This is a genomic window from Nonomuraea wenchangensis, from assembly GCF_900111685.1.
GTDB classification, from domain to species: domain Bacteria; phylum Actinomycetota; class Actinomycetes; order Streptosporangiales; family Streptosporangiaceae; genus Nonomuraea; species Nonomuraea wenchangensis.
Genome location: NZ_FOHX01000002.1, coordinates 645,091 through 870,551, shown reverse-complemented (window position 1 = coordinate 870,551; position 225,461 = coordinate 645,091). Strand labels below are relative to the sequence as shown.

Sequence of the window (225,461 nt, the reverse complement as noted above, 5' to 3'; positions counted from 1 at the left end):
ACCCGCAACGCCAGCAGCAGACGGGCCACTACGAGCAGGGCGGCCCCTACGCCGAGACCGGCCACTACGAGCAGTACAAGACCGGCGCCCACCTGCCGGCGCAGGAGCAGACCACGGTCGCCGAGCGGCGCGGCGGACGACGGGCCGCCAAGGCGCCACGCAGGGGCGGGCTGGTCGCGGCCATCGCCGCCGTGGTGGTGCTCGGCGCGGGCGCGACGGCGGTCGCGCTCACCGGCATGACCACCGACCCGCCGCAGGTCACGCCCAGCGCCGACCACATGGACGGCGCCGAGTCGCCCACGCCGACGGTGACCAAGCCGCGCAAGACGAAGACCGCCCCGCCCAGCCCCAGGCCGGTCACCACCCGGCCGCAGGTGGTGGAGACCTCGGAGGAGCCCACCCCGACGCCCACGCCGACCCCGACGCCCACTCCGACCCCCTCGAAGACCCCCACCAGCACGCCGTCGTCCACGGCGAAGAAGGCGGAGGTGCCCGAGCTCGTCGGCATGCGTTACCAGGACGCGCAGGAGGCGGTCTCGGCGGCCGGGTTCGACGCGTACGTCACCAACAACACGGTCACCACGGACGGTCTGCGCTGCGGCAAGATCTCCGTTCAGTCGCCGAAGGGCGGGACGATGCTCGAAGTGGGCAAGGTGGTCAAGATGGTCGTCATCGACGGCGGCTGCACGTCGCCGAGCCCGACGGCCACCCCGACCACCTCTTAGTGGCGCTCAGACCCCCGTGGTGTTGCGGGGGTAGGCGATCTGCGGGTCGGTGGCGATGTTCACCATGTAGGGGATGCCGGAGTCGAACGCCCTGCGCAGCGCCGGGCCGATCTCCGACGGGTCGGTGACCAGCTCGCCGCCCCCGCCGAGCGCGGTGACCACCTGGTCGTAGCGGCAGTGGGGCTGCAGCTCGGCGGCCACGTCGTAGCCGTACAGCAGCTGCATGGGGTGCTTCTCCAGGCCCCAGATGCCGTTGTTGCCGCAGATCATGACGACCGGGAGGCGGTGGCGGACGAGCGTGTCGACGTCCATCAGCGAGAAGCCGGCCGCGCCGTCGCCGAGCAGCAGCACCACCTGCGAGGACGGGCGGGCCAGGCGGGCCGCGATGGAGTAGCCGAGGCCGGTGCCGAGGCAGCCGTACGGGCCCGGGTCGAGCCAGTTGCCGGGGCGGCGCGGCTCGACGTACTTGCCGGCGTAGGAGACGAAGTCGCCGCCGTCGCCGATGACCACGGCGTCGTCGTCCAGGACCCGGTTGAGCTCGCCGTAGATGCGCATGGGGTGGATCGGGTCGGCGTCGGCGGCCAGCAGCTCGGCGTCGCCCGCGATGGCCGCCGCGGCCGCCTCGGAGAGCTTGGAGACCCAGGAGGCGTACTTCTCCGGCTTGACCCCGGCGTCGCCGCAGGCCGCGCCGAGGCCCCAGAACACCACCGACAGGTCGCCCGCGGCCGAGGCGGCCGGCTGCATGTGCGTGGCGAGCTGTGACGGCGCGTCGGCGATGTGCACGACCCTGGCCAGCGGGGCGCCGTCCTTGCCGCCGAACCAGCCGTAGCCGAGCCGGAAGTCGAGCGGCGTGCCGATCACGACCACCAGGTCGGCCTGGGCGAAGGCGAGCCCGCGGGCGCGCGTGACGAGCAGCTCGTGGCCCGCGGGCAGGATGCCGCGGCCCTGGCCGTTGGGGATGACCGGCAGCCGCCAGGTCTCGGCGAAGTCGCGGGCGGCCTCCTCGGCACGGTCCATCCACACGTCGGAGCCGTAGACCAGCACCGGGCGCTCGGCCTCGGCCAGCAGCCGGGCGATGGCGGTCAGGTCGTCGGGGTTCGGCTCCAGCGGCGACGGCGTCTGAGTCTCGACGGCGTGCGGCTGCGAGGGGGCGAACAGGTGGTCCATGTAGAAGTCGAGGAAGACCGGGCCGCGGTGCGGCGCGACCGCCGTGCGGAAGGCCATCTCGACGTCCTGGCCGACCGAGTCGGCCCCGCTCGCGGTGAACGACAGCTTCGTGATCGGATCGAGCAGCGGCGGGTGGTCCATCTCCTGCAGCGCGCCGCTGCCCCAGCGGGACTGGGGCGCCCGGCCGCCGAGCACGACCACCGGCGAGCCGTTGAAGTGCGCGGTGGCGACCCCGCTGACGCCGTTGGTGATGCCGGGACCGGCGGTCAGCACGGCGAGGCCCGGCTTCCTCGTCAGCCGGGCGGTCGCCTCGGCGGCGAACACGGCGCTCTGCTCGTGGCGTACGTCGAGGATGCGCATGCCCTCGTGCACCGCGCCGTCGTAGAGCGGGAAGACGTGCCCTCCCGACAGGGTGAACATGGTCTCGGCCCCATAGGCCCTGGACACGGCGACGGCCACGTCACCGGCATGCTTCGCAGACTCCATGCCGGGAACTTACCAACGAGTCACAGTCGTAAACAGACCTTCACCGGCAGCACACCGACACCGAGCCCGCGAGGGTCCTGGCCTCGATCTTCCGTTGCGAGGCCGCGTCCCTTTCGATGTCGAGCGTGACGTTCGTGCCGACGGTCGTCACGGCGTACGGCGCCGGCGGCACGACGACGGAGACGTCGCCTCTGGTGCGCACCACGGCCCGCACCGACGTCGGCCGGCCGGTGAACGCCACCCGCACCTCGCCCGCGCCCGTCTCCAGGTCGGCCGACTCGCCGCCCAGCCGGCCGGCGTCGATGTCGCCGCTGCCGGTCCGCGCCCACACCGGCCCGGCGGCCTCTTCGAGCCGTACGGCGCCCGAGACCGAGGTCAGCCGCAGGCTGCCGAACAGGTTGTGCACGGCGAGATCCCCGGTGGTCGTCCCGGCCACGACGTCGGTCTCCGGCGGCACGAAGACCGTGTAGTCCGCCTGGCAGCGCGAGCCGTCCGGCTGGCCGGAGCCGGGGCAGTCGGTGTCCAGCCGCAGCGTGGCGGTGGCGGGGTCCCAGCTCTCCGCCACCTTCGGCTGTTCCCTGGACCAGCTCAGCGACCGGCTGATCAGCAGCTCGCCTGCCCGGCCGGGCATGACGAACAGGTTGATCGGCGTGGCCGTCGCCTTGATCTCCACCGTGCCGCCGTCGAACGGGATCGAGCGCAGGTCGGTGACGACCGGCTCGCGGGCGCGGGCGAAGGTGGTCCAGAGCGCCGCCGTGGACCAGAAGAGCGCGATCACGGTCGCCATCGCGCCGGCGGTCAGCCAGAGTGCTCTCACGGCGAGCTCCTGATCTTCAAGAACTGGAGCACGGCCAGCACCCGCCGGTGGTCGCCCTCGGCGGGGGACAGGTCGAGCTTGGTGAAGATGTTGCCGATGTGCTTGCCGACCGCGCCCTCGCTGAGCACCAGCGCCTGGCCGATGCCGGCGTTCGAGCGGCCCTCGGCCATGAGCTGGAGCACCTCGTGCTCGCGGGGCGTCAGACGTTCCAGCGGGTGGCTGTCGCCGCGCACGATGAGCTGCGCGACCACCTCGGGGTCGAGCGCGGTGCCGCCGGAGGCCACGCGGCGCAGCGCGTCGATGAACTCGGTCACGTCCGCCACCCGGTCCTTCAGCAGGTAGCCGACGCCGCCGGTCGCGGCCGAGGCGAGGAGCTGGGCGGCGTAGCGCTCCTCGACGTACTGGGAGAGCACCAGGACCGGCAGCCCCGGTTGCTGGCGGCGCAGCACCAGCGCGGCGCGCAGGCCCTCGTCGGTGTGCGTGGGCGGCATCCGCACGTCGGTGATCACCAGGTCGGGACGGTGCTCCTCGGCCGCCCGCAGCAGCCCCTCGGCCTCGTCCACGGCCGCCACGACCGTCATGCCGGCGGCGTCGAGCAGCCGGATCAGCCCTTCGCGCAGCAGTACGGAGTCCTCGGCCAGCACTACGCGCACGGCAGGTCCACCTCGATCGTGGTCGGGCCGCCGAGCGGGCTGGACAGCCGGAGCGCGCCGTCCACGGCGCCGACGCGCTGGGCCAGGCCGCGCAGGCCGGTGCCGCCGTCCATGCGGGCGCCGCCGCAGCCGTCGTCGTGGACGAGCACGTGCAGGCGGTCGTGCTCGCGCCGCACGCTCACCTCGGCCCTCGTGGCCGCGGCGTGCTTGGCGATGTTGGTGAGTGCTTCGGACACGATGAAGAAGGCCACCGCCTCGATGGTCGGGGTGACGCGCCGCTCGATGTCGACGCGGAGCTTGACGGGGAAGGGGGCGCGGGCGGCGACGCCGGACAGCGCCGCGTCCAGCCCCTGGTCGTTGAGCACGGCGGGGTGCAGGCCGCGGACGAAGTCCCGCAGCTCCTTCAGCGCCTGCTTGGCCTCCTCGTGGGCCTGCTCGATGGCCTCACGGGCCGGATCGGGCAGGTCGGTGAGGGTGGCGCGGGCCAGGCCCAGGTTCATGGCCAGCGACACCAGGCGCTGCTGGGCGCCGTCGTGCAGGTCCCGCTCGATCCTGCGGCGCTCGGCGTCGGCGGCGTCGATCACGCCGGCCCGGCTCTCGGTCAGCGTCTCGATCCGCTGCCCGAGCTCGGAACGGCTCGGGCCGAGCAGCGTACGGGCCACGAACAGGTCCAGCGCCGCCATCCCGCGCGCCAGCACCGGCGCGAGCAGCAGCAGCGCGAGCCCGATCGCCATGAAGACCGCCACCACCCGCCCGTCGCGCAGGTCGAACTCGAACCGCAGCGGCGGACGCTCGATCTTGTCCGGCAGGAACGCCAGCAGCCCCACCACGGCCCCGCCCCAGGCGAGCGCCACGAGGACCGCGGCGGCCAGCCCCACGACCGGCGACAGCAGGTGGTAGCCGATCTGCCGCCACGTGGCCGCGCTGCGCAGGTTGCTCGGCGTGTGCACGGGCGGGATGCGCGCCCCGAGGAACGCCTCGAACCGGGAGCGCTGCAGCCGCGTGAACAGCGGCAGGCCGCCCCGCAGCACGGGCGGCACGGCGATCGCGACGAGCGTCGAGCCGGCCAGCATCACGGCGACCGGCAGGCCGATCATCACGTGCGCCGTGTCCAGCCAGGCACGCGCCGACCACGGGCGGGGGACCTTCATGGTCTCAACGGTATTGACCGGGAGGGAGGACGCGAAATGGGCTTGGTGTGCCGTTCGGCGGTGGGGCTAGCCCCACCCTCCGATGAGCTGACGGAACGCCGACGGGTCGAACGCGCCGCCCAGCGTGGGGCCGAGACCCCGGCGGGCCACGTCCGCGAATGCCGCCCCGTCCAGGGCGCCCACGCCGTCCGGGAGCGCGCCGGCCAGGGGCCGCGCCGCCAGCATCTCCAGGTCCGCCGCCGTGCTGCGCTCGACCGGGCCGGGCTCCGCCGGCCAGCGGCCGATGACCAGCCCGGCGAGGTCGAGCCCCCGGTTGGCCAGCGCCTCCAGGGTCAGCGCGGCGTGGTTGACCGCACCGCGCCCGGCGCCGGACACGACGAGCACCTGCGCGCTCAGCAGCCGGGCGAGGTCGGCGAGCGTGGCGCCGTCCTCGTCGTAGCGTTCCAGCAGGCCGCCGGCGCCCTCCACGAGCACCAGCCGGTTGCTCTCGGCCAGCTCGCGCACCAGCAGCGCCACCGCCGGCATGGACACCGGCGGCAGGCCCGCCGCCCGCGCCGCCGCGGCCGGGGAGAGCGGCTCGGCGAACCGGCCGAGCTCGAACGTCGTCGTCACCCCCGACAGCCGCATCACCGTGTCGAGGTCGCCGGGCGCGCCGGCGGCCAGCCCGGTCTCGGCGGGCTTCACCACGGCCACTCCCGCGCCCCGCGCCCGCGCGAGCGCGGCCACGGCGGCCGTCACGACGGTCTTGCCCACCGCCTCGGCGGTCCCTGTGACGATCAGAACGCTCACCCGGCCAGCCTAGACGCGACCGGCACCCGACCCGGCCCCATGGACGCGCGCCACGCGGCGGCGTCAGGGGCGGCGTCAGGGGCGGCGCAGCCGGGTGACGAACTTGTAGCGGTCGCCCCGGTAGAGCGACTGGGCCCACTCGACCGGGTGGCCGTCGGCGTCGAAGGCGTGCCGGGTGAGCAGGAGCATCGGCAGGCCGACGTCCACGCCGAGCGCCTTGGCGTCGTACGGGGTGGCGAGCACGGTCTCGATGATCTCCTCGGCGTCCGTCAGGCGCACGTTGTAGGCGTTGTGGAGGGTCTCGTACAGCGAGGAGTGGACCTCCAGCTCGCGCCGCAGCCGGGGGAAGCGGCGGGCGGACAGGTGGGTGGTGTCGATGGAGACCGGCTCGCCGTTGGCCAGGCGCAGGCGGTGGATGCGCAGCACCCGGCCGCCCGGGTTGATGGCCAGACGGCGGGCGAGGGCCTCGTCGGCGGTGATGTAGCCCATCTCCAGGATCTTGGTGTCGGGCTCCAGCCCGGCGGTGCGCAGGTCGCCGATGTACGAGGTGAGCTGCAGCACCTGCGCCACCTTCGGCTGCGCCACGAACGTGCCCTTGCCCTGGATGCGCAGCAGCCGCCCTTCGACCACCAGCTCGGTCAGCGCCTGCCGGACGGTGGTTCGGGAGGTCTCGAAGCGCACGGCGAGGGTGCGCTCGGGTGGCAGCGCGGTGCCCGGCGGCAGACTCTTGGTCAGCTCCAGCAGGGCGCGTTTCACGTCGTAGTACTTCGGAACGCGGGGGCTATCGTCTGTCACGCGCTCACCTTCACTTCTGCCACGGCGGTGAGGCGTGTTTGATCACCGCGAGATCATCGGAACCCACATTGGCCAAGGAGGTCAACCGCGGGCGGCGGCGGCCGGTCGGCACCGAGCGCGTACGGTGCCGGGCACGCGCGAATCCGGGCTGCTCAGGCTGATGGTGAAGGATATCCACAGCAGCGACGCTCATCGCAACCGAGGCGGCGACCGGGGCCGCCGCGCGGGCGCCTGCGGCACGTCCCACCCCCGTCTGACCTGTTGGGCGGCGCTGTGGCGGGCTCGTGACGACCACCTCCGGCCCGTCCGGCGGGGCTCCGCCGGGGGATATGGGCGACTTGGCTAATGTGACCCTTCTCACAATATGAGATTGCCCAAAGGAATACGGCGAATGAACGGCGGTGCTCGCTCCACATGCCCCCGAATCCCCGCACTCGGGACGGCCGCCGGTTTGGTCGTGGCGGGGGAAAGCACGCATGATGCACTCGTGCCGACTCTCAGCGACCTCGTCGCCCGCCATACCGCTCTTGACGAGGCGGATCTCGACTGGCTGCACTCGCTGGTCTCCGACTGGCAGCTGCTCGCCGACCTGTCCTTCGCCGACCTCGTCCTGTGGGCGCCGCTGGCGGGGGAGAGCGGCTGGATCGCGATCGCCCAGATGCGCCCGACGACCGGCCCCACCGTCTACCACGACGACATCGTCGGCAGCGTGGCGGCCAAGGGCGAGCGGCACCTCATCGACACCGCGTGGAACGAGCGCCGCATCTGCCGCGAGGGTGACCCCGACTGGTCCACGGGCGTGCCGGTCAGGGAGGAGACGATCCCGGTCAGGCGCGCGGTCGAGGGTGGCGAGGGCCGCTTCCTGGCCGTCATCCAGCGCTCCACCAACCTGTCGTCGGCCCGTACGCCCTCGCGGCTGGAGCTGACCTACCTGCAGAGCGCCTCCGACCTGGCGCAGATGGTGGCCGAGGGGCGCTTCCCGTTCTCGGGGGAGGAGCCGATCCTGGTCCGTTCGCCGCGGGTCGGCGACGGCCTGCTCCGCCTCGACCGGGCGGGGCGCGTCACCTATGCCTCCCCGAACGCCCTGTCCGCCTACCGACGGCTCGGCCTGCACGCCGACCTGGTCGGCTCGGAGCTGGGCCCGGTCACCGCGACGCTGTGCTACTCCGACGAGCCGATCAACGAAGACCTCATGATCGTGGCGAGCGGCCGGGCGGCCAAGGAGACCGAGGTCGAGTCCGGCGGCACGACGGTGCAGCTCAGGGCGATCCCGCTGATCGTGGGGGGCGGCCGGATCGGCGCGCTCGTGCTCATCAGGGACGTCACCGAGCTGCGGCGGCGCGAGCGCGAGCTGATGACCAAGGACGCCACGATCCGCGAGATCCATCACCGGGTGAAGAACAACCTGCAGACGGTGGCGGCGCTGCTCCGGCTCCAGGCCCGCCGCCTGCAGGTGCCCGAGGGCCGCGAGGCGCTGGAGGAGGCCGTGCGCCGGGTCGGGTCCATCGCGATCGTGCACGAGACGTTGTCGCACGCGCCCGAGGAGTTCGTCGACTTCGACGAGATCGCCGACCGCGTCATCGCGATGGCCGGCGAGGTCTCGGCGGCCGAGGCGGCGGTGACGCCGCGCAGGGTGGGGGCGTTCGGGGTGCTGCCGTCCCTCATCGCCACTCCGCTGGCCATGGCGCTGACCGAGCTGCTGCAGAACGCGTTGCAACATGGACGCCCCAGGCGGCTGGAGGTGGTGGTGGAGCCGGCGCTCGACCGGCTCAACGTCACCGTGTGGGACGACGGGCAGGGGTTGCCCGAAGGCTTCGACCTCGACAGCAGCACCAGTCTGGGGCTGCAGATCGTCCGTACGCTGGTTGAGGGGGAGCTGTCGGGAAAGTTGTCCGTACAGCCGCGCCCCGCGGGCGGCACCGAGGTCGTGCTCTCGATCCCGCGTCCCGCGTCCGGTTGAGGTCGCTGGCGAAGGTTGGGGTCAGGCGGTCGCGCGGGCGCGGGCACGGGCGGCACGGCGCTTGACGGCGCGGCGCTCGTCCTCGCTGAGGCCGCCCCACACGCCGGCGTCCTGGCCGGACTCGATGGCCCACTTCAGGCAGGCGTCGACGGCCGGGCAGGAACGGCAGACCTGCTTGGCCTCCTCGATCTGCATGAGGGCGGGGCCGGTGTTGCCGATCGGGAAGAACAGCTCGGGGTCCACGTCACGGCAGGCAGCTCGGTGGCGCCAGTCCATGCGTCCACTCCTTAGTAGATGAAGCCTTTGGTCGGCTCCGTGCGGCTACTACTTTGTGAAGAGTTTCACTAACTCCAGCGAACGAGGCCCCGGATCCTGTCGAGGACCGGGGTCGTCCGCTGACGGTCGGAGGGCCTAGGGGTTGTTAAAGGTCCTACGTTCCGATGTCAGTCTGAGCCTGTCAGCCACGCAGAGTGCACGCAAGAGGGTTTGCGCGAAGTTTTGGCCGTTATGGATGTCGGATGCGTCACACAATGACCGAATGTAACCAACTAGACCAACACTTGTAATGCGTTGGGGGTAGATCGGAAGGTCACTGACTCGCGTTCGCCCAGGTAGTCCCCGTCCAGCTGAAAGGCCACGGGACGGCGGGCGGTGAGCGTGAACTCGGCCTCGTCGTGGAGCTGGACGAGGTGCTTCCCTGACGGAAGGGTGTCACTCTCGGTGAGCATGTGCTGGATCAGCGGCGTGAGCGAGACCAGGCCCATCCGGCGCAGCCCGAGCAGGTCGAGGCCGGTCTCGAAGCTCGCCCACGGGGTGGGGCGGACGGGCCTCGTGCCGACGTACGTCCACGGCGAGGTGTTGGAGATGATCGCCATGAAGACGCCCTCGGCCGCTGGGATGCCGGGACCGGTCACCGTCATCGCGGCATGCCGCTTGTCCGTGGCCAGATAGTGCCGTAGAGCGGTGTTGACATACCGGGCGGGGGTAGCCTTCCTGCCGGTGCCTCTCAGGCCCTCCACGGCCCGTACGACCTCGGCGTCATAGCCCATCCCCGCACAGAACGTGAAATAGCGGCTCTGGCCCTCCCAAAGGGCCTGGCCCAGGCCCACGGTCCGCCGGCGGCCCTCGCGCAGCGCCTCCAGCACCGCGCCGGTGGCCTCGACCGGGTCGTTGGGCAGGCCGAGGGCGCGGGCGAAGACGTTGGCGCTGCCGCCGGGGATGACGACGAGCGCCGGGCGGCGGGTGCTGGGGTCGTCCGGCACGTCAGTGGACGCCGGCGGCACGTCACCGTTCACCGGATTGAGCAGGCCGTTGACGGTCTCGTTGATGGTGCCGTCGCCGCCGAGCACGGCCACCATGTCGTAGCCCTTGTCGCGCGCGGTCGCCGCCAGGCCGGCGGCGTGCCCGCGGTAGCGGGTCTCCTCGACGGCGAGCTCCACGGCCGCGCCGAGCGCGCGGATGAGGACGTCCCTCGTGCGGGCGTTCGTGGTCGTGGCCTTGGGGTTCACCAGCAGCATCGCGCGCATGCCGCCAGCGTAGCCGCTGATCGGGGACCCGCTTCAGTGACCTCGGCGAGGTAGGGTACGGGACGTGAACCGTCGTCCGCTCACCCTCGTGATCGCCGCCGTCGTCGTCAGCCTCGAAGGGCTGCTCGCGCTCGGCCTGGGCGTCTTCGTCGCCGTCGAGACCGTGGTCGGCAGGCCCGGCAGCCTGACGAGCGCGATCGCCGAGGCGGCGTTCGGGGTGCTGATCGGCGCCGGGCTGCTCTGGGTGGCCTGGGGCGGGCTGTTCAGGATGGAGCGGTGGGGCCGCGCGCCCGGCGTGGTGGCCCAGATCTTCCTGCTGCCGGTGATCTACACGCTCTTCCAGTCGGACCTGCCGCAGCTCGGCGTCCCGCTGCTGGTGGCCGTGCTGGCGGGGCTGGTCGCGTTGCTGGCGCCCCCCACCACGCACGCGCTCTACGGCGACGAGCAGCACGCGGCCTAGCTGCCCGGCCGTCCTGTCGACGCTCCCGAGCAGCCCTGACCCGTCAGTCCTCGGCTGTCAGGCCCTCGCGCAGCTGGGCGAGGGTGCGGGCGAGCAGGCGGGAGACGTGCATCTGTGAGATGCCGAGCTCGGTGGCGATCTGCGACTGCGTCATGTTGCCGAAGAACCTCAGCAGCAGGATGCGTTTCTCGCGCGGCGGCAGCCGCTCCAGCAGCGGCTTGAGCGACTCGCGGTATTCGACGCCTTCCAGCGACTCGTCCACGATGCCGAGCGAGTCGGACACCGCGGGGGCGTCGTCGTCGCCGGAGTCCGGCGCGTCGAGGGACACCGTCGAGTAGGCGTTGGCCGACTCCAGGCCCTCCAGCACCTCCTCCTCGGTCATCTTGAGGTAGGCGGCCAGCTCGGCGACCGTCGGGGCGCGGCCCTCGCGCTGCGACAGGTCGCTTATGGCCTTGGTCAGCGAGAGCTTCAGCTCCTGCAGGCGGCGCGGCACGCGGACCGCCCAGCCCTTGTCGCGGAAGTGCCGCTTGATCTCGCCGACGATGGTGGGCGTGGCGTAAGTGGAGAACTCCACGCCGCGGTTGAGGTCGAAACGGTCGATGGACTTGATCAGACCGATGGTGGCGACCTGGGTCAGGTCGTCCAGCCACTCGCCCCTGTTGCGGAAGCGGCGAGCCAGGTATTCGACCAGGGGAAGGTGGAGCTCGACCAGCTCGTCCCTGATGCGCTGACGGCGCGGCTCCTCGGGGCCCAGCTCGGCCAGCTCGGCGAAGAGCTGGCGGGCGCGCACCCTGTCGGGCACGGCGTGTTCGCTGGTGGCCATGGCTCCAGTCCTTTCCGTCACGCCGGCCCCGCCGTGCTCTGAGCCGCCCCTCGGCGCTTACGGAGGACGATGGCCATGCGGTCGGCGCTGTCGGTCACCGCGTCGACGTCGTCGGCCAGCGCGGTGAGCACCATCCAGGCGAAGTCGTCACGCTTGGGCGCGGAACTCCCGACCGTCGCCACCTCGACCCTGACCTGCATCTCCTGCCCGGTCAGCTCGAACTCGGCGGTGAGGTCGGTGCCGGGCACCGCCTCGTTGAGCAGCATGGCGCACGCCTCGTCGACCGCGATCCGCAGGTCCTCGATCTCGTCCAGCGTGAAGTCCAGCCGCGCCGCCAGCCCAGCGGTGGCTGTGCGCAGCACGGACAGGTAGGCGCTCGCGGCGGGGAGCCGGATGCTCACCACGTCGCGGATGCCGGCCACGCCCTGCGCGCGCGTCTCGGTTTCCTCGGTCACGTTCCTCCTCGCATATCCGACGCCAACTGCAACTTACCGCTCCGGAGAGGTGCTTGGACGAATCAGACTCGCCATCTACGGAAAAGGCTCTGCGCGGTCGTGAACCGCGCAGAGCCTTTGTGCCGTTTTAGGCCGCCTTGGTCTCCCAGAAGATCTTGGAGATCTCGTCGATCTTGCCCAGCAGCTCGTCCGCCTTGGCGGCGTCGACCGTGCCCTTGGCGCCCGCGGCTCCAGCGAGCTTCGTGGCGTCCCAGAAGAGCTGGTGGAGCTGAGGGTACTGCTCAAGGTGCGGCGGCTTGAAGTAGTCGGTCCAGAGCACCCAGAGGTGGTGCTTGACCAGCTCAGCGCGCTCCTCCTTGATGTGCAGCGCGCGGCCGCGGAACACCGGGTCCTCGTTGGCCGCGTACTTCTCCATGATTGCCTTGACCGACTCGGCCTCGATGCGGGCCTGGGCGGGGTCGTAGACCCCGCAGGGCAGGTCGCAGTGCGCGGAGGCGACGTGCTTGGGTCGTAGCAGTCGTGCGAGCATCGGAAAGTCCTTCCTGGATGCTGAATCAGCTTGGTCCACAACCGACCTTACTCGGGTCCGGAAGGCGGCGGAGTGGGGGGTAGAGCCCATGAGAGTGCGTGTCGAGGGCGATTCCATGCGGCCCGGCCTGGTTCCCGGCGACTGGCTCCTCGTGCGCAGGAACGCCCCCGTGCGCCCCGGCGACGTCGTCGTCGCCCGGCTGCCCGGCGATCCCGAACGGCTCATCGTGAAACGGGCGCAGTGGCACGGAGCGGACGGATGGTGGCTGGAGAGCGACAACCAGCGGGCGAGCGGGCGGCGCGACAGCTGGGACTTCGGGCCGGTCCACGACATCGTGGGGCGCGTCGTGCTGCGGTACTGGCCGCTGGTCCGCCGGCGGCGGTGACCGCGGCTCAGGACGACCGCTCGGGCGGCTCAGGACGGCCTAGGAGCTCCGGCGCCCGGCTCAGGACGGCTCAGGGCGGCTCAGGGCGTCTCCTGGCGGCGGCGGGCGCGGTAGGCGGCCACGTTGGCGCGGCTGGCGCAGCGGGCCGAGCAGTAGCGGCGGGAGCGGTTGGACGAGGTGTCGAGGAAGGCCCGGCCGCAGCGCGGCTCACGGCAGCGGCCCAGCCGGTCCGCGCCCAGCTCCGCGACGACCGCGGCGAGGCCCATCACCGCGGTGGCCGCCGGGTCCTCGGCCAGGTGCAGGTGCCAGGGCCCGCCGTCGTGGGCCGAGAGCTGGGGTCGTACGGGATAGCGCACGAGCAGGGCGTTGAGCCGTTCGGCCACGGCCCGCTCGTCGCCGGCCACGTCGAAGACCTCGGCCAGCTCCTGGCGCAGCCGGATCAGCTCGGGCGGCGGCACGAGATCGTTGACGAGCCGGACCGCCCACGAGGCGTAAGAGGTCAGGTCCATGCCGGAGTATTACACACCCCGGTGGGGGCTCCGGCGCGCGCCGGAGCCCCCACCGGGATCAGCCCTCGGGGTGCAGCACGCGCCGCAGGAACGCCTTCGTCCGCTCCTGGGATGGATCGCCGATCACCTGGGACGCCGGGCCGTCCTCGACGACCACGCCGCCGTCCATGAACACCACCCGGTCGGCCACCTCGCGGGCGAAGCCCATCTCGTGGGTGACCACGAGCATGGTCATGCCCTCCTCCGCCAGCTTGCGCATGACGGCGAGCACGTCGCCGACCAGCTCGGGGTCGAGCGCCGAGGTGGGCTCGTCGAAGAGCATGAGGTCGGGGTTCATGGCGAGGGCGCGGGCGATCGCGACGCGCTGCTGCTGCCCGCCCGACAACTGCCCGGGAAGGGTGTCGCACTTGTCGCCGACGCCCACCTTCTCCAGGTTCTCCCTGGCGATGGCCTCGGCCTCGCTCCTGCCCCGCTTCAGCACCCGCCGCTGGGCGATCATGACGTTCTGCAGCGCGGTCATGTGCGGGAACAGGTTGAACTGCTGGAAGACCATGCCGATGCGGCGGCGTACCGCGTCGAGGTCCACGTCGGGGTCGGTGACCTCGACGCCCTCCACGAAGACCTTGCCCTTGGTGGGCGTCTCCAGCAGGTTCACGCAGCGCAGCAGCGTGGACTTGCCCGACCCCGACGGGCCGATGACGCACACCACCTGGCCGGGCTCGACGGTCAGGTCGATGCCCTGGAGCACCTGGTTGTCGCCGAAGGACTTGTGGAGGTCCGCGATCTCGATGGCGTGCGTCATGGCTTCCTCCCCTTGCGCCCCTCCAGCCGGGAGGCGAGGTATCCCAGCGGGATGGTGACGATCAGGTACGTCACGCCCGCCACCATGATCGGGGTGGCGTTGGCGTACTGGGAGGCCAGGTCGTTGCCGAACTTGGCCAGCTCGACGTACTCGCCGGACACGCCCAGGAACAGCACCAGGGAGGAGTCCTTGAGCAGCGCCACGAACTGGTTGGTGGTGGGCGGGATGACCATCCTGATGGCCTGCGGGATGATCACCGTGACCTGGGCGCGGGTGGCGGACATGCCGAGCGACCTGGCCGCCTCCGTCTGCCCCTTGGGCACGGCCTGCAGGCCCGCGCGGAAGACCTCGGCCTGGTAGGCGGCGCCCACCAGGCCGAGGCCCAGGATGCCCTGCCCGTACGTGCCGAAGGGCACCTGGAAGCCCGGCAGCGCCAGCGGCAGGAAGGTGATCATCAGGAAGATCAGCAGCGCGGGCAGGCCGCGGAAGATCTCGATGTAGACGACCGCGATCCATCGGTACGGCCGCACCTGCGACAGCCGCATGAGTGCCAGCAGCAGCCCGAGCACGAACGCGAAGACGAACCCGCCGACCGCGTAGATGATCGTGTTCCGCAACGCGATCGTGAACAGCTCGGGCAGCGCGTGCTCGGCCACGTCGACCTTGGCGAAGTTCTGTGCCAGGCTGCCCCAGTCGGCGTACAGGACGATGGCGACCAGCGCGACGACCAGCAGGGCGTACTGGACGGCGCGGCTGATCTGCTGCTTCTTCCGCGGGCTGAGCCTGGCGCGGGCAGGCTCAGCCGTCTTGGGCAGGTCGGTCATGGATCAGCCCAGCTCGCCGGGCTTCTTGCCGAACCACTTCATGTAGATCTTCTCGTAGGTGCCGTCCTGCTTGGCCTTGGCCAGCTCCTCGTTGATGGTCTTGACGAGGGTCGGGTCGGCGTCCTTCTTCATGCCGATGCCGTACTGCTCGCCGGTGTCGAGGCTGGCGATCAGCTCGAACTTCTCGGCGACCTCCGGCTTCTTCAGCCAGGTGAGCACGACCGGCAGGTCCTGGATGATGACGTCGGCCTGGCCGGCCTGGAGCGCCAGCAGTTCCTTGGGCGAGTCGGCGTACTCGGTGGGGTTGAAGCCCTGCTTCTTGGCGTAGTCGAGGCCGGTGGTGCTGGCCTGGGCGCCGAGCTTGAGTCCCTTCGCCTTGACGTCCTCCAGGGACTTCGCGCCCGTGCCCTTCTTGGCCAGCAGGGCCTGCGTGGCGTCGAAGTACGGGTCGGAGAAGGTGATGTTCTGGGCCCGCTCGGGGGTGATGGTCATGCCCGCGGCGGCGACGTCGCACTTGCCGGCGGCCATGGCGGCGCCACTCTTGATCACCGCGAAGTCGATGTCCACGATGTTCTGGGTGACGCCGAGCTTCTTGGCGGCGAGGTCCACGATGTCGACGTCGAAGCCGACGACGTTGCCGCTCCCGTCCTTGAACTGGAACGGCTCGTAGGGGACGTTGGTGCAGACCGTGAGCTTGCCGGGCTGCACCAGCTTCACAGCGGCGGCGCCCGAGCCGGCGCTGGCGCTGGTGTCGGCGCCGCCCGAACCGGAGTCGCTGCCGCAGGCGGACAGGGCGAGAGCGGCGGTCACGGCGAGCGCGCCGGCGGCGTAGCCACGGCGGCCCTTGGGGCTGAGGGCCATGTACGGCCTCCTAGGAAGTGAAAAGCCACAGAACTTGCGTTTTGTGCAGTTTAGATGCGATTTTGTGCCGTTCCGTCATCGGCGGTTTAACGATGCGTCAACAGAACGGCCTCGAACCGTCCATCCGGTCGCCCTACTGTGCCCCACCGGGGACGCTGACTCGGAACACCGTCTCACGATGTGGCACTATGGGACGACGGGTGACCCCCGAACCCCCATCACGAGATGACGCCGAGGGGCCCTGGCAGCTACAAGAAGCCAACCCGCTCGCGATCATCCTCCGAAGTTCGTTCCGCTTCCGATGACTCCAGGGGTCGCTGTGGCTGTCACGCCCGCTTCTGCGCCAGGTTCCTCGTCCGTCGAGAATCTCGATCTCGATCCCGCCTTCGCGCTGCACCGCGGGGGCAAGATCGAGATCCGCTCCACCATTCCCGTCCGCGACGCCGACGACCTGTCGCTCGCCTACACGCCCGGCGTCGCCCGGGTCTGCACCGCCATCGCCGAGACGCCCGCGCTCGTCCACGACTACACCTGGGCCTCCAGGGTCGTCGCCGTGGTCTCCGACGGCACCGCCGTGCTCGGACTCGGGGACATCGGCCCGGCCGCCGCCATGCCCGTCATGGAGGGCAAGGCGCTGCTGTTCAAGGAGTTCGGCGGCGTCGACGCCGTGCCCATCTGCCTCGACTGCACCGAAGTCGACGCGCTCGTCGAGACCGTGGCGCGGCTCGCGCCGTCGTTCGGCGGCATCAACCTCGAGGACATCAGCGCGCCGCGCTGCTTCGAGGTCGAGGCCCGCCTGCGCGACCTGCTCGACATCCCCGTCTTCCACGACGACCAGCACGGCACCGCCATCGTGGTGCTCGCCGCGCTCCAGAACGCCGCCAGACTGACCGGCCGGACGCTCGGCGACCTGCGGGCCGTCGTCGCGGGCGCGGGCGCCTCCGGCGTCGCGGTGACCCGCATCCTGCTGGAGGCCGGCATCGGCGACATCGCGGTCTCCGACTCCAAGGGCCTGATCTACCAGGGCAGGGAGGGGCTCAACCCGGTCAAGGAGGCGCTCGCCCGCGACACCAACAGGTCCGGGCTCACCGGCTCCACGGAGGAGGCCCTGGCCGGCGCCGACGTGTTCGTCGGACTGTCCGGCTCGACGGTGAGCGAGCAGGCCGTCGCCTCCATGGCGGACGGCTCGATCGTCTTCGCCCTGTCCAACCCCACCCCCGAGGTCCACCCCGAGGTCGCCGCCCGGCACGCCGCGGTCGTCGCCACCGGCCGCTCGGACTTCCCCAACCAGATCAACAACGTGCTGGCCTTCCCCGGCGTGTTCCGTGGCGCGCTCGACGTGCGGGCCTCCACGATCACCGAGAACATGAAGGTGGCCGCGGCCGACGCGCTCGCCGCCGTCGTGGGCGACGACCTCTCCGCGACGTACGTCATCCCGAGCCCCTTCGACGAGCGTGTCGCGCCCGCCGTCACCGCCGCGGTGGCCGCCCAGGCCCGCGCCGACGGGGTCGCCCGTCTCTGATCGGCTCGTCTCTGATCGGCTCGTTCCGGCGAGCTTTCGGCGGACTTCCGGCGGGCGGGGCTCTTGCGGGCCCCGCCCGCCGCCGCGTGCTGCCGGTGGCGGGCGGGCTGCAGGAAGCTGCTGCGGGAAGTTGTTGCAGAGAATTGGGCCAACCTTTGAGAACGGCCCTCATCCTTTACCCAAGGTGCTATAACTGTAGCTCTCTGTAATGACCGTGAGCGCCGACTCCTGTGCAGAGGAGAGCGATGGAACGCGAGCCGAACCGACTGCTGCAGCAGCTCATCGCAGAGGCGGGTTTCTCCCACAAGGGACTCGCCAGGCGTCTCAACGACCTGGGTGCCGCCCGCGGCACTCCGGGCCTGAAGTACGACCATAGTTCGGTGCTGCGCTGGATCGGTGGCCAGCGACCGAGGGACCCGGTCCCCGGACTGCTCACGGAGATCTTCGCGATGCGCCTGGGCAGGCCGGTCACCACGGAAGACCTGGGCATGCCCGCCGTCATCACGCCCCTCGATCTCGGACAGGAGTTCACGCACACCTGGCAGGAGGGGGTCGCGACTGTGACCGCGCTGTGGCGGGCCGACGTGGAGAGACGGCGGTTCCTGATCGACTCGACCTTCGCCATCGGAGCAGGCTCCGTCGGAGCCGTCCGCTGGCTGACGTCCCCACCCGAGGGACGCCCGAGCAGCGGCGGGGCGCGGCGCGTGGGCCGCGCCGACATCGCCGCCATCCACGAGGTGACCCGGTCCTTCGGGGAGCTCGACAACCGTTTCGGCAGCGGCAGGGTCCGCTCGTCCGTCATCAAATATCTCGACACGGCCGTCTCGCCGCTGCTCAAGGACGGCTCCTACGGCGACGCCACCGGCCGGCAACTCGCGGCGGCCGCCGCCGAGCTGACCCGGCTGGCCGGCTGGATGGCCTACGACATGGAGCAGCACGGTCTCGCGCAGCGCTACCTCATCCAGGCGCTCCGCCTGGCCAGGGGCGCCGGCGACCAGACGCTCGGCGGCGAGATCCTGGCCGGCATGGCCCACCAGGCCATCTACATGGGCCAGCCGGACCACGCGCTCGATCTCGCGCGGGCGGCCCAGCTCGCGGCCCGCGGCGCGGGCGTCGGCACCCTGCTGGCCTCCGCGCACGTCCTGGAGGCGCACGCGCACGCGGTGCGGGGCGACTCCCGCTCCTGCGGCGCCTCGCTCAACCAGGCCGAGCACTCCTTCGAGGTCCGCAAGCCCGCCGACGAGCCCTCGTGGCTCGGCTACTTCGACGAGGCTTATCTGTCCGCCAAGTTCGCCCACTGCTTCCGCGACCTCGGCGACGGCTACCGGACCGTGCAGCACGCGCGGCGCTCGCTCGACATGGACTCCCGCTTCGTACGGGGGCGCATGTTCAACCTCTCCCTGCTGTCGGCGGGGCTGCTGCAGTGCGGGGAGCTGGAGCAGTCCTGCGTGGTCGCCTCCAGGGCCCTGTCGCTGGCGGGCGAGCTCCAGTCCGCCCGGTCCCGGTCCTACGCCGCGGATCTGCGGCGGCGGCTGGAGCCTTACAAGCATGAGGGGGCTGTGGCGGAGCTGCACGAGGCCACCCGGCAGCTCGCCGCGGTGGTCTGACATGCAGACGGCCCGGAGCGTCCACGCAGGACGCTCCGGGCCGCGCTTGCCGGGTTACTGCAACAGCTCGCCCTTCGGGCTCACGATGGCCTTCGTCTCGGCCAGGCTCGCCTGGTTGTAGACGTCGGCGACCTCGCCGTCGAAGTACGGAGAGCTGATGAAGTCGATCCGGTTGTTGCCGTCCTGGTCGGCGAACGTGCTCGTCACGCCGTTGACGTAACCGGTGCGCTTGTTGTTGTTGTACTTGATCAGCCAGGGGCCGCCGTCGGCGCCCGGCGTCATCGAGCACTTGAGCGCCTGGTGCGTCTCCACCTTGAAGGTGTTGATCTGGTACATCTTCGTGGCGGTCTTGCCCATGCAGTACTTCGGCGTCAGGCCGGTGTAGGGCTTGTCGCCGTCGGGGTGCGGGGCGCTCGGGTAGCCGAAGGCGATGACGCTCTGGTTCATGGGCTGGTTCCAGGCGAAGCCCTGGCCGCCGACGACGTCACCGAGCCGGCCGAGGTCCTTGGCCACGCCGATGAAGTAGTGGCCCTCGAAGTACTTGCGGGACGTGCCGGGCTTGACCCACTTCTGCGTGTAGTAGTGGGTGATGGCGTAGTTGCCGGCCTTGTCGGCGCCGGTGCCCTTCTCGCCGAGGCCCTTGTAGTCGTCCCACTGCTTCTTCGTCACCTGCTCGACGACCGGCTCGCCGAACTTGAAGCCTTGGCCCTTGCCGACCTTGGCGGCGACGTACTTCTCCTTGGTGGTCTCGACCTTCTCCAGGACCGCGTCCGGATGGTCGGGGCCGACCAGGTCGCTGTCCTTGTCCTCACCCTCGGACCAGCACTCGCCGAGGTTGAGCTGGCACTTGAGGAACTCCTCCTTGGAGATCTCACGCGGCTTGATCCACTTGTCGCCGAGCCACGCCTTGTACTCGCTGAGCGGGACCTCCTTCTCGGCGCCGAGCGCGACGCCGTTGTGGACGGCCACGAAGGCGTAGTCGCCGTCGTAGTCGTCGTAGGTGTCGAGGTCATAGGCGGTGAAGGCGTAGGCGCCGACGTAGATGCCCCAGGGGGCCTTGCCCTGGTAGTAGCCGGGGATGAAGACCCACTTGCGGAAGACGTCCTTGCCGCGCTCGTAGACGCAGTGGCCGGCGGTGACGACCAGGTTGCGGTGGCGCGACTGGATGGAGGTGGCCGAACACCAGCGGTACTTGCCGGAGCGGTCGATGAAGAAGACCTTGCCGATGGTCTTCGGCAGGTTGACGTTCTTCACCTTGGTGGCGGTGGCGACGGAGCCGGTGGGGGCGGTCAGGCCGGGCTTGCCGTCGTCAGGGGTCTTGCTCTGCGCGCCCACGAGCTTGGGCACGTTCTTGAAGTCCCAGTAGTACTGGGTGGCCTTGCGCAGGGCGGCGCCGTTGGCGTCGAGCCAGAAGTTCGCGCTGCTGTAGGCGTCAGCGGGCTTCGGCGCGAGCGGGTCGGTGGCCCAGTGCGGCTCGGCACTGGCGGGAAAGGCGAAGGTGGCGGCGGTCAGGCCGGCGGCGGCGAGGGGGATGAGCAGGCGCTTCAACGGGAGGCTCCACAGCGGTTGTCAAGAAACAGCGTAAAGACCCTATCGATCATCGTTCGGTCTGGTAAGGGTCCTTCTCGGATTTGTCTCCAGATAGGCCGAAGGGCCCGGCGAAAGCCGAGCCCTTCGGGTAAAACAGGCGGTCTGAGGTTTGGACCCCCAGCTCCAGAGGATGTCCTGAATTAGGACATCTTGCCGGACCACAGAGCGGCAGCAGCCTTGTAGACCGACGCGGTCTCGCCGTCGAAGTACGACGAGAAGATCGTGTCGTAACGGTTGTTGCCGTCCACGTCGCCGAACACCGCGGTGGTGACACCGTTGACGTAGCCGAGACGCTTGGCGTTGCTGTACTTGAGCAGCCACGGCGAGCCGTTGTAGCCGGGGGTGACGGCGCACTTCAGGGACACGAGCTCCTCGGCCTTGATGGCCGCGACCACGGTCCGCTTGGTGCTGGTCTTGCCGTAGCACCACTTCGGCGTGACACCCGTGTAGGGCTTGTTGCCGTCGGGGTGCTCGCCACCCGGGTACCCGAAGGTACGAACGTACTTGCCGGTCGGCTGGTTCCAGGCGAAGCCCTGGCCACCGACGTTGTCGCCCAGACGACCCGCGTCCTTGACGAAGTTCTGGATCAGGTAGAACTCGGTCTTGAAGAACTTGGTGTCGGTCCCGGGCACGCTCCAGGACTGGATGAAGTAGTGGGTGATGGTGTAGTTGCCGAACCTGTCGGCCTTCTCACTCTTCTCACCCGGGCCCTTGTAGCGGGCCCACTCGTGCGCGGACACCTGCTCGACGACGGGCTCGCCGAACTTGAAGCCCTCGCCCTTGCCGATGCCGCCGCGGATCCACTTGTCCTTGGTGGTCTCGACCTTCTCGACCACGGCGCCGGGGTAGTCCGGGCCAACCTTCTTGCCGTGCTTGCCGCGCTCGACCCAGTAGGAGTCAGTCGAGGTGGGGTCGAGCTTCCCCTTCAGGAACTCGTCCTTGGAGATCTCGACGTCCTTGTACTCCTTGAGGCCCTCGGCGGCGTCGTACTCCGCCTTGGTGACCTTCTTCGCGTCGCCGCCGCCCAGCGTGATGCCGTTGTAGACGGTGACGAAGGCGTAGTCCTTGTCGTAGTCCTCGTACGTGGCGAAGTCGTAGTGGGTGAAGGCCTGCTTACCCACGTAGATGCCCCACGGAGCCTTGCCCTGGTAGTAACCCGGGACGAAGACCCACTTGTCGAGGACGTGCCCGTTCGCACCGGTCTGGTACACGCAGTGACCAGCGGTGGCGACCAGGTTGTGGTAGGTCGACTGGATCGAGGTGGCGGAGCACCAGTACAGCTTGCCGTCACGGCCCTCGAAGAACACCTTGCCGATGGTCTTCGGCAGGTTCACGTTCTGGACCTTGACGGCGGCCTTCTTCTCCTCGCCAATCGGGGCGGTGGAGCCCGGCTTGGTGTCCGGGGTGTAGCCGCCCTTCTGGACGAGCTTGTTGACTTCCTTGTAGTCGTAGCGGTACACGGACGCGGCCCGGAGGGCGGCGCCGTTCGCCTTGAACCAGAAGTCAACGGTCTCGGCGACCTTGTTGTTCGGGGTCAGCGGCGCGTCGTCGACGACACCCGAGGCGGAAGCCGTGCCGGCCAGACCAGCAGCCAGCAGACCGGTGGCCAGGATGGCGCCACCGGCGGGGAGGAGGATGCGCTTCAAGGTAACTCCTTGCGCTGTCGTGGAACGCCTCTTGCGTCCCATGCGTCAGTAAAGGGATAGCCAGGAACATACAGTGTTGATCTTGAGCTCGGGTAGTCGCTTTGGAAGGAAAAGAGGCGACAAGTCGGGCGTAATCGTTCTGTGATGTTTAGACGGCTCGTGCGCAGGAGTTGAGGGAAGCGGCCCTTGCGGTCATTTGCCCTGATCAACATAAGTAAGGTGTGAGGGCGATCCGCGGGGCGCCGGCGCGCTCGCGGTTTCCGCTCCGCGAAGAGTGTGACGCAGATCACACCGCTCTGATGGCACCGTCTGGGCCCGGCGTGCGTCCAAAGCCCTTCACATTCGGGCCGAAACGCAGAAAGGGCCCGGCTGGCGGCCGGGCCCTTTGCTACGAACGGTTCACGACCGGTCGCGGTGTGTCACTTAGACGATCTTGCCGGACCAGTTGGAGGACGCGGCCTTGTAGACCGTGTTGGTCTCGCCGTCGAAGTACGGCGACGAGATGTAGTCCACGCGGCCGTTGCCGTCCTGGTCGTTGAAGGTGCTGGTGACACCGTTGACGTAGCCGAGACGCTTGGCGTTGCTGTACTTGTACAGCCACGGACCACCGTCGGCGCCCTCGGTCATGGCGCACTTGAGCGCCACGTGCTCCTCGATCTTCTTGGCGGCGGAACCGACCAGCTTCTTGGTGGTCTTGCCGTAGCACCACTTCGGCGTGACGCCGGTGTAGTTCTTGTTGCCGTCAGGGTGAGGAGCGGCCGGGTAGCCGAACACGCGGACGTACTTGCCCGTCGGCTGGTTCCAGGCGAAGCCCTGGCCGCCGACGTTGTCGCCGAGGCGACCGGCGTCCTTGGCGAAGCCCTCGATGATGAAGAACTCGGTCTTGTAGAACTTGGTGTCCGAGCCCGGGAGGACCCACGACTGCACGTAGTAGTGCGTGATCGTGTAGTTGCCGCGGTTGTCCGACTTCTTCTCGCCGAGGCCCTTGTACTTGTCGTAGTCGGCCTTGGAGACCTGCTCGGTGATGGGCTCACCGAACTTGAAGCCCTCGCCCTTGCCGATCCGGGCGTCGCGGTACTTCTCCTTGCTGGTCTCGACCTTCTCCACGACGGCGCCGGGGTACTCGGGGCCGACCTTCTTGGCCCTCTCGCCACGCTTGACCCAGTACGAGTCGGTGGAGGTGGGGTCGAGCTTCGCCTTGCGGAACTCGTCCCGGCTGATCTCGACGTCCTTCGCGTCCTTGATGCCGGTGTGGGCATCGAACGCGGCCTTGGTGACCTTCTTCGCGGTCCCGCCGCCGAGGGAGACACCGTTGTAGACGGTGACGAACGCGTAGTCGCGGTCGAAGTCCTCGTAGACGTCGAAGTCGTAGTGGGTGTAGGCGGTCTTGCCCACGTAGATGCCCCAGGGGGCCTTGCCCTGGTAGTAGCCCGGCACGAAGACCCACTTGTTCATGACATCGCTGTTGGTGCCGGTGTCATAGACGCAGTGGCCGGCCGTCGCGACCAGGTTGCGGTACTTGGACTGGAGGGAAGTGGCGGAGCACCACTTCTTCTCGCCCTTGCCGTTGACGAAGAAGACCTTGCCGATGGTCTTCGGCAGGTTCACGTTCTGAACCTTGGCCGCGGTCTTCTTCTCCTCGCCGATCGGAGCGGTCGAGCCCGGCTTGGTGTCCGCGCTGTAGCCGCCCTTGGTCTGGAGCTTGGCCACGTCGGACTTGTCCCAGACGTTCGACTCCTTGGCGGCCTTGAGGGCAGCACCGTTGTTCTCCGCCCAGAACTCGGCGATCGCCTTGGCGTTGGCCGCCGTGGTCGCCATGTTGTCCTTGGCGACGTCGGAGTTCGCCTGAGCCGTGCCGGCCAGGCCGGCGGCCAGAAGGCCGGTAGCCAGGATGGCGCCACCGGCGGGGATGAGGATGCGCTTCAAGGGAACTGCTCCTTGGTCTGTCGTGGGTCGCAACACGCGGCCCATGCGTCAGTAAAGGGATTGCAAGGAACATAGCGTGGTGATCTCCGCAGGTGAAACCCGGTCTGGACGAATCGGTAGGCGCTGTTACCTCCGTTACCTCGTCGTTATCTGTCAGAGGCCGTCCCGTGTTCACGCTGTTTGTGCAGGGTAAATGCGGTTTGCGGCTTGCGGGAGGAAAGTTCCGTTAGTGATCGACTCGGCCGAGCATGTGACATAGATCACAGGAACCAGAATCGGGTGTGTTCCGTCTAATTCCGGCTGATCTTCACAGGAGATCTTCAGGAAGCGGTCCGGAACTCACAGAAAACGGCACGAGGGCCCCCGCCGTGAGGCGGAGGCCCTCGCAGAAGATGGGTCTGTCAGGCGATCTTCGCGGGCGTGCTCTGCGCCGCCGCGCGCTGGTAGACCACGCCCGCGACCGTGTCGAAGTAGGGCGAGGAGACCGCGTCGTAGCGCTTGTCGCCGTCGCGGTCCCAGGTCAGGCTGTTGATGCCGGTCAGGCTGCCGATCTTGCGGCCCTTGTCGAAGTCGATCACCCAGGGGCCGCCGCTGGTGCCCGCGCTGAAGTCGCACGCCTGGAGCTGCACGCCCTTCTGCAGGTCCAGCGGCGGGGCGGCGTTCCAGATCGTCCGGCCCTCGCGGCACATCCGCAGCGTCTTGCCGTCGTACGGGCGGCTGCCGTCGGGCTGCGCCCCGGCCGGATAACCGAAGGCCGCGACCGTGTAGGTGCCCGGCTTCCTGTTGAGCTCCAGGCCGAGGCCGCCCACGTTGTCCTGGAGCCGGCCGACGTCCTGCATGGTGTACTGGCCGTTCTTGTTCACCCAGGCGAAGCCGCGGTGGACGGTGACGAAGGCGTAGTCGTAGTCGTAGTCGCCCCGGCCGATCCAGTCCTCGTGCAGGCTGATGGACGAGGCCACGTAGATGCCCATCGGCTGCTCGCCGCCGGGGCCCGGGTTGGGGACGAAGATCCAGTAGTCGGCGGCCTTGGCCTGCCGCGGATCGTAGGCGCAGTGCCCGGCGGTGGCGACCACGCTGCGGTTCCTGGCCGTGACCGCGCTGGCCGAGCACCAGTACTCCTTGTCGCCGAAGCGGAAGAAGACCTTGCCCATCGTGCTGCCGACCTGGGCGCCCTTGCGTGGCAGCGCGGGCGCGGCGAGGCGGCCGGCGCTGGACTTGCCGGTGCTCCCGGTGCTCGCCCTGGTGGTGGTGGCGGTGCGGGCGGCCGGGCCTGCGGCGGCGGCAGCGGACGTGGACTTCGGTGCGGCGGCGGCGCCCGGCGTGGCGGGGCTGTAGCTGTCGGTGTGCTTGAACTTCTCGGGCTTCCAGTAGTCGGCGACCCGCTTGACGTCCGCGGCGGTCTTGGCGAGGGCGATGTTCTGCACCTTGCCGGCGGCGCTGGTGGTGTCCGCGGCGGCGATCCCCGTGTGGGCAGGCAGCATCAGCAGCGCGCCGCTCAGCGCGGCGGCCAGCAGCTGCCGGGCCCGGGAGATCATGAAAAAGCCTTTCTTGGGGTCGTAAGGGGCGATTTTTCCAGATGAGCGGAGGGTATTGCAGCCCGGATAGGGATTCGTTACCTGATCCAGGTTCCAACGTGAACTATAAGGACGCCGTCAGCCCGCCACTTCGATACGTCGGAACGATCAAAAGACTTTCGACGTTCCAGCAGGTCAGAGCCATGATCGCGAAGAGGGGACGCGGCTCGGAACGCGCCGGCATTTCGCCGTGATCAGGTGGCGTGAGTCACGTCGAATGAGATCGAGGAGGCCCCGGATCCCGCAGGAGCCGGAGCCTCTGAGCCGCGTGTCGGTCACGGTATGTCGCCGGTCCAGCGGTTCGCCGCGGCCTTGTAGATCTTGTACGTCTCACCGTTGAAGTACGGCGACGAGAGGTGGTCGTAACGGCCGTCGCCGTCGGTGTCCCACGCCACGCTGCCCACGCCGACCAGATAGCCGGTGCGCGAGGCGCTCTTGTAGCCGGATAGGAAGGGCCCGCCGCCGGCGCCGGCTCCGGCGGTGAAGGCGCACGGGAGGCCGACGTGCTCCTGCGCGTTGTACTTCCTGGCCTCCGGCATCGGCCGGAGCTTTCCTGAGCAGCGCTTCATGGTGCGGCCGCCCGCCGGGTAGCCGAAGGAGGACACGCTCAGCTTGGTGCTCCGGTTCCAGGTGAAGCCCTGGCCGCCGACGTTGTCACCAAGGCGGCCGGCGTTCCTGAGCTGCCCTTGCCAGGACCTGCCGGCCTTCGTCCAGGAGACCTTGATGCCGTTGTGGACGTTGACGAACGCGTAGTCGTAGTCGTAGTCCTCGTTCACCGCGAAGTCGGCGTGCGTGTTGAAGGTCTTGGCGGCGTAGATGCCGTAGGGGGCCTTGCCGTCCTCGTACGAGGGGATGAACACCCAGTTGTCGTGGAAGGCGTTGCGCCTGGTGTCGTACACGCAGTGGGCGGAGGTCGCGACGAGGTCGCGGTGCTCGCTCCGCACCGAGGTGGCCGAGCAGGAGCGCCAGTTGCGTGGGTCGCGCGGGTCGGTACGCGGCAGCGTGAAGAGCACCAGCCCGACCGTCCTGGGCGCGTTGACGGGTTTGCTCTGTTTCGCGCCGCCGGTGGCCAGCCTGACGCGGTCCGGCGTCCAGAACAGGATCGCCTGTTCGGCGGGGGTGGTGGCGTTCCTGGCGACGACGTCCGAGGGGGCCGTGGCGCCGGCCGCGCCGCTGATGCTGCCCGCGGTCAGCCCGACGGCTGTCAGGGTGGTCGTGAGGCGTCTTGCTCGGGACTTCATGGAGCTCCTTCTCCGGGGGCCAGGAAAACGCTGGAAACGGTATTGAACGGCCTCAGCGGTCGCGAGTAATCGACGGAAAGAAGCATGACGCGGTTGTCGAGATAGCGAGATCGCATGTATGACGAAAAAGCATCTCCGCAGGTCAGAGCCGGTCCTTAAGGGACTCTGGTAATGGTGTCAACCGCATTGACAAAAGTCGCCACTTACCAACCGAATTTTGTTCTGGTTGGATGAGGGCATGGACTCGCGCACCCCCTGTCTCATCGGCATCGCGCAACGCACCGTGCGCGAGCAGCCCGGCCCCGAACCGCTCGACCTCTGGGAGGAGGTCGCGCGCGCCGCGGCCGACGACGCCCGGCTGCCGGTCGAGCGGCTGGAGTCGATCCAGATCGTCCACACCGACTCCTGGCAGTACGACTCGCCCGTCGGGCGGCTCGCCGAACGGCTGGGGGCGGCGCCGCGGCACCGGGCGTACTCGAAGGTCAGCGGCACGGCGCCGCAGACGCTGATCGGCGCGGCGGCGGCCGGGATCGCGGCGGGGGAGTTCACCTGCGCGCTCGTGACCGGGGCCGAGGCGCTGGCCACGCGGCGGGCCTACCGGCGGGCGGGCGAGCGCACGCCGTGGAGCCATCCGGCCGACCCCAAGCCCCCGTACGGCTGGGAGCGGCCCCCGAGCCAGGCCGAGCTGGCGCACGGACTGGTGCTGCCGGTGCACACCTACCCGATCATGGAGACGGCCCGGCGGGCGGCGCTCGGGATCTCCGTCGAGGAGGAGATGCGCGAGCGCGGGCGGCTGCTGGCGCCGATGACCGAGGTGGCCGCCGCCAACCCGTACGCCTGGCGGCGCACCCCTCGCGGCCCCGGCGAGCTGGTGACCGGCAGCCGTTTCGTCGGCTGGCCGTACACCAGGGACACCGTGGCCGTGCTGGAGGTGGACCAGGCCGCGGCCGTCGTGCTCGCCGGCAGCGCGCTGGCCGACCGGCTGGGCGTGCCCCGGGACCGGCGGGTCTACCTGCGCGGATGGGCCTACGGCGAGGACACCTGGGAGGTGGCGGCCCGGCCCGCGCTCGGCGCCTCGGAGGCGATCCCGCACGTGGCCGCCGCCGCCTTCGCGCGGGCCGGGCTCGGCCTCACCGACATGGACGCGCTCGACGTCTACAGCTGCTTCGCCATCGCGCTGCGGCAGGCGTGCGACGCGATCGGGCTCGACCCGTACGACCGGCGCGGCCTGACGGTCACCGGCGGGCTGCCGTACGCGGGCGGCCCGGCCAGCGACTACGTCCTCCACTCGACCGCGACCATGGCCGGGCTGCTGCGCGCCCAGGCGGGGCACGGGCTGGTGACCGGGGTGGGGATGCACCTGACCAAGCACACGTACGCGGTGTGGTCCAGCGAGCCCGGCGGCCGGCTGGGCGGCGCCGCGCCGGTGTTCACGGCCACGGGCGTGCCCGTCGTGGACGTCCACGAGGGCGCTGCGACGGTCGCCGGCTACACCGTCGCGCACGGCAGGGACGGCGCGGCCGAACGCGGCATCCTCGTGGTGGACCTGCCGGGCGGCGGGCGGGCGCACGCCGTGGTGGAGGAGCCGGCGCTGCTGGCGGAGGCCGAGTCGCGGGAGCTGGTGGGGCAGCGGGTCCGGCTCGTCTCGCCGGACGGCAAGGTCAACGTCGCCTCCTGGTGACCGGTTGTGAATTCGTGACCTGTCCGCCCGATGTGAGGGCTTGCGCCGTCGGCGGCCGCTCCTTTGAACTGGGAACGAGGGCGCAAGCCGCACTACTCCACGAGGAACGCCGGTGACTGACCGGTTGGACGTCATCGAAGCGGGCCAGAGCGGGCGCCGCCGCAGGATCGGCCTGGCGGTGCTGCTCGTGGCCGTGCTGGTGCCGGTGATCGGCCTGATCGTGAGCCGGCGGCCGCCGCCCGCCGCGCCGCCGCCCGCCCCCGAGCCGATCAGGTCGCTGACCAGGATCGACAGCCCGCCCAACATGCTGCGGGTCACGCCGGTGACGAAGGGCGGCGAGGCGGTCGTCGACGTGGTGTTCCCCGACGGGCGGCGGGCGAGCGTGCGCTATCCCGCCGCGCTGGACCTGGCCGGGATGGGGGTGCGGCCGTTCCAGGGGATGTGGATCGACGGGATCTACCGGCAGGTGACGGCGCCGTACAACGGGGAGATCGAGATCACCCAAGGCGGCGAGCCCATCCGCGAGTACGCCCCCAACGTCACCCTGTGGCCCCAGCAGGCGGGCAGCGGCGGGCGGGGCCAGGTGCTGCTGTTCGCCTTCGGCAAGTGGCGTCTCGCCCTGTACGACATGGGGGACGGCCTGACGTTCGAGCAGCGGCTCGCCGTGGCCCGGCGGCTGCGTGGCGAGGAGACCGAGGACGGCTACCTGGTGCTGTCGGGCGGCGGCCCGGTGCGGCTGGCCGAGCCGGGCGAGAAGGCCCGGGGCGAGCCCGTCGGGCCGCAGCTCTGGTTCGGCGGCGGCGGGCGGGCGATGGTCGCGCTCGTGCCGACGCCCCACTGCGGGAAGAAGGACCCGGTGCCGTTCGTGATCAGCGGGCGCGGCCGGCCCGCGCGCGCGGTGTGCCGCGGCGGCGTGCAGATCGCGGTGACCGGCCCGGACGACTACCGTGAGCAGGCGTTGCGCGGGATCAGGGTGACCTTCAAGGACTAGCGGCGGCCGGTTCTGTAGGGTGCGGCCATGTTCGCCGTTACCGCCACACAGACCGATCCCGACAACCCGCTCGCCGGCCTGACGCTGGGGGAGCACCCTGAGCCGAAGACGCCGGACGGCTGGACGACCGTCTCGGTACGCGCGGCCGCGCTCAACCACCACGACCTCTGGACGCTCAAGGGCGTCGGCATCCGCCAGGACCGGCTGCCGATCGTGCTCGGCTGCGACGCCTCCGGCGTGGACGAGGACGGCAACGAGGTCATCGTGCACGCCGTGATCGGCTCCGGCGCGGACGAGACGCTGGACCCGCGGCGCTCGCTGCTGTCGGAGGTGCACGACGGCACGTTCGCCGAGCGGGTGGCCGTGCCGCGCCGCAACCTGGTGCCCAAGCCGGCCGCGCTCAGCTTCGAGGAGGCCGCGTGCCTGCCGACGGCCTGGCTGACCGCCTACCGCATGCTGTTCGACAAGGCCGGGCTGCAGCCGGGCTCGACGGTCCTGGTGCAGGGCGCGGGCGGCGGCGTGGCCACCGCGCTGATCGCGCTCGGCCGGGCGGGCGGCTTCCGGGTCTGGGCGACCAGCCGTTCGGCGGACAAACGTGAGCGGGCCCTGCGGCTGGGCGCCGACCAGGTCTTCGAGAGCGGCGCGCGGCTGCCCGAGCGGGTCGACGCGGTCATGGAGACGGTCGGCCAGGCCACCTGGGACCATTCGCTCAAGTCGCTCAAGCCGGGCGGGCGCATCGTGGTCAGCGGCGCCACCAGCGGGGCAGTGCCGCCGGCCGACCTCAACCGGGTGTTCTTCCTGCAGCTCTCGGTGGTCGGCTCGACGATGGGGACGCGCGAGCAGCTTCAGCGGCTGGCGGTGTTCCTGGAGCAGACGGGTGTGCGGCCGGAGATCGACCGGACGTTGCCGCTGGCCGAGGCGCGTGACGGCTTCGCCGCCATGGCGGAGGGGGAGCTGTTCGGGAAGATCGTCTTCACCGTCTGATAAGTAACGGGTTACTTTTGCGGCGTCCGGTGATACCAAGGAAGGAGAGTTGTATCACCGGGAGGCCCGATCATGGACGTGGAGCCCTTCGGCCCGGGTTCGATGCACTGGGACACCGCGGGTGAATACCGCAACCTGCTGGTGGCCGGCAGCGCCCTGGTCCTGCAGACCATGCATCCGGCGGTGGGGGCGGCGGTCGCCGAGCACTCCACGTACAAGTCGGATCCGTGGGGGCGGCTCAACCGTACGCTGACGTCCGTACAGACCTGGGTGTACGGCGGAGAGGACGGCCCCGCCGAAGGGCGGCGGCTCAGGGAGATCCACCGCACGATCAGCGGCGTGGACGAGCGCGGCCGGCCCTACCACGCGCTGAACGCCGAGGCGTGGGCGTGGGTGCACCTGACGCTGTTCGAGCGGTTCGTCGCGCTCAACCGCCACTTCGGCACCCCGCTCACCGGTGCGGAGCAGCGCCGGCTCTACGCCGAGTCGCGGCAGCTCGGCCACATCCTGCGGGTGCCGGAGCGGGAGCTGCCGGCGGACCTGGAGGACTACTGGCGCTACTTCGACCGCATGGTGGCCGAGCGGCTGGAGCCGCATCCGACCGCGCTGGACGTGCTGTCGGCCATGCGGGGCGCGCCCGCGCCTCCGGGGCTGCCCGCCCCGCTGCGACGGCTGTGGACGCCGGTGGGAGCGGGCGCGGGCGAGTTCAGCCACTTCGTCACGGTCGGCACCCTGCCGCCCGCCGTGCGGGACAAGCTCGGCCTGCGCTGGACGGTCCGGGACGAGCGGCGGCTGCGGCGGGTCGGGCAGGCGGTCGCGGCGCTGACGCCGCGGTTGCCGGAACGGCTCAGGTACATGCCGATCGCCTACCGCGCCCGCAGGGCCGCCGCCCGCGCCGCCGCCGCATAACAGAGCCTGGCGTCCTCAGCGTCCTCAGCGTCCTCGGCGTCCTCAGCGTTCTCAGCGTTCGAGGATGTCGCGGATCCGGCGGGAGGCGTCGTCCAGCGCCGTCCGCAGGTCGTGCAGCTTCTCACCGGTCAGCCGGGCGTCGGACGCCTCCCTGCGCGCCTGCGCCACGAAGTCGGCCAGCAGCTCGCCCAGCTCCGCGTCGAGATCGGCGCGGGACGGCGGCGCGCCGCCCAGCGTGGACCAGATCTCGGTCCACATCCGGCGCCATTCCTTGGTCAGCCGCTCGCTCTCGCCCTGCCACTGGTGGGCGTGCTCCTGCCACTGCCGCAACTGCTCATCCCGCAGCCGCTGGAACTCCTCCTTCTGCCGCCGGCCGAAGCCGACCGGGTCCTCGCGGCCGCTGGTGCGCACGTCCTTGGCCATCCGGGTCAGCTCGTCGCGCAGGGACTTGACCGTCTCGCGTACGTCCTCCTTGACCTCGCGGGCGATGTCGCGCACGGAGGCGGAGATCTCCTCCTCCAGGTCGTCGAGCTCGTCGAGGCGGGCGTTGAGCTCCTCGCGGCCCTTGTCGGTGATGGAGAAGACCTTCTTGCCGTCGGCCACCTCGTGGGTGACCAGGCCCTCCTCCTCCAGCCGGGCCAGACGGGGGTAGATCGTGCCGGGGGAGGGCGAGTAGACGCCGAGGAAGCGGTCCTGGAGCAGCCGGATCACCTCGTAGCCGTGGCGCGGGCTCTCCTCCAGCAGCTTGAGCAGGTACAGCCGGAGCCGGCCGTGACCGAAGACAGGGCTCATTCCTTCTCCCCCTTGAGCAGTGCGACCTCGCCGGAGACCGTGGTCACCGTCACCGAGGCCATGCCGCCGCCGAGCCGCCCGGACACGGTCTTCATGCCGGGGCCGCTCGAGTCGGACAGTTCGTCGAACGTGCTGACCAGCCGCCCGGAGGTGGAGCGGATGGTGACGTCCGCGTCCACGTTGTCCGGCAGCCTGACCAGGATGTCACCGGAGACGCTGGTGAACGTCACATGTCCGGTGGGTCGCAGCGCCAGGTCGGCGGTGACGCGGCCGGAGACGGTGTTGGCCCTCAGCCGGCGCGGCGTGCCGTCGGCCACCGTCAGGTCGCCGGAGACGCTGTTGAACGACAGATCGCCCTCCATCGCCCGGCTCTCGACCGGCCCGGAGACGGTGTTGGCGTTGACCTCGCCGCTCACCCCGTCGAGCACGATCTCCGCCGACACGCCTTTGACGCGCGTGGACCGCTCGAAGCCGGCCACGACGGCGGGCGCCGACACGACGCCCGCGCTCACCCGGCACGACTTCGGGACGGCGATGGACAGCACGGTCCTGCGCCGGTCGGGGCGCAGCCAGCCGAGCAGGCCGTCCCAGGTGAGGTCCTTGTAGGCGACGGTGAGCGAGCGCGTGTCCTCGTCGTAGGTCACGATGAGCGGCGAGACCGAGTCGATCTCGGCCACCTCCAGCGTCGGTGGGCCCTCGCTGGCGAGCACCGCCAGCCGGCCCGCGACGATGCGCACGTCGAGCGATTCCACGGCGCCGAAGGTCAGCTGCTCCGGCGATTCGACGGTCCACTGCTGCATGCTTCCGCCCTTCTGGCAACACCTCGTATGTGAACACGATATGTCGCGTTCGGCGGAAACTCAAGATGTATCGCGTTTTCCGGTGTTATTCGTCGTCCTCGTCGTCCAGCCGGGCCAGCCACGTGGCCAGCCGCTCCACCGGGGTCTCGAACTCGGGGTTGAGGTCCACGAACTCGCGCAGCCGCTCACCCAGCCACAGCAGGCTGACCTCCTCCTCGCCCCGGCGCTCGACCAGCTCCTCGATCCCCCGGTCGGTGAAGTACATCGCTCTCCATCCCGTCATCCCTACGCTCACTGCGTCTCGCCCGAACTCTAGCCCCTGGCCAGCACGGATCCGGAAACGGCGGATGCCGGTGGCCCAGAAGGACCACCGGCATCCGACGAACGACCCCGATCAGGCGAAGACCTGGCGCAGGATCTCCTCCAGCTCCGTGTCGTGCGCGTTGTGCGAGCCCGAGGCCGGCGAGCTGTTGGGCGTGCGGGAGACCCGACGCACCGGCCGGCCGCCCAACGCCTGCGGGTCCTCGGCCAGCTTGAGCGTCAGGTAGGGCCACGGACCCATGTTGACCGGCTCGTCCTGCGCCCAGACCAGCTCGACCTGGCTGCCGTAGCGGCCCAGCTCGGCCGCCAGCTCCTCACCCGGGAACGGGTAGAGGCGCTCCAGCCGGACCAGCGCCACGTCGTCGCGGCCCAGCTTGCCGCGCTCGGCCAGCAGCTCGTAGTAGAGCTTGCCGGAGCACATCACCACGCGGGTGACCTTCGACGGGTCCACCCCCGTGTCGCTGAGCACCGGCTGGAAGGTGCCCGAGGTGAAGTCGGACGCCTTCGACGTGGCCGCCTTGTGGCGCAGCAGCCACTTCGGCGTGAAGACCACCAGCGGCTTGTGCCGCTGCGACTCCACCTGCCAGCGCAGCAGGTGGAAGTAGTTGGCCGGGGTGGTGGGCTGCGCGACGGTCATGTTGTCCAGCGCGCAGACCTGCAGGAACCGCTCGATGCGGGCCGAGGAGTGGTCGGGGCCCTGGCCCTCGTAGCCGTGCGGCAGCAGCAGCGTGACCGAGGACTTCTGGCCCCACTTCTGCTCACCGGACGAGATGAACTCGTCGATGATCGTCTGGGCGCCGTTGACGAAGTCGCCGAACTGCGCCTCCCAGCACACCAGGGCGTCGGGGCGTACGACGCTGTAGCCGTACTCGAAGCCGAGCGCCGCGAACTCGCTGAGCAGCGAGTCGTAGACGTAGAACTTCGTGGTGCCCTCGTTGAAGCTCTTGAGCGGCGTGTGGTCGGCGCCGGTCATGCGGTCGACCAGCACCGCGTGCCGCTGCGTGAACGTGCCGCGCCGGGAGTCCTGGCCGACCAGGCGGACCGGGTGGCCGTCGAGCAGCAGCGAGCCGAAGGCCAGCGTCTCGCCCATCGCCCAGTCGATCGCGTCCTGCTCGACCATCTGACCGCGGCGCTGCAGCACCGGCGCCAGGCGCGGGTGCGGCGTGAAACCGTCGGGCAGGTTGAGCTGGGTGTCGACGATGCGCTTGAGCGTCTCGTGGGTGATCGCCGTCGGCGTGTCGTCGTGCGACCACTTGACGACCTCGGTCGGCGGCACCCGCATCGCGGCCGCCTCCTGCGGCTTCTTCGCCGCCTCGCGGACCTCGGTGAACGCCTGCTCCAGCTTGGCCTGGTAGTCGCGCAGCGCCGACTCGGCCTCTTCGACCGTTATGTCGCCGCGGCCGATCAGGGCCTCGGTGTAGAGCTTGCGGGTCGAGCGCTTGGCGTCGATGAGGTCGTACATCAGCGGCTGGGTGAACGCCGGGTTGTCGCCCTCGTTGTGACCGCGGCGGCGGTAGCAGATGAGGTCGATGACGACGTCCTTGCGGAACGCCCGCCGGTATTCGTAGGCGAGCTGTCCGACGCGGACCACGGCCTCGGGGTCGTCGCCGTTGACGTGGAAGATCGGCGCCTGGATCATCCGCGCCACGTCGGTCGCGTAGACCGACGAGCGGGACGAGGCCGGCGAGGTCGTGAAGCCGACCTGGTTGTTGACCACCACGTGCACGGTGCCGCCGGTGCGGTAGCCGCGCAGCTGCGACAGGTTGAGCGTCTCGGCCACGACGCCCTGGCCGGCGAAGGCCGCGTCGCCGTGGACGAGCACGGGCAGGACGGTGAAGCCCTCCTCGCCGCGCTCGATGAGGTCCTGCTTGGCGCGTACGACGCCCTCCAGGACCGGGTTGACGGCCTCCAGGTGGGAGGGGTTGGCCACCACGGACGCCGTGATGGTCCTGCCGCTCGGCGCGGTGAACGTGCCGGTGGCGCCCAGGTGGTACTTGACGTCGCCCGACCCGTGCGCGGTGCGCGGGTCGATGTTGCCCTCGAACTCGCCGAAGATCTGCGCGTAGGACTTGCCCACGATGTTGGCCAGCACGTTGAGCCGGCCGCGGTGGGCCATGCCGATGACGACCTCGTCGAGGTCCTCGTCGGCGGCGTCGCTGATCACCGAGTCGAGCAGCGGGATCAGGGACTCGCCGCCCTCCAGCGAGAAACGCTTCTGGCCGACGAACTTCGTCTGCAGGAACGTCTCGAACGCCTCGGCGGTGTTGAGCCGCGACAGGATGTTGAGCTGCTCGTCGCGCTCCGGCGACTTGTGCGGCTTCTCCACCCGCGCCTGGATCCAGGCCCGCTCCTCGGGGTTCTGGATGTGCATGTACTCGATGCCGACCGTGCGGCAGTAGGAGTCGCGCAGCACGCCGAGGATGTCGCGCAGCTTCATCAGCGGCTTGCCGCCGAAGCCGCCGGTGGCGAACTCCCGCTCCAGGTCCCACAGCGTCAGGCCGTGCGACTGGATGTCGAGGTCGGGGTGCTTGCGCTGTTTGTACTCGAGCGGATCGGTCTCGGCCATGAGGTGGCCGCGCACGCGGTAGGCGTGGATCAGCTCTATCACCCTGGCGGACTTGGCCACGTCGTCGTCGTGGGTGGCCGAGATGTCCTGGACCCAGCGCACCGGCTCGTACGGGATGCGCAGCGCCTCGAAGATCTCGTCGTAGAAGCCGTCCTCGCCGAGCAGCAGCCGGTGGATCTGGCGCAGGAAGTCGCCCGACTGGGCGCCCTGGATGATCCGGTGGTCGTAGGTGCTGGTCAGCGTCATGACCTTGGAGACGGCCAGGCGCGACAGGGTCTCGGGGGAGGCGCCCTGGTATTCGGCCGGGTATTCCATCGCGCCGACGCCGATGATGGTGCCCTGGCCGGGCATCAGGCGCGGGACGGAGTGGACCGTGCCGATCGTGCCGGGGTTGGTCAGCGAGATCGTGGTGCCGGCGAAGTCGTCGACGCCGAGCTTGCCGCCGCGCGCCTTGCGCACGACGTCCTCGTAGGCCATCCAGAACTGCCGGAAGTCCATCTCCTCCGCGCCCTTGATGGAGGGCACGAGGAGCTGGCGATCGCCGTTGCTCTTCTGGACGTCGATCGCCAGGCCGAAGCCGACGTGCTCCGGCTTGACCAGCGTCGGCTTGCCGTCGACCTCCGCGTAGGAGTAGTTCATCTCCGGCATGGCCCGCAGCGCCTTGACGATCGCGAAACCGATCAGGTGCGTGAAGGAGACCTTTCCGCCGCGGCCCCGCTTGAGGTGATTGTTGATCACGATGCGGTTGTCGATGAGCAGCTTCGCCGGGATGGCGCGCACGCTGGTCGCCGTCGGGACCGACAGTGACAGGTCCATGTTGGCCGCGGTGCGAGCCGCGGCGCCGCGCAGCCTGACCTCCTCGGCGTCCTTGGGCACCGGGGTGGCCGGCTGCTTCGGCTTCTCGGGCGCGGCGGGAGCCTTTGCCGCGGCCGGAGCCGTCACCGTCGTTTTTGCGGGTGCGGGGGCGGGCGCGGTCGTAGTGCCGTTCGCCGCCTCCCTGACCGGGGTTCGGCCCGGCCCGTAATCAGGGTTGTAGTCAGCGAAGAAGTTCCACCAGGCCTTGTCTACCGACTCGGGGTCCTGGAGGTACTTCTGGTACAGCTCGTCGACAAGCCACTCGTTCTGACCGAAGCTTGCCAGCGGGTTTGTCCGCGACGACTCAGACGACACGGCGGAAATCGCCCTCTTCCGCAGATCGGCGTTGATGTTAGAGAACCTGTCCAAGGCTACTCGCCCGGACTGGCAGTACGTGCCGAAGAGCGCGTGCCGCCTCGAACGATCCTCTCAGGACCGTGCAAAGAGGTCACGCCCCCCCTTGCCAATCCGGGTGGCGCTGGGGATTGTTACTGTTTGATATCAACACCGGGGCGGCAGGTTTAGTTCCGCGAGGACAACAGTCTGGTGGCGATCCGGACACCCGGCGACAGCTCCGCCAGCAGATCGGCCAGCTCCTCGCCGGCCTCCTTCAGCTCCTCCAGAGTCATCGGCTCCAGCCGCTCCAGCAGGAAGATGGCGTTGACCGTCTCCTCGGTGAGCCGGGTGCGGACCCCCTGGCGCCAGTTCCATCTGCGGCAGGTGACGCCGAGGTCGTCGCGCCAGATCACCTCGCCGGGCTCCGGCGTGCCGAGCGCCTCCTCCGAAGGCTCGTCGCCGGCCGCGCGCAGCAGTCGCGCCGGGCCGGAGTAGCGGTCGAGGTCCTCGCCGCCGATCGGCAGCGCGTGCTTGACGCTGATCGTGTTGTAGGCGTCGACCGCCTGGTTGATCTCCGGCAGCGGCATGCGCCGGGTGAGCGCGTCGACCGAGGGCCGGGTGCGCTGCGGCTTGGCGCCGAACGCGCGGTAGGCGTCCTTCCAGGCGTCGATCTTCGCGGGCTGCGCCTCCGCCTCGGCCGCCGCCGCCAGCCAGGCGCGGGAGCGGTCGTCCGTGGGGCCGTTGGTCAGCCCGTGCGCGGTCATGACCAGCACGGCGAAGTCGGGACGGAGTTCGTGGACGGCGTCGTCCACCCAGATGTCGTCGAGCACGTGCCCAAGTTTACGAGGGCGGCAATCTGCAAAATTCACTTTGCAAAATTGTCTTTGCGGTCTACCGTGGTCGGTATGGAGGAGCAGTACAGGATCAGTGACCCGCGGGTGCTCAAGGCCGTCGCCCACCCGCTGCGCGTGCGCCTGCTCGGCCTGCTGCGCAGCGACGGCCCGGCCACCGCCAGCGAGCTGGCCCGCAAGGTGGGCGAGAGCTCCGGCTCGACCAGCTACCACCTGCGCGAGCTGTTCAAGTTCGGCTTCGTCGAGGAGGACGACGAGCGGCGCGACGGCCGCGAGCGGCGCTGGCGCTCCCGTCACGTCTACACCTCGTGGGACGCCGCCGAGATGAGCGCCACGCCCGAGGGCCGCGAGGCGGTCCGGATCATGCATGCGCGCCAGGCCGAGATGGTCGGCCGGATGCTGGGGGAGTTCGACCTCGCGGACTGGCCGCGGGAATGGGTGGACGTCGCCGGCATGAGCGACCACATCCTCACGCTGCCCCCCGCCGCGCTCCGGGAGTTCGCCGACCGCGCCGAGGCGCTGGTGCGCGAGCTCGCCGACCGCCACGCCGGCGACCCCGACGCCAGGCAGGTGCAGGTCTGGTACGGCGCCGTCCCCCGCTCTCCCGGACAGGAGGCATCATGACCGCCCGCTCGGCCTTACGCCGTTACCTGCTCGTCTGCTTCCTGACCTGGCTGCCGCTCGGCCTGATGATGTCCTCGCAGGTCCTGCTCATGACCGAGCGAGGGCTCGGGCTGCCCGAGATCGGCCTGGCGGTGACCGTGTTCTCCGTCGTCACCGTGAGCCTGGAGCTGCCCACCGGAGGGCTGGCCGACGTCGTCGGGCGGCGCGGGGTGCTGGCCGCCTCGGCCGCGTTCCTCACGGCGGGCCTCGCGCTGATGAGCGTGGCCACGACGTTGTGGGCGTTCCTGGTCGTCAGCGTGCTTAAGGGCGTGGCGCGGGCGCTGTCCAGCGGCCCGGCCACCTCCTGGTACGTCGACACCCTGCACCGCGTCGAGGGCCGCGACGCCGACCTCAAGCCGGGCCTGGCCAGGGGCGGCGCCATGGAGTCCGCGGCCCTGTGCGTCGGCGTGCTGGCCGGCGGCGTCCTGCCGACCGTGGTGCCGCCGGGGCTGATGTTCCCGCTGGCGGCGCCGAGCCTGGTCGCCGCGGTGGCCGCGGCGCTGCTGCTGGCCGTGGTCCTCGTGGCGCTGCCCGAGCCGCCCCGCGAGCGGACCTCGCCGGTCAGCGTGCTGCGCGGGGTGCCCGCCACGATCGCCGGCGGGCTGCGGATGGCGGCCCGGGGCGCGCTGCTGCGCCGGCTCATGCTGGCCGCGGTGTGCTCCGGCGTCATGCTGACCGCCATCGAGCTGCTGACGCCCGGCCGGCTGGCCGAGCTGGCCGGCTCGGCGGAGGAGGGGAGCTTCGCCTACGCCGTCGTCGCCGCGCTCGGCTTCGCGGGCAGCGCGGCGGGCAGCGCGCTCGCGCCCCGCGCGGCCCGCATGGCGGGGAGCTCGGCCAGGGGCGCGATCGTGGGCGCGGTGGTGTGCGGGCTCTCGGTCGCCACCCTGGCCGCCACGTCGGACCTCGGCGGGACCGCCGGCCTGGTGAGCGCCGCGGTGGCGTACGTGGTGCTGTTCGCCGGGCTCGCGGTGACCTCCGTGCTGTCGCTGGAGCTGACGCACAACGCGGTCACCGCGGCCGAGCGCACCACCCTGACCTCGATCTCCTCGCTGTCCCTGCAGTCCGGCGGGGTCGCGGCCAACCTCACGCTCGGCGCGCTGGCCGCCCAGGCGGGCCTCGCCGCCGCCTGGACCGTGGCCGCCGCGATCACCCTGGTCTCGGCGCTGCTGTTCGTACGGCTGCCGGTGCTCACACGCTCCAGTCCAGCTCCGGCCCCACAGGTACGATCCGGCTCGGATTGATCCCGGTCTGCGTCATGAAGTAGTGGCGCTTGATGTGGTCGAAGTCCGTGGTCTCGCCGAAGGCCGGGATGGCGTGCAGGCGGCGGGCGTAGGCCCACAGCGCCGGATAGTCGGTCAGCCGCCGCACCATGCACTTGAAGTGCGGGTAGTAGACGGTGTCGAACCTGGCGAGCGTGGTGTAGAGACGTACGTCGCTGTCGGTGAGCGTGTCGAAGAGGTAGGCGGACTCGGCCAGGCGCACCTCCAGGTGGTCGAGGGTGGTGAACACCCGCGCCACGGCCTCCTCGTACGCCTGCTGGTCCCGGGCGAAGCCCGCCTCGTAGACCGCGTTGTTGAGCCCGTGGTAGAGGCGGTCGTTCATGATCTCGATGTCGGGGCGCAGGCGCTCGGGATAGAGGTCGGGCGAGGTGCCCCACGACATCTCCAGGTCGAGCGTGATCTGGGGAAAGTCGTTGGTGACCAGGCGCTTCTCGTGGGTGTCCCAGATGCACGGGACGGTGTAGCGGCCGGTGTAGCCGGGGTCGGTGGCGTGGTAGAGCTCCGACAGGTATTCGGGGTCCCCGCCGGGGATCCGCCAGCCCTTCTCGTCCCTGATCGGATCGACGATCGTGACGTCCAGCAGGTCCTCCAGGCCAAGCAGCCGCCTGACGATCAGCACCCGGTGCGCCCACGGGCAGGCGTAGGAGGCGTAGAGGCGGTAGCGGCCCGGCTCCGGCGGGCCGAGGCGGTCGGTGAAGCGGTTGGGCTGCCGGACGAAGCGGCCATCGCCCGAGATCTCGCGGCTCGGCTTCATGGTCCCAGTAGAACATGATTCGGATCCAGAACCTCGTTCGGGCAGAATCCAGTCCATGACGAAATTCGTGGTGACCCCTGCCAGCCGGGCGCAGCGGGAGGCGTGGACGGGCGGGGCGATCCCCGACGTGGAGCGGGTGCGGCCGGGGCTGTGGTCCATCCCCGTGCCGATCCCCGTCAATCCCTTGCGGTACGTGCTCGTCTACGCCCTGGAGCTGCCGGACGGCGTCGCGATCGTGGACGCCGGCTGGGACACCGACGAGGCGTACGAGGCGCTGTGCTCCGGCCTGCGCGTGGCCGGATACGCGATCACCGACGTCAAGGGCGTGCTCGTCACCCACATCCACCCCGACCACTACGGCCTGGCCGGCCGGGTCCGCGAGGCGTCCGGGGCGTGGATCGCCCTGCACCCCGCCGACGCCGGCCTGCTGCGCGAACGCTACGACGACGAGGCGATCGACGGCCTCGTACGCCGTGAGCGGGCGCTGCTGGAACGCTGCGGCGTGCCCGCGGCGACGCTGGACGAGCTGGCCGGCGCGTCGATGATGATCCGCCACATGGTCTCCATGGCCCGCCCCGACCGGCTCGTCGAGGACGGCGACGACCTGGGCCTGCCCGGCTGGGACCTGCGCGCCATCTGGACGCCCGGCCACTCGCCGGGCCATCTGTGCTTCGTCTCGCCGGAGCGGCGGGTGCTGTTCTCCGGCGACCACGTGCTGGCGAAGATCACCCCCATGGTGGCCGTGCATCCGCAGTCGCCGCCCAACCCGCTCGCCGACTACCTCGACTCCCTGGCCGCCGTGGGCGGGCTGGAGGTGGACGAGGTGCTGCCCGCCCACGAGTACCGCTTCCTGGAGCTGGGAGCGCGGGTGGACAGCGTGCTCGCCCACCACGAGGAGCGGCTGGCCGAGATCGAGCGGGTGGTCGCCGGGCACGACGGCGTCACCTGCTGGGACACCGCGACGCGGCTCACCTGGTCGCGGCCCTGGGAGTCGATCCCGCCGTTCATGCGGCGCTCGGCCAACAACGAGACGCTGGCGCACCTGGTGTGGCTGGAGGCCAAGGGACGGGTACGGCGCGCGCCGGGAGAGCCCGACCTCTGGCATCCGCAGTGACCGGTGGCGGCGGGCTCCTGGCGGGTTATGGTACTCGTACTAGAACGTTGTTCTCCTGCCATGGAGGTTCCATGCTTCGGTTCGATGACAGGGTCGCGATCGTCACAGGGGCCGGGCACGGCCTCGGCAGGTCGCACGCGCTCCTGCTGGCCGAGCGGGGCGCCAAGGTCGTCGTCAACGACCTCGGGGGCGCGCTCGACGGCACGGGGGCCTCCGCGGGTCCCGCCGCGGAGGTGGCCGAGCTCATCAACAAGAACGGCGGCCAGGCCATCGCCAACGCCGGCAACATCGCCACCCCCGAGGGTGCGCGGGCCGTCGTGGACGCGGCTGTGGACGCGTTCGGCAAGGTCGACATCGTCATCAACAACGCGGGCATCCTGCGGGACAAGTCGTTCGGCAAGATGACGGTCGAGGAGTTCGACGCGGTCCTGGCCGTGCACGTGCGCGGCTCGTTCCTGGTCAGCCTCGCCGCCTACCCGATCATGAAGGCCGCCGGCTACGGCCGCGTGGTCAACACCTCCAGCCCCGCCGGCCTGTTCGGCAACTTCGGCCAGGCCAACTACTCCACGGCCAAGATGGGCCTGGTCGGGCTCACCAAGACGCTCGGCATCGAGGGCGCGCGCAGCGGCATCAGGGCCAACGCCATCGCCCCGGTCGCCTGGACCCGGATGACCGAGTCGCTGCTGCCGGCCGAGTTCGAGGCCAAGTTCACGCCGGAGCGGGTGAGCGCGCTGGTCGCGTATCTGGTGCACGACTCCTGCGAGGTCAGCGGCGAGGTGTTCACGGTCGGCGCGGGGCGGGTGGCGCGGGTGTTCGTGGCCGAGGGGCCGGGCTGGAAGACCGACGACATCTCGCCGGAGGCGATCGCGGACAACTGGGAGTCGATCATGGCTGAGCAGCCGTACGTGCTGTCGGCCGGCGACTCGATGAAGGCGATGCTCTAGGCGTACGCGCTTCCAGGAAAGCCGGTCCCCACGCGGGGACCGGCTTTCTGCATGTACGGCAACAACGACCACTTTGTTCGGTCATCGACGGAAGTCAGCCTAGTTCGGTCGATATGCCCTCTTGATTTGCCACATGCCTGACCTTATTGTCGGCGGCATGACCCCCCAGCCGGGCTCCGCCGGCGACGTGCTGACGCTCATCAGCGCCGGCTCGGCGACGACCCGTTCCGACCTCGCGAGGCTCACCGGCCTCGCCCGGTCCACGATCTCCCAGCGTGTGGACGCGCTCATCGAGCGCGGCCTGGTCGAGGAGAGCGAGAGCGGCGAGTCCACGGGTGGTCGGCCGCCGCGTCAGCTCCGCCTGCACGCCGAGGACCACGCTTTCGCCGGCGTCGACCTCGGGGCCACGCACTGCCGGGTCGCGCTCATGGACATCTCCGGGCAGGTGCTCGCCGAGTGCGAGGACCCGCTGCTCATCGGCGAAGGCCCGGAGAACGTGCTCGCCCACGTCGATCAGCGGCTCGACCGGCTGCTCGGCGAGGCGGGCCGGACCCGGCCCATGCTCCGCGCGATCGGCATCGGCGTGCCGGGGCCGGTCGAGTTCGCCACCGGGCGGCCGAACAACCCGCCGATCATGCCGGGCTGGAACGACTACCCCGTCCCCGAATACTTCGGCGGCGTCAGCGTCCTCGTCGACAACGACGTCAACGTGATGGCGCTCGGCGAGCACCGCCACTCCTTCCCGGAGACCAGGCACCTGCTGTTCGTCAAGGTCGGCACCGGCATCGGCTGCGGCATCGTGGCCGACGGCAAGCTGCACCGCGGCGCCCAGGGCTCGGCCGGCGACATCGGCCACATCCGGGTGAGCGGCCACGAGGACGCCGGTTGCCGCTGCGGCAACAGCGCCTGCCTGGAGGCCGTGGCCGGCGGCGCCGCCATCGCCCGCAAACTCGCCGAGCTGGGCCTGCCGGCCGAGAGCGGCGCCGACGTGGTGGCGCTCGTCCAGGCCGGCGACACGCAGGCGCTGCGCCTGGTCAGGGAGGCCGGCCGGCACATCGGCGAGGTCCTGGCCGGTCTGGTCAACTTCTTCAACCCCGAGGTCATCGTCATCGGCGGTGCGCTGTCGCGGGTGCACGAACATCTGCTGGCCGGCATCAGGGAGACGGTCTACCGCCGCTCGCTGCCGCTCGCCACGCACCACCTGTCCATCACGCCGAGCCGCACCGGGATCGACGCGGCCGCTCTCGGGGCGGGCCTGCTCGCCATCGAGCACTACCTCTCACCCGAGAACATCAACCGCATCGTCAGCGCCTGACCACCGGGCCGACAGACAAGGACCCCCCCGATGCTGGTGATCAAGGGCATCGTCAAACAGTTTCCGGGCGTACGCGCGCTGGACGGCGTCGATCTCGACGTACGGGCCGGCGAGGTGCACTGCCTGCTCGGCCAGAACGGGGCGGGGAAGTCCACCCTGATCAAGGTCCTGGCCGGCGCGCACCAGCCGGACGAGGGCACCATCGTCTTCAACGGCGAGCAGGTGCGCCCCGCCAGCCCCATCGACGCCATCAGGCTCGGCATCGCCACCATCTACCAGGAGCTCGACCTGGTCGACGGGCTCAGCGTGGCCGAGAACATCTTCCTCGGCCACGAGCCCGCCAAGCTCGGCTTCGTCAACCGCGCGGCGGCCGGCAAGGCGGCCCGCGAGGTGCTCGAACGCCTCGGCCACGGCGAGATCCGGCCGTCCGCCGAGGTGGGCCGGCTGTCCCCGGCGGCCAAGCAGGTCGTGTCGATGGCGCGGGCGCTCTCCCACGACGCCCGGCTCATCATCATGGACGAGCCGTCGGCCGCCCTCGCCCACGACGAGGTCGCCAACCTCTTCAGGATCATCCGCGAGCTGACCGCCCAGGGCGTCGCCGTCGTCTACATCTCCCACCGCCTGGAGGAGATCCGCGAGATCGGCGACCGGGTGACGGTGCTGAAGGACGGCCGTACGGTCGCCGTCGGCCTGGCCGCCCGCGACACGCCCACCACGCAGATCGTCTCCCTCATGACCGGCCGCAACGTCGAGTACGTCTTCCCGCCGCGCGGCGGGCGCACGTTCGGCGAGGAGGTGCTGCGGGTGGAGAACCTGACCGCGCCGGGCGTCTTCTCCGACGTGTCGTTCTCGGTACGGGCGGGGGAGATCGTGGGGCTGGCCGGGCTCGTCGGCTCGGGCCGCTCGGAGATCCTGGAGGCCGTCTACGGAGCCCGCTCCGCCACCGGTCGCGTGCTGCTCGACGGGCGGCCGGCGGGGCGCGGCGTGGTCGGCGCCGTACGGCGCGGCATGGGGCTCGCCCCCGAGGAGCGCAAGGCCCAGGCCCTGCTCCTCGACCAGAGCGTCACCGCCAACATCACGCTCGGCAGCCTGCCTGGCTTCGCCAGGTTCGGCTGGCTCGACCGCAAGAGGGAACGGGCCGAGGCCAAGCGCCTGTCCGAGATGCTGGACATCCGGCCACCCGACCCCGAACGCCCGATCCGCACCCTGTCGGGCGGCAACCAGCAGAAGGCCGTGCTGGCCCGCTGGCTGCTCGGCGGGCGCAAGCTCCTGCTGCTCGACGAGCCCACCCGCGGCGTGGACGTGGGCGCGCGGGCCGAGCTCTACGCCGTCATCCACGACCTGGCCGAACGCGGCATCGGCGTGCTCCTGGTCTCCAGCGAGGTGCCCGAGGTGCTGGGCCTGGCCGACCGGGTGCTGGTGCTGCGCGAGGGGTCGGTCATCCACGAGGGCGACGCCGCGGAGCTCGACGAGCACCGCGTACTGGACATGATCATGAATGGGAGGGCGGCCTGATGAGCGAGCCCACGACGGACCGCCGCGCGGCGGGGGTGGCGGCGCTCGCGCCCGCACGCCGCCTGGGCGAGATGCGCCACCTCGGACTGCTGGTGGCGCTGGCGATCCTGGTGGTGATCGGCCTGGTGACCCGGCCGGAGAACTTCGCCACCGCGTCCAACCTGGTCAGCATCCTGTCGCTGGCCGCCACGATCGGCGTCATCACGGTCGGCGCGACGTTCGTCATCATCGGCGGCGGCATCGACCTGTCGGTGGGCGCGGTCATGGCGCTGGCCTCGGTCTGGGCGACGACGCTGGCCACGCAGGCGTACGGGCCATGGGTCATGGCCATCTGCGCGATCCTCGTCGGCACCGGGGCCGGGCTGGTCAGCGGATGGCTGATCGCCTACGGGCGGCTGGTGCCGTTCATCGCCACGCTGGCCATGCTCGTGGCCGCGCGCGGCCTGGCCCAGCGCATGTCGGACCGCAGGACGCAGCTCGTCCAGCCCGAGAACGCCGCCCTCGTCGACCTGTCGACCACGCGGGTGCTCGGCGTCCCGCTGCTGGTCTACATCTTCGCCCTGGTCGTGGCGCTCGGATGGGTGGTGCTCAACCGCACCACGTTCGGGCGGCGGACGTACGCGGTGGGCGGCAACCCCGAGGCGGCCCGCCTGGCCGGCATCGACGTGCGCCGGCACACCATGCTGCTCTACGCTCTGTCCGGGCTGTGCTGCGGCATCGCCGCCATCCTCATCATGGCCAGGACCACCACAGGCTCGTCCACGCACGGCGATCTGTACGAGCTGGACGCCATCGCCGCCGTGATCATCGGCGGCACGCTGCTCACCGGGGGCCGGGGGACGATCATCGGCTCGATCCTGGGCCTGCTGATCTTCACCCTCATCACCAACCTGTTCATCCTCAACGGCCTCGACACCAGCGACCAGCTGATCGCGAAGGGCCTGATCATCGTCGTCGCCGTCCTTCTCCAGCGGCGGAACCTGAAGGAGAGATCCACATGAGTGAGAACGTCGCGCGCAGGGGATTCCTCGTCGGCGGGCTCGGCGGAGCCGCACTGCTCGCCGCCGGCTGCACCAGCAACGAGCCCGCAGCGGCGCCCAGCAGCGCCGCGGCGGCCCCCGCCCCCGCCGCGAGCGGCAACGACCAGCCCGGCACCAAGGTCACCATCGGCTTCTCGGCGCCGGCGGCGGACCACGGCTGGATCGCCGCGATCGCCAAGAACGCCGAGGCCACCGCCAAGCAGTACAGCGACGTCGACTTCAAGCCGGTCGAGCCGACCAACGACATCAACCAGCAGATCTCCGCGGTCGAGTCGCTGATCGCGCAGAAGGTGAACGCGCTGGTCATCCTGCCCAACGACGGCCAGCAGCTCAACCAGGTCGCCCTGCAGGCGACCGAGGCCGGCATCCCGGTGATCAACCTGGACCGCGTCTTCCCCGACAAGCTGGCCTACCGTACGTGGATCGGCGGCGACAACTACGGCATGGGCGTGGCGGCCGGCCACTTCATCGGCAAGCAGCTCAAGGACAAGGGCGTGTCGAACCCGGTGATCGTCGAGATCCAGGGCATCGCCACGCTGCCGCTCACCCAGGACCGCAGCAAGGGCTTCGCCGACGCGCTGAAGACCTACGGGTTCAGCGTGACGGCGAAGCAGGACGCCAAGTTCACGGTGGAGACCGGCAACCAGGTGGCGACGTCGCTGCTGCAGGCGCACAAGAAGATCGACGCCATGTGGAACCACGACGACGACCAGGGCGTGGGCGTGCTCGCCGCGATCAAGGAGGCGGGCCGCGACGAGTTCATCATGGTCGGCGGCGCCGGCTCGCTGAACGCGATGAAGGAGATCCAGTCGGGCACCTCGGTGCTCAAGGCGACCGTCACCTACAGCCCGACCATGGCCTCCTCGGCGATCAGGCTGGCCCGCTTGGTCGCGCAGGGGAAGGGGATGAGTGATCTCGTGGAGAACTCGGTTCCGCAGTCCATCACGCTCGCTTCCGAGACCATCACCAAGGACAACGTCGACAAATACCTGGAACTCGGCTTCGAATCCTGATCGGGGGTTGCATGTCAGACAAGACCACCATCGGCGTGGGCATGATCGGGTACGCGTTCATGGGCCGCGTCCACTCCCAGGCCTGGCGGAGCGTGGGGGCCTTCTTCGACCTGCCGCTGACGCCGCGCATGGCGGCGATCTGCGGCCGGTCGAAGGAGCGCACCGAGGCGGCCGCCGCGCAGCTCGGCTGGGCGGCCGCCGAGACCGACTGGCGCGCGCTGATCGAGCGGGACGACGTGCAGATCGTCGACATCTGCACGCCGGGTGACTCGCACGCCGAGATCGCCGTGGCCGCGCTCGCCGCCGGCAAGCACGTGCTCTGCGAGAAGCCGCTGGCCAACACCGTCGCCGAGGCGGAGGCGATGGTGCGGGCCGCCGCCGCCGCGCCGTCCTCGGTCAAGAGCATGGTGGCCTTCAACTACCGGCGGGTTCCCGCGCTCGCGCTGGCCCGCCGGTACGTCGAGGAGGGCCGGCTCGGCGAGATCCGGCACGTACGCGCCCAATACCTCCAGGACTGGATCGTCGATCCCGAGTTCCCGCTGGTGTGGCGGCTGCAGAAGGACAAGGCGGGCGCGGGCGCGCTCGGCGACATCGGCTCGCACATCGTGGACGCCGCCGAGTACGTCACCGGCCAGCAGGTCGTCGGCGTCTCGGGACTGACCGAGACCTTCGTCAAGCAACGGCCGCTGGCGGGCGAGTCGGCGGGGCTCGGCGCGTCGCGGGCCGAGTCGACCGGCGAGGTCACGGTCGACGACGCCGCGCTGTTCATCGGCCGGATGTCGGGCGGGGCGCTCGCCTCGTTCGAGGCCACCAGGTTCGCCACCGGGCGCAAGAACGCCATGCGCATCGAGATCAACGGCAGCCTCGGCAGCCTCGCCTTCGACTTCGAGTCGATGAACGAGCTGTGGGTCTCCGAGGGCGGCAGCGGGTTCCAGCGCATCCTGGTCACCGAGCCCGACCACCCGTACGCCGGCGCCTGGTGGCCGCCCGGCCACGGCCTCGGCTACGAGCACACCTTCACCCACGAGATCAAGGACTTCCTGGAGGCCGTCGCCACCGGCGCCGACCCGTCGCCCTCCTTCGCCGACGGGCTGCGGGTGCAGCGGGTGCTGGAGGCGGTCGAGCGCAGCGCGGCCGACGGCGGCCGTTACACGAACGTGGAGGATTGACGATGACCCGACCAGTCACGCTGTTCACCGGGCAGTGGGCGGACCTGCCGTTCGAGGAGGTGTGCCGGCTCGCGGCCGAGTGGGGCTACGACGGGCTGGAGATCGCCTGCTCGGGCGACCACTTCGAGGTGGACAAGGCGATCGCCGACCCGTCGTACGTCGAGCAGAAGCGCGCCCAGCTCGACAAGCACGGCCTGAAGGTGTGGACGATCTCCAACCACCTGGTGGGCCAGGCCGTCTGCGACAACCCGATCGACGAGCGGCACAAGGGCATCCTGCCGGCCCGCATCTGGGGCGAGGGCGACCCCGAGTCGGTGCGCCAGGCGGCGGCCGAGGAGATGAAGGACACGGCGCGGGCCGCCGCGCTGCTCGGCGTGGACACGGTGGTGGGTTTCACCGGCTCGTCCATCTGGCACACGGTCGCGATGTTCCCGCCGGTGCCGGCCTCGGTGATCGACGCCGGCTACCAGGACTTCGCCGACCGCTGGAACCCCATCCTCGACGTCTTCGACGAGGTCGGGGTGCGCTTCGCCCACGAGGTGCACCCGAGCGAGATCGCCTACGACTACTACACGACGGTGCGGGCGCTGGAGGCGGTCGGCAACCGGCCGGCGTTCGGGCTCAACTGGGACCCGTCGCACATGGTGTGGCAGGACATCGACCCGGTGAACTTCATCCTCGACTTCAAGGACCGCATCTACCACGTCGACTGCAAGGACACCCGGATGCGCGTCGGCGACGGTCGTCGCGGCCGGCTGTCGTCGCACCTGGCCTGGGCCGACATGCGGCGCGGCTGGGACTTCGTCTCGACCGGGCGCGGTGACGTGCCCTGGGAGGACTGTTTCCGGGCGCTCAACGCGATCGGCTACGACGGGCCGATCTCCGTCGAGTGGGAGGACGCCGGCATGGACCGGCTGGACGGTGCGCGGGAGGCGGTGGGCTACATCCGTACGCTCAACTCGATCACGCCGCCGGCCACCGCCTTCGACGCGGCCTTCTCGACCGATTGACGCGTTCGGTCCCGCCGGCGCGCTCCGGCGGGACCGTACGTCGGTCCGTCAGTCGACCAGGACGATCTGGCGCAGCACCTCGCCGCCGCGCAGCGCCGCGACGGCGTCGTTGAGGTCGGTGAGCCGGATCCTGGCGCTGATCATCGAGTCGAGGTCCAGCTTGCCGGCCTGGTAGAGCTTGGCGAAGTACGGGAAGTCGTGCCGCACGTCGGACTCGCCGTACAGGCTGGAGTGCAGGTGCTTGCCCTCGAAGAGCAGGCTGAAGGCCGAGACCGACCACATGTCGTCCATCGCGCCCGCGCCGACCACGATGACGTCGCCGCCGCGCCGGGTGATCTGCCAGGCGGTCTGTACGGTGGCGGCCTTGCCGACGACCTCGAAGCCGTAGTCGAAGCCGACGCCGCCGGTCAGCTCGTTGATCGCGTCGGGCACCTGGTCGGGCGTCACGGCGTGGGTGGCGCCGACCTTCTTGGCCAGCTCGTGCTTGGACGCCAGCGGGTCCACGGCGAGGATCGTCCTGGCCCCGGAGACGCGGGCGCCCTGGATGACCGACAGGCCGACGCCGCCGCAGCCGATCACCGCGACGGTGGAGCCGGGGCGCACCTTGGCGGTGTTGATCGCGGCGCCCACGCCGGTCGTGATGCCGCAGCCGATGAGGGCCGCCGCCTCCCACGACACCTCCGGGTCGATCTTGATGGCGCCCTGCCAGGGCACGATGATCTCCTCGGCCCAGGTGCCGCAGCCCGCCATCCCGAACGCCGTCGTGTCGCCGCCCAGCCGGAACCGGCCGTTGCTGAACGACTCGATCATGAACTTGGTGCACAGGTAGGGCTGGCCGCCCAGGCACAGGTCGCAGGCGTGGCAGGCGGGCGACCAGTTGATGACGACGTGGTCGCCGGGCTGGAGGTTGTCGACGTGCTCGCCCACTTCGACCACCTCGCCCGCCCCCTCGTGGCCGGGGATGAGCGGCACGGGCTGCGGCAGCACCCCGGACATGGCGGACAGGTCCGAATGGCAGACGCCGGTGGCCTTGATCCGCACGCGCACGTCCGACGGGCCCATGGGCGCCAGCGTCACGTCGTCGCGGATCTCCAGCTTGTCGTTGCCTACGGCGGTCAGGATTGCGGCACGCATGGGGCGTTCCTCCTCGGCGGTGGACCTATTCCTCGATGGAGAGGGCGGCTTTGGGGCAGGAGCGGACCGCGTGGCGGACGCGGTCGTGCAGCTCGGGGGGTGGCTCGGGAATCAGGATGTGGAGCTGGTCGTCGTCGTCGACGTCGAAGACCTCCGGCGCGAGACCCATGCACACGGCGTTGGCCTCGCAGACCAGCTCGTCCACCTTCACCTTCATGAAAGCCTCCTGTGGTCCCATGAGACCACCTTGGTGCGTTCGACGACGTACGCGATCCGCTTGCGGCCGGTCTGCTCGACGTACGGGCGCAGCAGCTCGTCGGCGACCCCGGGGGTCATGCGGCGGGCGACGAGCATGCCGATGTCCATGATGCGGTCGGGGTCGTCGATCCGCTCGGCCTTGCCGTACAGCAGGACGCCGCGGAGCTCGGCGTAGTCGTCGCCGGCCTCGATGAGACAGCTCACGCGGGGGTCGCGGGCCAGGTTGCGGGCCTTCTGGGCCTTGCCGTAGGTCCAGAAGGCGATGCGGCCGTCGTCGAGGCCGTAGAACATGGTCACCAGGTGGGGCGTGCCGTCGGGGTTGATCGTCGCGAGCTGCAGCTTGCGCGAGCCCTCCAGGAGGGCGGCCACTTCCTCGTCCGACATCGCGATGCGAGCGCGCTGATTCACGTGGCCAGTAGAACAGGTTCCAGAAGTGGGCTGCAAGAGGCTCCTGGAATGTTGTTCGGTTCGGCTAGGGTGGCCTTCCATGTCGATGCCGCCTGAGCTGCTCCACGCAGCCAAGCACGCCAAGGGGTTCATGCCGCTCGCCGAAGGGCTGGCCCTGTACGAAGCGGCCCGTCAGTACGCCGCGCTCGGCCCGATCTGCGAGATCGGCACCTACTGCGGCAAGTCCGCCGTCTACCTCGGCGCCGCCGCCCGCGAGAGCGGCTCCGTCGTCGTCACGGTCGACCACCACCGAGGCTCGGAGGAGATCCAGCCCGGCTGGGCCCACCACGACCCCACCCTCGTGGACCCGCGCTTCGGCAAGATGGACTCCCTGCCGACCTTCCGCGCCACGATCGCCGCCGCCGGCCTGGAGGAGGAGGTGATCGCGGTCGTCGGCCGCTCCGAGCGCGTGGCCGCCCTGTGGAACACCCCGCTCGGCATGCTGTTCATCGACGGCGGCCACTCCGAGGAGCCGGTCACCCGCGACTACGAGGGCTGGGCGCCGCACGTCCTGCCGGGCGGGGCGCTGGTCTTCCACGACATCTATCCCGACCCTGCCGACGGTGGTCAGGCGCCCTACCGGGTCTACCTACGGGCGCTGGAGTCCGGAGCGTTCCGGGAGGTGTCCGTGGAGGGCTCGCTGCGCGTGCTGGAGCGCGTCGGGCCCGGCATCTGACCTCACCGCACGGCGCGGGCCCGTCCGGGTCCGCTCAGGCGCTCTGGCGGCGCCGGGTGCGGGTCCACGAGTGGCGGATCCGCGCCTGCCAGCCGCGGAAGTCGTCGTGGGTGCGGGCCTCGTGGCCGAGCTCGATGAGCGCCTGGTCGGTCCAGGACGCCGCCTCCTCGGCGTCGGCGCCCGCGAGGACGGCCGCCGCCTGCCCCGTGTGGTCGGGCAGCGTGCCCGAGCACAGCCGGGCGGCCACCGCGAGGGCGCACCCCTGTGCCAGATGGGCGCGGAAGCCGTCGGCCGAGGCGTGCTCGGCCAGCCAGCGCAGCTCCTCGGGCTCGGCCCCGCCCGTGTACGCCGCCGCGAACCCCGCCCCGCTCCACAGGTCCGCCCGCCGTACGGCGGGGAAGCCCGCGATCCTGGCCGCCACGTCGTCGGGCGCGGCACAGTCGTGGTACCACAGCAGCCGCCCCAGCCCCTGGTCGAAGGCCGCGCAGTGGGCCCGGGTCAGCAGGTCGGGCATGACCCGCTCGCCCACCAGCCGGTCGGTCCTGGCGAGGGAGCGCTGGAAGCCGAAGCCGTCCACCGCCAGCCAGCGCAGCAGCGGATGGGCCTGGCGCGCGCCGCGTACCGGCCGCAGCCGCAGCAGCGCGTAGCCGCGCCCGGCCCCCAGGTAGGCGGCGTGGCGGTGGTGCCGGGCGGGGCCGGCGAGCAGCTCATGAAGGCGCCGGCCCCGGGAGAGCGTGAGCAGGTCGAGTACGGTGCAGGCGGCAGCCGCCCCCTCGTAGCCGAAGGGCCGCCGGTCCGCGGGAACCTCCTCGACCTTCTCCACTTCTTTCGACATCACCGCATTGAAGCCGAAAATGTATGACTTCTCGGCTTCCGAGAAGACCGTCCGAGCCGGTCCGGGTCTAAGCCGGAATCTCCGCCGGCTCAGATCGGACTCCAGTGGATCCTTGGTCAGGAACCTCCGCAGTCTCTTCGCCGGCGTCAGTGTCGGCTCGATCCCGGCCTGGTCCAAGAACGAAGTTGTGCCCGTGTCGCCCACGCTTCCCCCGAAGACGCCTCGTACGGCCACTCACGAAGCTAGTAACCCCAATGCGGCCCTCACCGGCGGCGCACCGGGCGTCCGGGGCAAAGAAGCGGCAAAAGCGCTTGCCTAGGGGGTCTCCCGCTCGGCCGCCTGCGGGGGCACGCGGATGCCGGCCGCGCAGCCGCACACGTCGGGATCGAACGTCGCCGTACGCTCCACGTCGCGGAACAGCCCGGAGCCGGGGGAGAGCTCCATGAGCGCGTCGGCCGCGAGGACCACCGCCGCCGCCGTGTAACCGGAGCGCTCGTGCGGGAAGTGCTTGCGGTTCACGAACTGCCAGCCCGTCCAGTACGAGCCGTCCTCGTGCCGCAGGTGCTGCATGTCGGAGAAGAGCCGCGCGGCCCGCTCGCGGTCACCGAGCGCGTCCAGCGCCAGCACCAGCTCGCACGTCTCGGCCCCGGTCACCCACGGCTGGTCGGAGACGCACCGGATGCCGAGCCCCGGCACCACGAACGTCGCCCACTCCCGCTCCAGCAGCTCGAACGCCTCCTGCCCGCGCACCGCGCCGCCCAGCACCGGGTAGTACCAGTCCATCGAGAACCGGCTCTTGTCGGCGAACGCCTCGGGATGCGCGCCCAGCACGTGCGCCAGCCGGTCGGCGGCCAGCTCCCAGTGCGGTTGCGGATCGCCCAGGAGGTCGCCGAGCAGCACCCCGCAGCGCAGCCCCTGGTGGATGGAGGAGCAGCCGGTGAGCAGCGCGTACGACGAGGGCCTGCCCCGCGCGTCACGCTCCCAGACGATCTCGCCGCGCTCGGTCTGCAGCCCCGCCACGTAGTCGAGCGCGGCCTTGACCATGGGCCAGGACTCCTCGGTGAAGGCGCGGTCGCCCGTGACGAGGTGGTGGTGCCAGACGCCGGCCGCGACGTAGGCGGCGTGGTTGGTCTCGCCGCCCAGCTCCACGCCGGCGCCGTCCATCATCTTCATCGGCCAGGAGCCGTCGGCGCGCTGGTGGCGGGCCAGGTAGGCGTAGCCGCGGCGTACCGGCTCGGCGAGGCCCGCGACCGTCATCGCCATCAGGCACTCGACGTGGTTCCAGGCGTCCACGTGCCCCTCGGGCCACGGGACGCCGCCGTCCTCCTGCTGCAGCGCGGCGATGCTCTCGGCCGTCCGCACGACCTCCGCTCGGGAGATCATGGCTTCTTTACGTAGAGGACCACGCTCTTGCCGATGATCGGGTTGAGCACGGCCTCGGCGATCTGGGTGACGGCAGGGCGCTTCATGATGTCCCAGACCAGCAGCTCGTGGTACGCCTTCGCGAGCGGGTGGTCGTCGTTGTCGACGCCGACCGCGCACTTGATCCACCAGTAGGGGGAGTGCAGCCCGTGCGCGTGGTGGTGCGGGCCGATCTCGAAGCCGGTGGACTTGAGCTTGGCCGACAGCTCGGCGAGCGTGTAGATGCGTACGTGGCCGCCCGGCGCCGTGTGGTATGCCTCGTCCAGCGCCCAGCAGATGCGCTCGGGCAGGAAGCTCGGCACGGTGATCGCGGCGGTGCCGCCCGGCCTGAGCACGCGGAAGATCTCGGCCATGGCCGCCATGTCGTCGGGGATGTGCTCCAGCACCTCGGCCGCGATGACCCGGTCGAAGCTGCCGTCCTCGAACGGCATGTCCAGCGCCGTGCCCTGGACGGTACGGCCGCTCGCGTCCGGCGGCACCTCGCCCGCCTTGTCCATCGCCGCGAACATGTTCGCCACGTTGTCCAGCTCCGCCTGGTCCATGTCGAAGGCGATCACGTCCGCCCCGCGACGTAGCACCTCGAAGGCGTGCCGGCCGCCGCCGCAGCCCAGGTCGAGCACGCGCACGCCGGGGCCGACGGGCAGCCGGGCGAAGTCCACGGTCAGCACTGGTGGTCTCTCCTCGCGATCAGTGTCGGGGGTGGGGGTCAGGGGCGGTGTGCGGCGATGGCCTCGTGGTACGCCTCGACCGTGCGCTTGGCCACGACGTGCCAGGTGTAGCGCTCCATGACGCGGTCGTAGCCCGCCCTGCCCACGCGCTCGCGCTCCTCGGGGGAGTCGTGCAGGCGGCGCAGCGCGGCGGCCAGCTCCTCGGGGTCGCCGGGCGGCACCTGTACGGCCGCGTCGCCGACGACCTCGGGCAGCGCCCCGGTGCGGCTGGCGATCAGCGGCGTGCCGCAGGCCATGTGCTCGACGGCGGGCAGCGAGAAGCCCTCGTACAGCGACGGCACGACCGAGATCTCCGAGGTGGCGATCAGCTCGCCCAGCTCGTCGTCGGAGATGCCGTGCACGAAGCGGACCCGCTCCTGCAGCGACAGCTCCTGGACGAGCTGCTCGGTGGGGCCGCCGGGCGTGGGCTTGCTGACCACGGTGAGGTTGACGTCGCGCTCGGTGGAGAGCTTGGCGACCGCCCGCAGCAGTGTGGCCACGCCCTTCATGGGGGAGTCGGCGCTCGCCACGGCCACGATCGAGCCCTTGCGCTTCGGCTTGTCCGGGCGCGGGTGGAAGTAGCGGGTGTCCACGCCGAGCGGGATCAGCCGCAGGTTGGCCTGGGGGACGTTGAAGTCGCGGTGGATGTCGGCGAGCGAGGACTCACTGACGGTCAGGATCGGGCTGAGGCGGGGCGCGACGCGCGACTGCATCTTCACGAAGCCGTACCAGCGGCGCATCGTGAGCTTCTTCACACCCTGGGCGGCCTCCAGCTCGATGCGGCGGTCCACGCTGATGGGGTGGTGGATGGTGCCGACCACCGGGAAGAGCTTCTGGATGCCGAGCAGGCCGTAGCCGAGGGTCTGGTTGTCCTGGACCACGTCGAAGTCGCCGACCCGCTTCTTCAGCTCGCGCAGGGCGCGCAGCGTGAACGTCAGCGGCTCGGGGAACCCGGCGGTCCACATCGTGCCGACTTCCAGCAGGTCGATCCAGTCGCGGTACTCGTGCAGCTTGGGGGTGCGGAACGGGTCCTCGTCGCGGTAGAGGTCGAGGCTGGGCACCTCGCGCAGGATGACGCCCTCGTCCAGCTCGGGGTAGGGCGGGCCGGAGAACACCTCGACGTGGTGTCCGAGCGCGACCAGCTCGCGGCTCAGGTGGCGGAGGTAGACACCCTGACCTCCACAGGTGGGCTTGCTGCGGTAGGACAGCAGCGCGATCCGCAGCGTTCGCTCCCGCACGGACACCCCTTTCTCCGCCGGTAGGCGCCTGAGATCATTGAATGTGACCTTAGCCCGAGAAGGCTACCATTCGGTAGGTCACCGAGAATTGCTCACATTCGTCCCCGCAGGCCGTGCGACATGCGACGTTGCGGTAACCGAACGTGGTTCTGTGGAACAGGTTCTAGGTCGGGCTGCTGCTCTTTCCCGGTGCATAGCTGTACATTCCGTCCCAGTGGGATTGCGTGACGCGAAGTTGGAGGACCCTTGGCCAGGCGCGCTCTGATCACCGGCATCACCGGCCAGGACGGTTCCTATCTGGCGGAGCACCTGCTGGAGCAGGGGTACGAGGTCTGGGGCCTCGCCCGCGGGCAGGCCAACCCGCGCGTCTCCCGCGTGCGCAGACTGCTGTCGGACGTCCAGGTCGTCCGCGGCGACCTCCTCGACCAGGGATCGCTCATCTCCGCCGTCGAGCGGGTCCAGCCCGACGAGGTCTACAACCTGGGGGCCATCTCGTTCGTGCCGATGTCCTGGGAGCAGGCCGAGCTCACGGCCGAGGTCACCGGGATGGGCGTGCTGCGCGTGCTGGAGGCGATCCGGGTGTGCTCGGGCGTCTCGCGCGGCGGCGGCTCGGCGGGCTCCGGGCAGATCCGCTTCTACCAGGCGTCGTCCTCCGAGATGTTCGGCCAGGTCAGCGAGACCCCGCAGAACGAGCGCACCTCCTTCCACCCGCGGTCGCCGTACGGCGTGGCCAAGGCGTACGGGCACTTCCTCACGCAGAACTACCGCGAGTCGTACGGCATGTTCGCCGTCTCCGGCATCCTGTTCAACCACGAGTCGCCGCGGCGCGGTGCCGAGTTCGTCACCAGGAAGGTCTCGCTCGGCGTGGCCAGGATCAAGCTCGGGCTCGCCTCCGAGCTGCGGCTCGGCAACCTGGAGGCCAGGCGCGACTGGGGGTACGCCGGCGACTACGTCAGGGCCATGCACCTCATGCTGCAGGCCGACAGACCCGAGGACTACGTCATCGGCACCGGGCGGATGAAGTCGGTGCGCGAGCTGGCCGAGGCCGCCTTCACCGCCGCCGGGCTCGACTGGGAGCGGTACGTCGTCACCGACCAGACGCTGCACCGGCCGGCCGAGGTGGACCTGCTGTGCGCCGACCCGAAGAAGGCGCGCAACCAGCTCGGCTGGGAGCCGACGGTGTCGTTCGACGAGCTGGTGGCCATGATGGTCGAGGCCGACATGAAGCTGCTCACCGACGGCGGCGACCCCGACCAGGAAGGCTCCTGGCCCTAGGAGCATGCGGCCTCCCGGTAGGCGCCGGGGGTGAGCCCGAAACAGCGGACGAACCAGCGGGTCAGGTGGCTCTGGTCGGCGAAGCCCGTGGCCGCCGCCGCCTCGCCGATGGGGACGCCGTCCGCGATCAGAGTGCGGGCGCGGCGCAGCCGGAGCAGGCGCTGGTAGTCGCTGGGCGGCAGGCCGTAGCGCGCCACGAAGGCCCGGTACACCGCGAACCTGCTGCCGCCCGTCGCCCGCGCCAGCTCCTCGGCGGTCGGGTCGTCGAGCAGGTGGTCCTCCAGGAACCGGCGCGCCCGCGCCGCGGTTGCCGCTGACGTCCCGCGGGCCATCGGCGGGTCCGGCGGTGCCTGTGTCGCCGCCGCCCTGACCAGGTGGGCGACCGTGCCGGCGAGCAGTTCGTCCCTGCGCAGAGCCGTCGCGGCCGGGTCCAGGAGCGCCCGGTGGAAGGCGCGTAGCGCGCCCGCCGCCGCCGCGTCCGCCACCAGCGGGGCGGCGAACAGGGGGAGCGGCGACCGGCTGCCCGTCGCGTCCGCCAGCGCCTCCGTCACCAGTTCAGGCCCGATGTGCACGATCCGGTAGGTGAAGCCGAGCGCGTCGGCGGCGTGGCCGTCGTGCGGGTCGTCCGGGTTGAACGCCATCACCATGCCGGCCGCGCTCGTGTGCGCCGCCCCGCGGCAGGTGAACGCCTGGGCACCGGTCTCCGTCACGCCGAAGGAGTAGGTGTCGTGGCTGTGGCGGTGGTAGACGTGCCGTTCGAAGTGGGCGTGCATGGCCTCCAGCGGCCGTCGCCCGGCCCGCCAGTACCGCGCCCAGTCCCCTCCCACGCCTCCCATTCTTCCTCGCGCCCCCCATTGACAAAGAGCATTTTTACGTAAAGGATGTTTTTTGCGATGAGAGACATCCTGTACCTGGAAGCCATCGAGCAGGCCGAGGCGCTGCTCAAGCCGCAACGCGTCGAGGTGCTGCGGCAACTCGCCGAGCCTCGCACCTGCTCGGAGGTCGCCGCAGTCCTGGGCCAGACGCCGCAGCGCGTCTACTACCACGTGAAACGCCTCGTCGAGGCGGGCCTCGTGGACCAGGTCGCCGAGCGCAAGGTCCGGGGGATCTCCGAGGGGATCTACCAGGCCGGCGCGCGGTCGTACTGGCTGTCGCCACGTCTGGTCGGCCGCATCGGCGGCCTGCGCCGGGCCAGCGACGAGCTCAGCCTCGGCTACCTCCTGGATCTCATGGAGGAGGTGCAGGAGGACATCGCGGCGCTCGACCGCACCGCGCCCGAGCTGCCCTCCGTCGGCCTGTCCGGCGAGATCCACCTACGGACCGAGCAGCGCCAGCAGTTCCTCACCGAGCTGCAGACGATGCTCCAGGACCTGTTCACCCGCTACGGCGGCGCCGAGGGCGACGCCTTCAAACTCGCCGTGGCCTGCTACCCGAAGACCGACGACCGTCGAGGAGACGCTGACGATGACCGACGAACCGCAGACGCCTGAGCCCGCCGCCCCCATGATGCTGCGCGCCCGCGTCCCGGCCCCGATCGCGCGGGTCCGCGAGGCGCTGACCGACCCCGCCGAGCTGCGCGTCTGGCTGGCCGAGCAGGCCGAGGTGGACCTGCCCGCCGGACGCTACGCCTTCTGGGGTCCCAGCACCCCCGAGGGCGACGCGCCGCACCAGCGTTTACTGCACGCCGACGACCGTACCGTGCGCTTCGCGTGGGTCCTCGACGGTGAGGAGACCACCACCGAGTTCGCGCTTGAGCCCGACGGCCCGGTCGCCACGTTCCTCACGGTGTCCCAGAGCCACTTCGACTTCCAGGACGTCATCACGGGCAAGAGCATCCGGGGCGTGCTGCAGACGTACTGGTGCCTGGCCATCGCCAACCTGGCCGAGCACCTGGAGGGGCGCGAGCTGACGCCGCGGGTCGACTTCACCTCGTCCGAGCTGCGCGCCGAGACCGTCGTGGACGCCCCGGCGGCGGACGTGTTCGCCTCGCTGATCGACAGCGACGCCGTGACGAAGTGGTTCGGGTACCCGATCGAGATCGAGCCGTACGTGGGCGGGCGCTTCGCCATGGGCGGCCTGGACAACGACCCGAGCCCGGCCAAGGTGCTGGAGCTGGTGCCCGGGCGCACGTTCTCGCTCGACTGGGGCGACGGCGGCGTCGGGACGTGGGAGCTGGAGGGCAGCGGCGGGCGTACGCGGCTGACGCTGATGCAGAGCGGCTTCGACGCCGAGCGGCCGCCGTACGCGGCGTGGGGCGGCATCGTGGCGGGGCTGGCGGAGCTGCGCCGCTACCACGAGGTGCCGGACTGGCGTCCGATCCTGGAGTCGGCGTAGGGGCTCGGGCGCACGAGCGTACAAGACGGGTGGCCCGTGGACGGGGATGCTCATGGGCCATGCGTTTCGATACGAAGATCGCCATCGTGGTACGCGACGACCTGGCCGTCTGGCAGCGCCTCAACGTGACCGCCTTCCTCGCGAGCGCGGTGGCGGGCGGGGTGCCGGAGACCATGGGGGAGCCGTACGGGGACGGGTCGGGCGTCGCGTACCTGCCGATGTTCCGCCAGCCGGTGCTCGTGTACGAGGGCGGGCCGGCGCAACTGCGCGGGATTCGTGAGAAGGCGATCGGGCGGGGGATGGACGTGGCCGTCTACATCGAGGAGATGTTCAAGACGGGCCACGACGCGGACAACCGGGCGACGGTGCGGGCCGTGGCGAGCGACGAGTTGCTGCTGGTCGGCCTGGCCGTCCACGGCCCCCGCAACGCTCTCGACAAAACCCTGAAGGGCCTCACCCTGCACCCCTGACCCCGCCGGTTATCCCCAGAACCCCGCTCGGCCGCCCGCCCGCAAGCCGCCATCACCATCCTGACCACATGACCCACCCCCACGAGGCCCCACCCAGACCCGCCGAAGACCCGCTGATCGACCGGACCCGCCAAATCACCCGATCCATCCCACAAGCCACCGCCTGCCGCCGAACCGCCGCCCACATCTGGGACCTCGACGTCCTCCCCTCCCACACCGGCGACGACTGGCCAGTCGAATTGATCGCCCCCGGCCACCTCACCATCCCCGGCTGCGTGACCTACCTGGCGCCGCTGCCCGAAGCCGACATCACCACGCACAAGGGCGTCCGCCTCACCACCATGGAACGTACGGCCCTCGACTGCGCCCGCTACCTCCCCCGCATGGAGGCGGTGGCGATCCTCGACCGGTTCGCCCGCAAGGGGCTCGACCTGGAGGCGCTGTGGCACCGCCCGCTCAACTCCTGGCAGTTGCGCGACACCCTCAGCCTCGCCGACCGGGGAGCCGCCTCCCCTCGGGAGAGCTGGCTCCGCGTGATCCTCATCGAGGGCGGCCTCCCCAGGCCCTCCACCCAGATCAGAGTCGACCTGGGCGACGACCACCACGCCTACCTCGACCTGGGCTGGGAGGCGTACAAGGTCGCCGTCGAGTACGACGGCCAGGAACACCACACCTCACCCGCCGACCGCCAACGCGACACCGATCGCCGCGAGGAGCTCCGCCGGCGCGGCTGGCGCGTGATCGCCGTACGCCGTGACGTCATCCCCGGCCAGATCGCCGACCTCCTCCACCACGTCGCGAACGCCCTGATCGAACGCGGCTGGCGCCCCGGCCCGGAGACCACGACCCGCATCCTCCGCAACATCCGCGCCGCCCGCCGCCGCCCCCACTACCGCACCTCCCGGGGAGGCAGCCGCCGCCGCCCTGACCCCGACAACGACTGGACATCCTGGTAACGACAGGGACGGGGAACGCGAGTCCGCAACGGGCCCATGTACGTATGGACCCACACACCTTCTGTAGAGATCAAGGACATGCGGGAGGGCCTACCCCGGAAGGCAGGCCCTCTCGTGACCGCTCAAAAGTCGAATTCGCCCCTGGACATGCCGTCCTTGAAAGCGGCCCACTCCGACGCAGTGAAGACCAGGGCAGGCCCGCTGCGATCCTTGCTGTCCCTCACGGCCACGCGCCCGCCATCGAGAGGGGCGACCTCTACACAGTCTCCACCGGTTCCGCCGCTGGCCGTGGCTTTGCGCCAAGCAGCAGAAGCGAGCTCTTCTTCAGGCGTCATACTCCATCACTCTCCGGATGATCTTCTCGGTCTCGTAGGTGGGTTGCGCCAGGCCAGACAGAAACTCCCACCGCTCAGACAGCTTTTGGACCATGCCCACGTCGTGGGTGACCTCTCCGCTCTCGGCGCTCTCAAGGAAAGCCGCGTGGGTGTCGCCGTCCTGTGCGATCACGAACGGTGCGATCAAACCCGCCGTCGCTCCTGATGACAGAGGGATGATCCGCACCGTAACCCATGGCCGGGTCATCATGTCCACCAGATAGGTGAGCTGCGCCCTCATCACCCCGCGACCGCCGATCTGCCGGATCAAGACGCTCTCGTCCAGGATGAAGGAAACCCCGGGAGGATTTTGTCGGTCGAGAATCGCCTGACGTTGGAGTCGCGCCTTGACGGCCTTCTCCACCTCGCCCGGCATAGCGCCCGGCTCTCCTTGGAAGATTGCTCGAGCGTAGTCGGCGGTTTGGAGGAGACCCGGGATGAGCGCCAGTTGATAGGCGCGAATGACCTTGGCCGTCTGCTCGATGGCCGGCCACTTGCGGAACCACTTGGGGCTGACGTTCCTGATGATCGGGAGTAGCTCAAGCAGCTCCCCGTTGAGGCCGTACACCCTTTCCAACTGACGGGTGAAGGGCTCTGTAGGTACTCGTGTGCCTCGCTCCACGGCCCCTACCAGGCTCTCGCTGGCGGGAAGTAATGGCGCGAGACTCGCGTGAGTATGCCCCCTTGCGGTCCGATACTTAAGCATTCGTGCCCGATATTCCGTCAAAGCTGCTTTGGCGGTGTCATTCCCTTCTCCCGCCATATCACACCCTTTCGTCGGGCCCGACATTCCTACGTACGAGGTAACCACATGTTGTGGAACTTTTGGAGGGGAATTACGAACGACATCGCGTGTGACCAGGGCCATTCTTGAGACGTGTGACCGCACAAGCACCACCGAAGATGTACGTTTCGAGGTGACCCAAATGCAAGCGTCTCTATCGGACCCCTCATGCGCAGGCATCAAGGTATGGCTGACGAGCGAGATGGGTGATCGCCGCCTGGTCGTTCCGCTGGCGAGGGCGGAGCTTCGGGCGTGGATGGGGCCCGATCCGGCATTGGGGGATGTGCAGCTCATCGCCTCGGAGCTGGTCACGAACGCCGTGGTTCACGGTGCCGGCGCATGGGTGCGGATGACCCTGCGGACGGTGGAGAAGGGGGGGACGGCGTTACTGGCAGCTGACCGTTACCGACCCTGGTCTGGCGGCGGGTGTGCCCGTCCCGTGTCTGCCTCATTTGCACGAGGTGCGCGGCAGGGGGTTGTGGATCGTGGACGAGCTTACCTTCGGATGTTGGGGAACCGACCGCAAGGCGACGGGCGAACGCATCGTGTGGGCTCAACTGGCCCACTGAAGGCTTTCATCCAGGAGAAGGGAAAGCCGGTGACGGCCAGTGTGCAGGGGAGCCCGGCGGGACATCTGGCGCGGGAGTTGGCGGCGGCCTTGGGCGGCGGTGGGATCGACTCGCAGGTCTTCGAAGCTCAGGGGATCGCGCTGGTCGGGATCTGGTCAGTGGGCTTGGTGGTGTGGTGCGAGTGGAGCGGCGGGGAGTGGCGGTTCCGCTGGTCCCTGGACGACGGGAGCGGCACGGGGAGACGGAAGTACACCGTGTGCCCGTGCGCGGCGGTGGAGATGGCGGTGCGGCGGATCGAGGGCTTGTATCGGGAGCGGTACAGCCGGATGTACGGCGAGGTCAGGCCGGAGGTTCGCCGACCGTACTCCGGTGAGGGCGGGCGGGGGTGAGCGGCTGTCCGAGGGTCCCGTACGTGACCGCGTTCGAGGGTGAGGCCGTGTCCTATCAGGTCGCTTTCGTCGCGGATGCTGAGGCGACCGACGGGGTGCGGTTGTCGTACACCGATGCCACGGCACACGACTGGATGTTCGGCGTGCTGTGGCATCGGCAGGGGTTGTCGCGGGCTGGTCGTCCGTTGTGGAAGCTGGTCAACACCGCGCGGCAGCGACGTTGCATGCTCCGCCTGCTGTGTCAGGTGTGCGGGCGGTCGGCTGTGGACGGTGGCCGTATCTGGTGGCTGCTGCCCGAGCCTCCGGGCGTGGCAGTTGATGGTCGGCCGTTCACGCATGCGCCGCCTACCTGTCGTTCGTGCATCCCGGCGGCGCGCGTGTGGTGCCCGCGTCTGGGGTCGGAGTCGTACGTCTACACGGTGTGCGGTAGCGAGCCGTACGGGGTGGTGGCGGATGTGTACCGACCTGCCGCCGGGCGGAAGGTGGGCGCGATTCGGCGTGCGGTGGAGGTGCCGTTGGAGGCGTTCCGGCTGCTGGAGTACGCGGTGGCCATGCAACTACTCGTCAAGTTGGACGGCCTGCAGCGGGCCGACCTGTAGGACGGGACAAGGCATCGCCTCTAACCGGTTCGAGGGAAGCCTCCGCTCGCCAAAGGCCGGCCCCGCCATCCGGACCATCCCCGCGTGCGCGGGGAGCACAGTTCGACCGCTTGGGCGTGCAGTTCGGTGTCGGGACCATCCCCGTGTGCGCGGGGAGCACCCGCGCTCCTGGTTGCACGCCCTCGGCTTGCCGGGACCATCCCCGTGTGCGCGGGGAGCACACTCGCTGACCTGCGCGTTTGTCGGACGCGGAGGCTGTTTTTGAGCACTTTCATGGGATCGGGCATTTTGGACATGTCAAGCGGCCGTGGAAGTGGTACGCCGCCCACCCACCTGCTTGCAGTGGCGGCTGCACATGAGTGTCGCACGGCATCTGGCCTGCGTACGTGTTCGGTACGGCCAGCCGCAGCAGGTCAGACGCCGCCGTCGGACACATGAGTAGGCGCTCGACCGGCGTTTCCACCGGTCATGCCCGCTACTCGGTGATGCGGTCGAAGTGGAACGGGCAGTGCGTGCCGCCCGTGCCGATCGTGGTGCGGCGCTCGAAGCGGAAGCCGTGCCGGCGCGGCTCGATGGCCTCGATCCAGTTGGCGTCGAACGCGCACATGGCCGGGGTCAGTTCCGGTGCCCCATTGGCGACCAGGACGTCGTGGTAGAAGCACCGGCGTACGTCGAGGTGATAGCGCTCGTCGTCGTCCACGGGCCGCTCGAAGGCGAAACCCTTTCCGAACGCGTGCTCCTCGCGTGACTTGCTCGTCTCCACCATGGCGCGGAAGGGGTCTGGCGCCTGGTCAAGCATGGCCCGGGTGCCTTGCTTCATGGCGTCCCCGAGCGGTTCGACGAACGCCGCCTGGACGGTGGCGATGGCCTGTTGCCTGCCGAGCCTGGGCCGCAGGACCTCATAGGCGGCGACCAGGGCCAGGGTCAGGCGCAGGTTGTGTCGTGCGGGCTCGTCGACGATCCGCGACTGGTTCGCGGCTTCGAGTTCGTCCTGGCGCGCCCGCATGGCGGCCATGAGGTCGGCATCCGTCGTGGCCAGGCGCTCGTAGAAGGCGTCCAGCAGCAGCGTGGTGTCGTGATCGGGGTCGGGGACGTAGTCGCCGCCGGCGAGCCCGAACTGGTCGGTGGACATGATGGTCGGTCCTTTCGGTGTACGGCTCGGCGCGCGTACACGTCCAGGACCCCGCGCGGAAGCGTGACCTGACGTGCTCGCGGCCGAGTGGCCAGGCGAGCACGCCAGCGCACTCCACCGACCGACCGGCGCTGACTGCTAGCTGACTAGCTGAATGTTGATATTTCGTACGGAGTCTGGCACGGCCGTGACGATCACGTCCACCGCCTGCCTAGCCGATGGTGACCGGGAGTTCCTTGATGCCGTTGATGAAGTTGGAGCGGAGGCGGCTGGCCGGGCCGGACTGGGTGAGGCGGGGGCGGCGGCGGGCCAGTTGTTCGAAGAGGACCCGGAGTTCGAGCTTGGCCAGGTGGTTGCCCAGGCAGAAGTGGGCGCCCCCGCCGCCGAAGCCGATGTGCGGGTTCGGGGTGCGGCCGATGTCGAAGGTCTCGGCGTCCGGAAAGACGGAGGCGTCGCGGTTGGCGGAGCCGTAGAAGACGACGACCTTGTCGTCGGCCTTGATGGGCTGGCCGCCGATCACCTGGTCGCAGGTCGAGGTGCGGCGGAAGAGGTTGACGGGGGAGACCCAGCGGACGATCTCGTCGGCGGCGGTCTTGGCCAGCGTGGGGTCGGCGACGAGGCGGTCCCACTGGTCCGGGTGGTCGAAGAAGGTGAGCATGCCGCCGGAGGCCGCGTTACGGGTGGTCTCGTTGCCGGCGACGATCAGGAGGAGGACGAACAGGTCGAACTCGCTCTCGTCGAGCGTCTCGCCGTGCTCGTCGGGCTGCAGGAGCTTGGTGACGATGTCGTTCCTGGGGTTGGCCTTGCGCTGCGCCGCGAGCTGGTTGGCGTAGGCGTAGACCTCCATGGCGGCGTCGGAGCCCTCGCCCGGCGCGTCGGCGTAGTCGGGGTCCTGGGCGCCGATCATGCGGTTGGACCAGGCGAAGAGCTTGTCGCGGTCGGCGACGGGCGCGCCGAGCAGCTCGCAGATGACGTAGAGGGGCAGGGGCGCGGCGACCTCGGTGACGAAGTCGATCTCGCCGGTGCACTTGTCGAGGAGGTCGTCGCAGATGTCGCGGATGTGCTCTTCGAGGGCGTTGATGGTGCGCGGGGTGAAGCCCCGGTTGACCAGCGAGCGGCGCCTGGTGTGCTCCGGCGGGTCCTGGTTGAGCATCATGAGCCGCTGGAGGGCGATCTGCTCCTCCTCCAGCTCGTCGAAGAGCGCGAGCCTGCGGTGGGAGGAGAAGAGCTCGGAGTGGCGCGAGATGTGGACCACGTCGTCGTAGCGGGTGACGGCCCAGAATCCGGGCTCGCCCTCATGCCAGTGGACGGGGGAGTTGGCGCGCAGCCAGGCGAACTGCTCGTGCGGCGGTCCAGCGGTCGCGTAACGGTCCCTGTCGACGAGGTCGATGTGCACCCGGCTCACCTCTTGATCAAGCGCTTGGTTAAGTGCTACTGGAACGTGTTCTATTACGTGACTGTACGACCGTCAAGGAGCCGGGGCGAGCCGGCAGTAGCGACGTCCGATGTCTGTGTGACGGGCACGTATCCTGTGCGTGAACCGGGTCATCGGGGCGATATGGCCGGTTCGTGTCGCGAGCGATGATGTTCGCGCAGTATGTCCAGGTCACAGATCGGATGTTTCCGCAGCCTCACCCTTGACACATCCCGGATAATCGCCCCAGCATCATGAGACGAGACATCCGATGTATAGATGAAGGATGCGGTGTGAAGCTGCTGCGAGTAGGACCTGTCGGACAGGAACGGCCGGTGGTGCTGGACGAGGCCGGTAACCTGCGCGACATCGGGGAGCCCGACATCGACGGTGCTTTCCTCGCCTCCGGAGGAGTGGCGCGCGTCCGTGCCGCGCTCGACCGCGGTGACCTGCCGATCGTGGCCGAGGAGGGCCTGCGGGTGGGCGCCCCCGTCGCGCGGCCCGGCAAGATCGTCTGCATCGGCCTGAACTACCGCGACCACGCCGCCGAGTCGGGCGCGGAGCCGCCGGCCGAGCCCGTGGTGTTCATGAAGGCCGCCGACACCATGGTCGGCCCGTACGACGAGGTGCTCGTCCCCCGCAACAGCGTCAAGACCGACTACGAGGTCGAGCTGGCCATCGTCATCGGGCGGCGGGCCCGCTACCTGGAGAGCAGGGAGGAGGCGCTGGAGGCCGTCGCCGGCTACGCCGTGGCGAACGACGTCTCCGAGCGCGAGTTCCAGCTCGAACGCGGCGGCCAGTGGGACAAGGGCAAGTCGTGCGAGACGTTCAACCCGCTCGGGCCCTGGCTGGTCACGGCGGACGAGGTGGGCGACCCGCAGGACCTGGCGCTGCGCCTCTGGGTCAACGGCGAGCTGCGCCAGGACGGCGACACCAAGAACATGATCTTCGATGTCGCGGAGATCGTGCGCTACCTCAGCCAGTTCATGGTGCTGGAGCCGGGTGACGTGATCAACACCGGCACCCCCGCCGGCGTGGCGATGGGCATGCCGGGGCAGCCGTACCTCAGGGCCGGGGACGTCGTGGAGCTGGAGATCGAAGGGCTGGGGCGGCAGCGGCAGACGGTGGGCCAGGCATGACGAACAGCGACAAGCCGACGTACCGGATCGTCGGGATGGAGACGCACGACGTGCGCTTCCCGACCTCGCGCGAGCTCGACGGCTCCGACGCGATGAACCCCGACCCCGACTACTCCGCCGCCTACGTGGTGCTGAGGACCGACGACGGTCACGAGGGCCACGGGTTCGCGTTCACGATCGGGCGCGGCAACGACGTCCAGACCGCCGCGATCAGCGCGCTGGAGCACTACGTGCTCGGCAAGGACGTCGAGGACCTCGGCGCCCTCTACAAGGAGATGGTCAACGACTCGCAGCTGCGCTGGCTGGGGCCGGAGAAGGGCGTCATGCACATGGCGATCTCCGCCGTGGTCAACGCCCTGTGGGACCTGAAGGCGAGGCGGGCCGGCAAGCCGGTGTGGCGGCTGCTGTCCGAGATGTCCCCCGAGGAGATCGTGGGCCTGGTCGACTTCCGCTACCTCAGCGACGCGCTGACCCCCGACGAGGCCCTGCGGATCCTGCGCAAGGCCGAGAACGGCAAGGAGGAGCGGATCGCCCGGCTGGTCGAGACCGGCTACCCGGCCTACACCACCTCCCCCGGCTGGCTCGGCTACGACGACGAGAAGCTGCGGCGGCTCTGCGAGGAGGCCATCGCGCAGGGGTTCGGGCAGATCAAGCTCAAGGTCGGCGCCGACCTGGAGGACGACAGGCGGCGCTTCAGGGTCGCCCGCGAGGTCTGCGGCCCCGACTTCCCGATCGCCATCGACGCCAACCAGCGCTGGGACGTCGCCTCGGGCATCGATTGGGTCAAGACGTTGAGCGAGTTCGGCCCGCACTGGGTGGAGGAGCCGACCAGCCCGGACGACGTGCTCGGCCACGCCGCCATCGCCCGCGGCATCGCGCCGATCCCCGTGGCGACCGGCGAGCACGTACAGAACCGCATCGTCTTCAAGCAGCTCCTGCAGGCCGGCGCCATCTCCTACCTGCAGATCGACGCCGCCCGCGTCGGCGGGGTCAACGAGAACATCGCGATCCTGCTGCTCGCGGCCAAGTTCGGCATCCCGGTCTGCCCGCACGCGGGCGGCGTCGGGCTGTGCGAGCTGGTGCAGCACCTGTCGATGTTCGACTACGTGGCGGTCACCGGCACGATGGACGGCAGGGTCATCGAGTACGTCGACCACCTGCACGAGCACTTCGTCGACCCGGTGGTGATCCGCGACGGCCGCTACCTCGCGCCGTCGCTGCCCGGCTTCAGCGCGCAGATGCACGCGGAGTCGATCGCCGCCCACACCTTCCCCAACGGTTCGGTCTGGAGGGACGCGTGAGCCGGACGAACGCAGCAGGTCTGAAGGCCGTCGTGACCGGCGGCGGCTCCGGCATCGGCCTGGCGACCGCCACCCTGCTCGCCGAACGCGGCATGACGGTGGCCTGTCTCGACCTCAACCCGCCGGGCGAGCCGTTCGTCGGCATCAAGGCGGACGTGACGGACGACGCGAGCGTACGCGCCGCGGTGGCCGAGGCCGCCGAGCGGCTGGGCGGCATCGACGTGCTCGTCAACAACGCCGGCATCGGCGCCCAGGGGACGATCGAGGACAATCCCGACGCCGAGTGGCAGCGGGTCTTCGACGTCAACGTGTTCGGCATGGTACGGGTCGCCCGCGCCGCGCTGCCCTACCTGCGCAGGTCGGAGCACGCCTCGATCGTCAACACCTGCTCGATCGCGGCCACCGCGGGGCTGCCCCAGCGCGCGCTCTACAGCGCGACGAAGGGCGCGGTCCTGTCGCTGACGCTGGCGATGGCCGCGGACCACATCCGCGAGGGCATCCGCGTCAACTGCGTCAACCCGGGCACCGCCGACACCCCGTGGGTCGGCCGACTGCTCGACGCCGCCCCCGATCCCGAGGCGGAGCGGGCGGCGCTCAACGCCAGGCAGCCCATGGGCCGCCTGGTCACGGCGGAGGAGGTCGCCGCGGCGATCGCCTACCTGGCCGGCCCCGAGGCGGGCGCGACCACCGGCACGTCGATCGCGGTGGACGGCGGCATGCAGGGCCTCCGGCTGCGGCCGACCAACTAGCGACCAGTCAAAAAAAGGAAGGTACCCCCCTATGAAGTTCGGACGGGTGATCGCGGGCACCGCCCTCTTGGCGGTCGTCACGGCGTGCGGCTCAGGCTCCACGACAGAAGGCGCGAGCGGCGGCGGCGGGAAGGTCGGCATCGACCACCCCCGGGCCGACTCCGACTTCTGGAACTCCTACATCAAGTACGTGCCGCAGATGGCGAGCGAGCTCAAGGTGGACCTCATGCCCGCCACGAACTCGCAGAACGACGTGTCCAAGCTGGTCAACAACGTGCAGGCGCTGGTCGGCCAGGGCGCCAAGGCGATCGTCATGGCGCCCCAGGACACCGGCGCGGTGGCCAACACCCTGCAGCAGCTGGAGAACAAGAAGATCCCCGTCGTCTCCGTCGACACCCGGCCGGACAAGGGCAAGGTCTACATGGTCGTACGCGCCGACAACCGCGCGTACGGCACCAAGGCGTGCGAGTTCCTCGGCGAGAAGCTCGGCGGCAAGGGCAAGGTCGTCCAGCTCCAGGGTGCGCTCAGCTCGATCAACGGCCGTGACCGGTCGGAGGCGTTCCTGGAGTGCATGAAGACGAAGTTCCCCGACATCACGGTCTTCAGCGAGCCGACCGAGTGGGAGGGCAGCAAGGCGGCGTCCATGCTGCAGACCCGCCTGGAGCAGAACCCTGACATCAAGGGCATCTACATGCACGCGGGCGGCGTCCACCTGGCGCCGACGCTGCAGGTGCTCAAGCAGAAGGGCCTGCTCGTGCAGCCGGACGACCCCAAGCACATCTTCGTGGTCTCCAACGACGGCATCCCGCAGGAGTACGACGCCATCCGCAAGGGCGAGATCGACGCCACGATGTCGCAGCCGGCCGACCTCTACGCGAAGTACGCGCTCTTCTACGCGAAGGCGGCGCTGGAGGGCAAGACGTTCCAGCCGGGCCCGACCGACCACGACAGCACCATCATCCAGCTCCCCAACGGCCTTGAGGACCAGCTTCCCGCACCCCTGGTCACCAAGGACAACGTGGACGACAAGAACCTCTGGGGCAACCAGGTCAGCTGATGAGCAATCACGTCGAAGCCCGCAACGTCGTCAAGCGGTTCGGTCCGACCGTCGCGCTGAACGGCGCCAAGATCGCGATCGCCGAAGGCGAGACGCACGCGCTCATCGGCAGGAACGGCGCGGGGAAGTCCACCCTCGTGTCGATCCTCACCGGGCTGCAGCGGCCGGACGAAGGCGAGGTGCTGTTCTCGGGAGAGCCGGCGCCCGCCCCCGGCGACCGGGACGCCTGGCGGCGGCGCGTGGCCTGCGTCTACCAGAAGTCCACGATCATCCCGGCGCTCACCGTCGCCGAGAACCTCTTCCTCAACCGGCAGAGCGACGGGCACGGACCCATCAACTGGCGGACGCTGCGGGGCCGCGCGCGCGAGCTGCTCGACACCTACGAGGTGGACGTCGACGTGCAGGCGCTGGCCGGCGAGCTCAGCGTCGAGCAGCGCCAGCTCGTGGAGATCGCGCGGGCGCTGTCGTTCGGCGCGCGCTTCATCATCCTCGACGAGCCCACGGCGCGGCTCGACGGGCCGGCCATCGAGCGGCTGTTCGCCCGGATGCGCTCGCTGCGCGAGCAGGGCGTCACGATGATGTACATCTCGCACCACCTGGACGAGGTGTACGAGATCTGCCAGAGCGTCACGGTCTTCCGCGACGCCCGGCACATCATGACCCGGCCGGTGGCCGGGCTGCCGCAGGACGAGCTGGTGCACGCCATGACCGGTGAGGCCACGTCCGCGTACCACGCCAGGGAGCGCACGCCCGGCGAGCGGGTCGTGCTCGCCGGCGAGGGGCTGTCGCTGGCCGGCCGCTACCGGGACGTGGACATCAGCGTCCGCGCCGGCGAGGTGGTCGGCCTGGCCGGGTCGGCGAGCAGCGGCAAGGTCGGCCTGGCCGAGACCCTGGTCGGGCTGCGCGGCGCCGACACGGGCACGGTCGTCGTCAACGGCACCAAGGTGAAGCCCGGCGACGTGCCGGCCGCCATGGAGGCGGGGCTCGGGTTCGTGCCCGAGGACCGCCATCACGAGGGGTTCGTCCCGTTGCTGTCGGTGGGGGAGAACGCCACGTTCCCCATCGCCCGCAAGCTGGGCCGCTTCGGCGTCGTGTCCCCGTCGCGCCGCCGGGAGAAGGCCAAGGAGATGATCACCGCCCTGGACATCAAGACCGAGGGGCCCGACCAGCCCGTCGCCGACCTGTCCGGGGGCAACGCGCAGAAGGTCGTGTTCGCGCGGGCGCTCGTGGACGATCCCACGGTGCTGGTCGTCATCAACCCGACCGCCGGCGTCGACGTCAAGGCCAAGCAGGCCCTGCTCGGCGCCGTCGAGGACGCCGCCGAGCGCGGCGCGGGGGCCGTCGTGGTCTCCGACGAGCTCGACGACCTGCGCATCTGTGACCGGGTGCTGGTGATGTTCCACGGGGAGATCGTCAAGGACGTACCGCGTGGCTGGACGGACCACGAACTCGTGGCCGTGATGGAAGGCATACAAGAGTGACCACTATGACCGCACCGGCCCCGCGGCTACGGCTGGCCAGGTTCCGCGACCTGACGCTCGTGCCGGTGATCGTGATCCTGCTCGTCGTGGGCGCGTTCCTGGACCCGACCTTCCTGACGGCGGGCAACCTCACGAACGTCCTCCAGCAGCAGGCGGCGATCTCGCTCCTCGTGCTGGCCGAGGCCATGATCCTGATCGCCGGGAAGTTCGACCTGTCGCTGGAGTCGACGGTCGGCACCGCGCCCGCCATCGCCGTGATGCTGGTGGTCCCGGCCGCGGCGGGCGGGTTCGGGCTCGGGCTGCCCGGCACGCTGGTGATCCCGCTCGCGCTGGTCGTCGGGGCCGCCATCGGCGCCTTCAACGGGTTCCTGATCATCAGGTTCCAGCTGTCCGCGTTCATCGTGACGCTGGCCATGCTGATCATCGTGCACGGTCTCCTCCAGGGGCCGACCGAGGGCAAGACGCTGTTCCAGCTCCCCGAGTCGATCCTCTACCTCGGCAGCGCCCTGTGGCTCGGGCTGCCCGCGGCCGTCTGGATCGCCGGGCTGCTGTTCGCGGTGGGCATCTTCGGCCTCGGCTACCTGCGGATCGGCCGCTCGCTCTACGCGATCGGCGGCAACATCGACGCCGCCCGCGCCGCCGGCATCCGGGTGGACCGGGTGCTCTACGGCGTGTTCATCCTCGGCGGCGTCCTCGCGGCGCTGGCCGGCATCCTGGAGACCGGCCGCCTCGGCGCGATCGGCAACGGCATGGGCGTCGGCTGGATCTTCATGGTGTTCGCCGCGGCCGTCATCGGCGGCGTCAGCATGGACGGAGGCAAGGGCACCATCCTCGGCGCGCTCACCGGTGTGCTGGTGATCGGCCTGGTGCAGAACATCCTCACGCTGATCGGCGTCTCCGGCTTCTGGCAGCCCGTCATCTACGGCAGCATCATCCTCATCGCCCTGATGATCAGCCGGATCGCGGGCGGGAAGGCACAGGATTGATGACGGGAGGCACGGCGTTGACGGGAGAGACCGCGTGATCGAGCTGCCGCGTCACGGCTTCGGCGGCGCGCCCATCGGCAACCTCTTCCAGGCGGTCACCGACGCCGAGGCGCGCGCCACGGTGGACGCCGCCTGGGAGAGCGGGGTGCGGCTGTACGACACCGCCCCGCACTACGGCCTCGGCCTGTCCGAGCGCCGGCTCGGCGCGGCGCTCGCCGGGCGTTCGGACTACGTCCTGTCGACCAAGGTCGGGCGGCTGCTGGTGCCCGCGCCGGCGCCGTCGGGGCGGGACGACGACCTGTTCGACGTCCCGGGCGAGGTGACCAGGAAGTGGGACTTCTCGCGCGACGGCGTACGCCGCTCGCTGCAGGACTCCCTCGAACGCCTGGGACTGCCGGCCGTGCACGTCGCCCTCATCCACGACCCCGACGAGCACGTGGAGCAGGCGCTGGGGGAGGCTTACCCGGCGCTGGCCGAGCTGCGGGCCGAAGGCGTGGTGCGGGCGATCGGGCTCGGCATGAACCAGTGGCAGGTGCCGCTGCGGTTCGTACGGGAGACCGACATCGACGTGGTCATGCTGGCCGGGCGCTACACGCTGCTCGACCAGTCCGGCCTGCCCCTGCTGGAGGCGTGCGCCGAGCGGGGGGTGAAGGTGCTGGCGGCCGGCGTCTTCAACAGCGGCATCCTGGCCACGTCCAGGCCGGGGAGCACCTTCGACTACCAGCCGGCGCCGGCGCCGCTGGTGGAGCGGGCCACCCGGATCGCGGAGGTGTGCGAGCGGCACGGCGTGAGCCTGCCTCAGGCGGCGATGGCGTTCCCGCTGCGGCATCCGGCGGTCGCCAGCGTCGTCCTGGGGGCGCGTACCCCGGAGGAGGTCACGGCCAACGCGGCCCTGTGGTCGCGGCCGGTGCCCGATGCGTTGTGGGAGGACCTGGAGTCCGGAGGGCTGCTCTCTAGCTGACGAGGGCGTAGCCGGCGATCCACAGCTTGGGGATGACCTCGGTCTCGCCGAGCAGGGTGAAGCCGAGCCCTTCGTACAGGCGGCGCGCGGGCACGTTGTCGCGGCCGGTGGACACCACGACGCGGCGTCCGCCGGCCCGGGCGAGCACCGCCTCGACCAGAGCCCGGCCGATGCCGCGCCGGGCCATGGACGGGGCCACGACGAGCCGGTCGATGTCGAGCTCGTCCGAGCTCTCGGCCCACGCGATCGCCCCCGCAGGCCCGGCGTCGCCGTCGAAGGCCGCCAGCCACAGCAGGTCACGCGCCCGCAGCTCGGCCAGGCTCTCGTGCAGCGGCGGGATCCGGTCGTCGCCGATGAGCTCCGCCTCGACCGCGTACGCCGCCTTCTGCACCGCCAGCAACTGGCCCCCGAGCGGGTCGTCGTGCGGAGACACCGTCTTGATGATCACCACCTGAGTATCCCGCACCCACCGCTCAGGACGGAATGAACAGCCAGGACGTCGAAGGACCGGCCTCGTACGGCGAGTCCAGCCGTTTGGCCACCACCCCCGGCAGCCCCTGCTCCCTGGCCGCCTGCCGCACCGGCCCCGCCTCGCCGGGCCACGAGGGCGCGACCTGCCAGCGGCTCCCCGACACCTCCAGCGCCTCCAGCGCGGCCCTGCGCTCGGCGTACGGGCGGTCGAGCAGGGCGTGGCCGTCGTCGTACAGCAGGTCGTAGAGGACCAGGATCTCGGCTCCGCCGAGCGTGGCGACCTCGCCGTCCAGGACGGCGCTCCGGCTGCCGAACGACTGGGCGAGGGCCCGCAGCCAGGGGTGCTCGCGGGCGGCGTCCGTCCGGCCGCCGTCGACGGGCACCAGGAGGCGGCGGCCGCCCCAGGCGAACTCGAAGGCGTACGCGGCGGCGTCCCTGGGCGGGCGGGCGCGTTCGGTGGGCAGCATCGGGTCGAGGGTGGGGAACGGGTCGCGTACCGCCTCGTCCATGCGGTGGATCATCCAGTTCTTGCCCCGCGTCCGGAACAGCACGAACCGCCCGGAGGCGCGCGTCCCGCGCAGCACCACCTTGACCTCGCGGTCGGACCACTTCTCGGTCTCGTACGTGCCGGTGTCCCAGACGGTCATGGTGCCGCCGCCGTACTCGCCCTGGGGGATCTCGCCGTGGAAGGTGAGGTACTCCATGGGGTGGTCCTCGGTGTGGACGGCCAGGTGGTTGGTCTGAGGGTCGGCGGGCAGGCCCTTGGGGACGGCCCAGGAGACGAGGACGCCGTCGCGTTCCAGGCGCAGGTCCCAGTGCAGCGACCGGGCGTGGTGCTCCTGGATGACGAACGCGTCACCGTCCCCTGGGGCCGGGGGCTCGGGAGGGACGGGTTCGGGGGTGCGGGTGGCGTCGCGCCTGCTGCGATATCGCTCAAGTTTGTCCGGCACGCCCCGGCTTCTACCCGCCGCTCCCTTGCTTCATCATCATCGTCAATCCTCCGATGTGTTGGCGATCAGTCGAGTTCGAGCGCCCGGCGCAGCCACGACTCCACGCCGGCCACGTGCACGGTGGCCCAGGAGCGGGCGATGTCGGCCTGGCGGGCGGCGATGGCCTCGTAGATCGCGGTGTGCTGCTCGCGGGTCTTCTGCAGCGCGCCCTCCTGGGTGAGCCCGCGCCACACCCGCGCCCGGTTGGTCGGGCCCGACAGGCTCTCGATGAACGAGCACAGCACGCTGTTGCCCGACCCCTGGGCGATGCGCTGGTGGAAGCGCAGGTCGTTGGCCACCAGCTCCTCGATCGTGGGCCGCTCGGGCAGCGACTCCAGGATGACCCGCAGCTCCTCGATCTCGTCGTCCTTCATCAGCTCGGCCGCCATCGCCGTGGCCGCCGGCTCCAGGATGCGCCGGACCTCGAAGAACTGCAGCACCGTGTCGTCGCGGTGCAGGTCGAGCACGAACGACAGGGTGTCGAGGAGCAGGCCGGGCTCCAGGCTGGTGACGTAGGTGCCGTCGCCCTGGCGCACGTCGAGGACGTTGATGAGGGACAGCGCGCGCACGGCCTCCCGCAGCGAGTTGCGCGAGAGGCCGAGCCGCTCGGCCAGGTCGGCCTCCTTCGGCAGCCGGTCGCCCGGGGCGAGCTCCCCCGAGACGATCATTTGCTTGATCTTGTCGATGGCCGCGTCGGTGACCGCCACGCTTCTCCCCCTAGACATCGGATGTCTAGGAGTCTAGGGCCTGGAAGCGGACGAGTTCGACCCCGGGCAGGCGGCGGATGCGGCCGCGGGCCTCAAGGGTGCGCAGGTGGGCCGCCGCCTCTCCGGCGGCCATGCCGCGCAGCATGGGGGGCAGGGTGTCCCACGGTTTGTTCCACGTCATCATCGCGGCGACCTCCCAGATGGTCTGCGGCTCGGGCTGTCCGGCCAGGAGGGCGAGCAGCGAGTCGAGCTTCTCCTCGTGATGGTGACGGATCTCGGCGGCCCGTGCCGCCACATCCGGAAATATCCACTCATGGGCGGGGAGGGCGTCGAGCGTCCCCAGCTCGCCCACCCGCTCCAGCGACTCCAGGAAGTCGCCCAGCGGATCGACGTCCTCTCGGTCGTACGGATAAATCCCGATGTGCGGGGTGATGTCGGGCAGGACGTGGTCGCCGGTGAACAAGCGGTCGGCGTCCTCCAGGTGCAGGCAGATGTGCCCCGGGGTGTGGCCGGGCGTGTGGACGGCCCGCAGCTTGCGTCCCGGCAGGTCCACGAGGTCGCCGTCGCGCAGCTCGCGGTCGGGCACCGCGGGCGGGGCCGGCCGCTCGCCCGAGGCCGCCCTCGCCTCGCTGGGATCGGCCCCGGCCCGGCGCAGCATGTCGGACTGGAAGGCCGTGTGCTCGTCACCGGCGAAGTCGTGCATGAGCCGGACCATCGCCGCGTCGTTCTCGTGCATCGCGATCCAGGCTCCGGAAGCCTCCCTGACCTTGCCGGCGAGCCCGGCGTGGTCGGGGTGGAAGTGCGTGACCACCACCCCCCGCACCGTGCTCACGTCGATCCCGAGCGTCGCGAGGCCGCCGCTCAGCGCCTGCCACGCCTCCGGATGGTTCCAGCCGGCGTCGACCAGCACCGGGCCCTTCGGCGACTCGACGGCGTAGACGAGGGTGTAGCCGAGCGGGCTGCCGGGGATCGGCACCGGCACGCTCCACACCCCGCCGCCGAGATCCTGCGGGCGCTGCTCCGCGTACGGCCGGCGTCTGGTCTTCATCTGTTCCCCGATTCCTTACCGAGTGCTATGGGTGGTACGTGATACAAGCTCAACCGATCCGTTCGAGGATCGTCGCGGTGGCGAGCGCGCCGCCCGCGCACATGGTGACGAGGGCGGTCGTCGCGTCGGCGCGTTCCAGCTCGTGCAGCGCCGTGGTGATGAGCCGCGCGCCGGTCGCGCCGACCGGATGACCGAGGGCGATCGCGCCGCCGTTGACGTTGACCCGGTCCATGTCGGGCTCGTGCACGCTCGCCCACGACAGCACGACGGAGGCGAACGCCTCGTTCACCTCGAACCGGTCGATGTCGCCGATCGTCATCCCGGCGTCGGCGAGAGCCTTGGCGGTGGCGTCCACGGGCCCGTCGAGGTGGTAGTAGGGCTCCGCGCCGACCAGCGCCTGCGCGCGGATGCGGGCCCGGGGGCGCAGGCCGTGCCGCCGCGCCGCCTCCTCGCTCATGACCAGCACCGCGGCGGCGCCGTCGGAGATCTGGGACGAGGTGCCCGCCGTGTGCAGCGCGCCCTCCACCACCGGCTTGAGCTTGGCCAGCCCGTCCACGGTGGTCTCGCGCAGACCCTGGTCCCTGCGGACGTCGCCGACCGGCACGATCTCGCGCTCGAAACGGCCGTCGGCCCACGCCTTGGCGGCGAGGTGCTGGGAGCGCGCCCCGAACCAGTCGAGCCGCTCGCGGGTGAGCCCGCGCCGCGCGGCGATGCGCTCGGCGGCGGTGAACTGGTCGGGCAGGTCGAGGTCCCAGTCGTCGGGACGCGGGTTGGCGGGCAGCACGTTGCTGCCGAGCGGCGCGCGGCTCATCACCTCGACGCCGCAGCCGATGCCCACCTCGATCACGCCCGCGCCGATCAGGGCGGCGGCGAGGTGCACGGCCTGCTGCGACGAGCCGCACTGCGCGTCGACGGTGGTGACGCCTGCCTGGTGCGGCAGCCCGGCGTAGAGCCAGGAGCCCCGGCCGACGTGCCCGCCCTGCTCGCCCGCCTGCGTCACGCAGCCGGCGAACACCTGCTCGACGGCCGCGGGGTCGAGGCCCGACCGCTCGATCAGCCCGTTGAGCGCGGTGGCGAGAACCTGTTGCGGTTTGAGCTCGGCGAGCCAGCCGGCCCGCTTGCCGATGGGGGTGCGGACGGCTTCGACGATCACAGGTGTGCTCACAGTCGCCTCCAGAACGATGCTCTGGAGAGACAGTAACGCGTTCTACTTAGCCGCGGAAGCCTGGGGGGTCAGAGTGGTGGGCAGCCCGAAGGTCTCGAAGAGCCCCTCCTCGAAGAACATCCCCACGTGCCGGATCGCGCCGCCGGACAGGGTCAGCACCATGATCGCGAACTGCCGGTAGCCGTCGTCCTCGCGAAGGTAGACCGCGAACGCCGGCTGCCCGTTGGCCGCGACCGGCACCAGCTTGAGATCGCCGGCGCGCTCGGCGGGGCACTGCGTCCTGGAGAGCTCGACGATGCTCTCGGGACCCTGATACCAGCCGGTGAAGGGCGGCATCTCCCAGATCGCGTCCTCGGTGAACAGGTGCACCAGGTCGTCCACGTCGTAGTTCTCGAACGCGGCGACGTAGCGGTCGAGCAGGGCCTGCTGCTCGTCGGTGAGCGGCTCCACCGGGTCGTCGAGGCTCGGCGAGCGCTCGCTGAGCTGGGCCCGCGCCCGCTGCAGGATGCTGTTGACGGCGGCGGTGGACAGGCCGACGGCCTCGGCCACCTCGGCGGCCTTCCACCTGAGCACGTCGCGCAGGATGAGCACCGCGCGCTGCCGGGGCGGCAGGTGCTGCAACGCGGCGACCAGCGCGAGCCGGATGCTCTCGCGCGCCGTCACGATCGTGGCCGGATCGTCGCCCGCCACGCCCGTGAGCGCGTCGGGCGCCGGCTCCAGCCACGGCACCTCGTTGTCCTGGGCCAGGGGAGCGGTCGCCTCGGAGCTCGGCGCGCCCAGGCCGCTCGGCAGCGGACGCCGGCCGCGGCTCTCCAGCGCCGTCAGGCAGGTGGTGGTCGCGATGCGATACATCCACGTGCGCAGCGAGGAGCGGCCCTCGAAGCCGTCGTAGGCCCGCCACGCCTTGAGATAGGTCTCCTGCACGAGGTCCTCGGCGTCGTGCACCGACCCCGTCATGCGGTAGCAGTGCGCCAGCAGCTCGCGTCGCATGGGATCCGCCTGCTGCAGGAAATCCTCATTCGTCGGCTTGTCGCTCATGCCTCCTGTATAGCCGCCGCCACCGACAATTTCCGGGCTCAGCCGCCGACGGTGAGGACTATCTTGCCCGTGGTGCGGCCGGTCTCGCCCATCTCGTGCGCCTTGGCGGCCTCCTCCAGCGGCAGGACCGCCGCGACCGACACCCGCAGCCGCCCGGCCGCCGCCAGCGCCGCGATCGCCCGCAGGGCGGCGTGGTCGGGCTCCACGAGCATGGCCTCCGAGCGGATGCCGAGCCCGGCCGCCCGCTCGTGCAGCCCCGGCTCCATCCGGCTCAGGGCGAGCGAGATCATCGTGCCGCCCGGCCGCAGGGTGCGCAGCGAGCGCGGGCCGTAGTCGCCGCCGACGGACTCCAGCACCACGTCCACGTCGCGGACGACCTCGGCGAAGTCGTGGGCGTGGTAGTCGACCAGCTCGTCGGCCCCGAGGCCGCGCAGGAAGGCGTGCTTGGCGGCGCTCGCGGTGCCGATCACGTGGGCGCCGCGGGCCTTGGCGATCTGCACCGCCAGGTGGCCGACGCCGCCCGCCGCGGCGTGCACCAGCACCCGGTGGCCCTCGCGCACGCCGGCGACGTCGACGAGCGCCTGCCAGGCGGTCAGCGCGGCCAGCGGGAGGCCGGCGGCTTGGACGTGGTCGAGGCCGGCGGGCTTGCGGACGAAGTGCCGGGAGGGCGCGGTGACGTATTCGGCGAAGGCGCCGTGCCCCTGCGGGTAGCGCAGCAGGCCGAACACCTCGTCGCCCGGCTTGTGGAGCACCTGGCCGACGCCGGAGGCCACCACCTCGCCGGACAGCTCCCAGCCGAGCACGAACGGCGGCGGCGTGCCCAGCAGCCCGCCGGTGGCCCGGGTCTTCCAGTCGGTGGGGTTGAGCCCGGCCGCGCGCACGCGTACGAGCACCTCGGTCGGGCCGGGCTCGGGCCGGTCGAGCTCCACCAGCCTGAGCACGTCGGGGCCGCCCAGTGCGTCCTGACTGATCGCCTTCATCCTCATCCGACCAATGATGCGGGATCGGTCAGAGGTCGGCGAGCAGGCGCGAGGCGGCGGTCTCGATGCGGCGCTGGATCTGGTCGTAGGTGCGCCGGCCGCGCAGCATCTCCAGCAGCTCGTGCACCCAGACGCCGGCCAGCGACCCGGCGAGGTCGCGCTGCTCCTCGCTCGCCTGCTCGAAGCTCAGCCCCTCGCCGGAGACCCGCAGCAGCAGCCCCGCCATGCGGTCGCCGAACGGCGTCTGCACCTCGGCCATGATCAGCGAGCGGATGAGCGCGTCGGCCAGCTCGGGCTCGCGCATGAGCCCGCGGGTGGCGCGCATCAGCACGTCGACCGCCCGGCCCTCGGGTGTGGCCGCGCCCGGCGGGCGGCGCTCGATGCTGCTCTCCAGCAGGTCGATCTCCTCGCCGACCACCGCCACCACGAGGTCCATCTTGGACGGGAAGTAGCGGTAGAGGGTGCCGAGGGCGACGCCGGCCCGCTCGGCCACCGTGCGCATCTGCATGGCCTCGACCCCGCCGCGCGAGGCGAGGGCGGCGGCGGCCTGGACGATGCGCTTGCGGCGCTGGGTCTGGCTGCGGGTGCGGACGCTCCCCTCGCCGTCGGAGGAGGTGGCGACCGTCGCGGACGAGGTGCGCATAAGAACACGTTATCTGATTTCCCGGTGTCGCGGCTTGTTACTCGACGGTCACAAAGAACCCCTATCAGTGCATGTCTCTCGCGTTACGGGGATATAACGCGACTTTTCAGGATGATTGGCTACTGGACACCAATTAGAATCTGTTCTAGTTTGCGGTTTGCTGACCGAGCGCTTGGTGTGGAGGCGGCATGACCGCGAACACCCTCGCGGCCCTGCTGACCGCACGGGCCGAGGACGGACGACCTGGCCTGCTGTTCGAGGACACGACCTGGACGTGGCGCGAGCACGTCGCCGCCTGCCGCGCGGCGGGCTCCTGGCTGGCCCGCCGCGACACCGGATCGCATGTCGGGGTGCTCAGTGACAACGTTCCCGGCCTGCTGTTCCTGGTGGGCGGCGCGGCGCTGACCGGGCGTCCGGTCGTCGCGCTGAACCCCACCCGGTCGGCGGCCGAGCTGGGCCGCGACGCCCGCGCGACCGACGTCGGCCTCGTGCTGTTCGACGCCCCGTACGAGGAACTGGCGCGATCGCTGGGCCTGCCCGCCCGCCCGTTGTCCGACGCCACCGCGCCGGGCCCGCTTCCCGAGCGGGCGGCCGACCCCGGCGAGCTGGTGCTGCTGATCTTCACCTCGGGCACCTCGGGCCGCCCCCGCGCCGTCCGCGTCACCCAGCGCAAGCTCGCCGTCCCCGGCACCAGCCTGGGCGCCCTGCTCACCCCGGACGACGTCGTCTACTGCTCGATGCCGCTGTTCCACTCCGGGGCCCTCATGGCCGCCTACGCGCCCGCCGTCGCCTCCGGGGCCGCCCTGGCGCTGCGCCGCCGCTTCTCCGCCTCGGGCCTGCTGCCCGACCTCCGGCGGTACGGCTGCACGTACCTCCACTACGTCGGCAAGGCGCTCTCCTACGCCCTGGCCACCCCGGAACGCCCGGACGACGCCGACAACCCGCTCAGACTGGCCTTCGGCAACGAGGGCAGCGCGGTCGCCATCAGGCGCTTCGGCGAGCGGTACGGCTGCCACGTCATCGACGCCTTCGGCTCCACCGAGACCGCCGTCTCGATCAGCCCCGACCCGGCCGGCCCGCCCGGCAGCCTCGGCCGCCTGCCCGAGGGCGTGGCGATACTCGACCCGTACACCGGCGAGCCCTGCCCGCCCGGCCGGGTCGCCGACGGCCGGCTGCTCAACCCGGACGAGGCCGTCGGCGAGCTGGTCAACACCACCGGTCCTGGCCTGTTCGAGGGCTACTACAACGACCCCGAGGCCGACGCCGAGCGGGTGCGCGACGGCGCGTTCTGGTCCGGCGACCTCGCCTGGCAGGACGCGGCCGGCCACGTGTTCTTCGCCGGACGCGGCACCGAGCGGCTGCGCGTGGACGGCGAGAACCTGTCGGCCGCGCCCGTCGAGGCCGCCCTGCGCGAGTTCCCCGGCGTGGTGGAGGCGGCGGTCTACCCGGTGCCCGACGCGGCCGCGGGCGACCAGGTGATGGCGGCGCTGGTGCTGGCGGGCGGGTTCGACCCGGAGGCGTTCACCGCCTTCCTGGCCGCCCGGTCCGACCTGGGCGCCAAGTCCCTGCCCCGGTACGTCCGCCTCGCCGACCGGCTGCCCCAGACGCCCTCGCACAAGGTCGTCAAACGGGTCCTCGCCCGCGAGGGCTGGCGTACCGGTGACCCGGTGTGGTGGCGCACCCCGTCCGGGCTGCGCCCGCTGACCGGCGCGGACGTCAAGGCCATCGAGGAGGAGTTCGTACGGCACGGCAGGCAGCACCTCTTGGAGACGTAGGGGAACAGACGTGGACTTCAACCTGGACGAGACCCAGCAGGACGTGCGGAGACTGGCCGCCGACGTGCTGGCCAAGGAGGCGGACGAGGAGCGGCTGCGGCAGGCCGGGCTGCTGAGCCTGTGCGTGCCCGAGGAGGCGGGCGGCGCCGGGCTCGGGCCGGTGGAGATGGCCGTGACGCTGCGGGAGGTGGGCGCGAAGGCGGCGGCGGTCCCCGGGCTGCCCGCGCTCGCGGGCTCCCTGGCCCTGGCCCGCCACGGCACGCCCGAGCAGCAGCGGCGGCACGCCGACGGCATCGCGCTCGCCGTGCGGGAGCCAGGCCGGGCCCTGGCCGCCCCGCCGGAGACCATCGCCCACGACGACGGCGGCTGGACGCTCACCGGGCGCAAGGTCACCGTCATGTACCCCGGCGCGGCGGCGCTGGTGACCGCCGGCGAGGGCCTGTTCCTGGCCGAGGTGACCGGCGCGACCCCGGAGCGCACCTCGACCGGCGAGCCCGCCGCCACCGTCGTGCTCGACGGCGCCCCCGCCGAGCGGGTGGCGGGGCCGGAGGCCGCCGCCGACGTCCGCCGCCTCTACACCGCCGCGATCGTCGCCCAGGCGAGCGGCGTGCTCGCCGGGGCGCTGGAGCTGACCACCGCCCACATCAGGACGCGGCGGCAGTTCGGCCGCGCGCTGGCCGAGTTCCAGGCCGTGACCGTGCAGATCGCCGACGTCTACATCGCCGGCCGGGCGCTCGACGTGGCCATGTGGTCGGCGCTCTGGCGGCTCGGCGAGGGCCTGCCGGCCGAGGAGGACCTCGCGCTGGCCGCCTACCACGCGGCCGAGGCGGTCAAGGCCCTGCACACCTGCCAGCACCTGCACGGCGGCCTCGGCCTCGACGTCACCTACCCGCTGCACCGCTACTTCGCCCAGGCCAAGCACCTGTCCTACCTGCTCGGCGGCGCCGACGCCCAGCTCGACCTGATCGGAGCGCTCGTCTGATGCTCATCGACCTCACCCCGGAGCAGCGCAGGCTCCGCGACGAGCTGCGCGCGTACTTCCAGGGCTGCCTGACCGAAGCGGACCGGCGCGCGATCGCCGAGGACCCGTTCGGGGAGACGTACATGGAGCACTGCCGCCGCCTCGGCCGCGACGGCAAGCTCGGCCTCGGCTGGCCCAAGGAGTACGGCGGCGCCGGCTACGGCCCCCTGGAGCAGCAGATCTTCGCCAACGAGATCGCCCGCGCCGGCGTGCCGTACCCGATCATCACGGTGCAGACGGTGGGCCCGACGCTCATGCAGTACGGCACCCGCGAGCAGAAGGACTTCTTCCTGCCGCGCATCCTCGCCGGGGAGTACCACTTCGCGATCGGCTACAGCGAGCCCGAGGCCGGCACGGACCTGGCGTCCCTGCGGACGACGGCGGTGCTCGACGGCGACCACTACGTCGTCAACGGCCAGAAGATCTTCACCAGCGGCGCGCACTACGCGCAGTACATCTGGCTGGCCGCCCGGACGAACCCCGACGCCAAGAAGCACAAGGGCATCACCATGATGATCGTCTCCACGGACGATCCCGGCTACTCCTGGACCCCGATCGTCACCATGGACGGCCGCCACCACACCAACTCCACCTACTACTCCGACGTCCGCGTCCCGGTGAACATGGTGGTCGGCGAGGTGGACAAGGGCTGGGACCTGATCGTCAACCAGCTCAACCACGAGCGGGTCACGCTCGGCCCCGCAGGCAACCTCGGCCAGACCTACGACCGGTTCCGCGACTGGGCCCGCCGTACCGGCCTGGACGGCGAGCCCGACGTGCGCCGCGCGCTCGCCCGCCTGTGGGCGGCCCTGCGGACGAACGAGCTGCTCAACTGGCAGGTCGCGGCCAACATGGACCTCGGCTGGCTGGGCGCGCCGGACGCCTCGGCCACCAAGATCTACGGCTCGGAACGGATGCAGGAGGCCGGCCGGATCGTCGGCGACGTGCTGGCCCGCCACGGCGACCCCGCCGACCCCGGGACGGCCGAGCTCATCGAGCGGACCGACGTCGGGGCGAAGGGCGCGGTCGTGCTGACCTTCGGCGGCGGCGTCAACGAGGTGCAGCGGGAGCTGATCGCGATGCTCGGCCTGAGCCTGCCGAGGCCGCCCCGATGAGGAACGCGCTGACCGACGAGGAGCTGCACGAGCTCGCCGCCAAGCAGACGGCGCTGGGCGAGCTGCGCGGCACGCCCGCCGTCGACCCGGTGAACGTCCCGATGATCCGCCACTGGCTCGCCGCCATGGGCGACGAGAACCCCGTCTACCTGGAGCGCGGCCTCGCCCCGCCCGCGATGGCACAGGTGTGGACCATGCCGGGCCTGCGCCGCGCAGTCAAGGACCGCTCGCCGGTGGACGAGCTCATGGCCGCGCTCGACGCCTCCGGCTACACGGGCGTCGTCGCCACGAACTGCGAGCAGGTCCACCACCGCTACGCCCGCGTGGGCGAGGTCCTGACCCCCGCCACCCGCTTCACCAGCCTGGCCGGCCCCAAACGGACCGCGCTCGGGGTCGGCTTCTTCGCCACCTGGAACATCACCTGGTACGCCGCCGACGACGAGCCGGTGGCCGAGATGTTGTTCCGCGTACTGAAGTTCCGCCCACGGGAGAAGAAGCCCGCGAGGACGCCCTATCCGCTGCGGCCCGCCGTCAACCAGGACACCGCCTTCTTCTGGGAGGGCGTACGCCAGGGCGAGCTGCGCGTCCAGAGCTGCGCCGACTGCGGCCTGCTGCGCCACCCGCCGGGCCCGCTCTGCCCGCAGTGCCGCTCGGCGAACCGCTCGTACGCCGTCGCGTCCGGCCACGGCACCCTCTACAGCTACGTCGTGCACCACCGGCCGCCGGTGCCTGGACGGGAGACGCCGTTCGTGGTGGGCGTGGTGGAGCTGCCGGAGGGCGTCAGGGTCGTGGGCAACGTCGTGGACTGCCCGATCGAGGAGGTGGCGGTCGGGATGCCGCTGCGGGTGACGTACCGGCCGATGGACGACGAGCTCGTCCTGCCGATGTGGACGCCGGGGGAGCCGTGAGCGAGGAACGGGACGTGCTGCCCGAGCTGTCGATCGACCTGACGCCCACCCTGGTCGTCGCCACCGCCCTCGCCACCATGGACCCCACGCCGGTGCACCACGATCCGGCGCTGGCCCGCGCGCAGGGCTCGAAGGACATCTTCCTCAACATCCTGACCACGATGGGGCTGGTCGAGCGGTACGTCACCGATTGGGCGGGCCCGGCGGCGGTCATCCGTCGCATCGACGTCAAGCTGGGCGTCCCTGCGTACGCGGGGGACCGGCTGAGCCTTACCGGCGCCGTCGTCTCGCGCGCGGACGGCGAGCTGACGGTCGAGGTGCGCGGCGCGGTCAGCCTGGGCGACCACGCGATCGGCACCGTCACCCTGACCCTGCCCGAGGGGGAGGACCCGTGTTGAGCGGACGCGCGGCGGTCGCCGGGATCGGCGCCACCGAGTTCAGCAAGGAGTCCGGGCGTTCGGAGCTGCGGCTGGCCGCCGAGGCCGTGCTCGCGGCGCTGGACGACGCCGGGCTGTCACCGGCCGACGTGGACGGCCTGGTCACCTTCAGCCAGGACGCCAACCAGGAGATCGCGGTGGCCCGCGAGGTCGGCGTCGGCGACCTCACGTACTTCTCCCGCGTCGAGTACGGCGGCGGCGCGGCCTGCGCGACGGTCGCGCACGCGGCCATGGCCGTCGCCACCGGCATGGCGCGCACGGTCGTCTGCTACCGGGCCTTCAACGAGCGCTCTGGACGCCGCTTCGGCCAGCCGGACGCCCGCCTCGGCGGCCAGCCGACCTCGCAGGGGCTGGAGATGAGCTGGCACGTGCCGTTCGGGCTGATGACGCCGGCGGCGTGGGTCGCCATGTTCGCCCGCCGCTACATGCACACCTTCGGCGCCACGTCGGAGGACTTCGGCCGGGTCGCGGTGGCGATGCGCAGGCACGCGGCCACCAACCCCGCCGCCTGGTTCCACGGCCGGCCCATCACGCTGGAGGAGCACCAGGCGTCGCGCTGGATCGTGGAGCCGCTGCGCCTGCTCGACTGCTGCCAGGAGAGCGACGGCGCGGTGGCCCTGGTGGTGACCTCGGCCGAGCGCGCCCGCGACCTGCGCAGGTCGCCCGCCGTCATCGCGGCGGCGGCCCAGGGCTCGGCGGCCGGGCAGCTGATGATGACGAGCTACTACCGGGACGACATGAGCGGCCTGCCGGAGATGGGGGTCGTCGGACGGCGGCTCTGGGAGATGTCCGGCCTGTCCCCGTCCGACATCAGGATCGCCATCCTGTACGACCACTTCACCCCGTTCGTCCTGGCCCAGTTGGAGGAGCTGGGCTTCTGCGGCCGGGGCGAGGCGCCCGCCTACATCGCGGACGGCGGCATCGAGCTGGACGGCCGCCTCCCCGTCAACCCGCACGGCGGGCAACTCGGGGAGGCGTACATCCACGGCATGAACGGCATCGCCGAGGCGGTCCGCCAGATCCGCGGCACCGCCGCCAACCAGCTCGACGGCGTCGCGAACGTCCTGGTCACGGCGGGCACCGGCGTGCCGACCAGCGGGCTGATCCTGTCGGCCGGTTAGGGAGGGACAGGCTAGGGGGTCCAGGCGCCCGCGACCTGCCGGGTGGAGGCGTTGAGCCGGTTCCACACGTTGATCGAGGCGATCGCCAGGACGAGGCCGCCGAGCTGCCGCTCGTCGAAGTGGTCGGCGGCCTCGCTCCAGATCTCGTCGGACACCGCCTCCGGCCGGTCGGCCAGCCGGGTGACGGCCTCGGTGAGCGCCAGGGCGGCCCGCTCCTCGTCGCTGTAGTACGGCGCGTCGCGCCAGCCGGCCAGCGCCCACACCCGCTCGTCGCTCTCGCCGTTCTTCTTCAGGTCGCGCCCGTGCAGCTCCAGGCAGACGCCGCAGCCGTTGATCTGGCTGGCGCGCATGTAGACGAGGTCCAGCAGCTCCTTCGGCAGGCCGGTGCCCGCCACGCTCTTGCCGAGCGCCTGAAGCGCCTGCATCGCGCCGGGGACGACGAAGGCGGGGTTGCCCATACGTGCTTCCATTGGTGGTCTCCACGTTCTCCGGTTGAAGGTCTCTCACTCGCTCTGAACCGGCGGCGATGGAGAATGTGACCGATGTACGAAGAAAAAGAACTGACCGCCATGTTCCAGGCGCACCGGGATCATCTGCGCGCGGTGGCCTACCGGATGCTGGGCTCGCTCAGCGAGGCGGACGACGCGGTGCAGGAGACGTGGCTGCGGCTGGAGCGGACCGACGTCCGGGACGTGGCGAACATGGGCGGCTGGCTCACCACGGTCGTGGGCCGGGTCTGCCTCAACCTGCTGCGCTCCCGCCGCACCCGGGGTGAGGAGCCCCTGGAGCCGAGCATGCCGGACCCCGTGGTGACCGCGCCCGAGGGCGTGGACCCCGAGCACGAGGCGCTGCTGTCGGACTCGGTGGGGCTGGCGCTGCTCGTGGTGCTCCAGACGCTGGAGCCGGCCGAGCGGCTGGCGTTCGTGCTGCACGACATGTTCGCGGTGCCCTTCGACGAGATCGCGCCGATCGTGGACCGCACCCCCGCCGCGACCCGGCAGCTCGCCAGCCGTGCCCGCCGCCGGGTGCGGGACGGCGCCGTCACGCCGGACCCCGACCTGGCCCGGCAGCGGGAGGTCGTGGACGCCTTCATGGCCGCCTCGCGGGCCGGTGACTTCGACGCCCTGGTCGCGGTGCTGGATCCGGACGTGGTGCTGCGGGCCGACGCGGGCGGCGCGCCGCGGACCTGGCTGGAGGTGCGCGGGGCGCTGGAGGTGGCCGGGCGGGCGTTCATGTTCCGGCGTTTCGCGGCGTACGTGCGGCCGGTGCTGGTCAACGGCGTGGCCGGGGTGGTCACGGCGCCGGAGGGCCGGCCGCTGTCGGTCATGGCGTTCACCGTGGCCGGCGGCAGGGTGGTCGCGCTCGACATCCTCTCCGACGAGGACCGGCTGGCCGCGCTGCTGGGCGCGTAGCCGGTCCTCGGGGAGGGGCTACGGGTTGAACATGTTGGGCACGGAGAAGAACACGATCATCGCGATCGCCACGCAGACCAGGAAGCCGACCAGCTCCCAGACCCAGTCGTAGTGGCGCTCCTTGCGGCGGCGTTTCTTCTCCGGGCGCGGCTTCAGCTCGGGGCGGCGCTTGGGGACGGGCCGGGCACGGACCGGGCGCGGATCCAGCGCGTCCTTTCTCGCGGGCGCGTCCTTGCCCGCGGGCTCGTCCTCCCACGGCAGGCGGTAGACCGGCTCGGCGGGCTTGGCGCGCGGCTGGAACAGCGGCGCGGTCTCCCGGGGGAGCGCGTCCTCCTCCTGCTGCGGGCCGCCGGGCTGGACCGGGCGCGGCGGGCCCTTGTGGACCAGCACGTCGTCGGCGGGTGTCGGCTGGGAGCGGCGCACCGGCTCCGGCCGCCGCAGCCCGCCCCGCCCGCCGGACGGCGCCGGCGGGGTGAAGGGCGGGGTGAACGGCGGGGTGAACGACTGGGGGAACGGTGTGGGTTCGCCCGGCAGCAGCACGTCCCCTGTCGCGTACGGCTCGGGGGAGTCCTTGGGCAGCAGCACGTCGCCGGTGGCGAAGGGCTGCAACCCGTCCTCGTTCGGCGCGGCCATGAAGAACGGCCGTTCCCCGCCCGGCGGCGGTGGTGGGACCGGCGGGACCGGCGTGCGCTTGGCGCGCTGGGCGTCGAAGGCCCCGAGCGGGTCCCTGAGCGGCCGGGTGAGGCCGGGAGGGGGGCCGAGCGGGGCGCGGAGCTTGGGCATCGGGGCCGTGGTGGCCTCGTGCTCGGACACCCGTGAGGCCGGCGGCGGCGACAGCAGCTCCGCCGGGAAGATCACGGTGCTGGTCGCGGGGTCGGCGTCGGCCAGCGGCTGCGGCCACACCGGCGGGCTCGGCCAGCGCGGCTTGACGAACAGCGGCGCGGGCTGGGCCGTACGCGAGCCGGCGAAGTGGATGCGCAGCGCGCCGGGCGGCTGCGGCCACGGCAGGCGGCCGAGTACGTCCCGGAGCGGCGCGACGCCGAGCGCGCCGTAGATGTCGGCGACGGGCTTGGGCACGCGGGCGCCGATCGAGGCCAGCGCGGTGCCGAGAGCCTGGCGGAACCGGTGCCCGGCTCCTACGGCCAGCTCCTCGGCGGTGTCGGGGGCGACGTCGAGCACCCAGGCCAGCTCGGCCTTGCTGAGGCCGCAGACGGCGCACAGCACCAGCACCTCGCGCTGGTGGAGGCGCAGCTCGCGCAGGGTGCGTTCGACGAGAGCGGTCGCCGGGTCGATGAGGGGGTCGACGGTGGGAGGGGCGTAGACGACGTCACGCCGGTGGATCTCGCGGCGGGCGAAGGCGTAGAGAGCGGCGCGGGGCGGCTCCGCGGCCGGGACGGCGTTGAGCACCGCCAGCAGGACGTCGGAGGCGGAACCGAGGTCGCCCAGCTGGTCGGCGCAGTACGCGAACAGCCCGGCGGCATGGCGGTCGTAGAGCTCTGCGATCAGTTCGGCGCGTGGGCGCTGATCGGTGAGCGGCTGGGACACGGGGCCGGATCCTCTGGGTGCGGACGCTGAGGGTGTGAGGGGTGCGCGTCAGGAAGATTGTGGAGGTAATCATGCCAACACCGACAGGTTCGGCGCACTACCAGATCCGGATTTAAGTAAATAAGGCTGGTCAGTGAAGCGCTTAAGCGCAGCCCGGCACGACACGCCCGTAGTCCTCGCCGTAGTCTGTCGTGCACGAGAGATCATGCGGCGGTCGTGGCACGGGGGCCGCGGCCCTGCCACGAGCGAGAGGTCACGCGTGATCACATTCGACGCGGTCACCAAACGCTATCCGGACGGCACGGTGGCGGTTGACTCCCTCAGCCTGGAGGCGCCCACGGGGGAGATCACCGTGCTGGTCGGCCCTTCCGGGTGCGGGAAGACGACGTCCCTGCGGATGATCAACCGCATGATCGACGCCAGCGAGGGCCGCATCCTCCTCGACGGGAAACCGGTCCAGGGCATCGATCCGCCGACCCTGCGGCGTGGCATCGGCTACGTCATCCAGCAGGCCGGCCTGTTCCCGCACCGCAAGATCGTGGACAACGTCGCCACCGTCCCCTACCTGCTCGGCTGGGACCGCAAGAAGGCCCGCTCCCGTGCCATGGAGCTGCTGGAGCGCGTCGGGCTGGACCCGGCGCTGGCGGGGCGCTACCCGTTCCAGCTCTCCGGCGGGCAGCAGCAGCGCGTGGGCGTGGCGCGGGCGCTGGCCGCCGACCCGCCGGTGCTGCTCATGGACGAGCCGTTCAGCGCCGTGGACCCGATCGTGCGGACGAGCCTCCAGGAGGAGCTGCTGCGGCTGCAGTCGGAGCTGCGCAAGACCATCGTCTTCGTCACCCACGACATCGACGAGGCCATCAAGCTCGGCGACCGGGTGGCGGTGCTGCGCGTGGGCGGGCGCCTGGCGCAGGTCGCCGACCCCAGGACGCTGCTCACGGAGCCGGCCGACGACTTCGTCCGCGAGTTCCTGGGGCACGACCGGGGCATCCGGCGGCTGCAGTTCGTCCCGACCGACGGGCTGCGGCTGCGTACGGACCTGACCGTGGAGGAGGGGGCCGAGCGCGGCGCCGCCGAGCCGTGGCTGCTGGTCGTGGACGGCGACGGCCGGCCGCTCGGCTGGGCCTCCGGGGCGCGGCCCGGCGAGTTGGAGCGCTACGGCACGTTCGTGCACGGCCGCGACTCGATGCGCGCGGCCCTCGACGCGGCGCTGCTGTCGCCGTCCGGCTGCGCGGTGGCCGTGGACGAGGGGGGCAGGGTCGTCGGCGTGGCCACCAGGGAGAGCCTGGACCAGGCGCTCGCGGAGGCCGCCGATGTCTGACGGCCCACCCTCCATCTGGGAGTGGATCGGCCGCAACTGGGACACCGGCCGGGCCGACAGCATCCGCAACCTGCTGACCGACCATCTCACGATGTCCCTGGTGCCGATCGTGCTCTCGCTGGTGCTGGCGCTGCCGCTCGGCCTCGCCTGCGCGCGCTGGCGCTGGCTCTACCAGCCCACGTCGGGCCTGATGAACGTGATCTACGCGCTGCCGTCGCTGCCCGTCTTCATGCTGCTGATCTCGGTGACCGGGCTGTCGCAGACCACGGTGATCATCCCGCTCACCTTCTACGGCATGGCCGTGCTCATCCCGGCCGTCGTGGACGGGCTGCGCTCGGTGCCGGACCACGTACGGCAGTCGGCGGTCGCGATGGGCTTCACGCCGCTGCGCCGGCTGCTGCGGGTCGAGCTGCCGATCGCGGTGCCCGTGGTGCTGGCCGGGCTGCGGGTGGTCGCGGTCTCCAGCATCAGCCTGGTCAGCGTGGGCGCGCTGATCGGGCAGGGCGGGCTCGGCGGGCTGTTCACGCGGGCTTACCAGAACCCGTTCATGCCGCCGGTGATCGTGGGCATCGTGCTGATCGTGGCGCTGGCGCTGGTCGCCGACGCGCTGATCGTGCTGGCGCAGCGGCTGCTGACCCCCTGGGTACGCGCCAGGAAGGGGATGGCGTCGTGAGCTGGCTGACGAGCTTCTTCTCCTGGCTGGGCGAGTTCTTCGGCACGGCCGCCAACTGGTCGGGTCCTGGCGGCATCCCCATGCGGCTGCTGGAGCACCTGGAGTTCTCGGCGCTGGCGCTGGCGCTGGCCGTGGTGATCGCGGTGCCGGTCGGGCTGCTCATCGGGCACACCGGGCGCGGCGAGGTGATCGTGGTCGTCTCGGCGAACCTGGCCAGGGCGTTGCCGACGCTGGGCCTGCTGGTGATGTTCGTGCTGCTGCTGGGCACGGCGTCGATCTGGCCGGTGATCATCCCGCTGGTGCTGCTGTCGGTGCCGCCGATCCTGGTCAACACCTACGAGGGCATCAGGGGGGTCGATCCCGAGCTGCGCGACGCGGCGTACGGGATGGGGCTGCGCGGCGGCCAGGTGCTCACGCGGGCCCTGGTGCCGGTGGCGCTGCCGCTGATCCTGCTCGGGTGCCGGCTCTCGGCGATCCAGGTCGTGGCGACGACGACGGTGGCGGCGTACACGGGGCTGGGCGGGCTCGGGCGTTACGTGATCGACGGGTTCGCGACGAAGGATTACGCGAGCGTCGTCGGGGGTTCCGTACTGATTGTGCTGTTCGCACTTGTTGTGCAGATCTTGTTCGCGCTCGCGCAGAGGGTGGCGGTCTCGCCGGGGGTGAGCCAACGCCAGAGAATCCGATAGTCTCCTGTATTACCGCCCGCTTTAGAAGGGAATAGCAAGATGAGACGCACGTACGGCATCGCGGGGGCGCTGATCTCGGCGGTGCTCGCGCTGTCCGCCTGTGGCGGCGGCGGGTCCGGCAACGCGGGCAACCCGCTCGACACCTCCAGCGCCGCCCCCAGCGGCTCGGCCTCGGGCGGGGCCGCCGACGCGGGCAAGGCCGTCATCGGCTCCTTCGACTTCGACGAGAGCGCGCTGCTCGCCTCGATCTACGCCCAGGCCCTCGAGTCCAAGGGCGTGCAGGTGGAGGAGAAGCCGCGCATCGGCAGCCGCGAGGCGGTCTACGACCAGGTCAAGAGCGGCGGCCTGACCATCGTCCCCGAGTACAACGGCAACCTGCTCGCCTTCATCGACCTCAAGGCCACGGCCGCCACGACCGACGAGGTCAACGCGGCGCTGAAGGAGAAGCTGCCCGCCGAGCTGGAGGTGCTCGACTCCTCCCCGGCCGAGGACAAGGACAGCCTGTCGGTCACCAAGGACACCCAGACCAAGCAGTCGCTGACCACGATGGAGGACCTCGGCAAGGTCTCGAAGACCTTCGTCGTGGGCGGGCCGCCGGAGTTCAAGAAGCGCTGGGAGGCCCGGTTCAAGGAGGTCTACGGGATCGAGTTCAAGGAGTGGAAGCCGACCGGCCCCACCACCGCCGACGCGCTCAAGGACGGCACCATCCAGGTCGGCAACGTCTTCACCACCGACCCCAAGATGACCGCCAACAACCTGGTGCCGCTCCAGGACACCAAGAACGTCTTCCCTGCCCAGAACGTGACGCCGCTGCTGTTCAAGGCGGGCGCGAGCGACACGATCCGCACCACGCTCAACTCCGTCTCGGCCAAGCTGACGACCGACTCGCTGCTCCAGATGATGCAGCAGATCTCCGTCAACAAGGACGAGCCCGCCACGGTGGCCAAGGAATGGCTGACCACCAACGGCCTGGGCTGATCGGCGTGCGTGCGCGGTGAGCGAGTTCACGGAGGCGATGGCGCAGCTCGCCGGCGGGGTCGCCGTGGTGACCGTACGCGACGGGCGCGACGACCTCGGCACCACCGTGTCGGGGCTGCTGTCGGTGTCGCTGGAGCCTCCGCTCGTGCTGGTCAGCCTGGCCGGCCGTGGCTATCTGCACGAGGTCCTGCTCCGGCGGGACCGCTGGGCCGCCTCCCTGCTGTCGGCGGGGCAGGCGGCCGTCGCCAGCCGCTTCGCCACCCCGGGCAGGCCCAGCGCCCGCCTGCTGGTGGCGGGGCTGCCGCACCACCGGGGCGCGCACACGGAGGCGCTGGTGGTGGAGGGCGGGGTGGCCGCGCTGGAGGCCGAGACCACGCAGGTGGTCCCGGCCGGCGACCACACGCTCTTCATCGCCGCCGTGCTCGGCGTGACCTACGTCGACTCCTCGCTCCAGCCGCTGGTCCGCCTGCGGGGCCGCTACCGCCCGGTGTAGCGGCCCGCGCCAATCAGCGGATCGTGTACCACTCGGGCAGGATCAGCGGGCCGGCGGCGGGCAGGCCCAGCTCGGCCGACAGGCGGGCCAGCGGCCCCCAGGCGTCGAGCCGGATCCTGGCGAGGGCAGCGGACTTGTCCTCGCTGGAGTCCGGGCCGCGCAGCCGCTCCAGCGGGTTGAGCCGCGGGTACGTCCGCACCGGCGCGTCCTCGCTCAGCCCGGCCCGCTTCCTGGCCAGCGCCAGGGCGTCCTCCAGGCCGCCGAGCTCGTCCACCAGGCCGTAGGCCCGCGCGTCGGCGCCGGTCCAGACCCGGCCGCGGGCCAGCTCGTGCGTACGCTCCCTGCTGAGGTCGCGGCTGCTCGCCACCTTGCCCACGAAGTCGTCGTAGATGCGGTCGAGCCAGGCGTTGATGCGCTCCCACTGCTCGGGGGAGAAGGTGCGCGAGGTGGAGAACATGCCGGCGTTGGCCCCCTCAGCCACCATTTCTGTACTTATCCCCATCCGCTGGAGGAGGTCGGCGAAGACCGGCTTGCCGCCGTACACGCCGATCGATCCGGTCAGCGTCCCCGGCTGGGCCATGATCACGTCGGCGGCCATCGACACGAAGTAGCCGCCGGAGGCCGCCAGGTCGCCCATCGAGACGATGACCGGCTTGACCTTCCGCGTCAGCGACACCTCGCGCCAGACCGTGTCGGAGGCGACGTACGAGCCACCGGGGCTGTCCACCCGGAACACCACGGCCTTGACGTGCTCGTCGCGGCGGGCGGCCCGCAGCGCGGCGCTGATCGTGTCGGAGCCCATGGCCCCGCCGCCGCCGAGCGGGCTCCGGCCGCTGCGGCCCGTCTTGATCATGCCGATGCCGTGGACCAGCGCGATCGCGTCGGCGCCGGGGTGCGGCAGCTTCCTGACGGTGGCGGCCCGCGCGTAGCGGGAGACGTACAGCAGGTTGGCCTCCGCGCCGGCGGCCCGCTTGAGCTCGTCGTACACCTCGTCCCGGTACGCCAGCCCGTCCACCAGCCCGGCCTCCCGCGCCTCCTCGGCGGTGAACGGGCCCCGGTCGATGAGCTCGCGCACCTTGTCCGGGTCCAGCCGCCGCCCTTCCGCGATCCCGTCGATCATCGTCTCGGTGATCGACTCCACGATCCGGCCGATCGACTCGCGGTGCGGCTCGGTCATGTGGTCCTGGGTGAAGGTGTTGGCCGCGGTCTTGTACTCGTGCCGCTGACCGACCTCGTAGCCGACGCCCAGCTTGTTGAGCGCGCCCTTGAGGAAGCGCTGCTCGACCGCGACGCCGGTGAGCCCGACGTCCCCGCTCGGCTGCAGGTAGACCCGCTCGAAGGCGCTGGCCAGGTAGTAGGGGACGGTGCCGCCCGCGAACTCGCCGAACGTCTCGGCGAACGCGACGGTCAGCTTCCCGCTGGCCCGGAAGTGAAGGACGGCCTCGCGCAGCTCCTGCACCATGGCGAGCCCCAGCGGCGGCCCGCCGATCTTGACGACCAGCCCCTTGACCCGGGAGTCCCGCCGCGCCCGCCGCAGCCCGCCGATCACGTCCGCGAGGCGCGTCTTGCGCATGGACAACACGGCGGCCAGCGGATCCGTCGGCGGCCCTTCCGTGACGCCCTCGGTGAGATCGAGCTCCAGGACCAGCGGGCCGGTGCGCCGCTGGCGGAGCCTGTCGACGGTTTCGAAGATCGCCTTGCCTGCGTCCATACAACTCACCCTAAGCGACACATTTCCGTTCGTGTCGGGGCAGTTCGTACGAAGGCCGCACCCGGCCACCGGGAACAATGGGTCCGTGCGCCCGAACACCGACGACGACCGCCCCACGCTCGCCGACACCCTGGTCGAGCGCGTCCACGACCTGGCCGCCGGCGGCCGGCGGGTCGTGCTCGGCATCGCGGGCTGCCCAGGAGCGGGCAAGTCCACCCTGGCCCACTGGCTGGCCGACCGGCTCACCGCCACCGGACTGCCCGCCGTGCAGGTGCCGATGGACGGCTTCCACCTCGCCGACGTCAAGCTGGAGCGCCTGGGCCGGCGGCACCGCAAGGGCGCGGCCGACACCTTCGACGCCCACGGCTACCTGGCCCTGCTGCGCCGCCTCCACGCCGAGACCGGCACGGTCGTCTACGCCCCGTCCTTCGACCGCGACCTCGAACAGCCCATCGCCGGCTCCATCCCCGTGCCGCCCGAGGCCCGCGCGGTCGTCAGCGAGGGCAACTACCTGCTCCTCCCGCAGGCCCCGTGGCCGCAGGTGCGCGCCGCCATGACCGAGGTCTGGTACGCCGACCTGGACGACCGCGTCCGCCTCGACCGCCTCGTCCGCCGCCACATCCGCTTCGGCAAGGCGCCCGAGGCGGCGGAGCGATGGGTGGCGGAGGTGGACGAGCCCAACGCCACCGCCATCCGCGCCACCCGCGACACCGCCGACCTCGTCCTCGACACCGCCGCCCTCCCCCTCACCTCCCGTGACACGTAGGCGAGCCCTGCCCCCGGTCAGGCGGCGGAGCGGGCGGTGGCGGCGGCGGTGGCCTGCTCGGCGTCGATGCGGGCGGTGGTGACCGACATCCGGCCAGCGGTGTACCGCAGGCGCCGGCCCGTGGCCTGGAGGCGCTGCAGGGCCTGCGCCACCGAGAAGCGCGGATACGCCTGCCGCATCAGCGCGAACACGCCCGCGACGTGCGGCGCGGCCATGGAGGTGCCGCTCAGCTCCGTGTACGTCCCCCCGGGCACCGACGAGCGGATCGCCACCCCCGGCGCGAACAGGTCCACCAGCGGGCCCCGGTTCGTGAACGAGGCCGGCGCGTCACCGGCGTCGCTGGCCCCCACGGCGACGGCCGTGGAGACGCAGGCCGGGGCGGTCACGCCGGACGTGAAGCCCTCGTTGCCCGCCGCGACCACGGAGGCCACCCCGAGCCTTTCCAGCGCGTCGAACTCGGGCTTGAGCGCCGCCGCGGCCGGGTCGTCGTCGCAGGCCCGCGTGAACGGCTCGCCGCCGCCGAGGCTCAGGTTGACCGCGGCGACGTTGTGCAGCCTGGCGACCCGCGCCACGTACTGCAGGGCCAGCTTCTGGTCGGAGGTGTAGCTGAGGAGGCAGGGCGCGCGGACCCTCTGGAGGGCGCAGGACAGCGGATTCTCCAGCCGGCTGAACACCTGTACGGCGAGGATGCCCGCCTCGGGGGCCACGCCGTTGGACGGCGCGCCGGGGACCAGGCGGCCGGCCGCGATCCCGGCCACGTGGGAGCCGTGGAAGCAGGCGTTGGCGTCGTCCAAGAGGCACCGGGCCGTCCTCGCGTCGGCCGCCCCGGCGCCGGTCTGGCTCGGCCGGTTGTTCGGGCAGAGCGAGACGGTGCCGTCGCGGGCGTAGGAGGAGGAGAAGCAGGCCTCGTCCACGATGCGGCCGGCGAAGAAGGGGTGGCTGCGGTCGATCCCCGTGTCGAGCACGGCGACCGTGGTGCCGCGGCCGGTCCAGCCGGCGGCGTTGGCCCGGTTCGAGCCGATCAGGTTGGTGCTGACGTCGAGTCCCGGCGGCATCGCGGAGGCGGCGAGCGGGGCCGCGGCGCTCAACTCGTCCTTGTAGACGGCCTGGACGCGGGGGTCCTTCCGCAGCTCGGCGAGCGTGCGCAGGTCGACCTCGGCGACGAAGAAGCTGGAGGAGCCGTTCGACTTCAGCACCCGGCCGCTCTCGGACGCCTTCTCGACGTCGTTGGCGACGGCCCTGACGTTCTGGTCCGGCTTGAGCTGGATGATGCAGCGGACCCGGGTCTTGGTCCGGATCTCCTCCTCCAGAGCGTCGCTGACGACGGGTTCGTTGGCGTCCTTGGCGCGCACGTTCAGCGCGATGACGCCGTCCGGCGGGACGGGCGTCCCCCAGGCGTGCCGCGTGTCGGCGCGCAGGGCGGGCGGCGCGCAGAGCGCCGCCGACATGATGGCCAGGGCGGCGGCGCAGGCGAGCAGGGACCGTAGCCTCACGGGTTCCTCCGGGGATCGGCGTTCAGCCGGTTCCCTCCCCGCCTGCGACTTATGTGATGTGGGTGACGGATGCTATTTGACGGTCTTGAGGACGTTCTTTGTCGCCTTCTTCAGCGCTGAGGCCGAGGGTTTGCTCACCATCCGCACCTTTTCGGCGGCGGTGAGGGCCGTGGTGCCGTTCGTGCCGTGCGCCCAGTTCAGCCAGGCGGTCAGCAGGGCGCTGTCCAGCTTGGCCTTGTTCGTCGTGTCGTTCTTCAGCACCCGGTACGCCTTGCCCAGCGACGACGCCTTCGTCAGCTCGGGGAACACCTTGCTCGACTTCGCGATCAGCTTCAGGTAGCAGGTGAGCGTGGCGTCGGACAGCTTGCCGCTGCTGCGGTGGATCTCGACGGCCCACTTCTTGGCCGACAGCTTCTTGGCCGCCGTGCCGCGCGTGCAGACCGCGGCCGTGGTGGCCGGGGAGGGCGTCACGGTCACGGTGACCGTCACGGTGGGCAGCGGCACAGGGGAGGTCGTCGGCTGCGGATCCGGCGGCTCGGGCGGGTTGTTGGAGGGCGGGTCGTCGGAGGGCGGGTCCGTGGGAGCCGGGCCGGTCTCGTCGGACGGCCCAGGTTCGGGCGCGACGGGCGACTGCGTGACCGTCGGCTGCGGCGTCGCCCCCGCCAGGGCCGCCGCCAGGTCCAGGCGCGGCGTGGTGACCTGCGTGCCGTTCGACTCGTACGTGTAAGGCCGCCCGGTCTTCTTCAGCGTCTCGACCAGGTCGCCGATCGGCGTGTCCGGCGCGGCCTGCTTCATCAGCGCGAGCGCGCCCGCCACGTGCGGCGTCGCCATCGAGGTGCCGCTGTAGACGACGGTCTGGTTGTCCGGCACCGCCGACTCGACGTCCACGCCCGGCGCGAACAGGTCCAGCAGCGTCCCCCGGTTGGAGAAGTCGGCGATGGCGTCGGCGTTGTCGCTCGCCCCGACCGTCACCGCCGAGGAGACGCACGCCGGGTAGGACGCCCCGTCGAAGTACTCGTTGCCCGCGGCCACCACGGTCGCGACGCCCTTGGCCAGCAGCGCGTCGATCTTCGGCTTGAAGATCACGCCCTCCTCGCTCGCGTCGCAGTCGGTCTCCGACAGCGCGCCGCCGAGGCTCAGGTTGACCGCCGCCACCGGCCGGTCCAGCCCGGCCACGTAGTCCATCGCGAGGCGCAGCGACGACTCGAACGCCAGCACGCACGACGCCTCGCCGCACACCCCTTCGTCGTTGACCCGGCTGAACACCTGCACCGCGACGATGCTCGCGCCCGGCGCGACGCCGCCGGTGCCGGCCGCGATGCCCGCGACGTGGCTGCCGTGGTCGCACAGGTTCGTGCCGCCGGCCAGGCACTTGGCGGTCATGGCGTCGGCCGCGCCCTCGCCGATCTGCTCGCTCTGCCCGTTGGGGCAGAGCGACTCGACGCCGGCCTCCACGGCGGAGAAGCACGCCTCGGCCACGATCCGGCCGCTGAACCACGGGTGGTCGCGGTCGATGCCGGTGTCCAGCACCGCCACCGCCTGGCCGGTCCCCGTGAGGCCCTTGGCGTGCGCCTGGTCGGCGCCGATGAGCTTGAGGTTGGGGCCCACGTCGGCCGGAGTGTACGTCCGGTCCCGGTGGATCGAGGCGACCCGTGGATCGGCGGCCAGCGCGGCCAGCTCCTCCGCGGTGCCCTGCACCACCATGAACGACTGGTTCTGGGGCCGCAGCACCACGTCCACGCTCTGGGCCGCCGCCTGGCTCGCCACGGGCTCGTTCTGCGCCGGATCGGTCAGCTCGACGATGGCCCGTTCGGCGCCGCCGTCGGCGCCCAGACCGTCCTCGACCTTCTCCTCAGGGGTGGTGGGAGCGGGTGCGGGGGTCGCGGCGGGGGCGGGGGTCGGCGTCGGGGTGGGGTCGTCCGCGTAGGCCGGGCCCGATAACGGGATCAGCGCCAGAACGGCCGAACAGACCATCAGGTGGCGAAATCGCACGCGTCTTCCTCCGAAGGGGATGATCTCGGAGTTTAGGGCGATTTCCCCAGCAGGCACAGGCCCCCCGTCCGGTTCTCACCGAACTTTCAGTGACCTCACCCCCGGCGCTCAGTCGCTCGCGGACGGTCCCTCGTGCGTGAACCACACCGCGCCGAGCGGCGGCACCCGCAGCGTCGTCGAGAACGGCAGCCCGTGACACGGCTCCTCCACCGCCTCGATCCCGCCCATGTTGCCGACGCCGCTGCCCCAGTAGTCGTAGGCGTCGGTGTTGACCACCTCGCGCCACCGCCCCGCGTACGGCAGCCCCAGCCGGTAGCCGTCGTGCGGGGCGCCGCTGAAGTTGACCACGCACGCCACCGCCGAGCCGTCCTTGGCGAAGCGGACGAAGGAGAAGGTGTTGCCGGAGGCGTCGTCGGCGTCGAGCCAGCGGAAGCCCTCGGGGACGGTGTCCTGCTCCCACAGCGCCGGAGTCTCCCTGTAGACCCGGTTGAGCTCGCGGACCAGCCGCTGCACGCCCTGGTGCCCGTCGAACTCCAGCACCCACCAGTCGAGCCCGCGCTCCTCCGACCACTCCGAGCCCTGGCCGAACTCGCCGCCCATGAACAGCAGCTGCTTGCCCGGATGCGCCCACATGAACGCCAGCAGCGCCCGGAGCTGCGCGAAGCGCTGCCACTCGTCGCCGGGCATCTTGCCGAGCAGCGACCCCTTGCCGTGCACCACCTCGTCGTGCGAGAGCGGCAGCACGTAGTTCTCCGAGTAGGCGTAGAGCAGCGAGAACGTCATCTGGTGATGGTGGTACTGGCGGAAGACCGGCTCGTGGCGCAGGTATTCGAGCGTGTCGTGCATCCAGCCCATGTTCCACTTGAAGCCGAAGCCCAGCCCGCCCAGGTGCACCGGGCGCGACACGCCCGGCCAGGCCGTCGACTCCTCCGCCACGGTCGAGATGCCGGGCGCCTCCCGGTAGCTGACCGCGTTCATCTCCTTGAGGAACTCGACGGCGTCGAGGTTCTCCCGGCCGCCGTAGACGTTCGGGGTCCATTCGCCCTCGCGCCGCGAGTAGTCGAGGTAGAGCATCGAGGCCACGGCGTCCACGCGCAGCCCGTCGATGTGGAACTCCCTCAGCCAGAACAACGCGTTCGCGACCAGGAAGTTGCGCACCTCGCGGCGGCCGTAGTCGAAGACGTAGGTGCCCCAGTCGGGGTGCTCGCCGCGCGCCGGGTCGGCGTGCTCGTACAGCGGGGTGCCGTCGAAGCGGGCCAGCGCCCACTCGTCCATGGGGAAGTGCGCGGGCACCCAGTCGAGGATCACGCCGATGCCGCGCTGGTGCATGCGGTCCACGAAGTGGCGGAACTCGTCGGGGGTGCCGAAGCGGGCCGTCGGCGCGTAGTAGGAGGTCACCTGGTAGCCCCACGACCCGCCGAACGGGTGCTCGGCCACCGGCAGCAGCTCCACGTGGGTGAAGCCCAGGTCGTTCGCGTACGCGGACAGCTCCTCGGCCAGCTCCACGTACGAGAGGCCGGGCCGCCACGACCCCAGGTGCACCTCGTAGATGCTCATCGGCCTGGCCTGCGCGTGCGACTCGCGCCGCTCGACCAGCCAGGTGTCGTCCTGCCAGCTGTAGTCGGACTTGTCCACCACGGAGGCCGTCATGGGCGGCACCTCGGTGCGCCGCGCCATGGGGTCGGCCTTCTCCCGCCAGGTGCCGTCCGCGCCCAGGACCTGGTACTTGTACCGCTCGCCGGCCCCCAGGCCCGGCACGAACAGCTCCCACACGCCCGAGCGGCCCAGGGACCGCATGGGGTAGGCGGTGCCGTCCCAGTGGTTGAAGTCGCCGATGACGCGGATGCCGCGCGCGTTGGGGGCCCAGACGGAGAACGCCACGCCCTGGGTGTCCTCGTGCTCCAGCACGCGGGCGCCCAGCGCCTCCCACAGCCGCTCGTGGCGTCCCTCGCCGATGAGATGCAGGTCCACCTCGCCCAGGGTGGGCCAATGCCGGTAGGGGTCGCGCACGGTGAACGGCTCGCCGCCCGCGTACTTCACCCGCAGGGCGTAGCCGGGCACCTTGTCCAGCCCGGGAACGAGCACCTCGAACACCCCGTGTGCCTGGTGTTTCATGTCATAGGTGGTGTCGTCGTCGTCCAGCACCACCGTGACCCGCTCGGCCAGCGGGCGCAGCGCACGGAAGATCACCCCGCCGGCCGCGGGGTGCGCTCCGAGCACGGAGTGCGGATCGTGGTGCGCCCCACCCGCGAGGCGGTCGAGCTCGTTCCTCATCGGCATGCTCCCAACACTGCCTTACGACGACCGTCCATCCCAGGCTCTGCCCGCTTCCCCGACACAATCACAGAAAGTGCAAAATCCCGGGTTCATCACAAGAGAGTGCCGGGATGGGATAACCCATCCTTTACCGCCATCTGGCTCGACATACTGGTGCGCTGCTCGTCAACCCAGCCAGAAAGGTTGCAGCAATGTACCCGCCACCCGCTTCCCCCACACATCCGTCATATCCTCCGCCTCCTCCGCTCTTACGCCCGGTCCGCGGACCGGCGATCCTCGCGGTCGTGGCGCTCGTCGCCGACTCGCTGGTCGGCGTCGTCGCGGCGGTCATCGACCTCTGGTACGCCAACGTCGTGGACCGGATCATCGCCGACCCGACCTCCGTGACCGACGCGGAGATCGACACCGCGGACCTCGTCTACGCCCTCTCCGGCATCGTGGAGACCATCGCCTACCTCGCCGCGATCGTGGCGTTCCTGGTCTGGCTGTTCCGGGTGCGGGCCAACGCCGAGATCCTCGCCCCGCACGGGCACCGGCGCTCCCGGGCCTGGCTGATCCTCGGCTGGATCGTCCCGATCGTCTCGCTCTGGTTCCCCAAGCAGATCGTGGACGACATCTGGGACGCCTCCGCCCGCTCGTGGTCGTCGCGCAAGGGGCTGCTGCACGCCTGGTGGGCGGCCTGGCTCATCGGCGCCTGGGTCTCGAACGTGGCCGCGCGCGTGCTGTTCAGCGCCGATGAGGCCGACGCCCTCGCCGCGGCGGCCCGCTTCGACGTGGTGAGCATCGCGCTGATGCTGGTGGCCGCGGTGTTCGCGATCCTCGTCGTGCTGCGGATCAGCGGCGAGCAGGAGAAACGGCGGACGGAGATGTCTCCCGTCCTCCGTCCCGGCGCTCCCGCGCCCACCGGCTGGGCCTGACCGCTCAGCGGGGCCGGAAGGCGGCCAGGGGGATGGGGAGCCAGGTCGGGCGGTTCCTGGCCTCGTAGCCGACCTCGTACACGGCCTTGGACAGCTCGAACGCCCGCAGCAGCGTCGCGTCCACCCGGCCGATCACGCCGCCGCCCTCGCGGTAGCCCTCCAGGAAGGCGGCGCGGTTGCGGTCGGCCCACTCCTGCGCCCGCCCCTCCAGGTCGGCGGCCTCGGCGCGGCCGGCCAGCAGGTGGCGGGCCGCGTAGTCGAACGAGCGCAGCATGCCCGCCACGTCACGCAGCGGCGACGACAGCGCCCGCCGCTCGGCGAGCGGCTGGCCCGGCTCGCCCTCGAAGTCGAGGACGACCCAGTCCGTGGGCGTGCGCATGACCTGGCCCAGGTGGTAGTCGCCGTGCACCCGCTGCACGGGCACGGCGCCGGTGAGCTGCTCCACCTCGTGGTAGGCGTCCTCGATCGCGCCCACGTGCGGACGCAGCTCGGGCACCTCGGCCACGGCCCGGCCGAGCCGGCGGCGGAAGGACTCCGCCATGCGCTTGATCTCGTGCGTCTCGATCAGGTCGGTCGGGAAGGCCGCGGCCAGCTCCTCGTGCACGCGGGCGGTGGCGACGCCGAGCCGCCGCGCCTCGCCCGCGAAGTCGCCGCCCGCCTCGGCGGCGCTGGTCTCCTGCGGGCTGGCGTAGAGGTCGCGGACGCTGGTCAGCGCGAGGTCCCAGCCGTCGTTGGCGTTCGACAGGTACTCCTGCATGATCGCCAGCGTGGTCCCGGTGCCGTCCAGTTCGGCCTCGATCCAGCCGTACGGCTGCGCGATGTGCGGCGCCTTCCTCTCGGCGAGGGCCGTGACGATCTCCAGCTCCGGGTTCACGCCGGGGATGAGGCGGCGGAAGAGCTTGCAGATGTAGGCGTCGCCGTAGACCAGCGAGGTGTTGGACTGCTCGGCCCCGAGCACGATGCTGCGTGGCGAGGTGTCGATGTCGGCCCCCTCGACGTGCCGCATCCGCAGGCCGCTGCGGGTCTCGTCGCGCGCCATGCCGTCGAGCAGCCACGAGGTGCGCTCGGGGTCGTGCGTGGCGTCGTAGAAGCAGATGCCGTCCACGGAGCCGATCAGGGCGTGGGCGAGCCGGTCGGGCAGGTCGTGGCGTTCGCCGAGCAGGAGCTGGTAGCGGTCGCGGCAGCCGTCCTGCCACACGGCGACGATCAGGTGTCGGAGTCCGGGCGTCAGCACGACGTCCGCGTCGATCGACAGCTCGTCGATCGGGCGCCCCTTGCCGCCGAACCAACGTTGGCGGCTGATCCATGCGGCAAGGAGCTCATTCAGCACGTCCTACTCCTCCTGGATGACGGCCGGCGGGAGTGTGAACCAGTAGAACCCATGCCCAGGAAGCGTCAAAAGATACGGTAGTTCGCCAATTGCCGGAAATGGCACGCCTCCCATGGTTTCCACTGGGGAGACGCCGACGAACCTGCGCAGGTCGAGCTCGACCGGCTGCGGGAAGCGTGACAGGTTGTTCACGCACAGCATCCGGTCGTCGCCCAGCTCCCTGACGAAGGCGAGGACGCTGGGGTTGGAGGAGTTGAGCTCGGCGTACTCACCCAGGCCGAAGACCGGGTGCCGCTTGCGGATCTCGATCATGCGTCGGGTCCAGTGCAGCAGCGAGCCGGCGTTCTTCTGCTGGGCCTCGACGTTGATGGCCTGGTAGCCGTAGATCGGGTCCATGATCACGGGCAGGTAGAGCCGCCCGGGATCGCAGTCGGAGAAGCCGGCGTTGCGGTCGGGGTCCCACTGCATCGGGGTGCGCACGCCGTCGCGGTCGCCGAGCCAGATGTTGTCGCCCATGCCGATCTCGTCGCCGTAGTAGAGCACGGGGGAGCCGGGCAGCGACAGCAGCAGCGCGGTGAACAGCTCGATCTGGTTGCGGTCGTTCTCCAGCAGCGGGGCCAGGCGGCGGCGGATGCCGACGTTGGCCCGCATGCGGGGGTCCTTGGCGTACTCGGTGTACATGTAGTCGCGTTCCTCGTCCGTCACCATCTCGAGCGTCAGCTCGTCGTGGTTGCGGAGGAAGATGCCCCACTGGCAGTGCTCAGGGATCTTCGGCGTCTGCGCCATGATCTCGGAGATCGGGTAGCGGCTCTCCCTGCGTACGGCCATGAAGATGCGCGGCATCAGCGGGAAGTGGAAGGCCATGTGGCACTCGTCGCCGCCGCCCACCGGGTCGCCGAAGTACTCCACCACGTCCGACGGCCACTGGTTGGCCTCGGCCAGCAGGACCCGGTCGGGGTAGATCCGGTCCACCTCGGCCCGAATGCGCTTGAGGTATTCGTGCGTCCTCGGCAGGTTCTCGCAGTTGGTGCCCTCCTCCTCGAACAGGTAGGGCACCGCGTCCAGCCGGAACCCGTCGATGCCGAGGTCCAGCCAGAAGCGCAGCACCTCCAGCATCGCGTCCTGCACGTCCGGGTTCTCGTAGTTGAGGTCCGGCTGGTGGTGGAAGAAGCGGTGCCAGTAGTACTGGCCGCGGACCGGGTCGTAGCTCCAGTTGGAGGTCTCGGTGTCGATGAAGATGATCCGGGCGTCCTGGTAGGTCTCGTCGGTGTCGGACCACACGTAGAAGTCGCCGAACGGCCCCTCGGGGTCGTGCCTGGACGCCTGGAACCAGGGATGGGCGTCGCTGGTGTGGTTCATGACGAGGTCGGCGATGACGCGCATGCCGCGCCGGTGCGCCTCCTCGACGAGTTTCACGAAGTCGCCCAGGTCCCCGAACTCGGGGAGGATCTTCATGAAGTCGGCGATGTCGTAGCCGCCGTCACGCAGGGGCGACTCGTACAGCGGGAGCAGCCACAGGCAGTCGACGCCCAGCCACTGGAGGTAGTCGAGCTTGCTGATCAGTCCCTTGATGTCGCCGGTGCCGTCGCCGTTGGAATCGGCGAAGCCCCGGATGAGGACCTCGTAGAAGACGGCGCGCTTGTACCAGTAGGGATCGCGCGGCTTTTCCTCGTCGAAGGTGTTGGGAATGGGTGTGGAGCTCATGAGCGCCCTCGCCGGAGGCTCATGAGGGAGGCGCTGACACACACGTTGAAGACTCCCCGCTGAATTCAGTTCTACCGTGGCGCGGCTCGGACGGTGAGAATGTGGGCAGGCTGGATGTGAGGGTCGAGGCGCACGTAGTTGCTCTGCCGCCAGCGGTAGGACTCGCCGGACAGTTCGTCGTCCACGACGAACTCGGCGTTCCAGTCGAGCCCGAGGGCGGGCAGGTCAAGATCAACGGTGGCCTCATGGGTGTGGTGCGGATCCAGGTTGACGACCGCGAGAACGACGTCGCCCAGCCCGTGCCGTCTGGTGGCCGGGTCGTAGGCGCCCGGCAGGCGCTTCGAGAAGCAGACGATGTCCGGCTGGTCGACCCTGTGAAATCGTAGGTTACGCAATTCCTGCAGTGCCGGATGCGCTCTTCGAAACAAATTCAGATGAGTGATGAACGGGGCCAGACTGCGTCCCTCGCGTTCGGCGGTCATCCAATCGCGGGGCTTGTACTGATATTTCTCACTATCGAGGTATTCTTCACTCCCTGGACGGACTGGGATGTTTTCTCCGAGTTCATATCCGGAATAAACACCCCATGTCGGCGAGGCGAGCGCGGCCAGCACCGCCCGGATCTTGAACGCCGGCATCCCGCCGTGCTGCAGGTACTCGTGCAGGATGTCCGGCGTGTTGACGAACAGGTTGGGCCGCAGGTAGGCCGAGGTCTCCCTGGCCAGCTCCGACAGGTAGCTCTCGACGTCGTACTTGGAGTTCTTCCAGGTGTAGTACGTGTACGACTGGTGGAAGCCGACCTTGGCCAGCGCCCGCATCATCGCCGGCCGGGTGAACGCCTCCGACAGGAACAGCACGTCGGGGTCGGTGGTGTGGATGTCGGCCAGCAGCCGCTCCCAGAAGCTCACCGGCTTGGTGTGCGGGTTGTCCACCCGGAAGATGCGCACCCCGTGGTCCATCCAGTGCCGCACCACCCGGCGGATCTCGGCGTAGATGCCCTCGGGGTCCCGGTCGAAGTTGAGCGGGTAGATGTCCTGGTATTTCTTCGGCGGGTTCTCGGCATAGGCGATCGAGCCGTCGGCCCGGATCGTGAACCACTCGGGATGCTCCTTGACCCACGGGTGGTCAGGCGAGCACTGGAGCGCGAAGTCGATCGCCACCTCCATGCCCAGCTCGCGGGTGCGCGTCACGAACTCGTCGAAGTCCTCGATGGTGCCGAGGTCGGGGTGGATCGCGTCGTGGCCGCCGTCCTCGGAGCCGATCGCCCACGGCGAGCCCGGGTCGTCCGGCTCGGGGCTCAGGGTGTTGTTGCGGCCCTTGCGGAAGGTCGTGCCGACGGGGTGGATCGGCGGCAGGTAGACGACGTCGAAGCCCATCTTGGCGATCGCGGGCAGCCGCTTCGCGGCGGTCTGGAAGGTGCCGGACCTCGACATGCCGCCGGCGCTGACGACCGCGCCCTCCGAGCGGGGGAAGAACTCGTACCAGGAGCCGTAGAGCGCCCGGCGCCGGTCCACCCGGACCTTGAACGACTTCGACCTGGTCACCAGCTCGCGGAACGGATGGGCCTCCAGCAGCGCGGCGGTGTCGGGGAGCTGCGCGATCGACAGCCGGGCCCGCGGGTCGAGGTTGTCGTCGCGCAGCGTGGCCGCGACCGACAGCAGCGCCGCCCGGTGCCCGCACGAGGGCTCGCCGTTGCCGCCGGCCCTGGCGGGAGCCCCGGGCGTGACGGGCGCCGAGGGGCAGTCGGCCGGGCGCACGGCCTTGGCCGCCCGCTCGAACAGCCGGGCCCCCTCCTCGCACATGAGATCGACGTCCATGCCACGCGGGATCTTGATCTCGGCGTCGTGCAGCCACGTGCTGATCGGGTCGCTCCACGCCTCCACGCGGTAGAGCCAGTCGCCCTCGGCGGGCAGGCAGACCTCGGCGGCCCAGCGGTCGGTGCCGGGGCCGAGCTCGCGCATCGGTCTCAACCGGCCACGCTGCCCGTCGGGCGAGGTGAGCACCACGCCCGCGGCCACGGCGTCATGGCCCTCTCGGAAGACGGTCGCCGAGACCTCGAAGGTCTCGCCGGCCACCGCCTTGGCGGGCCGCTGCCCGCAGTCGACGACGGGGGAGATGTCCGTGATGGGAATTCGTCCGATCATCGCAATCAAGGGTTTGCGACGGCACACTCGGTGCCGCCGGAGGTTTTCCGTGGCAGGAACGATCCTCGCACGTTATTTCTGGACAGCAGCGGATAGACCTCCCGCAGAAGTGCGCGGGAGAACCCAACATTAGGGAAAGTTGCCCCAATGCGCCCTCTTCATGCTTGTCTCCCGAAGTGGTTTGAAGCGCTCTGATGGGGGTGAAGGAACGAGAGGTCCCTCCTAGCCCGTAGGGTGCACAACGTGAGAGCTATCCGTCGGTTTACCGTCCGCACCGTCCTGCCCACGGAGCTGGCCGCCCTCGGCGAGCTCGTACACAATCTCCGCTGGTCCTGGCACCCGGAGACGCTGGACCTTTTCGCCGAGGTCGACGCCGGCCTCTGGGAGCAGGTCGGGCACGATCCCGTGGCCCTGCTCGGGGCCGTCACGCCCGCGCGGCTCGCCGAGCTGGCCGCCGACCGCCGCTTCCTGCGGCGGCTCGCCGACGCCGCCGACGACCTGCGCGAATACATGACCTCGCCGCGCTGGTACCAGACGCTGCCCGACGGCGCGCGGGCCATCGCCTACTTCTCGCCCGAGTTCGGCATCGCCGCCGCCCTGCCCCAATACTCCGGCGGGCTCGGCATCCTGGCCGGCGACCACCTCAAGGCCGCCAGCGACCTCGGCGTGCCCATCCTCGCCGTCGGCCTGCTCTACCGGCACGGCTACTTCACGCAGTCCCTGTCGCCCGAGGGCTGGCAGCTTGAGCACTACCCCTCACTCGACCCCGGCGGCCTGCCGCTGTCCCTGCTGAAGGAGGCCGACGGCAGCCCCGTCAAGATTCGCCTGGGGCTGCCCGACGAGCGCGTGCTGCACGCCCAGGTCTGGGTGGCGCAGGTCGGCCGGGTGCCGCTGCTGCTGCTCGACTCCGACGTCGCCGACAACGACAACGCCGGCCGCGACATCACCGACCGCCTCTACGGCGGCGGCACCGACCACCGGCTCATGCAGGAGCTGCTGCTCGGCGTCGGCGGCGTACGCGCGATCCGGGCCTACTGCCGAGCCACCGGGCACCCCGAGCCCGAGGTCTTCCACACCAACGAGGGCCACGCCGGCTTCCTCGGCCTGGAGCGCATCCGCGAGCTGACCGAGGCCAGGCTCACCTTCGACGAGGCGCTGGAGGCCGTACGCGCCGGCACCGTGTTCACCACGCACACGCCCGTGCCCGCGGGCATCGACCGCTTCCCCGTCGAGCTGATCGAGCGGCACTTCGGCGGCTCGGCGTCCTGGCCGACCGTGCCCGTCGAGCGCATCCTCGCGCTGGGCGCGGAGGCCGACCCCGGGCGGTTCAACATGGCCGTCATGGGCATGCGCCTGGCCCAGCGGGTCAACGGCGTCTCGCGGCTCCACGGCGAGGTCAGCCGCGAGATGTTCAAGGATCTCTGGCCAGGATTCGACCTCGACGAGGTGCCGATCGGCTCCATCACCAACGGCGTGCACGCCCCGACCTGGGTGGGCCGCGAGCTGATGGAGCTGGCCGGGCGCGAGCTGCCCGCGCTGCTGGAGCGCGCCCGCGGCTGGGAGGGCATCCAGAAGCTCTCCGACGCAGACCTTTGGGAGATCCGCGGCGTGCTGCGCCGCCGCCTGGTCGAGGGCGCGAGGGCGCGCCTGCGCCGGTCCTGGCGGGAGCGCGGGGCCTCCGACGCCGAGCTGGGCTGGATCGACGACGCGCTCGACCCCGACGTGCTGACCATCGGCTTCGCCCGGCGGGTGCCGTCCTACAAGCGGCTCACGCTCATGCTGCGCGACCAGCGGCGGCTCACCGAGCTGCTGCTCGACCCGGACAAGCCGGTGCAGATCGTCATCGCCGGCAAGGCCCACCCCGCCGACGAGGGCGGCAAGAAGCTCATCCAGCAGATCGTCAAGTTCGCCGACCAGGCCGACGTGCGCCACCGGATCGTGTTCCTGCCCGACTACGACATGGCGCTCGGCCAGCTCATGACCCAGGGCTGCGACGTGTGGCTCAACAACCCCCTGCGCCCGCTGGAGGCGTCCGGCACCTCGGGCATGAAGTCCGCGCTCAACGGCGGGCTCAACCTGTCGATCCGCGACGGCTGGTGGGACGAGTGGTACGACGGCAACAACGGCTGGGCCATCCCCACCGCCGACGGCGTCAGCGACCCCGACCGGCGTGACGAGCTGGAGGCCGCCGCGCTCTACGACCTCATCGAGCACGAGGTGTCCGACCGCTTCTACGACCGGGCCTTCGACGGCCTGCCTCGGCGCTGGCTGGAGATGGTCAAGCACACCCTCGCCTCGCTCGGGCCGAAGGTGCTGGCCGGGCGCATGCTGCGCGACTACGTCGTGGGCCTCTACACCCCGGCCGCCAAGTCCGCGCGGGCGCTGTCGGCCGACGCCTACGCCCCGGCCAAGGCGTTCGCCGCCTGGCGGGTCCGGGTCACCCGGGCCTGGCCCGGGGTGCGGGTGGAGCACGTCGAGGCGTCGGGCGTGGGCGACACCCCCGAGGTGGGGGCCGCGATCGAGCTGCACGCCACGGTGGCGCTCGGCGACCTGGAGCCCGGAGACGTGCTGGTCCAGGCCGCGTACGGCAAGGTCGGGCCGCACGACGAGCTGGTCCACCCTTCGTACGGGAAGATGACCTGCCAGTCGGTGGACGACGACGGCCGCGCCCACTACACGGGCGTGGTGCCGCTCGACCGTACGGGCGCTTTCGGCTACACCGTCCGGGTCGTCCCGGATCACCCGCTCGTCGCGACGACGGCCGAGCTCGGCCTCATAGCGGTCCCCGAGGAACCCGTAGGCATGACGAACGGCACATTGCGTTAAAGCCCAGGCATAATCGGGGGGTGGACGACAGTGCCAACGGCCTGCGGGCCGACACTCTGGTGGCCACGGTCCGAGGTGTGCTGCCGTCCCTGACGCCGGCCGCCCAGACCGTGGCCCGCCTCATCCTGGAGGACCCCGCGACGGTGGCGCGGAGCACCATCACCGAGCTCTCCGCCGCCTCGGGCACCAGCGAGGCCACGATCGTGCGGACCGCGCGGCTGCTGGGGTTCGCCGGCTATCCGCAGCTCCGGCTGGCGCTGGCGGCCGCGGCCGCGCAGCCCGACCGGCTCGTGCCCGGCGACCTCGCCCCTGACGACCCGCTGTCGGCGGTGATCCAGAAGGTCGCGCGGGCCGAGTCGGAGGCGATCAACGACACGGTCGCCCAGCTCACCAGCGAGCGGCTGGGCCTGGTCGTGGACGCCATCGCCGGGGCCCGCAGGATCGACGCCTACGGCGTCAGCGCCTCAGGGCTGGTGGCCGGGGACGTCGCCCAGAAGCTGCTGCGCATCGGCCTGTCCAGCCACGCCTTCCAGGACGCCCACCTCGCGCTCACCAGCGCCGTGCTGCTGCGGCCCGGCGACGTGGCGATCGGCATCAGCACCTCGGGCGAGACCCCCGACGTGATCGAGCCGCTGACGCGGGCCAAGGAGGCGGGCGCCACCACCGTGGCGATCACCAACAACCCGCGCTCGTCGATCGCGGAGCTGGCCGAGCACGTGCTCATCTCGGCCGGGCGCGAGACGGAGTTCCGTCCCGGCGCCCTGGCCAGCAGGATCAGCCAGCTCCTCGTCGTCGACTGCCTGTTCGTCGGGGTGGCGCAGCGCACCTACGACTCCTCGCAGGAAGCGCTGGCCAGCACCCGCAGGGCCGTCAGCGAGTTCACCCGGAGAACGACACCCGCACGTCGTCAGCCTTGACGAACATCACCCGGTGACCGAACTGGATCTGCAGATACTTGGTCTTGCCGCGCACCACCTTGTGGTCCTCCAGGTTGAAGGTGACCGCCCGGTAGTACTCGGTGGCCGCCGGTCCGGCGAGGGTGTACTTCTCGCCCGCCGAGAACGTGTACTGCAACGGCGTCACCGCCTGGTAGGGGATGCCCGCCGGGTACGCCTCCTGCTCCGGGTACGCCCGCCCGTACACCGGGACCGTGGCGAGGCCCGGCTTGGGCGTCACCACCAGGCCGGCCGACGGGACGGCGGTCGGCGCGGCGGCCGGGTTGTGGAACCACGCCTTCTGGCCGAGATACCAGATGGCCGTCCAGTCGCCCTGGCGTTCGGCGACCGCGAAGCGCTGGCCGGTGCTGGCGCGGGCGCTGTGGTCGTAGACGCTGTAGAGCGACTCGCCCGTGGGGTGCTTGCCGATGTCCTTGATCAGCGGGGCGTCGGGTCGCGGCTCGGTGCGCAGCCACACCGTGTGGGCGGGCAGCGGCGGGCAGGCGGCCTCGGGGTTCTTGCGGTCGCAGCCGTAGAAGTAGGGCTTGTTCGTGGCGAAGTCCGGCTTGATCATGACGCTGCCCGAGCGCGGCCCGCCGAACTGGTGCAGCGGCGCGCCCATGAGCTGGAAGTAGTGCGCCCAGTCCCAGAACGGGCCCGGGTCCTCGTGCATGCCGCGCACGGTCGTCGGCAGCGTGCCGGGGACGTTGTCGTGGCCCAGGATGTGCGCGCGGTCGAGCGGCACGCCGTGCCGCAGCGCCAGGTAGCGGACCAGGCGGGCGGACGAGCGGTACATCGCCTCGGTGTACCAGGTGCTGCCCTCGGCCAGGAAGCCCTCGTGCTCGATGCCGATGGACTTGGCGTTGATGTACCAGTTGCCGGCCTGCCAGCCGACGTCCTTGGTCTTGATGTGCTGGGCGATGTGGCCGTCGGCGGAGCGGACGGAGTAGTGCCAGCTCGCCCCGTAGTTCGGGTCCTGGTTGAGCCGGATGGACGGCAGGAAGTAGCCCTCCATGTCGTGGATGATGATGTAGTCGACCTTCTGGCTGGCCGGACGGTTCGCCAGGTCGTAGTGGCCGTAGTCGTCCGGCGGCAGCTCCTGGTAGGCCGACGGGATCCACTCGCAGGAGATGGACGCCGGGCACTCGATGCCGTCGGGGCGGACCGGGGGCCGCAGGCCCAGCTTCTCCAGCCACTTCTCGATCTTGCGCAGGCCGGTCACGGCCGGCAGCCGGACCTGCTCGCCGTCGTCGGTGGTGCGCTGGGCGCCCTCCGCCATCACCGAGAAGACCTCGTCGGCGAAGAACTTCGCGGCCCCGGCCTCCTCGGCTCCTGAGTACTTCGCGACGGCGCCGTACCACTCGCCGGGGTCGTCGCTCAGCGGCGCGCCGAGGGACTTCTGGTAGTCGGCCAGCAGGGCCGCGCCGCCGCGGATGTTGGCGGCGTCGTCGGCGCGCAGGCGCTCGTGGCTCTCGCCGGTGAGCTCCGCGGCGCGTTCCATGGTGCGCAGCCGGGCCGGGATCTCCGCGGGCGCGGGCCGCTCGGCGGGCGCCGGCAGGGGCCGGGCGTCGTCGCCGCGCGCGTCCTCCTCGCCCGCGTCGTGGTGGTTGGAGCCGGTGTACGCGGCGGCGTCCGTGAGGTGCATGGGGCCGAAGCCGGCGTCGCTGGAGGGCCCGCCCGCGTGGGCGTCCCACCGCGACTCCAGGTAGGAGACGCCGAGCAGCACGCTCTCGGGCACCTGGAATTCCGCGGCGGCGGCGGCGAAGGCCCGCTGCCGGTCGGCCGGGTCCTCGGCCTGGGCCTGGGCGGATTGAACGTTGGTTAACGGCAACAGGACGGCCACGCCGAGCGCCAGAAGTCTGCGCATGGACACTCCTCGGGACTGGGGGTGCGGTGCGCGTTCAGCGTCTCAACAATTTCCTTCGTAGGCGAGATCTTTGCGAAGACATTTTTCAGTCATGCGTTTAGGCGGGCAGCCGGCCTCGGTAGACCGCTCTGGCGCGGTCGTACAGGTGCAGGTGGTCGGCCAGCTGCTCCTCGGTCTCGAAGGTGCCGTGCTCGTGCAGGAGCTCCGTCAGCCGGTCCAGCCAGGCGAGGCACCAGCGCACGTCCGCCTCCCTGGCCACGTGCTCGCCGGTCACGTCCAGGTAGACGGGGCTGGTGTGGGCGTACGCGCCGGACGGGTGGAAGGCGCGCGGGTGCGGCCCGCCCGTGGCCACGGCCACCACATACGTCGGCTCGCCGACCACCAGCGAGGCCGTGAGCCGCCCGGGCGGCCCCTGCGCCAGGACGCCGTCCGCGGTGCGGAGCTCCAGCGTCTCGACCTCGGGCCCCACCGAGCTGACGGCGATCTCCACCCGCGCTCCGACCGGCAGGTCCAACGTGTCGCCAGGACCGTGGCCGTTCACCGTGAGCTCCAGCCACGGCCCGGAGGTCGCGAACGTGCGCCCCAGCAGGAGCGCCTCCGCGTACGACTCGGCGGTCAGCGGCCCGCCGACGTACGCGTACACCCGCTCCCACCCCGGCGGCGAGGACGCCGTGCCGCGCCGGCAGAACGACAGCACCGCGTCGGTGCCCGCGGTGACGGCGAGCCGGTTGCCCGCGCCGATCAGCCGCCGGTAGACGGCGGCGGTGGCGGCCACGGAGGAGTGGTTGAGCACGTCCAGGCCGTCCACCAGGCCGAGGGCGGCGTCGGCCACGATCTCCCTGGCCGAGCAGTTCCGCCCGCGGTCCAGCACCACGTCGGGCGGGTCGTCGTCGCCGAAGGGCGTGTGGAACGGATGCCCGTAGCCGGTCACGCCGCCGAGCGCCCGCAGCTCCTCCAGCGCGACCGCGTTCGGCGGCCAGTCGGCCGTGCCGAGGAAGCCCGAGTGCCGCCGCTCCGGCGCGGCGCGCAGGCCGAACGCGGTCACGTGCCCGACGAGGTCGTTGCGGTACTCGACGCCCCACCTGGCGAGGTGGCGCCCGTCCGACCACGGCAGGTCGCGGCCCGCCCAGTGCTCCAGCGCCTCGGCGTCGTAGACCCGTTCGGCCGCCACGTTCCCGGCGACCAGGTTGAGCACGTGCAGGTCCTCGCCGTGCTGCGCGGCGGCGGCCAGTTCGGGCGCGGCCGGCTCCTCGCCCATCCAGTTGAGGTGGACGTGCAGGTCGCCGCCGTACCAGCCGCGGGCCGCGGCGTCGTAGAGGCGCTCGGGGGTCAGCTCGACCAGCGTCTCGCCGCCCTGTGCGGGGGTCACCTCGGCCTCGGCGAAGGTGTACTCCATGCCCCTGGTCACGGTCACGGTCAGCGGCTCGGCGGGCACGGCCACCACCAGGTCGTCGCCGTGGAAGTACGGCCTCCCGTGCGCGTCCACCTTGGGCGGGGCGCCCTCGGGATACCAGCCCTGGCCGTTCGCGCCGGTCACGCTCCACCGGCACGGGAACCCGGCCCGCAGCCGGAGCGCCGCCGCGCCGGCCCGCCGGGCCAGCGGCGACAGGTCCACGGGCCGGCCGGCGACGACGACCTCGCCCGTGACCTCGACGATCTCGGCGCCGCGCGGCGGCACCTCGTGCCGGACGCCGTCCACGACCACCTCGACAGGGTCGTCCGTACGCGAGTCCAGCAGCAGCGCGGTGCGGAACGGCACGCCGTCGAGCAGCACCTGCCCGACGGCCTCCAGCGTCGCCCCTGACGGGGTCAGGCGCAGCGCGGGCAGGTTGTCGGCGACCTCGTCACCGAGCGCGTCGCGTACCACGAGGTCGACGTCCACCTCGCCGAGGCGGTCCTCCAGCTCCCCGGCGGACAGACCGGGGTGGCGGGCGGCGAGCAGGTGCAGGGCCGGGGCCCAGAAGCGGTGCCTGAGGTCGAGGAAGACCGTGGCGCGGGCCTGCGTGACGTAGGAGAGGGTCGGCTCGCCCCACGTGACCCCGTGCTCGTCGCGGAGCGAGCGGTAGTGGGCCACGGCGTGGGCGACGGCTTCCGGTAACAACGGATCGTGACACATCGGGCACTCCTTGAGATCGGACGCGCCGTCATCGTGACACGGGATCTGCCGCCGTGCGACCGATATCAGTGGGTACGTCGTGACATTCCCGCCGCGCTAGGACCGCCGATCCAGATGGAACGTCGGCTGCCCCGGACCCTCCGGCCGCGCGTCGAGCGACTTGTCGTCCAGGACCGCCACGGTGTCCTCGGCCACGAAGACCCGGACGTCCCCCTTCTCGATCACCTGGTCCCCGGCCTCCGGCGTGCTCGCCAGGGACAGCTCCAGCGTGCCCGCCCGGTCCGGGAGGGCGGCGATGCGCAGGCCGGCGTGGGGCGGCACGTCCTCGCCGTCCATCAGGTCGCGGATCGCGTCCACGGCTTTGTCGGTCACTGTCAGCACGTCCGAACTCCTCACCTGCGGGAAGACCTCCGCCTCCCCGTCAACCGGAGAACCAAACGCCGACGCGCCCCAGCCCGGCCGGGCGACGGGGGAGCGGCCTGTTAGGTTCGGACCATGGGTGAGTTTGTGAGCGTCGAAGTGGCCGACCAGATCGCCACGATCCGTCTCGACCGTCCCAAGATGAACGCGCTCAACGGCCAGGTCCAACGAGAGATCGCCGAAGCGGCCCGCATCGTGGACGAGGACCCGCAGGTGCAGGCGGTCATCCTCTACGGCGGCGAGCGGGTCTTCGCGGCGGGCGCCGACATCAAGGAGATGGCCGACATGTCCTACGCGGACATGTCCGCTCACTCCAGCACGTTGCAGGCGTGCTTCACGACGGTGGCCCGCATCGGCAAGCCGGTCATCGCCGCCATCACCGGCTACGCGCTGGGCGGCGGCTGCGAGCTCGCCCTGTGCGCCGACTTCCGGGTGGCGGGCGAGTCGGCCAAGCTGGGCCAGCCGGAGATCCTGCTCGGCATCATCCCCGGCGCGGGCGGCACCCAGCGCCTGCCGCGCCTGGTGGGCCCGGCCCGCGCCAAGGACCTGATCTTCACCGGCCGGCACGTGCCCGCCGCCGAGGCCCTGCAGATCGGCCTGGTCGACCGGGTGGTGCCGGACGAGCAGGTCTACACGGCGGCGCTGGAGTGGGCCGCGACGTTCGTGGGCGGCCCGTCGATCGCGGTGCGCGCCGCCAAGCAGGCCGTCGACCAGGGTCTGGAGGTCGATCTGGACACCGGGCTGGAGATCGAGCGGCTGCAGTTCTCCGGCCTGTTCGCGACCGACGACGCCAAGATCGGCATGCGCGCGTTCGCGGAGAAGGCCAAGCCCAAGTTCACCGGTCGGTAAACACTCGATTACATAGGCCGCTCCCTGACTCCGGGGGGCGGTCCATACAGAGCTGTACCCGTTATCACTGGTGCTCTTTTTACCCTGGCTTTAGCAGTATCGTGACGTCTCATGATGCGCGCCCTGGTCCCCGCGCGGCTCCGGAAGGCCGTGCGCACATGGTTCGACTCCCGTTACATCTCCGTCGCCGACCACCGGCAGGACATCAGGGACGCGCTCTGGGAGGTCCAGACGCTCCGTCGCGAGGTGACCGGGCTCCAGGCCGAGGTCGAGCGGCTGCGCAAGGCCGTGGCCAAGCCCGCGCCGCGCCCCACCACGGCGGCGGCGGACAAGGCGCGGCTGGACGACACCCACCGGCTGGCGCAGGAGACGGCCAAGGCGCTGGACGGCGTGCTGCAGAACGAGGTCCTGGTCTGGCAGGCCATCGACGACCTCCGCGCCGGCCGGAGCACCCCCGTGCCGGGCCAGGCCACCGGCGGCGAGGAGCGTCCGTGCGCGTGACCTGGACCGGCGGCGACCTGAGCTTCCGCCTCGACGCCGAGGACGAGATCACCGGCAGGGCCTCCGACGAGCACCCCGTCAAGCTCGCCACCAACTCCTGCACGATCGGCGGCGTCCCCGGAGACGCGCATCCCGACCTGTTCGCCGTCGCGGCCTGGACGGTCGTCGCCCCCTGGACGCGCAGGCGGGTGCTCTTCGACCGGGCGATCTCGGCCGAGGTCGCCGCCGCGCTGCACGACGGCTGGGGCGTCGAGGCCGGTCCGGTCGGCGCCGAGCGGCGCAGTCCAGGGCCGACGCTCGGGATCTCCTACAGCGGCGGCGCCGACTCCGTGGCCGCCGCCACGATCTTCCCCGAGTCGCCCTTCCTGCACTTCCGCCGGGTGCCGCACCGGCGCATCCCCAACCGGTGGCCGCACTACCGCTCCGACGTGCTGGCCAAGCTCGCCGCGAAGACCGGGCGCGAGGTCACCACCGTCACCTCCGACCTGGAGTACACCCTCGCCGAGCCCCGCCCCGGCTACCCCGAGCACCACGCGGTGGCCGCCGGGGCGCTGCTCCTCGCCGACCAGCTCGGCCTCGGCGGGCTCGGCTTCGGCTACGAGATGGGCTCGCGCTGGCTCGGCGGCGGCCGCTACCTGCACCGCTACACCCCTGACAACCCGATGTGGTCCCCGCACGGCAAGTGGGGCCGGCTGTTCGCCGCCGCCGGCGTCCACCTGGTGCTGCCGGTCGGCGGCGTCAGCGAGGCGACCACGATGCGCCTCGCCCTGAACTCCGACCTGCGCGAGCAGGTCCGCTGGTGCCTGCGCGGCACCGACGGCCCGTGCCGCGACTGCGGCAAGTGCCTCTACAAGGAGCTCATCCAGGCCGCCGTCGAGCGCCGCCCGCTGAACACGCCCGTCACCGCCGAGCGCCCCTTCGCCCGCAAGTGGCTGCGCAAGCCGCCCTACGGCGGCCAGGAGATGATCGAGTACGGCCTGGCCCGCGTCCCGGGCATCGAGAACACCCTCTTCGGGCCCGCGCTCGACTTCTTCGAGGCCACCGAGGAGTCCACGAGCTGGCTCGACCACTGCTACCCGCCGGCGATCGAGGAGATCCCGGAGGCGTGGCGGGCGCAGGCGGCCGCGTACATGACGGAGAACGTCGGCATGATGACCGAGGCCGAGACTCGGCGCGTGGAGAACTGGGGGTCCTGATCGTGAAGGTTTATCTGTCGGTGGACATGGAGGGCGTGACCGGGCTCACCGATCCCGAGGAGATGCACACCGGCGGGCGCGGCTACGAGCGCGGCTGCGAGCTGATGACCGCCGATGCCAACGCCGCGGTCGCCGGCGCGTTCGACGCGGGCGCGGGCACCGTGCTGGTCAACGACGCCCACGGCTCCACCAAGAACCTCCGCATCGACCTGCTGGACCCGCGGGCCAGCCTGATCCGCGGTCCTGGCAAGGCGCAGCGGATGGCGCAAGGGCTCGACGGGACGTTCGCGGCGGCGTGCTTCGTGGGCTACCACGCGCGGGCGGGCGTCCAGGACGGCGTGCTCAACCACACGTGGATGGGCAAGGAGATCCAGAACGTCGAGCTCAACGGCGAGCCGTGCGGCGAGACCCGGCTGGTCGCGGCCTGCGCCGGCTACCACGGGGTGCCCGTCGTGCTGGTCACCGGCGACGAGGCCGTCGGCGAGGAGGCCCGCGCGGTCCTCGGCGACGTCGAGACGGTGGCGGTCAAGAAGGGCATCGACAAGTTCTCGGCCGAGCTGCTGCCGCCGAGCGTCGCCCAGGCCCGCATCCGCGAGGCGGCGGCCCGCGCGCTGGGGCGGCTCGGCGACTTCACTCCGTACCGGGTGGAGGCGCCGTACACCTTGGGGGTGGAGTGGAACTCGACGGCCATCGCGGCCGCCGTGGCGCTGGTGCCCGGTGTGAAGCAGGTGGGTTCGCGGCACACCGAGTTCACCACGGACGACTTCACCCAGATCATGGCGCTGTTCGGCATCTTCGCCACGATCGGCGGCCAGGTGGCGTGCGGCAGCGGCCCGTACGGATGAGGAGCGGGACGTGGAACGGGCGGCGCTGACGCGGCGAGGGCTGCTCATCGGGATCGGCGCGGCGGGCGGCGCGGGCGCCATGTACGCGGCCATGGGCGCCCTCGGCCTGGCGCCGTCGGAGCAGGACAAGGCGTTCACGCCGCCCCGGCAGGGCGACTTCACGCTGCGCGGCAAGGGCTCGGCCAAGGTCGTGATTCTGGGGGCCGGGGTGGCGGGGCTGACGGCGGCGTACGAGCTGGGCAAGGCCGGCTACGACTGCACCGTGCTGGAGGCCAGGGAGAAGGCGGGCGGCCGGAACCTGACGCTGCGCGGCGGCGACCGCCTGCCGGAGCTGAACGGCCCGGTGCAGCAGGCCGCGTTCGGCGAGGGCCAGTACTTCAACGCCGGCCCCGGCCGCATCGCGCCCTGGATGCTGACCCTGGACTACTGCCGTGAGCTGGGCGTGCCCGTCGAGGTGTTCGTCAACCACAACGCCATGGCCTACGTCCACACCGGCGGGCGGACCATGCGGGTCCGGGCCGCCCGCGCCGACCTGTACGGCTACGTCGCCGAACTCCTCGCCAAGGCGACCGACCGCGGCGCGCTCGACCGGGCCGTCTCCGCGCAGGACAGGGAGCGGCTGCTCGACTTCCTGCGCCGCTTCGGCGACCTCGGCCCGAAGATGGACTACGCCGGGTCCGCGCGCCGGGGCTTCGCGACGTACCCGGGGCTCGCGGAGGGCACGCTCGACGCCCCGCTCTCCCTCACGGACGTGCTGGCCGCCGGCACCGGCCGGCTGGTGCTGAACGACTTCGGCCACGACATGGCCACCCCCATGTTCCAGCCGGTCGGCGGCATGGACGCGATCGTCGTCAAGCTCACCGAGGCCGTCGGCGCCGACCGGATCAGGACCGGTGCCAAGGTGACCGGGATCACGACGCTGGCCGACGGCGTCGAGGTCGTCTGGGACGGCGGCTCGATCAAGGCCGACTACTGCGTGGCCGCCCTCCCGCCGCACGTCATGGCCAAGATCCCGCACAACCTCGGCGCGCAGGTCACCGCCGCGCTGAAGACCCCCGTCCCGGTCGCCGCCGGCAAGATCGGCCTGGAGTACGACCGGCGCTGGTGGGAGACGGAGGACCGCATCTACGGCGGCGTCAGCGAGACCGACCTCGACATCACCCACATCTGGTATCCCTCGCACGGCTACCACTCGGGCCGGGGCGTGCTCGTCGGCTACTACAACACCGAGCGCGACGCCGAGCTGTACGGCGTGCTCTCCCCGGAGGACCGCCGGCGCCGCGCGCTCACCCAGGGCAAGAAGATCCACGGCGAGAAGTACCGCCAGGGCGTGCTGGCCGACGTCTCGATCGCCTGGCACCGCCAGCCGCACATCGAAGGGGCGTGGGTGCGCTGGCCGGCCTTTGATTCGTCCTTCACTCTTCTGCAACGCCCGGCCGGAAGGGTTTACTTCGCGGGCGACTGGCTCACCCAGCTGATCGCCTGGCAGGCGGGGGCCATGGAGTCCGCCCGCGCCGCCGTCACCCAGCTGCACCAGCGCGCGGTGCGGTCGGCCTGACGGCGCCGGCCGTCCCCAGAACCCGCCACTCCCCGGACCGCCGTAGGGTTTCCGGGAGAGGCGAACGAGGAGATGGCATGAGCTTGCACTGGGAGCCCGCTGCCGGACGAGCCGACCTGCTGGCCGGCCCGGTGGCACGGGCCGTGACGGCGGTCGACGGCGTCGAGGTGGCCGAGATCGACCCCGATCTGGCCGACACCGCGGCGTTCTGCGAGCGTTACGGCGTGCGCCTCGACGAGTCCGCCAACTGCGTGATCGTGGCCGCGAAACGGGGCGGTGAGACCCGCTACGCCGCCTGCATGGTGCTCGCGACGATGCGGGCCGACGTCAACGGCGTGGTGCGGCGGCACCTCGACGCCCGCAAGGCGAGCTTCGCGCCGATGGCCGAGGCCGTCGAGCTGACCGGCATGGAGTACGGCGGCATCACCCCGATCGGCCTGCCCGAGGACTGGCCGGTCCTGGTGGACACGCACGTCGCCGAGCACGCCAGGGTCGTGATCGGCAGCGGGCTGCGCCGCTCGAAACTCGCGCTTCCCGGCGCGGCGCTCGCCGGGCTGAAGCGCGCCGAGGTCCTGCCGCTGGCGGGCTGAAGGGAAATCGAGGCCGATTCGAGACCCGCGTCCGGGAAACCGGAGAGGCCCTTCCGGACGTTGTACGAGGTGGGAATGTGGCCTCATGGTTCATCTCGTGGGCGGGGATTAAGCCGGTATGGTGCTTCATGCCATGAACGATGACCGACTAGGCCCTTACCGGCTGCTCAGGCGGCTCGGTGAAGGCGGGATGGGCGTTGTCCACCTCGCTGTCGACCCGCAGGGGCGGCAGGTGGCGGTCAAGGTCCTGCGTGGCGAGGTCGCCGGCGACGAGGTCGCCAGGCGGCGGCTTTCGCGCGAGGTCGAGACCATGCGCCGGGTGCGCAGCAAGTACATCGCCGAAGTGGTCGACGCCGATGTGACCGGTCATCGTCCCTACATCGTCACCCGTTACGTGCCCGGCCGTCCGCTCGACGAGATCGTCAAGGACGACGGGCCGCTCGACCTGCCCGCGCTGATCCGGTTGGCGCACGGCGTGGCCGCGGCGCTGGCCTCGGTCCACTCGGTGGGCGTGATCCACCGCGACCTCAAGCCGGGCAACGTGCTGATCCTGGACGGCGAGCCCGTCCTCATCGACTTCGGCATCGCGCAGGCGGTCGACGCGACCCGGCTGACGCAGACCGGCATGTTCATCGGCACGCCCGGCTACCTCGCCCCCGAGATCATCGAGGGCCAGGAGGCCGGGCCCGAGGTCGACGTGCACGCCTGGGCGGGCACGCTGCTCTACGCCGCGACCGGCCAGCCGCCCTTCGGCAAGGGCACGCTGGAGATGATCTTCTACAACATCACGGCGGGCAAGGCCGACGTCAGCGCGGCTCCGGCGACGTTGCAGCCGCTGCTCAAGGCGGCCTTCCAGCGAAACCCGGCCAAGCGGCCCAAGGCGGCCGAGCTGGCCGAGCAGACCGCCCGGATGTTGCCGCAGCCGCCGCCCGGCAGCGTCCCCGACGAGATCTCGACCGTGCCGCGCCCGCCGGAGACCCCGCCGCCGCACCTCGCCGACAGGCCGTCCTACGACATCTCCACGCCGGCGGTCACGCCGCGGCGGCTGCTCGACGGGCAGGAGCGGCAGCCGACGATCCCGCCGCAGGACCAGCCGTACGTGTCGCTGCTGCCCGGCCAGGAGGCCCCCGGCCCGGGCGGCCTCAACCCGGGCCTGCCGGGGACCGGTCTGCCGGGTGCGGCGGTCCCGGGTGGGTCACACCCCAACGTGCCCGCCGAGAGCCTGCTCGGCGACGGCGGCGACCCCTGGCCCACCCGCCGGGTGACGCCGGAGGAGCTGCGCCGCATCCAGCGCGAGAACGCCGCGACGGCGCCCCCGCAGTCGTCCGGGCAGCCGCCCGTGCAGCCCTGGTCGGGCCCGCACGGCGGCGGCCATCCGGTGGCTCCCGGCGAGGAGGACGTGCCGACCCGCCGGGTCCGTCCGGGCTCGCCCGACTACGGCAGGCTCAACTCATCTCCCGAGCTGGGCCGCCCCGCTTCCGGGCCCGATCTTCCCGGGCTCGACGCGGCCCGGCTCACCCCGGGCGCGGCCGGGCCCGTGCCCGACGCCGGCCGGATGGCCCCTGGCGGCTACGACCCGGCGGCCCGCGTGGGCCAGGGCCCCGAGGTCCCCGAGTACGCCCGCCACGGCCCGATGCCGATGCAGCCGCCGCCCTACATCCCGGCGCAGCCGCACTACCATCCCGACCCGACCCAGCGGGAGCCCTACCTGCCGGGCGTGGTCCCGGGCAACCCGCTGCAGCGGTCCAGGGCGTACGGCGTGGCCGGCGGGATGCTGCTGGTCATCATGGTCGTGGCGGCGGCGCTGGCGCCCCTGCTCGTGGCGATCGTGGCCGTCCCTTTCGCGGTGCTGCTGCGCGCGGCCGACCTCGCGCAGCCGCGGCTCGCCGGCCGGCGCCCGGCCGGTGCGGCGGCGCTCGACGTGCTGCGGGTCTTCGCCCATCCGGCCGCGCTGGCCAAGTCGGCGGGCATCACGCTCGCGCTCACGCTCTACGCGCTCATCCTGGGGCTGCCGGTGACGCTGCTGCTCACGGTGGTCACCGACACCGACCCGTCCAACGCCCTGGCCTGGGGCGCGGCGGTCGCGCTCTGGACGGTCTGCGCGGGACCCGGGGTCGAGGGCCCCGGCAAGCAGATGCGCAGAACGCTCGCATCGCTCGTACCCTCGAGGACAGCGGCGATGGTGATGGCGGGAGTTCTGGCGGCGGTCGCCGCGCTCTCGCTGATCCTCGCCTTCAGCACGTTCGGGGACAAGCCAAGGGGGGCTGGATGGACTCCGCTGGACGTCGGACCGGTGACGCAGCAACTGAAGGACTTGAGGGGGAACACCGGGGGATGACGCGGGAAGGGCGGCGATGAGCATTCAAGCACAGGAGCGCCTGGGCCCGTACCGGCTCGTCAGGAAGATCGGCGAGGGCGGCATGGGCGTCGTCCACCTCGGCCTCGACGGCGAGGGCCGCGAGGTCGCCATCAAGGTGCTGCACCCGCACGTGGCCGCCGACCTCAAGGCGCGCGACCGGCTCACCCGCGAGGTGGAGACCATGCGGCGGGTGCGGAGCCCGTTCGTGGCCGAGGTCATCGACGCCGAGCTCGTGGGCGGTCAGCCCTACGTGGTGACGCGCTTCGCGCCCGGCCGCACGCTGGAGGACACCGTCCTGGCCGACGGGCCGCTCTCCGCGCGCGAGGTGATCAAGCTGGCGCAGGGGCTGTGCCAGGCGCTGGTCGCCATCCACGCGGCCGACGTGATCCACCGTGACTTCAAGCCGTCCAACGTCATGCTGGTCGACGGGGAGCCGCTGGTCATCGACTTCGGCATCGCCCACCTGGTCAACGCGACCCGGCTGACGCAGACCGGCATGTTCGTCGGCACGCCCGGCTATCTCGCGCCCGAGATCATCCGCGACTCCGAGATCACCCAGGCGGCCGACGTGCACGCGCTGGCCTCGACGGTGTTCTTCGCCGCGACGGGGGCGCCGCCGTTCGGCACGGGGACGTTCGAGTCGGTCTGCTTCAACATCATGGAGGGGCGGGCGCAGCTCGACAAGGCGCCCGCCTGGCTGCGCGGCTGGCTGAGCCGCGCGCTGCACGTCGAGGCCACCTCGCGGCCGGGCGCGCAGGAGCTGCTGCGCATGGCGAGGGCGCTGGACCCGGCGGTGACGACGTTCAACGAGACGGCGTCGTTCGACGGGCCGACCGGCACCAAGCGCATGGGCAGCGGCACCCGCGTGATGGGCCACTCCGACTACTCCGACCTGCTGCCGCCGGTCGAGTACGCCAAGCCGCAGCCGCCTCCGCCCCCGCCGCCCAGGCAGCGGCGCGAGCAGGCGCCGCCGCGTCCGCGCCACGAGGAGCGGCCCCGGCAGGACGAGCGCCCGCCGCCCTACGTGCCGGCCCGCCCGCCCTACGGCGACCAGCGGGTGGCCGGCTACCCGGCGCCGCCTCCGCAGCAGCAGGTGCGGCCCTACACGCCGCCGACCGCGCCGAGCTCGCAGGCTCAGTCGCCCGCCGAGCGTAAGCGTTATCTGTTCGGCGCCCAGCTCACGGGGCTGCTGCTGCTGGTCACGCTGGTGGCGGTGACCGTGATGCTGCCCGTCATGGCAGGTGCGGTCGCGGTCGCGCTGGCGCTGGTGCTGCGCCTCGGCGAATACCTGTTCGGTGACATGGTCAAGCGGCGGCAGGTCCGCGGCAGCAGCGCGGCCGACCCGCTGCTCGCGCTGGTCGGCACGCCCTGGGCGCTGATCAAGTCGGCGCTGGTGACGGCGGTGCACGTGCCGCTGGCGCTGCTGTTCGGCGTGTGCGTGTGGGGTGCGCTCCACTGGGCGGGCGGCATGCATCTCAACGAGGCGGCGGCGTACGGCGCCGGGGCCATGGCGGCCGGCCTGTTCGTGCTGCCCGGCGGCGGCGCGCCGCGTCAGGCGGTCACCCGCTCGCTCACCGGGGTGCTGCGCACGCCGGGGGCGGCGCTGGTCGCGGTCGTGGTGGTGGGCACGGCGGCGCTGTTCGCGGTGATGTTCGCGATGGGGCAGGACCCGGTGTGGTCGCCCTGGCGCGCGCCCAGCAAGATCATCGATGAGCTGAGCTCGCAGGCCAGCCAGACGGTGACCGGGTTGATCACCGGGCTGATCGGCAGCCTGCTCGACGACCTCGGTCTGGGCTTCCTGACCAACTGGTCCTGAGCCGTGACGGGTGCCGGCCCTGCCCCGTCCGGCGTGTCCCCGGCCGCTTCCTTGGGGAGAGTAGAGGTATGAGCGAGCGCCTCGGCCCTTACGAACTCCTCTCGCGGCTGGGTTCGGGCGGCTTCGGCGAGGTGCACCTGGCGCTCGACGCGGAGGGCCGCACGGTCGCCGTCAAGGTGCTGCACCCGCACGTCGCCGCCGACGCCGCCGCGCTGGCCCGCCTGGCGCGCGAAGTGGAGACCATGCGCAGGGTCGGCGGGCCCAACGTGGCCGAGGTGCTGGACGCCTCGCTGGAGGGCGGCCGTCCCTATCTGGTGACCCGCTACGTCCAGGGCCGGCCGCTGAGCGCCGTCCCCACGCCGGTCGAGGACCTGCGCCGGCTGGCCGCCGGGCTGGCCGGGGCGCTGCTCGCCATGCACGAGGCCGGGGTCGTGCACCGCGACCTCAAGCCCGCCAACGTCATCCTCACCGAGGGCGACCCGGTCGTCATCGACTTCGGCATCGCCAGCGCGCTGGACTCGCTGTCGGTGACCGCCTCGGGCGCGGTGGTGGGCACGCCCGGCTACCTGGCCCCCGAGGTGCTGGAGGGGCGGCCGGCGGGCATGGAGGCCGACGTGTTCTCCTTCGGCGCGACGCTGGCGTACGCGGCCACGGGGCGGCAGCCGTACGGGCAGGGCCCGGCCGCCGCGGTCGCCTACCGGGTCGTGCACCATCCGCCCGACCTGGAGGGCGTGCCCGGGTGGCTGGCGCCGTTGTTACGCGAGTGCCTGGCCACCGACCCGGCCAAGCGGCCGACGGCGGCGCAGATCTGCGCCCGGCTGGGCGTCGAGCACGTGCCCTCCGCGCCCCGTGCCGTCCGTCCCGTGCCCGCGCGGGCCGGCGACGACACCATGACCATGGAGTGGCGGCCGGGCGAGGACCGGCGGCGGCGCACGGTCGAGGAGTCGAGGGCACGGCACCGGGAGAAGGTGCGCAGGCGGTGGGTGATCGGGTCGGGGCTGTTCGTGTCGTTGCTGGCGGCCGCGGCCTGGAAGGTGCTGCCGGAGGTGGGGTTGTTCCTGCTGGCGGCGTACGCGCTGGGCGTGGTCTCGGACGCCGGGGTCGCGCTGTTCACGCGTGCTCCGTACCGGCGTGCCCGCATGATCGTCGACCTGGTCGCCGTGGCGGGGGCGGTCGGCATCTGCTTCGGGCTGGCGGCGGTGTTCAGCACCTTCACCCTGGCGCTGTTCGCCGGAACGGCGCTGGTCGTGGGGGTCGTGTTCCTGCTGTCGGCCTGAACCGGTCAGTGCGGGGGGCGGTCGGCACCAACAGAATGAAGTTCGGTAAGGTGGGGGCAGGGTACGGCGTGCCGACCGTGTTTCCGCACGGTTTGCGCGTAAGCTACTCATGGGTAACATGACCGCGACAAGCCACCCTCTGCCGGAGGCCGAACAGGCACCTGGCAGTCTGGACAGCATTGCATCCGGCGCCCACCGCAGCGACGCGGTGGCGCACGCGAAACGGGAGGTCGGCCACCGGCCATGAACATCGTCGTCTGCGTGAAGCAGGTCCCCGACACGGCGACCGAGCGCAAGCTGCGGTCCGATGACAAGACGCTCGACCGCGACGCCGCCGACGGCGTGGTCAACGAGCTTGACGAGTACGCGGTCGAGGAGGCGCTGAAGCTCAAGGAAGCGCACGGTGGCGAGGTCACCGTGCTGACCATGGGCCCCGGCAAGGCCACCGAGACCATCCGCAAGGCCCTCGCCATGGGCGCCGACAAGGCCGTGCACCTGAGCGACGACGCGCTCCACGGCTCCGACGCGCTCTCCACCTCGTACGCGATGGCGCAGGTGCTCAAGAAGATCGGCTTCGACCTGGTGATCCTCGGCTCGGAGTCCACCGACGCGCGCACCGGCGTGCTGGCCGCCATGCTGGCCGAGCGCCTCGGCGCCGCCCAGCTCACGCTGGCCAACAAGGTCGAGGTCGAAGGCACCTCGATCCGCGTCCAGCGCATCACCGACTACGGCTTCGACAAGGTCGAGGCCGCGCTGCCCGCCGTCGTGTCCGTGGTCGAGAAGATCAACGAGCCGCGCTACCCGTCGTTCAAGGGCATCATGGCGGCCAAGAAGAAGCCGGTCGAGACGCTCGCCATCGGCGACGCTTCCATCGACGCGGGTCAGGTCGGCCTCGACGCCGCCTGGTCCGAGGTCGTCGACTTCGCCGCGGCCCCGCCGCGCGCGGCCGGCACGATCGTCAAGGACGAGGGCGACGGTGGCGCGAACGCCGCCGACTTCCTCGCGTCCAAGAAGTTCATCTGAGAACGGGGGTTTACTGAAATGTCGGAAATTCTCGTTCTCGTCGAGCAGGTCGAAGGCGAGGTCAAGAAGGTCACGCTGGAGCTGCTCACGCTGGCCCGCTCGCTCGGCACGCCCGCCGCCGTCTGGCTCGGCCCCGGCATCACCGCCGACGCCAAGGCCAAGCTGGCCGAGTACGGCGCCGAGAAGATCTACGTCGGCGGCTCCGAGGAGCTCGTCCAGTACGTGGTCGCGCCCAAGGCCGAGGCCCTGGCCCAGCTCGTGGCCGACAAGTCGCCCGCCGCCGTGCTCGTGGCCGCGACGGCCGAGGGCAAGGAGATCGCCGGCCGCCTGGCCGTCAAGACCGACTCCGGCGTCATCACCGACGCCGTGGGCCTCGGCGAGGGCTTCGTGGCCGACCAGTCCATCTTCGGTGGCGGCGTCAACGTACGCGCCAAGGTCCGCAGGGGCACGCCCATCGTGGCCGTACGCCCCAACTCCACCGCTCCGGCCCCGTCCGCCGGCGCCGGGGCCGAGGAGGAGATCTCGGTCACGCTGTCCGAGGCCGCCAAGGCCACGCGCGTGGTCGAGCGGGTCAAGCAGGAGAAGGGCGCCCGCCCCGAGCTGACGGAGGCCGCGATCGTGGTCTCCGGCGGCCGTGGCGTCGGCTCGGCCGAGAACTTCAGCGTCATCGAAGGACTCGCCGACGCGCTCGGCGCGGCCGTGGGCGCCTCCCGCGCCGCGACGGACGCGGGCTGGTATCCGCACCAGTTCCAGGTGGGCCAGACCGGCAAGACGGTCTCGCCGCAGCTCTACATCGCGGCCGGCATCTCCGGCGCCATCCAGCACCGGGCGGGCATGCAGACCGCGAAGACGATCGTCGCGATCAACAAGGACCCGGAGGCGCCGATCTTCGAGCTGGCCGACTACGGCGTGGTGGGCGACCTGCACCAGGTCGTGCCCCAGCTCACCGAGGAGATCAAGAACCGCAAGTGACGGCCGGCGCCGGGATGCGACCCCGCATCCCGGCGCCCGCCGCCCAAAGGGCCTCCCCTGGGGCGCTTCGCGCGGGGGGCTCGGGCTGTGACATCGGGGGGCACGGCCCCCCGAAACCCCGCTTCGCCGCTGCATAAGGTCCAGGACTCCGGGGTGAACGCGCGTGGGGCGACGGCGAGCATGACCACCCCGAAGACGGCGACGCCGGTAGTTCAGGCGCCCTTCGGTGGGTTGCTCATGGACGGCACACCTGCTCCAGACGCCGTTGAGGATCCGCGCCGCGCCCGGCGAGTTACGGCCACGTTCTTTCACTCCTGGATCACCTCCTGGCCTGCGGGCAGCCTTTCGTCCTGCCTCCAGTACGTGATCGTCCAGCGGTGCTTGCGATTATTTCGTTTATTGCGGATACTGCGATCAGGAGGTGGCATGATGGCAGATGTTCAGGCCAAGCGAGTCCCGCCCGGCACGATCGACACCGAGATGGCTGGTCGCGCCGTACGACGCATCAAGGACTACCTCATGCAGTACCCGGAGCGGTCGCTAATTCGGGTCGCCGGTGAGCATGGCAGCGAAGACCCTCTGATCCTGCCGCGCGAAGCCGTGAGCCTGCTCGCCTTCATCCTCGCTCAGGCAGCCGAAGGGGGAGGGGTCACGGTCATACCCTCGCACGCGGAGCTGACCACGCAGCAGGCGGCGGACATGCTGAATGTCTCCCGCCCCTACCTGATCAAGCTGCTGGAGACGGGAGAGATCCCCTTCCGGTTGATCGGGAAGCATCGGCGGATCACCTACGAGGACTTGCAGAACTACAAGCGCCGTGATGACGCCAAGAGGCGTGCCGCTGCCGACGAGCTTGCTCAGCTGGGCCAGGAGCTGGGCATTTGAGCACGACGTGTGTCGTGGTTTACGACGCGAACGTGCTCTATGGCAACACACTGCGCGATCTGCTCATCCGCCTGGCGATGACAGGACAGATCCAGGTCAGATGGACCCACGGGATCCTCGACGAGATGCAACGCAACCTCGCCGCCAATCGTCCTGACATCCCTTGGGAGAAGCTGGAAAAGCTGCGTCGCCTCATGAACTCCGCTGTGCGTGACTGCTTGGTCGAGGGATACGAGTCCCTGGTGAACATCTCGCCCCATGGCACATCGAGACGCAATCTCCCGACGACTTCGTGCTGAACCAGATCGATCTGCACGGACGCATCGTCTGGGCCTGCGTGCAGCAGATAGCCGACTCGCGGACCCGCCCGCCGGAGACCGTGAACGATGTGCTCGACGCTCTGGAGAGGGCAGGTCTGGTCGAGTCGGTCGCCGCGCTGCGGACTGGGTGAGAACGCCGGGCGGATGCCCGGGCCGTTCAGCGTCCTCCGCGCATGTAGGCGCGGATGGACAGCGGGACGAAGATCGCCAGCAGCGCGGCCGACCACAGCAGGACGGCGGTCACCGGATGCGCGAGTGGCCAGGCCACGTCCCCCGACGGGGCGCCCGGGTTGCCGAACAGCTCGCGTGAGGCGGCGGTGAGCGCGCTCACCGGGTTCCAGTCGGCGAGGAAGCGCAGCCAGCCCGGCATGCCGCCGGTCGGGACGAACGCGTTCGACAACATCGTGACCGGCAGGCCCAGCGGCACCAGCACGTCGGCGACCTGCTCGTTCTTCACCGCCAGGCCGACGTGGACGCCCACCCAGCTCAGCGCGTACCGCAGGACGACCATCAGCAGGAACGCCTGCGTCATGGGGATCAGGCCGTTGCGCGGCTGCCAGCCCACCAGCAGGCCCGCGCCCACCATGATGGCCAGCATCAGCAGGCCGATCAGCAGGTCGGCGCCGGTCTGCCCGAACGGCACCGCCAGGCGCGCCATCGGCATGGAGCGGAACCGGTCCATCACGCCGCGGGAGGCGTCGCCGGCCATCCGGGTCATGACCCCCAGCCATGAGGAGAAGGTCACCATCGCGAACAGGCCGGGCATGAGGTACTCGCGGTAGTCGCCGCCTCCCGGCACCTGGATCGCGCTGCCGAAGACGTACCCGAACAACACCACCATGACGGCAGGGAAGACCAGCGCGGCGACGATCTGTCCGGGCTCCTGCCGCAGCCGGCCCACCTCGCGGCCGACCAGGGTCAGCCCGTCGGTGAGCGTCCAGCGCAGGCGGCCCAGTGGTGAGGTGAGGACGGTCATCGTACGGTCTCCTCGCGGTCGGTGAGGCGCAGGAACACCTCGTCCAGGGTGGGGCGGCGCAGGCTCACGTCGGCGGCGGCGACGCCGGCGCGGTCGAGCTCGCGCACGATGTCGGCGAGCCGGAGACGACGGCCGCCGGGCAGGGCGACGCTGAGCCGGTCGGTGTCCGTCGCCGTGGGGTCGGCGCCGGCGAGCGTGTTCAGTACGGTCATCGCGGCGGGCAGCGCGGCCGGGTCTTCGAGCGTGACGTCGAGGCGGTCGCCGATCGTGGCCTTCAGCTCGTCGGGCGTGCCGTTGGCGATCACCTGCCCGTGGTCGACCACGGCGATGTCGTCGGCCAGCTGGTCGGCCTCGTCCAGGTACTGGGTGGTGAGGAGCACGGTGGTGCCGTCGGCCACCAGTTCGCGGATGCTGTCCCAGATCTCGCCGCGGCTGCGCGGATCCAGGCCCGTGGTGGGCTCGTCCAGGAAGAGCACCTGGGGGCGCAGGATGAGGCAGGTGATCAGGTCGAGGCGGCGCCGCATGCCGCCGGAGTAGCCGGCGACCTGGCGGTCGGCGGCGTCCGTCAGGCCGAAGCGGTCGAGCAGTTCGTCGGCCCGCCGGTGCGCCTCCCGCCGGGACAGGTGGGAGAGACGCCCGAACATGCGCAGGTTGCCCCGGCCGGTGAGCTTGTCGTCCACGGCGGCGTACTGGCCCGCGAGCCCGATCCGCTCGCGTACCTTGCCGGCCTCGCGGACGACGTCGTACCCGGCGATGCGGGCGTGCCCGGCGTCGGGGTCGGACAGGGTCGCCAGGATGCGCACCGCGGTCGTCTTGCCGGCGCCGTTGGGCCCCAGGACGCCGCAGACGGTCCCTCTCGGGACGTTCAGGTCCAGACCTCGTAATGCCTGCGTGTCGCCGAAGGACTTGTGCAGCCCTTCGGCGACCACGATCGGATCGGGCATGACCCCTCCACTGGGTACGTTGTACGCGGTTGCGGGTCAGGCTAGATCACTGGGTACGATGTACGCAACAAGGGAGGACGAGACGGTGGCCGACGCCGAGTACGTCAACATCTGGATGCGGCCCGAGCGCCCCGCCCGCGGGCCGAAGCCGGCCTACAGCCGCGCGCAGATCACCGAGGCGGCGATCCGGATCGCCGACGCCGAAGGGGTCGAGGCCGCCACCATGCGGCGCATCGCGGCCGAGATCGGCGCGGGCGCGATGTCCCTCTACCGGTACGTCCCGAGCCGCGACAACCTGGTCGAGCTCATGGCCGACCGGCTGATGGGCGAGATCGACGTCACGGGCATGCCCTCGGGCGACTGGCGTGCCGACCTGACCCGCTACGCCGACGAGTGGCGGGCCATGTGGCTGCGGCATCCGTGGATCGCCGGCGTGCAGCGGTCGCTGCCCAGCTTCGGCCCCAACCAGCTGCTCCTGATCGAACGGCTGATGGGAGTGCTCGACGCCTTCGTCCCCATCGACGAGAACCTCGGCCTCATGGCCATGCTGAACGGCTACGTCGAGGGCAGCGTGCGCGAGGAGATCAGCTCGGCGGGGGAGTTCCGCCGCAGCGGGCTCAGCGAGTCGGAGTGGATGGCGCGGAGCGGCGCGTACATCGACCAGTTGGTGAAGAGCGGTGATTACCCGATGTTCACCAAGATCGTGACGGAGGCGCGCCAGCCGCACCTGAGCCGTGACGAGCAGTTCCGGCACGGGCTCGGGCGCGTCCTCGACTGCATCGCCGCGGCCCTCCCGGCGCACCGAGAGGGCCTTTGAGAGACGTCGCGGGCGGTCAGGCGGCGGCGGGTTCCCGCTCCCTGGTGACGGGAAGCGCGCTGACCACGGCCGGCTCGCGGCGCGGGAGCAGGCGGCTGGCCAGGGCGATCAGCACGCCGAGTACGACGCCGACGCCGAGCGCGGTACGCAGCGAGGTCGCGTCCGACAGGAACCCGATCACCACCGGGCCCAGCAGCAGGCCCGCGTACCCCATCGCGCCGGCCTGCGCGATCGCCGGGCCGGGGGTGGCGGTCGCCGTGCCGGCCAGGGACAGCGTCAGCGGCGAGATCGTCGCCACGCCGAGTCCGACGAAGAACATCGCGCCCACCGCCACGAGCGCGGCCGGGGCGAGCAGCACGACCGCGAAGAAGCCGGCCGTGGCCAGGCCGGAGACGGTCAGCATGCCGCGTACGCCGTACCTCACGCGCAGGCGGTCGCCGGTCAGCCGGGCGATCAGCATGCCCGCCTCGAAGACCGGGTAGCCGAGCGCGGCCAGGGCCTCGGGGGCGCCGAGCTCGTCGCGCATGTAGAGGCCGTTCCAGTCGGCGACCGTGCCCTCCACCATGAAGGCGAAGAACATGATCGCGCCGAGCAGGTAGACGATCGGCGGCAGGCGCCGGCGGCCTGCGGCGACGGAGCGCTCGGAGGCGGGAGCCTCGGGCAGGTAGGTCCGGCCGACCGCGACCATGAGCGGGAGCGAGACCAGGCCGATCAACGCCACGTTGGCGGTGAACGACAGGCCGACCGCGATGGACAGGCTGCCGACGCCGCCCGCCATGATCGCGCCGACGCACCAGCCGGCGTGCATGCCGTTCATGAGCGGCCGGCCGTACGCCTGCTCGACCGTCGAGCCCTGGGCGTTCATGGCCACGTCCACCATGCCGAACGCCATCCCGAAGAACGCCACGGCCACCATGAGCAGCGGCAGGTCGGGGGCGAAGGCCACGCCGACCAGGGAGAGCGCGGTCAGGGGGCCGCCGACCCGCAGGACCGTCCCGCTGCCCAGCCGGGCCATGACGCGGCGCATGCTCTGCATGGTCACCAGGGCGCCGACGCCCCAGACCAGCAGGACGGAGCCGACCATGGACTCGGACAGCCCGAGTTTGTCGGTCAGCGCCGGGATGCGCACGGTCATCGTGCCCACCATCAGGCCGGCGAGGACGAAAGTGAGGACCGCCCCGTAGCGGGCGTTCCTCAGGGCGCGGGTCATACGGCAACACCTTTCACAGAAAAGTTACTTATGGGGATATTTCGGGCGTGCGGCGGCCGTCGAGGGCGGGCAGACCGCGCGAACGTTCGCGAAACGTTCGCGATGTTCGCGACAGGGAAGGCACGCCAAGCCCCCGACGCCGGACGAGCACTGGCGACGGGACGGATGGGACTAGTGGGATGAAAAAGGGCGGGACCGGAGGGTGGAACAGGATGAGGAGGGAGAAAATTCCAGGGGCCGGCGGGCCTGGAGGGGAGAGGGAAGGGCTTGAGAGTGCGGCGGCGGAGCCGGAGGGTCAGGCGGGCGCGAGCAGCGCCCGCAGGCGCGTCTCCAGAGTCCGCAGATCGGACTCGGAGTTCAGCTCCGGGGCGTGGCTGGCGACGTCCCACAGCCCTTCACAGGCGAGCCGGACGATCTGCGACGTCACCGGGTCGGGCTCGTCCTCCAGGTCCTCGCTGTGCCAGCGGGCCATCGCTTCGCGCAGCGGCGCGAGCAGGAGCAGGTTTCCCGACGCGCCGGTGACCACGGCCCAGCGTCGCAGCCGGCCCGTGCGCACCGCCGCCAGGGTCGCCCCCAGATAGCGCTCGGTGTAGGTGGCGTCCTGCTGGGCCGTCATGAGCTGGTCGAAATCCTCGATCAGCCGCTCGACCATGCCCTTGATCAGGGCTTCCTTCGAGTTGAAGTGGTAGAGCAGCCCGCCCTTGCTGACACCGGCCCGGTCGGCCACCGCGGAGAGGGTGAGCGCGGCCGAGCCCTGGTCGCAGAGGATCTCCTCCGCCGCGTCCAAAAGCTCGTCCCTTCGCATGCCTCTACTGTACCGGCCGGACGGTACAGTCGCAAACGAGATACCCTGAGTCGGTGACCAGACCGTCCGCCTATCTAGATCATGCCGCGACCACGCCCATGCTCCCCGAGGCGATCGAGGCCATGACGGAGCAACTCCGGCGGGTCGGAAACCCTTCCTCCCTGCACGCCGCCGGCCGGCAGACGCGCCGGGTGGTGGAGGAGTCGCGCGAGAGCATCGCCGACGCGCTCGGCGCCCGGCCCAGCGAGGTCGTGTTCACCTCCGGCGGCACCGAGGCCGACAACCTGGCGATCAAGGGCCTCTACTGGGCGCGCCGGCCCCGGCGGCGGGTGCTGCTCAGCGCCATCGAGCACCACGCCGCGCTCGACCCCGCCCACTGGCTGGCCGAGAGCCAGGGCGCCGAGGTCGAGCTGCTGGAGGTCGACGAGCACGGCATGGTGCACCCCGACACGCTGCGGGCCGCCGTCGAGCGCGACCCCGACGACGTCGCCGTGATCAGCGTGATGTGGGCCAACAACGAGGTCGGCACCGTCCAGCCGCTCCACGTGCTCGCGGCCGTCGCCCACGACCACGGCATCCCGTTCCACACCGACGCGGTGCAGGCCGTCGGGCAGTTGCCGGTGTCGTTCGCCGCGTCGGGGGCCGACGCGCTCACGCTCACCGGGCACAAGGTCGGCGGCCCGATGGGGGCCGGCGCGCTGCTGCTGGCCCGGGGCCTCACGCCGGTGCCGGTCCAGCACGGCGGCGGCCAGGAGCGCGACGTACGCTCCGGCACCCTCGACGCCCCCGCCATCGCCGGGCTCGCGGCGGCGGTCCGCACCGCCGTCGCCCACCAGGAGGAGACGAGCCGCCATCTGACCGCGCTGCGCGACGAGCTCATCGAACGTGTCCGCCAGGCCGTCCCCGGCGTCGTGCTCAACGGCCATCCCACCGAGCGGCTGCCCGGCAACGCCCACTTCTCCTTCCCCGGCTGCGAGGGCGACGCGCTGCTCATGCTGCTCGACGCCAAGGGGGTGGAGTGCTCGACCGGCTCGGCCTGCTCGGCGGGCGTGGCCCAGCCGTCGCACGTGCTGCTGGCGATGGGGGCCGCCGCCGCCGCGGCCAGGGGCTCGCTGCGCTTCTCCCTCGGACACACCTCGACCAGGGAGGACATCGACCGCCTGATCGAGGTGCTGCCCGCCGCCGTCGAACGCGCCCGCCGCGCCGGCCTGAGCTGAGCGCCCGCCCGAGGGCTGAGCGCCCCGCCCCCGAACCGAACCGCCTCCGGAGGCTGATCGCTAGCTGAGGAACGGCGAGACGGCCGTCCAGGCGGGATCGGCGGCGACGTCCACCCGGGGCTCGCCCTCCTCCCAGCTCACGATCAGCTCCTTGGCGTGGATCGCGGCGTCACCGGTCGGATCGGCGTAGACGTGGATGGTCCGCTGCCCCTCGGCGCTCAGGTGCGCGGCCAGCACCGCGTCGTCGCGCAGCTTGAGCAGGCGGGCGGCCAGCCGCTCCTCGAAGTCGCGCAGCGCCGCCAGGGACTCGCCGATCGGCAGCCCGGCCTCGTCGCGGTGCGCGTACGGGAGCGTGATCGCGATGTGCTGGTCGAAGAGCGGATGATCGACCGGCCGCAGCGGGTAGCGGGCGGTGGCCACCAGCGGCGCGCCGCCGGCCGTCTGGCCCTCCAGCAGCACCCACTCCTCCTCGTCGTAGCCGGAGGCGAGGTCGGCGACCACGGCGGGCAGGTGCGGGGCGGCCACGGCGTCGATCGGTTCGAACGTCACCGCCGTGATCTCGCCCACCCACCGGGCCACCTCGTCCTCGCCGAGGATCCAGTCGAGGGCGAGCAGCGCGGCGTCCAGCCTGACGTCCTCGTCGAGCTCGGCGAAGATCGGGTGGTAGGCGGCCACGTCCACGCGCGGCTGGTTGCGCGGCGCCCGCAGGCCGAGCACGAGCTTGTCCAGCGCGAAGTCGAACCCGCCCACGTCCAGCGTGAGCTCGGCCGCCTGCGGATTGGCCTGCCGCGACGGATGGAACTCCCACAGCAGGTCGGCCGGCGGCGCTGCCTTGGCCCAGCGGTGCGCGAGCGGGCGCAGCTCGGCGTCGCCCGCCGAGGTCACCACCAGGGCGTGCATGGCGTTGCGGCCGGGCGCGATCTCCCACACCAGGTCGGGGTGCACGGCCGCCACGGCGGGCGCCACCAGGTCCTCCAGCCCCGCGGTGTCGCCCGCGGCCACCAGCGCGTCGACGGCCGGCCTGGTCTCCTGCCACCACGTCCAGAATCCGGCGAGCCCGTCCTCGGATGACCCGCCGCCGTCGTCCTCGGCGTCCTTGCGCCCGAACAGTCGCATGTGCTGAATCCTGGCAGACACGGGGCGCGCTCGCGCACTCCGCGCCGGACAGTACGCTGGAACGGTCATGGGACTGCGTGTGCTTGCCGCCATGTCGGGCGGCGTCGACTCAGCCGTGGCCGCCGCTCGCATCGCCGAGGCCGGTCACGACGTCACCGGTGTGCACCTCGCGTTGTCGGCCAACCCCCAATCCCATCGCACGGGCGCCCGGGGCTGCTGCACGATCGAGGACTCCCGCGACGCCCGCCGGGCGGCCGACGTGATCGGCATCCCCTTCTACATCTGGGACATGGCCGAGCGTTTCCAACGCGACGTGATCGAGGACTTCGTCGCCGAGTACGCCGCCGGCCGCACGCCCAACCCGTGCCTGCGCTGCAACGAGAAGATCAAGTTCGCGGCGGTGCTCGACCGGGCGCTGGCGCTCGGGTTCGACGCCGTGGCCACCGGCCACCACGCCCGGCTGGCCGACGGCGTGCTGTCCAGGAGCCCCGACCAGGGCAAGGACCAGTCCTACGTGCTCGGCGTGCTCACCCGCGAGCAGCTCGCCCACGCGATCTTCCCGCTCGGCGACTCGACCAAGGCCGAGGTGCGCGCCGAGGCGGCCCGGCGCGGGCTGACGGTCGCCGACAAGCCCGACAGCCACGACATCTGCTTCATCGCCGACGGCGACACCCGCGGCTTCCTCGCCGACCGGCTGGGCTCGGCCGAGGGCCCCATCGTGGACGAGGAGGGCGCGGTCGTCGGCAGCCACCAGGGCGCCCACGGGTTCACCGTCGGGCAGCGCAAGGGCCTGCGCATCGACCGGCCCGCGCCCGACGGCCGGCCGCGCTACGTGCTGTCCATCGAGCCGGTGAGCAACACCGTCAAGGTCGGGCCGCGTTCGGCGCTGGAGGTCACCACGATCCACTGCGGCCCGCCCGTCTGGAACGGCCCCGACCGGCGCGACGACCTCACCGTCCAGCTCCGCGCCCACGGCGAGGTCTACGGCTGCCGGTTCGCCGAGGTCGCCGGCGGCCTGCGCATCGACCTCGACCGCCCGGCCACCGGAGTGGCGGCCGGCCAGGCGGCCGTGCTCTACTCCGGCGACACGGTCATCGGCTCCGCCACGATCAGGTCGGCGAGCAGGGGCGAGGCCGGCTAGAGGGTCACCGACTCGCCGACCGCGAGGCGGCGGATGTCGGCGCCCTGTTTGTCGGCCTCCATCTTCAGCCAGTTGTCCACCAGCGCGAGCCCGATGTCGCTGTAGAGGGCGTCGTGGGTCGAGTAGGCCCGCGCCGGCCGCACCGTGCGGAGATAGTCCACCATCTCCGCCAGCTTCAGCCACGGCGCGCCGGTCGGCACCAGCAGCGTGGGCACCTCGGCCGGGGGCACGGTCAGGGCGTCGCCGGGGTAGAAGACCTCGTCGTCCAGCAGGAAGCCGACGTTCTGGACGACCGCCATGTCGGGATGGTTGAGCGCGTGCCGCTCGCCGAACACCCGCACCCGGAAACCGGCCGCCTCGAAGGCGTCGCCGTCGCGCACCACCCGCACCTTGCCCGGCACCTCGGACAGCTGGGCCGCCACGCCCTCACAGGTGAAGATCTCCAGGCCGGGCGAGGACTCGCGCAGCTTGGCCACGTCCACGTGGTCGAAGTGCTCATGCGTGATCAGCACGGCGTCGGCGCCGTCGAGCACCGGGTCCCGGGTGAAGGCTCCCGGGTCGATGACGAGGACCTTGCCGTCCTTCTCCAGGCGGACGCACGCGTGACCGTATTTCGTGAGCTCCATGGCGAAGAGCCTACGCTTGTGCCATGTCAACGTGGGAAGCCACCGGGGTCGGCTCGCACCCGGGCGACGATCATCTTGAGGCGATCAGAGTCGTGTTCGGCGAGGTGCCCGGACTGCCCTATCTGCCCGAGCTGCCCGCGCGGGGCGTCGGCGCCGACCTGATCGGCCGGACCGCCTCGCTGCTGGTCGACCTGCCCGTCGAGGTGCAGCCGTCGGGGTGGCGGATCGCCGACCGGCCGGGCCGCGACCATCAGCGGGCCGTCGACCACCTGCGGCGCGACCTCGACGGGCTGGAGGAGATCGGCCACGACTACGAGGGGCCGCTCAAGCTGCAGGTGTGCGGGCCGTGGACGCTGGCCGGGGCGGTCGAGCTGCGGCACGGCGACAAGATGCTCTCCGACGCGGGGGCCGTACGCGACCTGACGGCCTCGCTGGCCCAGGGCGTGGCCGACCACTGCGCCGAGGTGCGGCGGCGGCTGCCCGGCGTGACGGAGATCGTGCTGCAGCTCGACGAGCCCGGCCTGCCGGGGGTGCTGGCGGGCACGGTGCCGACGGCGTCCGGGTTCGGGCGGCTGGCGGCCGTGGAGGAGTGGCGGGTGGAGGAGTCGCTGCGGCTGTTCGGCGAGCCGGTGGTGCACTGCTGCGCGCCCGCGGTCCCGTTCGCGCTGCTGCGGCGGGCCAAGGCGCGCGGGGTCTCCGTCGACGCCTCCCTGCTGCGGCGGCGCGACGAGGAGGAGCTGGGCGAGCTGGTCGAGGCGGGGATGACGCTGTTCCTGGGGGTCGTGCCGGGCGCCGGCAACCGGCTGCCGGACCTGGGGGCGATCGCCAGGCCGGCGGTGGAGCTGTGGCGGCGGCTCGGGTTCGCGCCGGACGAGCTGGCCGGGCGGGTCGTGCTCACGCCCGCGTGCGGGCTGGCCGGGGCGTCGCCGGCGTACGCGCGGGCGGCGCTGGCCGCCTGCCGCAAGGCCGCCCGCGTGCTCAAGGACGATCCGGCGGGCGGCGAGGGCTAGCGGCACGCCTTTCGTAAGCACCGTGTTGTCGGTGCCCGGCGGTAGCGTTTGCTCAGGTTGCCGTACGGAAGGAGAGCCCGCGTGAGCGAGTCGAGCGCTGAGGTCGAAGGCGTGCCCGTGGCCGCGCTCAAGCGGCACGCCGAGCTGAGCGATCTGGTCGAGGACGCCCGCTGGCGCTACTACGTGCTCGACCAGCCGACGGTCAGTGACGCACAGTTCGACGCGTGGTTCGGGGAGCTGCTGGCCCTGGAGGAGGCCCATCCGTCGCTGCAGACGCCCGACTCACCGACGCAAAAGGTGGGGGCGCCGCCCTCGGGCGACTTCGCCAAGGTCCAGCACCTGGCCAGGATGGAGAGCCTCGACAACGCGTTCACCGCCGAGGACATGGCGGCCTGGCAGGCCCGCGCCGAGCGGCTGGCCGAGGGCGACCCCGGGCCCTATCTGTGCGAGCTGAAGATCGACGGCCTGGCCATCGCGCTGGTCTATCGCGACGGCAGGCTGGAGCGGGGCGCCACCCGCGGCGACGGGCGCACCGGCGACGACGTGACGGACAACGTCCGCACGATCCAGGGCGTGCCCCACCGGCTCACCGGCGACGACGTGCCGAGCCTGGTCGAGGTGCGCGGCGAGGTCTACATCCCGGTCGAGGGCTTCAGACGGCTCAACGAGCAGCTCGTCGAGCAGGGCAAGCCGCCCTTCGCCAACCCGCGCAACTCCGCCGCAGGCACCCTCCGCCAGAAGGACCCGCGGGTCACCGCGCAGCGGCCGCTGCGGATGCTGGTGCACGGCGTCGGCGTCTGGGAGGGCGCGGTCGCGCCGCGCACGCAGTCGGAGACCTACGCGCGGCTGCGCGAGTTCGGGCTGCCGGTCAGCGACCTCTACAAGGTGGTGCCGACGCTCACCGAGGTCGACGAGTTCATCGAGCACTACCGGGTGCACCGGCACGACCCGGCCTACGAGATCGACGGGGTCGTGGTCAAGGTCGACGACCTGCGCACGCAGCGCGAGCTGGGCTCGACCTCGCGCGCGCCGCGGTGGGCGATGGCCTTCAAATACCCGCCCGAGGAGGTCAACACCAAGCTGCTCGACATCCAGGTGGGGGTGGGGCGCACCGGGCGGGTGACGCCGTTCGCGGTGATGGAGCCGGTGGTGGTGTCCGGGTCCACGGTCGAGCGGGCCACGCTGCACAACGCCGCGATCGTGCAGAAGAAGGGCGTCCTCATCGGCGACACGGTCGTGCTGCGCAAGGCCGGCGACGTCATCCCCGAGGTCGTGGGGCCGGTGACGGCGCTGCGCGACGGGTCCGAGCGGGAGTTCGTCATGCCGACGCACTGCCCCGAGTGCGGCACGCTGCTCGCGTACGAGAAGGAGGGCGACGCCGACCTGCGCTGCCCCAACGCCCGGGCCTGCCCGGCGCAGATCCGCGAGCGCGTCTACTTCGCGGCCGGGCGGCGGGCGCTCGACATCGACGGGCTCGGCTACGTCGCGGCCACCGCGCTCTCCCAGCCGTTGCCGCCGCAGGAGCCGGTGGTGCGCACCGAGGCCGACCTGTTCGACCTCACGCTGGAGCAGTTGCTGCCCATCAGGTCCGTGGTCCGCGACCCCGACTCCGGCCTGCCCAAGATCGACCCGAAGACCGGTGAGGAAAAGGTCGTCACCCTCTTCTCCAACCAGAACGGCGAGCCCAGCGCCGGGGCGCGGCTGCTCATCCAGGAGCTGGAGCGGGCCAAGCAGGTCCCGCTCGCGCAGCTCCTGGTGGCGCTGTCGATCCGGCACGTCGGGCCGCCCACGGCGCGCGACCTCGCGGCCGCCCTGCGCTCGATCGACGCGATCATGAACGCGTCCGAGGAGGAGCTGGCCGCGATCGAGGGCATCGGGCCGCGGGTGGCGGCGACGATCAAGGAGTGGTTCGAGGTCGACTGGCACCGAGAGATCATCGAGCGGTGGCGGGCCGCCGGGGTGCGGATGGAGGACGAGCCCGCGCCGGAGAAGGGGCCGCAGACGCTCGAAGGGCTGACGTTCGTGGTGACGGGCACCCTGGAGGGCTACACGCGCGACTCGGCCTCCGACGCGCTCGCCGCGCGGGGCGGGAAGGTGGCCTCGTCGGTGTCGAAGAAGACGTCGTTCCTGATCGCGGGGGACAACGCGGGGTCGAAGTACGACAAGGCGGTGACGCTCGGGGTGCCGATCCTGGACGGGGCCGGGTTCGAGGTGCTGCTGAAGAACGGGCCGGAGGCGGCGGCCGAGGCGGCGGCCGAGGCGGCGGTCAGACCGGAGGCGTAAGGGCCGAGCGGCGTACGCGGCCGGTACGGACCGGGCAGGGTTTGCTACGTACGGTGGTTTTTGGGTATATGTCGGAAAGGAGAACTACGGACCGTACGCGCTTGGTTTCGCGAAGTGGGCTGAAGGTCGTACCCTCCCATAGTGACCTCATGGGGGTTCTGTTATCGATGACTGACCCAACCGACACCCGCGACACCGGACCACGCGTCGGCACGCCGCTCTGGGCGTTCCTCGCCGGCATCACGGTGATCGGCTTCACCGCTCTGCTCGTGGCCATGCTCAGGCTCGACGCCACGGGGCTCACCGCGCTGGCCCGCACCGCACTGTTCTGGGTGCTGGTGGTCCTCGTGATCCTCGGCGAGCTGCGGCCCGTGATGGTGTCCTCCGCCGCCTCGGTGGGCGGCACCTACCCGTCCACCATGTTCACCTTCGCCGTGCTGCTGCACTACGGGCTGCCGGTCGCGGTGCTGCTGCAGGCCGTCGCGGTCGCGCTCAACGGCGTGCTGACGCGCAAGGCGTGGCACCGGGTCATGTTCAACATCGCGCAGTCGACCCTCGCGCTCACCGCCGCGGCCGTGGTCCTGGGGGCGTTCGGCATCGCGCCGAGCCCGTCCGTGCCCTGGGAGCCCGACGTGCCCGGCCTGGTGCCGATCGCGCTGGCCGGGATCGCCTACTTCGCCACCCGTGCCACCCTCGTCAGCGGCGCGGTCGCGCTGCACGAGCGGCGCTCCATCGTCCGGGTGCTGCGGGTCACCGTGGGGCCGCAGAGCCTCGTCTACGTCGCGCTGCTCGGCATGGCGCCGCTGGTCGTCGTGGTCATGAACCACACGCCCGGCCTCGTGCCGCTGTTCGTCGCGCCGCTCGCGGCCGTCTACTTCACCGCCACGCTGTCCATGCGCCGCGACCACCAGGCGATGCACGACGAGCTGACCGGCCTGCCCAACCGCAAGATGCTCATCGTGAGCACCGAGGAGGCGCTGGCCGAGGCCCGCCACGACGAGCGGGTCGGCCTGTTCCTGCTCGACCTCGACCGGTTCAAGGAGGTCAACGACACGATGGGCCACCCGGTGGGCGACCGGCTGCTGCAGATGGTCGCGCACCGCCTGACCCACTCCGTGCGCCCCGGCGACGTGGTGGCCCGGCTGGGCGGCGACGAGTTCGCCGTGCTGCTGCCCTCGATCCGCGACACCCACGCGGCCCGCGAGGTCGCGGCTCGGCTGCGCGCGGCGCTGACCGAGCCGGTGCGGCTGGAGGGCATGACGTTCGACGTGGACGCCTCGGTCGGCATCGCGCTCTACCCGGACCACGCCCCCGACTTCGAGCTGCTGCTCCAGCGCGCCGACGTGGCGATGTACCTCGCGAAGGAGGGGCGCACCGGCGTCGAGCTCTACCAGCCGGACAAGGACCGCAACTCGCCCGAGCGGCTGACGTTACTGGGTGACCTGCGACGCGCCATCGACGGCGGCGAGCTGCGGCTGCACTACCAGCCCGAGGTCGGGCTGGGCAGCGGCGCGGTGCGGGGCGTGGAGGCGCTGCTGCGCTGGCGGCATCCGGTGCACGGGATGATCCCGCCGTCGGAGTTCGTGCCGCTGGCGGAGCAGTCCTATCTGATGCGGCAGCTCACGGCGTACGTGATCGAGCAGGCGCTGGCGCAGGCCGCGTCCTGGTGGCACGGCGGGCTGCGGGTGCCGGTCTCGGTCAACATCTCGGCCCGCGACCTGCTCGACTCCGCGCTGCCCGAGCAGCTGGAGGTGGGGCTGGCCCGCTACGGGCTGCCGCCCGCGGCCATCCAGCTCGAGGTGACCGAGCGCATCCTGACCGGCGACCAGGCCTACACGCAGGAGACCATCAAGGCGCTCGCCACGCTGGGCGTGCCGCTGTCGCTGGACGACTTCGGCACTGGCTACTCCTCGCTCATCCGGCTGCAGCGGCTGGCGGTGTCCGAGGTCAAGATCGACGCCTCGTTCGTGCGCAGGATCGCCGACTCCGAGGACGACGACCGGATCGTCCGCTCGATCGTCGACCTGGTGCGCTCGCTCGGGCTGCGCTCGGTCGCCGAGGGCGTCGAGTCGGACGACGTCGCCATGCGGCTGGCCGAGATGGGCTGCGACGTGGGGCAGGGGTGGCTGTTCGGCGAGCCGATGCCGGCCGCGGAGATGACGGCCTGGCTGCGCGAGCGCGCCGGGGCCCCGTCCGCCGAGTACGGCTACCAGCCCGAGGTGACCCACACCGCCTGACCATGCCGACGTGCTTCGTGGGAGCGCTTCCAACGAACGCCGCGCGGATGTTGCCAGGGAGTTAATCGTTCAGGTGCGCTGCGTCAAGCCCCCTAGGATGGCATTGTCCAAAGACTCCATCCACGAAACGGGTTAAACGACTCATGTCCGCCATAACCCGCGACGAGGTCGCACACCTGGCCCGGTTGTCCAGGCTGGCGCTCACGGACGACGAGCTCGACCACTACGCCACCCAGCTCGATGCCATCATCGAGTCGGTCGCGAAGGTGGCCGAGGTCGCGGCCGAGGACGTTCCGCCTTCGTCGCACGCGCTTCCGCTCACCAATGTCTTCCGTGCCGACGAGGCGCGGCCGTCCCTGACCCCCGAGCAGGCGCTCTCCGGCGCGCCCGCCGTCGAGGACGACCGCTTCCAGGTGCCGCGCATCCTCGGGGAGGAGGCATGAGTCTCATCCGCAAGACCGCCGCCCAGCTCGGATCCATGATCGCCGCGGGCGAGGTGTCGGCCGTCGAGGTGGCCGAGGCGCACCTCGACCGCATGGCCGAGGTGGAGCCCAAGGTCCAGGCGTTCCTGCACGTCGACCGCGAGGTGACGCTGGAGCAGGCGCGGGCGGTCGACGCCCGGCTGCGCGCGGGCGAGAAGCTGGGCCCGCTGGCCGGCGTGCCGATCGCGCACAAGGACATCTTCACCACCCGCGACATGCCGACCACGGCGGCGTCCAAGATCCTGGAGGGCTGGCGGCCCCCCTACGACGCGACCGTCACGGCCCGGCTGCGCGAGGCCGGGCTGGTCATCCTCGGCAAGACCAACCTCGACGAGTTCGCCATGGGCTCCTCGACCGAGAACTCCGCCTACCACGTCACCCGCAACCCGTGGGACCTGACGCGGGTGCCCGGCGGCTCCTCCGGCGGCTCCAGCGCCGCGGTGGCGGCCTACGAGGCGCCGCTGTCCACCGGCACCGACACCGGCGGCTCGATCCGGCAGCCGGCCTCGGTCACCGGCATCGTGGGCATGAAGCCGACCTACGGCGGCTCGTCCCGCTACGGCCTCATCGCCTTCGCCAGCTCGCTCGACACGCCGGGCCCCTTCGCCCGCAACGTGCTCGACGCGGCGCTGCTGCACGAGGCGTTCTCCGGCCACGACCCGATGGACTCCACCTCCATCGACGCGCCGGTCCCGAGCGTGGTCGAGGCGGCCCGCAACCCCGACATCGCCGGCCTGCGCGTCGGCGTCGTCAAGGAGTTCTCCGGCGAGGGCTACCAGACCGGCGTGCTGGCCCGCTACCACGAGGCCGTCAAGCTGCTGGAGTCGCTGGGCGCCACCGTGGTCGAGGTGTCCTGCCCGTCGTTCACCACGGCGCTGCCGGCCTACTACCTGATCGCGCCGTCGGAGTGCTCGTCCAACCTGGCCCGCTTCGACGCCATGCGCTACGGCCTGCGCGTCGGCGACGACGGCAGCCGCAGCGCCGAGGAGGTCATGGCGCTGACCCGCGCCGCCGGCTTCGGCCCGGAGGTCAAGCGGCGCATCATGCTCGGCACGTACGCGCTGTCCAGCGGCTACTACGACGCCTACTACGGTCAGGCGCAGAAGGTCCGCACCGTCATCGCGCGCGAGTTCGAGGCCGCCTACCAGCAGGTGGACGTCCTGGTCTCGCCGACCACGCCGACCACGGCGTTCGCGATCGGCGAGCGCGCCGACGACCCGATGGCGATGTACCTCGCCGACCTGTGCACCATCCCGTCCAACCTCGCGGGCAACGCGGCCATGTCGGTGCCGTGCGGCCTCGCCGACGAGGACGGCCTGCCGGTCGGTCTCCAGATCATGGCCCCGGTGCTCGCCGACGACCGCTGCTACCGCGTCGGCGCCGCCATCGAGCGCGCCCTGGAGAGCCGCTGGGGCGGCAGCCTCCTGTCCCAGGCCCCGGAGCTGTAGGACTGCGGGCTGTCAGACGCGGACCGCAGGACGAGGGAGGAGACGGCGGCATGCTCACGCGCATCGGGATCGACGGGTTCAGGTCCTTCCTGGACTTCGCCCTCGACGTGCCGCCGTCCCCACGCGAGCATGGCCCTGTCCCACCGGCCGGTGGGACAGGGTCCGCTGCCGCGGTTCACGATGCGGCTCGTCGCAGAGCCGGTGCCGGCTCGAAGGCGCTTCCTTCGACCGCCTACGCGATAGCTTGAAAAGCAACGATCTGAACTAAGGACCTCATCATGACTGCCGGTACGCTCATGCCGTACGACGAAGCGCTGGAGCGGTTCGAGCCGGTGCTCGGGCTGGAGACGCACGTCGAGCTGGGCACCAGGTCGAAGATGTTCTGCGGCTGCAAGACCACCTTCGGCGCTCCGCCCAACACGCAGGTCTGCCCGACCTGCCTGGCGCTGCCCGGCGCGCTGCCGGTGGCCAACGCCATGGCGATCGAGTCGACGATCCGCATCGGCCTGGCGCTCAACTGCTCGATCGCCGAGTGGTGCCGCTTCGCCCGGAAGAACTACTTCTATCCGGACATGCCGAAGAACTACCAGATCTCCCAGTACGACGAGCCGCTCTGCTTCGACGGCTACCTCGACGTCGAGGTCAACGGCGAGACCGTGCGGATCGGCATCGAGCGGGTGCACCTGGAGGAGGACACCGGCAAGTCCACCCACGTGGGCGGCGCGACCGGGCGCATCCACGGGGCCGACCACTCGATCGTCGACTACAACCGGGCGGGCATCCCGCTGGTCGAGATCGTCACCAAGCCCATCCCCGGCACCGACCGCCTCGCGCCCGACGTCGCCCGCGCGTACGTCACCGAGCTGCGCGAGATCATGCGCTCGCTCGGCGTCTCCGACGTGCGCATGGAGGAGGGCTCGCTGCGCTGCGACGTCAACGTCTCGCTGATGCCGCGCGGCGCGTCGGAGTGGGGCACCCGCACCGAGACCAAGAACGTCAACTCGCTGCGCAGCGTCGAGCGGGCCGTGCGCAGCGAGATCGAGCGGCAGGCCGCCGTCCTCGCCGACGGCGGCACGATCGTCCAGGAGACGCGGCACTTCCACGAGGACACCGGCACCACCACGTCCGGGCGTTCCAAGGAGGAGGCGCAGGACTACCGCTACTTCCCCGAGCCCGACCTGGTGCCGATCGCGCCCGACCCCGCGTGGGTGGCCGAGCTGAAGGCGGCGCTGCCCGAGCTGCCGTCGGTGCGGCGCAAGCGGCTGCAGGCCGAGTGGGGGTTGTCCGACCTCGACATGCAGGCCATGCACAACGCCGACGCGTTCGACCTGGTCGAGGCGACGGTGGCGGCCGGCGCGCCGGCGGCCGACGCGCGCAAGTGGTGGATGGGCGAGCTGGCCCGCCGCGCCAACGAGACCGGCGTGCCGCTGGCCGAGCTGGCCATCACGCCGGCGCAGGTCGCCCGGGTGACCGAGCTGGTCGCCTCCGGCGCGCTCAACGACAAGCTGGCGCGCGAGGTGCTGGAGGGCGTGCTCGGCGGCGAGGGCAGCCCTGACGAGGTCGTCGAGGCGCGCGGGCTGCAGATCGTCAACGACGAGGGCGAGCTGTCGGCGATCATCGACAAGGTGCTGGCCGACAACGCCGACGCGGCCGACAAGGTACGCGCAGGAAAGATCGCCGCCGCCGGAGCGCTGGTCGGTGGCGTCATGCGGGCCAGCAAGGGCAAGGCGGACGCCGCCCGCGCCCGGCAGCTCATCCTGGAGAAGCTGGGCGTGTCCGAGTAACCACCCGGACGCGCGATACAGGGGCCTCGTCGCTTCGGCGGCGGGGCCCTCGTACGTGGTAAGGCCGGTCCTAGGTCCGATTGCCGAGGCCGACCGGCACCCCCGCAGGAGGTGCGGCGCGCGGGCAGGCCGTAGTTTCTGCGGCATGACGAGGAAAGCGTTGACGGCCGGCCTGGTGGCGCTGATGTCACTGGTGGCCTTCGAGTACATGGCGGTCGCGATCGCGATGCCGGTCGTGGCCGAGGAACTGGGCGGGCTGGAGCTGTACGGGCTGGCCTTCAGCGGCGCGATGGCGGCGAGCGTGGTCGGCACGGTGCTCGGCGGCCGGTGGGCCGACCTGCGCGGGCCCAAGGCGCCGCTGTGGACGGGCGTGGCCGGGTTCGCGGCCGGGCTGGGCGTGGCGGGGCTCGCGCCGAGCATGGAAGTGCTGATCGCGGGCCGCTTCGTCCAGGGGTTCGGCGGGGCGCTGGTCAGCGTGGCGCTGTACGTGCTGGTGGCCCGGGTCTATCCCGAGGAGCTGCATCCGAGGATCTTCTCGTTGTTCGCGACGGCGTGGGTGGTGCCGTCGATGGTGGGCCCGGCGATCGTGGGCGTGCTGACCGACGCGCTCGGCTGGCGGTCGGTGTTCCTGCTGGTGCCGTTCCTGACCGTGGCGGCCGGGTTGCTGCTGCTGCGCGGGCTGGCCGGGCAGCCGGTGAGCGGCGGGCAGCGGGCGCCCGCCCCCGGCCTGCCCGCGAAGATCGCGTGGGCGGCGGTGACCGCCGTCGGGGCCGCGCTCATGCAGTACGGCAGCACGGGGGGCCGGCTGCCCCTGCTGGTCGCCGGGCTCGTGGTGCTGGCCGTGGCGCTGCCCAGGCTGCTGCCGGCCGGGACGCTGCGGGCGGCCCGCGGGCTGCCGTCCGTGGTGGGGCTGCGCGGGCTGGCCGCCGGGGCGTTCTTCGCGGCCGAGGTCATGGTGCCGCTCATGCTGCGCGAGGAGCGCGAGCTGTCCACGACGGCGGCCGGGCTGGTGCTCACCGGTGGCGCGCTGAGCTGGTCGTTCGCGTCATGGCTGCAGGGGCGGGAGGTCTTCGGGCAGCGCACCAACCTGCGGCTCGGCTCGGCGATGATCGCGCTGGGCATCGTGGTCATGGGGGCGGTCACGATCCCGTCGGTGCCGTTGGCGGTGGCGTATCCGGCATGGATCGTCACCGGGTTCGGGATCGGGCTGATCTACCCGACGCTGTCGGTGCTCACGCTGGAGCTGTCGGCGCCCGGCGAGCAGGGGGAGAACAGCTCGGCGCTGCAGGTGGGGGAGTCGGTGTTCTCGGTGGTGTCGGTGGCGGTCACGGGGGCGCTGTTCCTGTCGGCGGGGCGGGAGTACTGGGTGGTGTTCGCGGCGACGCTGGTGATGGCGGTGGCGGGGCTGGCCGTCGCCCCCAGGGCGTTCGGCAGCCGTGAGGCCACCCCGCCGCCCGGGCCCGGCCGGCCTGGCGAGGCCGGCCAGGCCGGCCAGGCCGGCGGGGCGGGCCAGGCCGGCGCCGGCCAGGCCGGGGCGGCGGCGGGTCAGTCTTCGGCGGGGCCCGCGTAGGAGGCCGCGCGCCGCCGGGCCGCCAGGCGCCGCGCGAGCGGCGTCAGCAGCGCCAGCGCCGACAGCGCCAGCAGCACCGCCGCGACCGGGCTGCGCACCAGGACGCTCACGTCGCCCGCGCCGATCGCCAGCGCCCGGCGGAGCTGGATCTCCGCCATCGGCCCCAGGATCATGCCGATCACCGCGGGGGCGACCGGCAGGCCGAAGCGGCGCATGGCGTAGCCGAGCAGGCCGAGGAGGTACAGCACGAACAGGTCCACGACGGTGCCGTTCAGCGCGTACACGCCGAGGGCGGCGAACAGCACGATCCCGGCGTACAGGTACGGCCTGGGCACCCGCAGCACCCGCGCCCACAACGGGGCCAGCGGCAGGTTGAGCACCAGCAGCATCGCGTTGCCGATGAACAGCGAGGCGATCATGGCCCAGACCAGCGCCGGGTTGTGGTCGAAGAGCTGCGGGCCGGGCTGCAGGCCGTACTGCTGGAAGGCGGCCAGCATGATCGCGGCGGTCGCGGAGGTGGGCAGGCCCAGCGTGAGCAGCGGCACGAGGGTGCCGGCGGCGGAGGCGTTGTTGGCCGCCTCGGGACCGGCGACGCCCTCGATGGCGCCCTTGCCGTACTCCTCGCGGGCCACGCCGCGGGCCAGGCGGCGCTCGGCCGCGTACGACAGGAACGTCGGGATCTCGGCACCGCCGCCCGGCAGCGCCCCGAACGGGAACCCCAGCGCCGTGCCGCGCAGCCACGGCCCCCAGGAGCGCCGCCAGTCCGCGCGCCCCATCCACGCCCGGCCGACGGGCACCACGGAGGGCGGGGAGTGGCGCAGCCGCGAGGCCACGTACAGGGCCTCGCCGAGCGCGAACAGCCCGACCGCGACGATCACCACGTCGACGCCGTCGAGGAGCTGCGGGACGCCGAGCGTGAGCCGCGCCTGCCCGGTCTGCTGGTCGATGCCGATCAGCCCGATCACCAGGCCGAGGCCGAGCGAGGCGAGGCCGCGCACGACCGAGCGCGACAGCACCGACGACACGGCGGTGAACGCGAGGACGGCCAGCGCGAAGTAGTCCTCCGGCCCGAACGAGATCGCGAACGCCACCACCGCCGGGGCCGCCACGACCAGCAGCGCGGTGGCGATGGTCCCGGCCACGAACGAGCCGATGGCCGCCGTGGCGAGGGCCTGCGCCGCCCGCCCGCGCCGGGCCATCTTGTTGCCCTCCAGCGCGGTGATCATGGAGGAGGACTCGCCGGGCGTGTTGAGCAGGATGGACGTGGTCGAGCCGCCGTACATGCCGCCGTAGTAGATGCCGGCGAACATGATGAACGCGGCGGTCGGCGGCACCGTGAACGTGACCGGCAGCAGCAGCGCCACCGTCATCGCCGGCCCGATGCCGGGCAGCACGCCGACCAGGGTGCCGAGGGTGACGCCGATCAGCGCGTACATGAGGTTGACGGGGGTGAGCGCGGCGGCGAAGCCGTCCAGCAGCAGCTCCAGGGAGGCCATCTCACATCACCCCCGCGAGCGGCCCGTCCGGCAGCCGCACGCCGAGCCCCTTGACGAACAGCACGTACGTGACCACGCCGATGACCACGGAGACCACGGCCGCCCGGGCCTTGTGCTCGGCCCCGAGCGCCACCGACAGCCCGAAGAACAGCAGGCTCGCCCCGATGATCCAGCCGAGCAGGTCCAGCAGCGCGGCGAAGGCCAGGAAGATCCCGCTCACCAGCAGCACGCCCCGGAGGTCGGCGGGGGCGGCGGCGTCCACGTCCTCGCTCTCCTCGGGGTCGCCGTGCCCGCCGCGCAGCACGTCGAACACGTAGAACAGGCCGATGACGACCATGGCCCCGCCGACCAGCACGGGGAAGAACCGTGGCCCGGGGCCGAGCCGGGAGGCCGCCGCCGAGACGTCGAGCGTCCCGGCGATCACGAAGACCCCCAGCCCGAGCACCACGAGCGCGAGCCCGAGCTCGGGCCGCCACCACGAACGCAGGCGGGTCATCAGGACACGAGCCCCATCTCGGCGATGATGCCCTTGACCCGGGTCTGCTCGGCGCTCAGGAAGTCGGCGAACTGCTGACCGGTCTGGAAGGAGTCGATCCAGCCGTTCTTGGCCACGGCGTCCTTCCACGGCTGCGCGTCGTGCATCTTGGTGACCAGGTCGGTCAGCGCGGTCTTGTCGGCCTCGGACAGGCCGGCGGGGGCGACGAAGCCGCGCCAGTTGGCCAGCTCCACGTCCAGGCCGCCCTCCTTGAGCGTGGGCGCGTCGAGGTCGGGCAGGCGCTCGCCGGAGGTGACGCCGAGGGCGCGCAGCTTGCCCGACCTGACGTGCTCGGCGAACTCGGAGACGCCCGACACGCCCGCGGTGACCTTGCCGCCGAGCAGCTCGTTGAGCGCCTCGCCGCCGCCGGAGTGCGCGATGTAGTTGACCTGCTTGGGGTCCACGCCCGCGGCCTTGGCCATGAGCCCGGCCACGATGTGGTCGGTGCCGCCCGCCGAGCCGCCGGAGATCGACACCTTCGCCGGGTCGGCCTTCCACGCGGCCACCAGGTCGGCCAGCGTCTTGTGGGGCGAGGTGGCCGGGACCACGACGATCTCGTACTCCTCGGTCAGCTTCGCGATCGGCGTGGTCTCCGCCAGCGTGACCTTCGACTTGTTCTGCTCGATGGCGCCCACCATGACCAGGCCCATCGTCATGAGCAGGTTGCCGTTGCCCTTCTCGCCGGCGAGCTGGGCCAGGCCGATCGTGCCGCCCGCGCCCGGCACGTTGTAGACCTCGACCTTGCGGTCCGGCGCGGCGCTCTTGAACGCCTGCTCGGCGGTGCGCGAGGTCTGGTCCCAGCCGCCGCCGGGCGCGGCCGGGGCCATGATCCGCAGCGACCCCGAGGCGCTGGTCCCGCCGCCCTGTCCGCCGCAGCCGCTCAGCGCGGCGAGGGAGAACGCCGCGAGCGCGGCGAATATGCGCAGACGCATGATCCACTCCAGGAAAGAAAGTTCACGGTTATGAAACTGGGATGGTGAATCCCCTTCCGATCCGCGTCGAGGCTTTGCATGCTTGCCGTCATAGTGGTCGTATTGGTCGTGACCTGGGTGAAGGCGTATGTGGCTCGCGAGACGGGTGCGTGAGGCCCCGCTGGGCACCCAGCTCTTCGTACTTCAGATGGTGATCGTGCTGATGGCCGCCGGCGGCACGGCCGCGGTGTGGGCGGGGCACACCCGCGAGCAGCTCGACGCGCTGCACCAGCAGCGGGCGCTCGCCATCGCCCAGTCGGTGGCCGCGCTCCCGCAGGTCCGCGACGCGTTCCGGCGGCCCGACCCGGAGAGCGTGCTGCAGCCGCTGGCGCTGGGCGTCCAGCAGGAGACCGGCGCCGACTACGTCGTCATCGCCGACGCCCGGCAGCGCCGCTACGCCCACCCCAACGCCTCGCTCATCGGCAAGCGGCTGTCCACCGACGGCACGGTGGTGCTGCGTACCGGCCGGAGCTGGGTCGGCACGGAGACCGGCACGCTCGGCACCACGGTCCGCGGCAAGACCCCGATCCGCGACGAGTACGGCGCCGTCATCGGCCTGGTGTCCGTCGGCGTCCTGGAGACCACGGTCATGAACCAGCTCGGCGGCGCGCTGCCGCCGCTGGTGTGGACCGCGCTCGCGGTCATGCTGGCCGGGCTGGCGCTGGCCGCGCTCGTCACCGCCCGGGTGCGCAGGCAGACCTTCGGCCTGGAGCCGAGGGAGATCGCGGCGCTGCTGGAGCAGCGCGAGGGCGTGCTGCACGGCGTCAAGGAGGGCGTGCTCGCGCTCGACCTCGACGGCCGGGTGACGCTGGTCAACGACGCCGCCCGCGACCTGCTCGGCGCGGTCGCCGAGGGCGAGGACCTGACCGGGCTGCCGGTCTCGGAGCGCCTGCGCGACGTGCTCGGCGGCGCCGACCCTGGCGAGGACCGCGTCGTGCTGCACGGCGAGCGGGTGCTGGTGCTCAACCGCACCCCCGTGTCCGTACGCGGCCGGCACCTCGGCTGGGTCGTCACCCTCAGGGACCGCACCGAGCTGATCCGCCTGGCCCGCGAGCTGGACGACGCCAGCAGCGCCACCGACGCGCTGCGGGCGCAGGCCCACGAGTTCGCCAACCGCATGCACACCGTCGTCGGGCTGCTGGAGCTGGGCGAGCACGAGGCCGCGATCGGCTTCATCACCCGCACCACGCGCGGCACGTACGCCAGCGACCTGCGCGAACGGGTCCAGGACCCCACGCTGGCCGCGCTGCTGCTGGCCAAGTCGGCCGAGGCCGCGGAGCGCGGCGCGACGCTCGTGCTGTCGGAGGACTCCCGGGTGCCGGAGGGCACGCTCGGCGATCCGCAGGACGCCGTCCTCGTCGTCGGCAACCTGGTGGCCAACGCGATCGACGCGCTCGACGGCGCGCCGGGCACGATCGAGGTCTCGGTGCGCTCCGACGCGGGCGGCCTGCGCGTACGGGTCGGCGACTCCGGCCCGGGCATCGCCCCCGACCTGGTCGAGGAGGTGTTCAGGGAGGGCTTCACCACCAAGGCCGCCCATTCGGGGCCGCGCGGCCTCGGCCTGGCCCTGACCCGGCAGGCGTGCCTGCGCCGGGGCGGCTGGGTGCGTGTGGGCAACGCGGGCGGCGCGGTCTTCACCGCCTTCCTGCCCTCCCTCATGGAGGCCGCCGTGGGGACGCGAGTGCCATGAGCGACGTACGGGTGCTGGTCGTGGACGACGACTTCATGGTGGCCCGCATCCACGGCGGTTACGTCGCCCGCGTGCCCGGCTTCCAGGTGGTGTCCACGGCCCACACGGGAGCCGGAGCCCTCGCCGCGGCGGCCGAGTCGCGGCCCGACCTCGTGCTGCTCGACATCTATTTGCCCGACATGTCGGGGCTGGAGGTGCTGAAGGCGCTCCGCGACGTGGACGTCCTCATGATCAGTGCCGCCCGCGACGTGGCCACGGTCCAGGAGGCCATGCGCGGCGGCGCGATGAACTATCTGATCAAGCCGTTCACCGCCGCCGCCCTGGCCGAACGCCTCCGGCACTACGCCGACACCCGCCGTCGTCTGACCGCCATCGGAGCCGAGGTCCGCCAGGACGACGTGGACCGCCTCTTCGGCGCGCCCGCCGCCACAGCGCCACTGCCGAAGGGGTTGTCGGCGGCCACCTGCGCGCTGGTCGCCGACACGCTCAGGGAGGCGGGCCGCGACCTGTCCGCGGCCGAGACCGCCGAGCTCACGGGCCTGTCGCGGGTGAGCGCCCGCCGCTACCTCGACCACCTGAGCACGGCGGGCCGGGCCGAGTCGCGGCCACGGTACGGCACCGCCGGCCGTCCGGAGCACCGCTACCGGTGGCTAGGTTGACACACTTCCGTATCCATTTCCCGTGACATATGCGGATCCCCGTGCCTTACTGTTGCCTGAGACTTGGCTGCGGACCGGGAGGAGATTGAGGCGTGCGCGACGCCGGACCGATCGAATCACCGACCGACCCGTTCGCCTCGGTGCCCATGCCCACGTCGAGCGTCTCGAGGAAGCCGCGCATCGAAGGACTGCCGCCGGGCGTCTCCAGGGACATCTTCGGCCCGCCCGACCGCCAGGACACCCGGCAGGGGCAGGGCCCCGGCGCGCCGGGAGGTCCCGCGGCCGGCTCGCTGCCGCCCGTGACGCCGCCGGCCCAGCCCTGGCCCATGAAGGAGAAGGAGCCCGCGTCGCCCGCCCCCGTGTTCGGGTCCGGACCGGGCGAGCGGCCCTCCTTGAGCAGCGACCCCGAGCCGCCCCGGCGCCGCCGCGTGCTGCCCGGCCTCGCGCTGCTCGTGGTGGTGCTCGCCGCCCTGGCGTACGTGGTGCCCGCCGTCTTCATGTCCGGCTCGGTGTTACGCGGCACCCGCGTGGCGGAGGTGGACATCGGCGGCCTGACCGTCACGCAGGCGGCCGACAAGCTCCGCGACGAGCTGGGCGCCAGACTCAGCAGGCCGGTCACGGTCGAGATCGGCGACAAGAAGGACACCGTCCAGGCCGACGAGGCCGGGCTTGAGCTGGACGTGGTCGGCACCATCGGCCAGGCGCCCAGCGGGTTCCCCAGCCCCGTGGAGGTCTGGCGGGGCCTGACCGGCACCACCGAGCTCCAGCCGAAGATCAACATCGACTCCTCCCAGCTCGCCAGGACCGTGGACGGCCTGGCCGAGGTCGTGGACAAGCCCGCCGTCGAAGGGCGCGTCACCTTCGCCGGGCTGGAGCCCAAGGCCCGCCGGCCCGCCGACGGCGTGGTGCTCGACCGCGAGGACGCCGTACGCCGCATCGGCGACACCTTCCTGCGCGGCGGCGGCAACGTCGTCCTCACCCTGCGGCCCGCCAAGCCCGTCACCACCCCCGAGGCGGTGGAGGCGGCCATGACCAAGGCGCGCCAGGCCGTGGCCGCGCCCCTGACGCTCACCGCGAGCGGCCGGCAGGCGCAGGTCACCCCGGCGATGATCGCGGCCAACCTGGCGTTCGTGCCGGACGGCGACGGCACGCTGGTGGCCCAGTTCGACGCCAAGGCGGCGCTCGCCGGGCTGGAGAGCACCCTGGTCGACGCCGCCCAGCAGCCGCGTGACGCGACGTACCAGATCGTCAACGACGCGCCGGTCCTGGTGCCCTCCCGCACCGGCAGGGGCGTGAACGACAAGCTGCTCGCCAGGGACGCCGAGAAGGTCTTCGACGCCGGCGGCGCCCGTGTCGTCCCCGTACGGCTCGGCACGGTCGAGCCGGCCGTCACCACCCAGCAGATCCGCGGCCTCGGCGTCAAGGAGCAGGTGGCCACCTTCACCACGTCCTTCGAGTGCTGCCAGACCCGCGTCACCAACATCAGGCGCATGGCGCAGCAGCTCGACGGCCATGTGGTGAAGCCGGGGGAGACGTTCTCCATCAACGAGGTCATCGGCGAGCGGACCGTCGAGGACGGCTACGTCATGGCCGGGCAGCTCGTCGGCGGGCGCATGGTCAGCCTCGTCGGCGGCGGCGTCTCGCAGTTCGCCACGACCATGTACAACGCGGCCTTCTTCGGCGGCTTCGAGGACGTCGAGCACCAGCCCATGGACTACTACGCGCCGCGCTACCCGGCCGGCCGCGACGTCGCGCTGCTCTACCCCGAGACCGACCTCAAGTGGCGCAACGACTCCGAGTACGGCGTGCTGGTGAAGACCGCCTCCACCGACACCTCCGTGACGGTGACGCTCTGGAGCACCAAGCGCTACGACAAGATCGAGGCGGTCACGTCGGAGCGGCGGGACGTCGTCCCGTTCCGCAGTGAGGTCAGCTCCGAGCCGGGCTGCCTGCCCACCCTCGGGCAGGAGGGCTTCACCGTCGACGTCACCCGGGTCTTCCACCAGGGCGGCAAGATCGTCAAGCGGGACCCGAAGCTGACCACCGAGTACCGTCCGCAGGCGCAGATCACCTGCGCCGGCAGCGGCCAGTAGCGGATCAGGAGATCGGGACGGAGAGCACCCGGTCGTCGCCCGCGCGCGGCGAGCCCCGGCCGTCCTTGTTGCTGGTGCCGACCCAGAGCGCGGAGCCGTCCGGCGTGGCGGTGACCGCGCGCAGCCGGCCGTAGCGGCCCTCGAAACGGGCGACCGGCTCGCCCGCCGTGCCGTCGGCCGACAGCGGGATCTGCCACAGCCGCTGGCCGCGCAGCGCGCCCACCCACAGCGAGCCGTCGGCGTAGGCCATGCCGGACGGCGAGGCCTCGGAGGTGGGCCAGGTGATGATCGGGTTCACGTAGCGGGGGTCGTCGCCGCGCCCCTCGACCTCGGGCCAGCCGTAGTTGCCGCCCGGCTTGATGAGGTTGACCTCGTCCCAGGTGTTCTGGCCGAACTCGCTGGCGTACATGCGGCCATCCCGGTCCCAGGCGAGGCCCTGGACGTTGCGGTGGCCGTAGCTGTAGACGAGCGTGCCGAACGGGTTGCCCGGGGCGGGCGCGCCCTCGGCGGTCATGCGCAGGATCTTGCCGGCGAGCGAGCCGCGGTCCTGCGCCAGGGGACGGTCGCCGGTCTCGCCGGTGGTGGCGTAGAGGTAGCCGTCGGGGCCGAAGGCGAGGCGGCCGCCGTTGTGGATGCCGCCCTTCGGGATGCCCTCGACGAGGACCTTCGCCGCGCCCAGCCGTTCGCCGTCGAAGGCGTAGCTGACCACGCGGTTGTCCCGCTCGGCGGTGTAGTAGAGGAAGACCCGGCCGTCCTTGACGGCCACGCCCATCAGGCCGCCCTCGCCGTCCGGGCGCACCTCGGCGATCTTCGCCACCTCGCTGACCTGGCCGGACGTACTGATCCGGAGCAGCCGGGCGGTGTCACGCTCGGTCACCAGCGCGCTGCCGTCCGGCAGGAACGCGATGCCCCAGGGCACGGCGAGGCCCGTGGCGACGTCCTTGGGCGTGCCGGGCCGGACCGTGGTGGTGACCGAGGCCGCCGGGGTGGCGGCGGCCCGCGGCGTGGCCGGGCCCTCCCGGGGACCGGCCTCGGGAGCGCCGGGGGAGCAGGCGGTCAGCGCGGCCAGGAGCACGAGCGTCCAGAGCTTCCTCATGTGTTCCATACTTACCCGCGCGCCGTAAGGTTCTCGGCATGAAGACCTGGGTTCCGTCCGCATCGGTAGCCGAAGTCCTGTCCGACCTTCCGGGCGTGGAATGTGCCGTCTACAACGGCTCGATCCCCATGCCGGAGGGGATCGATGAGGTGGAGGTCTGGGTCCCGCCGCTCATCCCGGTGCCCGACGTGCCCGGCACGCTGGCCAAGATGACCTCGTTGCGGCTGGTGCAGACCGTCACGGCGGGCGTGGATCCGTACCGGCCGCACATGCCCGCGGGCACGCTCCTCTGCAACGCGCGCGGCGTGCACGACGCCGGCACCGCCGAGTGGGCGGTGGGGGCGATGATCGCGGTGCTGCGGGAGTTCCCCGGGTTCGCCGACGCGCAGCGCCGCGGCGAGTGGACCTACCACCACACCGGCGTGCTGGCCGACTCCACCGTGCTGATCGTCGGTTACGGCTCCATCGGCGCGGCGCTCGAACGCCGGCTGGAGGGCTTCGAGGTCGAGGTCGTACGGGTGGCGCGCACGGCCCGCGAGGGCGTGCACGGCATGGCCGAGCTGCCCGCCCTGCTGCCGGGGGCGGACGTGGTGGTGCTGCTCGTCCCGTCCACACCGGACACCGCCGGCATGGTGGACGCCGCCTTCCTCGGCCGGATGCGTGACGGCGCCGTGCTGGTCAACGCCGCCCGCGGCAGCGTGGTCGACACCGACGCCCTGGTCGCGGAGTTGCGTACGGGCCGGCTGCGCGCCGCGCTGGACGTGACCGCGCCCGAGCCGCTGCCCGAGGGGCACCCCCTGTGGAGCGCGCCTGGCGTGTTCATCACCCCGCACGTGGCGGGCAGCACTCCCGCCTCGGAGCGGCGGATGTTGCGGCTGATCAGGGCCCAGCTCGGGCGTTACCGCGCGGGCGAGGACCTGGACAACGTCATCACCTCGTCCTACTGACGGGACGCGTACTGAGAGGATTCCGGAACGTGGCTGGTCCGTGACCTCGGGTGCGTACGGTTACGTTTGCAGGGAGATCCTGACTCGTTGTCAAGGATCTCTTGGCGGCATTCGGTCCGTGTGGTTATCAGATCGGTGACGACATCGGCGTTGTCACCACCCGGGCGCCCGCGACCGCACACACTGGCGAGGTGATCGCCGGGCCTCGGCGGTCGCAGACGCCGAGTTCGAGACGGGATGGGCAACGACTGTGATCCGCTGGCGTGATCCACGTGCGCCGCTGACCGCCGTGATCGCGGCAGGAGTGGTGGCGCTCGCCGCCGCGTTCCTGCACGACGATCAGGTCCTTGTCGCCGGAGCGGTCATCGGAGGGATCGCCGCGCTCGCGGCCTCCGCCTCCCTGGTGGTGGCCTCGCTGCGGTCGGGCGGGCACCGCCCCACCGCGATGGGCGCCCGCTGGATGGGCGGCGGCGCCGTCATCTGGGGCGCCGGACTGGCGTTGCGCCCGGTCGACGGAGGCTTCGTCGCCGGCTTCGCCGACCTGTTCCTCCTGCTCGGCACGGTGGTCACCGCGGGTGGCGCGCTGATCGCCGCCGACCGCAAGCTGCCGGCCAGGTCGGTGTTACGGCACATCACCGACTCCTACCTGTGCGTGGCCTCGATCTTCCTCGTCGCATGGGTGGCGCAGCTCCGCCAGGTCTACGACGCCGCCGCCGACCCGCCGACGTTCACCCTGGTCATGCTGCCGCCCATGATGGGCCTGCTGGTGACCTGCGCGGTGCTCCCGTCGGTGGCGATGAGCAGGGCGCGCTCGTGGACCCTGGGCCTGGCCGGCGCCGGCGCGCTCGTCGCCATGAGCGTGGCGGGCACGGCCGTCGCCGTGGCCCGTCTCGAGGACGGCGCGCCGTCCGCCTGGGCGGTGCTGCCGGCCCCGGTGGTGTTCCTGCTGCTGGCCGCCGTGCCCTGGGTGCAGTGGCCCGGCCAGGGCGGCGGGCCGCTGACGAAGAGCATCGTCGCGATGGTCCCGCTGGGCCTGGTCGCCGTGGCCGCGGGCACGCTTCTGGTCCACGTGGTCGGCGGCGCCGCCGGGTCGCCGGTGACCGGCGTCGTGGCGATCGCGGTCAGCGTCGTGCTGCTCCTGCTGGTCCGGCTGGTCGTGGTCTCGGCGGTCAACGTACGCCTGCGCGGCCTGGTCCGGCTCGGCGAGCGGCAGCTCAGGGAGCTGGCCGAGAGCACCGGCGACGTGGTGTTCCTGTGCGACTACGAGGGCGTGGTGCGCGAGATCGGCGCGGGCGTCGAGGTCACCTACGGCTACGCGCCCGACGAGGTGGTCGGCGGCTCGATCTTCGACTACATCCACCCCGAGGACGTCCCGGGCATCCAGGCGGCGCTGCGCGCCATGGGCCTCGACGAGGAGGACGCCGTCGCCGGCGCCTGCCTCATCGCCTGCCGGGTGCGCGCCGCCGACGGCACCTGGCGGCCCACCGAGTCCGTCGCCACCCGCCACGTCGGCGGCGACGAGCTGATGCTGGTCACCACCAGGGACGTCAGCGACGAGGAGGCCCTGCGCAACCAGGTCGCCCACCTGACCTTCCACGACGGCGTCACGGGCCTGCCCAACCGCGCCTACTTCGAGGAGCGGACCCGCGAGGTGCTCTCGGGCCGCACGGTGGGCAACGTCGCGGTGATCTTCCTCGATCTCGACGGGTTCACCTCGGTCAACGACTCGGTCGGCCACGCCAGCGGCGACTACCTGCTCGGGCAGGCGGCCCGGCGGCTGCGCGGGGCCGTACGCGCCGACGACACGCTCGCCCGGTGGGGCGGCGACGAGTTCGCGGTGCTGGTGGAGACCGGCGGCGACGCGCAGGTGGCGGTCGACCTGGCCGAGCGGCTGGTCCGCGCGGTGTCGCAGGAGCCGTTCCGTGTCGCCGACCGCGACGTGGCGCTCACGGCGAGCGTGGGCGTGGCCTTCGCCGAGGACGACATCCCCGCCGGTGACCTCATCCGCAACGCCGACGTGGCCATGGCCCGCTCCAAGGAGCTGGGCGGGCGGCGCGTGGAGGTGTTCGCGGCGCAGATGCACGCCGACGTCGTACGACGCCTGGAGCTCGCCGCCGATCTGCAGCGGGCGCTCATCGAGCACCAGTTCGCCATTGAGTACCAACCGGTCGTGGACCTCGCCACCTCGCGGGTCACCGCCGTGGAGGCGCTGGTGCGCTGGTGGCGCGGGTCGGTGTTCGTGCCGCCCGAGAAGTTCCTCGGCCCGGCCGAGGACACCGGCCTGATCGTGCCGCTCGGCGAGTGGATCCTGCGCGAGGCGTGCCGCGAGGTGGCCGCCTGGCGGGCCTCCTCCTGGGACATCGGCCTGTCGCTCAACCTGTCGGCCCGGCAGATCACCGCGCCGCGCTTCGTCGAGACCGTCGAGGAGGCGCTGGCCGAGAGCGGGTTGCCCGCCTCCGCGCTGACCCTTGAGGTCATCGAGGAGATGCTGGTCGAGGACGCCGAGGAGACGATCAAGCGGCTGTCGGAGCTGCGCGCGCTCGGCGTGCGGCTGGCCATCGACGACTTCGGCACGGGCTACGCCTCGCTGGCCTTCCTGCGGCAGCTCCCCGTCGACATGATCAAGATCGATCCGTCGTTCGTGGCGGGGCTGGGCAGGGACGACACGCTGACGTTGCTCACCCGTACGATCGTGCGGCTCGGTCACGATCTCGGGCTCATCGTGGTGGCGGAGGGCATCGAACGTCCCGAGCAGCTCGAACTCCTCAGGGAGATGGGCTGCACGCGAGGTCAGGGCTTCCTCGTGGCCCGGCCGATGGCGGCGCGGGGTGTCGACTCGCTGATGAGGACAAGTCTCACTGTTTGAGACTTGTGTCCACCAAGTTGACACTGGGGCCTTCGGAGCGGATATCGTGGACGACATGCTTCGCAGTGAGATTCTCGTAGTACTTCGCCGGCGCGCGGGCCGATAGCGAAGCACGACGACCTGCGCGCCGCCCCAGTCCCGCCGTCACAGGTGGGAAGGGGCCTTTTTTATGTCCTAAGCGAGTAGCCACGCAAGGAACGAGCCGATGACCGAACGCATGACAGGTGCACAGGCCCTGGTCAGGGCGCTGGAGCACGTGGGGGTCGACACCGTGTTCGGGATCCCCGGCGGCGCCATCCTGCCCGCCTACGATCCCCTCTACGACTCGGTCAAGGTGCGGCACGTGCTTGTACGGCACGAGCAGGGCGCCGGGCACGCGGCCGAAGGATACGCGCAGGCCACCGGCAAGGTGGGCGTGTGCATGGCGACCAGTGGCCCGGGCGCGACCAACCTGGTGACGCCGCTGGCCGACGCGTTCATGGACTCGGTGCCGATTGTGGCGATCACGGGTCAGGTGGCCTCGCCGATGATCGGCACGGACGCCTTCCAGGAGGCGGACATCTCCGGCATCACCATGCCGATCACCAAGCACAACTTCCTGGTGACCGATCCCGGTGACATCGCCCGTACGATCATGGAGGCGTTCCACATCGCCTCGACCGGGCGGCCGGGGCCGGTGCTCGTCGACATCTCCAAGGACGCGCTGCAGGCCGAGACGGTCTTCTCGTGGCCGCCGGTCATGCAGTTGCCGGGCTACCGCCCGGTGACGCGGCCGCACTCCAAGCAGATCCGCGAGGCGGCCAAGCTGATCGCCGAGGCCAGGCGGCCGGTCCTCTACGTCGGCGGCGGCGTCCACAAGGCGCACGCCTCGGCCGAGCTGCTGCAGCTCGCCGAGCTGACCAACATCCCGGTCGTGACCACCCTGATGGCCCGGGGCGCCTTCCCCGACGGCCATCCGCAGCACATGGGCATGCCCGGCATGCACGGCACCGTCTCGGCGGTCGGCGCGCTGCAGAAGTCCGATCTGATCATCGGGCTGGGCGTGCGGTTCGACGACCGGGTGACCGGCGACCTGTCGACGTTCGCGCCGTACGCGAAGATCGTCCACGCCGACATCGACCCGGCCGAGATCTCCAAGAACCGCCACGCCGACGTGCCGATCGTCGGCGACTGCAAGGAGGTCCTCACCGACCTCATCGCGGCCGTCCAGGCCGGCGGGCAGAAGGGCGACTACGACGAGTGGTGGCGGCTGCTCAACGGCTACAAGCGGACCTATCCGCTGGGTTACGAGCAGTTCGAGGACGGCTCGCTGGCCCCCCAGTACGTCATGGAGCGGCTGAGCGCGCTCGTCGGGCCGGACGCCTACTACGTGGCCGGCGTCGGCCAGCACCAGATGTGGGCCTCGCAGTTCATCAACTACGAGAACCCCGGCACGTTCATCAACTCCGGCGGCGCCGGCACGATGGGCTTCGCCGTCCCGGCCGCCATGGGCGCCAAGATGGGCCGCCCGGAGAGCACGGTCTGGGCCATCGACGGTGACGGCTGCTTCCAGATGACCAACCAGGAGCTCGCCACCTGCGCCCTGGAGGGTGTGCCGATCAAGGTCGCCGTCATCAACAACGGCAACCTCGGCATGGTCCGCCAGTGGCAGACGCTCTTCTACGACAAGCGTTACTCCAACACCGACCTGCAGGCGACGCGCCGCATCCCGGACTTCGTCAAACTGGCCGACGCCTATGGTTGTGTTGGTCTCAGGTGCGAGCGTCCCGAGGACGTGGACGCCGTGATCAAGAAGGCCATGGAGATCAACGACGTGCCCGTCGTGATCGACTTCGTCGTCCACCAGGACGCGATGGTCTGGCCCATGGTCGCTGCGGGCACCAGCAACGACGACATCAAGATCGCCCGGGACATGGCGCCGAAGTGGGAGAACGAAGATGAGTAGGCACACGCTGTCCGTGCTCGTCGAGAACAAGCCGGGCGTGCTGGCACGCGTGTCCGCGTTGTTCAGCCGGCGCGGCTTCAACATCGACTCGCTGGCCGTCGGGCCCACCGAGCACAACGACATCTCACGCATGACCATCGTCGTGAGCGTCGAGGAGCTGCCGCTCGAACAGGTGACCAAGCAGCTCAACAAGCTCGTCAACGTGCTCAAGATCGTCGAGCTGGACCCGTCGCAGTCCGTGCAGCGCGAGCTGACGCTCATCAAGGTCAAGGCCGACTCCGAGAGCCGCTCACACGTGCTGGAGCTCGTCCAGCTCTTCCGTGCCCGCTGCGTGGACGTGGCCGCCGACGCGGTGACGATCGAGGTCACCGGCACTCCCGACAAACTCGACGCCTTCGTCAAGGTCCTTGAGCCGTTCGGGATCAAAGAACTCGTCCAGTCGGGCATGGTGGCCGTAGGCCGCGGTGCCCGTTCCATCACAGACCGGTCCCTCAGGGCACTGGACCGTACCGCCTGAATCACGCCTGAAAGGTTCTAAGCAAGTGACCGAGATCTACTACGACGACCAGGCCGACCTGTCGATCATCCAGGGACGCCACGTGGCCGTGCTGGGGTACGGCAGCCAGGGCCACGCCCACGCTCTCTCCCTGCGTGACTCCGGTGTCGACGTGCGCGTCGGCCTGCCCGAGGGCTCCAAGAGCCGCGAGAAGGCGGAGAACGACGGTCTGCGCGTCCTCACCCCGGCCGAGGCCGTCGAGGAGGCCAACCTCACGATGATCCTCGCGCCGGACCACGTCCAGCGCGACCTCTACGCCCAGCACGTGGCCCCCAACCTGGTCGAGGGCGACGCCCTCTTCTTCGGCCACGGCCTCAACATCCGCTACGGCCTCATCGAGGCCCCCGAGGGCGTCGACGTCTGCATGGTCGCCCCCAAGGGCCCGGGTCACCTGGTGCGCCGGCAGTTCGAGGCCGGCCGCGGCGTGCCCTGTCTCGTCGCCGTCGAGAAGGACGCCTCCGGCAAGGCGCTGGACCTGGCGCTGTCGTACGCCAAGGGCATCGGCGGCACCCGCGCCGGCGCGCTGCGCACCACGTTCAAGGAGGAGACGGAGACCGACCTGTTCGGCGAGCAGGCCGTGCTCTGCGGCGGCGTGTCCGAGCTCATCAAGGCGGGCTTCGACACCCTCATCGAGGCCGGCTACCAGCCTGAGGTCGCCTACTTCGAGTGCCTGCACGAGATGAAGCTCATCGTCGACCTCATGTACGAGGGCGGCGTCTCCAAGATGTACTGGTCGGTCTCCGACACCGCCGAGTACGGCGGCTACACCCGCGGGCCGCGCGTCGTCACCCAGGAGACCCGGCAGGAGATGCGCCGCATCCTCGGCGAGATCCAGGACGGGTCGTTCGCGCGCGAGCTGGTCGAGGAGTTCGACAGCGGGCAGAAGAAGTTCCAGCAGTACCGCGACGAGCTGGCCGAGGACGCCATCGAGAAGACGGGCGCCAAGCTGCGTCCGATGATGAGCTGGCTCAAGGGCTGAGCTCTCTCCTGCGCACAGGCGCCCCCGGCGAAGCGGTCTTCGCCGGGGGCGTCTCTGCGTAGGATGCCGATCATGGCTAGTCGCATATCCGAGCTGATCATCCCTTGTCAGGACCCCAACGGGCTGGCGGCGTTCTGGTGTGAGGTGCTGGACTTCGTGGTCCTCGACACCGAGGACGACGGCTCGGTGGAGATCGGTCCGCGGGAAGGGTTCGGCGGGCTGCAGCCGACCCTGATCTTCAGCCCCACCACCGAGCCCAAGACCGGCGCGCTGCGCATGCACTTCGACGTCAACGCCACCGACCGCGACCAGGACGCCGAGCTCGAACGCCTGCTGAGCCTCGGGGCGCGCCCGGCCGACGTCGGCCAGACCGGCGAGGAGTCCTGGCACGTCCTGGCCGACCCCGAGGGCAACGAGTTCTGCCTGCTGCGCACCCGCCTGAGCTGAGGGCCCGGCGACCTGCATAACCATGCTGCGCACCGACTTGACTGATGATCTTGCATGCACCAGATTGTTCGCGTTCCCGGAAAAATCCCCCCTCAAGGAAACCATCAACCCATGAAGCGAACCATCGTCGGTGTCGCCGTGGTCGCCGGTGCGCTGCAACTCGCCGTCGCCGCGCCCGCGCAGGCGGCGCAGAAGATCGATCCGGTGAAGGTGCTCAAGTCCGAGCTGGCGCGGGGCAAGGGCGTCAACGTACGGGCCACCGCGAAGGTGACGTACTCGGCGGCCGAGTACATCTCCACGACGCTCGACGGGACCGTCGAGTTCGACGCGCGCGGCGCGCGGGCGGCCGACACGAGCCAGAACCTCAGCTACAGCAAGAGCCTGCTCGCCAAGATGGCGAAGGTGAGCCCGCGCGAGACCGAGACGCTGCAGCACTCGCCGGTCCGGGTGCTCTCCTCCGGCCGGGTCAGCTACGTCTCCGGCGCGGTGGTCCAGGACGCCCTGCCCGAGGGGACGAGCTGGGTGCGCTACGGCGGCACCGACGTCCCGTCCGGCAACCTGCTGCTCGACGTCCTCGAGCCGGCCACGCTCAAGGCGCTCATGGACCACCGCGCGTCCTGGAGCGGCGGCGTGGTGAAGGGCACGATCAAGCCGAACGAGCTGGCCAAGGCGTCGGCCTCGTTCGTCGCCCGGTACGGCGAGCAGTGGAAGAAGAGCCGCACCGGCAAGATCTCCTACGCGCTCAGCCTCAGCGCGGGCGGACGGGTGGAGCGCGTGTCGGTGAAGGGTGAGCTGCCCTTCGACAAGGGTTCGGTGCGCATCGAGTCGGACACGACCTACACCGAGTGGGGCCGCCAGGTGACGGTCCTGCTGCCGTTGCGCGGCGAGGTCATCGACCAGCCGGAGGTCAAGGACGAGGTGCCGGCGCAGGCCCCCGCCCTCTGGAGCTGACGCCATCGGGAGGGCGCGGGTCTCCTGGCCCGCGCCCCCCGATTCCCCGCGCGCGGCTATATCGTTCGATATAGCATCCGACTCATGATGATGAACGCGCGCCGCGCCCCCGGCGGGTACGGACCCACCGGCCGCTTCTTCGGACCCGGTGAGCTGCGCCTGGCCGTGCTCGCGCTGATCGCCGAGCGCCCCGGCCACGGCTACGACCTCATGAACCGCCTGTCCGACCGCTTCAACGGCACCTACGAGCCGAGCGCCGGCTCCATCTACCCCACACTCCAGCTGCTGGAGGACGAGGGCCTGGTCCGCGTCGAGCAGGACGAAGGCCGCAAGGTCCACCACGTCACCGACGACGGCCGCCGGGCCGTCGAGGAGCAGGCCGACGAGATCGAGCGGCTGTGGGGCCGGGCGGCCAGCAGGGGCGAGTGGGGCATGTTCCGCGAGCCCGAGGCCGCCGAGATCGTCGGCCCCGCCCTGCGCATGGTGAAGGCCGCGGTCAAGGCGCTGGCCCACACCCACGGCGACCCGCAGGTGGTCGAGCGCATCCAGCAGATCTTCGTGGAGGCCCGCCACCGCATCGAGGAGCTGGACCCGAGGAGGGGGCGATGACCGCGACCAGGAAGAGCGTGGCCAGGCGGCTGCTCGGCCGCAGGTTCGTGGAGGGCGAGATCGTCGAGGTCGAGGAGGTGGCCCCGCGCATGCGCCGGATCAGGATCGGCGGCGGGGATCTGGCCGCGCTCCCGTACGTGCCGGGCCGGCACGTACGCGTGCTCATCGGCGACGGCGGCGGCCTGGTGGGCGGGGCGCTGCGGACGTACTCGGTGTGGTGGTACGACCCCACCTGGGAGGCCTTGGACCTGATCGGGCTCGACCACGGCGGTGACGCCCCTGGCGCCGCCTGGGTGCGGGCCGCCGCGCCCGGCCAGGAGGTCGTCTTCCTGCGCCCCGAGGGCGGCTTCGTGCTGCGCGAGGACGCCCGCTACCACCTGTTCGCGGGGGAGGAGACGGCGTCGGTCGCGTTCGGGGCGATGCTGCGGGCTCTGGGGCCGGAGGCCGCCGTGTACGGCGCCGTGGAGGCCGAGGGGCCGGGCGACCACCTGGAGCTGCCGCGGGAACTGACCCGGGTGTGCCGTGCGGGCGCGCCGGCGGCCGGCTCGCAGGTCCTGGTGGACGCCGTTCGGGCGCTGGACCTGCCGGACGAGCCGGGGTTCGCCTACCTGGCGGGGGAGGCCCGCACGATCCAGGCGGTCCGCGCCCATCTGGTGGAGGAGCGCGGCTGGAACCGGAGGGACGTGCGTACGAAGCCGTTCTGGACTCCGGGCCGCCGCGGGCTCGACTGACGGCCGGCCTCGGCGCTGCGTCGATAAAAATACCGGTATAGTTATCGCCACACCGACCGGTGAACGACGAGGAGGGGCCGTGATCGAGCTGAAGAGCGCCGGGGAGATCGACGCGATGCGCGAGGCGGGACGGGTGGTGGCCGCCGTGCACGCGGCGGTCCGCGACCAGGCCGCCGTGGGCGTGACGCTCAGGCGGCTCGACGAGGTGGCGCGGACCGTCATCGAGGAGGCCGGGGCCGGGGCGTCGTTCCTGGGCTACCACCCGTCGTTCGGCGCGACGCCGTACCCGGGGGTCATCTGCACCTCGGTCAACGGGACCATGCTGCACGGCCTGCCGACGGCCTACCGGCTGCGCGACGGCGACCTCCTCAGCGTGGACTGCGGCGCGATCGTGGACGGCTGGCACGCCGACGGCACCGTGAGCTTCGCCGTCGGCACGCCGCGCGCCGAGGACCTCAAGCTCATCCAGGTCGCCGAGGAGACGCTGGCCGCCGGCATCCTGGCGGCCGTGCCCGGCGGCCGGATGGGCGACATCGGTCACGCGATGTCCACCGTCGGGCGCGGCGCCGGCTACGGCATGCAGAACGACTTCGCCGGCCACGGCATCGGCCGGGCGATGCACGAGACGCCGTTCGTGCCGAACGAGGCCCGCGCGGGGCGTGGGTTGCGGCTGCGACCGGGGCTGGTGATCGCGATCGAGCCGAGCCTGATGGCGGGCGGCGGCGACGACTACTACATGGCCGAGGACGGCTGGTCGGTGTGCTCGGGGGACGGCAGCCGCAGCGTCCACGTGGAGCACACCGTGGCCGTGACGGCCGACGGACCGGTGGTCCTGACCCTTCCCTAAGCGCCGGGTCAGGGAAGGGGCTGATGTCTCTCCGTAGCGCGCATGGTCCCGTCAAGGACCGTCGGCTCCGGCATCGCCTCGCTCAGATCAGGTGTTTCCCCAGGTCAAAGCTGAGATCAAGAGCGTTTGGCCGAAGAAGCCATAGGGCAGATCTCCTCGCGGCAGCTACGGAGAGTAGTCGATAGGTATCAGAGGAGATACGACATGTACAGAGCAGGACTTGTCCTTGCCGGCCTGGTCGGCGGGATGGTTGTGTTCGGCGGCTCCGCGCTGGCGGCAACCAGCGGTGCCCCCGGCGGCTACGGCCCCGGCGGCTACGGCCCCGGCTACGGCCCGCACTACGCCGGCGGTTACGAGTGGGACACCGGCGAGTTCAACAACTTCGGCGACGACCGTGACCTCCTCGACCTGGACCTCCTGAGCAACCTCCTGGGTGGGGCGCTCAGCAACCGCTGACGTTCCCGTACGAGTCGTTAGAAAGGGGCCCATCCTGGTGAGGATGGGCCCCTTCGCTGTGTCGTGGTCCGGTGGGCGGGCCCGGCCGCGGTCCTGTGTGCGGGGGGAGGCGCGGCCGAGCCCGCAGGGAGGGGAGCGCCGTGGGCGTACGGTGGGTAACCGGCGTCAAGGGTGAGGCCGGTGAAGGCCCGGACGCTCCCGTGGTCCTCGGTGGGCTGTTCTGAGAAGGGATTCTGGTTGCCGGATGTCGGTCATGTCCTGGAAAGCTGGCGGATATCTGGAGCTCCAGGTAAACCCGGGTGACCCCCTGGGCGTCAGGGGGTCACCGCGGGGTCAGCACTGGACGGGCTTCATCCACGAGCACTCCAGGTCGCCCGCCTGCCCCTCGGCCGCCGAGCGGAGCTGGGCCGGGGCGTCGGCCGCGGCGGCGCGGGTGAACTGCGCGAGCCGTACGGCGATCTTGTCCTCGATGTCCTTCGGCGAGCCCGACAGGTACTGATTCAGCATGATCGAGAAGACCAGCGGCTCGCCGTCGGCGCTGGTCACGTAGCCCGACAGCGACGTCACGCCGGTCAGGGAGCCGGTCTTCGCGTGCACGTTGCCGGCAGCGGGGGTGCCCCGCATCCGGCTGCGCAGGGTGCCGCCCACGAAGCGGTCGGCGTCGCCGGCGATGGGCAGGGCCGCGTACCAGGTGGGGAACCACGGCTTGCCGCGTACGGCGGTCAGGAGCTGGACGATCGAGCCGGGCGAGAACCCGTCGCGGCGCGACAGCCCCGAGCCGTCCCGCATGTTGATGACCTGTACGCCGTTCGCCTTGGCGAAGTCGGTCGCGACCTTGAGACCGGCCGACCACGTGCCCTGGCCGGCGACCTTGCGGCCCATGGCCTTGGTGAGGATCTCGGCGTGGATGTTGTTGCTCAGCTTCATGAAGGGCACCAGCAGTTCGCCCAGCGTCATGGACTCGTGCCGGGCCAGCTCCTTGGCCCCGTCGGGCGCGGCCCCCGTGGCGGTCGCGCCGAGCACCTTCACGCCGTGCTTGGCGAGCGCCGCGCGGAACAGCGTGGAGACGTAGGCGGTCGGGTCGTCCACGGCCACCCACTCCTGGTACGGGTCCGCCACCGTGCCGGTGATGACGACCGTACGGGTGCCGTGCTGGCGCTCGATGAGCACGTCGGTCTCGGCGCCCGCCGTGGCCTTGTTGACGATCTTCAGGTAGTCGGTCTCGGGCGTCGTGGAGACCTTGACCTTGCCGCCCTCGGCGGCCACGGAGACGATCACCGATCCGGCGTCGTAGTCGCGGTCGGGCGAGGCGGTCAGCGCGGAGATCGGGGCCGCGTAGTAGGCGGTCTCGTCGTCCCAGGCCCAGTCGTTGCCGAGCCGCTGGGAGTCGAACCAGGTGTCGTCGGCCACGAGGCGGCCGGTGACGACCTTGACGCCGGACGCGGCGACCTTGGCGGCGAGGGCGTCGTAGTCCTCGGCCAGCATGGTCGGGTCGCCGGTGCCGCGCAGCACGAGGTCGCCGGTGAGCACCGCGCCCGCCTTGCGGCCCGTGCCGAGCACGGTGGTCGGGAAGCGGTGGTCGAGGCCGAGCGTCTCCACCGCGGCGGCCGAGGTGAACAGCTTGGTGTTGGACGCCGGGATGAGCTGCTTGCCGGCGTCGGTGGCGTACAGCTCCTCGCCGGTGGTGGCGCTCTTCACCACGACGCCCGCGCGGGCGATGGTGAGCCGGGAGTCGCTGAGTATCTGGTTGAGGTCCTGGGTGAGGTCGGCCACGCCGGCCGTGGGGTCCAGGGCGACGGCGGGTGAGGACGGGCCGGACGCCCACGCGAGGGACGCGACGAGCGCGCCCGCGACGAGGGAGGCTGAGGTGCGCCGCATGGGGTCTCCAAGAAGACTGGGGGATCGCCTGAGAGCATGGTTCAGCGCAGACAGCCTGTAATCCGCAAAATTCCGTATTTATCGATCAGGGTCGCCTGATCGACCGGCCCGCTCAGGCCGTCGGCACGCCGGACGTCAGCAGGAAGCCGCAGTCGCCGAAGGAGACCTCGTCGCCCGGCGCGACCCGCGCCGGCCCCACCAGCCGCCAGCCGTTGAGCCTGGTGCCGTTCAGCGACCCGAGGTCGACCAGCACCCACCGGCCTTCGTCGTCGCGCCGCAGCTCGGCGTGGACCCGGGAGACGGTCAGGTCGGACAGCACGAGGTCGCAGGCCGAGCCCCGCCCCACGACGTAACGCACCCGCTCGTCGTCCGGCAGCGCGAGCCGGGGCAGCCGGGGCCGTCGCCAGGCGGACTGCAGCTTGGTGGTGAACTCCGACACCGACGACACGGCGTCGGTCAGCCGCTGCCGTAACGAGGGCCGCCGCGGCAGGTCGGCCACCAGCTCGTCGAGCTCGTGCTGACTGCGGGCGCGCAGCGCCTGGTCCACCCGGCCGACGAAGGTGTCGTGGGAGATGCGGCCCTCCACCGCGCGGACCTTGAGCTCGTCGATCGCACGGTCGCGTTCCCCGTCGGAGGCGCGGAAGGGCGGATGGGTCGAGCTCATGTAGCGAGTATCGGCCTCAACCTCGGCTCGTGTCCAGAATACGCCGAATCGGCGCCACGCCGGATTTCAGGAGTCCGCAGGCGGCGCGGCGGGAGGCGTGAGCCGGTACTTCAGTGTCACCAGCACCGACGCGAGGATGATCAGCGCGGGGATCGTGGTCTGCCCGATGAGCACGGCGGTCACGGCGCTGTCCGGCTGCCGTACCGGCGCGTCCGGCTGGGACTCGACGAAGCCGCCGAGCGACAGCACGACACCGAAGATCAGCGCGCCGAACGAGCTGACCCCGCTCTCGATGGCCGTCCAGAGCCCGGTGAGCACGCCCGCGCGGCGCTTGCCGGTCTCGGCGGCGTCCACGGCGATGACGTCGGCCAGCATGGAGAACTGCAGCAGTTGCAGCCCGGCGTACCCGACGCCGACGAACAGGATCGTCACGTGCGCCCATAAGGCGCCGAACAGCGGCGTGGCCATGGCCGCCGCCGTCCCCGCGGCGAACAGCGAGGCCGCCAGCACCATCGCCCCGCGCTTGTCGAAGCGTTTGGCGAGGCGCACCCACAGCGGCATGGTCAGCAGGATCGGGCCCACGAGCGCGGCGAAGAGCGTCTGCGTGGCCTTGGGATCGCCGATCGTGTACGTGGCGAAGTACGGCGCGGCGGCCAGCATCATGCTCACCGCCAGCATCTGCGTGCAGGCCAGCACGGTCAGCCAGAGGAACGGCCGGTTGCCCCTGATCGCGGCGAGCTGCTCGCGCCAGTCGCCCCGGTCGGCCTCGGGCGCGCCTGTCATGGGGGCGCGGGCGGTGCCGAAGAAGGAGCCGAGCATGGCGAGCAGCAGGATGACCGCGATGGTGAGCGCCATCGTCCGGTAGCTGCCCAGCGTCCCGTGCTCGCCCTCGCCGGTGGCGATGGCGGGGGCGAGCACGCCGCTGATCGCGGTGGCCACGCCGATGAAGACCATGCGCCACTGCAGCAGCGAGGTGCGCTCGTGGTAGTCGTGCGTCATCTCGCCGGGCATGGCCTTGTACGGCACCTCGAACAGCGCGTACGCCGTCGCCGTGGCGAGGAAGCACACCGCGACGTAGGCGGCGGCGGGCACCCCCGTCAGCGGCGGCCCGGCGAAGACCAGGAAGAACGCGGCCGGCAGCGTGCAGGCCCCGGCGAGCAGCCACGGCCGGCGCGGTCCCCAGCGCGAGACGGTCCGGTCGGACCAGCGCCCGACCAGCGGGTTGATGACGAGGTCCCAGACCTTGGGCGCGGTGACCACCACGCCGGCCAGCCACGCGGGCACGGCCAGGAAGTTGGTCATGTAGTAGAGCAGCAGCAGCCCCGGCACGGCGTTGACCGTGGCCGTGCAGAAGGAGCCGACCCCGTAGCCGAGGCGCACGCCCCGGGGAACCGTGGCCGCGACCGGTGTGATCATCCCCACATTAGAGCCGAGCAACGGCTTGTTTGGCGAGACCCATTCGGCCCGTGTGCGCGGGAGAACCCGCGCACACGGGTCAGTCGTGCACGTCCGCGCACACCACGTGCGCGCCGATCTCGATCATCCGGCGCTCGCTGCGCGCGTCGGCCACCCGGGCCATGAGGATCGGCGCGCCGCTCGCCGCGAACTGCGGCAGCCGGGCCCGCACCAGGCGGTGCAGGTCGCGTACGACGTCCTCGGCGGCCGACATGTGGACCTTGACGTGCAGCATGATCCCGGTGGCCCCGGAGGCGGTGCTCGCCTCGGAGATCCACACGTGGTGCACGAGCGGGAAGTCCCTGAGCAGCTGCGCGATCGCCTGCCGCAGCGCCGGCAGGATCGGGTGGGCGCACCTGCGGTAGCCGGGGTCCACCTGCTGCATCGGGCCCGACAGGTGCGGCCTGGGCGCGGGCACCCACGGGAACACCGGCGCCTGCGGAGCCGGCGGGGCGACCTGGGCCAGCGCGGCACCCCGCGACACGGTGGCCATCGCGCCCGTCGCGTAGGCGGCGGGCGCCGCCCCTGACAGCACGGGCGTGGGCCCGGTCCGCGTCGTGGTGAGGAAGCGCTGGAGATCGTCGATGGGCACGGCCGCGGCGGCTGGTCCGGCCGCGTCGATCACGATCTCCCGCACGCCCGTGACGCGCTGGATGTCCAGGATGGTGTCGGCGTCGCACGCCGACAGGGAATGGCTGCCACGGTGCCGGGCGTAGGTGGCGGCGCTGGTGTAGCCCAGCAGCACGCGGTCGCCGGCCTGGGTCGTCCCGAGGACGACCGAACGGTCAGGGCGCACCGCCACCAGGACACCACCGTCGGCGAGGGCGCCCAGCAGCCGGTGGGGCGTGCCATGCTGGGCGAGAACGTCGGCAAGCGCAGGATTCCCGATGCTCATATGACGAACCATAGGTAGTCGGCCACGGCTTATCAGGCTAATGGCGAATAAATCTCCCGATCAAGACGAAGATGGCCCCGAGATGGGTGACTTTGTCCTCTGCCGGGTAGCCGCCCGCCGTCTCACATGGTGGGTCCTTCGTGAAAGCGTTCACAAGCGCCGGTTAGACTCGTTAAGACCGCCGGGGGATCCATGGACGTGTCCCCCTCATGACTCGCCGGAAGCCCCTAAGGATCCACCTGTGAACAAGCCCGTCGTACTGGTCGCTGAGGAGCTGTCCGAAGCCGGCCTCGCCGTTCTCGGCGCCGATTTCGAGGTCCGCCACACCGACGGCGCCGACCGTTCCCAGCTCCTGCCCGCCCTCGCCGACGTGGACGCCCTCATCGTGCGCTCCGCCACGCAGGTCGACGCCGAGGCCATCGCCGCGGCGCCCAAGCTGCGCGTGGTCGCCCGCGCGGGCGTCGGGCTCGACAACGTCGACGTCGAGGCGGCCACCAAGGCCGGTGTCATGGTCGTCAACGCGCCGACCTCCAACATCACCAGCGCCGCCGAGCAGACCGTCGCCCTCATCCTGGCCAGCGCGCGCAACACCGCCCAGGCTCACGCCGCGCTGAAGAACGGCGAGTGGAAGCGGTCCAAGTACACCGGCGTCGAGCTGGACGAGAAGGTCGTCGGCATCCTCGGCTTCGGCAAGATCGGCCAGCTCGTGGCGCAGCGGCTGCAGCCGTTCGGCGTCGAGATCATCGCCTACGACCCCTACCTGCCGCCGGCCCGCGCCGCGCAGCTCGGCGTCAAGCTGGTGAGCCTCGACGAGGTGTTCAAGCAGGCCGACTTCATCACCGTGCACCTGCCGAAGACCAAGGAGACCCTCGGGCTCATCGGCGACGAGGCGCTGCACAAGGTCAAGTCGAGCGTGCGCATCGTCAACGTCGCCCGCGGCGGCATCGTGGACGAGGCCGCGCTCTACTCCGCGATCAAGGAGGGCCGCGTCGCCGGCGCCGGCCTCGACGTCTTCGCCAAGGAGCCCTGCACCGACAGCCCGCTGTTCGAGCTCGACCAGGTCGTCGTCACCCCGCACCTCGGCGCCTCCACCCACGAGGCCCAGGAGAAGGCCGGCACCCAGGTCGCGCGGAGCGTGAAGCTGGCGCTCGCGGGCGAGTTCGTGCCGGACGCGGTCAACGTCCAGGGCGGCGCGGTGGCCGAGGACGTCAAGCCGGGTCTGCCGCTGGCCGAGAAGCTCGGCCGGGTTTTCACCGCGCTGGCCGGCGAGGTCGCCACCAAGCTCGACGTCGAGGTGCGCGGCGAGATCGCCTCCCAGGACGTGCGGGTCATCGAGCTGGCCGCGCTCAAGGGCGTCTTCGCCGACGTGATCGAGGAGCAGGTCACCTACGTCAACGCGCCGCTGCTGGCCAAGGACCGCGGTGTCGCCGTCGAGCTGATCACCAGCCCCGACAGCCCCGACTGGCGCAACGTGGTGACCGTCCGCGGCGTGCTGGCCGACGGCCGCCAGGTCTCGGTGTCGGGCACGCTGTCCGGGCCCCGCCAGATCACAAAGATCGTCGAGGTCAACGGCTACGAGATGGAGATCGAGCCGACGGCGCACCTCGCGTTCTTCACCTACGCCGACCGTCCCGGCATCGTCGGCGTGGTCGGCCGCCTGCTCGGCGAGCACGGCGTCAACATCGCCTCCATGCAGGTGGCCCGAGACGTCAAGGGCGGCAAGGCGCTCATCGCGCTGACCGTCGACTCGGCGATCCCGGCCGACATCGTCGACCAGATCGTGGCCGAGATCGGCGCCGAGAGCGGCCGCTCGGTGGACCTGGAGGACTGACACTCCCCGCCTCGCGCGAAGGCCGCCGCCCGGACCGGGCGGCGGCTTTTCGTTGTCTCAGCATGCGGGATGCTAGGACATCCAACGAGATTCCTCGGTTAACGTGGAAGCACATGCGCCAGGTGCTCGTACTCATTACCTGCCGCGGCGAGGCCTGTTAGGGCAGGTCGGCGACTCGCCGCGGTGAACGGCGTCGCGTCGGCCGGTAAGTCCCTCCCTCAGTAACGCCTTCTCGCGAAATGAGACAACCATGTACGAGATGTATGCCTGGAACCGTGCCGAGGACCACAAGGACGAGGCCGCCGAGGCCCTGCAGACCGCGCTGGACCGCCGTGACAACGGCGGCGCCCCGCAGGATTCCGGCCGGTAGGGCCCCGGCTCACGTCGGACACGCCGGTCAGAGCACCGACGCGACGGGCATGGGCGGCGCCGGCTCCTTCTGCCGCTCCGCCCACTGCCGCACGCCCTTGCGGTCGGGCCGGACGGCGCCGACGAAGGCGCTCCTGCGCCAGCTCGACAGCTTCTCCTCCTTGATGACGTCGCCGGTGCGGGGCGCGTGCACCATGTAGCCGGGCCGGGAGATCATCCCGACGTGGCCGAGGTTGCTGAAGAAGGCCAGGTCGCCGGGCTTGAGGTTGTTCCAGGAGACCTTCTTGTCGAACGCCGCGTACTGGTCCGTGGTGACGCGGGGCAACTGGATCCCCGCCTTCTGGTAGGCCCGGAGCATGAGCCCCGAGCAGTCGTACCCGCCATTGCCGGTCCCGCCCCACAGGTACGGGATGCCCTGTTTTTTCAGGGCGAACTTCAGCGCGATCTTCCACGCGGGTCTGCTCTGCTTGTCGCGGATCTTCTTGAGTTCCGGGCCGGTGAGCGTGGTGGTGAGCGCGCGCTCGTCGATGGTGTCGGTCTTGGGCGCGCGGTCGGGCTTGGACGCCTGTGCGGGGTTGGACGCCTGGTCGGGCTTGGACGCCTGTACGGGGTTGGACGCCTGTGCGGGGGTGGATTCCTTGTCGGGGGTGGTTGCCTGGGCAGGGGAGGCGAGCACGGCGAGGCCGGTCGCGCCCGCCGCCACGAGAATGGCGATGCGAGACAGGGGACTGTCCTTCCATACGGCCGACCGGGTTAGCTGACGGGCTCGGGCTTGGAAGCAGCCCTACGGCGCATGCCGATTCGCCCCAGGGGGAGAGTGGGTCCCCGGCTCCACGCGAACCGCCGCGTGGATTAGGCAGGGCACGGACGTTAACGAATCGGTCAAAAGATCGCAATCTTCTCAAATCGGACGTTTCCTGGATCAGTCCGAAAAATGAGACCGGGTGTTCGTCAGGCGAGACGAGCCGGTAAGGTACCGGCATGGAGTCGCGTAACATCCGCTTGGCCGTCATCCCCGGCGATGGCATCGGCACCGAGGTCGTCACCGAAGGGCTCAAGGTCCTCGAAGCCGTCGGCACGAAGATCGAGCCCACGCACTACGACCTGGGCGCGGCGCGATACCACCGCACCGGCGAGACGCTGCCCGACTCGGTGCTGCAGGAGCTGCGCGGCTACGACGCGATCCTGCTCGGCGCGGTCGGCGACCCGAGCGTGCCCCCGGGCATCCTGGAGCGCGACCTGCTGCTGCGGCTGCGCTTCGAGTTCGACCACTACGTCAACCTGCGTCCGGTCAAGCTCTTCCCCGGCGTCGAGACCCCGCTGGCCGACACCGCGGCCGAGGACATCGACATGATCGTGGTCCGCGAGGGCACCGAGGGCCTCTACGCGGGCACTGGCGGCGCCATGCGGCGCGGCACCCCGCACGAGATCGCCACCCAGGAGTCGCTCAACACCGCCTACGGCGTCGAGCGCGTCGTCCGCTACGCCTTCGACAAGGCCCAGAGCCGCCCGCGCAAGAAGCTGACGCTGGTCCACAAGACCAACGTCCTCACCTTCGCCGGCGACCTGTGGCAGCGCACGGTCAACCGGGTGGCCGAGGAATACCCCGAGGTCAGCACCGACTACTGCCACATCGACGCGGCGTCGATGTTCTTCGTGACCCAGCCGGGGCGTTTCGACGTCGTCGTCACCGACAACCTGTTCGGCGACATCATCACCGACCTCGGCGCGGCCATCGCGGGCGGCATCGGCCTGGCCGCGAGCGGCAACATCAACCCCGAGCGCACGGCGCCCAGCATGTTCGAGCCGGTGCACGGCAGCGCCCCCGACATCGCGGGCCAGGGCAAGGCCGACCCGACCGCCACCATCCTGTCGGTCGCCATGCTCCTCGACCACCTGGGCCTGAGCGCCGAGGCCGCCAAGGTCGAGCAGGCGGTCGCCGACGACATCGTCGAGCGGCTGACCGGCTGGACCGGCCGCACCACGTCGCAGATCGGCGACGACATCACCGCGCGCGTATCCAGCTAGGGCCGCCTAGCCTCCCCACGCGTCTGGCGGTCCGCACCCGGATCGCCAGGCGCTTTTTGCTGTCCAGAGCGGCCGAATCGCCCAATGGCAGCTTGTCATCCCATATAGCGAGACAATAGGAAGTACTAGCTGCCTTCGGGCAGCACTGCCGCGCAGTTGCGGGTCCACGGACCCTCAGGATTCGGTAGATTTTCGCGAAATCGCAGAGAGAAGGACCGGCGTCATGACCATCGCTCAGAAGCTCAGCTTCGACGTGCAGCTATCCGACCACGCTCGCACCGCGGCCGAGCGGGAGCAGGTACTGACGAACCCCGGATTCGGGCAGTCCTTCACCGATCACATGATCGCCATCGACTACACCGAGGGCCGTGGCTGGCACGACGCCCGGCTGGCGCCGTACGGGCCGCTCTCGCTCGACCCGGCCACCGCGGTCTTCCACTACGCGCAGGAGCTGTTCGAGGGCCTGAAGGCGTACCGGCAGGCCAACGGCTCCATCGTGATGTTCCGCCCGTACGCCAACGCCGCCCGCTTCAACCGCTCGGCCGCCCGCATGGCCATGCCCGAGCTGCCCGAGGAGACGTTCGTCGAGTCGCTCGAACTCCTCGTCCGCACCGACGAGGAGTGGGTGCCGACCACCGAGGGGCACAGCCTCTACCTGCGGCCCTTCATGATCGCCACGCAGGCGGGGCTCGGCGTCAACTACCCGTCCAGGACCTACTCGTACATGGTCATCGCCTCGCCGGCGGCGTCGTACTTCAGCGGCGGCGTCAAGCCCGTCTCCGTGTGGCTGTCCACCGAGTACACCCGGGCCGCGCCCGGCGGCACCGGGTTCGCCAAGTGCGGTGGCAACTACGCCGCCGCCTTCGTCGCCCAGCGCCAGGCCGTCGAGAACGGCTGCGACCAGGTCGTGTGGCTGGACGCCCAGTCCCACGAGTACGTCGAGGAGATGGGCGGCATGAACCTGTTCTTCGTCTTCGGCAACAAGCTCGTCACGCCCGCGCTGACCGGCACCCTGCTCCCCGGCATCACCCGCGAGTCGATCCTGGAGCTGGCCGGCGACCTCGGCCTGGAGACCGAGGAGCGGCTCATCTCGGTCGACGAGTGGCAGTCGGCGTGCGAGTCGGGCGAGCTGACCGAGGTCTTCGCCTGCGGCACGGCCGCCGTGGTGACCCCGGTCGGCTCGGTCAAGGGCGCCGACCGGGCCTGGACGGTCGCCGACGGCACGCCCGGCCCGGTGACCATGCGGGTGCGCGAGGAGCTGGTCGGCATCCAGTACGGCGCCCGCCCCGACGCGCACGGCTGGATCCACAAGATCGCCTGACCGAGGCGGGCCCGCGGCCCCGTCTCAGTGCTTGGTGACCAGCGTCATGCCGTCGGCGACCGGCAGCATGAGCACGCTCACCCGCGGGTCCTCGATCACCAGGTCGTTGAACCGGCGGATCTCCACCGTGGTCGGCTCGTCGCGGGACGGGTCGGCCACGTGCCCGCGGCGCAGCGTGTTGTCGGCGATGAGCAGCCCGCCCGGCCGCATGCGCTCGATCAGCAGCTCGTAGTAGCCGGGGTAGTTGCCCTTGTCGGCGTCCACGAAGGCCAGGTCGACGGTCTGGTCGAAGCCGGCGAGGGTGTCGAGCGCCGGGCCCAGGGTGAGCGTCACCCGGTCGGCCACCCCGGCCTCCGCCCAGTAGCGGCGCGCGATCGACGTCCACTTCTCGCTCACGTCGAAGCAGTGCAGCCGGCCGCCGCGCAGGCCCCGGGCGATGCAGATCGACGAGTAGCCGGTGAACGTGCCCACCTCCACGGCCACCTGCGGAGCCATGATTTGGGTGATCATCGTGAGGAACGTGCCCTGGTCGGGGGAGATCTGCATCCCCGCGCTGTCGCCGGTGACCTCCATGGTCTCCCGGGCCAGCCGCTCCAGCAGGGGGTCGGGCTTGGTCGAGTGCTCGTACACGTAGCGCGCCACGGCGGGGCTCAGGAGGTCGGCCTTCATACGGCCATTGTTGCCGTTCCGGTAGGGTCTGCGCGATCGACAAGCTGAGAGTGGGCGAATGTATGAAGCGGTTGGTGGCGGTCGCGGTCGCGTGCGCGGTGATCGCGATGCTCGGTGTGCTGGCGTTCTCCGAGCCGGGAGAGAGCTCCGCGGAGGTGCGGCTGACCCGTCAGCTCGACGGGTCCATGGTGCTGGCGAACCGCGGCGGTGACGCCCCCGTCCTGGACGTTTACGAAGATTTTGACTGCCCGGTCTGCAAGGACATGCATGCCAAGGTGGACCCGACGATCCAGCGGCTGGCCCGCGCGGGCAAGGTCAAGGTCGTCTTCCACGCCGTGACGATCTTCCTCGACGAGCCCATGCGCTCCAACTCCGTCCGCGCCGCCGCGGCCGCGCGCTGCGTCCCCGAGTCGAGCTGGCTGGCCTTCCGCGACGAGCTGTACGCCATCCAGCCCGCCCCGCACGGCGAGGCCTCGGGCTTCACCGTCGAGGAGCTGGTCCAGGCCGCCAGGAAGGCGGGCGCCCAGGTGGACACCTGCGTACGCGACCAGTCCTACGCCGAGTCGCACCTGGCCGAGACCGCGAAGGTCCGGCTGGAGGGCACCCCGACGCTGCTGCTGGACGGCAAGCTGCTGGGCGGCGAGGCGTTCGACCCCGAGGCACTGGAGCGTGCCATCACGGGCGGTGTCGGCGTCACCGTGTAGGCGTCCGAGCAGTGAGATCCTTGTGCCGAATGGTGGAAACGTATGGCAGACTGATGAGCACCATGTTCTACGGTCTGCTCATTATCGGCAGGCGCGCTGGCTGACACAGGGACACCGCCAGCGCGCAGACCTCTCACGTCCGTGAGGGGTCTTTTTGTTTTCCAGGGATCTCCAGAAGGAAGAAGCTCATGGCCGATGACCGGTTCCACGTATATGACACGACCCTGCGTGACGGCGCGCAGCAGGAAGGGCTCAACCTGACCGTCGCCGACAAGCTCGCCGTCGCGCGTCACCTGGACGGACTGGGCGTGGGCTTCATCGAGGGCGGCTGGCCCGGAGCCAATCCCAAGGACACCGAGTTCTTCAGGCGGGCCCGCACCGAGCTCGACCTGAAGCACGCGCAGCTCGCCGCGTTCGGCGCGACCCGCCGGGCCGGGGTGAAGGCCGCCGACGACCCACTGGTGGCCGCATTGCGCGAATCCGGCGCGCCCGTCGTGACCCTTGTGGCCAAGAGCCACGACCGGCATGTCGAACTGGCCCTCCGCACCACGCTGGAGGAGAACCTCGCGATGATCCGCGACACGGTCTCCCACCTGCGTGCGGAGGGCCAGCGGGTCTTCCTCGACGCCGAGCACTTCTTCGACGGCTACAAGTCCAACCCCGCGTACGCGCTGGAGGTGCTGCGCACCGCCGCCGAGGCCGGCGCCGACGTCATCGCGCTCTGCGACACCAACGGCGGCATGCTCCCCGACGAGCTGGCCGACGTCGTCCACGAGGCCGTCCAGTCGGGGGCCAGGGTCGGCATCCACTGCCACGACGACACCGGCTGCGCGGTCGCCAACACCCTCGCCGCGGTCCGCGCCGGCGCCACCCACGTGCAGGGCTGCGCCAACGGCTACGGCGAGCGCTCCGGCAACGCCAACCTCTTCACCGTCGTCGCCAACCTGCAGCTCAAGCGCGGCTTCGACCTGGTGCCGCAGGCCGCGCTCGCCGACATGACGCGCATCGCGCACGCCATCACCGAGGTGACCAACGTCACCCCCAACTCGCACGCCCCCTACGTCGGCATGTCCGCCTTCGCGCACAAGGCCGGCCTGCACGCCAGCGCCATCAAGGTCGATCCCAACCTCTACCAGCACATCGACCCCGCCGCCGTCGGCAACGACATGCGCATGCTGGTCTCCGACATGGCCGGCCGCGCCTCCGTCGAGCTCAAGGGCCGCGAGCTGGGCTACGAGCTGACCGGCGAGCACACCAAGGCGCTGGTCGAGCAGGTGAAGGAGATGGAGTCGCGGGGCTTCACCTTCGAGGCCGCCGACGCCTCCTTCGAGCTGCTGCTGCGCGACACCGTCGCCGGCGAGCGCAAGCGCCACTTCGAGGTGGAGTCCTGGCGGGTCATCGTCGAGCGCACCAAGGGCGGCGAGCTGGTCAGCGAGGCCACCGTCAAGGTGCACGCCAAGGGCGAGCGCATCGTGGCGACCGGCGAGGGCAACGGCCCCGTCAACGCCCTCGACAAGGCCGTCCGGCTGGCCCTGGAGCAGCTCTACCCCGAGCTGGCCAAGGTCGAGCTGGTCGACTTCAAGGTCCGCATCCTGGAGGACACCCACGGCACCGACGCGGTCACCCGCGTGCTCATCACCACCAGCGACGACACCGGCGAGTGGGCCACCGTCGGCGTCGCCGAGAACATCATCGACGCCTCCTGGCAGGCGCTGGAGCAGGCGGTCACCTACGGCCTGCTGCGCGCCGGCCGCGACTGCTGAGGCAGGGAGGCGGCCCCGCAGAGGGTCAGAGCAGGCGGGCGGAGAAGGAGACCCCTTCGACCGTCACCTTGCCGCCGGAGCACGACACCTTCGGCGCGTCCGTCCCGGGCACGACCACCGTCAGCAGGGACTTCGCCGCAGGCGAGACCACCACCGTGGTCGCCTGCCTCGACAGGTAGGTCGGCGACACCCAGCCGAGCTTCCCGCCGCGCTCCACCCGCTGGCCGCTCACCTTCGCGCACGACGGCGAGAGCTGCAGCAGCGTGACCTTGAACTTGCCGTCGGCGAGCACGACCTTGCCGCCGCCGTTCGAGACGACCTTGAGCGACGGGTCGAACCTCCACAGGTTCCTCACCTGCTTGCCGCCCGAGGCGGTGTCGAGCACCGCCATGAGGTCCTCGCCGTGGTTGACCAGCACCGACCTGGTACGGCTCACGCCGTAGGCGTCGTCCGTCACCCGGAACGCCTGCCGGTCGTCGCCCAGCGAGGACTTCGTCAGCCGCGAGGACGTGCGCGGCCGGAACTTCGCGCCCACCACCGTCGGCACGTTGTGCGCCTCGGGGGAGAGCGTCCAGTAGCGGTAGGCGCTCTTCTCGTAGGAGTGGAAGCCGGCGTCCACGAGGATGTCGCGGCCCTGCGCGTAGTAGGTGACGCCCAGGTGGTCCTCGTGGCCGTGGAACTTCATCCCCGGCCCGAACCTGATCGAGTAGTACGCCGAGTCCTGCTTGTCGAAGGCCGTCCGGCCGAACACGTAGCCCGCCCGGTAGACCTTGACCTTCTGCTTCGGCGTGCCGGTCTCCATCTTCGGCTCGGTCTCGGCGCTGCCGTCGCCGAGCGGCGCCATGTAGCCGTTCGGCATGGTGGCGTGCGCGATGAAGTCCTTCAGCGCCTCGGCGCGCTTGGCGATCTCACCGGGGACCTTGCGGCCACAGGACTTCATGTTCGTCATCGCGACCTGGAGGCGGCCGTAGACGTAGACCGCGTAGCGGGGCGCCTGCTCCATCAGCGCGCCCTGGCTGTCCACGTCCAGCTTCACGGTGCCGGTCAGGCGTCTGGACGCCAGGTCGGACCAGTCCTTGCGGCCGTAGCGGCAGCCGATGCCCATGAGCGCGATGTCCTGGTCGATGCCGTGGTTGTGGCCCTTCTTGTACAGGGCCGGGTTGGCGAGGAGCTTGGCGTGCACCGCCAGGCTGTCCTTCAGCCAGGAGTCCTTGACGTGCTCGCTCAGGCACAGCAGCGGCTGGGTGCGCAGCGAGACCGGGTGGTCCTTCCAGACGTAGGGCTTCGTGCCGCGGGCGCCGTACTTGTTGTGCGCCACCCAGTCCTTGGCGAGCTCCGTCGCGCGGTCGAGGTAGCGCCGCTCGCCGGTGTTCTCGTACTCGACGACGAGCGTGCCCAGCCAGCGCAGCGACTGGAAGACGAACTCCCACGAGCGGTTCTTGTACGGGCTCGCGGCCCAGTCGACCTTCTCACCCAGTTTGTACGCCGGCAGCCCCACCAGCGAGATCTCGCCGCCCATGACGTCCGAGGCGGTCGGCGAGCCGGGCAGCCAGTCGCCCTGGCACGCCGCGGTCCGGGCCACCTTGCCGTCCTGGGCGCCCGTCCGAGTGGCCGCGTGCGCGGGGGTGCCCGCGAGGCCGCCGAGCGCGAGCGTGAGGGCAAGAGGGATCGCGAGGCGGCGCACGCCAGTTCCTTTCAGCACGAACTCGGACACACAAGCTTGAGGCGGGACATGCTTTCGCGTGCGCGATCATCCGGTCAAGCCGAGTGCCCGATTCGTTAGCCGCCCGCTACGCCTTGGGAGTGGCGCTCTCCACCACCTCGAACGTCCACAACTCGGACCCGCTGGCCGCGGGACCCTGCCCGTGACCGTGCCCGTGCCCGTGGCCCGAGGCGCCCTCGGCGTCGGCGGCTGCCCGCGCGTGGCCGCGGGCGAACTCCTGGCTCCGCTGCCACGCCTCGAAGTCCTCCTCGCTCCGCCAGCGCGTGTAGACGAGGTAGCGCTCGGTGCCGTCCACCGGCCGCAGCAGCTCGAACCACTCGAACCCGTCCGCGGACTCCACCATCCCCGCCCGGCCGGCGAACCGGCGTTCGAGCTCCTCCCGCATCGCGGCCGGCACGGTCAGCACGTTGATCTTCACGACGGACATGGGAAACCCCTCTCGTCAGCGCCCCTGCGCAGGTCAGGGGTCCAGGCTAACCCGTCGCACGGGAGCCGCGCGGGGCAGGTGAACGGACTCCCGCGGCGGCGGCGATAGCCTGGACGGGTGCGTATAGCGAGGTTCTCCACAGGCGAAGGCGTGTCGTTCGGCGTGGTCGAGGGCGGCCCCGGCGAGGAGGTCGTCTCCACCGTCGCCGGTCACCCGTTCAACCAGGTGCAGTTCACCGGCGAGCGCCACCCGCTCAGTCAGGTCAAGCTGCTGGCCCCGATGCTGCCGAGCAAGGTCGTCGCCATCGGCAGAAACTACGCCGAGCACGCCGCGGAGATGGGCAACGAGGTGCCCGAGGAGCCGCTCATCTTCATGAAGCCCTCCACCTCGGTGATCGGCCACGGCGAGCAGATCGCCTACCCGGTCCACCTGTCCGACCGCGTCGACTACGAGGGCGAGCTGGCCGTGGTCATCGGCCGGCTGTGCCGCGAGGTCCCGGTCGAGCGGGTCAAGGACGTCATCTTCGGCTACACCTGCGCCAACGACGTGACCGCGCGCGACCTGCAGAAGAAGGACGTGCAGTTCACCCGGGCCAAGAGCTTCGACACCTTCTGCCCGCTCGGGCCGTGGATCCAGACCGACCTCGACGCGAGCGACCTGGCCCTCACGACCACGGTCAACGGCGAGGTGCGCCAGAGCGGCCGCACCACCCAGCTCATCCATGACATCCCCGCGCTGGTCGCCTACGTCAGCGCGGTCATGACGCTCATCCCCGGCGACGTCATCCTGACCGGCACGCCGGCCGGCGTCGGCCCGCTCCAGGTCGGCGACGAGGTCAGCGTCGGCATCGAAGGCATCGGCACACTCACGAACAAGGTGGTCTCCCGTGACTGACGTACGGGTCAGGTTCGCCCCGTCCCCCACCGGCATGTTCCACGTCGGCGGCGCCCGCACGGCGCTGTTCAACTGGGCGCTGGCCGAGCAGTCCGGCGGGCGCTTCGTGCTGCGCGTCGAGGACACCGACGCCACGCGCAACCGCCCGGAATGGACCGAGGGCATCATCTCCGCGCTCGACTGGATCGGTGTCAACGGCACCAACCCGGCCTTCGAGGGCCCCTACTTCCAGTCGGCGTACGAGCCGCAGCACCGCGAGGCCGTGGCCAAGCTGCTGGCCGACGGCCGCGCCTACTACTGCGACTGCACCCGCGAGGCGCTGGTCGCCCGCACCGGCTCCGAGCACCGCGGCTACGACGGCCACTGCCGTGAGCGCGGCCTGACCGAGGGCGCGGTCCGCTTCCGCACCCCCGACGAGGGCGTGACCATCGTGTCCGACCTCATCCGCGGCGACGTCGAGTTCCCCAACGAGGCCCAGGAGGACTTCGTCATCGCCCGCACCGACGGCTCGCCGCTCTACGTGCTGGCCAACGCGGTCGACGACATCACCCAGAACATCACCCACGTCGTACGCGGCGAGGAGCACCTGGGCAACGCGGCCAAGCAGATGCTGCTCTGGCCCGCCCTGGGCGCCAACCCGCCGGTGTGGGCGCACCTGCCGGTGATCGTCAACGAGCAGCGCAAGAAGCTGTCCAAGCGCCGCGACAAGGTGGCCCTGGAGGACTACCGCGCCGAGGGCTACCTCGCCGAGGCCATGGTCAACTACCTCATGCTGCTCGGCTGGGGCCCCGGCGAGGACCGCGAGATCATGCCGTGGTCGGAGATGGTGCCGCTGTTCCGGCTGGAGGACGTCAACTCCTCCAGCGCGTTCTTCGACGAGAAGAAGCTGCGGGCCTTCAACGGCGAGTACATCCGGGCGCTGCCGCTGGAGACGTTCGAGGAGCGCTGCGCCCCCTACCTGGAGGACGGCTGGGACCGCGAGCTGTTCAGCAAGGTCGCGCCGCTCGCCCAGACCCGCATCGGGGTGCTGTCGGAGATCCGGCAGAACGTCGACTTCCTCTTCCTCGACGAGCCGGTGTTCGACCAGGCGTCCTGGGACAAGGCGATGAAGAACTCCCCGGTGGAGATCATCTCCGGCTATCTGGCGCGGCTGGAGCTGGTGAGCTGGGACACCGAGTCGCTGAAGGAGGCTCTGGAGGAGGTCGGCGCGGCCCACGGGCTCAAGCTGGGCAAGGCCCAGGCGCCGGTGCGGGTGGCCCTCACCGGCCGCACGGTCGGCCTGCCGCTGTTCGAGTCGATCGAGGTGCTGGGCCGCGAGCGCACCCAGGACCGCCTGCGCGCCGCCCTGGCCCGCCTCGGCGCCGTCGGCGTCTGACCCGCCCCGGTCGGGCGGCCCGCATGAAAGTGGGCCGCCCGACCCGGGCCGGCGTCAGTCCAGGCCGGCGTCGGTCCAGGCCGGCGTCGGTCCAGGCCGGCGTCAGTCCAGGCCGTGGCGCGTCAGTCGAGGCCGCGGCGCTTCAGCAGCGGCTCGATGCGCGGCTCGCGCCCCCGGAAGCTGCGGAAGGCGCTCAGCGGGTCGAGGCTGCCGCCCCGCGACAGCAGCTCACGGCGGAAGTGCTCGCCGTTCTCCCTGCGCAGCCCGCCGTTCTCCTTGAACCACTCCACGCTCTCGGCGTCCAGCACCTCGCTCCAGATGTAGGAGTAGTAGCCGGCGCTGTAGCCGCTGGCGAAGATGTGCGCGAAGTAGTTGGTGCGGTAGCGCGGCCGGACCTGCGGCACGGCGATCCCGGCCCGCTCCAGCGCCGCCGCCTCGAACGCCTCGGCGTCCGCCACCTCCTGGCCGGGCGCGAGCCGGTGCCAGGCCCAGTCGAGCAGCGTGGCCGCCAGATACTCGACGGTCTTGAAGCCCTGGTTGAACTTCTCGGCCGCCGTCAGCTTCTCCACCAGCTCGGCCGGCATCGGCTCGCCCGTCTCGTGGTGCCTGGCGTAGTTGGCCAGCACCTCGGGCCAGGTCACCCACATCTCGTTGACCTGCGAGGGGTACTCGACGAAGTCGCGCGGCACGGAGGTGCCGGACACGCGCGGGAAGCGCACCTGCGAGAACAGGCCGTGCAGGGCGTGCCCGAACTCGTGGAAGGCCGTCGTGACCTCGTCGTAGGTGAGCAGCGTCGGCCCCGAGGCGGGCTTGGTGACGTTGAGGTTGTTCAGCACCACCGGCCGCAGCCCGAACAGCAGCGACTGGTCCACCAGGTTGTTCATCCACGCCCCGCCGCGCTTGTTCGCCCGCGCGTACGGGTCCAGCAGGAACAGCCCGAGCGCCGAGCCGTCCTCCTCGAACACCTCGAACACCTTCACGTCCGGGTGGTAGCCGCCCAGGTCGGGCCGCTCGGAGAAGGTGACGCCGTACAGCTTGCCGGCCGCGAAGAAGATGCCGTCGCGGTAGACCCGCTCCAGCTCGAAGTACGGCCGCATCGCGCTGTCGTCGAAGTCGTAGCGGGCCTTGCGCACCTGCTCGGAGTAGTAGGGCCAGTCCCACGGCTCGATCGGGAACCCGGCCTGCCCGGCCAGCTCCTCGGCCTCCCGCCCGGCGTTGCGCACGGCCGGGCCGACGAGCTGGCCGAGCATCTCCTCGACCGCCTCGACGGTCTTGGCCGTCTGGTCGGCCACCACGTAGGAGGCATGGTCGGGGAACCCGAGCAGCGCCGCCCGCTCCGCCCGCAGGGCCGCCATCCTGGCCGCGATCGCGAAGTTGCCCGGCGCGCGGCCGACGCTCAGCTCGAACAGGCGGCGGCGCACGTCACGGTTCGTGAGCTGGGAGAGCGCCGGCTGGGCGGTGAAGTTGAGCAGCGGCAGCGCGTACGTGCCGTCGTCCTGCCGCAGCGAGTCGATCCTGGACTGCTCGAATCCGTCCAGCTCGGCCGGGTCCTCGACCACCAGCGCGGCCTCGGTGGCCGCCTTGAGCAGCGCCTGCGCGAACTCGGTGGACAGCCGCGACAGCTCCTCGTTGAGCTCGCGCAGCCGGGCCTGCTCGGTCTCCGACAGGTCGGCGCCGGCCCTGATGAAGTCCTCGCGGTACTTCTGCAGCAGCCACGCCTCCTCCGGGTCGGAGGTCGTGACCTGCTTGATGCGCGCCCACAGCGCCCGGTCGAGCCGGATGCTGTCGCTGTGCCGGGTCAGCTCGGGAGAGATCTCCTTCTCGATCTCCATGATGCCGTCGCTGGAGTTGGAGGAGGCGATGCTGAAGAAGGCCGTGGCGGTGCGGTCGAGGACGCGCCCCGACCGTTCGAGCGCGGCGATCGTGTTGTCGAACGTCGGCGGCTCGGTGCTGCCGGCGATCGCCTCGACCTCCGCCAGTTGCTCCGCCATGCCGCGCCGGAAGGCGGGCAGGTAGTGCTCCTCGCGGATCTCGGCGAAGGGCGGCAGCTCGTACGGCAGGGTGCTGGGGGCGAAGAAGGGGTTCTCTGCCAAAGCTCGGGCTCCTCCACGTGGTGTTTTGTCCACCACAGCTTGGCACGGCCGCGCCTCCGCCGCGCCCGGCGGGAACCCCGTCCGGCAATCGTTTTGGTCTTACCCCCGGAGCTGGGCTATTCTTTCGGACGTCGCCAAGCGCGCTCCACGGAGCTCGCGACAGCGGTGGGGTATGGTGTAATTGGCAGCACGACTGATTCTGGTTCAGTTAGTCTAGGTTCGAGTCCTGGTACCCCAGCAAGGCGTCACCTGCGGCGGGAGTCTCATCGAGACCCCCGCCTTCGTTGTTTTCAGACCCTTTTCTCAGGGCTCGATCGGGCGCGCGACCGTGGCGTACCCATAGATCGTGTCGCCGCAGATCCGCAGGCCGTGCCCCGTCACCGCGCCAGCTTGTCCAGGATGTCGGTGATCTGGCGGTAGTCCTTCGGGGTCGGGGCGTGGGAGGTGTCCACGGTGAAGACCTTGAAGCGGTTGCCCGGCGTGGCGGCGTCCGCCTCCCTGATCATGCGGTCCTGGAGCGCGATCGGGATCACCCGGTCGCGGGAGTGCCGGATGTAGACACGCGGCACCCGCCCCCAGGCGTGCGGGCGGCCACGGGCGTCCGCGCCGGACACCAGCAGGCTCTCGTCGGGCAGCAGCGTGTTCAGCATGGCCAGCAGCTCGCCGTCCGTCCCGCCGGCCATGAACGCGGCCTTCGCCGCCGCCAGGAACTCCGGGTCGTTCGTCCGCCAGTTGACCCGGATCGCGCCCAGCTCGCGGGGGTCGCCGACGAGCGCGCCGAGCACGCTGCCGGCCAGGCTGCCCGCGTTCTCCGGCGTCTCCAGGTACTCGGCCGGGGAACGCAGCTCCGTGCAGCAGAAGGCGGCGTCGTAGACCAGCAGGTCGACGAGGTCGGGCACGGCGTCGGCGGCCTTCGTGACGGTGGAGCCGCCGAGGCTGCCGCCCACCAGCACCACCCTGCCGTGCCGCGCGACCCGGCGTACGGTGTCCACCGTGGCCGCCACGTAGTCGTCCAGCGTCACCTGTGTCACCGGCGAGGGCAGGGTCGCCAGCGTCTCAAGGTCCTGCGGGGCCTGGTAGGCCACGTGGAACTGCTCTTCCGGGCCGTGCCCCGGCAGGCTCACGCCCACCGAGCGGTGGCCGCGCAGGGTCAGCTCGGGGTCGGCGGAGGCCACGCCGTTCGAGCCGGTCACGAAGACGAACGTGGTCACCTCCTTGCCCCGCCGGGGCGGCCCGCCCGCGACGGCGGCCGCCTGGACGCCGAGCGCGCCCGCGACCGTGGCCATCTGGAACGTCTTCCTTCGTGTGGGATCACTCATGTCCCCGATCGTCGCCCGCGCGGACCTGGCGCCACATCGCCCGGCGGGCTCCGCGATCGGTGGAGGCCGCGTATCCACCGATCGGTTGATGTCGTGCCAGGCTGGAGGGCATGAGCCGGCTTGACGGGCGCGAACGGTGGGTCTTCCTGGGGCTCGCGTACGCGCTGCTCGCGATCTCCGCGACCGCCGCCGCCCTCACGGGCACGAGCGAGGGCGACCCGGGGGCTCCTTCGTGGGCGCCGTCATGGTCGCTGCCGTGGTCGCCCTCGTGGCCGTCCTGGTGGCCGTCCTGGTGGCCGGCGTCGTGGTCGCTCTCGGGGCCGTCCGCCGGCGCGGTGTGGCCGGTGCTCGCCGTGGCCGCCGCCGGGTGGGTCGCGCCGCTCGCCTGGCTGCACCAGCGCCGCGACCGGCGTCCCGTGCTCGTCGTCGGCCACTACCTCGTCCTCGTGGCCCTCGCCGGGACGCTGACGGCCGCGCACGCCGCGTTCGCGGTGTTCGCCGCGATCGGCTATCCGCTCGCCCTCGCGCTGCTGCCGTCCCGGCTGGTGATGGCCGGGGTGACGGTCACCGCCGTCGTCGTCGTGGCCGCCCAGGCGGCCCCCGGCGACCGCGCCGCGCTGCTCACCGTGATCGCCGGCGTCGCCCTGCCCCTGGCCGTCGCCGGCTGGTACGTCGCCGCCGAGCACGACAAACGCCGCCGCCTCGTCGAACGCCTGCGCGCCGCCATGGACGAGAACGCCTCCCTGCACGCCAGGCTGCTCGACCAGGCCAGGCACGCGGGCGTACGCGACGAGCGGCACCGGGTGGCCGGCGAGCTGCACGACACCCTGACCCAGGACCTCGTCGCGCTGATCCGCCAGCTCGACGCCGCCGCCGTCACGACGGGCGAGGAGTCCGGCCGCCACCTCGGCCAGGCCACCGCCCTGGCCCGGCAGGGGCTGGCCGAGGCCCGCCGGTCGGTGAGCGCGCTGCGTCCCGGCCCGCTGGAGCGGTCGAGCCTGCCGGAGGCGCTGGAGCGCATGGCCGCGTCCTGGTCGCGGATGTCGGGGGTGCCGCTGGCCTGCGAGATCACCGGAACGCCTGTCGCGCTGTCCGCCGACCTGGAGGCCACCCTGTTCCGCGTCGCCCAGGAGGCCCTGGCGAACGTCGTCAAGCACGCGGAAGCCACCAGGGCGGCTCTGACTCTGTCGTACACGGACGATCTCGTGCTCCTGGACATCCGGGATGACGGAGCCGGTTTCGATCCGCAGGCGGCCACTGACGGCTTCGGGCTCGACGGCATGCGGCAGCGGGTCCGGGCCGCCGGCGGCACCCTGGAGATCGAGTCGCAGCCGGGCGCGGGCACCGCGCTCGCCGCCGCCGTCCCCGCCCTGACCGTCGCCCGCCCCGTCCCGCCCCCATCCACCGCAGTTCACCCCTGCCCGGCCGATGAGACGATGGCGGGCGGAGGGGAGGACTCATGACGCCACCCGTGCGGGTGCTGGTCGCCGACGACCACCCCATCGTGCGCGACGGCCTGCGCGCGGCCCTCGGCCCCGGCTCCGGCCTGGAGCTGGCGGGCGAGGCGGCCGACGGGGAGCAGGCCGTGCGCCTGGCCGCCGAGCTGCGTCCCGACGTCGTGCTGATGGACCTGCGCATGCCCGGCCTGGACGGCGTCGCCGCCATCCGGCGCATCGCCGGCACCGGCCCGCGGGTGCTGGTGCTGACCACGTTCGACACCGACGTGCTGCCCGCGCTGGAGGCGGGCGCCCACGGCTACCTGCTCAAGGACGCCCCGCCCGGCGAGCTGGTACGCGCGGTGCTGGCCGTGCACCGGGGCGAGACCGTGCTCGCGCCCGCCGTCGCCGGCCGGCTGGCCGAGCAGGTACGCAGACCGTCCAGAGGCACCCTGAGCAGGCGCGAGCTGGAGGTGCTGCGGCTGGTGGCCGGGGGAGCGACCAACAAGGAGGCGGCGGCAGCGCTGTTCATCAGCGAGGCCAGCGTCAAGACGCACCTGCTGCACGTGTACGCCAAGCTCGACGTCCGCGACCGGGCCGCCGCGGTGAGCGAGGGCTACCGGCGTGGCCTGCTCACCACCTGACCCTCGGAAGGGGCGTCCGGAGCGCTGTTAAGCGGTTTGGTTGTGGTCTGCGGGGTGCGGTAGAGTTACCTGCGTCGCCGGGGAGATCCGGCGACGAAAGCTTGTGGACAGGGTCCCGTCGTCTAGTGGCCCAGGACGCCGCCCTCTCAAGGCGGTAGCGCCGGTTCGAATCCGGTCGGGACTCCGACTTGTCACAAGCTCGCGAAGGTCCCGTCGTCTAGTGGCCCAGGACGCCGCCCTCTCAAGGCGGTAGCGCCGGTTCGAATCCGGTCGGGACTACGTCTGCTTCATCAACGCTCCGGCGCCTCTGGCCCGGAGCGTTTTCGCGTTCACGCAGCCCGTACCGCGAAGAAAGCCCCCGCCGCGGAACGGCGGGGGCTTTCGACGGTGACGTCACACCGAGCGGGCCTTGAACAGCGCCCGCCGGGCCGCCTTGGCGATCTGCTTGTCCGGGTGCACCTGGGAGATGAGGTCCAGCAGCTCCTCCACGTGCGCGTGCGGGATCTTCCAGATCACCTCCAGCAGCTCGGTGACCATCTCGGGGCCGATGTCCTGCAGGCTGCTCACGAACTCGGAACGGCCGAGCCCGGCCGAGATCGTCCACATGTCGAGGATGAGCCAGTGGGTGTCGTCCTGCGTCGGCTCGGGAGCGCCCTCCACCTTGAGCTGGCTGAGGTGCGTGGCCGCGTAGGGCCGCAGCGACGGCTGCTTGAGCGCCGCCTGCCAGGCCGGGAGCGCGGCCTCGCCCAGCGTGCCGACGACGCTGGCCGCCTGCACCCGGATGAGCGCGTCGCTCTCGTCCTCGGCCGCGGCCTCCAGCAGCTCCTCGGCGGCCTTGCCCGGCTCGCGCAGCCGCATCCAGGCGGCGAACTCGGCGTCGGCCTCCTCCTCGGGCAGCTCGGCGCTGAGTGCCAGCAGCTCGTGGGCGCTCATCGACTCGATGGCGGGCCGGGCGTCCACCTCGATGTCGGCGTCGTCCACCAGGTGGACGACGCCCTCGGTGCCGAGCGGCGTGAGCTTGAGCGTGCGCCCCTCGACCTCGACCATGCCGTAGCCGGCCAGCCAGTCGACGGCGGGCGTGAGCGGGTCGCCGGCGGCCTCCCAGGCGTCGGCGCCGAGCTCCTCGTCCAGCTCGGCGGCGGCCTCGGACAGCTCGCGCGCCAGCTCGTCGAGGTCGCGCGAGCCGCCGGCCAGCAGCAGCCGCACCAGCACGCCGCGGGTCAGACCGGCCAGCGCCATGGTCAGGTCGTCGTCGGGCAGCTCGGGGTCGCCGTAGTCGACCGAGTGGAGCCCGAGCATCCAGGCGTCGAGGACGTCCTCGTCGTCGTCGAACGGCCACTCGGCCGTGTCGTCCTGGACCGCGACCGTGTTGCCCTCGCCCGGCTCCAGGAACTCGAGGTCCACGGCGAGGTTCCAGATGTTCCACAGCTGCGGCACGACCTCGGCGATCGGGCCCTCGGCCTCGGGCCGGGGCAGCCCGACGGCGGCCAGCGCCTCCTCCACCTCGGCGTCGCTGAGCAGGGTGTCCTCGCCCACCTGGCGGCCGGAGCCGACCCAGAGGGCCAGGTCGCGGGCCTTGGCGATGAGCGGGGCCTGCCGGGCGGCCGCGGCCAGCTCGGAGTCGGGCCGCAGCCGGATGGTGTCGAGGTCGGCGAGCTCGTCGGCGAACGGCTCGAAGTCGCCGAGGTCGCCGGTCTCCTCCTCGCCGTCGGCCCCGTCGCCGTCCGCGTCGTCACCGTCCTCGACGAGCTCGTCCATGAGCTCGACGAACTCGTCCTCGACGTCGTCGAGCTCGGCCTGCAGATCGGCGAGGGAGTCGGAGCGCTCGGTCAGCCTGCCGGTCTGCGAGAGGAACGTGAGGTAGGCGTCCACGGCCGGGAGCATCCCGTCGGCGGCGGCGTCGGGATCCTCCACCACCTCAGGCATGCGGTCGAGCAGCAGGTTGCGCAGGTCGGCGCGCTTCCAGGTGCCGGGGTCCGGCGAGAAGGCGAGACGGTGCCACAGGGCGGCGGGTCCCACGAGCTCGGGGTCGCTGTCGGGCGCGTTGACGCGCGCCCACATGATGAACTCTTCGAGCAGGGGTCGCAGCTCAGTGGCGGCTACCTCGATGCGATCTGTCACGCACTCAGGCTAGTGCGCTCCCGACGTTGACGGCTCCCGAAATACATCCTTTTGCTGATCATGACGTGCGCCGCATGGCCTCGGTGATCCGCTCGGCGGCGGCCATGACCGGCACCGCGTGCAGCCGGCCGGGCGCCCGGGTGAGCCGTTCGATGGGGCCGGAGACCGACACCGCCGCGATCACCTTGCCGCCGCTGCCCCTGATGGGGGCGGAGACGCTCGCCACGCCCTGCTCGCGCTCGCCGACGCTGTGGGCCCAGCCGCGCCGCCGTACGGAGGCCAGGGTCGCCGCGGTGAACTTGGCGCCGCGCAGGCCGCGGTGCAGCCGGTCGGGCTCCTCCCAGGCGAGCAGTATCTGGGCCGCCGAGCCGGCCGTCATGGGCAGCGCCGAGCCCACCGGGACGGTGTCGCGCAGGCCGCTGGCGCGCTCGGCCGCGGCCACGCAGACCCGCTCATCGCCCTGGCGGCGGTAAAGTTGCGCACTCTCCCCGGTCAGGTCCCTGAGCTGCATGAGCACGGGTGAGGCCACGGCGAGCAGCCGGTCCTCGCCGGCGGCGGTGGACAACTCCGACAGCCGCGGTCCCAGCACGAAACGGCCCTGTGTGTCCCGGCTGACGATGCGGTGGTGCTCCAGTGCGACGGCCAGACGGTGGGCCGTGGGCCGGGCCAGGCCGGTGGCCTGGACGAGCTGCGCCAGGGAAGCGGGGCCCGCTTCTAGGGCATTGAGTACAAGAACGGCCTTGTCGAGTACTCCGACTCCGCTAGAGTTGTCCATGTACCGATACTGCAGTCTCGACATATGAGAAGGCAAGTCGGAGGCAAACTCCCGCAAAGATGCGCCGGGACCCGGGCGGCGGACGGGGGCGGGCCTCGAGCGGGCGATGCGACGGAGCATCGCGAAGACACAGGAGGAGATCATGGGCCGCACACTGGCCGAGAAGGTCTGGGAGCAGCACGTCGTCAGGCGTGCCGAGGGCGAACCTGACCTGCTCTACATCGACCTGCACCTCATCCACGAGGTGACCAGCCCGCAGGCGTTCGACGGGCTCCGCCTCGCCGGCCGCAAGGTGCGCCGCCCCGACCTCACCATCGCCACCGAGGACCACAACGTGCCGACGGTGCTCGGCCCGATCTCCGACCCCGTGTCCAAGACGCAGGTCGAGACGCTGCGCAAGAACGCCGCCGAGTTCGGCGTCCGGCTGCACCCGATGGGCGACGCCGGGCAGGGCGTGGTGCACATCATCGGCCCGCAGTTCGGCCTGACCCAGCCGGGCATGACGATCGTCTGCGGCGACTCGCACACCTCCACGCACGGCGCGTTCGGCGGCATCGCCTTCGGCATCGGCACCTCCGAGGTCGAGCACGTGCTCGCCACCCAGACGCTGCCCGCCTACCGGCCCAAGACGATGGCCGTCGAGGTCAACGGCGAGCTGCCGGCCGGCGTCACCGCCAAGGACCTGATCCTGGCCATCATCGCCAAGATCGGCACCGGCGGCGGCCAGGGCCACATCATCGAGTACCGCGGCGAGGCCGTGCGCAAGCTCTCCATGGAGGGCCGCATGACCGTCTGCAACATGTCGATCGAGGCCGGCGCGCGGGCGGGCATGATCGCCCCCGACGAGACCACGTTCGCCTACCTCAAGGGCCGCCCGCACGCGCCCGAGGGCGAGGCGTGGGACCAGGCCGTCGCCTACTGGAAGTCGCTGCGCACCGACGACGACGCCGTCTTCGACCAGGTCGTGGAGATCGACGCGACGACGCTGACCCCGTACGTCACGTGGGGCACCAACCCCGGCCAGGGCCTGCCGCTGGGCGAGACCGTCCCCAGCCCCGAGTCCTTCGCCGACCCGGTCGCGCGGGCCGCCGCCGAGCGGGCGCTTGAGTACATGGGCCTGTCCGCCGGCACGCCGCTGCGCGAGATCGAGGTCGACACCGTCTTCGTCGGCTCGTGCACCAACGGCCGCATCGAGGACCTGCGCTCGGCCGCCGAGATCCTCAAGGGCCGCCAGGTCAAGACCCGCACGCTCATCGTGCCCGGCTCGATGATGGTCAAGCTCCAGGCCGAGCAGGAGGGCCTGCACGAGGTGTTCAAGGCCGCCGGCGCCGAGTGGCGCGAGGCCGGCTGCTCGATGTGCCTCGGCATGAACCCCGACACGCTCCAGCCGGGCGAGCGCAGCGCCTCGACCTCCAACCGCAACTTCGAGGGCCGCCAGGGCAAGGGCGGCCGCACCCACCTGGTGTCGCCGCAGGTCGCCGCCGCGACCGCGGTCACCGGCCGCCTGACCGCCCCCGCCGACCTGTAAGGAGTCACGACCGATGGAAGCCTTCACCACCCACACCGGTACGGCGGTGCCGCTGCGCCGCAGCAACGTCGACACCGACCAGATCATCCCGGCCGTCTGGCTCAAGCAGGTCAGCCGCACCGGCTTCGAGAAGGGCCTGTTCGCCGCCTGGCGCGAGGACCCCACGTTCGTGCTCAACGACCCCGCCTACGAGGGCGGCTCGATCCTCGTCTCCGGCCCCGACTTCGGCACCGGCTCCTCCCGCGAGCACGCGGTGTGGGCCCTGCAGCAGTACGGGTTCCGCGCCGTGATCGCCGCCCGCTTCGGCGACATCTTCCGCAACAACTCCACCAAGATGGGCCTGCTGCCGGTCGTCCTGCCCGGCGACAAGGTCGAGGCCCTGCAGGCCGCCGTCGAGGCGGACCCCAAGCTGGAGATCACCGTTGACCTGGGCGAACGCCAGGTCCGCTGGGCGGACGAGGTCGTCGCGTTCGAGATCGACGACTACACCCGCTGGCGGCTGATGGAGGGCCTGGACGACATCGGACTGACCCTGCGTCACGCCGAGGACATCGCGACGTACGAGAATGGTCGGCAGCCATGGCTGCCGACGACCGTCTAGAGGACGACGAACTGGCGCGGCGGTTGCGCGAGGCGCACCGCCGCGTCCGCCTGCTGCCCGCCTCCGATCCCGCCGTGGACAAGGCGCGGCTGGCCCGCCGCTATCTCGCGATCTGCGATCTCGCCAAGCGCGACCCCGAGCGGGCGGCGGCCCGTCTGGAGGCGTTCCTGTCCGCGCTCGACACGCCACGTAATGACGAAAATACCGTCGGTGATTGAGTTCCCCCGCGATCCCGCCTACTTTCGACTCGCGTAAGGGGTTTCTACGTCGAACTCGTGTGCTGGAACCCTGACCATAACTGGGGGAGCAGGACTTTCATGAACAAGCGAGAACTCGTCGAGGCCATTTCGGACCGGGTGGGCGACAAGAGGACGGCCACCGAGGCCGTGAACGCGGTCATCGACACCATCCAGAAGGCCGTGGCGAGCGGCGACAAGGTCTCGATCACGGGCTTCGGCGCGTTCGAGATGGTGAACAAGCCGGCGCGCACGGCCAGGAACCCGTCGACGGGTGCCGAGATCAACGTCGCGGAGAGCTGGGCTCCCAAGTTCCGCCCCGGTTCGGAGTTCAAGGACCTCGTGAACGAGGGCGGCAAGAAGAGCGGCAAGAAGAAGTAGCCGCGGCCGATCGTCAGCGGACCGTCACGCCCGGGCTCCTCGCCCGGGCGTCGCGCGTTGCGGGGGAGGACGGGCGTTAGGGCAGCGGGAACGTGGACAGCGTGACGTAGGTGATCCGCCCCCCGGTCAGCGCCAGGTTGACCCGCTGGCCGGTGCGCAGCAGCCGCAGCGGGCCCGCGTCGAAGGCGGGGGCGTCGAACTCCAGCACGGTCCCGTCGTCCAGGAAGACCGTGCCGGACCTGGTGGCCTCGTCGAAGCTGCGTACGGTGCCCTGCACGCCACCAGCGTAATCCGTCCGCCAGGGGCGCGGCGAGCGGTCAGGTCCCGGAGCCCGGCCACAGCTCGGCGACCAGCGCCGCCGTGTGCGGCCCCAGCCCCAGCGCGATCGCCGCCGCCAGGTCGGCCGGGGTGTCCACGTCGCGCCGGACCGAGTCGATGCCCGGCACGCACAGCTCCTTCGCGCCGCCCGCCAGGTGCCTGGCCCGCGACTCCCCGCCGAAGCGCGGCGTGAACGGCGTCCCCGGCCGTACCCCGTAGAACGTGGTGCCGACGTCGAGCGCGTCGGGCACGAACGCCTGGTCGAACTCGGCCGCCGCCTCCAGCGCCGTCGCCAGCTCGGCCGGCCGCAGCGCCGGCAGGTCGGCCTGCAGCGCCCCCACCGCCTCGCCCGGCGCGACCGCCACGGCGTGCGCGGCGCCCGTGCGCAGGGCGGTGTTCAGCCCGCGGTCGGGGTCGGGCACCACCTCGGCGCCCAGCGTCGCGAGCGGACCCGCCGCCGCGGGATCGGCGGTCACCACGATCACCCGTGCCACCGCCGGGCAGGACAACGCCGCCGACACGGTGTCGCTCGCCACCGCCACGGCGAACCTCGTGCGGTGCGGTCCCGTCGCGTCGGCCAGCCGGGTCTTCGCGGCGACCAGCGTCTTGACCGGAATGACCAGGGACCACCGGAAGCTCATACCCTTAAGCATCGCGCCTCGACATCCTCGGCGGGCAACCGGGAGACTTGGGGCGCATACCCGAGGAGGAGTCCATGAGCCGCCGCACGCGACCGTCGCGTTTCTGGGAGACCCTGGCAGTCGTCGTCGTGAAACCACTCTCGCGGTTCCTGGTCAAGCGGGACTGGCGGCACGGCGAGCGCCTCCCGCGCACCGGCGGCATCATCATCGTGGCCAACCACCTCTCCTGGACGGACCCCGTCCTGCTCGGGCACTTCCTCTTCAACAACGGGCGCTGGCCGGTCGTCCTCGCCAAGTCCGCGCTGTTCCGCGTCCCCCTGCTCCGCCAGGCCCTGATCGGGCTGCTGGCCATCCCCGTCGAACGCGGCAGCGCCGAGGCCGCGCGCTCGCTGCGGATCTCCTCAGAACGGCTCCAGGACGGCTGCGCGATCCTGTTCTATCCCGAGGGCACCTGCACCCGTGACCCCGCCCTCTGGCCGATGGTGGGCAAGACGGGCGCGGCCCGGCTGGCGCTGGAGAGCGGCGCCCAGGTCATCCCGATCGCCCACTGGGGGGCGCACGAGCTGCTGCCGTACGGCGAGAAGAAGCCGCGGATCTTCCCCCGCAAGACCTTCCACGTGTCGGTGGGCCCGCCGGTCGACCTGTCCAAATACGCGGACAGGCCGCCGCACGGCGACGTCCTGCGCGAGGCCACGGCCGACATCATGGCGGCGATCACCGAGCAGCTCGCCGAGCTGCGCGGCGAGAAGGCCCCCAAGGCCCCCTACGACCCCGCCGGGCGGTGACCGCATGACGAGAGTCGCCGTGTTCGGCCCTGGCTCGTGGGGCACCACGTTCGCGATGATCCTCGCGGAGGCGGGCAACGAGGTCACGCTGTGGGGGCGCAGGCCCGAGCAGATGGAGGCCATCGAGCGCACCCACGAGAACACCGACTACCTCCCCGGCATCCCCCTGCCGCCCACGCTGCGCGCCACCACCGACCCCGAGCGGGCCCTGGACGGCGCCGACTTCGTGGTGCTGTGCGTGCCGTCGCAGACCCTGCGGCCCAACCTGGCCGCCTGGCGCGAGCACATCCCGCGCGGGGCGGTGCTGGTCAGCCTCATGAAGGGCATCGAGCTCGGCACCACCAAGCGGATGAGCGAGGTGATCCGCGAGGTGGCCGAGGTGCCGGAGGAGCGGGTGGCCGTCGTCTCCGGCCCCAACCTGGCCAAGGAGATCGCCCAGCGCCAGCCCGCCGCCACCGTCGTGGCCTGCGCCGACGAGTCCGTCGCCGAGCGGCTGCAGGCGATCTGCCACCTGCCGCCGTGGTTCCGCCCCTACACCAACCCCGACGTCGTCGGCGTCGAGCTGGGGGGCGCGGTCAAGAACGTCATCGCGCTCGCCGTCGGCGTCTCGGCCGGCATGGGCATGGGCGACAACGTCAGCGCCATGCTCATCACCCGCGGACTGGCCGAGATGCAGCGGCTCGGCGCGGCCCTGGGCGCCGACCCGCACACCTTCGCCGGGCTCGCCGGCATGGGCGACCTCGTCGCCACCTGCAACTCGCCGCTGTCGCGCAACCGCACCTTCGGCGAGAACCTCGGGCGCGGCATGACCCTCGCCGAGGTGGTCGCCGCCACCAGGCAGACCGCCGAGGGCGTCAAGTCCTGCGAGTCGGTGCTGGCGCTCGCCCGCAAGCACGACGTCGAGATGCCGATCACCGAGGTCGTGGTCGGGGTGGTGCACGACGGCGTGTCGCCGGCCGAGGCCGGCATGCTGCTCATGTCGCGCTCGCCCAAACCCGAGCGGTACGGCGTGTGACCGGGCACGCCGTGCACCGGGGCTGACTCGCTGTTCAGGGGACACCCCGGTAGATTCGGACACCATGAGCAAGCCACGCGTCGCCGTCGTTTTCGGAGGTCGCAATTCCGAGCACGCCGTGTCCCTGATGGGCGCGGGCAGCGTGCTCGACGCGATCGACAGGAGCAAGTACGAGGTGATCCCGATCGGGATCGCCCAGGACGGCAGGTGGGTGCTGGCCGCGTCCGACCAGCGGTTCGCCATCGAGGAGGGCGAGCTGCCGGTCGTCGACACCTCGGGGGCGGCGCTCGCGCTGCCCTCCGGCGACAACTCCCTCGTGGCCTACGACCCCGGCGCCATCCCCGTCGAGCTCGGGACGGTCGACGTGGTGTTCCCCGTGATGCACGGGCCGTTCGCCGAGGACGGCACCATCCAGGGCCTCCTGGAGATGGCCGGGGTGCGCTACGTCGGCTCCGGCGTGCTGGCCAGCGCCGTCGGCATGGACAAGGCGTACATGAAGACCGTACTCGCCGCCGCCGGGCTGCCCACCGGCAGGTTCGTCGCCGTACGCGACCGTGACTGGCGGCTCAACCGCGAGCTGGTGCTCAAGGAGGCCGAGGAGCAGCTCGGCTACCCGGTCTTCGTCAAGCCCGCGCGGGCCGGCTCCTCCCAGGGCATCTCCAAGGCCGGCGACCGGGCCCAGCTCGAACAGGCCGTGGAGTTCGCCCGGCAGCACGACCCCAAGGTGCTCATCGAGGCCGCCATCGAGGGCCGCGAGATCGAGTGCGCGGTGCTGGAGTCGCCCGGCGACGAGCCGGCCGCCGCGTCCGTGCCCGGCGAGGTCAAGGTCGAGGGCGGGCAGGAGTTCTTCGACTTCGAGGCCAAGTACTACCCCGACCAGATGTCGCTCACCGTGCCCGCCGACATCCCCGACGAGACGGCCGAGGAGCTGCGGGCCCTCGCGGTGCGGGCGTTCGAGGCGCTCGACTGCGAAGGGCTCTCGCGGGTCGACTTCTTCTACACGCCCGATGGCCGGCTGATACTCAACGAGATCAACACCATGCCGGGCTTCACCTCGCTGTCGGTGGCGCCGCAGCTCTGGGCCGCCACCGAGGTGCCGTACGCGGAGCTGGTGGACCGGCTCATCCAGCTCGCGCTCAACCGGCCGGCCGGGCTGCGATGAGCGTCATCCCGCCATCCGGCCCACCGGGCCCGACAGCTCGGCGAGCACGTCGCCGGGCGAGTGACCGCCGCCGATCGTGACCTCGACGTACGCGGCGTCCGTCACGGCGGTGTACAACGCGGGCCGGTCGGGGTCGGCGAACCAGCCGACGCCGTTGATCTCCTGGAGCTGGTCCGTCGGCGCCATCCGCGCCGGCCTGGGCACGCCGCAGCGCAGCGCGATCGCGCCGTCCCCCCAGACGGCGACGTACGGCGAGCTCGGCTCGGACGTGCCACGCTCGGCACCGTCGAGCGAGGCGGGCAGCAGCGTGGCCAGCCTGTCGCAGGCGGCGACCGCCGGGCCCGCGGGCACCGGCGGCTCCACCTGGACGGTGCCGCCGCAACCGGCGAGCGCTAGGAGAACGAGCAGGACGGTGGCGGCACGCATGCGACGACTACCTTCGGAACTGGACGGCTCAGATGTGGACGATCGGACACGTCAGCGTACGCGTGATGCCCTCCACCGCCTGAATCTGGGCCACCACCAGCTTGCCCAGCTCGTCCACGTTGCGGGCCTCCGCGCGGACGATCACATCGTAGGGACCGGTCACGTCCTCCGCCTGCGTGACACCGGGGATCCCGGAGATCTCCGCGGCCACTGCGGCGGCCTTGCCGACCTCGGTCTGAATAAGGATGTAGGCCTGCACCATCACGTCCTCCCGGGCGATTGGATCACGCCGAAGGGCCACCGTACCCTGTGTGCGTCAGGAGGTGCGTCATCACAGTCGGGGATCTCGGCGAATTCGGCGTGGTAAATCGTATTACCGGCCGTCTGCCCCAAGGAGCGGCGGTAATGCTGGGGCCTGGGGACGACGCGGCGCTCGTCGCCGCCCCCGACGGGCGGGTGGTGGTCTCCACCGATCTGCTGCTGGAGGGCAGGCACTTCCGGCGCGACTGGTCCAGCCCGTACGACGTGGGACGCAAGGCCGCCGCCCAGAACCTCGCCGACGTCGCCGCCATGGGCGCCGTCCCCACCGCGCTGGTGATCGGCCTCGGCATCCCCGCCGACCTGCCCGTGACCTGGCTGGACGGGCTGACCGACGGTTTCCGCGACGAGTGCGCGGTCGTCGGCGCGAGCGTGGCGGGAGGCGACGTGACCCGGTGCGACCTGGTGGTCCTCGGGGTCACCGCGCTGGGCGACCTGGGCGGGCGGGCCGCCGTCCGGCGGGACGGCGCCCGGCCGGGGCAGGTCGTGGCGGTGGCGGGGCGGCTCGGGCACGCGGCGGCCGGGCTCGCGCTGCTCGACGCCGGTGTGCCGGCCCGTACCGACGCGCTGGAACGGGCGGTCGCGGCGCACCGGCGGCCCTGCCCGCCTTACCAGGAGGGGCCGCGCGCCGCCGAGCTGGGCGCGAGCGCGATGCTGGACGTCAGCGACGGGCTGCTGCAGGACCTCGGTCACGTCGCCGCGGCGAGCGGGGTGCGGATCGAGCTGGATCCGCAGGCGTTCGCGGTGGGCGAGCCGGTGCTGGCGGCGGCCAAGGAACTGGCGGCCGATCCGCTCGAATGGGTGCTCACGGGTGGCGAGGATCACGCGCTCGCGGCGGTTTTTCCCGCAGGGGTGCGGTTGCCGGCGACGTGGCAGGTCGTGGGGCGGGTGGTCGAGGGTGAGGGGATTCTCGTGTACGGGCGAGAAATGGGCCGTGGCGGCTGGGATCACTTTCGGTAATGATCTGTCCCGATTTTTGGGATATTTACCCGTTTTGGGGTACGACTAGTGGGATTGCTGTGACAACGACGTAGCAAAGGTGTTATGAAGATTGGCGGCCAACTGTAACCGGCAGAAAGGGCAGCCATGGGCCGCCACGGCACAGGTGGATCCGACGACGGGGAAGATCGGGGGAGCAGCAGCGCATTCTGGGGTCCTGACGAGGAGGCCGAGCCGCCAGGCTGGCCGTCCCTGCCGGACCGGCCCGAGGTCACGGGGCAGTGGGCCCCGATGCGGCGCCGCGAGGGCGAGCCGCCGCGCGGGCCGGGGTCCGAGCCTTACGAGGTCACCGGAGCTTTCGCGCTGCCCACCGACTCCGCCGGCGGACCCGCGAGTGCCTTCCCGCCGCCCCCTGGCGACCAGGCCGGCCCCTTCGAGGTGACGGGCGCCTTCGTCCGCCCCACGGACTGGGACGCTCCCTCTCCTGGCACCCCCACGGGCCCCGGCGATCCCGCCGGCGGTTCGCGGCCTCCGGGTGGGGCCGGTTCGTTCGCCGGGCCCGCCACGGGTGACTTCGACGTGCCGGGGCCGTTCGACCAGGCGCCTGGACGTGGCGACGGTCCTCGCCCCGGTGGCGGCTTCTTCGACGCCCCCGCCGAGCGCACCGCCGCGTTCCCCGGCCCGTCCGGCCCGTCGGGCCCTCATGACGCCCCGAGCGGCGACCCCTTCCGCCCCGGCCCGTTCGGCGCCCCCACCGGCCCTACCGGCGCCGGCCCCTTCGACCGCCCCGGCGGCACCGGCCCCTTCGACCAGGCCGGTGGCCCCGGCCCCTTCGACCAGCCCACCGGGACCGGCCCCTTTGGGCGGCCGATGCGCGGTGAGGGGTTCTTCGGTGAGCAGGAAGGGCAGGCCGGAGGCGCGTTCGACGGCCCGGCCGACCGTACCGCCAGGTTCGACGCGCCCCCCGCGGGCCCGCCCATGCCCGGAGACATCAAGGTGGCCGGCGAGCCCACGGCGGCGGTCCGGACCCCGGCGTGGGCGGAGGCCGAGACCGGTTTCCTCGCCTCCGGCTGGTCCGCCGACTCCGGTCTCGACGACCTCGACGACCCGGAGGAGCCCAAGGGCCGCCGCGGCCGCCGCAAGGCCGACCGCGACCAGGACAACAGCGGCGACAGCGACATCGACAGTGGGCGGGGCCGTGGCCGTGGCCGGGGCAGGGGGCGCGACGACGACCTGACCGCCCCGCCGTCGTCCGGCGGCGGCAAGGGCCGTGTGGCGCTGCTGTCCGTCGCCGCCGTGGCCGTGGTGCTCGGCGGCACGGTGGCGGGCGTGAAGCTGATGAGCTCCGGCGACCCGGCCAAGTGCGAGGGCGCGACCTGCGCGGCCGTACAGAAGAGCCCGGCCGATCCCGGCCCCGCCGTGGCCGACCCGCCGGTGGAGGAAGAGGAGAGCGAGCCCGAGGAGGAGCCCGCGGCGGACGAGGAGAAGGCCACCCCGTCCGGCCGTCCGACGCCCACCGCCTCGTACGTCGCCCGCGCCCCCCGCCGCACCAGCACGCCCACGCCGAAGCCCACCAGGACCAGGGTGAAGGCGTCCGCGCAGCCCACCAAGCAGGTGACGGAGGAGCCGACGGGCGCGGAGGAGAGCGACACGCTCACCCCCAACCCGGACCCCGAGCCCGCCTCGGACGGCGGCGCGACCGAGGCACCCTCGCAGCCGACTCCGGTGGACACCGGCCGGCCTGGCCCGTTCGGGCAGGGCGGTGCGAGCGGCGGCTCGGTCAACGTCCAGCAGACGATCAAGCAGCGTGTCGGCACCTACTCGGCGAGCCTCACGGTCGCGAACACCTCGGCGCGGGCGCTGGCCGCTCCCACGCTCTCGGTGCCGGTCGAGGGCCGGGTGCTGAGCGTGAGCGGCGCGACCTGGACGCAGGACGGAGACCTGCTGATCCTGGACGTGCAGAGCACCCTGGCGGCCGGCGACGAGGCGAAGGTCACGTTCACCGCGACTGGGAAGGGTGAGCGGGCGGAGACCTGCGGCATGGTCAGCGGGGAGTGCTCCGTCACCTGACCGGGTCAAATGGTTGGATGGGGGACATGACGGTTTCGACCCCTCCACGCGTGCTCACCGTCGCCGGCTCCGACTCCGGGGGAGGCGCGGGCATCCAGGCCGACCTGAAGACCATGATGGCCATGGGCGTCCACGGCATGAGCGTCATCGCGGCGGTGACCGCCCAGAACTCGCTCGGCGTCCAGGGCTACTGGGAGCTGCCGCCCGAGGCCGTACGCGCGCAGCTCGACTCGGTGCTCGGCGACATCGGCACCCAGGCGGTCAAGACGGGCATGCTGGCCTCGCCCGTCCTGGTCGAGGTGGTCGCCGAGATCCTCGGCCGGTACGGCGCGCCGGTCGTCGTCGATCCCGTCGGGGTGTCCAAGCACGGCGATTCGCTGCTCGCGGAGGAGGCCGTGGAGACGATGCGCACCCGGCTGCTCCCGGTGGCCACGGTGGCGACGCCGAACCTGTGGGAGGTCGAGCAGCTCACCTCGGTCAAGGTCGAGGACGAGGACGGCCTGCGCCGCGCGGCCGACGCCGTTCTCGCGCTGGGTCCCGAATGGGCGCTGATCAAGGGCGGCCACCTGCCGGGCGCGCCGGTGGACCTGCTGACCGACGGCTCCGAGGAGCACCGCTTCGCCGCCGAGCGCCACGACAACCGCCACACCCACGGCACCGGCTGCACGCTGGCCTCGGCCATCGCCTCCCGCCTCGCGCTGGGCGACGACGTGCCGGAGGCGGTGCGGGCGGCCAAGGAGTACGTGACCGGCGCCATCGCCCACGGCTTCCCCCTGGGCGCGGGCATCGGCCCCGTGGACCACGCCTGGCGCTGGCGCTGACCCGCCGGATCCCGCGGGCCCGACGGCGGTCAAAGGCGGCCGACGGCGCTCAAAGCCGGCCGACGGCGGTCAAAGCCGGCCGACGGCGGTCAAAGCCGGCCGACGGCGGGCCCGGCCGCGGGCATGACAAAGGCCCGCTGCTCGTGAAGAGCAGGCGGGCCTTCGCGCGTGGAAGAACCTAGCGGGTGACTTTGCCCGCCTTGATGCACGAGGTGCACACGTTCAGCTTCTTCGGCGTGCCGCCGACGACCGCGCGCACCGTCTGGATGTTGGGGTTCCAACGACGGCGGGTGCGGCGGTGGGAGTGGGACACGTTGTTACCGAAGGTCGGCCCCTTGCGGCAGACATCGCAGACGGAAGCCACGGTATCGCTCCTTAAAACAGTCGATGTAGCCCTGTCCGCTGATGCTTTCCGGGCGGAGGGCATGCCGGGACAACCGGCCAGCCAGACGAGAATATCCGATCCATACCGCTGGGCGCGAACTGGAGCACGGGCCGAGACTCGATCAGCCCGGCACGGAGATATTCTCCATCGACAACGGTAGCGCACGCGGGAGCACGGAGGCGCCGGATGGAGATCCTCGACCCGCCCGCGGTGCGTCGCTGGGCGCGGCTGGCGGCCGACGCGCTCGGCCGGGCCAGGACGGACATCGACGCGCTCAACGTGTTCCCGGTGGCCGACGGCGACACCGGCACCAACCTGCACCTGACCCTGCTGTCCGCGGCCGAGGCCGTCGAGTCCCTGCCCGACGACGTGGACGTCGCCGTGGTGTGGCAGACCCTGTCGTACGGTGCCCTGGTGGGCGCGCGGGGCAACTCCGGCGTGATCGTCAGCCAGGCCCTGCGCGGCCTGGCCGAGGTGCTGAAGGACGGCCATGACCTGCGGGCCGCGCTGCACCGGGCCGCCGTGCTGGCCAGGGAGGCCGTGGCGCGGCCCGTGGAGGGCACGGTGCTGAGCGTGCTGGAGTCGGCCGCGCTGGCCGTACGTGAGCTGGACGGCGACCTGGCCGAGGTGGCGCGGTGCGCGGCTGGCGAGGCCAGGGCGGCGCTCGGGCGCACCCCGCGCCAGCTCGACGTGCTGGCCCGCAGCGGCGTCGTGGACGCGGGCGGCGCCGGGGCGGCGATCGTGCTGGAGACCCTGGCCGCGGTCGTGACCGGCTCCTACGACGGGCGCTACGACGTCCCGGCCCCGGCCGCGAGGCTCAGGCCGATGACGGAGGCCGGGGCCGGATACGAGGTGATGTACCTGCTGGACGCCGACGACGGGGCCGTGGCGGCGCTGCGCGCGGAGCTGGACGCGATGGGCGACTCGCTGGTCGTGGTCGGCGGCGACGGACTCTGGAACGTGCACGTCCACGTGGCCGAGGCCGGGCCCGCCGTCGAGGCGGGGATGCGGGCGGGACGGCCGCACCGGATCCGGATCACCTACCTGGCCGAGCGCGCCCGCCACCCCGAGGCGGGCCGTGGCGTGGTGGCCGTGGCCGCGGGCGACGGCATCGCCGCGCTGTTCGAGGAGTGCGGCGCCGTCGTGGTGCGCCGCGAGCCCGGTACGAGGCCGCCCCTGCCCGCCCTGCTGGCGGCGATCCGCCAGGCGGGCAGCGAGGTCGTGGTCCTGCCCAACGACGAGGGCGTCGGCGACGTGGCCGCCGCGGCGGCCGAGATCGCCCGTGAGGACGGGCAGGTGGTCAGCGTGCTGCCCACGCGGGCGACCGTGCAGGGCCTCGCCGCGCTGGCCGTGCACGATCCGCTGCGCCGCTTCGGCGACGACGTGGTGGCGATGGCGGACGCGGCCGGCCAGACCCGCTGCGGGCACGTGACGGTGGCCCGCGAGGAGGCGTTCACCAGCGCCGGGGTGTGCCGTCCCGGCGACGTGCTCGGCTTCATCGAGGGCGACGTGGCGATGATCGGCGTCGCGCTGGAGCAGGTGGCGGCGCTGGTCGTGGACCGCCTGGTGGCGGGCGGCGGCGAGCTGGTCACCCTGATCACGGGCGCCGGCGCCCCGCCGGAGCTGGCCGAGTGCGTGGAGGAGCACCTGCGGGTCACGCGGCCGGACGTCGACCTCGCCGTGTACGAGGGCGGCCAGGGCGGCTACCCCCTGCTGATCGGAGTCGAGTGACGCGCCGGGGGATGGCGGGATTCCTGTCGGCCGCAGGCGGTAGAACTTAATGCCGTGAGCCGTTTCGACGAGCCTCTGACGAAGGCGCTCGACCCGAAGACCGCCAAGCTGCTGCACAGCGTGCTCGGCCTGGAGACGGTCGGCGACCTGCTGCGCCACTACCCGCGCCGCTACGCCGAGCGCGGCGAGCTGACCTCGCTCGCCGACCTCGAGGTGGACGAGCACGTCACGGTGGTCGGCGAGGTGACCCGGCTGATGCGCAAGCCGATGCGCAACCGGGGCGGCACCTGGCTGGAGGTCGAGGTCGCCGACGGCAGCGGCGACAAGATCTACCTGTCGTTCTTCGGCAAGGGCTCCCACGCGGCCGAGTCGCGGCTCAAGCCGGGGCGGCGCGGCATGTTCGCCGGCAAGGTGGGGCTGTTCGGGGCGCGCGGCCGGCCGCGCTGGCAGCTCGCGCATCCGGAGTTCGAGCTGTTCGAGGAGGAGGACGAGGACGGCGCGGCGGAGTTCGCCGCCGCGCCGGTGCCGATCTATCCGGCGGGCAAGGACCTCACGCCGTGGGCCATCCGGCGGGCGATCGGCGTCGTGCTCGACACGCTCGGCCCGCTCGACGACCCGCTGCCGGCCGAGCTTCGGGCCCGGCACAAGCTGCAGCCGCTGGCCGAGGCGCTGGCGGGCATCCACCGGCCGAAGGACTTCGCCGAGATGGGGCGGGCGCGGCAGCGGCTGAAGTTCGACGAGGCGTTCGTGCTCCAGGCGGTGCTGCTGCAGCGCCGCCAGGCGGCCACCGCCTGGCCCGCGCGGCCCCGGCCGCGGCGCGCGGACGGCCTGCTGGCCTCGTTCGACGGGCGGTTGCCGTTCGCGCTGACGGAGGGGCAGGCCGCGGTCGGCGAGGAGATCGCGGACGATCTGGCCCGCGAGCATCCGATGCACCGCCTGCTCCAGGGCGAGGTGGGCGCGGGCAAGACCGTGGTGGCGCTGCGCGCGATGCTCCAGGTCGTCGACGCGGGCGGCCAGGCCGCGCTGCTGGCGCCCACCGAGGTGCTGGCCCAGCAGCACCACCGCTCGATCACGGCCATGCTGGGCGACCTCGCGCAGGGCGGCATGTTCGGTGGCACGGCGGTCACGCTGCTGACCGGCTCGATGGGCGCGCCCGCCCGCCGCGCGGCCCTGCTCGACGCCGCCTCGGGCAACGCCGGGATCGTGGTCGGCACGCACGCGCTGCTCCAGGAGCACGTGCAGTTCGCCGATCTCGGGCTCGTGGTGGTGGACGAGCAGCACCGGTTCGGGGTGGAGCAGCGTGACGCGCTGCGCGAGAAGGCCGGTGACGCCCGGCCGCACGTGCTGGTCATGACGGCCACGCCGATCCCGCGCACGGTCGCGATGACGGTCTTCGGCGACCTGGAGGTCTCCACGCTGTCGCAGCTCCCGTCCGGGCGGGCGCCGATCACCACGCACGTCGTCCCGGCCGCCGAGAAGCCCCACTACCTGGAGCGCACCTGGGAGCGGGTGCGGGAGGAGGTGGCGCTGGGGCGGCAGGCCTACATCGTGTGCCCGCGCATCGGCGACCTGGAGGGCGACGAGGGTGACCTGCAGGTGGCGCCGGCCTCGGGCGACGACGAGCGGCGCCCGCCGCTGGCCGTGCTCGACGTGGCCGAGCTGCTGACCCAGGGGCCCTTCCACGACCTGCGGGTGGGCGTCCTGCACGGCAAGCTGCCGCCGGAGGAGAAGGACGCGATCATGCGCTCGTTCTCGCGCGGCGAGCTCGACGTGCTGATCGCGACCACGGTGATCGAGGTCGGCGTCGACGTGCCCAACTCCTCCGTGATGATCATCATGGACGCCGACCGCTTCGGCGTCTCCCAGCTCCACCAGCTCCGCGGCCGGGTGGGCCGGGGCGGCCTGCCCGGCCTGTGCCTGCTGGTCTCCGACTTTCCCGCGGGCACCCCGGCCCGCGCCAGGCTCGACGCGGTGGCGGCCACGCTCGACGGTTTCGAGCTGTCCCGGGTCGACCTGGAGCAGCGCCGTGAGGGCGACGTCCTGGGCGCCGCCCAGTCGGGCAAGCGCAGCTCGCTGAAGCTGCTGCAGCTCCTGCGCGACGAGGACGTGATCGCGGCGGCCCGCGACGAGGCCGCCGCGCTGCTCGCCGGGGACGCCGATCTCGCCGGCCACCCGGCGCTGCGGGCCGAGATCGACCGGCTGCTGCAGGACGAGCGGGCCGAATACCTGGAGAAGACCTGAGCGAGCGGCGCGGGAAAGCCGGAGAGCCCGGAAGAAGAAAAAACCCAGCCGCGGGGACGGCCTCCCCCCGAATGCCGTCCCCGGCTGGGCCCACCCTCGGGTCAGGTGCCGAGGGAACCGGCGTGCGGAAGGGCTCACGATCACGCCGGTCGGCCTTCATGTGGGTCATCTTGAAGGCCGCAGACTCATCATGCGTGCCGTCCCGGCCGAAACCAATCACCCTTGCACAGTCGAGGCAGACACTTGTCCACTCTTGACCTGCGGCAACATGCGAAAGAATGGGGCACATGACTCGGATCATCGCGGGGAGCGCGGGTGGCAGGCGGCTGGCGGTGCCGCCGGGGCGCGGCACGAGGCCGACCAGCGACAGGGCCAGAGAAGGGATCTTCTTGACGCTCGGCTCCCTTTACGGCCTGGACGAGGTCCGCTTCCTCGACCTCTACGCCGGCTCCGGGGCGATCGGCCTGGAGGCGCTGTCGCGCGGGGCCGCGGAGGCCGTGCTGGTCGAGTCGGACCCCAAGGCGGTGCGGACGATCAAGGACAATGTCCGCGCGCTGGGTCTGGAGGGCGCCCGGGTGGTGGCTGACAAGGTCACGCGGCTGCTCGCCAAGCCGCCGGAGGGCGGGCCGTTCGACGTCGTCTTCGCGGATCCTCCGTACGCGGTGCCGGACGCCGAGGTGACGACGGTGCTTGAGCTGCTGCGGGACCACGGCTGGCTGACCGAGGAGGGGTTGGTGGCTTTCGAGCGGGAAAGCAGGGGAAAGGCCCTTGTGTGGCCTGACGGGTACGTTGAGGAGAGGGTCCGTCGTTATGGCGAAGCGTCCGTTTGGTACGGTCGCGCCGCCGGGAACCCGTAGACCTGGGAGGCGTCTTGCGCCGCGTTGTCTGCCCGGGGTCGTTCGACCCCATCACCAATGGCCATCTCGACATCATCGGACGTTCGGCTCGCCTGTACGACGAGGTGACGGTGGCGGTCCTCATCAACGTCGAGAAGAGCAGCCTGTTCACCGTCGACGAACGCATCGAGATCCTGCAGACGGTGACGAAGGATTTCTCGAACGTCACCGTCAGGAAGTTCCACGGCCTGCTCGTGGACTTCTGCAAGCAGAACGACATCCCCGCCATCGTCAAGGGCATCAGGGTGGTCAGCGACTTCGACTACGAGCTGCAGATGGCCCAGCTCAACTACCGCCTGTCGGGGGTGGAGACGCTGTTCATGCCGACCAACCCCGAGTACTCGTTCCTGTCCTCCAGCAGGGTCAAGGAGATCGCCCGTTATGGTGGAGACGTGTCGGGCCTGGTGCCCGACCTCGTGCACAAGCTCCTCATCGAGCGTCTCAGGGGCTGAACGCGACCTGCTATCCTTTCATTTCGGCCTTGTACGACGGCGAGCATCTTCGCCATGCCTAGCGAGATCAGGATGACTCAGCACCTCGACCCCCGCTCCCCGTGGGTGATCTCCACTCATGACCTGGGCAAGCGGCCGGGCACGATGCGGCAGATGACCCTGGCGCTCCCGGCACCGGCAGACCTCGGCGTCGACATGATCGGTGTCCCCAAGGACGCCGAAGTCGAGCTGGATCTCCGGTTCGAGGCAGTGATGGAAGGCGTGCTCGTGTCCGGCACGGCGCGCGCCCCGCTCGCCGGGGAGTGCGCCCGCTGCCTCGACCCGATGTCCTCGGACATCGAGGTCGATCTGCAGGAGCTGTTCTTCTACTCCGACGAGGACGCCTCCGAGGACGACTCGCTGCTCGACGGCGAGCTGCTCGACCTTGAGCCGACGTTCCGCGACGCGGTGGTGCTCGCACTGCCGCTGAGCCCCGTGTGCCGCGAGGACTGCGAAGGGCTCTGCGCGGAGTGCGGGGTCAAGCTGGCCGAGGCCGGCGACGACCATCGGCACGAGGTGATCGATGCCCGCTGGGCGTCGTTGCAAGGTCTGATTTCCGACAAAGATAACGATCAGGAGAAGTGACGTGGCCGTCCCGAAGCGAAAGATGTCGCGGAGCAACACCCGCGCCCGTCGCTCCCAGTGGAAGACGACTGCCGTCGCCCTGGTGAGCTGCCCGCAGTGCCGTTCGCCGAAGCAGCCGCACATCGCGTGCCCCACCTGCGGCACCTACAACCGCCGTCAGGTCATCGAGCCGTCCGCCTGATCCGCCGGCACGACCGGACCTCTGCCGGATGGACCGCCGCCGCCTTTCGTGCTTGGTTGAAAGCGTGGCGACAGTCACGCGGCAGGTTTCTCGTCAGCAGTTGACGTGATGCCGACCGAGTGCCATTGTGCCTCGGTCGGCGTTACCGTCTCAGATGCGTGCGGCGGCGGTTCGCCCGCGGCCGTGGTGGACGCCGGGGCCAACGCGATCACCCCGACGCCCACCACGTTTTCGGGCATCTTCCCGCCAGTCGGCGCGCCATCGCCATAGGAAGATGTCCGAGGAGGAAGCACGTGGGCGCAGGTCCTAAGCCCGTGGCCGTCGAGGTCGCCAGGGACGAACTTGAGCGGGTTCTGTCGGTCGGGCTCGACCACGACATTCTGGAGCGGGCGCTGACGCACCGCTCCTACGCGTACGAGAACGGCGGCCTGCCGACCAACGAGCGCCTGGAGTTCCTCGGCGACTCGGTGCTCGGCCTGGTGGTCACCGACACCCTCTACCGCAACCACCCCGATCTGCCCGAGGGCCAGCTCGCCAAACTGCGGGCGGCCGTCGTCAACATGCGCGCGCTGGCCGACGTGGCCCGCAACCTCGGTCTCGGCCGCTTCCTGCGGCTCGGCAGGGGCGAGGAGGGCACCGGCGGGCGCGACAAGTCCTCGATCCTGGCCGACACGCTGGAGGCCCTGATCGGCGCCATCTACGTCGACAAAGGGCTCGGCGAGGCGTTCCGCGTGGTCCACCTGCTGTTCGACCCGCTGATCGTGCGCTCGGCGTCGCTGGGCGCCGGGCTCGACTGGAAGACCTCGCTGCAGGAGCTCACCGCCTCCGAGGCGCTCGGCGTGCCCGAGTACCACGTCGAGGAGAGCGGGCCCGACCACGCGAAGTCGTTCACCGCCATGGTGCGGGTCGGCGGCGAGTCCTACGGGTCGGGCACCGGCCGCAGCAAGAAAGAGGCCGAGCAGCAGGCGGCCGAGGCGGCGTGGACCCGCATCAGGGCCCGCCGCGACGAGCGCGAGAAGCAGCGCGAGAGCCAGCCCGCCGCGGGCTGACCCGCGCGAGGAGCGGAGTCCCTGTGCCGGAGTTGCCGGAGGTCGAGGTCGTCAGGCGCGGCCTCGCCCAGTGGGTGGTCGGCCGTGAGATCGCCGACGCCGAGGTGCTGCACCCCCGTGCCGTCCGGCGGCACGCGCCTGGCGCCGACGAGTTCGCGGCCCGGCTGAAGGGCCGCACGGTGCTGTCGGCCGAGCGCCGCGGCAAATATCTGTGGCTGCCGCTGTCGGGCGCCCAGGAGGCGCTGCTGGCGCATCTGGGCATGAGCGGCCAGCTCCTGGTCGTCGATCCGCAGGCGCCGCCGGAGAAGCACCTGCGGGTCCGCCTCCGCTTCGAGGACGGCGGCCCCGACCTGCGCTTCGTCGATCAGCGTACGTTCGGGCACGTCATGCTCACCGCCCTGGTGGACGGGGTGCCCGAGCCGATCATGCACATCGCGCCCGACCCGTTCGAGCCGGCCTTCGACGACGAGGAGTTCGCCCGGCGGCTGCGCGCCAGGCGCACCGAGGTCAAGCGGGCCCTGCTGGACCAGTCGCTGATCAGCGGCGTCGGCAACATCTACGCCGACGAGGCCCTCTGGATCTCCCGGCTGCACTGGGCCCGCCCGACGCAGACGCTCAGCAAGCCGAAGATCGCCGAGCTGCTGGCGGCGGTCCGCACCGTCATGGCCGCCGCGCTGCGGCAGGGCGGCACGTCCTTCGACAGCCTGTACGTCGACGTCAACGGCGAGAGCGGCTACTTCGAGCGCTCGCTGGAGGTCTACGGGCGGCGCGACCTGCCCTGCTCCCGGTGCGGCGCGGCGATCAGGCGGGAGGCGTTCATGAACCGCTCGTCCTACTCCTGCCCCAGATGCCAGCGGCGGCAGCGGCCAGCAGGCTGAGCACGACGGCCGGCCACATCGCGGCGGCGATCGACACCCCGTCCACCACCCGGCCGCCCACCAGGGCGCCGAGCGCGATCGACAGGTTGAACGCGCTCACGAACAGCGCGGTCCCCATCTCGCCGCCGCCGGAGCGCATGATCCAGAGTTGCAGCGCCACGCCGACGCCGCCGTAGCCGAGCCCCCACACGACGAGCGCGACGAGGGGCGGGGCGGCGAGCGCCAGGGCGGCCGTGGCCAGGGCGATGAGGGCGGCCAGCACGACGAGGACGGCCCGGGGGCTCCTGGCCGCGCGGGCACCGGCCACGAAGTTGCCGGCCACGCCGGCGGCGCCGTACAGCAGGAGGGCGGCGCCGACCAGGCCGGGGCCGGCCTGCGCGACCTGCTCCAAGAACGGCCGCAGATAGGTGTAGGCGGCGAAGTGGCCGCCGACGATGAGCACGGTCAGCACGAGCACGAGGGCGAGCGCCCGCGACATCCGGAACCCCGCCCCCGTCCCGGCGTCCGGCGCGGCGGCGGGCAGGGCCGGGAGGGTGACGGCGAACAGGACGAGCAGGGCCAGGGCCAGGACGCCCATGGCGGCGAAGGCCGCCCGCCACCCGGCCGAGGAGGACACCAGCGCCGCCGCGGGCACCCCCAGCACCGACGCCACCGACACCCCGCCCAGAATGACCGACGTGGCCCGCCCGACCTGCCGCTCGGGCACCAGCCGCGCCCCGAGCCCGGCCGCGAACGCCCAGAACCCGCCGATGCTCACCCCGGTCGCCACCCGGGCCGCCAGCATGACCGCGTAGCCGGGTGCCAGCGCCGCCGCGAGATCCGCCACGGCCAGCAGCGCCATCAGCCCGATCAGCAGGGTCCTGCGGTCGGCCCGGCGGGCGGCCACGGCCAGCGCCGGCGCGGCGACGGCGGCCACCAACCCCGGCGCGGTCATGGTGAGACCCGCCGTCCCCGGCGAGACCCCGAGGTCCGCGGCGATCGGGGTGAGCAGGCCGACGGGAAGCATCTCGCTGGTCACGAGCGTGAAGGTGCCGAGGGCGACCGAGGCCACGGCGAGCGGGCGCGCCCGTACGGAGGACGCGTCAAGGGTTGTCGTCATGCCCCTCAGCCTTCTTCCGGCCCCGGGACGGGAACAACGGCGAAGTCCGAAGGCTTGGTTCAGTCAGGCTGAACGATCCACGGGAGGCGGACATGGACTTCAGGGAGCTGGAGTGCTTCCTGGTGCTCAGCGAGGAGCTGCACTTCGCCCGTACGGCCGAACGCCTCTACCTGTCACCCGCCCGGGTCAGCCAGCTCCTGCGCGCGCTGGAGACCAGGATCGGCGGCCGGCTGTTCGACCGGACGAGCCGTCGGGTGCGCCTCACGCCGCTCGGCGAGCGGTTCCTGGCCGACCTGAGACCCGCCTACGACGGCGTGACGGGCGCCGTGAGCCGCGCCAGGGCCGCCGCGCGGGCCGTGACGGAGGTGGTGCGGGTCGGCTTCCTCGCGACGCCCACGGAGGTCGTGACGGGCAGCGTACGGGCCTTCGAGCGCCGTCATCCCGGCAGCGTGGCCGAGTTGATGGAGATCCCGCTCGCCGACCCCTTCACCCGGCTGCGCGCCGGCGAGGTGGACGTCGTGTTCACCCTGCTGCCGGTGGACGAGCCCGACCTCGCCACGGGGCCGGCGCTGAACAGGGTCTCCTATCGGCTCGGGCTCCCGGCCGGCCATCCGCTGGCGGGGCGGGCGGCCGTCGCGGCGGAGGAGCTGGCCGGGGTGCCGCTGATCGGCCTGGCGGGGCCGGCGCCGCGCTGGTGGGGCGAGCGTACGGCACCCTCCGTGACGCCTTCCGGTCGTCCGATACCCCGGGCCGGCGCGGTCGCCACCATCCAGGAGGGCTTGACACAGGTGGCCTTGGGACGGGGAGGAATACTTTTGTGCGCCCCCACCGCGGAAGTCCACGAGCGGGCCGACGTAAGCTTCGTCCCGGTCAGCGGGCTGATGCCGTCGATCTTGGGTTTGGCCTGGGTCAGGACGGCGGAGAGCGCCGCGGTCAGGGCGTTCGTGACGGCGGCGGACGGTTGGGCGTCGCTCCGGGAAGGACGCGCTGGTCGCCTGAGGACCGCCTGAGGGGGAGGGGAAAGATGACGGAAAATCAGGAAAACGCCAGGTTGACGGCTTGGGTCCGGGGGAGGGTCCAGGGTGTCGGTTTCCGTTGGTGGACCCGTGCCAGGGCACTGGAGCTGGGCCTCACCGGGTGGGCGCGCAACACCGACGACGGCCGGGTCGAGGTCGTCGCGGAGGGCCCTCACGCGAGCTGCGTCAAGCTGCTGGAGCTGCTCAGAGGTTGCGACACGCCGGGCAGGGTCGATGGAGTAGTGGAACGTTGGAGCGAACCCCGAGGTAGTTTGGGTGGTTTTGTAGAGAGGTAGCCGCTTTTGTCTAACCGCCCAAATAGGGTATAGTTGTATGTCGGGAGTGCCCATCAGTAGGGCGCAGCGGTTTGTTCGACTTGACCGCCCACACTGCCGGTGCGACTCTTGTTAGGTACCACGCGCACCCCTCCCGCGGAATAAGAAGTGCGCGAACCAGTCTGGTCACTCAGCGTGGAGGACCCTTTACCATGGCGAAGGCTCTACTCGGCCACGTCGGCGGTCCTGACCCTCGTATGGTCTCGGAGATGCGCCGCCTGCAGCAGCGCATCCGTGATCTGGAGGCAGAACTCATCCGACTTCAGGCCACGAACGACGCTCTTGCGGCGCAAACCCGCGACGAGGCGCTCAGCCGCATGCAAGAGCGCGAGCCGGCACTCACCTGAGAGTGATCGGAGCGCAAGACCCAGGGACGTCTCTGAGAGGCGTCCCTTGCTATTTGCCCTTGTCCCACCCGGTGCAGCCTGCGCCGGGTGGCCGGGACCAGTAGGCTTTTCCGAAGGTCCGGGTCAGGGAGAAGGGGGTCGCGCTTGTATCTGAAGACCCTCACCCTGCGCGGATTCAAGTCCTTCGCCTCCGCCACCGCCCTGCGGTTCGAGCCGGGCATCACCTGCGTGGTCGGCCCCAACGGCTCAGGCAAGTCCAACGTCGTGGACGCCCTCGCCTGGGTCATGGGCGAGCACAGCGCCAAGTCGCTGCGCGGCGGCAAGATGGAGGACGTCATCTTCGCCGGCACCTCCTCCCGGCCCCCGCTCGGCCGCGCCGAGGTCACGCTGACCATCGACAACAGCGACGGCGCCCTGCCGATCGACTACACCGAGGTCACCATCAGCCGGCTGATGTTCCGGTCCGGGCAGAGCGAATACGCGATCAACGGCGACACCTGCCGCCTCCTCGACATCCAGGAGCTGCTGTCCGACTCGGGCATCGGCCGCGAGATGCACGTCATCGTCGGCCAGGGCCAGCTCGACGCCGTGCTGCACGCGGGCCCCGAGGACCGCAGGGCCTTCATCGAAGAGGCCGCCGGCGTGCTCAAGCACCGCAAGCGCAAGGAGAAGGCGCTGCGCAAGCTGGACGCCATGCAGGCCAACCTGACCCGCGTCCAGGACCTCGCGACCGAGCTGCGCCGCCAGCTCAAGCCACTCGGCAGGCAGGCCGAGATCGCCCGCAAGGCCGCCGTCATCCAGGCCGACCTGCGCGACGCCCGGCTGCGGCTGCTCGCCGACGACGTCGGCACGCTGCGCGCCACCCTGGAGCGCGAGGCCGCCGACGAGGCCGCGATCATGGCCAGGCGGGCCCAGGTCGAGGCCGAGCTGTCGGAGGCCCAGCAGCGGGAGGCCGCGCTGGAGGCCGCCGAGGCCGAGGCCCAGCCCCGGCTGGCGGCCGCCCAGGAGACCTACTTCCGGCTGTCCTCGCTCCGCGAGCGCACCACCGGCCTGGAGCAGCTCGCCGCCGAGCGGCACCGCCACGCGCTCGACGCCGCCTCCATCGAGCGCCGCGGCCGTGACCCGGAAGACCTCGAACGCGAGGCGGCCGAGGCACGCGAGCGCGAGCTCGTGCTCAGGGCCGAGCTGGAGCAGGCGCGCGAGCTGCTGGAGGAGGCCGTCCAGGCGCGGGCGGGGCACGAGGCCGAGCTGAGCGCCGAGGAGCGGCGGCTCGCGCTGGCCGCCCGGGCCGCCGCCGACCGCCGCGAGGGCCTGGCCAGACTGCGCGGCCAGGTCGACTCCGTACGCAGCAGGGCCCGCGCCGCCGAGGAGGAGATCGGCCGGCTCCAGCAGGCCGTGGCCGAGGCCACCGAGCGCGCCGGGCAGGCCGGCGAGGACCTGGAGACCCAGCGGCTGGAGGAGCCCGCGGTCGATCCCGCGCTGGCCGAGGAGCTGGCCACGGCGCAGGCCCTGGTCGAGGAGGCCCGCGCGGTCGCCGACGCGGCCAGGGTGGCGGCCGAGGAGGCCAAGGCCGCGCTCGACGGGCCGCGTTCCGGGCTGCAGGCCGCCCGTTCCGCGGTCGCCACCGCGCGCTCCGCCGACCAGGAGGCGCAGCGGTCGGTGGCCGCGCTGGCCGCCCGCCGCGACGCCCTGGAGATGGGCCTGGCGAGGGGCGACGGCGGGGCCGCGCTGCTGGAGGCCGACCTCGCCGGGGTGCTCGGGCCGCTGGCCGCCGCCCTGCAGGTCACGCCGGGCGCCGAGGCGGCGGTCGCCGCCGTGCTCGGCCCGGTCGCCGAGGCGATCGCCGTCAAGACCATCGACACCGCCGTGGACGCGCTCGCCCTGCTGCGCGAGCACGACTCCGGCCAGGCCACGCTGCTGGTGGCCCGCCCAGGCGGCCCTTCCGGGGCCGGCGGGGTGCGCGGGGCCGCGCCCGTGGGGGCGCGGTGGGCCGCCGACCTGGTCACCGTCCCCGACCATCTGCGGCCGGCGCTCGACCACGTGCTCGACGGCGTCGCCGTGGTGGCCGACCTGGAGGCGGCGCGGGAGCTGGTCGAGCTGCACCCGCGGCTCAGGGCCGTCACCATGGCCGGAGACGTCGTGGGCGCGCGGGTGGCGAGCGGCGGAGCCGCGGGCGGGCAGTCCGTGCTCCAGGTCCGCGCCGCGTTCGACGAGGCCGTCAGAGACCTGGAGGAGGCCGGGGCGCGGGCGGAGGAGACCGCGGCGGCGCTGGACGAGGCGATCGCCGGGGAGCAGCGCGCGCAGGCCGCGCTGGAGGCCGCCCAGGCCGGGGTCAACGAGGCCCAGACCGCCGTCACCACCGCCCAGTCCGGCGTGAGCGCCGCCCAGGGCGCGCTCGACCAGGTCAGGAGCCGCCAGCGGGAGGCCGACCAGCGCACGGCCGCCGCCGCCCGGCGGCTCGCCCAGCTCGAGGCCGCCGCCAACGCGGCCCGCGCCGAGGCCGAGCGCCTGAGCGCGAGCGTGACCAAGGCCGAGGAGGCCCGCGCCGAGGGCCTGGAGGAGCTGGCCGAGCTGGAGATCCGCCTGGCCGAGGCCGAATACGCCCAGGAGCTGGAGTCCGAGCCCACCACCGACCTGCGCGACGAGCTGGCCGCCTCCTGCGAGGTCGCCCGGCAGCGCGAGATGGACACCCGCCTCCAGGTCCGCACGGCCGAGGAGCGCGTCAAGGGCGTCGAGGGCCGCGCCGACGGCCTGCTGCGGGCCGCCCGCCGCGAACGCGAGGAGCGGGCCCAGGCGGCCGCCCAGCGGGCCAGGCGGCGGCGTCAGGCGGCGCTGGCCGAGGCCGTGAGCAAGGGCGCCCAGCGGGTGCTGGCGGCCCTCGCCGAGTCGGTGGCGCTGGCCTCCAGGGAGCGAGACGAGGCCGACCTCGCCCGCGTCGCGATCGACGCCGAGCTCAAGCAGGTGCGCCTGCGGGTGCGCGAGCTCGGCCAGGAGCTCGACAAGCTGGTCAACCGCGTGCACGGCAGCGAGGTCGCGCGCACCGAGCAGCGGCTGCGGCTGGAGCAGATGGAGCAGCGGGCGCTGGAGGAGTTCGGCGTCGAGGTCGAGTCGCTGCTCGCCGAGTACGGTCCCGACGCCCCGGTCCCCGGCGACCCGCCCGTCCCCTACGTACGCGAGGAGCAGGAGAAGCGGGCGCGGGCCGCCGAGCGGCAGATGAACCAGCTCGGCAAGGTCAACCCCCTCGCGCTGGAGGAGTTCGCGGCGCTGGAGGAGCGGCACGCGTTCCTGACCTCGCAGCTCGAGGACCTGAAGAAGACCCGGCGCGACCTGCTGACCGTGGTCAAGGAGGTCGACGACCGGGTGGAGCAGATGTTCGCCTCCGCCTACGAGGACGTCGCCCGCGAGTTCGAGCAGATCTTCACCCGCGTCTTCCCTGGCGGCGAGGGCCGGCTGGTGCTCACGGAGCCGGACGACATGCTGACCACCGGCATCGAGGTCGAGGCCCGCCCGCCGGGCAAGAAGGTCAAGCGGCTGTCGCTGCTGTCCGGCGGTGAGCGCTCACTCACGGCGGTGGCGTTCCTGATCTCGATCTTCAAGGCGCGGCCGTCGCCGTTCTACGTGATGGACGAGGTCGAGGCGGCCCTCGACGACACCAACACGCAGCGGCTGCTGACGCTCTTCGAGGAGCTGCGGCAGAGCTCGCAGCTGATCGTCATCACGCACAACAAGCGCACGATGGAGATCGCCGACGCTCTCTACGGCGTGTCGATGCGCGGCGACGGGGTGACGCAGGTCGTCAGTCAGCGGCTCAGAGAGCGCGAGTCGGCCTGAACGGTGTGGCCTTGGGCGTGACCATGACAGTCGATCTGGAAAACTGACATCTTGTGGAGAGTTACCTCGGCGTCATCGTGATCGTGGCCGTCGTCGCCCTGCTGGCGGCCGGCGGTCTCTTCCTGCTGCTTCGGCCGCGCCGTAAGGCCCCGCCGGTCAAGCCGCCCGAGACCCTCCCGATCCCGGAGGAGAAGGAGCAGCCGCCCGCGGCGGGTGAGGAGCGCGAGGGTGGCGCGACCACCACGCTGCCGCCGCCGGCCCCGCCCGCGGAGCCGATGGTCGTCGCCCCGCCGACCGAGGTGCCGCCGCCGTCCGCCGGCCGGATGGTCCGGCTGCGCTCGCGGCTGGCCCGTTCGCAGAGCACGCTCGGGCGCGGCCTGCTGGAGCTGCTGTCCCGCGACCGGCTCGACGACGAGGTCTGGGACGAGATCGAGGAGCGCCTCATCACCGCCGACGTCGGCATCGCGCCGACGCAGGTGATCGTGGAGGAGCTGCGCACCCGCGTCAAGGTGCTGGGCAGCCGCACTCCCGCCGAGGTGCGGGCGCTGCTGCGCGAGCAGCTGCTCGCCCAGATCGACCCCAACCTCGACCGCACGCTGCACGTGCAGAAGCACGGCGAACGGCCGGCCGTGGTGCTGGTCGTCGGCGTCAACGGCACCGGCAAGACCACCACCACGGGCAAGCTCGCGCGGGTGCTGGTGGGCGACGGCAAGAAGGTCATGCTCGGCGCCGCCGACACCTTCCGGGCCGCCGCGGCCGACCAGCTCCAGACGTGGGGCGAGCGCGTGGGCGCCGACACCGTACGCGGGCCCGAGGGCGCCGACCCGGCCTCGGTGGCCTTCGACGCGGTCGCCAAGGGCATGGAGGAGCACGTCGACACGGTCATCGTCGACACCGCCGGCCGCCTGCACACCAAGACCGGCCTGATGGACGAGCTGGGCAAGGTCAAGCGGGTCATCGAGAAGAAGGCCACGGTCGACGAGGTGCTGCTCGTCCTCGACGCGACCACCGGGCAGAACGGCATGCGCCAGGCCCAGGTGTTCGCCGAGGTCGTCAACATCACCGGCATCGCGCTGACCAAGCTCGACGGCACCGCCAAGGGCGGCATCGTGATCTCGGTGCAGCGGGAGCTGGGCGTTCCGGTCAAGCTCGTCGGCCTCGGCGAGGGCCCCGACGACCTGGCGCCGTTCGACGCGGAGGTCTTCGTGGACGCGATTCTGGGTGAATGATCCATTACGGACAGGACCTATCGATTCACGTAAGGGCCCTTACCAGAAGATGCCTTGATGGGTGAGTTTTGCATGTGCTGACATGTACCGGTCATCAATGATCCTCTGGTCATGAGCACGTGAAAGGGCGCCACCATGAAGAAGATCGTCGTTCACCGGCCAGGAACCGTGAAGGTCACCGCCGCGGCCGCGCCGAGGCACATGTCCTGAGCCGACCGCGCCGGCGCCTCCCCGCACAGAGGCGCCGGCCGCACCGGAAGAGGTCGCGTGAACACGATCGTCATCGATGCGGACCGCCGGGGCGGGGGTCCGTACACCTTCGCCGCCGCGCTCCTCGGCCGCCTCGTCCCCGAGGCGCTGGAGAGCGGGTCCGG

Annotated in this window: 208 protein-coding genes, 3 tRNA genes and 1 riboswitch (2 of these 212 only partly in view); of the genes, 125 read left to right on the top strand and 86 right to left on the bottom strand. The window is 71.3% G+C overall.

Going from position 1 to position 225,461, the window contains the following annotated elements; genetic code table 11:
• On the top strand, window positions 1-725 hold the final stretch of the coding sequence (locus BMW85_RS08150) for a protein kinase domain-containing protein (protein ID WP_245774680.1). It extends 850 nt beyond the left edge of the window; the window shows 725 of its 1,575 coding nt (coding positions 851-1,575); the start codon falls outside the window, past its left edge; the stop codon is at window positions 723-725.
• 6 nt (window positions 726-731) lie between these two features.
• On the opposite strand, the gene BMW85_RS08145 is transcribed toward BMW85_RS08150, so the two are convergent.
• From BMW85_RS08145 to BMW85_RS08120, 6 genes are all read right to left on the bottom strand, one after another.
• Window positions 732-2,378 carry an acetolactate synthase gene (locus tag BMW85_RS08145; protein WP_091078796.1) on the bottom strand — a complete coding sequence of 549 codons (1,647 nt, stop codon included), beginning with the start codon at window positions 2,376-2,378 and terminating at the stop codon, window positions 732-734.
• Between the two features lie 40 nt (window positions 2,379-2,418).
• Window positions 2,419-3,195, bottom strand: coding sequence for a DUF4097 family beta strand repeat-containing protein (locus BMW85_RS08140; RefSeq protein ID WP_091078794.1), 777 nt, complete (start codon window positions 3,193-3,195; stop codon window positions 2,419-2,421).
• Complete coding sequence (locus BMW85_RS08135; protein WP_091078791.1) at window positions 3,192-3,848, bottom strand: response regulator transcription factor; 657 nt, start codon at window positions 3,846-3,848, stop codon at window positions 3,192-3,194. The genes BMW85_RS08140 and BMW85_RS08135 overlap by 4 nt, the downstream gene beginning before the upstream one ends.
• Window positions 3,839-4,999, bottom strand: coding sequence for a sensor histidine kinase (locus BMW85_RS08130; RefSeq protein WP_091078788.1), 1,161 nt, complete (start codon window positions 4,997-4,999; stop codon window positions 3,839-3,841). Before BMW85_RS08130 ends, BMW85_RS08135 begins: the two co-directional genes overlap by 10 nt.
• 66 nt (window positions 5,000-5,065) lie before the next feature.
• Complete coding sequence (bioD, locus tag BMW85_RS08125) at window positions 5,066-5,788, bottom strand: dethiobiotin synthase (RefSeq protein ID WP_091078785.1); 723 nt, start codon at window positions 5,786-5,788, stop codon at window positions 5,066-5,068.
• 75 nt (window positions 5,789-5,863) lie between these two features.
• Window positions 5,864-6,583, bottom strand: coding sequence for a GntR family transcriptional regulator (locus BMW85_RS08120; protein WP_091078782.1), 720 nt, complete (start codon window positions 6,581-6,583; stop codon window positions 5,864-5,866).
• Between the two features lie 487 nt (window positions 6,584-7,070).
• Here BMW85_RS08120 and BMW85_RS08115 point away from each other — a divergent pair, with 487 nt between their 5' ends.
• A complete protein-coding gene (locus tag BMW85_RS08115; RefSeq protein ID WP_091078780.1) occupies window positions 7,071-8,543 on the top strand; it encodes a PAS domain-containing sensor histidine kinase in 1,473 nt (490 codons plus the stop codon).
• A 21-nt stretch (window positions 8,544-8,564) separates the two neighbouring features.
• On the opposite strand, the gene BMW85_RS08110 is transcribed toward BMW85_RS08115, so the two are convergent.
• The gene (locus BMW85_RS08110) at window positions 8,565-8,819 is read right to left on the bottom strand and encodes a WhiB family transcriptional regulator (protein WP_026214529.1); all 255 of its coding nucleotides are present in this window, start codon (window positions 8,817-8,819) and stop codon (window positions 8,565-8,567) included.
• Between the two features lie 272 nt (window positions 8,820-9,091).
• Window positions 9,092-10,069, bottom strand: a complete 978-nt coding sequence (locus BMW85_RS08105) for a diacylglycerol/lipid kinase family protein (RefSeq protein WP_091078778.1) — start codon at window positions 10,067-10,069, stop codon at window positions 9,092-9,094.
• 64 nt (window positions 10,070-10,133) lie between these two features.
• On the opposite strand from BMW85_RS08105, the gene BMW85_RS08100 reads away from it, so the two are divergent.
• Window positions 10,134-10,529, top strand: a complete 396-nt coding sequence (locus tag BMW85_RS08100) for a hypothetical protein (RefSeq protein WP_091078776.1) — start codon at window positions 10,134-10,136, stop codon at window positions 10,527-10,529.
• 43 nt (window positions 10,530-10,572) lie between these two features.
• Here BMW85_RS08100 and BMW85_RS08095 read toward each other — a convergent pair whose 3' ends face one another.
• The 3 genes from BMW85_RS08095 to sodN all read right to left on the bottom strand — a co-directional run bounded on the left by BMW85_RS08095 (window position 10,573) and on the right by sodN (window position 12,336).
• Window positions 10,573-11,352 carry an RNA polymerase sigma factor SigF gene (locus BMW85_RS08095; protein ID WP_177240539.1) on the bottom strand — a complete coding sequence of 260 codons (780 nt, stop codon included), beginning with the start codon at window positions 11,350-11,352 and terminating at the stop codon, window positions 10,573-10,575.
• A 17-nt stretch (window positions 11,353-11,369) separates the two neighbouring features.
• Window positions 11,370-11,807, bottom strand: coding sequence for an ATP-binding protein (locus tag BMW85_RS08090; RefSeq protein ID WP_091078774.1), 438 nt, complete (start codon window positions 11,805-11,807; stop codon window positions 11,370-11,372).
• 127 nt (window positions 11,808-11,934) lie between these two features.
• Window positions 11,935-12,336 carry a superoxide dismutase, Ni gene (gene sodN, locus BMW85_RS08085; RefSeq protein ID WP_091078772.1) on the bottom strand — a complete coding sequence of 134 codons (402 nt, stop codon included), beginning with the start codon at window positions 12,334-12,336 and terminating at the stop codon, window positions 11,935-11,937.
• 88 nt (window positions 12,337-12,424) lie between these two features.
• On the opposite strand from sodN, the gene BMW85_RS08080 reads away from it, so the two are divergent.
• Complete coding sequence (locus BMW85_RS08080) at window positions 12,425-12,721, top strand: S24 family peptidase (RefSeq protein ID WP_091078769.1); 297 nt, start codon at window positions 12,425-12,427, stop codon at window positions 12,719-12,721.
• 80 nt (window positions 12,722-12,801) lie between these two features.
• Here BMW85_RS08080 and BMW85_RS08075 read toward each other — a convergent pair whose 3' ends face one another.
• Genes BMW85_RS08075 through BMW85_RS08060 form a run of 4 tightly spaced genes read right to left on the bottom strand, consistent with a single transcriptional unit; the run spans window position 12,802 to window position 15,717 of the window.
• On the bottom strand, window positions 12,802-13,230 hold the full coding sequence (locus tag BMW85_RS08075; RefSeq protein WP_091078766.1) for a CGNR zinc finger domain-containing protein: 429 nt from the start codon (window positions 13,228-13,230) through the stop codon (window positions 12,802-12,804).
• Window positions 13,231-13,288: 58 nt separating this feature from the next.
• Complete coding sequence (locus BMW85_RS08070; RefSeq protein ID WP_091078763.1) at window positions 13,289-14,032, bottom strand: amino acid ABC transporter ATP-binding protein; 744 nt, start codon at window positions 14,030-14,032, stop codon at window positions 13,289-13,291.
• A complete protein-coding gene (locus tag BMW85_RS08065; RefSeq protein ID WP_091078760.1) occupies window positions 14,029-14,856 on the bottom strand; it encodes an amino acid ABC transporter permease in 828 nt (275 codons plus the stop codon). Before BMW85_RS08065 ends, BMW85_RS08070 begins: the two co-directional genes overlap by 4 nt.
• Window positions 14,857-14,859: 3 nt before the next feature.
• On the bottom strand, window positions 14,860-15,717 hold the full coding sequence (locus BMW85_RS08060; RefSeq protein WP_091078758.1) for an ABC transporter substrate-binding protein: 858 nt from the start codon (window positions 15,715-15,717) through the stop codon (window positions 14,860-14,862).
• Between the two features lie 319 nt (window positions 15,718-16,036).
• Between BMW85_RS08060 and BMW85_RS08055 the strand changes: the two genes are divergently transcribed.
• Complete coding sequence (locus BMW85_RS08055) at window positions 16,037-17,239, top strand: NAD(P)-dependent malic enzyme (RefSeq protein WP_245774679.1); 1,203 nt, start codon at window positions 16,037-16,039, stop codon at window positions 17,237-17,239.
• Between the two features lie 245 nt (window positions 17,240-17,484).
• Window positions 17,485-18,846 (top strand): NsdA family TPR-like regulatory protein, encoded by a 1,362-nt coding sequence (locus BMW85_RS08050; protein ID WP_091078754.1) that lies wholly within the window; start codon window positions 17,485-17,487, stop codon window positions 18,844-18,846.
• A 54-nt stretch (window positions 18,847-18,900) separates the two neighbouring features.
• Here BMW85_RS08050 and BMW85_RS08045 read toward each other — a convergent pair whose 3' ends face one another.
• The 5 genes from BMW85_RS08045 to BMW85_RS08025 form a co-directional block, all read right to left on the bottom strand.
• Window positions 18,901-20,394 (bottom strand): trypsin-like serine peptidase, encoded by a 1,494-nt coding sequence (locus BMW85_RS08045; RefSeq protein ID WP_091078751.1) that lies wholly within the window; start codon window positions 20,392-20,394, stop codon window positions 18,901-18,903.
• A 182-nt stretch (window positions 20,395-20,576) separates the two neighbouring features.
• On the bottom strand, window positions 20,577-22,082 hold the full coding sequence (locus BMW85_RS08040) for a trypsin-like serine peptidase (RefSeq protein WP_091078749.1): 1,506 nt from the start codon (window positions 22,080-22,082) through the stop codon (window positions 20,577-20,579).
• 423 nt (window positions 22,083-22,505) lie between these two features.
• Window positions 22,506-24,008, bottom strand: a complete 1,503-nt coding sequence (locus BMW85_RS08035) for a trypsin-like serine peptidase (protein WP_091078747.1) — start codon at window positions 24,006-24,008, stop codon at window positions 22,506-22,508.
• A 401-nt stretch (window positions 24,009-24,409) separates the two neighbouring features.
• Window positions 24,410-25,543 carry a trypsin-like serine peptidase gene (locus tag BMW85_RS08030; protein ID WP_091078744.1) on the bottom strand — a complete coding sequence of 378 codons (1,134 nt, stop codon included), beginning with the start codon at window positions 25,541-25,543 and terminating at the stop codon, window positions 24,410-24,412.
• A gap of 314 nt (window positions 25,544-25,857) precedes the next feature.
• Window positions 25,858-26,823, bottom strand: coding sequence for a trypsin-like serine peptidase (locus BMW85_RS08025; RefSeq protein ID WP_091078743.1), 966 nt, complete (start codon window positions 26,821-26,823; stop codon window positions 25,858-25,860).
• A gap of 238 nt (window positions 26,824-27,061) precedes the next feature.
• Here BMW85_RS08025 and BMW85_RS08020 point away from each other — a divergent pair, with 238 nt between their 5' ends.
• The 4 genes from BMW85_RS08020 (at window position 27,062) to BMW85_RS08005 (ending at window position 31,388) form a co-directional block, all read left to right on the top strand.
• Window positions 27,062-28,504, top strand: a complete 1,443-nt coding sequence (locus BMW85_RS08020; RefSeq protein WP_091078740.1) for an acetyl-CoA synthetase — start codon at window positions 27,062-27,064, stop codon at window positions 28,502-28,504.
• A 112-nt stretch (window positions 28,505-28,616) separates the two neighbouring features.
• On the top strand, window positions 28,617-29,495 hold the full coding sequence (locus tag BMW85_RS08015; protein WP_143082128.1) for a hypothetical protein: 879 nt from the start codon (window positions 28,617-28,619) through the stop codon (window positions 29,493-29,495).
• Window positions 29,496-29,522: 27 nt separating this feature from the next.
• Window positions 29,523-30,479, top strand: coding sequence for a zinc-binding dehydrogenase (locus tag BMW85_RS08010; protein WP_091078736.1), 957 nt, complete (start codon window positions 29,523-29,525; stop codon window positions 30,477-30,479).
• Between the two features lie 72 nt (window positions 30,480-30,551).
• The gene (locus BMW85_RS08005; RefSeq protein ID WP_091078734.1) at window positions 30,552-31,388 is read left to right on the top strand and encodes an oxygenase MpaB family protein; all 837 of its coding nucleotides are present in this window, start codon (window positions 30,552-30,554) and stop codon (window positions 31,386-31,388) included.
• A 51-nt stretch (window positions 31,389-31,439) separates the two neighbouring features.
• Here the strand turns inward: BMW85_RS08005 and BMW85_RS08000 are convergent, their stop codons facing one another.
• The 5 genes from BMW85_RS08000 to BMW85_RS07980 form a co-directional block, all read right to left on the bottom strand.
• Window positions 31,440-32,180, bottom strand: coding sequence for a PadR family transcriptional regulator (locus BMW85_RS08000; RefSeq protein ID WP_091078732.1), 741 nt, complete (start codon window positions 32,178-32,180; stop codon window positions 31,440-31,442).
• Window positions 32,177-32,980: a DUF4097 family beta strand repeat-containing protein gene (locus BMW85_RS07995; RefSeq protein ID WP_091078730.1), complete on the bottom strand. Its 804-nt coding sequence runs from the start codon at window positions 32,978-32,980 to the stop codon at window positions 32,177-32,179. Before BMW85_RS07995 ends, BMW85_RS08000 begins: the two co-directional genes overlap by 4 nt.
• An 85-nt stretch (window positions 32,981-33,065) precedes the next feature.
• Window positions 33,066-33,245 carry a DUF6104 family protein gene (locus BMW85_RS07990; RefSeq protein ID WP_020544136.1) on the bottom strand — a complete coding sequence of 60 codons (180 nt, stop codon included), beginning with the start codon at window positions 33,243-33,245 and terminating at the stop codon, window positions 33,066-33,068.
• Window positions 33,246-33,374: 129 nt separating this feature from the next.
• Window positions 33,375-37,037, bottom strand: a complete 3,663-nt coding sequence (locus BMW85_RS07985) for a multifunctional oxoglutarate decarboxylase/oxoglutarate dehydrogenase thiamine pyrophosphate-binding subunit/dihydrolipoyllysine-residue succinyltransferase subunit (protein WP_091078727.1) — start codon at window positions 37,035-37,037, stop codon at window positions 33,375-33,377.
• 206 nt (window positions 37,038-37,243) lie between these two features.
• On the bottom strand, window positions 37,244-37,888 hold the full coding sequence (locus BMW85_RS07980; RefSeq protein ID WP_091078725.1) for a B3/B4 domain-containing protein: 645 nt from the start codon (window positions 37,886-37,888) through the stop codon (window positions 37,244-37,246).
• A gap of 75 nt (window positions 37,889-37,963) precedes the next feature.
• Between BMW85_RS07980 and BMW85_RS07975 the strand changes: the two genes are divergently transcribed.
• A complete protein-coding gene (locus BMW85_RS07975; RefSeq protein WP_091078723.1) occupies window positions 37,964-38,533 on the top strand; it encodes a transcriptional regulator in 570 nt (189 codons plus the stop codon).
• Entirely contained in the window at window positions 38,530-39,813 is a 1,284-nt protein-coding gene (locus BMW85_RS07970) for an MFS transporter (RefSeq protein WP_177240538.1), read from the top strand. The genes BMW85_RS07975 and BMW85_RS07970 overlap by 4 nt, the downstream gene beginning before the upstream one ends.
• On the opposite strand, the gene BMW85_RS07965 is transcribed toward BMW85_RS07970, so the two are convergent.
• A complete protein-coding gene (locus BMW85_RS07965) occupies window positions 39,761-40,606 on the bottom strand; it encodes a glutathione S-transferase family protein (RefSeq protein WP_091078719.1) in 846 nt (281 codons plus the stop codon). The two genes, BMW85_RS07970 and BMW85_RS07965, sit on opposite strands and share 53 nt — an antisense overlap.
• 55 nt (window positions 40,607-40,661) lie before the next feature.
• Here BMW85_RS07965 and BMW85_RS07960 point away from each other — a divergent pair, with 55 nt between their 5' ends.
• The 8 genes from BMW85_RS07960 (at window position 40,662) to BMW85_RS07925 (ending at window position 49,726) form a co-directional block, all read left to right on the top strand.
• On the top strand, window positions 40,662-41,720 hold the full coding sequence (locus BMW85_RS07960; protein WP_091078716.1) for an MBL fold metallo-hydrolase: 1,059 nt from the start codon (window positions 40,662-40,664) through the stop codon (window positions 41,718-41,720).
• Window positions 41,721-41,791: 71 nt separating this feature from the next.
• A complete protein-coding gene (locus BMW85_RS07955; protein WP_091078714.1) occupies window positions 41,792-42,664 on the top strand; it encodes an SDR family NAD(P)-dependent oxidoreductase in 873 nt (290 codons plus the stop codon).
• 157 nt (window positions 42,665-42,821) lie between these two features.
• The gene (locus BMW85_RS07950) at window positions 42,822-43,979 is read left to right on the top strand and encodes an ROK family transcriptional regulator (RefSeq protein WP_091078712.1); all 1,158 of its coding nucleotides are present in this window, start codon (window positions 42,822-42,824) and stop codon (window positions 43,977-43,979) included.
• Between the two features lie 30 nt (window positions 43,980-44,009).
• Window positions 44,010-45,494, top strand: coding sequence for a sugar ABC transporter ATP-binding protein (locus BMW85_RS07945; protein WP_091078710.1), 1,485 nt, complete (start codon window positions 44,010-44,012; stop codon window positions 45,492-45,494).
• Entirely contained in the window at window positions 45,494-46,495 is a 1,002-nt protein-coding gene (locus BMW85_RS07940; protein ID WP_091078707.1) for an ABC transporter permease, read from the top strand. The genes BMW85_RS07945 and BMW85_RS07940 overlap by 1 nt, the downstream gene beginning before the upstream one ends.
• Complete coding sequence (locus tag BMW85_RS07935; RefSeq protein WP_091078705.1) at window positions 46,492-47,547, top strand: ABC transporter substrate-binding protein; 1,056 nt, start codon at window positions 46,492-46,494, stop codon at window positions 47,545-47,547. Before BMW85_RS07940 ends, BMW85_RS07935 begins: the two co-directional genes overlap by 4 nt.
• A gap of 11 nt (window positions 47,548-47,558) precedes the next feature.
• Window positions 47,559-48,716: a Gfo/Idh/MocA family protein gene (locus BMW85_RS07930; RefSeq protein ID WP_091078703.1), complete on the top strand. Its 1,158-nt coding sequence runs from the start codon at window positions 47,559-47,561 to the stop codon at window positions 48,714-48,716.
• 2 nt (window positions 48,717-48,718) lie between these two features.
• Window positions 48,719-49,726 (top strand): sugar phosphate isomerase/epimerase family protein, encoded by a 1,008-nt coding sequence (locus tag BMW85_RS07925; protein WP_091078701.1) that lies wholly within the window; start codon window positions 48,719-48,721, stop codon window positions 49,724-49,726.
• Between the two features lie 48 nt (window positions 49,727-49,774).
• On the opposite strand, the gene BMW85_RS07920 is transcribed toward BMW85_RS07925, so the two are convergent.
• From BMW85_RS07920 to BMW85_RS07910, 3 genes are read right to left on the bottom strand one after another with little or no spacing between them, the layout of a single operon-like run.
• Window positions 49,775-50,860: a Zn-dependent alcohol dehydrogenase gene (locus BMW85_RS07920; protein ID WP_091078698.1), complete on the bottom strand. Its 1,086-nt coding sequence runs from the start codon at window positions 50,858-50,860 to the stop codon at window positions 49,775-49,777.
• A 25-nt stretch (window positions 50,861-50,885) separates the two neighbouring features.
• Window positions 50,886-51,077 carry a ferredoxin gene (locus BMW85_RS07915; RefSeq protein ID WP_091078696.1) on the bottom strand — a complete coding sequence of 64 codons (192 nt, stop codon included), beginning with the start codon at window positions 51,075-51,077 and terminating at the stop codon, window positions 50,886-50,888.
• The gene (locus BMW85_RS07910) at window positions 51,074-51,526 is read right to left on the bottom strand and encodes a pyridoxamine 5'-phosphate oxidase family protein (RefSeq protein ID WP_091078693.1); all 453 of its coding nucleotides are present in this window, start codon (window positions 51,524-51,526) and stop codon (window positions 51,074-51,076) included. Before BMW85_RS07910 ends, BMW85_RS07915 begins: the two co-directional genes overlap by 4 nt.
• 79 nt (window positions 51,527-51,605) lie before the next feature.
• Here BMW85_RS07910 and BMW85_RS07905 point away from each other — a divergent pair, with 79 nt between their 5' ends.
• Window positions 51,606-52,241, top strand: coding sequence for a class I SAM-dependent methyltransferase (locus BMW85_RS07905; RefSeq protein ID WP_091078692.1), 636 nt, complete (start codon window positions 51,606-51,608; stop codon window positions 52,239-52,241).
• A gap of 34 nt (window positions 52,242-52,275) precedes the next feature.
• Here BMW85_RS07905 and BMW85_RS07900 read toward each other — a convergent pair whose 3' ends face one another.
• The 4 genes from BMW85_RS07900 to BMW85_RS07885 all read right to left on the bottom strand — a co-directional run bounded on the left by BMW85_RS07900 (window position 52,276) and on the right by BMW85_RS07885 (window position 56,449).
• Window positions 52,276-53,280 (bottom strand): DUF1702 family protein, encoded by a 1,005-nt coding sequence (locus tag BMW85_RS07900; RefSeq protein ID WP_245774678.1) that lies wholly within the window; start codon window positions 53,278-53,280, stop codon window positions 52,276-52,278.
• A 111-nt stretch (window positions 53,281-53,391) separates the two neighbouring features.
• Window positions 53,392-54,459 (bottom strand): prenyltransferase, encoded by a 1,068-nt coding sequence (locus BMW85_RS07895; protein ID WP_177240536.1) that lies wholly within the window; start codon window positions 54,457-54,459, stop codon window positions 53,392-53,394.
• On the bottom strand, window positions 54,456-55,166 hold the full coding sequence (locus BMW85_RS07890; RefSeq protein ID WP_177240535.1) for a class I SAM-dependent methyltransferase: 711 nt from the start codon (window positions 55,164-55,166) through the stop codon (window positions 54,456-54,458). Before BMW85_RS07890 ends, BMW85_RS07895 begins: the two co-directional genes overlap by 4 nt.
• A 38-nt stretch (window positions 55,167-55,204) precedes the next feature.
• On the bottom strand, window positions 55,205-56,449 hold the full coding sequence (locus tag BMW85_RS07885) for a glycosyltransferase family 4 protein (RefSeq protein WP_091078685.1): 1,245 nt from the start codon (window positions 56,447-56,449) through the stop codon (window positions 55,205-55,207).
• A gap of 240 nt (window positions 56,450-56,689) precedes the next feature.
• Between BMW85_RS07885 and BMW85_RS07880 the strand changes: the two genes are divergently transcribed.
• On the top strand, window positions 56,690-57,718 hold the full coding sequence (locus tag BMW85_RS07880) for a GDP-mannose 4,6-dehydratase (RefSeq protein ID WP_091078682.1): 1,029 nt from the start codon (window positions 56,690-56,692) through the stop codon (window positions 57,716-57,718).
• Here the strand turns inward: BMW85_RS07880 and BMW85_RS07875 are convergent.
• Window positions 57,715-58,554, bottom strand: coding sequence for an AraC family transcriptional regulator (locus BMW85_RS07875; RefSeq protein ID WP_091078680.1), 840 nt, complete (start codon window positions 58,552-58,554; stop codon window positions 57,715-57,717). The genes BMW85_RS07880 and BMW85_RS07875 overlap by 4 nt on opposite strands.
• A gap of 57 nt (window positions 58,555-58,611) precedes the next feature.
• Between BMW85_RS07875 and BMW85_RS07870 the strand changes: the two genes are divergently transcribed.
• The 4 genes from BMW85_RS07870 (at window position 58,612) to BMW85_RS07855 (ending at window position 61,478) form a co-directional block, all read left to right on the top strand.
• The gene (locus tag BMW85_RS07870) at window positions 58,612-59,208 is read left to right on the top strand and encodes a winged helix-turn-helix domain-containing protein (protein ID WP_091078678.1); all 597 of its coding nucleotides are present in this window, start codon (window positions 58,612-58,614) and stop codon (window positions 59,206-59,208) included.
• Window positions 59,183-60,052 carry an SRPBCC family protein gene (locus tag BMW85_RS07865; RefSeq protein ID WP_091078675.1) on the top strand — a complete coding sequence of 290 codons (870 nt, stop codon included), beginning with the start codon at window positions 59,183-59,185 and terminating at the stop codon, window positions 60,050-60,052. The genes BMW85_RS07870 and BMW85_RS07865 overlap by 26 nt, the downstream gene beginning before the upstream one ends.
• Window positions 60,053-60,111: 59 nt before the next feature.
• Window positions 60,112-60,522, top strand: a complete 411-nt coding sequence (locus tag BMW85_RS07860) for a DUF2000 domain-containing protein (RefSeq protein ID WP_091078673.1) — start codon at window positions 60,112-60,114, stop codon at window positions 60,520-60,522.
• 68 nt (window positions 60,523-60,590) lie between these two features.
• Window positions 60,591-61,478: a DUF559 domain-containing protein gene (locus BMW85_RS07855; RefSeq protein WP_143082127.1), complete on the top strand. Its 888-nt coding sequence runs from the start codon at window positions 60,591-60,593 to the stop codon at window positions 61,476-61,478.
• A gap of 122 nt (window positions 61,479-61,600) precedes the next feature.
• Here the strand turns inward: BMW85_RS07855 and BMW85_RS07850 are convergent, their stop codons facing one another.
• Window positions 61,601-61,813, bottom strand: coding sequence for a DUF397 domain-containing protein (locus BMW85_RS07850; RefSeq protein ID WP_091078668.1), 213 nt, complete (start codon window positions 61,811-61,813; stop codon window positions 61,601-61,603).
• Complete coding sequence (locus tag BMW85_RS48160; RefSeq protein ID WP_281249556.1) at window positions 61,803-62,558, bottom strand: helix-turn-helix domain-containing protein; 756 nt, start codon at window positions 62,556-62,558, stop codon at window positions 61,803-61,805. The genes BMW85_RS07850 and BMW85_RS48160 overlap by 11 nt, the downstream gene beginning before the upstream one ends.
• 676 nt (window positions 62,559-63,234) lie before the next feature.
• Here BMW85_RS48160 and BMW85_RS07840 point away from each other — a divergent pair.
• The gene (locus tag BMW85_RS07840; RefSeq protein WP_091078664.1) at window positions 63,235-63,594 is read left to right on the top strand and encodes a hypothetical protein; all 360 of its coding nucleotides are present in this window, start codon (window positions 63,235-63,237) and stop codon (window positions 63,592-63,594) included.
• Between the two features lie 23 nt (window positions 63,595-63,617).
• The gene (locus tag BMW85_RS07835; protein WP_143082125.1) at window positions 63,618-64,193 is read left to right on the top strand and encodes a hypothetical protein; all 576 of its coding nucleotides are present in this window, start codon (window positions 63,618-63,620) and stop codon (window positions 64,191-64,193) included.
• Window positions 64,194-64,668: 475 nt separating this feature from the next.
• On the opposite strand, the gene BMW85_RS07830 is transcribed toward BMW85_RS07835, so the two are convergent.
• Window positions 64,669-65,325: an L-2-amino-thiazoline-4-carboxylic acid hydrolase gene (locus BMW85_RS07830; RefSeq protein WP_091078658.1), complete on the bottom strand. Its 657-nt coding sequence runs from the start codon at window positions 65,323-65,325 to the stop codon at window positions 64,669-64,671.
• A 211-nt stretch (window positions 65,326-65,536) separates the two neighbouring features.
• Entirely contained in the window at window positions 65,537-66,721 is a 1,185-nt protein-coding gene (locus BMW85_RS07825) for a cytochrome P450 (RefSeq protein WP_218155697.1), read from the bottom strand.
• A 311-nt stretch (window positions 66,722-67,032) separates the two neighbouring features.
• Here BMW85_RS07825 and BMW85_RS07820 point away from each other — a divergent pair, with 311 nt between their 5' ends.
• Genes BMW85_RS07820 through BMW85_RS07790 form a run of 7 tightly spaced genes read left to right on the top strand, consistent with a single transcriptional unit; the run spans window position 67,033 to window position 74,413 of the window.
• Window positions 67,033-67,878, top strand: coding sequence for a fumarylacetoacetate hydrolase family protein (locus tag BMW85_RS07820; RefSeq protein ID WP_091078653.1), 846 nt, complete (start codon window positions 67,033-67,035; stop codon window positions 67,876-67,878).
• The gene (locus BMW85_RS07815) at window positions 67,875-69,179 is read left to right on the top strand and encodes an L-fuconate dehydratase (protein ID WP_091078650.1); all 1,305 of its coding nucleotides are present in this window, start codon (window positions 67,875-67,877) and stop codon (window positions 69,177-69,179) included. Before BMW85_RS07820 ends, BMW85_RS07815 begins: the two co-directional genes overlap by 4 nt.
• Window positions 69,176-69,928: an SDR family NAD(P)-dependent oxidoreductase gene (locus BMW85_RS07810; protein ID WP_245774677.1), complete on the top strand. Its 753-nt coding sequence runs from the start codon at window positions 69,176-69,178 to the stop codon at window positions 69,926-69,928. The genes BMW85_RS07815 and BMW85_RS07810 overlap by 4 nt, the downstream gene beginning before the upstream one ends.
• Window positions 69,929-69,959: 31 nt before the next feature.
• Window positions 69,960-70,985, top strand: coding sequence for a sugar ABC transporter substrate-binding protein (locus BMW85_RS07805; RefSeq protein WP_091078648.1), 1,026 nt, complete (start codon window positions 69,960-69,962; stop codon window positions 70,983-70,985).
• Window positions 70,985-72,466: a sugar ABC transporter ATP-binding protein gene (locus BMW85_RS07800; protein WP_091078646.1), complete on the top strand. Its 1,482-nt coding sequence runs from the start codon at window positions 70,985-70,987 to the stop codon at window positions 72,464-72,466. Before BMW85_RS07805 ends, BMW85_RS07800 begins: the two co-directional genes overlap by 1 nt.
• Before the next feature lie 5 nt (window positions 72,467-72,471).
• On the top strand, window positions 72,472-73,452 hold the full coding sequence (locus tag BMW85_RS07795; RefSeq protein WP_091078643.1) for an ABC transporter permease: 981 nt from the start codon (window positions 72,472-72,474) through the stop codon (window positions 73,450-73,452).
• 34 nt (window positions 73,453-73,486) lie between these two features.
• Entirely contained in the window at window positions 73,487-74,413 is a 927-nt protein-coding gene (locus BMW85_RS07790) for an aldo/keto reductase (RefSeq protein WP_091078641.1), read from the top strand.
• Here BMW85_RS07790 and BMW85_RS07785 read toward each other — a convergent pair.
• The 8 genes from BMW85_RS07785 to BMW85_RS07750 form a co-directional block, all read right to left on the bottom strand.
• On the bottom strand, window positions 74,406-74,861 hold the full coding sequence (locus BMW85_RS07785; RefSeq protein WP_177240533.1) for a GNAT family N-acetyltransferase: 456 nt from the start codon (window positions 74,859-74,861) through the stop codon (window positions 74,406-74,408). The genes BMW85_RS07790 and BMW85_RS07785 overlap by 8 nt on opposite strands.
• A 25-nt stretch (window positions 74,862-74,886) precedes the next feature.
• Window positions 74,887-75,834, bottom strand: coding sequence for a DNA polymerase ligase N-terminal domain-containing protein (locus BMW85_RS07780; RefSeq protein ID WP_091078635.1), 948 nt, complete (start codon window positions 75,832-75,834; stop codon window positions 74,887-74,889).
• Window positions 75,835-75,899: 65 nt separating this feature from the next.
• Window positions 75,900-76,580, bottom strand: a complete 681-nt coding sequence (locus BMW85_RS07775) for a FadR/GntR family transcriptional regulator (protein ID WP_091078633.1) — start codon at window positions 76,578-76,580, stop codon at window positions 75,900-75,902.
• Between the two features lie 25 nt (window positions 76,581-76,605).
• Window positions 76,606-77,628: an MBL fold metallo-hydrolase gene (locus BMW85_RS07770; RefSeq protein ID WP_091078631.1), complete on the bottom strand. Its 1,023-nt coding sequence runs from the start codon at window positions 77,626-77,628 to the stop codon at window positions 76,606-76,608.
• A 49-nt stretch (window positions 77,629-77,677) separates the two neighbouring features.
• Window positions 77,678-78,793: a steroid 3-ketoacyl-CoA thiolase gene (locus BMW85_RS07765; protein ID WP_091078629.1), complete on the bottom strand. Its 1,116-nt coding sequence runs from the start codon at window positions 78,791-78,793 to the stop codon at window positions 77,678-77,680.
• A gap of 42 nt (window positions 78,794-78,835) precedes the next feature.
• Window positions 78,836-79,831 carry a sigma-70 family RNA polymerase sigma factor gene (locus tag BMW85_RS07760; RefSeq protein ID WP_091078627.1) on the bottom strand — a complete coding sequence of 332 codons (996 nt, stop codon included), beginning with the start codon at window positions 79,829-79,831 and terminating at the stop codon, window positions 78,836-78,838.
• Between the two features lie 38 nt (window positions 79,832-79,869).
• Window positions 79,870-80,811: an NADP-dependent oxidoreductase gene (locus BMW85_RS07755; protein ID WP_091078625.1), complete on the bottom strand. Its 942-nt coding sequence runs from the start codon at window positions 80,809-80,811 to the stop codon at window positions 79,870-79,872.
• 28 nt (window positions 80,812-80,839) lie between these two features.
• Window positions 80,840-81,454 (bottom strand): TetR family transcriptional regulator, encoded by a 615-nt coding sequence (locus BMW85_RS07750; protein WP_091078623.1) that lies wholly within the window; start codon window positions 81,452-81,454, stop codon window positions 80,840-80,842.
• 188 nt (window positions 81,455-81,642) lie between these two features.
• Between BMW85_RS07750 and BMW85_RS07745 the strand changes: the two genes are divergently transcribed.
• Genes BMW85_RS07745 through BMW85_RS07720 form a run of 6 tightly spaced genes read left to right on the top strand, consistent with a single transcriptional unit; the run spans window position 81,643 to window position 87,831 of the window.
• Window positions 81,643-83,229: an AMP-binding protein gene (locus BMW85_RS07745; RefSeq protein WP_091078620.1), complete on the top strand. Its 1,587-nt coding sequence runs from the start codon at window positions 81,643-81,645 to the stop codon at window positions 83,227-83,229.
• Between the two features lie 10 nt (window positions 83,230-83,239).
• Window positions 83,240-84,211 (top strand): acyl-CoA dehydrogenase family protein, encoded by a 972-nt coding sequence (locus tag BMW85_RS07740; RefSeq protein ID WP_091078619.1) that lies wholly within the window; start codon window positions 83,240-83,242, stop codon window positions 84,209-84,211.
• Window positions 84,211-85,365, top strand: a complete 1,155-nt coding sequence (locus BMW85_RS07735) for an acyl-CoA dehydrogenase family protein (RefSeq protein WP_091078616.1) — start codon at window positions 84,211-84,213, stop codon at window positions 85,363-85,365. Before BMW85_RS07740 ends, BMW85_RS07735 begins: the two co-directional genes overlap by 1 nt.
• Window positions 85,362-86,273 (top strand): bifunctional MaoC family dehydratase N-terminal/OB-fold nucleic acid binding domain-containing protein, encoded by a 912-nt coding sequence (locus tag BMW85_RS07730; protein ID WP_091078615.1) that lies wholly within the window; start codon window positions 85,362-85,364, stop codon window positions 86,271-86,273. Before BMW85_RS07735 ends, BMW85_RS07730 begins: the two co-directional genes overlap by 4 nt.
• Window positions 86,270-86,671 (top strand): MaoC/PaaZ C-terminal domain-containing protein, encoded by a 402-nt coding sequence (locus BMW85_RS07725; protein WP_218155696.1) that lies wholly within the window; start codon window positions 86,270-86,272, stop codon window positions 86,669-86,671. Before BMW85_RS07730 ends, BMW85_RS07725 begins: the two co-directional genes overlap by 4 nt.
• On the top strand, window positions 86,668-87,831 hold the full coding sequence (locus tag BMW85_RS07720; RefSeq protein ID WP_091078611.1) for a lipid-transfer protein: 1,164 nt from the start codon (window positions 86,668-86,670) through the stop codon (window positions 87,829-87,831). Before BMW85_RS07725 ends, BMW85_RS07720 begins: the two co-directional genes overlap by 4 nt.
• 11 nt (window positions 87,832-87,842) lie before the next feature.
• Here BMW85_RS07720 and BMW85_RS07715 read toward each other — a convergent pair whose 3' ends face one another.
• On the bottom strand, window positions 87,843-88,301 hold the full coding sequence (locus tag BMW85_RS07715; protein WP_091078608.1) for a carboxymuconolactone decarboxylase family protein: 459 nt from the start codon (window positions 88,299-88,301) through the stop codon (window positions 87,843-87,845).
• A gap of 72 nt (window positions 88,302-88,373) precedes the next feature.
• On the opposite strand from BMW85_RS07715, the gene BMW85_RS07710 reads away from it, so the two are divergent.
• Complete coding sequence (locus BMW85_RS07710; RefSeq protein WP_091078605.1) at window positions 88,374-89,243, top strand: sigma-70 family RNA polymerase sigma factor; 870 nt, start codon at window positions 88,374-88,376, stop codon at window positions 89,241-89,243.
• Between the two features lie 18 nt (window positions 89,244-89,261).
• Here the strand turns inward: BMW85_RS07710 and BMW85_RS07705 are convergent, their stop codons facing one another.
• Window positions 89,262-90,788: an RNA polymerase sigma factor gene (locus BMW85_RS07705; RefSeq protein WP_091078603.1), complete on the bottom strand. Its 1,527-nt coding sequence runs from the start codon at window positions 90,786-90,788 to the stop codon at window positions 89,262-89,264.
• A gap of 259 nt (window positions 90,789-91,047) precedes the next feature.
• On the opposite strand from BMW85_RS07705, the gene BMW85_RS07700 reads away from it, so the two are divergent.
• The 5 genes from BMW85_RS07700 to BMW85_RS07680 are packed head-to-tail and all read left to right on the top strand — an operon-like array spanning window position 91,048 to window position 94,939.
• Window positions 91,048-92,106 (top strand): ABC transporter ATP-binding protein, encoded by a 1,059-nt coding sequence (locus BMW85_RS07700; RefSeq protein WP_091078600.1) that lies wholly within the window; start codon window positions 91,048-91,050, stop codon window positions 92,104-92,106.
• Window positions 92,099-92,779, top strand: a complete 681-nt coding sequence (locus BMW85_RS07695) for an ABC transporter permease (RefSeq protein ID WP_091078598.1) — start codon at window positions 92,099-92,101, stop codon at window positions 92,777-92,779. Before BMW85_RS07700 ends, BMW85_RS07695 begins: the two co-directional genes overlap by 8 nt.
• On the top strand, window positions 92,776-93,468 hold the full coding sequence (locus BMW85_RS07690) for an ABC transporter permease (RefSeq protein ID WP_091078596.1): 693 nt from the start codon (window positions 92,776-92,778) through the stop codon (window positions 93,466-93,468). The genes BMW85_RS07695 and BMW85_RS07690 overlap by 4 nt, the downstream gene beginning before the upstream one ends.
• A gap of 39 nt (window positions 93,469-93,507) precedes the next feature.
• A complete protein-coding gene (locus BMW85_RS07685) occupies window positions 93,508-94,446 on the top strand; it encodes an ABC transporter substrate-binding protein (protein WP_091078593.1) in 939 nt (312 codons plus the stop codon).
• A 16-nt stretch (window positions 94,447-94,462) separates the two neighbouring features.
• Window positions 94,463-94,939: a flavin reductase family protein gene (locus tag BMW85_RS07680; protein ID WP_091078591.1), complete on the top strand. Its 477-nt coding sequence runs from the start codon at window positions 94,463-94,465 to the stop codon at window positions 94,937-94,939.
• Between the two features lie 13 nt (window positions 94,940-94,952).
• On the opposite strand, the gene sppA is transcribed toward BMW85_RS07680, so the two are convergent.
• Entirely contained in the window at window positions 94,953-96,650 is a 1,698-nt protein-coding gene (gene sppA, locus BMW85_RS07675; RefSeq protein ID WP_091078588.1) for a signal peptide peptidase SppA, read from the bottom strand.
• A gap of 85 nt (window positions 96,651-96,735) precedes the next feature.
• Between sppA and BMW85_RS07670 the strand changes: the two genes are divergently transcribed.
• On the top strand, window positions 96,736-97,416 hold the full coding sequence (locus BMW85_RS07670) for a nucleoside/nucleotide kinase family protein (RefSeq protein WP_091078586.1): 681 nt from the start codon (window positions 96,736-96,738) through the stop codon (window positions 97,414-97,416).
• A gap of 17 nt (window positions 97,417-97,433) precedes the next feature.
• Here BMW85_RS07670 and BMW85_RS51825 read toward each other — a convergent pair whose 3' ends face one another.
• From BMW85_RS51825 to glgB, 3 genes are all read right to left on the bottom strand, one after another.
• Complete coding sequence (locus tag BMW85_RS51825) at window positions 97,434-98,909, bottom strand: S8 family peptidase (protein ID WP_091078583.1); 1,476 nt, start codon at window positions 98,907-98,909, stop codon at window positions 97,434-97,436.
• Window positions 98,910-98,981: 72 nt separating this feature from the next.
• Entirely contained in the window at window positions 98,982-100,901 is a 1,920-nt protein-coding gene (locus BMW85_RS07660; RefSeq protein ID WP_143082123.1) for a S8 family peptidase, read from the bottom strand.
• Between the two features lie 108 nt (window positions 100,902-101,009).
• The gene (glgB, locus tag BMW85_RS07655) at window positions 101,010-103,175 is read right to left on the bottom strand and encodes a 1,4-alpha-glucan branching protein GlgB (protein ID WP_091078577.1); all 2,166 of its coding nucleotides are present in this window, start codon (window positions 103,173-103,175) and stop codon (window positions 101,010-101,012) included.
• Window positions 103,176-103,462: 287 nt separating this feature from the next.
• Between glgB and BMW85_RS07650 the strand changes: the two genes are divergently transcribed.
• A complete protein-coding gene (locus tag BMW85_RS07650) occupies window positions 103,463-104,095 on the top strand; it encodes a DUF4328 domain-containing protein (RefSeq protein WP_177240532.1) in 633 nt (210 codons plus the stop codon).
• Between the two features lie 4 nt (window positions 104,096-104,099).
• Here BMW85_RS07650 and BMW85_RS07645 read toward each other — a convergent pair whose 3' ends face one another.
• The 3 genes from BMW85_RS07645 to BMW85_RS07635 form a co-directional block, all read right to left on the bottom strand.
• On the bottom strand, window positions 104,100-105,425 hold the full coding sequence (locus tag BMW85_RS07645; protein WP_091078573.1) for a maltokinase N-terminal cap-like domain-containing protein: 1,326 nt from the start codon (window positions 105,423-105,425) through the stop codon (window positions 104,100-104,102).
• A 3-nt stretch (window positions 105,426-105,428) separates the two neighbouring features.
• Window positions 105,429-107,129 carry a maltose alpha-D-glucosyltransferase gene (gene treS / locus BMW85_RS07640; RefSeq protein WP_091078572.1) on the bottom strand — a complete coding sequence of 567 codons (1,701 nt, stop codon included), beginning with the start codon at window positions 107,127-107,129 and terminating at the stop codon, window positions 105,429-105,431.
• Window positions 107,130-107,200: 71 nt separating this feature from the next.
• Window positions 107,201-109,273, bottom strand: a complete 2,073-nt coding sequence (locus tag BMW85_RS07635; protein ID WP_091078569.1) for an alpha-1,4-glucan--maltose-1-phosphate maltosyltransferase — start codon at window positions 109,271-109,273, stop codon at window positions 107,201-107,203.
• A gap of 243 nt (window positions 109,274-109,516) precedes the next feature.
• Between BMW85_RS07635 and glgP the strand changes: the two genes are divergently transcribed.
• Window positions 109,517-112,099: an alpha-glucan family phosphorylase gene (gene glgP, locus BMW85_RS07630; protein ID WP_091078971.1), complete on the top strand. Its 2,583-nt coding sequence runs from the start codon at window positions 109,517-109,519 to the stop codon at window positions 112,097-112,099.
• Between the two features lie 20 nt (window positions 112,100-112,119).
• Window positions 112,120-113,016, top strand: a complete 897-nt coding sequence (locus tag BMW85_RS07625) for a MurR/RpiR family transcriptional regulator (protein ID WP_091078567.1) — start codon at window positions 112,120-112,122, stop codon at window positions 113,014-113,016.
• Here BMW85_RS07625 and BMW85_RS07620 read toward each other — a convergent pair.
• The 3 genes from BMW85_RS07620 to BMW85_RS07610 form a co-directional block, all read right to left on the bottom strand.
• Window positions 112,979-114,901 (bottom strand): N-acetylmuramoyl-L-alanine amidase, encoded by a 1,923-nt coding sequence (locus tag BMW85_RS07620; protein WP_091078564.1) that lies wholly within the window; start codon window positions 114,899-114,901, stop codon window positions 112,979-112,981. The two genes, BMW85_RS07625 and BMW85_RS07620, sit on opposite strands and share 38 nt — an antisense overlap.
• A 97-nt stretch (window positions 114,902-114,998) precedes the next feature.
• Window positions 114,999-117,017: a CehA/McbA family metallohydrolase gene (locus BMW85_RS07615; RefSeq protein ID WP_245774676.1), complete on the bottom strand. Its 2,019-nt coding sequence runs from the start codon at window positions 117,015-117,017 to the stop codon at window positions 114,999-115,001.
• Window positions 117,018-117,113: 96 nt separating this feature from the next.
• Window positions 117,114-117,398 carry a HesB/IscA family protein gene (locus BMW85_RS07610; RefSeq protein WP_091078560.1) on the bottom strand — a complete coding sequence of 95 codons (285 nt, stop codon included), beginning with the start codon at window positions 117,396-117,398 and terminating at the stop codon, window positions 117,114-117,116.
• 114 nt (window positions 117,399-117,512) lie between these two features.
• Between BMW85_RS07610 and BMW85_RS07605 the strand changes: the two genes are divergently transcribed.
• The 14 genes from BMW85_RS07605 (at window position 117,513) to BMW85_RS50850 (ending at window position 131,759) form a co-directional block, all read left to right on the top strand.
• Window positions 117,513-118,286 carry an enoyl-CoA hydratase/isomerase family protein gene (locus BMW85_RS07605; protein ID WP_091078557.1) on the top strand — a complete coding sequence of 258 codons (774 nt, stop codon included), beginning with the start codon at window positions 117,513-117,515 and terminating at the stop codon, window positions 118,284-118,286.
• A gap of 111 nt (window positions 118,287-118,397) precedes the next feature.
• A complete protein-coding gene (locus BMW85_RS07600) occupies window positions 118,398-118,787 on the top strand; it encodes a hypothetical protein (RefSeq protein ID WP_091078556.1) in 390 nt (129 codons plus the stop codon).
• On the top strand, window positions 118,778-119,983 hold the full coding sequence (locus BMW85_RS07595; RefSeq protein ID WP_091078553.1) for a DUF6395 domain-containing protein: 1,206 nt from the start codon (window positions 118,778-118,780) through the stop codon (window positions 119,981-119,983). Before BMW85_RS07600 ends, BMW85_RS07595 begins: the two co-directional genes overlap by 10 nt.
• A 2-nt stretch (window positions 119,984-119,985) precedes the next feature.
• Window positions 119,986-120,828, top strand: a complete 843-nt coding sequence (locus BMW85_RS07590) for a M55 family metallopeptidase (protein ID WP_091078551.1) — start codon at window positions 119,986-119,988, stop codon at window positions 120,826-120,828.
• Between the two features lie 10 nt (window positions 120,829-120,838).
• Window positions 120,839-122,386, top strand: coding sequence for a flavin monoamine oxidase family protein (locus tag BMW85_RS07585; protein WP_091078549.1), 1,548 nt, complete (start codon window positions 120,839-120,841; stop codon window positions 122,384-122,386).
• A gap of 77 nt (window positions 122,387-122,463) precedes the next feature.
• Entirely contained in the window at window positions 122,464-122,976 is a 513-nt protein-coding gene (locus BMW85_RS07580; protein WP_091078548.1) for a YbaK/EbsC family protein, read from the top strand.
• Between the two features lie 133 nt (window positions 122,977-123,109).
• A complete protein-coding gene (locus BMW85_RS49325; protein WP_177240531.1) occupies window positions 123,110-125,314 on the top strand; it encodes a serine/threonine-protein kinase in 2,205 nt (734 codons plus the stop codon).
• Between the two features lie 16 nt (window positions 125,315-125,330).
• Window positions 125,331-127,151, top strand: a complete 1,821-nt coding sequence (locus tag BMW85_RS07570; protein WP_091078545.1) for a serine/threonine-protein kinase — start codon at window positions 125,331-125,333, stop codon at window positions 127,149-127,151.
• A 68-nt stretch (window positions 127,152-127,219) separates the two neighbouring features.
• Entirely contained in the window at window positions 127,220-128,428 is a 1,209-nt protein-coding gene (locus tag BMW85_RS07565) for a serine/threonine-protein kinase (protein ID WP_091078543.1), read from the top strand.
• A 243-nt stretch (window positions 128,429-128,671) separates the two neighbouring features.
• Entirely contained in the window at window positions 128,672-129,451 is a 780-nt protein-coding gene (locus BMW85_RS07560) for an electron transfer flavoprotein subunit beta/FixA family protein (RefSeq protein WP_091078541.1), read from the top strand.
• Window positions 129,452-129,469: 18 nt separating this feature from the next.
• Entirely contained in the window at window positions 129,470-130,423 is a 954-nt protein-coding gene (locus tag BMW85_RS07555; RefSeq protein WP_091078538.1) for an electron transfer flavoprotein subunit alpha/FixB family protein, read from the top strand.
• A gap of 426 nt (window positions 130,424-130,849) precedes the next feature.
• Entirely contained in the window at window positions 130,850-131,308 is a 459-nt protein-coding gene (locus BMW85_RS07550; RefSeq protein WP_245774675.1) for an excisionase family DNA-binding protein, read from the top strand.
• 14 nt (window positions 131,309-131,322) lie between these two features.
• On the top strand, window positions 131,323-131,607 hold the full coding sequence (locus BMW85_RS50855; protein WP_245774674.1) for a hypothetical protein: 285 nt from the start codon (window positions 131,323-131,325) through the stop codon (window positions 131,605-131,607).
• On the top strand, window positions 131,601-131,759 hold the full coding sequence (locus tag BMW85_RS50850; RefSeq protein ID WP_245774673.1) for a VapC50 family PIN domain-containing toxin: 159 nt from the start codon (window positions 131,601-131,603) through the stop codon (window positions 131,757-131,759). Before BMW85_RS50855 ends, BMW85_RS50850 begins: the two co-directional genes overlap by 7 nt.
• A 26-nt stretch (window positions 131,760-131,785) precedes the next feature.
• On the opposite strand, the gene BMW85_RS07540 is transcribed toward BMW85_RS50850, so the two are convergent.
• Both BMW85_RS07540 and BMW85_RS07535 read right to left on the bottom strand, forming a co-directional pair.
• Window positions 131,786-132,604, bottom strand: coding sequence for an ABC transporter permease (locus BMW85_RS07540; RefSeq protein ID WP_091078536.1), 819 nt, complete (start codon window positions 132,602-132,604; stop codon window positions 131,786-131,788).
• Window positions 132,601-133,548, bottom strand: a complete 948-nt coding sequence (locus tag BMW85_RS07535) for an ATP-binding cassette domain-containing protein (protein WP_091078533.1) — start codon at window positions 133,546-133,548, stop codon at window positions 132,601-132,603. Before BMW85_RS07535 ends, BMW85_RS07540 begins: the two co-directional genes overlap by 4 nt.
• 58 nt (window positions 133,549-133,606) lie before the next feature.
• On the opposite strand from BMW85_RS07535, the gene BMW85_RS07530 reads away from it, so the two are divergent.
• Window positions 133,607-134,365 carry a TetR/AcrR family transcriptional regulator gene (locus BMW85_RS07530; RefSeq protein WP_245774672.1) on the top strand — a complete coding sequence of 253 codons (759 nt, stop codon included), beginning with the start codon at window positions 133,607-133,609 and terminating at the stop codon, window positions 134,363-134,365.
• 16 nt (window positions 134,366-134,381) lie between these two features.
• Here the strand turns inward: BMW85_RS07530 and BMW85_RS07525 are convergent, their stop codons facing one another.
• Together BMW85_RS07525 and BMW85_RS07520 are read right to left on the bottom strand one after the other, a co-directional pair.
• Window positions 134,382-135,575: an MFS transporter gene (locus BMW85_RS07525; protein ID WP_091078529.1), complete on the bottom strand. Its 1,194-nt coding sequence runs from the start codon at window positions 135,573-135,575 to the stop codon at window positions 134,382-134,384.
• 295 nt (window positions 135,576-135,870) lie between these two features.
• The gene (locus BMW85_RS07520; RefSeq protein ID WP_091078527.1) at window positions 135,871-136,380 is read right to left on the bottom strand and encodes a TetR/AcrR family transcriptional regulator; all 510 of its coding nucleotides are present in this window, start codon (window positions 136,378-136,380) and stop codon (window positions 135,871-135,873) included.
• A gap of 53 nt (window positions 136,381-136,433) precedes the next feature.
• Between BMW85_RS07520 and BMW85_RS07515 the strand changes: the two genes are divergently transcribed.
• A complete protein-coding gene (locus BMW85_RS07515; RefSeq protein WP_281249552.1) occupies window positions 136,434-137,597 on the top strand; it encodes a cysteine desulfurase family protein in 1,164 nt (387 codons plus the stop codon).
• A gap of 60 nt (window positions 137,598-137,657) precedes the next feature.
• On the opposite strand, the gene BMW85_RS07510 is transcribed toward BMW85_RS07515, so the two are convergent.
• A complete protein-coding gene (locus BMW85_RS07510) occupies window positions 137,658-138,713 on the bottom strand; it encodes a DUF695 domain-containing protein (RefSeq protein ID WP_091078522.1) in 1,056 nt (351 codons plus the stop codon).
• A 67-nt stretch (window positions 138,714-138,780) separates the two neighbouring features.
• On the opposite strand from BMW85_RS07510, the gene mnmA reads away from it, so the two are divergent.
• The gene (mnmA, locus tag BMW85_RS07505) at window positions 138,781-139,854 is read left to right on the top strand and encodes a tRNA 2-thiouridine(34) synthase MnmA (protein WP_091078519.1); all 1,074 of its coding nucleotides are present in this window, start codon (window positions 138,781-138,783) and stop codon (window positions 139,852-139,854) included.
• On the opposite strand, the gene BMW85_RS07500 is transcribed toward mnmA, so the two are convergent.
• Window positions 139,851-140,480 (bottom strand): MBL fold metallo-hydrolase, encoded by a 630-nt coding sequence (locus tag BMW85_RS07500; protein ID WP_091078517.1) that lies wholly within the window; start codon window positions 140,478-140,480, stop codon window positions 139,851-139,853. The two genes, mnmA and BMW85_RS07500, sit on opposite strands and share 4 nt — an antisense overlap.
• A 23-nt stretch (window positions 140,481-140,503) precedes the next feature.
• On the opposite strand from BMW85_RS07500, the gene BMW85_RS07495 reads away from it, so the two are divergent.
• The 7 genes from BMW85_RS07495 to BMW85_RS07465 all read left to right on the top strand — a co-directional run bounded on the left by BMW85_RS07495 (window position 140,504) and on the right by BMW85_RS07465 (window position 151,294).
• Window positions 140,504-141,490: a methionine synthase gene (locus BMW85_RS07495; RefSeq protein WP_091078515.1), complete on the top strand. Its 987-nt coding sequence runs from the start codon at window positions 140,504-140,506 to the stop codon at window positions 141,488-141,490.
• A gap of 81 nt (window positions 141,491-141,571) precedes the next feature.
• A complete protein-coding gene (gene ligA / locus BMW85_RS07490) occupies window positions 141,572-143,773 on the top strand; it encodes an NAD-dependent DNA ligase LigA (protein ID WP_091078512.1) in 2,202 nt (733 codons plus the stop codon).
• Between the two features lie 167 nt (window positions 143,774-143,940).
• Complete coding sequence (locus BMW85_RS07485) at window positions 143,941-146,010, top strand: putative bifunctional diguanylate cyclase/phosphodiesterase (protein WP_091078511.1); 2,070 nt, start codon at window positions 143,941-143,943, stop codon at window positions 146,008-146,010.
• Window positions 146,011-146,153: 143 nt separating this feature from the next.
• Window positions 146,154-146,453, top strand: a complete 300-nt coding sequence (gene gatC / locus BMW85_RS07480; protein ID WP_020544023.1) for an Asp-tRNA(Asn)/Glu-tRNA(Gln) amidotransferase subunit GatC — start codon at window positions 146,154-146,156, stop codon at window positions 146,451-146,453.
• Window positions 146,450-147,940, top strand: a complete 1,491-nt coding sequence (gene gatA / locus BMW85_RS07475) for an Asp-tRNA(Asn)/Glu-tRNA(Gln) amidotransferase subunit GatA (RefSeq protein WP_091078508.1) — start codon at window positions 146,450-146,452, stop codon at window positions 147,938-147,940. The genes gatC and gatA overlap by 4 nt, the downstream gene beginning before the upstream one ends.
• Window positions 147,941-148,218: 278 nt before the next feature.
• Window positions 148,219-149,724 (top strand): Asp-tRNA(Asn)/Glu-tRNA(Gln) amidotransferase subunit GatB, encoded by a 1,506-nt coding sequence (gene gatB / locus BMW85_RS07470; protein WP_091078506.1) that lies wholly within the window; start codon window positions 148,219-148,221, stop codon window positions 149,722-149,724.
• Between the two features lie 145 nt (window positions 149,725-149,869).
• Window positions 149,870-151,294 carry an MFS transporter gene (locus tag BMW85_RS07465; RefSeq protein WP_245774671.1) on the top strand — a complete coding sequence of 475 codons (1,425 nt, stop codon included), beginning with the start codon at window positions 149,870-149,872 and terminating at the stop codon, window positions 151,292-151,294.
• Here the strand turns inward: BMW85_RS07465 and BMW85_RS07460 are convergent.
• The 3 genes from BMW85_RS07460 to BMW85_RS07450 are packed head-to-tail and all read right to left on the bottom strand — an operon-like array spanning window position 151,270 to window position 154,257.
• Window positions 151,270-152,790 (bottom strand): tripartite tricarboxylate transporter permease, encoded by a 1,521-nt coding sequence (locus BMW85_RS07460; RefSeq protein WP_091078501.1) that lies wholly within the window; start codon window positions 152,788-152,790, stop codon window positions 151,270-151,272. The genes BMW85_RS07465 and BMW85_RS07460 overlap by 25 nt on opposite strands.
• Window position 152,791: 1 nt before the next feature.
• Window positions 152,792-153,286, bottom strand: a complete 495-nt coding sequence (locus BMW85_RS07455; RefSeq protein WP_091078498.1) for a tripartite tricarboxylate transporter TctB family protein — start codon at window positions 153,284-153,286, stop codon at window positions 152,792-152,794.
• Window positions 153,286-154,257: a tripartite tricarboxylate transporter substrate binding protein gene (locus tag BMW85_RS07450; protein WP_091078495.1), complete on the bottom strand. Its 972-nt coding sequence runs from the start codon at window positions 154,255-154,257 to the stop codon at window positions 153,286-153,288. The genes BMW85_RS07455 and BMW85_RS07450 overlap by 1 nt, the downstream gene beginning before the upstream one ends.
• Window positions 154,258-154,384: 127 nt before the next feature.
• Between BMW85_RS07450 and BMW85_RS07445 the strand changes: the two genes are divergently transcribed.
• The 3 genes from BMW85_RS07445 to BMW85_RS07435 all read left to right on the top strand — a co-directional run bounded on the left by BMW85_RS07445 (window position 154,385) and on the right by BMW85_RS07435 (window position 158,738).
• Window positions 154,385-155,986 carry an ATP-binding protein gene (locus tag BMW85_RS07445; protein ID WP_091078494.1) on the top strand — a complete coding sequence of 534 codons (1,602 nt, stop codon included), beginning with the start codon at window positions 154,385-154,387 and terminating at the stop codon, window positions 155,984-155,986.
• Window positions 155,983-156,645 (top strand): response regulator, encoded by a 663-nt coding sequence (locus BMW85_RS07440; RefSeq protein WP_091078491.1) that lies wholly within the window; start codon window positions 155,983-155,985, stop codon window positions 156,643-156,645. The genes BMW85_RS07445 and BMW85_RS07440 overlap by 4 nt, the downstream gene beginning before the upstream one ends.
• A 92-nt stretch (window positions 156,646-156,737) precedes the next feature.
• Window positions 156,738-158,738 (top strand): VanW family protein, encoded by a 2,001-nt coding sequence (locus BMW85_RS07435; RefSeq protein ID WP_091078490.1) that lies wholly within the window; start codon window positions 156,738-156,740, stop codon window positions 158,736-158,738.
• A gap of 4 nt (window positions 158,739-158,742) precedes the next feature.
• Here the strand turns inward: BMW85_RS07435 and BMW85_RS07430 are convergent, their stop codons facing one another.
• Window positions 158,743-159,834: a PQQ-dependent sugar dehydrogenase gene (locus BMW85_RS07430; protein ID WP_091078487.1), complete on the bottom strand. Its 1,092-nt coding sequence runs from the start codon at window positions 159,832-159,834 to the stop codon at window positions 158,743-158,745.
• A 38-nt stretch (window positions 159,835-159,872) separates the two neighbouring features.
• Between BMW85_RS07430 and BMW85_RS07425 the strand changes: the two genes are divergently transcribed.
• From BMW85_RS07425 to BMW85_RS07375, 11 genes are all read left to right on the top strand, one after another.
• The gene (locus BMW85_RS07425) at window positions 159,873-160,781 is read left to right on the top strand and encodes a 2-hydroxyacid dehydrogenase (RefSeq protein ID WP_177240530.1); all 909 of its coding nucleotides are present in this window, start codon (window positions 159,873-159,875) and stop codon (window positions 160,779-160,781) included.
• A 289-nt stretch (window positions 160,782-161,070) separates the two neighbouring features.
• Window positions 161,071-163,647, top strand: a complete 2,577-nt coding sequence (locus BMW85_RS07420) for a putative bifunctional diguanylate cyclase/phosphodiesterase (RefSeq protein WP_245774670.1) — start codon at window positions 161,071-161,073, stop codon at window positions 163,645-163,647.
• 205 nt (window positions 163,648-163,852) lie between these two features.
• Window positions 163,853-165,592 carry an acetolactate synthase large subunit gene (locus tag BMW85_RS07415; RefSeq protein ID WP_091078483.1) on the top strand — a complete coding sequence of 580 codons (1,740 nt, stop codon included), beginning with the start codon at window positions 163,853-163,855 and terminating at the stop codon, window positions 165,590-165,592.
• On the top strand, window positions 165,585-166,109 hold the full coding sequence (gene ilvN, locus BMW85_RS07410) for an acetolactate synthase small subunit (protein ID WP_091078480.1): 525 nt from the start codon (window positions 165,585-165,587) through the stop codon (window positions 166,107-166,109). The genes BMW85_RS07415 and ilvN overlap by 8 nt, the downstream gene beginning before the upstream one ends.
• A gap of 34 nt (window positions 166,110-166,143) precedes the next feature.
• The gene (ilvC, locus tag BMW85_RS07405) at window positions 166,144-167,127 is read left to right on the top strand and encodes a ketol-acid reductoisomerase (RefSeq protein WP_091078964.1); all 984 of its coding nucleotides are present in this window, start codon (window positions 166,144-166,146) and stop codon (window positions 167,125-167,127) included.
• Window positions 167,128-167,199: 72 nt separating this feature from the next.
• Window positions 167,200-167,574 carry a VOC family protein gene (locus BMW85_RS07400; RefSeq protein WP_091078478.1) on the top strand — a complete coding sequence of 125 codons (375 nt, stop codon included), beginning with the start codon at window positions 167,200-167,202 and terminating at the stop codon, window positions 167,572-167,574.
• A gap of 111 nt (window positions 167,575-167,685) precedes the next feature.
• Window positions 167,686-168,525 carry a hypothetical protein gene (locus tag BMW85_RS07395; RefSeq protein WP_091078476.1) on the top strand — a complete coding sequence of 280 codons (840 nt, stop codon included), beginning with the start codon at window positions 167,686-167,688 and terminating at the stop codon, window positions 168,523-168,525.
• Between the two features lie 84 nt (window positions 168,526-168,609).
• A complete protein-coding gene (locus tag BMW85_RS07390) occupies window positions 168,610-169,134 on the top strand; it encodes a PadR family transcriptional regulator (RefSeq protein ID WP_091078474.1) in 525 nt (174 codons plus the stop codon).
• The gene (locus tag BMW85_RS07385) at window positions 169,131-169,865 is read left to right on the top strand and encodes a siderophore-interacting protein (protein WP_091078472.1); all 735 of its coding nucleotides are present in this window, start codon (window positions 169,131-169,133) and stop codon (window positions 169,863-169,865) included. The genes BMW85_RS07390 and BMW85_RS07385 overlap by 4 nt, the downstream gene beginning before the upstream one ends.
• A 79-nt stretch (window positions 169,866-169,944) precedes the next feature.
• The gene (map, locus tag BMW85_RS07380; protein ID WP_091078469.1) at window positions 169,945-170,712 is read left to right on the top strand and encodes a type I methionyl aminopeptidase; all 768 of its coding nucleotides are present in this window, start codon (window positions 169,945-169,947) and stop codon (window positions 170,710-170,712) included.
• Between the two features lie 204 nt (window positions 170,713-170,916).
• A complete protein-coding gene (locus BMW85_RS07375; RefSeq protein ID WP_143082122.1) occupies window positions 170,917-171,168 on the top strand; it encodes a hypothetical protein in 252 nt (83 codons plus the stop codon).
• A 333-nt stretch (window positions 171,169-171,501) separates the two neighbouring features.
• Here BMW85_RS07375 and dacB read toward each other — a convergent pair whose 3' ends face one another.
• From dacB to BMW85_RS07355, 4 genes are all read right to left on the bottom strand, one after another.
• Window positions 171,502-173,046: a D-alanyl-D-alanine carboxypeptidase/D-alanyl-D-alanine endopeptidase gene (gene dacB / locus BMW85_RS07370; protein WP_091078464.1), complete on the bottom strand. Its 1,545-nt coding sequence runs from the start codon at window positions 173,044-173,046 to the stop codon at window positions 171,502-171,504.
• A 112-nt stretch (window positions 173,047-173,158) separates the two neighbouring features.
• On the bottom strand, window positions 173,159-173,710 hold the full coding sequence (locus BMW85_RS07365; RefSeq protein ID WP_091078462.1) for an FHA domain-containing protein: 552 nt from the start codon (window positions 173,708-173,710) through the stop codon (window positions 173,159-173,161).
• A gap of 66 nt (window positions 173,711-173,776) precedes the next feature.
• A complete protein-coding gene (locus BMW85_RS07360; protein ID WP_091078460.1) occupies window positions 173,777-175,126 on the bottom strand; it encodes an MFS transporter in 1,350 nt (449 codons plus the stop codon).
• Window positions 175,127-175,205: 79 nt separating this feature from the next.
• Window positions 175,206-176,060 (bottom strand): hypothetical protein, encoded by an 855-nt coding sequence (locus BMW85_RS07355; protein WP_091078457.1) that lies wholly within the window; start codon window positions 176,058-176,060, stop codon window positions 175,206-175,208.
• Window positions 176,061-176,301: 241 nt separating this feature from the next.
• On the opposite strand from BMW85_RS07355, the gene serA reads away from it, so the two are divergent.
• Window positions 176,302-177,891, top strand: coding sequence for a phosphoglycerate dehydrogenase (gene serA / locus BMW85_RS07350; RefSeq protein WP_091078456.1), 1,590 nt, complete (start codon window positions 176,302-176,304; stop codon window positions 177,889-177,891).
• A 397-nt stretch (window positions 177,892-178,288) separates the two neighbouring features.
• Here the strand turns inward: serA and BMW85_RS07345 are convergent, their stop codons facing one another.
• The gene (locus tag BMW85_RS07345; protein WP_091078453.1) at window positions 178,289-178,963 is read right to left on the bottom strand and encodes a C40 family peptidase; all 675 of its coding nucleotides are present in this window, start codon (window positions 178,961-178,963) and stop codon (window positions 178,289-178,291) included.
• Window positions 178,964-178,987: 24 nt separating this feature from the next.
• Window positions 178,988-179,129: riboswitch (cyclic di-AMP (ydaO/yuaA leader) on the bottom strand.
• 112 nt (window positions 179,130-179,241) lie between these two features.
• On the opposite strand from BMW85_RS07345, the gene BMW85_RS07340 reads away from it, so the two are divergent.
• On the top strand, window positions 179,242-180,288 hold the full coding sequence (locus tag BMW85_RS07340) for a 3-isopropylmalate dehydrogenase (protein ID WP_091078451.1): 1,047 nt from the start codon (window positions 179,242-179,244) through the stop codon (window positions 180,286-180,288).
• A 223-nt stretch (window positions 180,289-180,511) separates the two neighbouring features.
• On the top strand, window positions 180,512-181,609 hold the full coding sequence (locus BMW85_RS07335) for a branched-chain amino acid aminotransferase (RefSeq protein WP_091078449.1): 1,098 nt from the start codon (window positions 180,512-180,514) through the stop codon (window positions 181,607-181,609).
• A 24-nt stretch (window positions 181,610-181,633) separates the two neighbouring features.
• Here the strand turns inward: BMW85_RS07335 and BMW85_RS07330 are convergent, their stop codons facing one another.
• A complete protein-coding gene (locus BMW85_RS07330) occupies window positions 181,634-182,278 on the bottom strand; it encodes an O-methyltransferase (RefSeq protein ID WP_091078446.1) in 645 nt (214 codons plus the stop codon).
• 62 nt (window positions 182,279-182,340) lie between these two features.
• On the opposite strand from BMW85_RS07330, the gene BMW85_RS07325 reads away from it, so the two are divergent.
• Window positions 182,341-182,982 (top strand): DsbA family protein, encoded by a 642-nt coding sequence (locus BMW85_RS07325; RefSeq protein WP_091078443.1) that lies wholly within the window; start codon window positions 182,341-182,343, stop codon window positions 182,980-182,982.
• Window positions 182,983-183,170: 188 nt separating this feature from the next.
• Window positions 183,171-184,745 carry a citramalate synthase gene (cimA, locus tag BMW85_RS07320; protein WP_091078442.1) on the top strand — a complete coding sequence of 525 codons (1,575 nt, stop codon included), beginning with the start codon at window positions 183,171-183,173 and terminating at the stop codon, window positions 184,743-184,745.
• Window positions 184,746-184,770: 25 nt separating this feature from the next.
• Here the strand turns inward: cimA and BMW85_RS07315 are convergent, their stop codons facing one another.
• Together BMW85_RS07315 and BMW85_RS07310 are read right to left on the bottom strand one after the other, a co-directional pair.
• Entirely contained in the window at window positions 184,771-186,429 is a 1,659-nt protein-coding gene (locus BMW85_RS07315) for a heparinase II/III domain-containing protein (RefSeq protein ID WP_245774669.1), read from the bottom strand.
• Window positions 186,430-186,535: 106 nt separating this feature from the next.
• Window positions 186,536-186,895, bottom strand: coding sequence for an antibiotic biosynthesis monooxygenase family protein (locus BMW85_RS07310; protein ID WP_091078439.1), 360 nt, complete (start codon window positions 186,893-186,895; stop codon window positions 186,536-186,538).
• Window positions 186,896-187,012: 117 nt separating this feature from the next.
• Here BMW85_RS07310 and BMW85_RS07305 point away from each other — a divergent pair, with 117 nt between their 5' ends.
• Both BMW85_RS07305 and gltX read left to right on the top strand, forming a co-directional pair.
• Window positions 187,013-187,789, top strand: coding sequence for a fumarylacetoacetate hydrolase family protein (locus BMW85_RS07305; RefSeq protein WP_091078436.1), 777 nt, complete (start codon window positions 187,013-187,015; stop codon window positions 187,787-187,789).
• Between the two features lie 34 nt (window positions 187,790-187,823).
• On the top strand, window positions 187,824-189,164 hold the full coding sequence (gene gltX, locus BMW85_RS07300; protein ID WP_245774692.1) for a glutamate--tRNA ligase: 1,341 nt from the start codon (window positions 187,824-187,826) through the stop codon (window positions 189,162-189,164).
• A gap of 122 nt (window positions 189,165-189,286) precedes the next feature.
• On the opposite strand, the gene BMW85_RS07295 is transcribed toward gltX, so the two are convergent.
• Window positions 189,287-191,257: a M3 family metallopeptidase gene (locus BMW85_RS07295; protein WP_091078432.1), complete on the bottom strand. Its 1,971-nt coding sequence runs from the start codon at window positions 191,255-191,257 to the stop codon at window positions 189,287-189,289.
• A 166-nt stretch (window positions 191,258-191,423) separates the two neighbouring features.
• Between BMW85_RS07295 and BMW85_RS07290 the strand changes: the two genes are divergently transcribed.
• A tRNA-Gln gene (locus tag BMW85_RS07290) sits at window positions 191,424-191,495 on the top strand.
• A gap of 139 nt (window positions 191,496-191,634) precedes the next feature.
• Here the strand turns inward: BMW85_RS07290 and BMW85_RS07285 are convergent.
• Entirely contained in the window at window positions 191,635-192,576 is a 942-nt protein-coding gene (locus BMW85_RS07285) for an alpha/beta hydrolase (RefSeq protein WP_245774668.1), read from the bottom strand.
• A 110-nt stretch (window positions 192,577-192,686) separates the two neighbouring features.
• Here BMW85_RS07285 and BMW85_RS07280 point away from each other — a divergent pair, with 110 nt between their 5' ends.
• From BMW85_RS07280 to BMW85_RS07265, 4 genes are all read left to right on the top strand, one after another.
• Complete coding sequence (locus BMW85_RS07280; RefSeq protein WP_091078427.1) at window positions 192,687-194,039, top strand: sensor histidine kinase; 1,353 nt, start codon at window positions 192,687-192,689, stop codon at window positions 194,037-194,039.
• Entirely contained in the window at window positions 194,036-194,656 is a 621-nt protein-coding gene (locus tag BMW85_RS07275; protein WP_091078425.1) for a response regulator, read from the top strand. Before BMW85_RS07280 ends, BMW85_RS07275 begins: the two co-directional genes overlap by 4 nt.
• Window positions 194,657-194,767: 111 nt before the next feature.
• Window positions 194,768-194,840, top strand: a tRNA-Glu gene (locus BMW85_RS07270).
• A 22-nt stretch (window positions 194,841-194,862) separates the two neighbouring features.
• A tRNA-Glu gene (locus tag BMW85_RS07265) sits at window positions 194,863-194,935 on the top strand.
• 114 nt (window positions 194,936-195,049) lie between these two features.
• Here BMW85_RS07265 and BMW85_RS07260 read toward each other — a convergent pair.
• On the bottom strand, window positions 195,050-196,777 hold the full coding sequence (locus BMW85_RS07260; protein WP_091078423.1) for a hypothetical protein: 1,728 nt from the start codon (window positions 196,775-196,777) through the stop codon (window positions 195,050-195,052).
• A gap of 58 nt (window positions 196,778-196,835) precedes the next feature.
• The gene (locus BMW85_RS07255) at window positions 196,836-197,552 is read right to left on the bottom strand and encodes an IclR family transcriptional regulator (protein ID WP_020543978.1); all 717 of its coding nucleotides are present in this window, start codon (window positions 197,550-197,552) and stop codon (window positions 196,836-196,838) included.
• 142 nt (window positions 197,553-197,694) lie between these two features.
• On the opposite strand from BMW85_RS07255, the gene leuC reads away from it, so the two are divergent.
• The 4 genes from leuC (at window position 197,695) to BMW85_RS07235 (ending at window position 200,298) form a co-directional block, all read left to right on the top strand.
• On the top strand, window positions 197,695-199,080 hold the full coding sequence (gene leuC / locus BMW85_RS07250) for a 3-isopropylmalate dehydratase large subunit (RefSeq protein WP_091078421.1): 1,386 nt from the start codon (window positions 197,695-197,697) through the stop codon (window positions 199,078-199,080).
• 13 nt (window positions 199,081-199,093) lie between these two features.
• Window positions 199,094-199,681 carry a 3-isopropylmalate dehydratase small subunit gene (leuD, locus tag BMW85_RS07245; RefSeq protein ID WP_091078418.1) on the top strand — a complete coding sequence of 196 codons (588 nt, stop codon included), beginning with the start codon at window positions 199,094-199,096 and terminating at the stop codon, window positions 199,679-199,681.
• A complete protein-coding gene (locus BMW85_RS07240) occupies window positions 199,660-199,899 on the top strand; it encodes an SCO5555 family protein (protein ID WP_091078416.1) in 240 nt (79 codons plus the stop codon). The genes leuD and BMW85_RS07240 overlap by 22 nt, the downstream gene beginning before the upstream one ends.
• 99 nt (window positions 199,900-199,998) lie before the next feature.
• Window positions 199,999-200,298 (top strand): HU family DNA-binding protein, encoded by a 300-nt coding sequence (locus BMW85_RS07235; protein ID WP_020543974.1) that lies wholly within the window; start codon window positions 199,999-200,001, stop codon window positions 200,296-200,298.
• Window positions 200,299-200,374: 76 nt separating this feature from the next.
• Here the strand turns inward: BMW85_RS07235 and BMW85_RS07230 are convergent, their stop codons facing one another.
• Together BMW85_RS07230 and cofC are read right to left on the bottom strand one after the other, a co-directional pair.
• Window positions 200,375-200,575: a hypothetical protein gene (locus tag BMW85_RS07230; protein ID WP_091078414.1), complete on the bottom strand. Its 201-nt coding sequence runs from the start codon at window positions 200,573-200,575 to the stop codon at window positions 200,375-200,377.
• A gap of 40 nt (window positions 200,576-200,615) precedes the next feature.
• On the bottom strand, window positions 200,616-201,257 hold the full coding sequence (gene cofC, locus BMW85_RS07225) for a 2-phospho-L-lactate guanylyltransferase (protein ID WP_091078411.1): 642 nt from the start codon (window positions 201,255-201,257) through the stop codon (window positions 200,616-200,618).
• A gap of 74 nt (window positions 201,258-201,331) precedes the next feature.
• Here cofC and BMW85_RS07220 point away from each other — a divergent pair, with 74 nt between their 5' ends.
• From BMW85_RS07220 to BMW85_RS07210, 3 genes are all read left to right on the top strand, one after another.
• Entirely contained in the window at window positions 201,332-202,042 is a 711-nt protein-coding gene (locus BMW85_RS07220; protein ID WP_091078408.1) for a lysophospholipid acyltransferase family protein, read from the top strand.
• A 4-nt stretch (window positions 202,043-202,046) separates the two neighbouring features.
• Complete coding sequence (locus BMW85_RS07215) at window positions 202,047-203,057, top strand: NAD(P)H-dependent glycerol-3-phosphate dehydrogenase (RefSeq protein WP_091078405.1); 1,011 nt, start codon at window positions 202,047-202,049, stop codon at window positions 203,055-203,057.
• A gap of 64 nt (window positions 203,058-203,121) precedes the next feature.
• The gene (locus BMW85_RS07210; protein ID WP_091078403.1) at window positions 203,122-204,219 is read left to right on the top strand and encodes a D-alanine--D-alanine ligase family protein; all 1,098 of its coding nucleotides are present in this window, start codon (window positions 203,122-203,124) and stop codon (window positions 204,217-204,219) included.
• Window positions 204,220-204,222: 3 nt separating this feature from the next.
• Here BMW85_RS07210 and BMW85_RS07205 read toward each other — a convergent pair whose 3' ends face one another.
• A complete protein-coding gene (locus BMW85_RS07205) occupies window positions 204,223-204,645 on the bottom strand; it encodes a DUF3515 domain-containing protein (RefSeq protein ID WP_091078401.1) in 423 nt (140 codons plus the stop codon).
• A 28-nt stretch (window positions 204,646-204,673) separates the two neighbouring features.
• Complete coding sequence (locus BMW85_RS07200) at window positions 204,674-204,907, bottom strand: Lrp/AsnC family transcriptional regulator (RefSeq protein ID WP_020543967.1); 234 nt, start codon at window positions 204,905-204,907, stop codon at window positions 204,674-204,676.
• Window positions 204,908-204,954: 47 nt separating this feature from the next.
• On the opposite strand from BMW85_RS07200, the gene BMW85_RS07195 reads away from it, so the two are divergent.
• The 3 genes from BMW85_RS07195 to thiD all read left to right on the top strand — a co-directional run bounded on the left by BMW85_RS07195 (window position 204,955) and on the right by thiD (window position 208,793).
• Entirely contained in the window at window positions 204,955-205,923 is a 969-nt protein-coding gene (locus BMW85_RS07195; RefSeq protein WP_091078398.1) for a thiamine-phosphate kinase, read from the top strand.
• A gap of 270 nt (window positions 205,924-206,193) precedes the next feature.
• Window positions 206,194-207,972, top strand: coding sequence for a flagellar basal body-associated FliL family protein (locus BMW85_RS07190; RefSeq protein ID WP_091078396.1), 1,779 nt, complete (start codon window positions 206,194-206,196; stop codon window positions 207,970-207,972).
• A 17-nt stretch (window positions 207,973-207,989) separates the two neighbouring features.
• Window positions 207,990-208,793 (top strand): bifunctional hydroxymethylpyrimidine kinase/phosphomethylpyrimidine kinase, encoded by an 804-nt coding sequence (gene thiD, locus BMW85_RS07185; protein WP_091078393.1) that lies wholly within the window; start codon window positions 207,990-207,992, stop codon window positions 208,791-208,793.
• Between the two features lie 178 nt (window positions 208,794-208,971).
• Here thiD and rpmB read toward each other — a convergent pair whose 3' ends face one another.
• On the bottom strand, window positions 208,972-209,157 hold the full coding sequence (gene rpmB, locus BMW85_RS07180; protein WP_043618345.1) for a 50S ribosomal protein L28: 186 nt from the start codon (window positions 209,155-209,157) through the stop codon (window positions 208,972-208,974).
• A gap of 207 nt (window positions 209,158-209,364) precedes the next feature.
• Between rpmB and BMW85_RS07175 the strand changes: the two genes are divergently transcribed.
• From BMW85_RS07175 to mutM, 8 genes are all read left to right on the top strand, one after another.
• Entirely contained in the window at window positions 209,365-210,909 is a 1,545-nt protein-coding gene (locus tag BMW85_RS07175; protein WP_091078390.1) for a DAK2 domain-containing protein, read from the top strand.
• A 54-nt stretch (window positions 210,910-210,963) separates the two neighbouring features.
• Window positions 210,964-213,150, top strand: coding sequence for an ATP-dependent DNA helicase RecG (recG, locus tag BMW85_RS07170; protein ID WP_091078387.1), 2,187 nt, complete (start codon window positions 210,964-210,966; stop codon window positions 213,148-213,150).
• A gap of 287 nt (window positions 213,151-213,437) precedes the next feature.
• Window positions 213,438-214,007, top strand: a complete 570-nt coding sequence (gene rsmD, locus BMW85_RS07165) for a 16S rRNA (guanine(966)-N(2))-methyltransferase RsmD (RefSeq protein ID WP_091078960.1) — start codon at window positions 213,438-213,440, stop codon at window positions 214,005-214,007.
• A gap of 14 nt (window positions 214,008-214,021) precedes the next feature.
• Window positions 214,022-214,498 (top strand): pantetheine-phosphate adenylyltransferase, encoded by a 477-nt coding sequence (gene coaD, locus BMW85_RS07160; RefSeq protein WP_026214482.1) that lies wholly within the window; start codon window positions 214,022-214,024, stop codon window positions 214,496-214,498.
• A gap of 72 nt (window positions 214,499-214,570) precedes the next feature.
• Entirely contained in the window at window positions 214,571-215,122 is a 552-nt protein-coding gene (locus BMW85_RS07155; protein ID WP_218155694.1) for a YceD family protein, read from the top strand.
• 1 nt (window position 215,123) lies between these two features.
• Window positions 215,124-215,303, top strand: coding sequence for a 50S ribosomal protein L32 (rpmF, locus tag BMW85_RS07150; protein WP_033409409.1), 180 nt, complete (start codon window positions 215,124-215,126; stop codon window positions 215,301-215,303).
• A 314-nt stretch (window positions 215,304-215,617) separates the two neighbouring features.
• Window positions 215,618-216,352, top strand: a complete 735-nt coding sequence (rnc, locus tag BMW85_RS07145; RefSeq protein WP_020543958.1) for a ribonuclease III — start codon at window positions 215,618-215,620, stop codon at window positions 216,350-216,352.
• A 23-nt stretch (window positions 216,353-216,375) separates the two neighbouring features.
• Entirely contained in the window at window positions 216,376-217,230 is an 855-nt protein-coding gene (gene mutM, locus BMW85_RS07140; RefSeq protein WP_091078383.1) for a bifunctional DNA-formamidopyrimidine glycosylase/DNA-(apurinic or apyrimidinic site) lyase, read from the top strand.
• Here mutM and BMW85_RS07135 read toward each other — a convergent pair.
• Window positions 217,169-218,329: an MFS transporter gene (locus tag BMW85_RS07135; RefSeq protein ID WP_218155693.1), complete on the bottom strand. Its 1,161-nt coding sequence runs from the start codon at window positions 218,327-218,329 to the stop codon at window positions 217,169-217,171. The genes mutM and BMW85_RS07135 overlap by 62 nt on opposite strands.
• Window positions 218,330-218,421: 92 nt before the next feature.
• On the opposite strand from BMW85_RS07135, the gene BMW85_RS07130 reads away from it, so the two are divergent.
• From BMW85_RS07130 to BMW85_RS07105, 6 genes are all read left to right on the top strand, one after another.
• Window positions 218,422-219,339, top strand: a complete 918-nt coding sequence (locus BMW85_RS07130) for a LysR family transcriptional regulator (protein ID WP_091078378.1) — start codon at window positions 218,422-218,424, stop codon at window positions 219,337-219,339.
• 14 nt (window positions 219,340-219,353) lie between these two features.
• The gene (locus BMW85_RS07125; RefSeq protein WP_091078375.1) at window positions 219,354-219,641 is read left to right on the top strand and encodes an acylphosphatase; all 288 of its coding nucleotides are present in this window, start codon (window positions 219,354-219,356) and stop codon (window positions 219,639-219,641) included.
• Between the two features lie 191 nt (window positions 219,642-219,832).
• Window positions 219,833-220,027 (top strand): hypothetical protein, encoded by a 195-nt coding sequence (locus BMW85_RS07120; RefSeq protein WP_090938435.1) that lies wholly within the window; start codon window positions 219,833-219,835, stop codon window positions 220,025-220,027.
• A 144-nt stretch (window positions 220,028-220,171) separates the two neighbouring features.
• Window positions 220,172-223,858 (top strand): chromosome segregation protein SMC, encoded by a 3,687-nt coding sequence (smc, locus tag BMW85_RS07115; RefSeq protein WP_091078372.1) that lies wholly within the window; start codon window positions 220,172-220,174, stop codon window positions 223,856-223,858.
• Between the two features lie 53 nt (window positions 223,859-223,911).
• Window positions 223,912-225,087, top strand: a complete 1,176-nt coding sequence (gene ftsY, locus BMW85_RS07110) for a signal recognition particle-docking protein FtsY (RefSeq protein WP_091078370.1) — start codon at window positions 223,912-223,914, stop codon at window positions 225,085-225,087.
• 267 nt (window positions 225,088-225,354) lie between these two features.
• Window positions 225,355-225,461, top strand: partial view of a tetratricopeptide repeat protein gene (locus BMW85_RS07105; protein WP_091078368.1) — the beginning only. Its footprint extends 1,570 nt past the window's final position; the window shows 107 of its 1,677 coding nt (coding positions 1-107); it begins with the start codon at window positions 225,355-225,357; its stop codon lies beyond the right edge, outside the window.

What these genes read in the sequence shown, in the direction of transcription:
- BMW85_RS08145 (WP_091078796.1), bottom strand. Translation starts at nt 2,378, where the DNA reads ATGGAGTCTGCGAAGCATGCCGGTGACGTGGCCGTCGCCGTGTCCAGG.
- BMW85_RS08130 (WP_091078788.1), bottom strand. Translation starts at nt 4,999, where the DNA reads ATGAAGGTCCCCCGCCCGTGGTCGGCGCGTGCCTGGCTGGACACGGCG.
- BMW85_RS08110 (WP_026214529.1), bottom strand. Translation starts at nt 8,819, where the DNA reads ATGGACTGGCGCCACCGAGCTGCCTGCCGTGACGTGGACCCCGAGCTG.
- BMW85_RS08105 (WP_091078778.1), bottom strand. Translation starts at nt 10,069, where the DNA reads ATGCGCGCGATGCTGCTGGTGAACCCCAAGGCCACGACCACGAACGCC.
- BMW85_RS08095 (WP_177240539.1), bottom strand. Translation starts at nt 11,352, where the DNA reads ATGGCCACCAGCGAACACGCCGTGCCCGACAGGGTGCGCGCCCGCCAG.
- sodN (WP_091078772.1), bottom strand. Translation starts at nt 12,336, where the DNA reads ATGCTCGCACGACTGCTACGACCCAAGCACGTCGCCTCCGCGCACTGC.
- BMW85_RS08080 (WP_091078769.1), top strand. Translation starts at nt 12,425, where the DNA reads ATGAGAGTGCGTGTCGAGGGCGATTCCATGCGGCCCGGCCTGGTTCCC.
- BMW85_RS08075 (WP_091078766.1), bottom strand. Translation starts at nt 13,230, where the DNA reads ATGGACCTGACCTCTTACGCCTCGTGGGCGGTCCGGCTCGTCAACGAT.
- BMW85_RS08070 (WP_091078763.1), bottom strand. Translation starts at nt 14,032, where the DNA reads ATGACGCACGCCATCGAGATCGCGGACCTCCACAAGTCCTTCGGCGAC.
- BMW85_RS08065 (WP_091078760.1), bottom strand. Translation starts at nt 14,856, where the DNA reads ATGACCGACCTGCCCAAGACGGCTGAGCCTGCCCGCGCCAGGCTCAGC.
- BMW85_RS08060 (WP_091078758.1), bottom strand. Translation starts at nt 15,717, where the DNA reads ATGGCCCTCAGCCCCAAGGGCCGCCGTGGCTACGCCGCCGGCGCGCTC.
- BMW85_RS08050 (WP_091078754.1), top strand. Translation starts at nt 17,485, where the DNA reads ATGGAACGCGAGCCGAACCGACTGCTGCAGCAGCTCATCGCAGAGGCG.
- BMW85_RS08030 (WP_091078744.1), bottom strand. Translation starts at nt 25,543, where the DNA reads ATGATCTCCCGGGCCCGGCAGCTGCTGGCCGCCGCGCTGAGCGGCGCG.
- BMW85_RS08025 (WP_091078743.1), bottom strand. Translation starts at nt 26,823, where the DNA reads ATGAAGTCCCGAGCAAGACGCCTCACGACCACCCTGACAGCCGTCGGG.
- BMW85_RS08020 (WP_091078740.1), top strand. Translation starts at nt 27,062, where the DNA reads ATGGACTCGCGCACCCCCTGTCTCATCGGCATCGCGCAACGCACCGTG.
- BMW85_RS08010 (WP_091078736.1), top strand. Translation starts at nt 29,523, where the DNA reads ATGTTCGCCGTTACCGCCACACAGACCGATCCCGACAACCCGCTCGCC.
- BMW85_RS08005 (WP_091078734.1), top strand. Translation starts at nt 30,552, where the DNA reads ATGGACGTGGAGCCCTTCGGCCCGGGTTCGATGCACTGGGACACCGCG.
- BMW85_RS08000 (WP_091078732.1), bottom strand. Translation starts at nt 32,180, where the DNA reads ATGAGCCCTGTCTTCGGTCACGGCCGGCTCCGGCTGTACCTGCTCAAG.
- BMW85_RS07995 (WP_091078730.1), bottom strand. Translation starts at nt 32,980, where the DNA reads ATGCAGCAGTGGACCGTCGAATCGCCGGAGCAGCTGACCTTCGGCGCC.
- BMW85_RS07990 (WP_020544136.1), bottom strand. Translation starts at nt 33,245, where the DNA reads ATGTACTTCACCGACCGGGGGATCGAGGAGCTGGTCGAGCGCCGGGGC.
- BMW85_RS07975 (WP_091078723.1), top strand. Translation starts at nt 37,964, where the DNA reads ATGGAGGAGCAGTACAGGATCAGTGACCCGCGGGTGCTCAAGGCCGTC.
- BMW85_RS07970 (WP_177240538.1), top strand. Translation starts at nt 38,530, where the DNA reads ATGACCGCCCGCTCGGCCTTACGCCGTTACCTGCTCGTCTGCTTCCTG.
- BMW85_RS07965 (WP_091078719.1), bottom strand. Translation starts at nt 40,606, where the DNA reads ATGAAGCCGAGCCGCGAGATCTCGGGCGATGGCCGCTTCGTCCGGCAG.
- BMW85_RS07960 (WP_091078716.1), top strand. Translation starts at nt 40,662, where the DNA reads ATGACGAAATTCGTGGTGACCCCTGCCAGCCGGGCGCAGCGGGAGGCG.
- BMW85_RS07955 (WP_091078714.1), top strand. Translation starts at nt 41,792, where the DNA reads ATGCTTCGGTTCGATGACAGGGTCGCGATCGTCACAGGGGCCGGGCAC.
- BMW85_RS07950 (WP_091078712.1), top strand. Translation starts at nt 42,822, where the DNA reads ATGACCCCCCAGCCGGGCTCCGCCGGCGACGTGCTGACGCTCATCAGC.
- BMW85_RS07945 (WP_091078710.1), top strand. Translation starts at nt 44,010, where the DNA reads ATGCTGGTGATCAAGGGCATCGTCAAACAGTTTCCGGGCGTACGCGCG.
- BMW85_RS07940 (WP_091078707.1), top strand. Translation starts at nt 45,494, where the DNA reads ATGAGCGAGCCCACGACGGACCGCCGCGCGGCGGGGGTGGCGGCGCTC.
- BMW85_RS07935 (WP_091078705.1), top strand. Translation starts at nt 46,492, where the DNA reads ATGAGTGAGAACGTCGCGCGCAGGGGATTCCTCGTCGGCGGGCTCGGC.
- BMW85_RS07930 (WP_091078703.1), top strand. Translation starts at nt 47,559, where the DNA reads ATGTCAGACAAGACCACCATCGGCGTGGGCATGATCGGGTACGCGTTC.
- BMW85_RS07925 (WP_091078701.1), top strand. Translation starts at nt 48,719, where the DNA reads ATGACCCGACCAGTCACGCTGTTCACCGGGCAGTGGGCGGACCTGCCG.
- BMW85_RS07920 (WP_091078698.1), bottom strand. Translation starts at nt 50,860, where the DNA reads ATGCGTGCCGCAATCCTGACCGCCGTAGGCAACGACAAGCTGGAGATC.
- BMW85_RS07915 (WP_091078696.1), bottom strand. Translation starts at nt 51,077, where the DNA reads ATGAAGGTGAAGGTGGACGAGCTGGTCTGCGAGGCCAACGCCGTGTGC.
- BMW85_RS07905 (WP_091078692.1), top strand. Translation starts at nt 51,606, where the DNA reads ATGTCGATGCCGCCTGAGCTGCTCCACGCAGCCAAGCACGCCAAGGGG.
- BMW85_RS07895 (WP_177240536.1), bottom strand. Translation starts at nt 54,459, where the DNA reads ATGATCTCCCGAGCGGAGGTCGTGCGGACGGCCGAGAGCATCGCCGCG.
- BMW85_RS07875 (WP_091078680.1), bottom strand. Translation starts at nt 58,554, where the DNA reads ATGGGAGGCGTGGGAGGGGACTGGGCGCGGTACTGGCGGGCCGGGCGA.
- BMW85_RS07870 (WP_091078678.1), top strand. Translation starts at nt 58,612, where the DNA reads ATGAGAGACATCCTGTACCTGGAAGCCATCGAGCAGGCCGAGGCGCTG.
- BMW85_RS07865 (WP_091078675.1), top strand. Translation starts at nt 59,183, where the DNA reads ATGACCGACGAACCGCAGACGCCTGAGCCCGCCGCCCCCATGATGCTG.
- BMW85_RS07860 (WP_091078673.1), top strand. Translation starts at nt 60,112, where the DNA reads ATGCGTTTCGATACGAAGATCGCCATCGTGGTACGCGACGACCTGGCC.
- BMW85_RS07855 (WP_143082127.1), top strand. Translation starts at nt 60,591, where the DNA reads ATGACCCACCCCCACGAGGCCCCACCCAGACCCGCCGAAGACCCGCTG.
- BMW85_RS07850 (WP_091078668.1), bottom strand. Translation starts at nt 61,813, where the DNA reads ATGACGCCTGAAGAAGAGCTCGCTTCTGCTGCTTGGCGCAAAGCCACG.
- BMW85_RS48160 (WP_281249556.1), bottom strand. Translation starts at nt 62,558, where the DNA reads ATGCTTAAGTATCGGACCGCAAGGGGGCATACTCACGCGAGTCTCGCG.
- BMW85_RS07830 (WP_091078658.1), bottom strand. Translation starts at nt 65,325, where the DNA reads ATGTCCACCGACCAGTTCGGGCTCGCCGGCGGCGACTACGTCCCCGAC.
- BMW85_RS07815 (WP_091078650.1), top strand. Translation starts at nt 67,875, where the DNA reads ATGACGAACAGCGACAAGCCGACGTACCGGATCGTCGGGATGGAGACG.
- BMW85_RS07805 (WP_091078648.1), top strand. Translation starts at nt 69,960, where the DNA reads ATGAAGTTCGGACGGGTGATCGCGGGCACCGCCCTCTTGGCGGTCGTC.
- BMW85_RS07800 (WP_091078646.1), top strand. Translation starts at nt 70,985, where the DNA reads ATGAGCAATCACGTCGAAGCCCGCAACGTCGTCAAGCGGTTCGGTCCG.
- BMW85_RS07795 (WP_091078643.1), top strand. Translation starts at nt 72,472, where the DNA reads ATGACCGCACCGGCCCCGCGGCTACGGCTGGCCAGGTTCCGCGACCTG.
- BMW85_RS07770 (WP_091078631.1), bottom strand. Translation starts at nt 77,628, where the DNA reads ATGAAGACCAGACGCCGGCCGTACGCGGAGCAGCGCCCGCAGGATCTC.
- BMW85_RS07760 (WP_091078627.1), bottom strand. Translation starts at nt 79,831, where the DNA reads ATGAGCGACAAGCCGACGAATGAGGATTTCCTGCAGCAGGCGGATCCC.
- BMW85_RS07755 (WP_091078625.1), bottom strand. Translation starts at nt 80,811, where the DNA reads ATGAAGGCGATCAGTCAGGACGCACTGGGCGGCCCCGACGTGCTCAGG.
- BMW85_RS07750 (WP_091078623.1), bottom strand. Translation starts at nt 81,454, where the DNA reads ATGCGCACCTCGTCCGCGACGGTCGCCACCTCCTCCGACGGCGAGGGG.
- BMW85_RS07745 (WP_091078620.1), top strand. Translation starts at nt 81,643, where the DNA reads ATGACCGCGAACACCCTCGCGGCCCTGCTGACCGCACGGGCCGAGGAC.
- BMW85_RS07735 (WP_091078616.1), top strand. Translation starts at nt 84,211, where the DNA reads ATGCTCATCGACCTCACCCCGGAGCAGCGCAGGCTCCGCGACGAGCTG.
- BMW85_RS07730 (WP_091078615.1), top strand. Translation starts at nt 85,362, where the DNA reads ATGAGGAACGCGCTGACCGACGAGGAGCTGCACGAGCTCGCCGCCAAG.
- BMW85_RS07715 (WP_091078608.1), bottom strand. Translation starts at nt 88,301, where the DNA reads ATGGAAGCACGTATGGGCAACCCCGCCTTCGTCGTCCCCGGCGCGATG.
- BMW85_RS07710 (WP_091078605.1), top strand. Translation starts at nt 88,374, where the DNA reads ATGTACGAAGAAAAAGAACTGACCGCCATGTTCCAGGCGCACCGGGAT.
- BMW85_RS07695 (WP_091078598.1), top strand. Translation starts at nt 92,099, where the DNA reads ATGTCTGACGGCCCACCCTCCATCTGGGAGTGGATCGGCCGCAACTGG.
- BMW85_RS07685 (WP_091078593.1), top strand. Translation starts at nt 93,508, where the DNA reads ATGAGACGCACGTACGGCATCGCGGGGGCGCTGATCTCGGCGGTGCTC.
- sppA (WP_091078588.1), bottom strand. Translation starts at nt 96,650, where the DNA reads ATGGACGCAGGCAAGGCGATCTTCGAAACCGTCGACAGGCTCCGCCAG.
- glgB (WP_091078577.1), bottom strand. Translation starts at nt 103,175, where the DNA reads ATGAGGAACGAGCTCGACCGCCTCGCGGGTGGGGCGCACCACGATCCG.
- treS (WP_091078572.1), bottom strand. Translation starts at nt 107,129, where the DNA reads ATGAGCTCCACACCCATTCCCAACACCTTCGACGAGGAAAAGCCGCGC.
- BMW85_RS07635 (WP_091078569.1), bottom strand. Translation starts at nt 109,273, where the DNA reads ATGATCGGACGAATTCCCATCACGGACATCTCCCCCGTCGTCGACTGC.
- BMW85_RS07620 (WP_091078564.1), bottom strand. Translation starts at nt 114,901, where the DNA reads ATGCGCAGACTTCTGGCGCTCGGCGTGGCCGTCCTGTTGCCGTTAACC.
- BMW85_RS07615 (WP_245774676.1), bottom strand. Translation starts at nt 117,017, where the DNA reads ATGTGTCACGATCCGTTGTTACCGGAAGCCGTCGCCCACGCCGTGGCC.
- BMW85_RS07605 (WP_091078557.1), top strand. Translation starts at nt 117,513, where the DNA reads ATGGGTGAGTTTGTGAGCGTCGAAGTGGCCGACCAGATCGCCACGATC.
- BMW85_RS07600 (WP_091078556.1), top strand. Translation starts at nt 118,398, where the DNA reads ATGATGCGCGCCCTGGTCCCCGCGCGGCTCCGGAAGGCCGTGCGCACA.
- BMW85_RS07580 (WP_091078548.1), top strand. Translation starts at nt 122,464, where the DNA reads ATGAGCTTGCACTGGGAGCCCGCTGCCGGACGAGCCGACCTGCTGGCC.
- BMW85_RS49325 (WP_177240531.1), top strand. Translation starts at nt 123,110, where the DNA reads ATGAACGATGACCGACTAGGCCCTTACCGGCTGCTCAGGCGGCTCGGT.
- BMW85_RS07570 (WP_091078545.1), top strand. Translation starts at nt 125,331, where the DNA reads ATGAGCATTCAAGCACAGGAGCGCCTGGGCCCGTACCGGCTCGTCAGG.
- BMW85_RS07565 (WP_091078543.1), top strand. Translation starts at nt 127,220, where the DNA reads ATGAGCGAGCGCCTCGGCCCTTACGAACTCCTCTCGCGGCTGGGTTCG.
- BMW85_RS07560 (WP_091078541.1), top strand. Translation starts at nt 128,672, where the DNA reads ATGAACATCGTCGTCTGCGTGAAGCAGGTCCCCGACACGGCGACCGAG.
- BMW85_RS07555 (WP_091078538.1), top strand. Translation starts at nt 129,470, where the DNA reads ATGTCGGAAATTCTCGTTCTCGTCGAGCAGGTCGAAGGCGAGGTCAAG.
- BMW85_RS07550 (WP_245774675.1), top strand. Translation starts at nt 130,850, where the DNA reads ATGATGGCAGATGTTCAGGCCAAGCGAGTCCCGCCCGGCACGATCGAC.
- BMW85_RS07540 (WP_091078536.1), bottom strand. Translation starts at nt 132,604, where the DNA reads ATGACCGTCCTCACCTCACCACTGGGCCGCCTGCGCTGGACGCTCACC.
- BMW85_RS07535 (WP_091078533.1), bottom strand. Translation starts at nt 133,548, where the DNA reads ATGCCCGATCCGATCGTGGTCGCCGAAGGGCTGCACAAGTCCTTCGGC.
- BMW85_RS07530 (WP_245774672.1), top strand. Translation starts at nt 133,607, where the DNA reads ATGTACGCAACAAGGGAGGACGAGACGGTGGCCGACGCCGAGTACGTC.
- BMW85_RS07525 (WP_091078529.1), bottom strand. Translation starts at nt 135,575, where the DNA reads ATGACCCGCGCCCTGAGGAACGCCCGCTACGGGGCGGTCCTCACTTTC.
- BMW85_RS07520 (WP_091078527.1), bottom strand. Translation starts at nt 136,380, where the DNA reads ATGCGAAGGGACGAGCTTTTGGACGCGGCGGAGGAGATCCTCTGCGAC.
- BMW85_RS07510 (WP_091078522.1), bottom strand. Translation starts at nt 138,713, where the DNA reads ATGCGACTGTTCGGGCGCAAGGACGCCGAGGACGACGGCGGCGGGTCA.
- mnmA (WP_091078519.1), top strand. Translation starts at nt 138,781, where the DNA reads ATGGGACTGCGTGTGCTTGCCGCCATGTCGGGCGGCGTCGACTCAGCC.
- BMW85_RS07500 (WP_091078517.1), bottom strand. Translation starts at nt 140,480, where the DNA reads ATGGAGCTCACGAAATACGGTCACGCGTGCGTCCGCCTGGAGAAGGAC.
- BMW85_RS07495 (WP_091078515.1), top strand. Translation starts at nt 140,504, where the DNA reads ATGTCAACGTGGGAAGCCACCGGGGTCGGCTCGCACCCGGGCGACGAT.
- BMW85_RS07485 (WP_091078511.1), top strand. Translation starts at nt 143,941, where the DNA reads ATGACTGACCCAACCGACACCCGCGACACCGGACCACGCGTCGGCACG.
- gatC (WP_020544023.1), top strand. Translation starts at nt 146,154, where the DNA reads ATGTCCGCCATAACCCGCGACGAGGTCGCACACCTGGCCCGGTTGTCC.
- gatA (WP_091078508.1), top strand. Translation starts at nt 146,450, where the DNA reads ATGAGTCTCATCCGCAAGACCGCCGCCCAGCTCGGATCCATGATCGCC.
- gatB (WP_091078506.1), top strand. Translation starts at nt 148,219, where the DNA reads ATGACTGCCGGTACGCTCATGCCGTACGACGAAGCGCTGGAGCGGTTC.
- BMW85_RS07465 (WP_245774671.1), top strand. Translation starts at nt 149,870, where the DNA reads ATGACGAGGAAAGCGTTGACGGCCGGCCTGGTGGCGCTGATGTCACTG.
- BMW85_RS07460 (WP_091078501.1), bottom strand. Translation starts at nt 152,790, where the DNA reads ATGGCCTCCCTGGAGCTGCTGCTGGACGGCTTCGCCGCCGCGCTCACC.
- BMW85_RS07455 (WP_091078498.1), bottom strand. Translation starts at nt 153,286, where the DNA reads ATGACCCGCCTGCGTTCGTGGTGGCGGCCCGAGCTCGGGCTCGCGCTC.
- BMW85_RS07450 (WP_091078495.1), bottom strand. Translation starts at nt 154,257, where the DNA reads ATGCGTCTGCGCATATTCGCCGCGCTCGCGGCGTTCTCCCTCGCCGCG.
- BMW85_RS07445 (WP_091078494.1), top strand. Translation starts at nt 154,385, where the DNA reads ATGTGGCTCGCGAGACGGGTGCGTGAGGCCCCGCTGGGCACCCAGCTC.
- BMW85_RS07440 (WP_091078491.1), top strand. Translation starts at nt 155,983, where the DNA reads ATGAGCGACGTACGGGTGCTGGTCGTGGACGACGACTTCATGGTGGCC.
- BMW85_RS07430 (WP_091078487.1), bottom strand. Translation starts at nt 159,834, where the DNA reads ATGAGGAAGCTCTGGACGCTCGTGCTCCTGGCCGCGCTGACCGCCTGC.
- BMW85_RS07425 (WP_177240530.1), top strand. Translation starts at nt 159,873, where the DNA reads ATGAAGACCTGGGTTCCGTCCGCATCGGTAGCCGAAGTCCTGTCCGAC.
- BMW85_RS07415 (WP_091078483.1), top strand. Translation starts at nt 163,853, where the DNA reads ATGACCGAACGCATGACAGGTGCACAGGCCCTGGTCAGGGCGCTGGAG.
- ilvN (WP_091078480.1), top strand. Translation starts at nt 165,585, where the DNA reads ATGAGTAGGCACACGCTGTCCGTGCTCGTCGAGAACAAGCCGGGCGTG.
- BMW85_RS07400 (WP_091078478.1), top strand. Translation starts at nt 167,200, where the DNA reads ATGGCTAGTCGCATATCCGAGCTGATCATCCCTTGTCAGGACCCCAAC.
- BMW85_RS07395 (WP_091078476.1), top strand. Translation starts at nt 167,686, where the DNA reads ATGAAGCGAACCATCGTCGGTGTCGCCGTGGTCGCCGGTGCGCTGCAA.
- BMW85_RS07390 (WP_091078474.1), top strand. Translation starts at nt 168,610, where the DNA reads ATGATGATGAACGCGCGCCGCGCCCCCGGCGGGTACGGACCCACCGGC.
- BMW85_RS07385 (WP_091078472.1), top strand. Translation starts at nt 169,131, where the DNA reads ATGACCGCGACCAGGAAGAGCGTGGCCAGGCGGCTGCTCGGCCGCAGG.
- BMW85_RS07375 (WP_143082122.1), top strand. Translation starts at nt 170,917, where the DNA reads ATGTACAGAGCAGGACTTGTCCTTGCCGGCCTGGTCGGCGGGATGGTT.
- dacB (WP_091078464.1), bottom strand. Translation starts at nt 173,046, where the DNA reads ATGCGGCGCACCTCAGCCTCCCTCGTCGCGGGCGCGCTCGTCGCGTCC.
- BMW85_RS07365 (WP_091078462.1), bottom strand. Translation starts at nt 173,710, where the DNA reads ATGAGCTCGACCCATCCGCCCTTCCGCGCCTCCGACGGGGAACGCGAC.
- BMW85_RS07360 (WP_091078460.1), bottom strand. Translation starts at nt 175,126, where the DNA reads ATGATCACACCGGTCGCGGCCACGGTTCCCCGGGGCGTGCGCCTCGGC.
- BMW85_RS07355 (WP_091078457.1), bottom strand. Translation starts at nt 176,060, where the DNA reads ATGAGCATCGGGAATCCTGCGCTTGCCGACGTTCTCGCCCAGCATGGC.
- BMW85_RS07340 (WP_091078451.1), top strand. Translation starts at nt 179,242, where the DNA reads ATGGAGTCGCGTAACATCCGCTTGGCCGTCATCCCCGGCGATGGCATC.
- BMW85_RS07335 (WP_091078449.1), top strand. Translation starts at nt 180,512, where the DNA reads ATGACCATCGCTCAGAAGCTCAGCTTCGACGTGCAGCTATCCGACCAC.
- BMW85_RS07330 (WP_091078446.1), bottom strand. Translation starts at nt 182,278, where the DNA reads ATGAAGGCCGACCTCCTGAGCCCCGCCGTGGCGCGCTACGTGTACGAG.
- BMW85_RS07325 (WP_091078443.1), top strand. Translation starts at nt 182,341, where the DNA reads ATGAAGCGGTTGGTGGCGGTCGCGGTCGCGTGCGCGGTGATCGCGATG.
- cimA (WP_091078442.1), top strand. Translation starts at nt 183,171, where the DNA reads ATGGCCGATGACCGGTTCCACGTATATGACACGACCCTGCGTGACGGC.
- BMW85_RS07310 (WP_091078439.1), bottom strand. Translation starts at nt 186,895, where the DNA reads ATGTCCGTCGTGAAGATCAACGTGCTGACCGTGCCGGCCGCGATGCGG.
- gltX (WP_245774692.1), top strand. Translation starts at nt 187,824, where the DNA reads ATGTTCCACGTCGGCGGCGCCCGCACGGCGCTGTTCAACTGGGCGCTG.
- BMW85_RS07285 (WP_245774668.1), bottom strand. Translation starts at nt 192,576, where the DNA reads ATGAGTGATCCCACACGAAGGAAGACGTTCCAGATGGCCACGGTCGCG.
- BMW85_RS07280 (WP_091078427.1), top strand. Translation starts at nt 192,687, where the DNA reads ATGAGCCGGCTTGACGGGCGCGAACGGTGGGTCTTCCTGGGGCTCGCG.
- BMW85_RS07275 (WP_091078425.1), top strand. Translation starts at nt 194,036, where the DNA reads ATGACGCCACCCGTGCGGGTGCTGGTCGCCGACGACCACCCCATCGTG.
- BMW85_RS07255 (WP_020543978.1), bottom strand. Translation starts at nt 197,552, where the DNA reads ATGGACAACTCTAGCGGAGTCGGAGTACTCGACAAGGCCGTTCTTGTA.
- leuC (WP_091078421.1), top strand. Translation starts at nt 197,695, where the DNA reads ATGGGCCGCACACTGGCCGAGAAGGTCTGGGAGCAGCACGTCGTCAGG.
- leuD (WP_091078418.1), top strand. Translation starts at nt 199,094, where the DNA reads ATGGAAGCCTTCACCACCCACACCGGTACGGCGGTGCCGCTGCGCCGC.
- BMW85_RS07240 (WP_091078416.1), top strand. Translation starts at nt 199,660, where the DNA reads ATGGCTGCCGACGACCGTCTAGAGGACGACGAACTGGCGCGGCGGTTG.
- BMW85_RS07235 (WP_020543974.1), top strand. Translation starts at nt 199,999, where the DNA reads ATGAACAAGCGAGAACTCGTCGAGGCCATTTCGGACCGGGTGGGCGAC.
- cofC (WP_091078411.1), bottom strand. Translation starts at nt 201,257, where the DNA reads ATGAGCTTCCGGTGGTCCCTGGTCATTCCGGTCAAGACGCTGGTCGCC.
- BMW85_RS07220 (WP_091078408.1), top strand. Translation starts at nt 201,332, where the DNA reads ATGAGCCGCCGCACGCGACCGTCGCGTTTCTGGGAGACCCTGGCAGTC.
- BMW85_RS07215 (WP_091078405.1), top strand. Translation starts at nt 202,047, where the DNA reads ATGACGAGAGTCGCCGTGTTCGGCCCTGGCTCGTGGGGCACCACGTTC.
- BMW85_RS07210 (WP_091078403.1), top strand. Translation starts at nt 203,122, where the DNA reads ATGAGCAAGCCACGCGTCGCCGTCGTTTTCGGAGGTCGCAATTCCGAG.
- BMW85_RS07205 (WP_091078401.1), bottom strand. Translation starts at nt 204,645, where the DNA reads ATGCGTGCCGCCACCGTCCTGCTCGTTCTCCTAGCGCTCGCCGGTTGC.
- BMW85_RS07200 (WP_020543967.1), bottom strand. Translation starts at nt 204,907, where the DNA reads ATGGTGCAGGCCTACATCCTTATTCAGACCGAGGTCGGCAAGGCCGCC.
- BMW85_RS07190 (WP_091078396.1), top strand. Translation starts at nt 206,194, where the DNA reads ATGCGGCGCCGCGAGGGCGAGCCGCCGCGCGGGCCGGGGTCCGAGCCT.
- thiD (WP_091078393.1), top strand. Translation starts at nt 207,990, where the DNA reads ATGGGGGACATGACGGTTTCGACCCCTCCACGCGTGCTCACCGTCGCC.
- BMW85_RS07175 (WP_091078390.1), top strand. Translation starts at nt 209,365, where the DNA reads ATGGAGATCCTCGACCCGCCCGCGGTGCGTCGCTGGGCGCGGCTGGCG.
- rsmD (WP_091078960.1), top strand. Translation starts at nt 213,438, where the DNA reads ATGACTCGGATCATCGCGGGGAGCGCGGGTGGCAGGCGGCTGGCGGTG.
- BMW85_RS07155 (WP_218155694.1), top strand. Translation starts at nt 214,571, where the DNA reads ATGACTCAGCACCTCGACCCCCGCTCCCCGTGGGTGATCTCCACTCAT.
- BMW85_RS07135 (WP_218155693.1), bottom strand. Translation starts at nt 218,329, where the DNA reads ATGACGACAACCCTTGACGCGTCCTCCGTACGGGCGCGCCCGCTCGCC.
- BMW85_RS07130 (WP_091078378.1), top strand. Translation starts at nt 218,422, where the DNA reads ATGGACTTCAGGGAGCTGGAGTGCTTCCTGGTGCTCAGCGAGGAGCTG.
- BMW85_RS07125 (WP_091078375.1), top strand. Translation starts at nt 219,354, where the DNA reads ATGACGGAAAATCAGGAAAACGCCAGGTTGACGGCTTGGGTCCGGGGG.
- BMW85_RS07120 (WP_090938435.1), top strand. Translation starts at nt 219,833, where the DNA reads ATGGCGAAGGCTCTACTCGGCCACGTCGGCGGTCCTGACCCTCGTATG.